This window comes from Dyadobacter sp. CY356, from assembly GCF_021440195.1.
In the GTDB taxonomy this organism is placed as follows: Bacteria; Bacteroidota; Bacteroidia; order Cytophagales; family Spirosomataceae; genus Dyadobacter.
The window spans coordinates 1-230,686 of record NZ_JAJTSZ010000006.1 but is presented as its reverse complement, the minus strand read 5'-3'; the positions used below and the strand labels follow the sequence as shown (position 1 = coordinate 230,686).

Below are 230,686 nucleotides of genomic sequence, written 5' to 3'. Positions count from 1 at the left end.
ACATGACAGATGTGTGATATTGGGTAACGACAAACGAAGCACCGATCACACCAATCGCTAATCTGAAAAGTAAAAATCCTTCATAGGAGTGAACCAGCCCGACGGTCATAACCGGTATGGAACAGATTCCTAAAAGTGCAGTGTACGTTTTTCTTGGTCCCCAGGAATCACAAAGTTTTCCAACAGCGATACGGGCAATAACCGTTGCGGCTACGGATGCAATGATGATATTCCCGATTTGTCCTTTTGTTAAACCCAAATCCGTTTTAACAACGGTCATCAGCGGAGCCAGTCCGAACCAGCCGAAAAAGCATAGGAAAAAAGCCATCCAGGTCAGGTGGAAAGTACGCATTTGTACGCCTTTCGCACTGAATATATTTAATTTTTGTAACGGTTTATTCGACATTTCCATAGTTCAATACGTTTTAAACTTTTGATAATAAGAGTGATGCAGAATTTGAAATCTATATGATAAGAGGTTATTTCAGGAAGTCAGGCTTAATACTGATCATCAGATATGCCCAATTGGCCATTTTCTGTGGATCCGTTACTGCCTTTACCTGAGCAAGAGAATTTGTTGGTAAAAAGGTGCAATATCCTCCCTGAAAACTGATGGTTTTTGTTAAATTATAGGTGGCGATAATATCCAGTTCTTCTCCAAAATTGCTGCTCAGTTTTTCATCTTTGGCGTTGGTAATCTGCGCAGCACTTGAAAACTGGTGCAAATCAGCCTGCATAGAAAGCTTTGGAGATGCTTTGATCGTACTGGTCAGGTATAGGTCTGAAAGTCCGCCCTTCCCGAATCCGTTTGCAGCGTAGAAATAATCCATTTGTCCCCAAAACTTGTGCGGTGTTCCGTAAAGCGGGTCGAAACTTCTGTTTTTATTACTGCGAGAACCACTACCGGAAGTATAATCAAATCCTGGTCCGAAGCTGATAAATTTGTTTACGTCGTAAATAGCTCTCACCGTATACATATAAGACGATAACCGGACGCCATCTTTATCTTTTCCTTGCTGCAAATAACCACTGGCTGTAAAATTCCAGTTTTTCCCTAGTTTCGTCTGAATATAGGGCCCCAACGTTACCCGGCTGTTTACGCCTTTTTCAAGCGTTTTTGTGCCTGTTGCAGTCAAAGTATATTTCTGAAAATCGTCTTTTAAAATCAAAAATGAGACATTCCCCTGACTTAGCTTTTTACCCAAATAAACGAACTGCATCGACTTATACATCGTGCCTATTCCATTCGTTCCGGCGGCATAACCATTGGGTACGCCATTGTATAAAGTGCCTGTTTTTAACTCACTGTTCTGGTTATACGCAAAGCCTAAATGAGCGGTAAATCCTTTGTTGCCAAACTTGATTAGTGCCGCATCATGGCGTCTTGCCTGTTGCAGCCAGTCAAGGTTTCCGAGCAACCGGCTGTCGTCATAAAGCAATTCCTGGCGACCGATCTTGATTGAAAACTCTTTTCCAAGTTTGGTCTGATTGGTGTCCAGGAAACTAATTTCTCCCCAGGCCTCATGTAACATAAAACCATTTAAATTGGCACTAACGATGCGGTTATTGGTTGAAGCATCCTGTCCCCAAACCCGCACATCCTGTGCAGATATATAAAAATTTGTTCGGTAACCTTTGTATCCAACATTCAGCCGCGTGCGTTGCGAAGTAAAAAATGCCGGTTTGCTTCCTTTGGAAAGGGGTGAGCCTTGTCCGTCCAAAAGCTCGGAACGTGTGCGAAGCCGACCGGAAATGCTTAACTGAGCCGTTGATTTTGACGGTAGCAAAAATGACATTAGCAGGGCAGCTCCTGTAATCAGGAGGTAGATTTTTGATTTCATTTGAATCGGTGATAAAATGAAAAAAGTAACTGTTGCCATGACTATGGCAGAATTCGGTCACAGAGGCAACACCGTGCGCTCCGGATACTCAGGAATTTGCTTTATGTTCTTTTTTCCATTTTATTTGGTGCGTTTGTGTGATACATAAACAACATCCCTAGGTTTGAATAGCCCTGTTGGGATAGTACATAAGCCGATTTCGGTGTCCCCACACCGGATCGGCTTTTTTTCTAAGAGGCCAGATTGGCACTCTGCAAATATTCCATCGCATAGGATGGATGCAACCCGACAACCTCCCCAAGCACAATGATTGCCGGCGTGCCCAGTTTATTTTCTTTCACTAATCGTGGCATTTCCCAAACCTGCCCGATCACACTTTTTTCGTCCGCACGCGTTCCGTTCTGGATCACCGCCATCGGTAAATGTCCGCGGCCAAAATATTTATATAAATCACAAATTTCATTCAGTTTATTCATGCCCATCAACACAACAATGGTGGCTTTGGACTGTGCCGCCAACCGCATATCGTCAGACAGTTCACCGTTTCTGGTTGTTCCGGTAATGACCCAGAAACTTTCACTTACACCGCGACGGGTCACCGGAATTTCCAGGGAAGCCGGAACGGCTATACAGCTTGAAACGCCGGGAATTACTTCACAGCTAATATCATGATCGCGGGCATATTCCATTTCTTCATGACCACGCCCGAATACGAAAGAATCACCACCTTTCAAACGAACTACATGTCCGCGTTTCCGGGCAAGCTTTACAATCAGTCCATTGATTTCATCCTGAGAAAAAGAAGCTTCGCCCACTTTTTTTCCAACATATATTTTCATTGCTGCTTCCGGTGCAAAATCAAGAATTTCAGTGCTGACCAGTTCGTCGTATAAAACGACATCGGCTGTTCTTAAAACTTTGATTCCTTTTAAAGTAATCAGCTCTCCGTTTCCAGGACCTGCTCCCACGAGTGTAAGTTTCGCATCCATCTCTTTAATATATGTTCTGGTGAATATTAGAAATGTACTATGTATAGTAAATAGTAACTATTGCTGTATGTTGCTTCAAAATTAGTATCAATATTTTACAAAACAACATTTTTGCCAAAAATTAAGTATGAATTTTAACTTAATTTAGAATTAAAAGTTAGGAATTGATAAAAACACGTTTTAATTTTGACATGTGCTATTAGATAATAACATGGAACAATTATTAAAATAATACAATAAAACAACAGGGTTATTCAAAATTAATAGTTACTTATAACTATGAAAGCAAACACAAATACGCATATTGTTATCATTGGTAATGGTATGGTTGGCTACAAATTCTGCGAGAAATTGCTGGCCAGGAAAAAAAATGATCAGGAATTCATGCTGACGGTTTTTGGGGAAGAACCTCGTGTGGCTTATGATCGCGTGCATTTGAGTGAATATTTTGCTGGTAAATCTGCGGACGATCTTACGATGGCGAGTAAAGAATGGTATGAAGAAAATAACATCAGACTATTTCTTTCGGACCCGGTGGTTGATATCGACAGAGAAGAAAAATTGGTAAGATCTCATCATGGTCACGTAGTACATTACGACTATCTGATCATGGCAACAGGCTCCGGCGCGTTTGTGCCATCTATTCCCGGTGTGGAAAAAGATGGTGTATTTGTCTACAGAACAATTGAAGATTTAGAGCTTATCCAGGCATATGCCCGGAAGGCAAAAAGAGGTGCTGTTTTGGGTGGTGGCTTGCTAGGTCTGGAAGCGGCCAAAGCGTTGCTTGATCTTGGTCTTGAAGAAGCCCATGTGGTAGAATTTGCTTCACGCCTGATGCCCAGACAAATTGATGACGCCGGTTCTAAAATCCTGCAAAGTCAGCTGGAATCTCTTGGTTTGAATATCCATCTTGCAAAAAGTACGCAGGAAATTGTGGGTGACGATTGTATCAAAGGCATGCAGTTTGTTGATAATGCTTTCCTGGATGTGGATATGCTCGTGATTTCTGCCGGTATCCGTCCGCGCGATGAACTCGCAAAAATTGCAGGTTTGGAAACGCATCCTCGCGGCGGGATCATTGTCGATAACGGATTAAGAACTTCTGACCCTTCTATCTTTGCCATAGGAGAATGTGCTCTGGCGCATCATATGATCTATGGATTGATCGCTCCCGGATATGAAATGGCTGATGTGGTAGCCAATACTTTAACAGGTATTGATAAGGAATTTTTGCCTTACGATATGTCTACAAAACTGAAATTGATCGGTACTGATGTGGCAAGTTTCGGTGATCCTTTTATTGAAGAACCAGCCTGTATAACAATCCGCTACGAAAATAAAGCAAAAGGTATATATAAAAGAATCAATGTTTCGCCGGATGGTAAAGAACTGCTGGGTGGGATCCTGGTAGGTGATGCAGAGCAATACAATATGCTTTTACAAACCTGTAAAAATAAAACCATTCTTCCACCAGATTCGGAAGATCTTATTTTAGGTTCGCGAGGCGGAGAAGAGGCCGGTGCCGGGGTGATGAGTTTGCCGGATGACGCCCTGATTTGTTCCTGCGAAGCGATTACAAAAGGAATGCTTTGCCATGAAATTGGTGAAAAAGGCAATAACACGATAGATCTGCTGAAAAAATCCTGCAAAGCCGGTACTGGCTGTGGTGGCTGTGTTCCGCTGGTGAAAGATATTATCCAGGGTGTGATGAAGCAAAATGGGCAGTATATAAAAACAGTTATTTGTGAACATTTTGATCATTCCCGCCAGGAATTATTAGATCTGGTGAAAATGAATGGGTTGAAAACCTATGGTGAAGTATTGAATGAGTTTGGACATGGCGATGGTTGTGAAGTTTGTAAGCCGGTTGTCGCATCGGTACTGGCCAGTCTTTGGAATGAAAATGTTTTGACAAAAGACCGAGCGCCTATTCAGGATTCTAATGACAGGTATCTGGCCAACATACAAAAAGGAGGCACCTATTCAGTGGTGCCAAGAATTCCAGGCGGGGAAATTACCCCGGATAAATTGATTGTGATCGGACAGGTTGCTAAAAAATATAATCTGTATACCAAAATTACAGGCGGGCAAAGAATAGATCTTTTTGGTGCGCATGTCAATGACCTGCCGTTGATCTGGGAAGAATTAATTGATGCTGGTTTTGAAAGCGGTCATGCTTATGGAAAAGCGTTGCGTACTGTAAAAAGCTGTGTTGGATCAACCTGGTGCCGGTTTGGGGTACAGGATTCTATTTCTTTTGCTATTGAGATTGAAGACAGATATAAAGGAATTCGTGCCCCGCATAAGTTTAAGTCGGCTGTTTCTGGATGTATCCGTGAGTGTGCAGAGGCGCAGAGTAAGGATTTTGGTATTATCGCTACCGAAAAAGGATGGAATTTATATGTCTGCGGAAATGGTGGTTCAAAACCTCAGCATGCGCAATTGCTGGCCTCCGATATTGACAAAGAAACTTGTATAAAACTGATCGACAGATTCCTGATGTTTTATATTAAAACGGCCGATCCATTGACTAGAACAGCCACCTGGCTAAATAAAATGGAAGGCGGTATGTCATATCTGAAAGCAGTTGTCGTTGACGATTTGTTAGGATTAGCGTCCGCATTTGAAGAAGAAATGCAGACGTTGATCAACAACTACAAATGTGAATGGAAAGAAGTTGTGGGCAGTCCGGAATTAAGAAAACGCTACAACCATTTCGTAAACGTCCCTGAAAAAGATCCGACCATAACATTCGAAGAAATGCGTACCCAAAAACGAGCCAAAGAATGGGTCTAACCAAAAAGGCCTGAAAGGCCGACATATCTCTGCATCGGGCATCGCCCGATGGCACCGGGGTGTGGATGTTATCAATAAATCATTCCAGTAAAAAATCACCATGGAACCAACACATAACACAAAAGACAGAATAACCTGGCACCTTGCCTGCAACGTCAGCGACATCCCCGAAGACGGCGGAGGCTGCGCATTGATCGAAGGAAAACAAATCGCTATTTTCAACTTTGCCAGAAGAGGCGAGTGGTATGCTACTGACAACCAATGTCCACACCGCCAGCAAATGGCCATAGGCCGCGGAATGATCGGAAGTCAGGGAGATGAGCCCAAGGTTGCCTGCCCGTTTCATAAAAAAACTTTCTCCTTAAAAAGCGGACAATGCCTGACCGATGACGAATATAAAATCAATACCTTTCCCGTGATCGTCAGGGAAAATCAGGTTTATATTGGTTTGTAAATAAAAATGGAAAAACTCGAAAGTCAGGTTGCGGATCGTTTGACAAGATATTATATCGTCGCGCTGACTTTGGTCGCCGTGCTGACAGTCAGCGGACTTTTTTTAGTCCGAAGAACGATCAATAACCTGAATCATGACAGTCGGGTGGTAAATGTGGCCGGTCGCCAGCGCATGTTAAGTCAGCGTTTGACAAAGCTTGCTATTTTACAAACAGAAAAAATTCCAACAAATGATTCTGTCAAAATCGACTCACTGCTTCATGTCTGGAAAGTAAGCCACGAACAATTGCTTCGCGGACGGATCAAGATGGAAAGTGAATTCGTAGTTTTGAAAAGCGATTCGATCAAAAATATGTACAAAAATCTGGAACCTGTTTTCCAAATAATGTATAAAAATTTTCTGATCGTTGATAGTCCGGAGGCTTCGGAAGATGAAAAGAAAATCGCACTTCAAACCATTCTTTCAACTGAGCCTCTATTTCTCAGTCAGATGGAAGCCATCGTTTTTCAGTTTGATAAAGAAAGCTACGGGAGGATCAGGATTTTGGAGCAGATCGAATGGATCCTTGATGTGCTCACCTTATTGGTTCTTCTGGCAGAAGGAGTTCTGATTTTCCGGCCCGTTGTCAATACCACACGACGGATTGTTCGTCTGCTGGCGGCATCGGAAGATGCTGTAAGAGTGGCAAATAAAAAACTGAAAATCTCAAATGCTCAGCTGCTTCGCGCGCAAGACGATCTGGTAAGAAGCGAAGAAGAGAAATATCAGCTGCAACTGGCAGAAGACCGTGTCAGAGCAGCGGCAATAATCGAAGGGCAGGAAGAAGAACGAAAACGTTTTGCACTGGAATTGCACGACGGTATCGGACAGATGTTAACCGGACTGAAACTCCAGGCTGAAAAACTCAAACAAATGCAGTTTGATGATGAGAAACAAAGGCTTCGTTTTGATAAACTTGTAACGTTAATCCAGGATACAATTCACACAACCCGCCAGGTTTCTTTCAATCTTATGCCTTCCGTTTTGAGTGATTTTGGTTTGAGTGCGGCGTTGAATCTGCTTTGCGCGCAAACCTCAGAATTGTCAGGAATAAAAATAAAATATGAGGGTATAAAGGATCGTATCGCACTGGCCCGACCTATGGAAATCGGACTGTATAGAATCGCCCAGGAAGCTTTGAATAACGCGGTTAAACATGCTGAATCGGACAATATAAAGATAAAATTAGAACAAAACGCGAATCGGATTTTTTTGGAGATTGAAGATGATGGGAAAGGATTTTTAATTAGTAATTTGAAAAATAAAAGCGGATCCTTTTTGACACAGAACGGAATTGAAAACATCCGGACGCGTACACAATTACTCAACGGTGAAATGAAACTTATATCGAGTGTGGACGCCGGCACGAGGCTGGTTATTAATATCCCTGTGTAATCGTAAATGTGAACGAGATGCCCATACGTATACTAGTCGTTGATGATCATTCTGTGGTGAGGCAAGGTATCATCACCTTGCTCGAAGATGAGGAGGATATCCTGATCGTGGGTGAAGCTTCGGATGGCGATGAAGTGTTGGATAGCGTTTCAAAATATAAGCCCGATGTAGTTCTTCTTGACCTGACAATGCCCCGTATGTCGGGGTTGGAGGCGATTAAATTATTACTACCGGCTTTTCCAAATGTCAAAGTGCTGGTTTTCAGCATGCATAATAATGCGGATTATATTATTTCGGCTGTCACCAATGGAGCTGCCGGATACCTTCAGAAAGATACGGGCAGGGAAGAAATTCTCAGAGCTGTACGTAGTGTGGCTGCCGGTGAGTTATATTATCCGCCCAATGCATCCTCTGTTATCATCCGAAGCCTGATTCTTCCGAAAAAAGAGGTTGAAGTCCCGGAGGTTAAGAGTACCAACTCTGCATCTGTCTGGAATAAAATGACACCACGCGAGCAACAGATTCTGCAATGTCTTACGGAAGGAATGAGCAGCAAAGATATTGCAGAACATTTTACAATCAGCTCTAATACAGTTGCCAATCAGCGGGCCAGTATCATGCGAAAAGCCAATGTTAAAAACACGGCCGAGCTGATCGGACTGGCACTTAGAGACCGGGAAAAAGTGTGAAATTCGCATCAAGAAATGTAACCGATCATGGTAAAAGAAATTTTTTTTCTTACATTTATTCCCAATCGCCCCTTCCCATACATATCTTGTACAATTATAGTCACTTGCTGTCACAAATTTGGCAATTTGGCTTATCCTGAAAATATTATTATCCATAAAAGTATTTTAGGTTAGCATACATCTAACCCTGAAAATAATCGTTTATTAGATTGATTATCCGTATAATTGAGTTCCATTAAAATTTGAGACCTATTTAATATAGAATTTTACGACCATTCAAGTATGAAGATTTTTTATCGGACCAGTGGTTTTCGACCATTCTTTGTGTTTTTGTTATGCACTATTCTGTGTGCCGTCTTAACAATAAGCCCAAAGCAGGTAGCAGCTGCAAATATTGAAGTCCGTGGCGTGGTAAAAAGTAAGGCCGGTGAACTATTGATCGGAGCCACTGTACGGGTAAAAGGCGTTCAAAAAGGTACAGTCTCAAATGAAAAGGGTGAGTTTGTATTGCCGGATGTTAACGAAGGAGCCACTTTGGTCGTAACCATGATCGGCTTTTTACCTTCCGAATTCCCTGCCGCCAAATTTGTAACAATCGAACTAAACGAAGACGCCGTTGGCCTTCAGGATGTTGTTGTTACTGGTTTTCAACAAATTGATAAAAGCAAATTTACCGGATCTGCCGTTACGTTAAAAACGGACGATGTCCGTATTGACGGGCTTCCTGATGTGAGTCGTATGCTCGAAGGGCGTGCTGCCGGGGTTTCAATCCAGAACGTTTCGGGTACTTTTGGTGCTGCGCCAAAAATCCGAATCCGCGGAGCCACTTCTTTAAATGGAGATAACAAACCGCTTTGGGTGGTGGATGGCGTTGTTTTGGAAGATATCGTAAACATTTCCAACGACCAGCTTTCCAGCGGTGATCCAACCACTTTGTTAGGTTCTGCGGTTGCAGGACTCAACCCGAATGATATTGAAACTTTTGATATACTAAAAGATGCGGCAGCAGCGGCTTTGTACGGTGCGCGTGCGATGAATGGTGTTATTGTTATTACAACAAAAAAAGGAAAAGCCGGAAAGCCGGTCATCAGTTATTCAGGTAATTTCAGTACCCAATTAAAACCATCATACAAGAATTTTAACATCATGAATTCTGCCGAACAAATGTCCGTTCTGGGAGAATTGGAAAGAAAAGGTTACCTGAATACAAATGTCCTGGATAACCCGGATTATGGTGTTTATGGGAAATATTACAGTTTGCTTAACGCGGACGCCAGTGGCAATTTTGGTATAGCCAATACACCGGAAGCGAAAAAGGCATTTCTTCTAAAATATGCAGGGGCAAATACAGATTGGTTTGATGTTTTGTTCAAAAATAATTTTTTACAGGAACATTCATTGAGCGTTTCTTTCGGTACGGACAAATCGCAATCTTATTTCTCCACCAGTTTTTTAAGTGATAACGGCTGGACGGTTGTGGATAAGGTGAAGCGTTATACACTGAATTTCAGGAATACGTACAAGCTTTCTGACAAACTTACGCTTGGATTTTCCACGCTTTCTTCGGTGCGTCAGCAGAGAGCTCCGGGATCTTTAACCCGCCAGAGCAATCCGGTTGATGGTACTTACGGACGTGACTTTGATATCAACCCGTTCAGTTATGCGCTTAATACAAGTCGCACGCTGACTGCTTTTGATGAAAATGGCAACCGCGAATTTTTTAGAAGAAATTATGCACCATTTAATATTCTCACAGAACTTGAAAATAACTACATCGATCTGAACCTGATCGATATCCGTTTACAGGGTGATCTGGCCTATAAAATCACACCACATATTTCCTATGACTTTGTAGGTGCACTTCGGTACATCCATACCGGCCAGGAACATCAGATCACAGAAAATTCCAACATGGCCAACGCATACCGTGCGGCAGGAAATTCAACCATCGCTTTAAAAAATAAATTCTTATACAGAGATCCCGATGATCCGGACGCCTATCCGGTTGTGGTTTTACCCCGCGGTGGTTTTTATAACCGGAACGAAGACGAAATGACTTTTTACAATGTTCGGAATAACCTTCGTTACAATAAAGTTTTTGGTGAAAGACATGCTGTAAATGCATTGGTGGGTCAGGAAATTAAATTTACCAACAGACAAAATTCAAACAATACAGGTTACGGTTATCAATACGATCAGGGCGGAGTTCCTTTTGTAGATTACCGGATTTTAAAACAGACAATCGAAAGTAATTTCCAGTATTTTGGGATGACCAAAAGTTTTGACCGTTTCGCTGCGTTTTATGCAAGTTTGGGTTATACGCTGGATGATAAATATAACTTCACCGCTTATGCCCGTTACGATGGTTCGAACCGTTTCGGGAAATCTGCCATCGGCCGCTGGTTGCCAACCTGGACAGTTGCCGGTTCGTGGAATCTTGATCATGAAGAATTTATCAAAAACCTTTCCTGGATAAGTTATGCCAAATTGCGTGGAAGTTATGGTTTAACAGCAAGTACCGGACCGGCAACAAATTCGGCGGTATTGTTGAAAAGTATCATCACAAACCGCCCTTATACAGACGAAAAGGAATCTGCGATAGATCTTGCTTCCCTTGCCAATCTTGAACTTACCTGGGAAAAACTTTACAGCGGAAACATTGGTCTTGATCTTGGACTTTTGGGCAACCGTTTCAATATCACAGCAGATGTTTATCTTAGAAACAGTTTTGATCTGATTGATAAAATAAAAACTTCCGGTATCGGCGGACAAACTTATAAAATTGCCAACTACGCAGATATGCAGTCAAAGGGAATTGACCTTTCGCTGGAAGCGGTAATTCTTAAAACCAAAGATTTTTCATGGCGCTCACGTTTCACAGCTGGTTATGCGCATACCCGGATCACAAGCGTTGACAACCTGCCAACAATTTTTGATATGGTAAAAGCGGAAGGGGCAAACATTCAGGGACATCCTGTAAGAAGTTTGTTCTCCGTTGATTACCGTGGCCTGGATCCGAAAACGGGTGTGCCTACATTTTTAAATGAAAAGGGAGAAGTTAGTAAAGACGTTTACCTTCAGGATCTTAACACTTCTTACCTGAAATATGAAGGTCCGGTTGATCCGCCGCTCACAGGAGGTTTGAATAATACCTTTACCTATCAAAGCCTGACGCTGAACGTTTTTCTTACCGGACAGGCTGGGAATAAAATCAGATTAAACCCACTTTACAAAGGAACTTCTGGCTCGCGACCGGCTTTCAGTGATCTGGACGCAACACCAAGAGAATTAAATGACCGCTGGGAAAAGCCCGGGGATGAGAAAATTACCAATATCCCTTCTATACCGGATATTTTGGAAAATCAGTATCTGGCCGGGATCTATCCTTACACCACATACAATTATTCCAGTCAGCGCGTAGCCAGTGGCGACTTTGTTCGTTTGAAATCTGTATCACTTGCTTACCGCTTTCCTTTGACTACAATCAAACGACTGGGAATGTCCGCAGCTTCCATTCAGGTTTCGGCCATAAATCCGTGGCTTATTTATTCAGACAAAAAACTGAAAGGACAGGATCCGGAATTCTTTAATACGGGTGGAGTGGCTCAGCCGATTCAAAAACAGTTTACGGTAGCCATCAAGTTTACTTTATAATGGAGAAATTGAAAATGGAAAACAGATATATAAACAGACTTTTTGTTTTGCTGCCGTTATTCATGCTGATGGGCTGCGACGATTTTTTGTCGAAGGAACCAGATAGTACCAGGGCAACATTAGAAACGCCGGAACAGGTGTCGCAATTGCTGACAACCGCTTATCCACAGGGAGGATACGTTTCATTCAGCGAGGCAATGAGCGATAATGCAGCAGATAAAGGTGTAGGACAGGATGACCGTGTCAACCGCGGATCTTATCTTTTTGAAGTGGTGGATGCACCGGTGAATATTGAAGACTCCCCGGATATGTACTGGGCGAAGGCATATAAGGCGATCGCCTCTGCAAATCTTGCTCTTCAGGTTATTGCCGAGGCAAATGATCCATCTATATTTTCTGCACAGAAAGGTGAGGCACTTGTTGCCAGGGCATACGCGCATTTCATGCTGGTCAGTTTCTTTTCAAAATTTTATAATCCAACAACCGCAGCAACGGATCTGGGTATACCTTATGTGACCGAGCCTGAGGATGTTGTGATCAAACAATATGAAAGAAAAACAGTTGCTTATGTATATGAAATGATCGAAAAGGATTTACTGGAAGGACTTCCTTTGATAAAAGATGTATCATACACCGTTCCAAAATATCATTTCAATGTTGCAGCGGCCAATGCTTTCGCCAGCCGTTTTTATCTGGTAAAAAGGGATTATGCAAAAACGCTTTCTTATGCCAATGCGGTTTTTCCGGCGGGTGATCTTGCGGGTAACTTACGCCCATGGAATACAGAATATCTGCCTTTGACATATGATGCTTTATACAAAAGATACACGAGAGCAAGTGAACCAGCCAACTTACTTTTGGTAGAAACCAGCTCTGTTTATGGACGTTATGTGGCGCAATACCGCTATGGATTGACCAACGCAAAATGGTCGGAAATAAACCAGGTGAGTGCCTTGTCAAGCAATTCGGCCAACTGGGCTTACCCGGTTTACACGCAGGGTGATGGTAATTTGCTTATTCCAAAACTATCGGAATACTTTGTTAAACAATCGGTTAATGCAGAAATTGGTGATCCTTATGTGATGGTTCCATTATTTACGGCTGAGGAAGTTCTTTTCAACCGGGCTGAAGCGAATCTATATTTGGGAAATACCACTGCGACGCTTTCTGACATCAATTTGTTTATGAGCAAACGTATAAGGAATTATGATGTAACGACCCAGGCTGTAACTGCTGCAAAAATCAGAACTTATTACGGACTCAGCAACTCAACGGCAAATAATAACCTGGGACTGCTGTACGCAATTGCAGACTTGCGCAGGATTGAATTTGTTCAGGAAGGTATGCGTTGGTTTGATATGCTTCGTTATGGAATTGGTGTGGTGCATACAACCAGAGAAGGATCGACAATTACAATCAATAGTGACGATCCAAAAAGAGTGTTGCAATTGCCACAGTCGGTCGTTCAGTCGGGTATTCAGTTAAATCCGAGATAAGTATTTTGATTTTAGCTATTGGAAAAATATATAAAAGATCTTTGTAAGATGAACATTAAAATTACTTTTAACTACCTCTTTTCTCTTCTTGCCATAGGCTTTTTAATGAGCTCGTGTAAGGAAGATTCAATCGGTGATGTCGCCACTATTTCAGGTCTTGGTGGTGAAGAGATACCGCCAACTGCGATTGACACTTATATAAAAGACAGCCTTACGACTCCTTACAACATTCAAATGAAATACCGCTGGGATCAGTTTGAGTTTGGTGATGTGACTAAAACGCTGGTGCCGCCAAAAGAAGAGAAAATTATCCCCTTATCCCGGGTTGTAAAAAGTGCGTGGATTTTGCCCTATGTTCAGCAAAAAGACCTGACTTTTTTCAATACATATTCTCCAAAAACCTTCATTCTGTCGGGAAGCGTTCAGTATTTGTCAAACGGCGGTGTGGTACTGGGACAAGCGGAGGGAGGAAGAAAAATTGTACTTTTTGATGTAAATAACTTTAAAACGCGCGGAACAGCGGATTACGTAGCTGCAACAGATTCCAATAAAGTGAAAGAATTTGTTCACACCTTACAGCACGAATTTGGGCATATTTTACATCAGAATATTCTTTATCCGGTTGAGTTTAAAACGGTTTGTAAAGGACTTTTTCAGGGAGAAAACTGGATCAATATTACTGACGCAGAAGCTCGTCAGGATGGATTCGTAACAGCTTATTCAAGTTCGGGTTTTGATGATGATTTTGTTGAAACCATTGCCATATTGCTGATTGAAGGTAAAGGTGGCTGGGAAAAGATCATTAATTCTATCCCGGCAGGTTTTAGTGTAAATGGTACCAGCCAGGCTGATGCACAGGCTAAACTGAGAAGAAAAGAAGCACTCGTGGTGAGTTATTACAAAACCGCCTGGGGTATTGACTTTTATGCATTGCAGAAGAAAACCCGCGCTGCGCTGGTTCCGTTGTTATAAGAAATTGTCCGTTCAAAAAAACTTCCAATGAAAAATAAGTATCTGTCCTACCTGTTATTATTTCTTCTTGCCGGACTCTGGTCGTGCAGTGACGATAATGACGTTTTTGAACAAACAGCAGATGAACGTGTCAATGCAGCTCTTGCGGAATACCAGAAAGAATTATCAGACGCGCCTTATGGCTGGAAGGGAATAATTTATCCTGGCGGCGGCGGTGTTTATAGTTTTTATTTCAAATTCAATGACAAGAATCGTGTGGTGATGTATTCTGATTTTGCCGCTGAATCGGCTGCTACGCCAAAGGAAAGCAGTTACCGCGTAAAAGCAATGCAAGCGCCTTCGTTGATTTTTGATACTTATTCTTATCTGCACGTGCTGGCAGATCCGGATGCGGAGGTGAATGGAGGAACTTATGGTGATGGTTTACGATCTGACTATGAATTTGCCTTTAATGGTGATTCTCTGAATACAGGAAATATTACTTTAACCGGTACAAAAAATCAAAGTAAACTTATTTTGATTAAAGCGACGCAGGAAGAAGCAACGGCTTATGGAAATGGCGGAATTGCTAAAAGTTTGCTTTTCAACAACATTTCAAAATATCTGTATTACTTCAAACGCTTCACAGCGGGTGGTGTTACCTATGAAATTCTGGTAAATCAAAATGATAGAAAAATTACCTTAAACTGGCTAACCGGTACAACAGCCAATACTTTTACAACCGATTATTATTACGGAGGAACAGGCATATCGTTTTTGACACCTTTTGTAAACGGTTCAACAACAATTAATGGTTTAAATGATGTAACCTGGGATGCTGCAAATACATTGATTGGTTTTACAGTAGCAGGAACAAAAGTAACCGTGACAGACAATCCTAAACCTCTAAGAGTGGATTTGGCGGCTGCGAGGAGATGGTATCAGTCAGCAGCTGCCGACGGAAGTTATTGGTTTGCCCCAGATGGATTTCATGTAAATGGTGTTGAAGATGCTTTTAAGGTAAATACCTTGAATTATCAGGGTTCGCCGTACTACTATTACTTTTATTGGCCGGCATTTGGTACAAATTACGATGCTTTCGGACCAGCTTTTGTAACAGATAATGCGCTTGCCTTATACTATGCAGATGCGCCAAGAACACCAACCTTTGCAACGGATGGCAGAATTGTATTTGCGTCGAGCGGTACTTTGGGAACCGGTTATCCTACGGATGGTCCTGTTATAGCCACAAAAACTTATTTGTACGATACAAGTGGTTTTTACATTATTCAGCTTTCTGATAACGCCTACGATATGGTTAGTGCGAAAGATGGGAAAGGCTGGATAAGCTGGATAAAGTAGGCATAGAAATTAACATTTTTAAAGCCTGATCTGGTCACATATTTCTTAAAAAAATGTGTGACCAAATCAGGCTTTAATCGTATATCAAGAGTACAAAACTAACTAAGCTCTTCATATGAAAACCAAGAACATTCTCGTCTATTATCTGCTGATATTAAGTCCATTGGCTGCACTCATTTTAACCACTGAAAACGGTTTAATTAATACGACACTATTTCTGATTGGCTTACAGATTTACATTTTCTTATATCATCCCTACGTAAGCGGTCTGCGGTTATTGGCCCTGAAAAAACTGGAAAGGAAAGATTTCTGGCGGATGTTTATACCATTTTGGGATACTATTCATTTCAAGACTTTGTTTCTGGATTTCTAAAATCAAATTGGTATGAAAAGAATACTATCATTTTTTTTATTCGGCATGCTGATCGTATTGATCGGTTGTTTTCTTTTTATAAATTCTAATATGAAAATGACCGGAAGAATGACATTGTGTCTCGGTTTATTTACGGAAGCCTCTGCTGTTTTTTTAGTAGCAAGATATTTTTGGAAAAAGGGTACACAACGTATTTAGTCATCAAATTCCATACAGATATGAAGTCATATAAAAGAACTTTGATTATTCTTTTTTTGATGGTTATGGCTTTCGGGGTTATAACCGATGTCATTTATGAGGTTAATTCAGCGCTTTACCAAACTTTGCATATTTTTCAGAAATGGGCTTTTGTTTTAATAGCTCTGCTTATTGTTATCAATGAAGTCAGAATCTGGAATAAACCGGAAGAGAATTTTAACAATCATGTGGAGACAAATGAAGCAACGCTTGGTCGCCGGAAAACGCTCTCCTTTGTAGGAATGGGTATTTCTCTATTAGGTATTATACTTTTTGCAACACTAAACTCGCCACTTCCAGGCAGTATAGTTACAAGCTGCGGATTGCTGATTATTATACCCTTTATTTATCTGTCAGAAAAGTGCACTGAAACAAATTATTGGATCAACATCCAACAAAAAACCCTTTGACGAAGCTGCCGTCAAAGGGTTTTATATTTTGATTTTATCAGTTGTTACATCGAATCCTTATACAATCCAAATTCACTGATAGCCACACTAACCGGTGATTTTGTGATCCTTAATCTGAATTTTTGACCTGTTACCGGAGCTGGTAATTTTATCAAACGTTTGGCACCCACACTTGTTCCGGTTGCTACTTCTTTCCAGTCAGCACCTGCCCATACGTCCACTGCAAAACCTTCAATTCTTTGTCCCAGCTTAATGTATTCCTGTAAACAGATAACATCAAAAGTTACCGGATTGCTCAGATCAATGGTCACTTCCGGCGTTTTGAAATCTTCATCTGTTGCCCAGTAAGATTCAGGTTTTCCGTCTAAAATATTTTTGGCACTATAAATAGAATTATAGCCACGAACATTCACAGCTTTCGAACTCGCACGTGCAATCAGGTTTGTAGCAAATGTGTTTTTAACCCGGTCTCCAAATGTTTTTAAGGCAGCCACATCATCCTCATGCAATTGGCCTCTGGTATCAGGAGCCAGTCCTAAATCCAGCCCTGCACCGCGCCCTACACTTTTGAAATACAATTCGAAAAGTTTTTCCGGTGTTTTGGGCTTTTGATCCGGGTGAAAGAACCAGCCTTTACGAAGCGGAACATCACATTCAGCAGGTATCCAGAATTTACCATTTCTAGTTCCGCCAGGGTTTTCCTCTGCATTTGCCTGGCCAGGAACGGCTACATTTTGCCCTTTGGAAGGAACTGGCGTTAACGTTGCCCAGGAAGTTTCCGCAGCCTCGCCATCTTCATTTCCAACCCAGCGAACATCCCAGCCCACATCACTGAAAATGTTAGCGGTCGGCTGCAATTTACGAGTCAGGTTAGTCCAGGTAGAATCCCATTGGTAATAAGTCGTATTGTCGATAGAGCGTTTTTCTTTGGCTCCTCCATAATATCCGTCGCCGCCATTGGCACCATCATGCCATGACATAAATAACGGACCATAATTTGTATAAAGTTCTTTAAGCTGTTCACGATAAATGGCGAGGTATTCCTCCGTGCCATATTTCGGATTGTTTCTGTCCCATGGAGAGCAATAAACACCGAATTTTAAGCCATGTTTACGAGCTGCATCTGCAACCTCTTTCACCATATCACCTTTTCCGTCACGGAACGGGCTTTTTGAAATATTATATTCAGTGGTTTTCGTAGGCCAAAGCGCGAAACCATCATGATGTTTTGCAACAAAAACGATACCTCGCAAACCGCCTGATTTTGCTGCCAGTATAATTTGCTCCGCGTTAAAATCTTTTGGATTAAAAGACTTTGGATCAGCATCGCCAAAACCCCATTCCTTGTTTTCAAAAGTAGTAGGCGTGAAGTGCATAATTCCATAAACCTCTGTTTCATGCCAGGCAAGCTGTCTTGGTGCCGGCAACGCCCCATATGGTTTAGGAGGAGTTTGTGCGAATGTATTAATGGCCGTCAACAAAAATAACGCGGCTATTGATTTTATCATTTTGGATTAAAGGTTTCCTGTTTTAAGTATGTTTAATTTTTTGAGGTGGTAGGGATTGTATGGATCCGACTTTTTTGATATTTCCCTTCGAGCGTTTTTTTTGAAGCAAGAATGTTATTTCATCCAAATCTGTTTTATTAAGTTTGGTATTTATAACTTCCGGATCCGCCGTATCTAGTATTTTAATATTAGTTTTCATTTGAAATAATGTTTAACTAATGAATTAGCTTCCTTAAAGTCAATAAACATTCTGTTTCCTATAAGGATTTTTGCTCCAATAGACAATTGATAGTGGGTGATTAACTTAGTTTTAGAATCAAAAACTACTGTTCCATTAAAACCATTTTCGAAAGCTATCTTACATGCAAATGCAATTAAGTTTCCTGCCACTCCCAAATATAGTTTTTCTGATCCCTTATTAAACTTGGCACTTTCTACTAAATGTAAGAATACATGATCTTGATTAATACTGATACTCACTAACCCATGAATAATCTTTGGGTTTTGATTAGTCACCAGTTTGTAAACCGATCTTAATTCATTTTCGGCTTCTTCTTTCCAATTGAAGATCCAGTCTTTCTTTTTTAAGAATCTAGTTTTTGATACATCAAATGGAAGTACTACTGTCTCAAATGTTTCTCCCGAAATCGAACTTTCAATTGAATTGGTAAGTTTGTCTATTTCAAATTCCAGCATGTGTATATCTTATATTAACAAATATAAGATTAGTTCTGTACAGTATGTAATTTACTTTAGACAGTTTCATTTAACCGCAATAGACGCAATAGGTTTCGCAATGGACGCAAACGTTAATCCTTGCGTCCATTGCGAAAACCATTGCGTCTATTGCGCCGGGCCGCCGGGCGGTTAGAAAACTAGTTTATCACAAACAAATAAGCAGGTTGTTTTCCAATTTCTGCAATCGTTTTTGCAGGAACTTCAATCATTCCATTTTTAAGACGTAATCCTTTTTTAGAGCCTGCCATAGTAATTTTCGCAGAGGCAGGAATGGTAAGTCCGTCCGGCTTCAAACTCGCAGGAACAGCTTCTCCTTTTTCAGCAAGATAAAATGCGTAGGTAGTACTTCCTTTTTTAGTATAGGCCCATTTCCCCTGGCGGTATGGTGCCGCAGGTTTTGTTTCATAAATTCCAACACCATTCACATTCATCCATTTTCCGATTTCATCCAGACGCTGATAAGCTTCTTCATGCCATTCTCCATCGGGTCCCGGAGCTATGTTTAATAATAAATTTCCACCTTTGGCAACAATATCAACCAAAGTATGAACCAGCTTTTCAGTTGATTTGAAATTTTCTTTTGGAATATAAGACCAAGAATCACCCATTGTCAGACAAGACTCCCAGGGAATAGACATGTAGTGATCGGGAATAGACTGCTCCGGCGTAACATAATTTTCAAATTCACCCGTAACGGTACGGTCCACAACCAATAAGCCCGGCTGATGCGAACGCGCCATTTTAGCGATTTTGGCCATATCAATATCCTGATCATATGGAATGCTTTTCTGCCAGCTGATATTTGGGTCGATCGTACTTTTAGGACGGATCCAGCCGCCATCCAGCCAAAGAATATCAACAGAGCCATAATCAGACATCAATTCTTCAATCTGATTATAGGTAAATTCTTTAAATTTATTCCACTGGTCAGGGTATTTTTTAGGATCATACGAAACGTTACGATCTTTTGGCGGGAAATATTTCCACCAGTAAGAAGGCGTATTCCAGTCGGGTTTTGAGAAGTAAGTTCCTGTCATAAATCCCTGATTACGGAAAGCAGACAAAACTTCCTTCGTAACGTTAGCTTTCGGATTGGATTTGAAAGGCGTGTTTGTGATTTTATAATCTGTGTATTTCGAATCAAACATCGCAAATCCGTCATGATGTTTTGTCGTAAAAACAACATATTTCATCCCGGCATTTTTCGCTGCCAAGGCCCATCTTTCCGGATTGAATTTTACCGGATTAAAAGTTTTGCCAATTTCTTCATACGCTTTTTTGTATTCAAACCAGTCGTGAGAATGTGGTCCGCGACGTTCGCACCAGCCTTCATCTTCCGGACAAAGCGACCAGGATTCCACGATTCCCCACTGGCTGTAAGTTCCCCAGTGCATCAACAAGCCGAATTTGACATCCTGCCATTTGCTTAATTTTTGTTGCACCAAAGGATCCGTTGGTGCAATATAATTGGAGTGATTTTGCTCAGAATGCTGCTGCGCAAAACTGGCTGTTGTTAGTAAGAGGAGTAGGGAAGGAATAATCCGGTTTAATTTCATTTTTGGTAATACTTATGGTTCAATTTTATAGATAGTTTACGGGTGCGTTAAGCTTTTTAGCAATGATCTCATAGCTAAAAACCAATCGCTAATAATCATGCAAAGTGACTTTTCGCATTGATCACTTTTCCTTTGCCGCCTTTTTCCGTTACCGTATAGTTAAATCCTTTCTGAACGGAATAGGCACCCACTTCACCTTGTTTATTGATAGCAATAAATCCAACCTGAAAAGTTTTGGCGCGTTCAGGATTTGGTTTTATGATTCTTTCGACTGCTTTTTTACACGCCTCATAAGGAGAAAGTCCGTTCCGCATAAATTCAACAACCAGGTGTGTCCCGCAAACCCGGATCACCTCTTCACCCTGTCCGGATGACGTTGCCGCGCCCACTTCATTATCCACAAACAAACCGGCTCCGATAATTGGTGTATCACCCACACGTCCGCGCATTTTGAAACCCATCCCGCTGGTTGTACACATTCCCGAAACATCACCGTTCGCATCCAAAGCTATTGTTCCCATCGTATCATGATTAAAAGAGCCATCCTCAAAACGGTTGGGCGCAAAAGGGCCATGTTCGCCTTTTGGATGAGACTGCTGTTGCTCGATGTTGATAACAGGTTTATATTCTGCTTTTACCAGCCATTGTTTATAAGCTTTTGCAGCATCAGGTGAAAGTTCTCCTGATTCAAGCGGAAATCCGTTTGCCAGGGCAAATTGTTGTGCGCCAACTCCGGCCAGGAACACATGCGGGGTCGTTTCCATCAATTTCCGGGCAACAGAAATCGGGTGTTTAATTCTTTCCATAAAGGCTACCGAACCGCAATTGGCCTTTTCATCCATGATACTCGCATCCAGCGTTACGTATCCGTCGCGATCGGGATTTCCACCCAGACCAACACAGCAATTGATATCATTTTCAATGGCGATGGCGGCTTGTTCCACAGCGTCCAAAGCTTTTCCGCCTTTTTCCAAAACAGGCCAGGCAGCAGAATTTGCAATTTGTCCGCTGTCCCAGGTAGAAACCACAATAGGTTTGTTAACCGCCGAAGAGGCAAAAAGTTTATTAACTTGTGTAAAAGGAATTGCCAGTGCTGACAATCTCAAAAAGGAACGGCGGGTTGGCTTCATGTTCAGGAGTTGTTCTTTTTATGGATAGATTTAGTAAGGAATGACTTTGGGAATTTGCTCAAAGTATGCTGACGCAAACTATGAAATGATAAATGTATTGCAATTTATTAAAAATTTTTAAAAAGTCGGGAAGTTAATTTATTTTGTGCACTTCGTAATTTGTTTGATATCCATCACCAATTCGTATAAATCGCAGAATATTTATTTGTGTATCTTTGATTTCACTACCTTTGATATAAAACAAAATTATATATATATTCATGGTTCTGGAAATTCAAAATTTATCACAGCGGTACGGATCATTTGAGGTGCTGACAATTCCCTCATGGGCAGTTGATTATGGAATTTACTGGGTTCAGGGAGAAAACGGTGCAGGGAAATCAACGCTTTTCCGAACTTTGGCCGGGATGTTACCATGTTCAGGTGATATAATTTTGGATCAAAAATATAATCTTAAAAATCAGCCGGTTGATTAACGCCTGCGGTTAAATCTTGGTGAGGCCGAACCATTATATCCCTCTTTTCTGACACCCGGTGATTTGATATCTTTTGTCGCAGAGGCCAGGCAAAGCCCTGTTGGACAGGCCGATATGTTAGTTGAAGCTCTGGGAATCAACTATTTGAAAAATTCATTTGGAAGCTGTTCCAGTGGGATGGTCAAAAAGGTATCTCTGGTCGTAGCTTTTCTGGGAAATCCGTCTGTGATAATTTTGGATGAGCCGCTGATAACCATTGACAAAGAAGCCAGAATGGCACTTTTCGATCTTATAGAAAACTACCATGCAAAAGGAGTCACTTTTTTGATTTCTTCACATCAGCTTTTTCAGCAGGAAGGGTTGCGTGTTACGGATAGTTTTGCGCTGAAAAATAAGAATTTAGTCAGGATAGAAGCCGTATGAAAGTGTTAATGATTTCTACGGTACAGGCGTTTTTCAGACAGCGCTCGGGGATGTTTTTCGTTTTGATGGGTTTACTTTTTGGTTTTCTGAGTGGGAGAGAACATTACGCTTTTGTCCTTTTCTTCCTTACTGATCGATTTGGAATGCTGTATCTGGGCGGGATCTGGCTTTTGTACACTTTGTTATGCCTGCATTTTGTCAAAAATTTATGGATTCAACCAGAATACAACTTTATCTATAACACCAGATTATGGCCTGCATCCAAACGAGTTTTACGGTTTGGATTAATGGCACTTGGCTTTTTGCAGCCAATCCTGTACTATGGAATTTACATGTTTTCCATCGCCAGACAGGATAAGTTATCGGGCAGGATCTGGCCGATATTTTTGTGGTATATTTTATTCAGTTTATTGCTTGTTGTCTCATCAGAATGGCGGATCCGAAATCCTGTTTTATATCATTCCAAAAATAAAACCACATTCAACTGGCCGTTTCCAAGGCCTGTCTCCTGGATATACTGGTCAGTGGAATGGCTTTTCCGTGAGAGAGGAATTACTTTACTGGCCTGCAAAGCCGGAGCAATTGGGGTTTCGATGTGTACTTTGATTTATTACAATACCGATCATTATGATCTCCGTTTGCCAGCAGTCGGGCTTTCCCTTAGTTATCTTTTGAACGTCGGAATTTCTTTTGAACTTTTTCAATGGGAAAACGAAGTCTGGCTATGGAGCCGGTCTTTACCTTTTTCAGTAGCCACGCGTTTTAAAAGGATTTTCCTTACACACGCAATTGTCATACTTCCTGAAACACTCATTGCTGCAAAATATCAGATACTTTCATTTTTTGAAATTATGCAGTTATATGGATTGGGTCTGGCGGTACTGATGTTATTTCAGGTTTATCTATACAAACGTGGCGGCATACTGGAAGATATGCTAAAACCGGTTTTAATAGGTTTTGTGATGCTGACTTTATTGATTTTATACAAAATTCCGGTATGGGGGCTAGCCGGTGCAGGATTACTTTCTTCTTATTATTTGTATCGTAAATGGTATGGGAAAAATGAAAGCAGTATGTAGCAAACAGTTTTCTGGAAATAAAACTGCCTGCTACAAACTTTATATTATTTACCCGGAACAGAAGGTCTTACTTCGATTTTACTTGGCAAAGTTCTGGCTGGCATTTTAATTAAATCTGATACGATCTGGCCGATATCTTCCGGCTGGATTTTCCATGCATCTTTTTCAGATGGCGTATGATCGGCAAATTCAGTGGCAACCGAGCCCGGCATGATCGTCGAAACTTTAATACCATCTTTTCTTACATCCATCATCATCGCTTGTGAAAAACCTACCAGTCCGAATTTGCTGGCATTATAAGCCGTTCCATTCGGGAAGAAGTTCGTTCCTGCAAGACTTGAAATATTGATAAAATATCCTTTGGTTTCTTTTAATGCAGCAAGTGAAGCTTTTGCACTGAAAAATACACCAGTTAAATTGATATCAATCGTTTCCTGCCATTGTTCAACAGTCAGGTCATAAATTGGAGCAAAATGGCCGACGCCGGCGTTTGCAATGACGTAATCAAGTTGTCCCCATTTTTCAAGAATAACGTTTACTGCATTTTGCTGAGATTCAAGACTGCGTACATCGGACTCAATACCAATCGCAAAACCTTCACGGATCTGATTCAGTTTAGCAGCTGCTTCATCTGCGCTTTTTTGTGAACGACTGGTAATCGCAACCTGAATTCCATCTTTAATCAGTGCTTCGGCTACGCCATATCCAATTCCTTTTGAGCCCCCGGTGATCAGGGCTGTTTTAATTGATTCTGCCATTTTTGTTGGAAATATTTTCTGACCGAAAAGGCCGATTAATAATTGATATTTATAAACAGGGGCAACAAAGACAGTGCCAGGAAGGTTTGGGTGGGAGTGAGATTTATAAGTTTAAAATTAAAAAATCTGTTAAACTTAAAATGTAGGTTTTGCCAAATTGTTTTAAATCAAGCAAGTCAATTTTGTTACCGGTCAATAGATAATCGTCTTCACCGTCCTGACAAAGAGCCAGAAGGAAATCCTCTTTTAGATCAGGACTAAACCTGATTATTGATGTTGTTTCAATTAAGGTGCTGCGTTCATTTACTATTTCCAAAAAGGATTGAATTTGTTCCGAACTTACGTAACGTCTAAATTTTGGGCGATAGCAAACCTCAAATAGTTCCTTGAATAGAGAAATGTCTAGAAGAATTTTGAAGGAATTATTTTCTATTATTAGATTAAGTCTTTTACGTGAGTTTGAGTTTATTAAAGCACTCACATAAAGATTTGTATCTATTACTATTCTCTTCAAGAAGCTTGGCGTTTCTCACGCACTTGTGCTATTTCATCCAATATTTCCTGCTCTGAAATATCAGTGGAAGATGGAAGTGAATTGGATAAATCTTTCCAGCGCTCAACCCATGAAGGTTTACTTGGTTTAACGGATATTAACCCTAAAGCAACCAAATCATCTATTAAGCGCCTTGCTTTTGGATCTTGAATTTCAATGATTAATGTTTCCATGTAATTACTTTTTATCAAGTTATGGATATTTGCTTATTGAACAAAATGTACAAAATAATAATTTACACACTCGTGTTAATTCAAAAAACTTTCACCCGTCCAATTTTTGTTCATGCCATACAATACCCTATTTTTGCGACTCGAAACAATTCTATCCGATTTTTATCCTGTTTATGAGATTAGTTGAAAATAAAGTGGCTTTGGTAACCGGAGCTTCCCGTGGTATTGGACGTTCAATTGCTTTGCGTTTGGCTCAGGAAGGGGCGAACGTGGCATTCACTTATCTTTCCAGCGTGGAAAAAGGTGAGGCATTGGTGAAAGAACTGGAAGCATTCGGTATCAAAGCAAAAGGATATCGTTCTGATGCAGCAGATTTTCAGCAGGCAGACCAACTGGTTACTGACGTTGTTGCAGATTTTGGAAAACTTGATATTCTGATCAATAATGCAGGCGTAACCCGCGACGGTTTGCTGATGCGTATGAGTGAAGAGAACTGGGATACGGTTATCAATATCAATTTGAAATCAGTATTTAACCTTACCAAAGCAGCTACAAAAAGTATGATTCGTGCAAAAAGCGGATCTATTATCAATATCACTTCTGTTGTCGGTATCAGTGGAAATGCCGGACAGTCTAACTATGCCGCCTCAAAAGCTGGTATTATCGGTTTTACTAAATCGATTGCATTGGAGCTTGGATCAAGAAATATCCGTTCAAATGCCGTAGCACCAGGATTTATTGAAACTGAAATGACGGATGCCGTAGATTCTAAAGCGGTGGATGAATGGAAACAGTCTATTCCGATGAAACGTGGCGGACAACCTGAGGAAGTTGCCGATGCCTGTGTATTTTTAGCTTCGGATATGTCGCGTTATATTACGGGCCAGGTTTTGCAGGTTGACGGCGGTATGCTTACTTAACAATTGAGAATTTGGTGAAGTGATTTTTTTAGATCAATCGAATTTATATAATCAGAAAAAGAGCTTCGGCTCTTTTTTTGTTTTAGGTAAATGCCTCATGAAATGTGCTTTTCTTCTCAATCTAGTTGTCGTGATATGGTGGTAAATTGTTACTTCTTGCATATTATCATTTTTTGTTTCCTGTATTTTATTGTAATATTATTTACTACAATAATGCTTTCCGGAAAACTGTTTACTATATTACTGTAATACTGCTTACTGCGAAACTGCTTACTCACAATTATGCGTTCAGAGCTTATATTTCAAACTCCCTATTGGTTCATCATTTTTTGTGTTCTCGCCGGTGGCGCTTATGCCTTTCTTTTGTATCAGCCGGAAGCTTCATGGAGTAAGAAATTAAATTATGTTCTGGCTGCTTTACGGGGAATTGTTGTAGCGATAATTTGCTTTTTGTTACTGAGTCCGCTGGTCCGAAGAACGGAGAGTACTGTTGATAAAGCAAAAATTGTTTTTGCTATTGATAACTCAGAATCGGTGAATGGGGCGGGGCAGCCAGTTTTAAAGCAAATTGCAGAGGCTGAGAAAGAATTGAACTCCGCAGGTTATGAAGTAAGTATTCAAACATTTGATAAGGCAGGTACCGGCTTATCTGCTGATTCGATCCTGTTCAACAAAAACAAAACTGATATATCAGGCTTGCTGCAAACGGTCAAAAGTAATTTTGAAGGCAGAAATCTGACAGACGTAATTTTACTTTCTGACGGAATTTCCAATCAGGGCGTTTCACCTACTTTCAACCAATTTCCTTTCAAGGTCAATACGATTGCCGTTGGTGATACCGTGCCGGATCTTGATATCCGTATCAAGGATGTTGTCAATAACCGCGTTGCTTATCTTGGTAATGATTTTCCAATCCGGGTGGATATTGCAGCGAATGGTTTGGCAGGGAAATCGACAACGGTTTCTCTAAAACAGGGAGGAAGAATTATTTCGACGCAAACAGTCAATATTGACCGTCCAACTTATTTTAAATCTTTTGATTTTACGACTTCTTCCAATCAAAAGGGCGTTCAGCATTACACCATCGAGCTGGGTAACATTCAGGGAGAATCGTCAGCACGAAATAATCAAAGAGATGTTTATATTGATATTATCGACGGTCGCCAGAAAATATTATTGCTTGCTTTAACACCGCACCCGGATGTAAAAGCTTTGCGGAGTTTGATCGAAAGTAACGACAATTATGAGCTGGATGTTAATACACTGACTGCTTCGCAAGGAGCAGCAGAATCGATCGGCAACAAACCTTACGACCTGGTCATTTTGCATCAAATCCCGAATGTGCTGGGTATGGGTAATACGATTGTACGTAAAATTCTGGATGCTAAAAGACCGATTTTTTATATTCTTGGCAATCAATCAGCAGTTCCGTTATTGAATACTTTGAATCGTTCTTTGACGGTCAATGTAAATCAGGGACAGTTTGACAAGGTTACGGCGCGATATAATCCGTCTTTTCAACAAATTAATTTCAATGATGAAAGTATGAAGTTGCTGGAAAGGCTGCCGCCGCTTTCGGTACCTTTTGGAGAATATAATATTTCGCCCGGTACTGAAACGATTTTATATCAAAAAGTTGGTTCGCTGAATACAACAAAGCCGCTTTTGATATTGAATACAGCAACAGAGCAAAAAACGGCAATTCTTGCGGGCGAAGGAATTTGGCAATGGCGTCAGGAAGAATTTGCCTTGACAGGAAAACACGAACTGGTTGATAATCTGTTTCAAAAAGTTATCCAGATACTGTCTGTTCGGGATGACAAACGGAAATTCAGGATTTATCCCGTTAAGCCGGAATTTGACGCGGGTGAAGAAGTTGTTTTTCAAACTGAAATTTACAATGATATCTATGAGCCGATTTATGGGCAGGAAGTCAAACTGGACATAATGGATGAAAAAGGGAAAACAAAACAATATAACTATACGCATTCCGCTGAAAACCCACGGTTCAATATCAGCGGTTTGACCGACGGCGTATACCGTTTTCAGGCAAGTACGATGGTTCGCGGTATTCAGGAAAAAATCAGCGGACAGTTTGTTGTCAGAAATGTTGATATTGAAATGGCGAATACCACGGCAGATTTTGGAATGCTTCGCGAGCTCGCTGCCAAAACTGGTGGAGAATTTGTTCAACCCGCTTCTTTAAATCAATTAATTCAAAAACTCAAAACAAACCGTGCACCTAATCGTCTCGAAAGCAGCGAGGATATGGTGGAGCTCGTTCATTTAAAATGGTTATTTTTCTTAATTCTCGTACTTTTGGGAACAGAGTGGGGATTGAGAAAATATCATGGCGGTTACTAAACGTCGGATTATTTTGTAAATCCTCAAATTAATAAAGTTATAAATTAACAACTTTCTGATCGGGCAAAAGCTGGAAATCTTAAAGCTCCTTTCGGTATTTTTGAATGAAATATTTTAAACATTTACGCGTTCTTTTTTTGATTTATATTCTCCTGTCGGGTCACAATTTTTCGGCCGCACAAGAGGCCGGAGTTATTACAGATTCTACCGCAAAAATTGCCCCTGATTATAAGCTGCTTCATGGTATTTTTGCGGCGCAGTCGGTACTTTATCTTGGTACTATTTATGGACTAAGCAAATCATGGTATAAAAACCCGCTCACCAACTTCCGGGTACAGGATGACACTTATGAGTGGCTGCAAATGGACAAAATGGGGCACGTTTACACATCCTACCAAATTGCCCGCCACACCGCTGAAATTTATAAAAAAACAGGGATTTCAAAAAAACAGATGATGATCTATGGTGCCATTTCGGGTATCATCTTTCAAACACCTATTGAAATTCTGGATGGTTTTTCGCCGGATTATGGTTTTTCTCCCGGCGACATGATTGCAAATCTTACCGGTTCCACAATTTATCTGGGGCAGATCGCGCTTTGGGATGAAATCCGGATACAGCCGAAGTTTTCATTTCATTTTACCTCGCTCGCCGCCCAGCGTCCAAATTTACTGGGAAGTAAACCCACTGAACGCTGGTTAAAAGATTATAACGGACAAACCTATTGGTATTCAGCAAGTCCCCGGTCTTTTTTTAAACATAGCAACTGGCCGCCCTGGTTGTGTTTTTCTGTTGGATATGGTATTCAAAATATGATTTCTGCTGATCCCAAACAAAGTACTGAATTGGGATTTCGACCTTACAGGCAGTATTATTTTTCATTGGATATTGATCTTACAAAAATTAAAACCAGGAGCAAATTTGTCAGGACGATTGCTTTTTTAGCTAACTCGTTAAAAATTCCTGCTCCTGCTCTTCAGATAAGTAAAAAAGGAGTGGATTTTCATCCGTTATATTTTTGATAGGAAAAGGCACCGGGACTTGATGCAAAGAAAGAAGTAACTTTGTGATGGCGGAAGTTTTTAAAACAGATCGTCATTGAATTAAATTGAATAATTATGAATATTGGAGATAAGGTAAGATTGGTACATGGCCGTGAGGAAGGAATTATTTATGCATTTCTGCCGGGTAATGTAATTGAAGTAGAGATTGAAGATGGTTTTCGTATTCCCGTGTTGCGCAGTGAATTAGTGACGATCTCACCCGTGGAATCCCAACGTTTGAACAGAACGCCTGCCGGACAAACCATTGCTCCACAGCGTGATAGAATCGCTCCGCGCCAGGCAGCATTTTCAGAAAAGGGAATTTACATTGCCTTTGTTTCTATTAATGATAAAGCTGTAACACTGCATATTATCAACAATTCGGATTGGACATTGCCATTCAGCGCAACGACTCAGTTTGAAAATACACATATGGGTTTGTCTGCGGGCGTATTGCAGCCAAGGACGTCCCAGAAACTTACAGAACTGCAAATGAAAGATTTCGAAAACTGGCCGGTTTTTGCTTTCAATTTATTGTATTTCAGAGAAGGAACTTTCGATGCGTTACAGCCATTTCAAAAGAAAATCAAATGTCGCGCACAATCATTTTATAAGAGCAAAGGCCCGGCACCAGTGATTGGTAAAGATGCTTTTGTTTTTCAACTGGACGAAGAAAACGTTAAAAAGGAGGAAGTTGTGATAAAATCTGACATCCAGGAACAACTGAGGACAAGTTTAATGGGAGGGTCTGCGACCCCTAAAATTGAACTGGAAAAACCGGAGAGTATTGTGGATCTGCATGTTGAAAAAATCATTGAAGATTTTTCAAGATTGTCAAAAGATGAAATATTGAAACAACAACTGGCTACTTTTGAAACTCGTCTGGAACAGGCAATTGGGAATGGTATGGATGAAATAACATTCATTCATGGTGCAGGAAGCGGTGTATTGCGTGATGAACTGCATCGCCGGCTGAGCAAAAATCAACATGTTCAGTATTTTAAAGATGCTCAAAAGGAAAAATTCGGATACGGTGCAACGCTCGTTAAAATTAAATAATCGCTTTAAGCGCATAACCTGGTTCTTTTTATTGGTTGGAATCGGACTGAGTCAATGGCAATGTCGTCCAAAAGTTACCACGCCTAAAAAACCTATGGAAGAATATTTGTATTCAGACGCAGAAATTCAGAATGAAAAACATCTGTCGGTAATTAATTTACCTATTGAAATGCCTATTTCTGAGCTGCAAACGCAGATTAATACGCAGATCAAGGGTTTGATTTACCAGGACGACAGTTATGAAGACAACGGTGACGATAATATGAAAGCAAAGGTCTGGAAGCTAAGCCCGATCAGGGTTGTTGCCAAGGATTCTACTTTTCTGTTTGAAGTTCCGCTTAAAATTTGGGTCAGCGCAGGGTATAAGGTAAGTCCGCTGGGTTTGACATTATCGGGTTATAAGGATACAGAGTTTTCAATAAGTATCCGACTTATCTCGAAAATCGGCATTTCACCAGACTGGAAGCTGAAATCGGAAACCTATGTGGATAGCTACGACTGGATCACGGAGCCAAACGTGAAAGTTGCCGGCATCAACATACCGATCAAGAGCATGGTGAGCCGAATGTTGAACAAAAATTTTGAAAAGATAACCGATGCTATTGATCAGCAGGTTACCGGCAGTATTGAGATAAAAAAATATGTTGAAGCGGCATGGTTGCTTGCGCGTCAGCCTGTTTTGCTGTCAAAGGAATATGATACCTGGCTCGTTGTCACGCCAACTTCAATCATCATGTCGCCTTTAATGGCCAGTAATAATATTTTACGTGCTTCTATTGGCATCAAAGGTTACACGCAGACGGTAACATCGGCAGTGAAACCAGTTGTTAAACCCGCGCCAAAACTCCCTGATTTACAGATTGCGGATAAAGTATCCTCAGATTTCCGCGTAGGGTTAATCAGTCTGATTTCTTACGAAGATGCTGCCCGGCTGGCAACATCTCAATTTACGGGACAGAAATTTTCTTTCTTGGGAGGGAAATATAACGTTGAAGTTACGTCCATTGAAATGTATGGTCAAAATGAGCGGCTGATCATCAAAGCCGGGTTAAAGGGCAGTATGAACGGAAGCATATATTTAAAAGGAATTCCTTACTATGATCCGGTTTCTCAGAAGCTATCTTTGAAAAATCTGGATTATGATCTGGATACAAAAAGTACAATTATCAAGACAGCAAGTTGGCTGCTTCAGGGGAAATTTACTAAAATGATGGAGCAGGAAATGGTTTTTGGTATAGGAAGCCAGATGGCGGAGGCTAAAAAAAGTATCCAACAGACACTTTCCAATTATAAAGTAACCGACGGTGTTCAACTTAAAGGAACGCTCACTGAAATCACGCCGGATAAGGTTTATTTGACCCCAAAACACATTTATTCCGTTGTTTTCGCCCAGGGGAATGTCAATTTGCGTGTAGAAGGATTGCGAAGTTTTGAGTAACAAATTCAATTGCTAAGTAAACAAATGCCATATTTTTTACTTTTTATGGTAAATTGACTGCTGATCAAAGGAAAGTATTTCTTAGCTTTGTGGTCAAGTGAAAGGAATAAGCCGTCCTACCGCTGCGGTGAATGCCGGAGAGGAAAGTCCGGACAGCACAGAGTGCCGTACTTCCTAACGGGAAGGCAGTCGATTGGTGACGATCAGCTGACAGCTAGTGCAACAGAGAATATACCGCCTGGCACATTTTTTTATGACAGGTAAGGGTGAAAAGGTGGAGTAAGAGACCACCGCTTCAAAGGTGACTTTGAAGGCACGGTAAACCTTACGGGCTGAAAGATCAAATAGGTGTTAATTTGTGGGGCTGCTCGCCTCCGTTTTTCGGAACATTAGCACGGGTAGATCGTTAGAGGTTTTGAGTGATCAAAATCCTGGATAAATGGTAGGAATTCCGGTGCAGACCGGAGTACAGAATCCGGCTTACAGGCTTTTTCCTTTTTCTGTTTTTAAGTAAATAATTAATGAATAATTGAATCACATAACTAGTGTTTCCCATGAAGAAAAAGAATCTTTACATTGCTTTAGTTTGTTTGTCACTAATGAGCCTGGATGCGTTGGCTCAAAAAAACCGAACGTATGATGGACCAAACAAGATGAATACATGGTCTATCTCAGGATATGGTGGCATCACAAAATTCTTTGGTGATTTGAAAGAATACGATTTCAAAAGAGGCGATCATGAAAATTTGACCGGTGCATGGGGACTCTCCATTAACAAACAATTATCTCCGATTTTTGGTGTTCAGCTTACTGGTTACAACGGTTGGCTACAAGGATCAAAGAAAAATGTTACCGTTCCTAATCCTTCTAATCCATTGCTTACGAACACATACGATGCTTATTTCACAAGTCCATCGTTCGTTCAGGTTTCTTTGGATGGAACACTAAACCTTAACCGTTTGCTTTTTGGATATAAGAAATTGCGCAGATGGAAAGTAGATGCTCACCTTGGAGCTGGTATCATGTATTATCATACTGATGTTACTGCTACTAATACTGCAACTGGAAAAGTTACCAAACTTTCTTCTAACACAGACGGAAGTTCTAAAACAGCCGGAACATGGGATCGTAACGGTTCAACTTATACCCGTGAGTGGGTTATGCCTGCTGGTTTAGCTGTTCATTATGAATTGTCTCCACGTTTCGATCTTGGTCTTGACTATACTTACACGTATGTTAACACAGAAAAACTTGATTTGACTGTTGGTAACAGAACGGATTATGAAACACAAACTGGTTTGTGGACATTCCAGAAAGGTGATTCAAAAAATGACAGATGGGGAGTTTTGCAAATTGCATTGACTTACAAATTGGGTAAAAACGCTGTAATGGCGAAAAAAGGTAAGTATGATGCAGGTAGCGGACGTTATCATTTGCGTTGGGCTAACCCACAAGCATTGATTCCGGTTCCTTACAACCCAACCATGAACGATGCTGATTCAATTGCAAAAGCTAACATGCCGAAACCAGTTGATCCACGTCTTTACACTGATACTGATGGTGACGGTGTTGCTGACCTTTTTGACAAAGAACCAAATACTCCAGCGGGAAGCGTCGTCTCAGGTGGTGGTGTTGCAATGGATCTTGATAAAATTATCAGAGATGCTATCAAAAACAACCTGCCGAAAGACGAATGCGAAGCGTTGTTCAGTAATATCGAATTCGATACTGACAAAGCAATCATCCGTGATGCTTCGAAAGAAACTTTGAGCAAAGTGATTGAACTGTTAAATCTTCGCACAAACTGCCGTATCGTTCTTGTCGGACATACAGATGCCCGTGCTTCTGATTCTTATAACATGTCTCTTGCCCGTCGTCGTGTGGATGCTGCAAAACGCTTCCTGGTTCGTCAGGGTCTTAAAGACACAAGCAGAATTTTGATCGAGTACTTCGGTGAATATCGTCCGATTGCTGAAAACACAACAGTTGAAGGACTTCAGTCTAACCGTCGTGTTGAAATCAAGATCTTGCCAAATAACACATTGCGTTCAACATACCCTGCTGGTTTCCAGAAATAACAGGTTTTTGACATAAGAAAAAAGGGAAGTGATTATTCACTTCCCTTTTTTTATGCTTAATGATTATTGAACCAAAAATTATGCTTAAATTTGCACCCTGTTTAATTCAGGGACGAGTTCCCTTTCATAACAAATTCAATAATGGCAGTTAAAATTAGATTAGCGCGTCGTGGACGCAAACAAAAAGCGATTTATGATATCGTAATCGCAGATGCCAGAGCACCACGTGATGGTCGCTTCATCGAAAAGATTGGTAGCTATAACCCAGGTACTAATCCATCATCAGTTGTTTTGGATACAGCTAAGGCTGTTGACTGGTTGCTTAAAGGTGCTCAGCCAACGGATACTGCTCGTTCAATCCTGCATCATGAAGGTGTAATGCTTCGCAAGCATTTACAGGTTGGTGTAATTAAAGGAGCAATTGGTCAGGATGTTGCTGATGCACGTTTTGAAGAATGGAAATCATCTAAAACTGATCGTAATGTTTCTGCTGCAGATACATTAACTCAAAAATTAGATACTGCAAAACAAGCTAAATTGGATGCAGAACGTAAAGTAAATGAGTCACGTGCAGAAGCAATCGCTAAGAAGAATGCTCCTGTGGTAGTTGAAGAAGAAGTTGCTGCGGAAGAAGTTTCTGACGAAGTTGCTACTGACGAAACTGCGGCAGACGCTCCTGTGGCAGAAGATACTAATGAAGCACCAGCTGCTGAATAATTTAGTAGAACATACTTTCTTTATGGGTCTGTCGGTTTACCGTGCAGACTCATATTTGTTTTAAGGATACCAATAATAAATCAATACTATTTTGACACACGATAGCAGTTTTTTGCTGGGTTATATCGTTCGTACCCATGGTACGTCCGGCGATGTCGTTATTTTTCTGGATGTAGATTATCCTGAGGAATATGAAGATCTTGATTCTGTTTACTTCGATATTAAAGGGGATTTAGTTCCGTATTTTATTGAGCGTTTTAATTTACAGAAACAAGCCAAGGCAATTGTAAGATTTGAAGACGTAAATACCATTGAAAAAGCACAGGCTTTGGTTGGTACGTCGCTTTACCTGCCACTGGATTCTCTTGCCGAACTGGAAGAGGAAGAATTTTACTATCATGAGATCAAGGGTTATACTGTCATCGATGAAGTGAAAGGTGAACTGGGAATTGTCCGTGAGGTTTATTCTCTGAATGGGCAGGATCTGATTTCTATGGATTATCAGGGCGTTGAAGTTCTGATCCCAACTGCCGAAGATATCGTTCTAAAGGCAGACAAAGAAAATAAGAAACTGATGGTGAATTTGCCGGAGGGTTTACTGGAAATTTATCTGGAAAACGGTTCTGACAGCGATAATACTCCTGATGATGCGGATTGATATCATTTCGTGTGTTCCAGCACTTCTGGATAGCTTTTTCGCCCATTCAATCCTGAAACGTGCGCAAGAAGGAAAATATGTTGAAGTGGTTGTGCATGATCTGAGGGATTATTCAGGAAACAAACACCGTTCCATTGATGATTATGCTTTTGGAGGTGGCGCAGGTATGGTTCTTCAAATTGAACCTATTGCCCGTTGCATACGTACGTTGCAGGCCGAAAGGGAATATGATGAAGTTATTTATCTGACACCCGACGGTGAATTAATGGAGCAAAAAATGGTAAATCAGCTTTCTTTAAAAGGAAATCTGATCATGTTATGCGGCCATTACAAAGGTGTTGACCAACGTGTCCGGGATATTTTTATTACAAAAGAAATAAGTATCGGAGATTATGTATTGTCGGGCGGGGAAATTGCAGCAGCTGTGCTTGCTGATTCTGTTATTCGTTTATTACCAGGTGTATTAAACGATGAAACTTCGGCTTTGACAGATTCCTTTCAGGATAATTTATTGGCACCGCCGGTTTATTCACGTCCATCGGATTTTGAAGGTCACGGAATTCCGGAGATATTAGTTTCCGGTCACGAAGCAAAAATTGAAGCATGGCGCTATGAGCAGTCTATAAAACGTACAAAAGAAAGAAGACCGGATTTACTGAAATAGTAATCCGGTCTTCGGTTTTAAAACTAATATCTTGAATACATGCTCAAAAATCCAGATTGCAATTGATCCATTCGTCATCAAAGTTGGTTCCATACTTGCGATAAAAACCAACCGCAGAGGTATTCCAATCCAATACCTGCCACATCATTCCTGTGCATCCTGTTTGTTTGGCCGCAACAACGGTGGCATCAAAAAGTACCTTTCCAATTCCATTTCCACGCATTTCTTCGGTCACGATAATATCTTCCATATACAATCTCTTGCCTTTCCAGGTAGAATACCGGTAGTAATAAAGCGATAAGCCTATGATTTTTGAACCATCTTCTGCAACAAAAAAGTTGAAAAGATTTTCCTTATAATCACGGGACATTTTCTCAACGTTATTGCGTACCTGATCCAGTGCTTTTTCATAAATGGCCAGCTCCTTTACAAGTTCGAAAACGGCGGGTATATCTTCCAGGGTACCCTGGCGGGTGGAAATATTCATGTGTCAGGTAATTAATTGAACGATTGGATAAGTGTCTTATTATTAATTTATACTATTGATACTTGACAAAATTCTCCCATTTATCAACAATGGCTTGAAAATTTTCAGGAAGCTCCGTATCAAATTGCATCCATTCTTTTGTGGTTGGATGTATAAATCCAAGAGATTTTGCATGAAGAGCCTGCCCGGGAAGTAATTTAAAATTATTTTCTACAAAAACCTTAAAACTACCGGTTGTTCCGCCTCTCAAAATTTTATCACCACCATAAACGGTATCATTGAAAATCGGATGGCCAATATGCTTCATATGTGCCCTGATCTGGTGGGTTCTTCCGGTTTCAAGATTACATTTGATCAGAGAAACATAACGCATTGGTTTTAAAACCTCATAATGCGTAACCGCATGTTTTCCCTGAGCGCCATCTTCGAAGATATCCATTACACGCCGGTCTTTCGCGCTGCGACCGATATGGCCGGTTATTGTTCCTTTGTTTTCTTTCGGTTCTCCCCAGATCAAGGCGTTATAAGTTCTTTCAATGGTATGGTCAGAGAATTGTTTTGCCAGAAAAGTCATGGCAAATTCCGTTTTAGCTATCACCAATAATCCAGAGGTATCTTTATCAATTCTATGCACCAGGCCAGGTCGTCCTTCTCCGTTTCTTCCCGTTGGCAGGTTTTGAAAATGATAGACCAGCGCATTGATCAGCGTACCGGTCCAGTTTCCAAAAGCAGGATGTACAACCATACCTGTCGGTTTATTGACTAATAGCAATACGTCATCTTCATAAATAATATCCAGGGGAATATTTTCGGGAATGATTTCAGTATCGCGCGGTGCATTGGGAAGCAATAAGGTAATGACGTCGAGCGGTTTTACTTTATAGCTTGATTTGGCAGGTAAACCATTTACTTTTACAGCTTCCGCTTCAATCCCATTTTGTATTTTTGTGCGTGAAGCATTGGCCACATGAACATTCAAAAACTTATCAAGACGCATGGCTGTCTGCCCTTTGTCGGCCACAATCCGGTAATGTTCAAATAAATCGTCTTCGTCGGCACCGTTATCTATTTCGTCTGCGAGCATTTGGTCTGTTGTAATCGGGAATCTCAAATTAAAAAACAAAATTACCAAAATTCGTGGACTTACTGGTTCCTTCCTTGCCGACACCACTTCTGGAAATATCTGATGAAGTCATTTTAAAGGCCGGTGTCCGGTTATTTATCAAACGTGATGATTTAATCCACCCAACGGTTTCAGGAAATAAATGGCGGAAACTAAAATATAACCTTCAACAAGCCAGGTTGGAAGGAGCGGGGACGGTACTAACCTTTGGCGGTGCTTTTTCCAATCACTTGTACGCAACCGCGGCGGCAGGGAAATATGCAAGTTTTGAAACAATTGGTATAGTAAGAGGAGAAGATCCTGGTGAACGAAAATCATCGACTCTGAAATTCTGTGAAGCGCAGGGAATGAAATTGCATTATGTTTCGCGGGAGGAATATAGGCTTAGAAATTCGGATGATTATATCAACGAGTTGAAACGGAAATTTACAAATACGTTTATAATTCCGGAAGGTGGCACATCCGAATTCGCTTTGAAAGGCGTGGAGGAAATGGCGGAAGAGGTAAAACAACAATTAGGTTTTACTCCTGATTATTATGCAGTTGCAGCAGGAACGGGCGGAACTGCTGCTGGAATTCTTTCTTCTGGTTCTAACGCCCTGGCTTTTTCAGCTTTAAAAGGTGGAGATTTTTTGGAAAATGATATTTTAAATCTGATAGGAGAAAATAATCATCAGGGTCAGCTAAAACTATTTTTAGAATATCATTTCAAGGGTTATGCAAAATACACACAAGAACTACTTGATTTTATTTTGATATTCAAAAAGAAACATGGAATCCAGTTAGAGCAGGTTTATACCGGTAAGATGTTTTTTGGATTGTATGATTTAATGGAAAAGGGTTATTTTAAAAATGGAGATCGTATAGTGGCAGTTCATACGGGAGGTTTGCAGGGGCTTTTGGAAGGGTTGAAGAGGATTTAGCTTGATGAAATTTATTTCATCAAGCTAAATTATCCCTACCAAATACTATCCTTCCGCTGAATATAATCCTTAATCAAATCCCTTTCACCGGCAACCCACAATACATCTTCTTTTTCAATAATTACAGAAGAATCAGGGTTAAGAATTCGCTCGCCGTTTCTTTCTAATCCAACCACCATACCATGCGTCCGCTCCCGGATCTGGCTGTTTCTGATTGATTTTCCAATGATGTTAAATTCGCTTTTCACTTCAATTCGTTGCAACGTGATTTTATCCTCATGCGCCAGATAAGCTTCGCCATTTCTACTGATTTCTACATGGCCACGGAAGCTGTCAAGCTGGTCATCAGTACCAATCACTTCAATGCGGTCATATGGATATAATACTTCGGTCGGACGTGGGAGCTGGATTGTTTTGGTCCCTCGCTCGATAAGGACAACATTAATTCCGAAGCTTTCCCGGATTCCCAGTTGCTGCAAACTTTTTCCGATCAAAGATGAATCTGGGCTTACTTCCAGAAAGGCAAAATGGGCGTCCCAGGGTAATAATATTTTTTTGGATTTTCCACTTCCTTCCAGTTGCCGGGCATTAAGATTTTGAAGAAACCTGTCTTCAATTTTGCTGTAAAATAGTTGAAGCCGCTGATAAAATATTCCCATGGCTAAAACCGTAATTCCGCCAGCAATCATCAACGCCGTTGGTGTTTCAAAAAACGAACTCAGCGCAAAACCCATCAGAATAATTCCGATAAAAACTCTGGATAATTCCAGAAGCAATAACGGGCCACGGCTATATTTTCTGCTAAGCCATAGTGCGGAATAAGCCTTTCTGTTTGATCTTTTGAAAATTAGTGCCCAGATAAACGGGGAAATAAATAAAAAGGTAAGACCAAAAAATGCGGATAATGTCACATAGGTTTTAGGGACCCGTTGAAAAACCTGCGGTGCAATTTGCCTTGCCATGATGGACACAATACCAATAATGACAACGGAATTCAGAACAACTGTTTGTGCATAGGATTGAAGAATTAAATTCCAGTGTGTCGTTTTGGCGATGGTTGCCGTACTGTTGCTATAACGGTTCAACCGGGTTCTCCATGATTCAGGCAAATGTTTGTCAAACCATTCATAAAAAGGTTCTGAGGCCTTCATCATGTAGGGTGTCGTAAATGTGGTGATCACAGAAACGCCGACCGCAATAGGATAAAGAAATTCACTGGTCACTTTTAGTGATAAACCCAGATTAGCAATAATGAAGGAAAATTCACCGATTTGGGATAAACTCATACCGGCCTGAATTGATTTTTTCAAGGGCTGACCGGAAATAACAGCACCCATGGTAACATACGTTGTTTTTCCCAGGATCACCACAAATACCAGAATTGCAGTAGGAACGGCATATTCAACCAATAGTTTTGGGTTGATCAGCATACCGACTGAAATAAAGAAAATGGCTCCGAAAAGGTCTTTTACCGGTTTCAACAGATGTTCAATTTTCTCGGCATGTGTTGTTTCTGCTAAAATTGAACCCATAATAAAGGCACCCAAGGCAGCAGAAAATCCGGCTTGGGTCACAAGAAAGACCATTCCAAAGCAAAGGGCAATAGAAGTGATCAAAACACTTTCGTCATTCATCAGATTCCGGAAACGGCGAAGCAGGGTAGGGAAGATGAAAATTCCACCCAAGAACCATAATATCAGAAAGAAGAAAAGTTTGGCAATGGATTGCAGCATTTCCATGCCGGCAAATTGCTGACTGATTGAAAGTGTTGAAAGCAAAACCATCAGCAAAACAGCCGTCAAATCTTCTATGACGAGTATACCAAAAACGACACTGGTGAATTGTTGTGTTTTTAAACCAAGTTCTTCGAAAGCACGGAAAATGATTGTGGTCGATGATATGGCGATAATTCCACCTAAAAATAAACTGTCAATTTTACTCCATCCCAACAATTGTCCCGTAACAAATCCGGTTACGAGCATCAATGAGACTTCTAATAAACCTGTAATAGCCGCGGTGCTTCCTACCTTGACCAACTTTTTGAAACTAAATTCCAGACCCAGATTAAAAAGAAGAAAGATAACACCAATCTCAGCCCAGATTTCAATGGTCTTGATATCCGTAATGGTTGGGAAAATACTAAAATTGGGACCTACCAAAAGGCCTGCAAGAATGTATCCTAAAACAATGGGCTGTTTTAATTTTTTGAAAATGATGGTAATGATACCAGCCATTGTCAGGATTAAGGAAAGGTCTACAATTAGCTGTGGAACATGGGTCATTGGGTACTGGTATTTCGCGGAAAATATAATAATACCAATAAAATACAAAAAGCCTTTGATGATTCAAAGGCTTTTTGGTATAACTTGAAAAAATGAAATGCAATCTGCTTATCCTACACTACCTTCTAAACTGATTTCCAGAAGCTTTTGGGCTTCAACAGCAAATTCCATTGGAAGCTGGTTTAACACTTCTTTTGCGTATCCATTTACGATTAAAGCAACCGCTTGTTCCGTAGGAATTCCGCGTTGGTTGCAATAAAACAATATATCTTCTCCAATTTTCGAAGTAGTCGCTTCATGCTCCACCGTTGCGGAAGGATTGCTAACTTCTATGTAAGGGAAAGTATGCGCACCGCATTTATCTCCTAAAAGCAATGAATCGCATTGAGAGAAGTTACGTGCTTTATCTGCCTTTTTGAATACCTGAACTAGTCCACGGTATGAATTCTGGCTTTTTCCTGCCGAGATACCTTTTGAAACAATACGGCTTTTTGTATTTTTTCCGATGTGGATCATTTTTGTTCCGGTATCAGCCTGTTGCATGTTATTGGTTACAGCAACTGAGTAAAACTCACCGATCGAATTATCACCTTTCAGGATCACCGAAGGATATTTCCAGGTTATGGCCGAACCTGTTTCAACTTGCGTCCAGGAGATTTTAGAAAATGCGCCGTCACATAATCCACGTTTTGTAACGAAATTGTAGATACCACCCTTTCCATCTTTATCACCAGGATACCAGTTTTGAACCGTCGAGTATTTTACATTTGCATTTTCATGCGCGAAAATCTCTACCACAGCCGCATGCAACTGATTTTCATCACGCATCGGTGCTGTACATCCTTCCAGATAACTTACATGACTGTCTGCATCCGCTACGATCAGCGTACGTTCAAACTGACCTGTACCTGCTGCATTGATACGGAAATAGGTAGATAGCTCCATCGGGCATTTAACACCTTTTGGAATATATACAAAAGATCCGTCAGAAAATACGGCTGAATTCAGAGCCGAGTAATAATTGTCTTTTGGCGGAACAACCGATCCAAGATATTTTTTTACCAGATCAGGATGTTCACGAATAGCCTCACTGATCGAGCAGAAAATAATTCCTTTTTCTCTCAGTGATTCTTTAAACGTTGTAAATACAGATTCTGAATCCATAACGGCATCAACCGCAATAGAAACACCTGAAAGTCTTTTTTGCTCATTCAATGAAATTCCCAAACGCTGGAAAGTATCACGCAATTCAGGATCTATATCGTCCAGGCTTTCAACAACTTTTTTCTTCTTTGGTGCAGAATAATATTTAATTGCCTGAAAGTCAATTTTTGGATAATGCACATTAGGCCATTTTGGCTCGGGCATTTTCAGCCACATCGTAAAAGCCTTCAAACGCCACTCCAGCATCCATTCAGGTTCATTCTTTTTTGCGGAAATAAACCGTATAGTGCTCTCATCCAAGCCCACAGGAGCTTCGTCTGCTTCAATATCAGTTACAAATCCGTATTTGTATTCCGAACTGGTGATTTCCTCCAACAATTCTTCTTCTTTGCTCATAGTCTTAATTATATCGCTCTATGGTTGTTATAGTACTAACACATAGAAATGATATTGAGTTTATAGATAGACTCAAAAATACGTAAAATTCCGGACAAAGTTATGACCGGGATCATAACTTGTATCCAGAATTCGATTATTCAGGCGGATGAATATCAGAGATAACTTCCCGAGGAAAGATAATCTTTCACATATTCACTGACTCCTTCTTCTAATGTATGAAACGGCTTTGTGTAACCAATGGAGTGCAATTTACTCATATTCGCCTGCGTAAAATACTGATATTTGTCACGAATATCCACCGGTGTATCAATAAAGGATATGTCCGGCGTTTTGTCCATGGCCAGGAAAGTATTTGTTACAAGATCTTTGAAAGTACGCGCTTTGCCGCTGCCCAGATTGTATATACCCGAATCTTTGCGGTGGTGCATGAAAAACAGACAAACCTCAATCAGATCCTTCACATAGATAAAGTCACGCATCTGTTCGCCGTCTTTAAAATCAGGATTATGCGAACGGAAAAGTTTCATTTTGTCAGTAGCCTTGATCTGGTTGAATGCATGAAAAATAACCGAAGCCATGCGTCCTTTGTGATATTCGTTTGGCCCGTATACGTTGAAAAATTTCAAGCCGGCCCAAAAGAATGGTTTTTTCTCCTGCCGCAATGCCCAGATGTCAAAATCGTTTTTAGAATCACCGTATGGATTTAACGGTTTCAGCTGGGGAATTAAGGATTCGTTATCGTCATATCCAAGTTCTCCCAATCCATAAGTGGCTGCTGATGAAGCATAAACCAATGGAATCTGGTATGCTACACACTTTTCCCAGATATGTTTGGAATAGTTAAGATTGAGTTCGTTAAAGATATTTACATCAAACTCTGTGGTATCCGTTCTTGCCCCGATGTGAAAAATGAATTCAACATCTCTGTTGTTTTGATCAAGCCATTCAAATAAAGAGTTACGTTCAACGCGTTCCTTAATTGTTTTTCCTTCCAGATTTTCCGCCTTTTCTATTTTTGAGAAATCATCAACGGCGATAATGTTACTAAAGCCTTCCTGGTTAAGTCTGCTGATCAGACCGCTCCCGATAAATCCGGCTGCACCTGTTACTATAATCATATTAGATTATTTGTTTAATGAGGTTAAACTGTAAAAAGAATGCCAGATAAGAGCAATTTTCACGTTCAATCTACTCCTGAAATTTTCTTTTTAAATTGTATTTTTTTGAGTTAACTGCTAATATTTTTACAAAACTACCGATACAAGATGTAATTTTGTAACATTATTAGAAAGGGAAGGGAAAATTTATGATTTACGTAACGAGAAAAGAGCATTTTAATGCAGCTCACCGGCTTTTTAACCCGGCATGGTCAGAAGAAAAAAATCAGGAGGTATTTGGGCCTTGTGCCAATAATAACTGGCATGGACATAATTTTGAATTAATAGTAACGGTAAAAGGTAAACCGGATCCGGATACAGGATTTGTGATTGATTTGAAAGTTTTGGGTGATTTGATTAAGGATAAGGTTGTTGATAAAGTTGATCATAAAAATCTGAATCTTGATGTGGATTTTATGAAAGACAAAATGGCTTCGTGTGAAATTTTTGTGACGGAGATATGGAAAATACTGGCTCCTGCAATTCAGGAAGTAGCACCGACGTCACAATTGCATTATATCAAACTGGTTGAAACACCGAAAAATTTTGTAGAATATTACGGCGAATAAGCATGAAATACTACCTCATTGCCGGCGAACGCTCGGGTGATTTACATGGTGCCAATCTGATGAAAGGCATAAAATCCAATGATCCTGATGCGCAGTTTCGTGGCTGGGGCGGTGATATGATGGAGGCGGAAGGAATGGATTTGGTAACGCATTATAAGGATACCGCATTTATGGGTTTTCTGGAGGTGGCGAAGAACATCCTGAAAATTACCGGCTTCCTGAAAAAATGTAAGAAGGACATTCTGGAATATAAGCCGGATGTCATTGTACTGATAGATTATCCCGGATTTAACCTGCGGATGGCTGCATTTGGTAAGAAAAACGGGTTTAAGATCTTCTATTACATTTCTCCGAAAGTCTGGGCGTGGAATCAGAAACGTGCTTTAAAAATCAAAGCAAATGTTGATCGCATGTTTGTCATTTTTCCCTTTGAAATTGATTTTTATAATAAGTTTGATTTCAAAGTAGATTATGTTGGCAATCCATTGATGGACGCCATTGAAGCTTTCGCGCCCGATCCGGATTTTAGAAAAAATAATAAATTAATTGATAGTCAGCCGGTTATTGCTTTGCTTCCTGGTAGCCGCAAGCAGGAAATCATTAATATGCTGGATCTGATGTTGACTGTTCAGCCACATTTTCCTGACTATCAGTTTGTGGTAGCTGGTGTAAGAAATCTTCCTGCAACTCTTTATGAAAAGTATGAAGCGTTGAACAACGTTTCCGTTGTTTATGAATCAACCTATGATTTATTGCATATTTCAGAAGCTGCACTTGTGACGTCAGGTACTGCAACTTTGGAAACTGCCCTGCTAAATATTCCGGAAGTTGTATGCTATAAAACAAGCGGATTTTCTTACGCCGTCGCTAAAAAACTGATTCGTGTGCCATTCATTTCTCTTGTTAATCTGATCACGGAAAAGGAGGTAGTCCGTGAACTTATTCAGGACGATTTGAATGAAAAACAATTGGTGGAAGAATTGAAATCAATTTTGAAAAGCGGAGAAAAGAGATCTGATCAGCTTGAAAATTATGCAAAGCTTCACAAGCTGGTGGGCGGGTCGGGAGCGTCACAAAAAACAGGAAAATTAATAGTAAAATATTTACAAAATTTGTAATATTACCTTGTAGGTATCCTGCTACGTAAATTCAGAAATTTTGCTACTTATTTCCTGGTATAAGCCAGTACCTTTGCAACTTGTGCCATAAATATCTGTCAAAAGTTATTTTTGACTGCCAAATCTCCATTAAAATAATTGATTATGAATCAGGTACTTTTGGTGAATCAGGAGTTGGGTACACATGCTGATTTGTGTTTGCTTTTCCAGGAAGGCGACTATGAAAATGTGGTGCTGGATGAAGTAGAAACCGGAAATGATGCATTAAGAAAAGTTGTCAACGATTCTTACGATTTGCTCATTTTGAATCTGGATCTGCCAAATACCAATATTCTTGGCCTTATCAACAAGATAAGACTGTTAAACCCGGTTTTGCCCATCCTGATTTTCTCCTCAGAAATTGAATATATTGTCATAAAACGTTATCTCACAAGTGGCGTGAATGGCTATTGTTTTTTTAGAAATAACAATATAAATGAGATTGTTAAGGCAGTAGGCGTCATCAGTAAAGGAAAATGGTATATAAGCCAGGAAATGTCTGATCTGATGGTTGAACAAGTTCTGTATAACAAAAAGGCAGATCGTTTTGACAGTCTGGATGAAAAGGAGTTTGAAATCTTTACACACCTGATCAAAGGAGAAACAGTCGCTAATATTGCAAAAATTATGGGCGTGCATATTCCAACAATTTCTGTATACAAAACCAGAATTCTGGATAAGCTCAGAATCACCAATCTGCTTGAACTGAAAAATATGGTAAACACATCTTTACTGATCGAAAATTAGTTTCGCATCCGGGAAAGTTTTTCGTAATCCAGAACCGTTATCAGGCTGCCTTTCATATCAACCAGTTTTTCTTCCTTAAAATCCGATAAAGTCCTGATCACAGTTTCCGTCGCCGTCCCGACCATAGAAGCAATATCTTCACGGGTAATGGCCATTGAAAATGGTTTGGACCGATCTTCCTGATATCGCTGAACAAGCATAACCAAGGCCTGGGCAACACGTTTCCTTACAGAATTGTAAGCCAATTGCAGCAAGCGCTCTTCCCGATCCTTGATTTCGTTAGAAAGCATCTTAATAAATTTCGTCGCCACTTCCCGGTTTCCCTGCAAAAGATTAAAAAAATCATCTTTAGGAATCATCGCCACTTCCGACTTTTCAAGAGAAATGGTTGTTTCCTGATACGATTCGCCCTGAAGTAAATCCAGATAACCAAAAAAATCACCTTCCTTGTACAACTCAGTAATGTACTCTTTCCCGTTATCGTTCGATTTGTAAGCTTTTACTTTACCTTTTTGCAGGAAAAAAACATTGGACGGGAAACTGCCTTCGGTATAAATGGTTTCCTTTTTTCTCAGTGTTTTCGTTTTTTTATCCTCAGCCAGTTTCGTGATCAGGTCAAAAGATTTTGCTTCGTGAATAAATTCGTCCAGGCCTTCTGCTGTGCGTGTAAATTGTCCTTTCAGACGCTCGCTTTTTTTGAGCCTGATTTCCACCGCATTTAACAATTCCACATCATCATACGGTTTTGTCAAATAATCATCCGCACCCATGGTCATTCCTTTGCGGTAATCATTTTTTTCAGCTTTTGCCGTTAAAAATACAAACGGGATATTGGCGGTGTGATCATCCTTACTGAGTAAATGAAGAACTCCATAACCGTCCAGCTCCGGCATCATGATGTCACAAATAATTAAATCCGGTTTTTCATGATGGGCAAGCTGAACCCCTTCCTTGCCATTGTGCGCAGTCAGAACGTGATAATTTGCAAGCTCTAAAATCTCAGCAGTATTTTCACGCATTTCCGGATTATCTTCAATCAGCAATATTCTTTTATTTTCCATTTTAGCTTCGATCTGTTAATTAGCAGGTAAGTGGTCCGGCAGTGTGATATTAAAAGTCGTTCCTTTGTTGACTGCACTTGAAAAAGAAACTTCACCTCCCATCAGGCTGACGTAATTTTGTACGATGTTGAGGCCCAAACCAGTTCCCTGCGCATTTCCGGCATTATTTGCGCGGAAAAAACGATCAAAAATGTGTGCTTGATCACTTTCTGGTATTCCAATACCCTGGTCAACAATTTCAAATAAAATCGTTTTCCCATCGGCCTTCACGTCAAAACGGATCAATTTTCCGCTATCCGAATATTTGATAGCATTGGAAAGTAGATTAAAGATTACGTTCCGAAGCAACTGTTTATCGATCCAAACGCCTTTATTACCTGAATGGGAAAATAAAATCGTTTGTCCTTCCTTACATAAACCTTTGATTTCTTCAATCAGCCCCTCGCAAAAATCGGGCAGCTCAGTATAAACAGGAACGCTGTGGATTCTTCCCTCTTCAAGTTTTCCTATCGACATAAAATCGTTTAAAATTTCTGTCAGATTGGTCACCGCAGATTTGATCCGCTGCACGTGTTTCTGCCTTTTGTCTTCTTCTTCGGTTTTAGCATATCTACCGATCAGGGAAGCTGAGGAAAGAATAGTAGCCAGCGGCGTGCGGAATTCATGGGAAGCAATGGTCACAAACTGACTTTTCATATTGTTCAGTTCTCGTTCTTTTTTCAAAGCACGCATGACTTCTTCCTGTGATTGTTCAATTTTACGTATTGCTTTTGCCAATTCTTCGGTACGTTGATTTACGCGTTCTTCCAGTTCTGCATTCAGCTTCTGAATTTCCTGATTTGCTTCCTGGATAATATTTTCCTGCTTTTTTCTTTCCGTTATATCAATAACAAAACTGACAACAAACTGGCCTTCACTTGTCTTAAACGGGCTCAAACTCACTTCGACAGGAAATTCACTCCCGTCTTTTCTTCTCGCATAGAGTTCAAGCGAATTCCCCATTCCGCGTGCATGAGGCGATTCCAGATAATGGTCGCGGTGGTGAACGTGTGCTTTTGTCAGCCTTCTTGGGATGAGACTTTCAATTTTCTGATTCACAAGTTCTGTGTCTTCATAGCCAAAAAGTTCGAGTGCCTTGGGATTCAACATCACAATTACTCCTTCTTTATTGACTACTACAATTCCTTCGGTGGCATGTTTAAAAAGTGCGTCGAGCATTTCAATGTGCCGTGTCATGGCTTGGGTATGTTTTTCTAAATAATTTGAACTTAACATACCAAGTTACAGGACATAGTTGAAGAGAACAAACGAACACAAAAGAATGATAGAATTGTTGAATGAGTGAATGATAGAATGCTGCCTCGAACTTCAACCTAAACTGTCTTGCTAAATTGGACTGTTGCAGATGATTCTGCCCATAGTTTTGCATCGAATGCCATACATACGTTTCTCACAAAGGCTTTCCCGGTATCTGTTACACGTAATTGATAAGGCTCAATTTCGACAAGTTCGTCAAACTGCAATTCTGATAATCTTTCCAGCGCTTTGTATAAATCGTCACAAACTTCGTCTTCATGCTTCCAGGATGTCTCAAACGAGGTCATAATCCGGAGAATATGTTTTCGCAAAATGAGATCATCTTTTGTCAGTTCGTGGCCTTTGATAATTGGTAAAATGCCGGCACTGATTTTCTCATAATAGGCCTCAACATTTTTTTCATTTTGAACATAACCCGTCCAGCTATCGCTGATCGAAGATGCACCCAAACCTATAAGCAGCTGCGTATGTGTGTCGGTATACCCCATGAAATTTCTATGCAAACGGCCGTTTTGCTGTGCTTTAAAAAGCTCGTCTGTTTCGAGTGAAAAATGATCCATGCCAATATCATGATACCCAGAAAGTTCCAGCGCATTTCTACCCGTTTCGTAAATCGCCATTTTTTTATCAGGATCCGGTAAATCGCTTTCGGTATATTTTCTTTGTCCTGGTTTTATCCATGGAATATGTGCATAACTGTAAAAGGCAATACGATCCGGACGCAGCTGTACAACACGCATTATTGTTTCCATCATCGTGCAGACTTTCTGCATAGGCAACCCGTAAACGATGTCGTAATTCACAGATGTGTAACCAATTTCTCTTGCTTTTTTTGTCAGATGCGATACCTGTTCAAAGGTTTGGTGGCGATTAATTACCGCAAGTACCAAAGGATTAAAGTCTTGAACACCAATACTTACCCTGCGAAAACCAACATTGAAAAGAGCTTGCAGATGTTCATCTGTCGTGTTGCCAGGATGTGCTTCAAAGCTGAATTGCGCTTTTGGATGAACATCGGCATTTTTCAATAAACCTTCAATCAATTTTGCCAGATTTTCAGGGCTGAAAAAAGTGGGTGTCCCTCCGCCAAGGTGAATTTCCCTGATTATTGGTTTGGTAGTATCAAAAATGGAAAAATACAATTCCCATTCTTTCAAAACTGCATTGATATATGTTTCTTCAACTTTATGATTAATCGTAATTCGGGTATTGCAGCCGCAGTAAGTGCATAGGCTCTCACAAAATGGCAGGTGTATATAAAGGCTGATTCCTTCTTTTTCGTTGGAAATTGTAAAAGCTTCTTTGGCTAGTTTTTTCCAGTTTTGTTCTGTTGGCGGCGTTTTTTGCCAGTACGGAACGGTTGGATAACTTGTATATCTTGGCCCGGGAGTATTGTATTTAAAAAGCAAATCCTTATCCATGGGTGTAGTGTTTTAATTAATTTCTATTTGTCAAAACTAGTTAGCTGCAAGGGCTAAAAACATGACAGAAATCAGCTTGAAAACTTACTTTTGGAAGGATTTTAGTGAATTGAGCGTTTGGAAAAGGTGATTATTTGCCGTGGCAGATGGTAATTGAACTACCATCGGAAGAATTATTAACCGGATATTCTATCATTATTCCTCTCATAACCAGTATGATACCCGCTATTGCAAGCATGATGGGTGTTAGTTTCCTGACATAAGAGCGGAGTGATGTCGAAAACCATTGTTTAAAAAAACCAACAGCCATCATGGCTGGTAAAGTGCCAATACCAAACATTAACATATACAAACCACCGCTGAAAGCATTTCCGGTTGCTATTGAACTGATCAGCGCAAGATAAACGAGGCCGCAGGGGAGTAATCCGTTTAAAATTCCCAGCAGAAAAAAGCTTTGCAATTTCCGGCTTCGCAGCATTTCACCCATTTGTTTTTTTAAATGCTGAATAAATTTCTGCCAGAATATTGGTAGATGAAAATAGTGAGCAAGCCGGGTGGGCCACAACACATAAAGCAACATCAGTATACCTGAAAAAATCGATAGATATCGTAAATAGCCAATCCAGGTAAAAGTAGAACCAACAGAGCCTAAAATAATTCCGAGCGAGGCATAAGTGAAAGTGCGTCCGGTATTATATAAAGTCAGACCTGAAAATTGCTGTAACTTGTTTCCTTTTTGAACCGGCAAAGCCAAAGCAATGGGGCCACACATGGCGATACAATGGAAACTGCTCAGCAATCCCATTGACAAGGCGAGGTATGGCAGTGCATTATTCATCACATTTCGGATTTTGTTATCACCACAACGCCTTCATTCCAGTAGGATTGTTTACCGTTTTTCCAGTCAATTTGTAAATAATAGCGACCGGCCTGAAGTTCTGACGCTGCTATCAACTGTTCATTATTTTGCATTTTAACCGGAAAACTACGGTCTTTTGTATTATCAGATGGACAATATAATCTGACAGTTCCGGTCAGGCTGTCTGCTAAAAATTCCTTTGGATAAATGATCACGATTCCCTGCGGTTCCACTTTCCAGGTCAGCGGATGGCGCAATCCTTTTGCCAGATTTACCTTATTTATTTTCTCCTGAAATCGTAATTCTTCTTCATAATACTGATCCGTCACCAGATCAATTTTCTGACTTGCGCTCATACCTACCAGCAAAAGTATCATGACCACAAATCCTGCATAGAGTAATGCAATGCCTGTTCCCCAGTTTAATTTCATGATGTTTTTTGTTTAGTTATTTCAAATATGAATTCGTATCACTTGAATCACTCTTCCGGTGCCATGAATGTAGTCTCAAAAGTTTCCAGTTTATCTTTCCCCTGAAAAACAGAAAGTATCAGTTTTGTTTTCCTGCTTTTTAATTCTGTTTTTGGTATGATTATAAAAAGTGTCCCTTCTGACATACCAGCTCCATCCAATGTCAGGTCTGGTTTACCCGCAAAAAGTAAAGTGCCTTTTGGAGATTCAAGATGAATGATGGGTTTTACGATCTGATTTGTTTTGTTGAAAATTTTGAAAGTATATAAATTACTGATCGTACCATCCTTGTTTTCAATATACTGACTACCTGGTGCCCGAAATAATGTAGTTTGAGTGTCATTTCTGGAAACGACCAGATACCCCAGCGCCGACCATAATAAAATGAGTACCACAATATATCCCCGCGTACGGTTTGTTATCAGTTTATTAACGCCGCTGACAATCGCATTTTCGGAAGTGTATTTTATCAAACCTTTGTCAAAACCGACTTTATCCATGATAGAGTCGCAGGCATCGATACAGGCTGTGCAGTTTACACATTCCATTTGCGTACCATTCCGGATATCAATTCCGGTTGGGCACACCGCCACACACTGAAAACAACTTACACAGTCTCCGGCGGTGCGGTCTAGCCCTTTATGCAGTTTTTCACGAGGTTCTCCACGTTTGTAATCATAGGCCACTACGATAGAATTTCTATCCGTAAGTACACCCTGCAACCGCCCATATGGACAAACGACTGTACAAGCCTGATCGCGCAGCCATGCAAAATTGAAATAGAAAACGATTGTAAAAATGATGATTCCCGAAAAGAGCGGAACATGCTGACTTATCGGTTCACTGATTATTTTTGATACTTCATCGACACCGATAATATAGGCTAAAAGCAGATTGGCAATCAGAAATGAGACCAGTAAAAATGAGAAATATTTAGCCCCTTTTTTAAGTATTTTATCCCGCTTCCAGGGGGATTTATTTAGTAATTTTTGTTTACCACTGTCGCCTTCAATAATGTACTCTATTTTCCGGAAAACCATTTCCATGAAAACAGTTTGCGGACAAGCCCAGCCGCACCACAAACGCCCGAATATGGTTGTGAACAGCACAATAAAAACCATAAAGGATAACATCGTAAGCCCAAAAAGCCAATAATCCTGTGGCCCGATGAATAAACCAAAAATGATAAATTTTCTTTCAAAGACGTTGAAAAGTAAAATCGGCTGGTTGTTATACTTCAAAAAAGGCGTTACAAATAATAATGTAAGAATAATGACTGTAAACCATATACGACGGTTGTGCCATAATCCTTTTGGTTTTTGCGGATAAAACCAATTCCGTTTTCCATCTTCGTTAACACCATTAAAATGATCCCGGAAGGAATCGTCAACAGGAGTTGTGGGAACCGGAATTGAATTTGGTGTAATCATTATATTCAGTCCAAAAGGACGTTAATTTTATTGTAAGAAGTCTTAAAAAGCACAGTAGATATACCCGGAATCGCAATTTTTCAACTATTTTATCGCAACCTTACTATTATCATCAACTTTGCCTTCTTCAAACAATTCTCCCTGCGGTTCCTTTGCGTTTGCCGGTTTGCTTCCTTTTAATGATAGTACGAAGCTTGCCACTTTTTGAATATCTGTTGGAGAAAGCTGTTTTTCCCAGGAGATCATGCCTTTTTCAGGAACGCCGTATTTAATTACCTTGAACAAGTTTTTGATACCTCCACCGTGCAGCCAATAGGGGTCTGTAAGGTTTGGCCCTACACCGCCGCCACCTTCCGTTCCGTGACAGGCAGTACATTTTTCCTGAAAAATAGTTTTACCACCATCTATTCCGGCCGTTTCAGTAAGCTGGGTAACGGTATTTTCATCCATACTGGAACCAACTTTTTCCAGGTAAGCTTTTTTCTCAATATCAGCCATAGCGATTTCTTTATCTAGCTCGGCGATTTGTGAATCGCCCATTCCGCTGAAATAGTAGGCTGAATAGACAATAGCAATTAAAACTGTGGCCAGAAATAAAGATTGCAGCCAGGGTGGCATACGGTTATCAAGTTCCTGGATTCCATCGTAGTCATGTCCGTCGATCAGGATTGTTTTTTCATCATTCAACGCAACGCCAAGTCCCGCGAATTTTTTAAGCCAGCTTGTTTTCGGTGCTGTTTCATGAGTTTTACCTGCAACTTGTTTTAAAACGGAAAGCGCATTTACCAGCAGAATAACCACTAAAACTGTAATGAAAAATAACAATCCTAAAAGTATGATTAGTAAAATGTCAGTACCTGAAAGTGCACGAAGTTCTTCCTTTGGTTCCTGAGCAAAAGCGGAAAATGAGCAAATCAAAAAAAATATAATTGATAAAATTCCTTTTTGAAGACTTCCGTCGTTAAAAGGAATATTTTTCATTTTGTTAATGGATTTGTTATCCAGTTTGAAAACATAAAAAAGAAGTACAACAAAAAAGACAAAAAATATGATGAGGGAAATGAGCGGAAAAATGCCCACACCTGCAATGGTTTCGAGATAGTTTCGGAATTTCATGATTAAATATTAGATGGTGAATATTATTTCGGACAAGCGTAGGGGCGACCCTCGTGGTCGCCCGAATCCCCGGAATTATTTATTCGTTTTTATATCCGTTCCAAGACGTTGCAGATAAGCAATCAGCGCAATAATTTCCTTGTTTTCATTGGCTTTGATCCCGCTCTGTTTCAATCTCGACTGAATTCCCAGTGCCTGTTTATGCAGTTCGGCATTGGCAATTTTATCATAACCCTTTTCATATGGAACACCCAGGGTTTGCATCGCACGGATTTTTCCAGGCGTTGAAGCAGTATCCAGATCATCTTCAAGCAACCAGCCATAACGCGGCATAATGGAACCTGGTGACATAGAAGTTGGATCTTCCATATGGTTGAAATGCCAGGAATCAGGATATTTTCCACCAATTCTGTGCAAATCCGGACCTGTACGTTTGGAACCCCATTGATGCGGGTGATCGTAAACAAATTCGCCTGATTTTGAATATTCCCCATAACGTTCAATTTCAGAACGGAAAGGACGGATCATTTGTGTATGACAAACATAACAGCCCTCACGAACATAAATATCACGACCCTGAAGTTCGAGTGGCGTATAAGGTTTTACACTTGCTATGGTCGGAACGTTCGATTCGATCATGAAGGTTGGAATCATTTCAATCATACCGCCAAGTGAAACGACGAGTAACGCCACGATTGTGATTGTTAAAGGTTTGCGCTCCAATAATCTCTGATGCCAGAATTCTTTTTTCTCGGCATGCCAAATAGCCGCCAGCGGCATTGCTTTCGCTTTTTCGTAAGGAACCAGATTGCCTTTTAATGCAGTCATCCACAAATTGTAGATCATCACCACAAAACCGATGATATACAACGTACCGCCCACACTTCTTAAAAAATAAAGCGGTGCAAGGGCTGTTACGGTTTCAAGGAAGTTAGGGTATTTCAATAAACCTTCCGGTGTAAATTCTTTCCACATAGAGCTTTGCACCCAGCCAGCCCAATACATAGGAATGGTATAGAACAAAATCCCTAATGTCCCGATCCAAAAATGGAAACTTGCCAGTTTGGTCGAAAACAGCGGTCGGTTATATAAACGAGGGAAAAGCCAGTAAAGCATACCAAATGTCAGAAAGCCATTCCAGCCTAACGCTCCTACATGTACGTGTGCTACGATCCAGTCGGTATAATGGGCGATGGCGTTTACATTTTTGAAAGCAAGCATTGGTCCTTCGAAGGTGGCCATACCATATGCGGTGATCGCAACAACGAAGAATTTCAAAACTACATCTTCACGAACTTTATCCCAGGCACCGCGCAAAGTCAAAAGTCCGTTCATCATTCCGCCCCATGACGGAGCAATGAGCATCACGGAAAAGACAGTTCCCAATGTTTGAGCCCAATCGGGCAAAGCTGTATAAAGCAAATGGTGCGGCCCGGCCCAGATATACAGGAAGATCAAAGACCAGAAATGGACAATGGAAAGTCTGTAAGAATAAATCGGACGGTTGGCTGCTTTTGGTAAAAAGTAATACATCAGGCCTAAATAAGGCGTAGTCAGGAAAAATGCTACCGCATTGTGTCCATACCACCACTGCACCAGAGCGTCCTGAACACCGGCATAAAGAGAATAACTTTTGAAAAGAGATACCGGAAGTTCAAGATTATTAACAACGTGCAGCATCGCAACGGTAACAAACGAAGCAATATAAAACCAGATGGCGGCGTAAATATGTTCCACGCGACGGTGAATGGTTGTCATGACCAGATTGGTAAGGCCTGATAACCAGACAATAGCGATGGCTATGTCAAGCGGCCATTCCAATTCGGCGTATTCTTTTGCGCTTGATAATCCCATCGGCAAAGTGATGGCTGCACCAATGATAATAAATTGCCAGGCCCAGAAGTGAAATCTACTAAGAACAGGGCTCCACATGGGTGTGCGTAATACCCTTGGTGCTGAGTAATATAAACCGGTAAAAAATCCATTTCCTACAAATGCAAAAATCACGGCATTGGTATGAAGAGGCCGGATCCGGCTGAAGGTGGTGTAGGGTAGATCCATGTTTAAATTCGGAAATACCAGCTGGAAGGCGGCCAGCAGACCGACAAGCATACCGATAAGTCCGAACAGGATTGTCGCGATAGCAAAGTTTCTTACGATTTTATTATCATATTGAAACTCGTCCAGCTCAATGGATGCGATACCTGGATTGGGAAGGTTTGACATAATTTTGAGAGCAGAATGGTGAATAGAATTGGGAAATATTGGGGGTAGCGTAAGATTAATTGTTTATAAATCAGGAAGGTTTTTTTGCAGGATTTTCAGTTGTAATGGCATCATCCAGAAGTATGCGCATGGCAGGTGTGCAATCATCATCAAAGTGACCTTTCCGGACTGACCATATAAAGGTGCTGAGAAAAGCTAATGCTACGAACAGACTGACAAGAATCAAAACATAAAGGGCGCTCATAGAAATTTACTTTTACTTTTTATTTGATAATCAGAAGGTTGTGATGGATTGGTCCGCTGATTTTCATGAATCAAAACTACCTGAGTTGCTGGCGTCAAACGATGATTTTTGAATGGTATTATAACTGATGTTTATCAGTTTTTCATCCATTTGGCAGCTGAGATATTGGTTGCAATGGTTGTGAAAAGTACGATGGTTATGGAGCTTACAGGCATAAGAATGGCAGCAATCAGAGGTGATAGTTTCCCGGCAACTGCAAACGACAGGCCGAACACATTATATAGAAGTGATATGGCAAAACTGATCTTGATAATTCTTTGACCCAACTTGGCAAGATTAATAAAAGACGGAAGTTTTCCCAGTTGATTTCCTTCCACTATTGCATCGCAGGCAGGTGAAAAATTATTGATATCATCTGAAACGGCTAATCCTACATTACTCTGGCGCAACGCGCCTGCATCATTCAGCCCGTCACCGATCATCAAAACGTTTCGTTGTTCTTTTTTTTGTAGATATTCAATAAAATGAAGCTTGTCTTCCGGCTTTTGCTCGAATAATAAATTGGTATCTTTTTTGAAGATTGGTAAGAGTATAGAGCGATCTGTCTGTTTGTCACCTGATAGGAGATAAGTTTCAAAACCTTCTTCCTGAAGTACGCTAACAGTTTTGGCAAGCTCCGGCCGGTATTTGCTTTTTAGTGTAAAATAACCCTTTATTTTTCTATCAATCGAAATATAAATCTGAGAGCCATCCTGTACTTTTTCAGTTGGTTCAACTTGTTCAACCCATTTGGAAGATCCGAGCTTCACTTCCTGATTTCCCCAGAAAGCTTTTATTCCGGCACCGCCGGTTTCTTCAAATTGTATCAGCATACGTCTGCTTGCCGTGATGTTATCAAGTTTTTTGACCAGCATCCGGCTTAAAGGATGAGAAGATTGCATGGCTAATGTCTTGATCATAATAAGCTCATCCTCTGTCAGATCTTTTCCAACAAATTCAATCTCCGCTTCATTGGTCTGTGTAATGGTTCCGGTTTTGTCAAAGACGATGGTGTCAATGTGTGAAAGTCGTTCAATGGCATCTGCATTTTTTGGATAAAAGCGGTGCTTGCCAAAAAGACTGAGCAGATTCCCATTTGTAAAAGTGGAGGAGAGTAACAATGCACACGGACAGGCCACAAGCAGTGAAGTTGTAAAAGCTCTGAAAGCAGTTTCATGTTGATTTAAAATAAAGAACCAAAACAGAAAAGTCAAACCTGCAATAACAAGTACCACTGAGGAAAAATACCTGTTAATCCGAGCGGCAAGTGTCTGATTTTGATTCTCTTTTTCTTTGGTAAAAGTGTCGTTATTCCAAAGTTGGGTAAGGTAACTTTGGGATACCTTTCTTAAAACTTCCAGCTCCACAGACAGTCCTGTCTGTTTTCCGCCAGCATAAATAGTATCACCTTTTTGGCGTTCAACGGGTTCTGCTTCTCCGGATACAAAGCTGTAATCGATTAATGCTCTGCTGCTTATTAATACAGCATCTGCCGGAATCAATTCCTGGTTTCGGACGAGCATTTTATCGCCCGGAGAAAGTTCAGTGATTGGAACCCGGTTTTCTTTTCCGTCTTTCAGGACTGTAACCGCTATCGGGAAATAAGATTTGTAATCTCTGTCAAAAGAAATTCCTGCATAGGTTTTATCCTGGAAATATCTTCCGATCAACATAAAAAATACCGCGCCGGTTAAGGAATCGAAATATCCGGGGCCTGTCTTGGTTGAAATCTGATATATACTGGTCAGAAATACACAAAGCAAAGCCAATGCGATCGGCGCATCTATATTGAGATATTTTCCTTTTAGCGCAGACCATGCCGATTTGAAAAAGTCGGCTGCGCAATAGAAAAATACCGGCAGGCTCAATACCAGATTTATAATACTAAAAAGTGTCCTGAGATTTTGATCACTTGTACTTTCGCTTAGGTGAAAATATTCTGGGAAACTCAGAAGCATAATGTTACCAAATGCAAAGCCTGCAATCCCAATTTTATACAGCCGTGTTCTGTTCCATTTCTCATCCTGAGTTCCTTCAATATCATTTAAACTGATATAAGGTTCATATCCAATTTTAGTAATCAGTGTGGCCAGTTCACTAAGTTTAACTTCCTGGCAATCAAAGGTTATTCTTACTTTTTTCTCAGGGAAATTAACAACTGAACTTCGGATGGCGGGATTTAATCTGTTCAATTGTTCTAATAACCAGATGCATGAACTGCAATGTATTTTTGGGATTAGCCAATGGACACTTGAAAGCTTTCCGTCCGTGAATTCAAGTAATTTTTCAGAAACTTCCGGTAAGTCCAGATAGTCAAATTTACCCTTAAAATAGGTGGTGTCAGGAGAAATTCCTTGTGATCCGTCAATAGCATAATAACTGCAAAGGTTATTCTCATTCAAAATTTCATAAACAGCAGAACAGCCCTGGCAACAGAACTCATGATCGTCTGAAAGGATGATTTCATCCCTGCATTCTTCTCCGCAATGATAACAGGAGGGCTTCGCAGGTATCTGTTTGTCAAGAACTGATTCGGCGGATTTCATAGTTGAAATGTGGTAATAAGGACAGCAGTTAAAGTATCCAGAAGTGTAATGTGACACTTGTTAAAAATCTTAGTCAAAATTGGCGGATTTGAATGGGAGAGAAGATGACCTATATCTGTATGTTGTGTGACTTTGGTCAGTATTGGCAAGGCTTATTACAAATTGAATGACTTAGATAATGTTTTGGGTATGCGTAAAAAGAATGATATACTGTTGAAAAGCGCTTTTGAAGAAGCTTTCCATGATTTGCTGCGTTTCTTTTTCAATGATGCGGATAATATTTTTAATATGGAGCGCGGTTTTCAGTTCTTGGATAAAGAACTGAGTGAGTTGTTTCCTGAACTTGAAAAGCAAGGTGGCAGTCGCTTTGTGGATATGCTTGTGAAAACATTTTTGAGAAATGGAGCGGAAGAATGGATATTGGTACACATTGAGATTGAAGCAATTGCAGGAAAGCAGTTTGCCAAAAGGATGTTTCAGTATTATTATAGAATTCTGGACAGGTTTGAAGTTGATATAGTTGCGCTTGCTGTTTTTACAGGGGCCAGAAATCAAAATCAGACGGCATCTTATCAAAAGAATTTTTTAGGAACAAAGATTACTTACGAGTATAATGCCTACGGAATTCAGCAACATAGTGAAAAAGAGCTTCTGGCTATGAATAATCCATTTGCATTTATTGTTCTGGCGGCACAGAAAGCATTGTTGATGGGGAAAATTCCTGAGGAAGAGTTGGGGGAACAGCGATTAACCATTGCGAGGGCTCTTATAAAAACTAAACAATATGACAACGAGCAGATAAGGCGTTTTCTGTATTTTTTGAAGACATTCGTTCACATTGAAAATTCTGAAATAAATAGTAAATTTGATAAGGAAATAAATTTGTTAACCGGTAAAGAAACAGCCATGGGAATTATTGAAACGATTAAGATGCTGGCAAAGGAAGAAGGTATTGAGGAAGGAATGGAAAAAGGTATTGAGGAGGGGATGGAAAAAGGCCGTGAAGAAGAGAAAGTCATAATAGTAAAACATCTTCTCAAAAATTCCGACTTCGATGTAGATAAAATATCCTTTCTGACAGGTGTGGCTAAGGAGTTTATTGAAAAGGTGAGAGTTGACTTAACTGATAACAGGTAAAGAAGGTAAAAACTGAATTAAGTAATTATAAATGAAACTTATTTGAGTATTTTTTTATAACTAATCGACCTCACAAATTTCCCATAAAACCATCCCTCATAAATTTTATTATACTGTTCAGTATAATAGAAATCCATATCTACGAGTTCGGAAGCTTCAACTTTACTTAATACTCCAAAAAATAAATACATCATTTTTAAAAGTAATTTTTGCCAGATTTTTGTCTGGTATTTGTCTGGAATGAAATCGGTGTAAAGCCATAATCCATTTATTTTTAACTTTTCACTTATTCCTGAAAATAGGGTCTGGATTTTGTCCTTTTTGAAAAGGTCAAAAAAGAAAGGTGTAATAATCATATCAAATTGGGTTTCTGACTGATATTTTTCAACAGGCAGGTTTATAAAAGTAACGTCATTGTTTTCGCAGATTCGCCTCTTAGACAATTCAATCATTTTTAAAGACGATTCTACATAAATTATTTCTAATCCGGAGGAATGTATTTTGGTAATTTCTTCTAGTATCCAGCCGGTTCCTCCACCAACAATCAAAATTCTGCTATCTGGTAAAATTTGAGATAGTAAACTTACCTGCGCTATTACCAGGGCATCTCCAAAAACTAACCGGCTGATAAAATCATAGGGGCGGGCAACTTTATCAAAATCAGTATCCATTTTTTTCTAGTGATTAAATTGAGATCCGACTATGCCGCAAATTGCTTTTACGAGTAGAAGTCCGTCGATGACAATGAGGTAGTATAGAATATTTTTATGCCTTAACATAGACCTTGCTACAATCAACATAAAAATAAAAGGTGTCAGATTGAATAGTAAAATTATGGTTTTGAAATGGCGGAAATGTGCAAAAAATAAAAGCGAAATCACGCCAATTCCCAGCAAAGGAATCAACACATAAAAAATTGTTTTTTGCAAACCATAACGAACGACGAAGGTTTTAAGCTGATGATTTGAATCGTCTTCATAATCTTTTAAATCAAACATAATGGCATTTGCAGTGCAAAACATCCAGTTTTTCATAAAAAGCCAAAGGGCAAAGACAGGATCAACATAGTATGCGCCCCGTTCAATTTGCAAAACAACCAACGGTAATAAATTCACGCAGCAAGCCCAGACTAACCCAATGATGAACGCTTTAAGCCAACCTGTGTTTCGTAGGTTAATTTTTATGAAAGATTTAGGTATTAAGCCATAATATAAAATTGCTGCCAGGCATATAACACCAACCACGATACAGTACGTTATTGGCAGGTGTAGAATATTTTCGTAATACCTGAAAAGTAAAACCAAAGATAAAATTGTACACAGGCAAAGTAAAACAGGCTGGCTCCACCTGATGAAATTATGATGCCCGGCATACCAGATTGTTCTGGGATTTATAGAATTGTTTGCACTTGTTATACCCGAATAAGCATAAGTATAATACATCACCGTTCCTAAAAACAACAGCACATAGTATAAAGTGGAATTGAAATGGATTTGAAGCTGAAATGCTGTTTCCAAAGAAAGTGCAACAGCCAATAAGCCGACAAAATAATTTCCGAAAAAGATAAATTCAACGAATTTTCGTCCCACTTGAAATGTTATTTCCGATTGCTGATTTTTGTTTGAATCTGCTGAAAATGCAGATTGAAACATTGTCTTGCAGGAAATATATCAATTTAAAGTGGCTGTAACCAATTTTTACGTTTTTCTCTTTTTCTTCCTTGCTGATGGGAAAAGAACATTGTTGAGGATAAGCCGATAACCCGGAGAATTTGGATAAAGATTGAGGTCTGTCGCCATTCTGCGGTTGCCGCCGCGGCGACCTTCCGGATCATGTCCGCCGTAAAAGGTCCATTGGCCACGGCCAAGTTCGCCATAAATATATCTGTCTGAATGACTGCTGGTTCCCATAACCAACACGTTGGGTTTGACGGTATATTTTGTGAATGCATTCGTTTGTCCAAAAAATTCCCGGATCAGGCTTTCATGGTTTTGAACAAGCATCGCCGGAATTACATCCCATTTCGCTGAAAAATCAAACAAAGAGAAATAATCTTCATTTTCACTGTACCACGACCTGCCACTGGATGCGTTAATATCCGAAAAGGCACTTCCATCATCATCGTCCAGGTGGAGTTTGAAATTTTGAAATGCAAAAGTTTTGGAATAATCCAGTTTCGATTGAGCATTAGGATCCGCACCATCGCCATCGATTCCGTCGACAATATCGATTCCCTCAGCGGCCAGGGCAATATCAAATGTTTCTGCGCCGGAGCACATCGCAAACAAAAAACCGCCGCCAGCACAGAATTCCTTAATTGATTTCGCAACAGCCAGTTTCATCTGCGAGACTTTTGTATATCCATATCGATTTGCAATGGCCTCCTGCGCCTTGATGTCATTTGGAGACAGGCGCCGTAAATTTCGTCCAAACTGGCCGGTAAAATCTTCATGATGCAAGTGGATCCAGTCGTATTTGGGAAGATCGCCTCTTAATATTTCTTCATCATAAATTACTTCAAAAGGGATTTCTGCATATTTCAAAACCAGTAATACTGCATCTGTATTTTCAAATTCGGAGGCACTGATTTTTATTGGTGAATAGACGGCAATCTTCGCAGCAGTATGTAATTTTATGACTTCCATATTGACATTCGGATTGCTGATCTGGCTTACGATTTGTGACTGGGAAGCGTCCGATAAAATGTCGAAGGAAATTGCACGCAGTTTACATTCTCTTTCAATGGCCTTGGAATATTGAACCATAAAACTGCCACCGCGATAATTCAAAAGCCAGTCCAGTTCAACATCATCTTTAAGGATTGCATACGCCAGACCATATGCCTTAAGATGATTGGTCTGCGTTTTGTCCATCGGTATCAGCAGAAAATTCGCCAGGCAAACGGGCGAAAGAAGAACCAGCAGCACGGAAAGAAATCTTCTGATCATAGCCAATACCGTTAAATGCTGAATTAGATACTGAAAGCAATCAAATTTAGCGAATAAATATTGATTTATCCAGCTGTAATTCAGGGTGATATATAGTTTATTTAAAATGACCGTACAGATATTTCACCCTAAGTTATTCCGGACTCTTTATAATTGTTAATTTTGCTCCATGAGTAGTCCGGTTCAAATTCCTTTTAAAAGTATGGTCACGATTGACCGTGATCTGGACACGCCAGTCTATTTGCAGATCGTACACCAAATGATCAACGCGATTCAGCGTGGCGTTTTGACACCAGGTATTCAATTACCGGGATCCCGTGCATTATCTCAGGAACTGGAAGTGCATCGTAAAACGATTATTGCTGTTTACGACGAACTGAATGCGCAGGGCTGGACTGAAATTCAACCCAATAAAGGAACTTTTGTAAGCAGCAAATCACCAGCCAGAAGATCGGATTCATTAAAATACAATACCGAATTTTTGACCAGTTATCCTGAAAAGACGGGTTTTGGTTTCAAACAAAATATATTACTTGATAAGCCTGCCATTACCACGGATTCTGCATTATCGTTTACGGATGGCCTTCCGGATATACGTCTGGCCCCGTTGGATCGTTTGGCGAAAGTTTACGGTGGAATTTTAAAAAGAAAAAGCAGTCACAAACATTTTGGATATTCTCATGTCGAAGGAAATGAATTTTATCGCGAAACACTGGCGCAATATCTGAATAATACCCGCGGTTTGCACATCACCAAAAATAATATACTGACTACCAGAGGAATACATATGAGTATTTATCTGGCGTCTCATCTTTTGATTGAAAAGGATGATCTGGTTATCGTCGGCGATCTCAGTTATTATGTTGCCAACATGATATTTCAGGAGGCTGGTGCGCGTATTGTTTCGGTTGCAGTAGACGAGGACGGGATTTCGGTAGAAGCGATCAAAAAACTCTGTGAGTCCAGGAAGATCAGAATGATATATCTGACTCCGCACCATCATTATCCTACAACGGTGACCCTAAGTACAGAGCGCAGACTGGAATTGTTAAGCCTTTCTGCGCAACATGGTTTTATTATTCTGGAAGATGATTATGACTATGATTTTCACTACAATAGCAGTCCCGTATTGCCGCTAACCAGTGCCGATAGGCATGGAATGGTGGTCTATATCGGCTCGTTTTGTAATTCTTTAGCTCCGGGATTTCGGTCAGGATATCTGGTAGCTCCTGAAAATCTTATTCAGGAACTGGGTAAGTTTCGTCGTATTGTTGACAGGCAGGGCGATATGTTAATGGAGCAGGCCTTGGGAGAACTGTTGGAAGAAAGAGAAATTCAGCGGCATCTTAAAAAAGCTTTGAAAATTTATCAGGAACGCAGAGATTCTTTATGTGATTTATTAACTTCTGAATTGGGTGATTATGTTTCATTTTCTGCTCCGCCGGGCGGTTTATCTATATGGACAAATTGGAAGCCGGAATTGAATCTCATGCGGATCAGTAAAAACTGTCTGGTAGAAAATCTGCATTTACCGCATAAACTTTTGTACCAAACAGAAAATGTCACAGCTATGCGGCTAGGTTTTGGAAATTTGTCCGTGGAAGAAATGAAGATAGCCGTCGGAATTTTGAAAAATGCAATCCAAAAAGGGTGATCCTGAATTTCCAAACATTATAGTTGATTTTCACCATCCTCAGTTGGATTTCCATTATTGTCGTTTTGCTTTTTATTTAGTAAACGAGAAATCCAGGCAGCGAGCATAAATGGAGATAGCAATATCGTGGTGACAACTGTTGCAACAAACCAGATAAAACCAACAATTGCTTTTATTAAGATTATGAAAAAATTGCTCATCAAGAGGAGTGAGGGTATAGTCTTTATTGATTAGATATATCAATGGGTTAAATCTTTTTTCAGCCTGATATTGATGATAATTTCAGGTTAAGTATTAAAAGACTTTTTCGTTGAGCGGAGCATTACAGGTTGTTGGTAAATATACTAACTATTTGATAATAAGTAATATATTTTGATTTAGCGGTAGTTTCCAAGCTGATCATGGCGGATTATTACTACATCGCATGTAGATATTCTGGATTGTGTAAATACTGAACCGAAATTCTGTATTTGAATAGTTTCATTTAAAATTATAAAAATTATAAAATCTTATTTTGTTTTATAGTATCTTCGAACTAATAAATTTTTTCGTAGAAAAAATTCTATTGATATATTTGTGCTATGTAGAACCTCTATAATCGATAAATGTGAAAAATTATCTATTACTTTTAATTATCTGTTATATTTCCACACAGTTTGTTTTTGGGCAGGACCTTATAGTCAAACATGATGGCGAGAAATTAAATGTCAAGGTAAATTACGTCACAGAAAGTATTATTGTTTACACCGATCCGGCCGATTCCCATTCATACAAATTAGGCAAAGCGGAAGTTGAAAAAATCGTGTACAAATCTGGTCGTATGGAACCGATTTCGCAAAAAGTTGAAATACATGGAAAAAAGGACTGGGAAAAAATTGTGGTAACCAACAATCCTTTGTCCGTGGTAGGTTTGATAAAAAAGGGTGAAATCCATATCAAATCCGCTCATCAGATCCATAGTTTATCGAATATTGAGTCCAGGGACGTTGAGAAAATGAAAAAGCAGGCCGCTGAAATGGGCGCGCATGTGATCGTGCTCAATGGATATGATGCCCGAGCCGAGTTAAAAAAAAACAGTGACCAGATATTGGTAGCCTACGGATATGAATAATATCTGACAAAGTTCAGATGTGTGAAAAATGAAAACCGGGCGTTTGTTAAAGATGGCAGTATTGTATTACGTATAAGGACCGGGGTTAAAGTTTCGGGGCAATGAATATTTCGCCAACTTATGCTTCATCAAAAATTATATTGCAATCGGACAGTGTTCATATCATTTTATTCCTGGTATTTATTAATAACGGATCTCTTTGGTTTGGTTTAAAAAACATGCTTTTCAATATACCTAGTCGATAAGTAGTAATTTCTATGCTTCCGATCAAGGAATTGTTATAAAAATAAATTACTTTTGCGTCCATTATAGAAAGAACGCTTTACGAGTCAGTTGAATAACACCTTATGTTATCCGATTTATGCAATGTAAAGCTTCCGTGGAAAAATCATAATTGACGTTAGTGAATTATTTCCCGGAAAAGATGTTCTCTATAAATATATTTTATGGAAACAGGGTTCAATATTGTTGAAGTACCCGGTTCGCAGAGCCGGAAAGTTGCAGGAGAAAAGCAACAATGGTACAGAACGGCAATTTTGAAAATGTTTAACCGGTTTGTTAATCTTCTCTTTTTCAGGGCTTTCCGAAAAAATATCATCCTAAATTACGGTATTCTGGATTCAAAACTGATTTCAGACATATTAATCCAACAGGGCATTAGAAACAATTTATTTTTCCCGACAGATTCAAAATCAATGTCGGTATTCAGTCTTAAACTTCAAAAAACAATTCGATTCTTCTTCATCGGTGATACCGGCTTATTGGTAAAATCTTATTTTCCTACATTGTTCAAAATGTGGGAAACGGATCTTTCTTATTTGGCAGTATTTTCGAACAGAAGAGCGATAAATTTAAAAAACAGATAAAAATGGCTCAGTATTTAAACGAAACATCAAGAACTTTTAGCGAATACCTTTTGATTCCGGGTTTGACAACCAAGGAATGTGTTCCTAACAAGGTATCATTGAAAACTCCTCTAACGAAGTTTAATAGAGGAGAAGTGTCTGATATTGAACTAAATGTACCTTTTGTATCCGCCATTATGCAGTCGGTTTCGGACGATAATATGGCCATTGCACTAGCTAAAAACGGAGGCCTTTCCTTTATTTTTGGTTCTCAGTCAATTGAGGAACAATCAGAAATGATTAGAAAAGTGAAAAATCACAAATCTGGTTTTGTGATCAGCACAGCCAATCTTACAGAAGAACATACTTTGAAAGATGTCATTCTTTTAAAAGGAAGAACCGGACATTCAACTATCGCAATTACTGATGACGGAACAGCGGAAGGCAAATTATTAGGCATCGTTACAAGCAGAGATTATCGAGTTACTAACGACAGTCTTGATAAAAAGGTGAAGGAATTTATGACACCTTTTTCAAATCTGGTTACGGCTGAACTTGGAATTTCCCTGAAAGAAGCAAATGATATTATCTGGGAACATAAGCTTAACAGCCTTCCGGTAATTGACGAAAATAATAATTTCAAGTTTTTCGTATTCAGAAAGGATTATGATAATCACAAAGATAACCCTCTGGAATTGTCTGATTCTCAAAAGAAATTGATCGTTGGCGCAGGAATTAATACGAGAGATTACAAGGAACGGGTACCTGCTTTGGTTGAAGCTGGTGCTGATGTGTTATGTATCGATTCGTCGGATGGATTTTCTGAATGGCAAAAGGAAACGCTTGAATACATTAAAAGTGAATTTGGCGGGAAAGTGAAAGTTGGCGCTGGTAACGTAGTTGATAAAGAAGGATTTTTATATCTGGTAGAAGCAGGTGCTGACTTTATCAAAGTGGGTGTTGGCGGTGGATCAATTTGTATTACCAGAGAAACAAAAGGTATCGGACGTGGACAGGCAACGGCACTTATTGAAGTGGCAGACGCCCGTGACGAATATTTCAGGGAGACGGGAGTGTATATTCCGATTTGCTCGGATGGAGGAATTGCCCAGGATTACCATATGGTACTTGCTCTTGCCATGGGCGCGGATTTTCTGATGATGGGTAGATATTTCGCCCGCTTTGACGAAAGCCCGACACGTAAATTGATGGTTGGCGGAAATTATGTAAAGGAATATTGGGGAGAAGGTTCTAACCGTGCACGTAACTGGCAGCGTTATGATATGGGTGACACCGCAGATGGTTTGAAATTTGAAGAAGGAGTTGACAGTTACGTTCCTTATGCCGGTACTTTAAAAGATAATCTGGCTGTTACCGTTGGAAAGATTAAATCGACGATGTGTAGCTGCGGAACTCTTTCTATTCCATTACTCAAAGAAAAAGCAAAAATTACGTTGGTTTCTTCCGTGAGTATTGTTGAAGGCGGAGCACATGATGTGATTGTAAAAGAATAATTTTGAATATTCTGATTAAGCTGGCCAGGCAGGTTTTGATACTTGTCTGGCCGGTTTTTTTTGTTCGATATTTAATTTTCTCCCCCGAATAAATTCCAGGTCTGGTATATCGGCTATCCCCTGGCACTTTTTCTTAATTTTAAAATGCCAGAGGCGTGATCCATATGGTAACCTTGGGTTTTAACCCACGGAGCAAGGGAATATATCTTACCTGAAAATACCGTAAGTATGACCGATTAATGCCAATGATTTGCTCATCCCAATATATTCCACAAAATATTTTGAAAATAATACCGAATGGTATATTTTTGTCATCAAATTAAAATTTGAAAGTAAACATTGTATTCTTAGATCCTACGTTTTAATAAGTCATTAAAAAATTATATTTAGCCCTATCTATTATGAAAAATTTTGTTGATAAAATATACCGATCGTTATTATTATGAAACGAACGATCCTTCTGATTACCGTGATAGCAGCTGCCGTCATGGAATTGATTGACACATCAATCGTCAATGTTGCACTTTCACATATGAGCGGGAACCTGGGATCTACACTTGAAGATACTTCCTGGGTGATCACGTCCTATGCTATTGCCAATGTCATCATCATCCCGATGACCAGCTTTCTGGCTTTAAAGCTCGGGCGTAGAAATTATTACATCGGATCTGTCATCGCTTTTACATTCTTTTCATTCATGTGCGGACAAGCTTCCGGCATCTGGATGCTTGTTTTCTTCCGCTTTCTGCAAGGACTAGGTGGTGGCGCGTTACTTTCTGTTTCCCAGGCGATCGTTTTCGAATTATTTCCAAAAGAAAAACAAAATGTGGCCAGCGCGATATTTGGTGTAGGCGTTTTTCTCGGCCCCACGATCGGACCGACCTTAGGCGGGTTCATCACAGAATATTATTCCTGGCCCTGGATTTTTTATATCAATATCCCCATTGGCGTCACCGTAGCATCTCTTTGTTACGTTTTACTTAGCGAACCGAAGTTTAAGCAAACAGCCGGAAATATAGACTGGACGGGCATTTTACTTTTAGCCATTGGCATCGGCTCTTTACAAACCGTTTTGGAGAGGGGAGAGATAGACGACTGGTTTGATGCGAATTATATTATCTGGCTGAGCGTAGCGGCTTCGCTTGGGTTATCACTATTCATCTGGTGGGAATTAAAAGTCAAAAGTCCTGTGGTAAACCTGCGGGTTTTGAAAAGTAAAAATCTGAGTATAGCGGCTATCGTTACATTCATTTCGGGAATAGGTCTTTTTAGTTCGGTATTTTTGACGCCGGTTTTTGCGCAACGTTTGTTGAATTTTACACCTTCACAAACCGGTTTATTGTTATTGCCCGGTGCATTTCTGGCAATAGGAGGTTTGATTATTTCCGCAAAGCTTTTACAAAAAGGCATTTCCCCATTGTTTATGATCACAACAGGCATGATGCTTTTTGTCTTGTTCAGCTGGCAGATGTCCAGGTTAAATCTAAATGCAAGTGCTCATGATATAACTATTTCTCTGATTTTCCGTGGTGTAGGACTGGCAATCGTCACGGTACCGCTAACTGCACTAGCGGTCTCGGCGCTGGAACCAAAGGATATTCCCCAGGGCGCAGCCCTCAACAATATGATGAGACAACTTGGAGGTTCGGTCGGGCTTGCTATGGTAAATACGTATTTGCATAACCGTAACGCCCTGCATCGTTCGGATCTGGTATCAAATGTAACAGAGTATAATCCGCTTGCGATGCAGCGAATTGCAGGATATACCAACTATTTCATAGGTAAAGGATTCACTTCATTTGATGCAAACAAAAAGGCTATGGGCTTAATTGATGCCGGAATCGGGCGACAAAGTAATTTGCTAAGTTTTAATGATGCCTATTTACTGGTCGGAGCTGTTTTTCTTTTCGCTTTGCCTTTGCTGTTTTTGGTTACAAAGAAAAAGGGGAGTAAGCCACAGGTAATTTTATCGGATCATTAAGTTTTAGAGCCTTCCAATATGCCAGTTTCAAAGTTTGTTAGTATTTCAAATATCTTTAAAATGAGGATCATAGAAGCTCTTCCAAACCTTGATGGTTTCCTCGATTGAATCCGGCGGACTTGATAAATAATCTTTAATTTTTGTAAGGTTGACCGAAGGAGTATGACTGGAAGACGACTTAACTAAACTGACCAGAAGTTTGTCAATAGCTGATGAATCCGTCTGCCAGTTTGGACTGTATTTTTCGAACCAGTTTTCGTTCAAAAAAGCAAAACCCTCATAGCTATATGCGTTGACAATTCCGTCGGGATCAATAATCACAGCTTCGGTCGGGCTTTCTCTTTCAAGTTGTGCATATTTCTCATTGAAGTTGGCAATTCCTTCGCCCAGTATGGCAATGTTTCTAAGTAGCTTAATCATGTTCAGCAATTGATTGAGAAGTGATTTATTCGTTTTGAATTGTTAATTTATCAGACATAATTATCATACCTGTAAAAATATTACTGATATGTAAATTTATAATTCGTTAGTCTGATCATCATTTGTTAATGAATTTTGGGAATCTGGATTTAAGTCCGGATTCCCATTTCGGTGTTAATAGAGCGAGGTTTTACATAAGTTCTTTAAGAATCGGACTTAAAAAAATATGCCAGCCGGTAATATTTTCGATATAAAAATCTGCATTATATCCATATTAATATCATTTCTTCCTATGGTAAAGATACCATCCGAAACAGTTAAATCAAACCGTCAGATTTTTCTGTAAGCCTGCCTGCCGAAGTCAGGACTTTACATTTCTAATCTTGTATTGATAAAAACCGAATTCATATCACATTCTATAATCCGGATTGATTATTTTTGAATGTTATTATTTCCAGAGCTGTTTTTACAAACAGTATCCATTTTTACAATTTTAAAATGATCAGAATTTCGCAGCTTCCGTTAATTACCTCCGCTGACCAGTTTCATGCAGCAAAACAAATTCTACTTGTTGATGTGCTGTATGTTGGTGATGCGCCAAGGACTATGCGGGAATATATCAAGGCAAGTCACGGTGGGTTTGTATATGAAAAGAAAACCTATATGCCAATTACGCTTACCGGGAATCCTGAAAGCCTGATTGCAAATGCTGAAAAAGGGATACATTTCAAATTTGACAAAGGATTTGAAAATGTATATGTTTTGGATGGAAACCTGGATTCTGCCATTTGGCATCGAAAACTATATGATATGACAGCCTATGCCGATCAGCCGGCTATTGGTTTTGAGCGTGAAGAAGATTTTATTATTGAAAGGTATTTGTCGGGTTATGTAGAATATCCAAAACCCGAAGCCACGTTATTAAAATTACCTGCAAAAATGCCATCGATTGGTACCAAAGCAATGCGTGGATTAAAACCTGTTGTTCGTAAATAACTGGTTTTGAGGTATAATTGTTAATATCAGTTATTGCTATTAATCAGTTTTTTTAACCCGTCCGACGGGTTAAAAAAATCACCATATACAAAACGCAAAACATAAACCAGTAAAAATCCTCCCAAAACCTGAGTTTCGAAAGGATTTTTACTTGCAGGATATTTAATATTCAGAATTATTTAACCGTAGCAATCTCTTCAATAATCGCTGAAACTTCGTTCGGTTGAGAAAGATGAGCCGTATGTCCCGCAGTTAAACTGTAAACTTTTTTAATCGCCGTCGTTTTAATCATCTGATTCTGCAAATTGATACCAATCGCATGGTCATTAATCGTACGAATGTAATATTTGCTAACGCTTCCAAAGTTAGCATCTGTAATTGTTATTTTATTAGTCAGGGGCAAAAGCGGTTCCGTTCTGTTTTTTGATAACAAAAGCTGCTTGATTTCTGCACTTCCATCCTGACAGAAAATGTTGATCAGACTGTCTGTTTTCACAGCAATAGTCGACTGGTCGGCACTGACTTCCAGAGCGGCAGGCAAAAGTGTTTGTTTGTCACTACCGGAAATATCAAATAGCGATTGCTGATTTTGCGGCAAAAAAGCAGCTAAAAAGACAAGTTTGTCTATTTTGGCAGGAATCTTTTCAGCAACAGCAGAAATGACCATGCCGCCCAGGCTATGACCAACCAGAATTACTTTGGAGGATTGTGCCTCAATAACCGAAATCACTTTGGCACTATAACTATCCAGCGTTAAACCTGCAACCGGCGTAGTGTCATCTCCGTGAGCTGGCAATTCTACGGCAATAACATTGAAACCTTTCTTCTCTAAATTACTTTTAACAGTTGCCCAGGTAAACGCACCCTGCCATGCACCATGAACCAAAACAACGGTTTCACCTTTCTTTTCCGGTGCCGGACTTGATTCTGAATTACAGGAAGAGATGGCCAGGGTCAGCAAAAGGGCCAGAGATGTGATGATCGTTTTCATAAAATGTAAGGATTATGTTTTGAAAATTATTTGTTTGTTTTTTGATAGGTCAAAGGTAGAAGTGGCCCTTCCCAATAATTTTCACCTATGTTAAAAAGCGAAGGAAGGATGTAAAATAATTTTTGCTGGAAGGGAGTGCGGGAAATAAATGGTATCTTAGTTTTATAAAACGATTGGTAAAAACCGGTCGTTTTTAATTTAAAAATCCGCCATTTTATTTCTTAAAATCGAAAGTTTACAATGCTTTTAAGCCCGAAGGAAATTTTACATAGTAGCCTTAGTCATTTTGCCCAGCTTGAAGACGAAGACATCCGGCTATCGGAGCATATGTGGACGCACCGCAAAATTGCCAAAAACGAATATTTTAATTTCCGGAATTCCGTATGCCGGCAAATCGGATTTATTGTCAAAGGATTGTTCCGGGTATATTATGTTGATTTGAAAACAGAAATCGAGCACAATATTTATTTCGTCCCTGAAAATACATTTCTGGTTTCCCTGAAAAGTTTCCTTACACAGACCGCTTGTCCATATAGCATCGAAGCGCTCGAAGATTCTGAACTGATGGTGATCAGTCATGAAAACCTGTTATCGCTATACCCAAAATCCCATGGTTGGGAGCGTTTCGGAAGACTTCTTGCCGAGCAATATTATGTTTACAGCCAAACCAAGGCCGAAGCATTATTAAGCCAGTCAGCCGAAGATCGTTACGTTTCTCTATTAACCGAATTTCCAGACGTCGCCAATCGTGTTTCACTGGGACACGTCGCTTCATATCTTGGAATAAAAGGGCCATCACTAAGCAGAATCCGTGCTCAAATGGCCGGGAAGTAGTTTTTAATATTGATTGAAAGCAGATAAAATTCTAAAGAGCCACCCGTCCGACGGCTTTTTTCGCCGTCGGACGGGTTAACAAATCTGTCAATAGACAAAAAGTGAAGATCCACCCAACATCCTTGTAAAAAAGTAAAATGTCCAAAATAGTAAACGTCGTCAGGATGAGATGTCCGCGTTGTCATCAGGGAAAGCTGTTCACAAAACAGAATCCATATAGCCTGAAAGACGGTTTGAAAATGCCGGATAACTGTTCTGTTTGTGGACAGGATTTTAAAATTGAACCAGGTTTTTACATCGGTGCCTTGTGGACAAGTTTTCCAATTGTCATTTTCCTGATGACGCTACTATCCGTTTTTTTGCTAGTCTTTATAAAAATGCCGCTTGAATGGTTTTTTGTCACAATCACCATCATTTTATTCTCCTTACAACCGATCATCATTCGCCTGGGAAGAGCAATCTGGATTAATATTTTTGTTGATTATGATCAGGATGCGGAGAATAAGTAGATTAATCTCCGCAAAAATGCGGAGATTAAAATGTTTTGGTATTTAATTAATTCGTCGTTTTTAATTATAATTATTTGTTATAAATATCTGATTATAAATTAATTATAAGCTAATAACATTTTTAAAATCAAATTAACCAGGATTATAAAGGAGAAAATGCGGAGAATAAACTTGTTAATCTCCGCAAATTTGCGGAGATTAGTTATCTGATCGCCGCATAACACCATGAGTACATATATCCACCAAAGAAAATACTGGCCCCAATTTAGTTGGGACGAAGCTGAGCTTTCGACAGTTTTGGGAGAGGTGAGGTATATCCAGGGTAAAATCAACGGGCGGATGGAAGCTTTTGGTTTTACTTCAAAATCAGAAACCATACTCAAAACGCTAACCGAAGATGTGTTAAAATCTTCTGAAATAGAAGGTGAAGTTCTGGGGCGCGAGGAAGTGCGTTCTTCGATTGCAAGACGGTTAGGCATAGAAATCGCCGGGCTCGTTCCGTCCGACCGGAATGTGGATGGTGTGGTTGAAATGACGCTTGATGCTACCCAGAATTATAAAAGTGAACTGACAAAAGAACGGTTACTGGGCTGGCAATCATCTTTGTTCCCATCCGGACGAAGCGGTATGTACAAGATATTGACCGGAAAATGGCGGGACAATGAGAAGGGGCCAATGCAGGTAGTTTCTGGTCCGATGGGAAGAGAAACAGTGCATTTTGAAGCGCCGGATGCCACACGCCTGGAAGAAGAAATGGCGCAATTTCTGGCATGGTTTAACAGTTCTGTTAATATGGATCCGGTCATAAAATCCGGAATCGCACATTTATGGTTTGTGACCATCCATCCGTTTGACGATGGAAATGGCCGGATCGCGCGGGCGATAGCAGATATGCAGCTGGCCAGGACGGAAGGCAGCGGCGAGCGGTATTACAGCATGTCGTCTCAGATCAGAAAACGCAGAAGTGAATATTACGCCATACTGGAAAAGACACAGAAGGGAAATCTGGATATAACATCGTGGCTGCAATGGTTTTTGTTATGCATGCGTGATGCGTTGCAGGCAACCGAAGAAACGCTGAATGTAGTTTTGCAAAGAGTAGCATTTTGGGACAAATATGCTGATGTGCCACTGAACGAGCGACAACGCCTGATGATACAAAAAATGCAGGAAGATTTCTTCGGGAAACTGACATCTTCCAAGTGGGCCAAAATTATGAAATGTTCGCAGGATACGGCCGGACGTGACATTTCAGATTTAATCGCCAAAGGATTATTGACGAAAGATAGGGGCGGAGGCAGGAGCAGCGCGTATTTGCTGGTTTGGTAAGTAATCGAATGAAAATGCGAAAAGGAATCAGAATTTATTTACAAGATATTTTAGTATAAAAACGATATGGAAATTACCTATTATTTAAACGAGACAGAGGAAGAAAATCTGTTTTGCAGTATCAGTAAGGATGGGAAAATGGTTTCTTTTCCATTGGGTTATACTGTGGAAGACGGTGAGTGGGATGAGGAAAACGCGGAAGTATCCCCGGATGATCCTTATTTTTACTCGCTGATGAGTTTTAAAAATTACCTCACAGAAAGATATGAAACATTGTCATTTGCTGGTGAAACGGATGTTTTAGATATGTTAAAAAGCGAAGTCGAGGCGATTACCGCGGAAGCCGGAATCCAGGGCATTGCGCGTAACATGTTTGACAACGAAAATACACCGGAAGGTATCCCGTCCTACGATGCGTTTATTCAGGCATTTGAAAAATTTTCCGGACTTGAAGATGACGAATATGAAGCGTTGGTGATTGATAATACCCTGGAATTTGGGACAGAAGATGGTGATGATTTTCAAATGGATACCGTAGCCGGGCTGAAAACCCGTTTAAGGTCTTTCATCGAAAAGAAATCCTATGCTGAAATGGGTGCAATGACCAGCAAATTTATATGGAGTAAAATTTACAACGACGCCGGCGGAATTGAAAAGCATATTTTTCTTCCTGAAATGCTCTTAGAATGGGAAATATTCTGGGATAATGAATATGAAGAAATAAAAAATGCGGGTGGCGATACAAAAAACCTCGATAAAGCCAAAGAAAAATCCTGGCGGCAATTTCAGGTTTTTATGACTTGTTACAATGATTCTATTGATATCATCCAACTCGCATTTGAAATCGATGACATGGAATTATACCCCATGATCGTGACCGTTATGCTGCGGATTTTCGATGCAGAAGTTTGTTATGACGAATATTGTGAGGCGGAATTTGGTGGAGATGACTGGGAAGTTATTGAAAATAATGGTGAGAAGTTTTTTGTTAAGGAGGGTGATTTTTGAGGTAATAAATTGAAAGTCAAATAAAAAATAATTGATATTTGAAAGCGGAAAGGCAGATTGGAAAGAGAAAAATGCGTTTAATCAAAGCATTCTTTTTTCAAGAGCCTTCGCCCAAAACTTACCTAAAACAACGGTGCCTTCTTCATTCGGGTGCAGGTAAAATGTGCCTTGCTGGCCTTTTTCCGGTTTTAATAATTTGAGGTGATGTTTTTTGAAATATTTAAAAGCCCTGGTATCACCCTTAAAAACCCGGTTCGGATCCGAAATTTTGTATTCGGAAATCATGCCATCAATCTCGGGAATATAAGTTTCCAGCCTGTCAAGGCCTTCCTTTAAATATTTGGAACTGTTGTATGTATTGGCGCTATACCAGATCGGATGATGCACAATCACCTTGCAGCCGGGATATTTTCTTAACAGCTCTGAAATAATGGTCTGCATATTTTTCTTGTAATCTTCTTTGGAAACCGGCGAGCCATTCGGCCCCTGTATCGCACTGTCATTCGTTCCCAATTTCACGGAAAAAATCAGTTGATGTTCCTTTTTAAGAAACAGACTATCAGCCGCCTCAGTTACCTTTACAAAATATTTCCCGCTAGACGGTAACCAATCCAAAGTTAATATCCCAGAAATGTATTCTGATTAAAAAGATTAAGTAGGGTACTTTTAAGCGATTAATAGACTTAATATAATTTATATCTCTTGACGTGTTTACGGAAGCGGCATCTGCTTCATCATCAATGATCAGCGCGGGAACGTCCAACAGTTTAGAGATTCCATCTACCTGCCTGATAGTTTCGTTTTTAGAAAACCAATCAATCAGATTTTCGAGAATACTTTTGCTTTTCTAAATAACAAAAACGACAGGATTATTGCCAATCGGAATATTTAACCTATTAGCAACTGACTTGCTAAAGTCGCCATTATTACTGCCTTATCGAATAAACCGACCAAGCAATATCTGTTTTGAATTAATGCTTAGAGAAAGCGAGGCTCACATTTCTTTATAATTAAATTCATTACATCTTGGTCCTTTTTGCAGGTGGAAATTGGGAAACTATCCTTTCTGTAAAAATATCGATATCCTCATTTGGCAAAACCACTAATTCCTTCACATCATCATGTTCAAAAACGAAGTACTCAAAGTTATTTTTCTTGAAAAGTTTATTTATTTGAAACTCTAAGCCTTTTCCGTGAAGAAAATTATAATAGCAAGACATCAATCTAAAATTTCCTTTGTTGAAATTTGAGTTTTAGTAATAATGTCTTTTCCTTTCGTACTATCAATCCAGAAGCTATTTTGCATGATCAAAATGTTTTAATGCCAATACTTTGTAAATAATTAAAGGTTTCATCGTAAAAAGCCGATTGCCTAGTATGGTCTTCTGTGCTCCCTTCAGGTACTAAAATAACCATCCCTTGCCTTGCCCTGGTAAGCAAAACCCTATATGCATTAACCAGGTATTTTCTTCGGAGCTCCTTATGAATATTTTGCCATTTGTTTCCAACAAAAGAATATGCTTTCCAACCCTCCTGAGTATACCTTAAATCACCATCCCAAGTAACACAAGCCCAATCCAGTTCCAATCCTTGAACTTGAAATTCGGTTGCCACGTCCTCTAAAAAAAAAGATGAACGAATATCGTCTTTACCATCCAAAAACCAATTAACAGGATTAATTTGTGCTTTTACATCAATTGCCAACGGTTTTAATCGATATGCTTGTGAGGAGACTACTATACCATATCTTTCACTACCTCTTGCTTTTTCTTTCAGCCAGGTCTTGGCTTTAATAATATCTCTTGTTAGTACAATTGGATATTTGTCTTCTAATTGTGCAAACGTATTAGTTGCATTTTCATCAATATCTAAAATCTCTTTTATTAGTTTTGATAGATATTCCGCTCTAAACGAACGCATTGAAACTGATAGATGCAGACTAGAATCGAATACAACTTTGTTGTTTTCTTCTAGTTCTTTTATCGATGACTGTGCAGCATATTCACTATCGATCAAATTTGGTGAAATTCTTGTTTCCCAATTCGGAAATCTGTTTTTGACAGCATTCAACCATTCTGAAATCCCCGCTTCTCCGGTATTTATTTCCTGCCCCCCGCCAACTAAACAAATTACAACAGCCCAGTCAATGTGCCTGTCTAGACAAGAAATAAGGAATTCCGGTTCCGAATATTGAAAGTTAGAAATGCCCTTTTTCTGTTGCATAAATTTAATCGTTTGCTCCTTTGTCCAAGCTCTTTGTGCTTCATCAAAAATCGCAACATGGTCGTAAGGCGCTTTTTGATCTCTTAAATATTCGTCTCTGTAGTGATGTATAATCTGGATAAAAGCCTTAACACTTTGTCTTGCCTGCTTTTTCGTCAATTTATTTCCCTTGGTTTTTTCTTGAACAATTTTATCTCTTGACAAAGCTTCTTGTAGAACATCCACTAATGGTTTGTTGCCAGATAAGAAAACACTTGTGTTTCCTCTTTGTTTGTCTAAATGTTCTGTCGCAACTTTCAAACCGACAAGTGTTTTACCCGCGCCTGGAACACCAGTTACAAAACATATAATTTTCGCATTGCTGCTTTTCGCATATTCAATTGTTTGAGAAATATAATTAGTCGTAATTTTTAAATTTGTTGCATCAGCATCACTTCTTGTAATCTCTTCAACATTGTGATTATTATAAAGGCTTATAGCGGCTTCAATAATGGTTGGTGTAGGTGAATAACTCCCATTTATATAATATTCAATATCAATGTCATGGTCATCCTTGAAAAAATTCAGAACACTTGCAATTGTGTTAGCTAAATCATTCGCATTTGTTCTTAATGGATTTATTAAGTTATCGTTGTGGCTCGAAGTAGTTATTTCAATAAAATTTGCTTTTGAATGTGTAGCCACCAGAATTGGAACAAGTAGCAGCCTATGACTTGGCCCGTGAAAATTTTTCAAATCCAAAGCATAATCCCAGACCTGTTCAATATTTTGATTGATAAATTCTTTTTCCCCAACCTTGAATTCAATAATAAAAACAATGTTTTTTATTATTAGTAAACAATCAATTCTTCTTCCCATCCTTGGTATGGAAAATTCAAAGAACAGTCGTCCTTCATAATTTTTCAATACTTCTTTTAAAAGTTTTATTTGATATTCCCATGCATACAATTCCGTATTAATGTGCCCTAATCGCCCATTAACAGAAATTTCACCAATTATTGTCTCTGAAAGTTTTTGAAGAAAGGTTGGTATTTGGTCCGTATAATAATAGTTTAACATAAGTTAGATTTACGCTGCTGTGCAACTTTCTTCAAAATAATGGTTGTCCTGAGATGATTGTAACTGAGCTATTTCGCGTATAGACAGTTAACTCTTTGACAGACCAACGGCACCTGTTAACAAATCTATATATTTCAATTTTACTAAGTTGATAATTATTTACTTAAATTTTGAATAAGGATAGTTTGTGTCTGTTCTTAGGTTTTAGGCAATAACTCTCATTCTCATAAGACAATTACTGTCCACCCTTTACATATTAATTCTTGCTTATTCTTTTCGTGTCTTTCCTTATTACCGTTAAATAAATCACAAAAATGTTAAAATTAAACACTGCTAAAATTATAACATTGAACCTTATGAAAAAATATCAAAAAACAATATATTTTTAAGCGGTTAAGTCATTTAACTGAACGGCTTTTGCCATGATGTTTGTGATAGTATTTTCTTCTTCACAAATTTCACTCAACCAAACTTAAAAATCTCCAACATATCATCATCCCCAACATGTTCATCATCTCCTTAACCTACATCGTCCCACTAGAAGAACTCGACCAGCACATGGCCGCGCACGTCAGGTACCTCAAAAAGTATTATAAGAAAAATATATTCGTAGCGTCCGGCAGGAAAGTGCCGCGGTCGGGAGGGATTATTTTGGCTTTGGCGGATTCGGAGGAACAGGTTCGGGAAATTATCAGTGAAGATCCTTTTTATAAACTGGAACTGGCGGAGTTTGATATTACGCACTTTTTGACATCGCAATTCCACCCGGATCTCGAAGATTTGCTGAAAGGAAAATAGAGTTTTATACCATTAATTTTATTCTTAATGAAAGCCCGGATTCCAGGCAGCCGGAGCTTTCATCAGGTTATTCGGGATGGTGATCAGAATATGCCCAGGGCCCAGTTCAAATGGCCTAAATGATGATAGATATGCCAATGAGAAATTGCTAATGCATCTTTTTGGGTGAACCAAACTTGTCGTGCCGAATGGTAATAACTGATCAACAGCTGCTCTTCTGTTAATGTTCTGGCCAGGAAAACGTAGCGTTTCACGGTACCTTCAAGAGACAACAACGATGCCTCAACAGGCGCAGAAAGGGAATCCGGTGTGGCTGCCCAGGCGTTCATATCAATCAGGACCATTTCTTTATTATCTGGCTCAGTCAGTGCCTTTTTAAGCCGTAAATAATGAATATACTGTATGTCGCTCACATGGTGCACAATCTGCCGCACGTTCCAGCTATCGTCACGATATGTTTTGGCAAGTTCTTCTTCTGAAAGATTTTCGACAAGCTCACGGTACTGAGCTGAAGCCATTTCTATACTTTGAAGCATGCCTTCAAGTACCTTCTTGCTGTAATTTTCCTGTTTTATAAAGGGGCCAATTGGAAATTTGCGGTCTGTCATAGGAATCGTTCAGGGATTTAAAACCAGAATTAAATAGGCATGCCGGAAACATCCGGTTTTCAAAGTTAATAAGAAATGGTTTTAACTATCATTACTATACGTTTTGAAATTGAAAAGGTGTGGTTGACATACTCATCTGCACATCACAAAGCCAGGAAATTCGGGAATCCTAATCAAAGTTTGATTATATCACCAATTTTGTCGTGTTCTGCCACGAAGTTCGTCGTTTATACACCCCATTATTCTAAATTAGTGCTGGTAAATTTGTTGTACTAAAACCAGAAAAATATAGATCATTATGGCACAAATTAACGCGTACCTTACTTTCGCCGGCAAATGCCGTGAAGCAATGACATTTTATCAGGAATGTCTGGGCGGGGAACTGGAATTTATTGTAATCGAGGATTCTCCGATGGCAGAAAATTTCCCCCCTGCATTGCAAAAGAATATTTTACATGCAAGCCTGGCAAAGGGTGACATGGTATTCATGGCGACAGACATGGTCGGCCCGGATGGAATGGTGAAAGGCAATAATGTTTCGCTGACGATCACGTGCGACAGTGAAGAGCAGATGAACAATTATTTCTCGGCATTGTCAGCGAATGGAAACGTAACCCATCCGCTGGAAGATTTTTTTGCCGGCCGCATGGGGTCGCTGGTTGACAAATTTGGTATGTATTGGTCGGTATTTTATGACAAACAGAGCGGACAATAATCTTTGGCGGAATCCACCCCCAAGTTTGCCGTGTTTGCCCCCTTTTTTATCATAACGGTGACATTACATTTGTAGTGTCACTCACTTATACCCTGGCAAAAATGAACGTTATCAAAATTATTCTAATCGGTATTGCAGTAATTATTGCACTAGTGCTGATCGTCGCTTTATTTGTTAGCAAAGAATACACAATCGAAAGGGAAATTACGATTGATAAACCGAAGCAAGAGGTTTATGATTATATTAAACTTGTTAAAAATCAGGATCATTATAATGTTTGGGTCATGATGGACAAAACCATCGAGAAGCGGTTCAGTGGAATGGATGGTACCGTCGGGTTTGTCTATGCCTGGGAGGGAAAGGAAAAAGCCGGAAAAGGTGAACAGGAAATTAAAGCGCTTCATGAAGGCAGGGAGGTGGATCTCGAAATCCATTTTGAAAAACCATTTGAAGGCATAGCCCAAACGCAAATGATAACAGAACCGCTTTCCGGAAACCAGACAAAACTGACATGGAAAATGGCCGGTGCCAGCAAATATCCGATGAATATTACCAATTTATTTACCGGAAAACTTTTGGGCGGTGACATGGAAAAAAGTCTTTTACTCCTGAAAGGGATCATTGAAAAACAATAACACAGGCAGACCTTACAAATATTTCTATTTCAAATCCAACGTTTTAATTCACATGACAAATCACATTTTCGTCAACATGGCCGTAAAGGACCCGGCCAGATCCGAGGCGTTTTTTACAAAACTGGGTTACACTTTTAATGCGAAGTTTTCCAGTGAAAATGCTGCTACGATGATCATCGCCGACAATATTTACGTGATGTTTATAGCAGAATCTTTTTTCAAAGAATTAAGCCAGATGGAAATACCTGATACCAGGAAATATGCCCAGTCTTGCATTGTGTTGTCGGCAGAAAGCAGGGAAGAAGTGGATAAAGTCGTTAATCTGGCTGTGGAAGCAGGTGGAGTAGCGCGGGATGATATTCAGGATCAGGGATTTATGTATGGACATAGTTTTGCGGATCTGGACGGACATTTGTGGGAAGTATCCTGGATGGATCCGGCTGCGTTTCAGGATTAAGACCGGAAATTATTTATATTAGGGTCAAAAAATCGCCTGCCAGGCTTTCCAAACAAATTCCTCTCTCAACCTTACGAACAAAAACATGAAAATTGCAGTCATCATTGTACGTGTATTAATGGGTTTAATGTTCCTCTTTGCATCCATCGCCTACTTTTTCAAACTTATTCCGCCGCAGGAACTAAGCGGTCCTATGAAACTTTTTAATGAAGGTTTGACGGCATCAGGTTATTTTATGCCATTTTTAAAAGCTGTGGAGCTTATTGCAGGAGTCCTTCTGGTGGCTGGATTGTTTATTCCGCTGACGGCTATTGTAATTTTCCCGATAACGATAAACATTTTTCTGGTGCACGTATTTTTGGCACCGGAAGGTATACCGATTGCAATTTTTATGTTGGCAGGTAATTTGTTTATTGCCTGGTATTATCGCAAAAGTTATGCAGCATTGTTTGTCATGAAATGATAAGAAAAGCTTCGTATAACGAGGGTAGTTTAGTGTTTTTTTATTTAACGGGTTACCTTGTGAACCGATCATGGAAGACCCTGAACTATCCTTATCATTTATAGAAACTTATTTTTAAAAAATGGCAAAAGACAACGGACAAACAGGATTATTTGCAACTCCTGATTTTGATAAACCGCTGACATATGAGTACGAAATATTTCTATCTATATCAAAATACATAGAGGAAAACGCTGTTGAACTGAGGCAGAAAACAGAACTTATCGTGGGGCCTGACAAGCAAAAGTATTTCCGGCCGCATGTTTCATTTTTGTCCTTTAAACAAAAGGCTGGAAAAGATGTGGTGTTGAGTACCTTGCAAAAAGCACTGCTCGATGTGCAACCAATTGAGGTTGAAATAAACGGGTTTGACATTTTCAGTAAAGGACCAAGGGGCCAGGCGATTATATTGACCGTTGTGGAATCTGACGAATTGAAAAATTTGTATGGCTTAATTCAATCCATTTATCGTTGTGGTAAAATGAAAGGTCTGCATCTGACAATCATGCGCACGGTTTACCTTGTTGATCAGGAATCTGTTCGTAATCAATTAAATGCGTTGAATTATTCCGGGACTTTCCGCTGTACGCAACTTACATTGCTTAGGAGGCCGAAAGACAGTAATGAAAAATATGAGGAGGTGGGGATACTGAATTTGGGAAGTCAGGCGGATTAAAAGTTAAAACTAAAAGTCACCCCTATGATAGAAGTTTTTAAAACCAACGTTACTGACCATGAAGTTGCCAACATGCTGCTGGATCAGATTCATTTAACTTTTATCGGTTATCAGGCTAATTTTGATCTGGAAGATTGTGACAAAATCTTGCGCGTATGTTTTGATTCCGGTATCATACAACCTTCCCTGATCATTGGTCTTCTGAAATATTTCAAATACGAAGCGGAAATTTTGCAGGAAAATGAGCTTTCACCAATAGAGGAAATTCTATTGGTGAAATAATCTGCTTACAGTTTCACCATATCTCTGTTATATCTGTTTTTATAACCAACCGGAGAAAGGCCGGTTATTTTTTTGAAGGTGGTCCTGAATGCTTTGGTATCCGAATAACCGACATCGTTCATTACTTCGCTGATATTCTTCCGGCTTCCTTCCAAACTCTTTTTGGCCGCTTCGATTTTTACGCGCTGGATATATTCTGAAACAGTATTACATGTTGCTTTTTTAAACCTCCGTTCCAGACTTCTCCTCCCGATCGCAAACATGGAAGATAGCTGGTCGACGGTGATCTTGTCCTGAAAATTCATCTCAATAAATTCCTGTGCTTTTTTTATCGGTTCGTCCTGATGTTCGCTTTGGCCGTTGAACATGATAAACGGCGACTGGCTTTTTCGGTCCATTTCTATCTCAAAATATTTCGAAGCCAGGATGGCCATATTTCTATCGGTATATTTTTCCAGTAAATATAAAAGCAGGTTCCAATAGGAATTGGCACCGCCGCTGGAATAAATCCCGTTTTCGTCTGTAATAATTTTATCCGCGACCAGGTCCACATCCGGGAACATTCTTCTAAAATCATTTTCGGCAACCCAGTGTGTTGCGCATTTTTTACCTTTCAACAAACCAGTGGAAGCCAGCAAAAATGCGCCGACACAAAGACTGGCAAGTTCGGAGCCTTTTTCGTACTGCTGCACAATCCATGGAAAAAAATCCTTATTGGCTTCTATCACCGCTTCTCTGTTCCCGTTAACAGCCGGTATGATGATCAGATCTGTTTTTTGGATTTCGTTAATGGCGGCATCCGGATATACACGGAAAAGCCGGTCATAAATTTCCGGCTCTTTGGAAAGTCCGACAAGCTTTACGTCAAATAAGGCAGGTTTTCCTTTGCTTTCCAGAAACTCATTGATTTTGGTAAACATGTTGAACGGGCCTTCGATACAGCTCAACGCCGTAGCACCTTTGGGAACGAGAATAGCTATGTGTTTCATATTTCAAAAATAGAACGAAAATCTGTCGCAATCAACCCCTGATATAGTCTTGATTACACCACCTGTATTTTTTGATAAGATGTTAAGTTTGTGATATCAATGAATTTAGTAAATCAATTTCACTGAGTAAATTCAAAACCTATGGAAACTACAAAATCATTAATCCAAAAATCAATATTGATTAAAGCGCCCAAAGAAAAAGTCTGGGACGTATTGTTTACAGATCCATATATCCGGATTTGGTATAACGAATTTGCAGTCGGCTGTTACGCGGTAACCGATTGGCAATTAGGTAGCAAAGCGCTTTTTAAGGATAACAATGAAAGTGGTTTGATAGGAGAAATCGTTGCAAATCAACCCAATCAGTTACTTTCCATTGAATATAAAGGAGTACTGGAAGGCGGTGTAGAGGATTATGAAAGCGAAATGGCAAACCAGATGAAAGGCGGTCGTGAAACTTATAAAATATCAGAAGTCGATGGGGGGACCTATCTTGAAGTGGAACTTGATATAGCTCAGGAATATTTCGAGATGATGTCGTCGGCCTGGGATAAGGCTATGGAGAAAATTAAAGAATTAGCTGAGCAGTAAGTTATCAATTTCATCCGGTGCAGTTCAGAAACCGCACCGGATGAAATTTTAAAGCCAGAGTTTCTCCATTTCTTCCAGCGCTTTCTCTTTTGTTTCCGGAATAAATTTCCAGACGAAGACAAAGGCACCGGCAGACATCAGCATAAAAATCCAGAAAGTAAACGCATTTCCTATCGATTGAAGCAGTATGGGAAAACATTGGGAAACGATAAATACAAATATCCAAAGAGCAAAAACGCAGATGGACATGGCGCGCCCACGTGTCCGGTTTGGGAATATTTCTGCTATCACAACAAAAGTCAGCGGCCCAAGTGATAGTGCAAAAAAGGAAATGTATGCCAAAATCGAGATCAACACGAGATAACCCTTAGCTAATTCCAGATAAAATGCGCCGCCGATCAATGCCAGGCAAACCGTCATTCCGGCAGAGCCCGCCAGCAATAAATTCTTTCTTCCCACTTTATCAACGTATTTTATTGCAACGATAGTAAACAGGAAATTAACGATACCAACCAGGATTGTTTGAAGCAGGGCCGAATCAGAGCCGTCGCCGGTGGATTTGAAAATTTCCGGCGCATAATACATGATAGCATTAATCCCCGTGATTTGAGAAAACATAGCCAGGATAATTCCGGCAACCAACGCTTTTCTGATTCCTGGTTTAAAAATTTCGGAGAACGAAACCGATTCTGTATTTAAATTTTGGTTGATTTCCACAAGTTCAAATCCGGCTTTCTCCGGTCCGTTTATTTTTGTCAGGATTAAAAGAGCTTTCACATTCCGGCCTTTTTTAGCCAGCCATCGTGGACTTTCAGGTACAAAAAAGAGTAAAATAAGAAATATCACAGAAGGGAAAATTCCGGAACCGAACATCCATCGCCAGCCGGTTTCAACATTCCAGCTTTCATCATAAAGTCCGGCGATTGACGCATTTACAAAATAGATCAGCAAAATTCCGGTTACGATCCCGAGCTGGTTAATGGATACCAGTCTGCCACGTTTTTCAGCCGGAGCAATTTCTGTGATATACATAGGCGCAAGCATGGAAGCGATTCCGATACCCAAACCGCCAACAATCCGAAAAAAAACAAACCAGTTTAGATCGGATGGAATCGCAATGCCGAGGGAAGATATGCCAAATAGAAGAGCGGAGAGAATCAGGATCTTTTTTCTTCCCAACCAGTCGCTGAGCCCACCGGCAAATAAGGCACCAAAAATGCAGCCGATCAGTGCACAGGAAGCAACCCAGCCGACCATGGATGGTGACAGATCAAACTTAATCTGCAAAAATCCGATTGCGCCTGCAATGACCGCCGTATCGTAACCAAACAACAGACCGCCCACAGCTGCCACCAGGGTGATTTTATATAGAAAAAATACGCTGCCCTGATCTTCCATGATTAGTTGATTTTGTAATCTTCTTTGAGATTATTGGTCCGGATGCTCGCTTTGATCGTTGCACATTCATGTCCGGCACTTTCGCCATGCGGTGTAATGGTATATGCGCCCACGCTGGCAGGGACGATAAATGTTTCAGCGTAATGAATAATAAATGGCTCAAAAGCATCAGACGGACTTTCAACAATAACTTCTCTGCCGGAAATCAGGTTAAGCACGTTTACAATTCCTTCTGTATTATGCTCCACTTTTTTCGTAAACCAATGTCTTCTTGTTTCAATAAAAGATTCAGCATCAAGTCCCGTTCTTTCTTCACGCCAGCCATTGCCGGAAGCTATATTTTCAACCTGGTTGATCAGATGTTTTTTAGCCCATTCCGTAGTTCTGTTCCACTGGATATTATTTTTTCCATGTTCCAGGGAAATAGGGCGGGGTTTTCCATCCAGCCCCATGCGTCCCCAATCCCATAATTTGAAAGTGAAAATAAAAGGCGTTGCACTGATTTCGAGAACAACCGTGTCTGCGCCCGAACAATGAACGGTTCCGGCCGGAATCAGGATATGGTCATGTTTTTTTACCGGCCATTTCTGGACAAATTTATCTGCATCAAAATCTGCTTCACCTTCCTGAGCAGTTTTAAGTTCTCCGAGCGTTTGTTCAGGATTGATATTTTCCTTCAGCCCTAAATACACAAAACCATCGTCCTTAGCGTCAAGGAAATAGTAACTTTCGTTCTGCGTATATCCCATACCGAACTTTTCTTTGATATACTGATGCATCGGATGAACCTGCAAACTCAGATTACCACCTTCCATGGTATCCAGAAAATCAAAACGGATTGGGAATTCTGCGCCAAAGGCATCGTAAACTTCTTTACCAAGCAGACGTGCCGGATGTGTAAATATGAGATTGATAGAGGGGATCTCAAAATGCACACCCTCAAAATCAAAAACAAGACTGTTTTCTTCGGGGACACAATCAAATCCCCAGGCATAATTTTGCGCCGTCCGGTCCAGATCTACAACTTCCTTCAGCCACTGTCCGCCCCAAGGGCCCGGATCAAAAAAAGGGACAACACGAAAGGGCTGTTCAATGGTTTTTGCAAGTGCATTAGTCATGGCCGCTCCGGTTACCATTTTGGGATGATTTTCAATGGTTGTATCGATTACAAAATCCCAATGATTCATCAACGTTTTTTTATGATGATCACAAATTTTCCAGTCGACGAAAAAGGCTCTTTTATATTGATACGAAAAGGCTTCATCGGCATTATCTGCTCCGAGATTATTAATTTTATTTTTTCTGAAACGAAGCTGAATTTCCCATCTCGGCATATCTGCATAAATCAAAATATCAGCATCAGGAACTACAAGCGCAGCGCCAGTTCCGGCGACCAGAATGGTTCCTTCCTGCATCTCCTGAATATCTTTTTGCATCGCTGCCACTTTTTCAGTATCAAAAAAGGCGGACAGATCGAGTGTGGTTACAAATCCAAAGACGGGATCATCGGTAACAAATGGATATAGCAATTCTTCCAGTTTTTCAGTATCCAGATATGCTTTTGAAACTTCAAAAACGGTTGCTTTTGTTTTTCTGATTGCCAGTCCGGCTAAAATTTCATCAAGATAAACACCGTGATAAGTATCCAGGACCACAACTGTTTTTTTAACATTTAAGGATTTTATTTTTTCCTGAATAGTTTTCGATAATTCTTCCCAGCCGGTAATGGCCTGGTGTCCGGTAATTTTCACCTGCGGGAATTTGTTGAAATTTGACTTTTTCAAAATGATGGTTTTGGGGTTAAATAACCAGGCTGCCAACTCCTAAAAGTGCAGCCGTATTGATTAATGATGCTTCTGTTACTTTTACCTTTCCCCAAACAGCCCAGGCATTCTGATTTACTTTTTCCTGGATATAAGGCAGAATAATTTCTTTGCTTCCCATAATTCCACCACCCAGAATTAGTATCTCAGGATCGTAGGCGTGGATAAGGTTTAGCGCACAGGCACTCCATATTTCCAGACATTCATTACAGACAAGTGTTGCAAGCGGATCTTCGGCTGCGGCAAACTGGAAAATGGTTTTGAAATCCAGGTGCGGTTGTTTAAAAAGTAAACTGTCTGAAAATCCGGGATGATTTCTGACAATTTTTTGAAGATTCCAGGTAGACGCTTCCGTTTCTGCACAGCCATAATTTCCGCAGTTACAGCGGTCGCCTTTGATATTGACCATAAAATGACCGCCCAGTATTCCGGCCTGAAAATGTTTTCCCCGCAGAATTTTTCCTTCAATTACAGCGGAAGTCCCAATGCCGGTTCCAAGGTTCATCAGCACGATGTTGTCATAACCCTTTCCATTGCCAAATTTCCATTCTCCTAACAATGCAGCTCTGGTATCATTTTCGAGAAACAGCGGAATGTTCCAGGTATTTCTTGCCCATTCAGTCAAATCAATGGATGGTGCGTCGTTGTATTTATCATTGATCGTTAAAATTTTTTTATCAACAGAATCAATAATTCCAGGTATGGCCATACCGAGACCGGCGATATCCCTGATAGAAACCGAAGTTTTATCCAAAAGCTGGTTTAAGCAATTTTCAATTTCCGGTAAACGTTCCTGCAAACCATTCCCCGCCTGCGAATTGATCTGGGTTGAAGAAAGTATCTCAGCACCTCTGACAAGTCCCATTTTTATCTTCGTTCCTCCCAGGTCGATGGCCAGTACAGTTTTTGCTTCCATTTCGTTCATGATTTGGTATTCAGGTTTCACGCAAAGTATAAAGTTAGGGCGAAGTGCACTAAGTGTTTTTATTCGGTTGGAGGGAGGGTGGCGGTACCCCAGTTTGTGTTTGGCTTTGGTCCCATTTCCAGAATTAGCGAGCCGCCTTTTAACAGGTCGGACGCATTGAACCAGAAATTGTTCAGGGTTTTTCCGTTCAGGGTGGCTTTTTGTATGTAAATGTTTTTGCGGGAAGTGTTTCGGGCTTCAATGGTAAAGGTTTTTCCTCTGCCAAATTTTTCACCTAAATCAATCACTGCTTTTTCAAACAACGGGCTCCCGATCTCGTAGATAGGATTTACCCTTGTGCCGCCGTCCGTTTGGAAAAGTCCAAGGGCATTCATGACAAACCAGGCGCTCATTTGCCCCTGATCTTCATCACCCAGATAGGCGTTGGAGACTTCATGGCCATAATATCTGTCGACTATAGAGCGGCTCCATTTCTGGGTCAGCCAAGGTTTCTTTACCCAGTTGAACAAAAATGCAAAATGCATGGATTGCTGGTTTCCCTGCACAACCGGATAGTCCCAGTATTGATCATTCGGGCCGTTGTATCTCCATTTCACACTTTCATTGAAACCCCAATCGAGCCTTTTTACAAATTCGGCTTCTCCAATTGTTTTCGCTAATCCTGTAACATCCTGTGGTACGAAAAAGGTTAACTGCCATGCGTTTCCTTCCACATAATGATGGTTTGCGCCGGATTTAAACGGATCAAAATCGGCGAGCCAATTTCCCTTTGCATCTTTCATCCTGGCAAAACCGGTTTTTGGATCAATCACATTCTTCCACCAGTTTCCACGGTCTTTAAATAATTGATAATCTTCATTTTTGCCTAATGCTTTTGCAAATTGGGAAACGGTATAATCATCGAAACTGTATTCCAGAGAATTTGAAAAGCGGCCTTCGTCGTATGGTACATATCGGTGTTTCAGATAAGTAACCAGATCTTCATTTCCAGCTCGCCCGCCGCCAACGTTTGCCGCTGGGGTAGTCTGCATTTTATGTACTGCCTCGTAGGCTTTATTCACATCATAACTGCGGATTCCCATTTGGTAAGCACCGACGATCAATGGAATTTCATGTTCCGCCACCATCACCGGAATATATTCCATCCCGGCGGGGCCTTTTGCCAGCCATCCACCGCTGTCGTACATGGCCAGTTGTGATTTAACCCAGCGGTTGGACCACTCCGGCGTTACCAGATTCCAGAACTGGTTCAGGTTCCAGAATGTGTTCCAGAACGCATCACAACCCAATGCGATATCGTCTTTGTTTTTAAATTTATTTACTTTTTCATCCGCATCCCGCCAGCTTCCGTCCACATCGCTGAACGTATTTCTGCTTGCCAGTGAACGGTACATATTGGTGTAAAACCTTTCTTTTTCACGCTGATCATTGCTTGTAATGTCGACGCGTCCCAGTAGATCATTCCATACTTTTTCCTGATTATTCCTGACCTGATCAAAATTCCAGTTGAACGGATCCGAAATTTCAGTTTTCAGATTGAGTGCTGCATTTTCTACGCTGACATAAGAAATTCCGGATCTGAGCTGAACGACTTTATTATTTTTCGTATCAAATTCAAGATAAATACCGGCAGTTTTGGCGCTGTCGGCCAGCAGATTTGAGTTTTCCTTAACCTCATCATTCAACCAGACACCATAATTTTTTATAGGTTGATCAAATTCAATCACAAAGTGAACTTTGTATTGCTGGTCAACACCACCAGACCAGACGTTCCGGGAGAGCTGGTCGCTGTATCCTTCAATGCTATGGTCATTTATCTTATCAATTTTTATATTTTTAATCTTGTAGCCGTATTCGGTAGGAATTTGAAAATCTACCATGACGCGGCCCATATCACTCTGATGGTAAGTATAACGTTGAAATGAAGCGCGGGTAGTGGAAGTCAATTCGGCTGTGATGTTGTTATCTGTCAGGTTGACTTTGTAATAACCCAGTGGTGCCTGTTCTGAACTTTTGTCGATTCTGGATCTGTAACCATCGTCCGGATGACTTTGGTCACCCATATTTATTTGTAAAGGTCCGCTGGCAGGGAATGTTCCCAGGCCTGTCATGGTCCATTCGTGAATGTGGCTGAATGTTCCGATGGATTCAAAAGTGGGATCATAGCCAGCCTGCCAGCCACTATTCTGGTTGTCAGGACTGAGTTTTACCATACCAAAAGGCATCCACGGCCCCGGTGCAATCATCCACCGCGAATGTCCGGCACCCATCATGGTATTAACATAACCAGCCGGCGTTTTCAGTTTCATTTTCGCCCTTTCGACAGTACCTTGTCTTACCAGAATGTTGTTTACCAGAATCTGGTACCGGCTCGATTTCTTTTCGGTTACAGACGGCATGGGTGCTTCAATATAACGGTCCTGCTCTATAATCTGATTGAGGATCGTTTGTCCGTCCAGCTTTACCAGCATCCGGGGTGTTCCTTTGATATGAGACAAGTCGATCAATAGCGGCTGGAATAATTTTCCATTTTTGTTTATTTCATAATCTGCTGTTTTGATGTTGCGGATAAGGATATCGCCTGGAAGAGTCAGTTTTGTTAAATTCGGTCCATCCAGTTTTATCTGGTCAAAAGCCAGCCAGCCGCCTTCCAGAGAAGTCATCACGATCTCGTTTGCACCCGTTTTTATCAAATCCGAAGGAATATTAATTTTAACTAACTGTTCCTTTGGATTTGCAGTGAAGTGATCTGGATCCTTGAAACCAGATCCTTTATTCAATTGAAACTCCCAGGATTTTCCGTTGACCAGTACTTTGAAATAAGGAGCATGCAGAGAATCAGTATCGAGTATATCTATGACCAACTGCCATTTTCCAGGCGCAGGTTTATCTTTTATTTCAAAGAAAACAGTCAAAAAGTGCGAACGAATTCCAGCCGTATTTCGAGTCCCTCCCCAGCTATTGACGGGACCGGGAAGAATATATGGCCAATCTTTTCTAGTATCCGAATGTCCAATCAGAAAAAAACGATCCTCATAGCCGAAATCATTTTCCACAAAACGTTTAAATTGATTGGGAGCGAGTGCCATACCTGTGGAGGCATTGTCATTTTCTCCTATTTTCCAGATTGTCTTTTGTTGGGCAAAAGATTGAAAACAGAATAAGGAGAATAGCAGCAATAAACAATTACAGTTTTTCAATGGAAGCGATCATTATCTGGTTCAACAAGAATTTGTTTTTATAATGGGAATTAATACTTTTTAGCAGGCCCAACAAAAATATTCAATAGCTAACTATATTTTTTACATCTGAACAAATGGTCATTTCATGTTGGTATGTATGAACATATGGGTTTACAAATGTAATAATTTTCATTTTTAATTATATTAAAATTTAACGAACTTTTTTTAATGTCGTTTTAATCCCTATTTTGAATTTCTGGATCCTTTTGAGGGCTATTCAGTCCCTGAAAGCCAGGTAAATCTAAAATGTGTCCTTTTGTAGATTTTTAATAAAAATTCATCTTATTGCTGGTTCAGGCCTATTTTCTGGTACATTTCCGGGATTAATTCAGAGCCAACCTATTTTTACAATGCAGATGTTTTAAGATCAAACAAAAAAAGACAAATTTATGTAGATTAAATTTTACAAAAAATCTCAAAATAGTAGTAGCAATATTTTTCTGTTAAAATAATAAGTACAAAATTTGATTGTTCGTATGTATAAACATAGCAAGAGGGAAATGGAAATATTCAGTATAGACCATGACAGCGCTCTTCCTTTACATGTACAGGTAGAGGAAATTTTGAGAGGGCTGATTGGTGATCCTGAATACCAAAACGGAAAACTTTTCCCGAACGAAGTTGACATTGCCAAGCGATTGGGAATTTCAAGAAATACTGTCAGGCAGGCGCTTAATAAATTGGTTTATGAGCAACTTCTGACAAGAAAAAAGGGGGTTGGAACGAAGGTTTCTAAAAGTAACATAACAACCAAATTAAATAAATGGTCGAGTTTTACACTTGAAATGCATGAAAAAGGAGTCGCCTTTAAAACGTATGACCTCAAAGTGGACTGGGTTAATGTGGATCAATCAGTTGCAGAATTATTCGGGATCAGTACGGATACCAAAATCCTGAAACTTGAAAGATTAAGAGGTCTGGATATAGGGCCCATAGTTAATTTTATATCCTATTTCCATCCAAGAGTTGGTCTTACAGGGGATGAAGACTTTTCAAAACCGCTTTATGAAATGCTTGAAAAGGATCATCATACCGTGGTTGCCGTATCAAAAGAGGAGATTAGTGCTACACTGGCTGATGAAGATCTGGCCGATATTTTGCACATGAAAACGGGTGATCCGGTTTTATTACGCAAAAGAGTCGTTTGTGATCCGGGCGACAGACTTATCGAATATAATCTGGGTTATTATCGCGCAGACAGGTTTACGTACGCTATCGACATTGCCCGTTTTATAACCCTGGCGATAGGCTGGACTTATGCCTTCGGGGAGCGCTTCAATTACGCAATAGATATCGTTTAAAAATCATTACAAGCATATATTCGAGGCAACATTTACACTGCTAAAACGTTTTAACATAATAAGCTAACATACAATCTTTTGCAAATTCTATGTTTAAACATTTATACATAGAAAACCTTAATTTACTCAATAATTAATTACACAGCCGCATGAATATACATATCCGCTCCCCATCTGTGCCCAAATAATTCCTAAATATTTTTTGAAATAAATTCAACCGTCAACCTATCGAATAAGTATGAAAAGTTGTGTACCGAGACCCGTCGTTCAGTCGGGCAAGATTCTTAAAATAATCTTACTGAACTTATTATTGGCTGTCACTTTTACTTCGTATGCCGGTAATCTTGGTCTGCATTTGGCAGATAAAATTGTTAAAGGAAAAGTTATAGATGCAGCAAATAATTCTACCCTCCCGGGTGTGAATGTAGTTGTAAAGGGAACGAGCACCGGAACATCAACAGATGCGGATGGTAATTTTACGATATCTGTACCGGGTGAATCGTCTGTTCTTGTTTTCAGTTTTGTGGGTTTTGTAAGCCAGGAGGTGCCGGTTGGAAATAAGACAAGTATGTCTGTTTCATTGACATCCGATTCAAAAGCACTTAGTGAAGTCGTTGTTATTGGTTACGGAACTGTAAAAAAATCTGATTTAACAGGATCGGTTGCAACTATTAAAGGAGAGCAATTGATGGATAAACCGGTTCCAAACGTTTCTCAGGCCTTGCAGGGAAAAATTGCCGGGGTTGAAGTGAGCGTGAACAGTAATGCACCCGGTGCTGCGGCAAAAGTGCGTGTGCGTGGTTTGGGTTCAATCAATTCCAATATTGACCCGCTATACGTAGTCGATGGTGTGATTGGTGTGGACGGAAACTCTATTAACCCAAATGACATTGCCTCACTTGAAGTTTTGAAAGATGCTTCATCCACAGCGATTTATGGTGCAAGAGGAGCAAATGGTGTGATCATGATCACAACAAAACGCGGTAGAGTAGGTGGTACGAAAGTTTCTTACGACGGAAACGCAAACGTGAGTGATTTATATCGTCATGTAAAAACCCTTAACTCTGAACAATTTGTTCAAACCTATAATACAGCCTTTGCAAATGGACAGAAATTTGATCCGGCGGGCGGGACCTGGGCACCGGCAGCGGCTTTGAACCACATCAACTACCCAAAATTGTTTGATGCAAACGACAAACCTTTGTACAATACCAACTGGGAAAAAGAGACATACAAACCTGCTTTTTCACATAATCATCAGCTGAATTTTCAGGGTGGAAACGAAAAGACCTTGTTCAGTGTATCGTTGGGTTATCTGAACCAGAAAGGTTTGATGGCAACATCAGGATTTGATCGTTATTCTGCGAGAATTACCATGGACAGCGATGTTAACAAATGGCTAAAAGTTGGTGGTAGTCTTTCGGGTATCAAAAGCAAACAACGGATGGTTTCTGATGGAAATGGTAGCTTGAACGTTCCACGGATGGTTACGGAAGAAGTTCCTATTGTTCCTGTTAAATACCCGGACGGAACATGGGGAGGAAATAATGATATTGCAGGACTGGAAGGTGGACCGAACCCGGTTAACATTGCCAACAACCGCTACACGATCAACAATACTTTCCAGCTCCTTGGAAATAATTATCTCCTTTTCCATATTACAAAAGACCTGGATTTCAAAACGGATTTCGGATATAATATCAGTTCTCAGAAGAATAATTTCTTCTCTTCTCAAAACCTCGCTCACTTATCTGCGGATCAGGGTGGGGTAGCGAGCATTACAAATTATGAAAAAACCTACTGGCAGTCGGAAAATTATTTGACTTACAACAAGACAATCAACGCGCGTCAAAGATTTACAGCCTTATTAGGAGCTTCATGGCAGCAATTTAATCAGGAAAACAACTATGTAGAAACACAGAATTTTATTGATGATGTTTTTTCATGGCATACCTTGGGATCCGGTTCTGTAAGATCTTCCTCAACCTCAGGTGATTACAAATGGGCAATGAATTCATATTTTGCCCGTGTAACTTATAACCTTGACGAAAAATATCTGTTCACAGCAACAGGCCGTTATGATGGTTCGTCTAAATTTGGGGCAAATAATAAATTTGCATTTTTCCCGTCTGTGGGTGGAGCATGGCGTGTGTCTGAGGAAGGTTTTCTTAAAGGCAACAAGAATATTACCAACTTGAAAGTTCGTGCAAGTTATGGTATGTCCGGTAACCAGGAGATTGGACAGTATCAGTCCATTGCACAAATCCAGCCGGGAACAACAGTTTTGGGCGGCGCTCAGCAATCTACTTTGCTGCCAAGTTACCTTGGAAATCCAAACTTGAAATGGGAGAGATCATTGCAGTTTGACGCAGGTGTCGAATTGGGAATCCGTGAAAACATTAATCTTGTTGTTGATTATTATAACCGTACAACAAAGGATCTTTTGCTTCAGGCTCCAATTCCGTGGTCAGCTGGTGAAACCAATTCAAACGTTTATCAAAACGTAGGTTCGGTAAGAAACTCTGGTTTTGAAGTTGCTTTAAATACGACAAATATCCAGACGGACAATTTTACGTGGACAACCAATTTCATTTTTGCAGCAAACAAAAATAAAATATTACAGCTGAACCACGGCAATGCCGACATCTTCCCTGGTCCAAACTTTTTGGGACAAACCAATATCCTTCGTGTAGGTGAATCGATCGGTTCCTTATATGGCATGACGCGGTTGGGAACTTATGGCACGGATGAAGCGGATCTTGCTGCTACTCACAACCTGAAACCTGGTGACAGAAAATATATTTACAATGCTGATGGAAGTAATTATTACAGCATTATCGGTCGCACTACTCCAAAATGGACAGGTACTTTCAGCAGTACGGTAAAATACAAAGCGTGGGATTTCTCATTTGATATTCGTTTTGTGGAAGGACTGAACACAGCTGCAACTTTCAAACATTCTACGGAAGACAGACAAACGTTATCAAACAGCCTTGCAACGGTTTTGGATGCATGGACGCCAACGCATCAGAACACAATGATATCGCAGGTTCGTAATTACAAATTTGCTCAGGATTCACATTTTGATACCTGGTGGGTTGAAAACGGATCTTTCATTCGTGGACAAAACTTTATGCTTGGATACTCGTTGCAGGATCCAATGTTGCAGAAGCTGAAACTGAGCCGGTTGCGCGTTTATGCCAGTGTGCAAAACCTTTTTGTAATTACTAAATATACAGGTTATGATCCTGAGGTAGATACGTTTAACTCTGGTTATGGAGCAAATAGTTCGTTTTCTCAAAACCTGGACTTTTTTGCAACTCCTCGTCCACGTGTCTGGAACCTTGGTGCGACACTTACTTTTTAACCTGAAAATCAATAGACATGAAAGTGTTCAAACATATCCTATTAGCAGCCTCAATGTTATCATTGGGCTCGTGTAAAGATTTTTTAGAAGAAAAACCAACGGGATTTTTAACGCCTGACTCGGATGTGTCCAGCGTAAAAGTAGCCAGGGCCTATGCCAATGCAGGTTATGCCAACTTGCAGGGATTTCTTGCAGGACAGCCATCCTCATATGGTGGAAATACCTGGAATTTAATGGAATTTGTAACGGGTAAGGCCAACAGTGATCTTGGTCAGACAGGCTTTGTTAATTTCCAAAACCTGAGTTACAACAATACTGCCTTCTATATTGATACATGGTGGCAGCAAATGTACCAGGGAATAGGAGCCTGTAACCTTGCCATTCAAAGTATTCCGACGATCAATGCATCGGGACTTACGGAAGAACAAAAGACGAATATGCTGGCTGAGGCGCATACGTTACGTGCACTATATTATTTCTACCTGGTAAGAATGTACGGAGCTGTACCAAGCGTTACGGAAGTTCCGAAGAATCTTGATCTGAATTTGCCGCGCACGCCGGCTAAGGATATTTATGACAAGATCATTATTCCTGACTTATTATTGGCAGAAAAATCAACTTTGCCGTGGTCTGACAATACCGGAAAAGTTTCCATGGGTGCGGTTGAATCCATGTTGGCGGATGTATATCTGACTTACGCAGGAGCAGCTATTAATGGTGGAGCGCAGTATTATGCGGAATCGGCGAAACGCTCATTGGCTGTTATCACGAACGGAGGATATACTTTGTTCCCGAATTATACGGATATGATTCAGCCTGTCAACAAAAACACAGGTGAGTTTATTTTCCAGGTACAGTATGCCGCCAGTGTGCCATCAACCAATCCGTTGACACCGCTGACTATTCCAAATTATTCGGGTATTTCTTTATATGCTGATGAGTATGGGTCGGTTTATCCTACGCCTCAATTTATTAAATCGTTTCCGGCTGGTGATAAACGTGTGGAGGAAAAACAGTTTTTCTTCACAACTTATCCAAATGCTAAAACAGGGCAGCCGGTGGTTTTCAGAAATACCTACATTTATAAATGGTTTGATGTTACTGCTGCAACAAGTACAATAAAATCTGATCTGAACTACACATTGTATCGTTTGGCTGATGTTTATCTGATGTATGCAGAGGCTTCAAACCGTGCAGAAGGTAAACCAAACAGTAAGGCAATCGATTTGGTCAATGCAATTCGGAAACGTGCTAATCTTTCCAGTATCAGTGCTTTATCTCAAACGGATTTTGAGCACGAAGTATGGGCCCAGCGTTATTACGAATTGTGTTTTGAAAACAAAATGTGGTTTGATATGATCCGTACCCGTAAAGTTCATAATGACGTGACAGGAAACTGGGATGATTTCATTGGTCACAAAACGGTATTTAATGCTACGTTCCAGGAAAAGAATTTATTATTTCCGATTCCAAAACAGGAATCCGATGTAAATCCTAACCTGCTTCCGAACAATACCGGATATTGATAAAAGTATAGTACAGTAACTTAATGAAAAAGCAGTCGAGCACATGTTCGACTGCTTTTTCATTATTATGATTTACTTATTTCCGGAATGCGGGATCTTTTTCTCTTATTTTTTTCAGGGTATCAGTTCAATCGTTTAAAAAAATTCAACGGGATATTATTTATAAATCTAGATCTTTCCGCATTTTTTTAACTACGAAAACGTCAACCTTGCAAAGAGTGGCAATTCTTGCATTGTCAAAGGCTGGATCCAATAAAAGAGACTTAATCATTTCTGTTATTATTTCTTCTCTTCCTTCAGCTTTTCCTTCCTCTCTTCCTTGCGCTTTTCCTTTCTCTCTTCCTATCTCAATTCCCTCTTCCCGAGTGATCATTTTAATAGTTTCAATTATTCCCATAGCATGTTTGTTTAAAGACCTAGATCCTGGCGCATTTGTTTAACCAGCCAAACTTCTACTTTACAAAGAGTGGCAATTTTCTCATCGTCAAAGGCTGGATCCAATAAGAGAGACTTAATCATTTCTGTTTTTATTTCTTCTCTTCCTTCGGCCTTTCCTTCCTCTCTTCCTTGCGCTTTTCCTATCTCAATTCCCTCTTCCCGAGTGATCATTTTAATAGTTTCAATAATTCCCATAGCATGTTTGTTTTCTGTCAGGATATCAATTTCCTTATCAAATTTAATATTTATTTCCTGATTGTCAATGTGTAGGAAGGTTTTGAGAAAGTATAGAAAACGCCTGATTTGTTCGTTGTCATATTTTTTAATTTCTATTAATGCCTTGGCAATCGTAAGTCTTTGCTCACCAAGTTCTTGTTCGGGAATTTTGTTTGCCAGCAATGCCTTTTGCGCTGCCAGTATAATCAGCGCAAAAGGATTTTCCATGTTCAACAACTGCTTTTCCGAATGATCAAGAATATGATACGCATTATATTTATACTGAATTTCTGTTCCTAAAAAATTCTTGTGAAAATGGCTGGGGCGCTTTTGATTTTTGCCGCCAGTGAAGACTGCGAGTGCTACAATGTCCGTTTCATATCGATCATAGATTCGATACCAATATTGAAACATCCGAAAAGCAAAATTGTCGGTACCTTCTCCCTGAATTTCAAGGTGAATAAGAATCCACTCTTCTGATCCATTTTTGAGATAAGTCTTTACCAGCATATCAACAAAACGGCTGCCACCTTTTCTTTCAAGTTCAGGGAAAAGTTCGGCGAGTTCTTTATCCATAAATTCAAAACCCCGGTCCAGATCGAAAAGAGAGTCAGTCTCTGCAAAAAAGAAACGCAGTAAATCCGGGAATGCCTCTTCAAAAGCGCTTTTTAAAAGAATGTCGTTTTTTCTTCTCATCATATGCATACAAGGTGAATGCTCCTGATACATAATACGGTTTTAAAATTTTTGGTCACTTAAACTATTATTTCGCTGGCTGAGCTTATATCTGATAGTGAGATTACAGCGTTACATATTTTTACGCGATGGTTGTTTTTCCTTTGAATTGTTTAACTTCGTTGATGGATAATCCGGATCTAACTACAAAAGCCAAACTGCATTTTCATGCAGAGCCTGCACAATTTCGTGTAGCTGCAATAGGAGAAAATAAGTGTAAGCTTACTTCTTATAACCGACGTGATTTTTATAAAATCACACTTGTCCTGAAAGGCGAAAGTCAGCTTTTGTATGCCAACCGGGGTATTAAAATAAACAAACCTGCTCTTGTTTTTACCAATCCGCTTGTACCTTATTCGTGGGAAGTTCTTGGTGATGAAGACTATGAGGAGGCCGGATATTTTTGTGTCTTCTCAAATGAGTTTTTGCATAACGGAGGCCGAATGGAGAGCCTTCAGGAATCATCACTATTTAAAGCCGGTGGTAATCCTGTTTATCTGCTGGATGACGAACAGTTAAAATATATCAGTAGTTTATTCATTCGGATGCGGGCAGAAATTGATAGTGAATATCATTTTAAATATGAACTGATTCGCAGCCAGTTAAATTTACTGATTCACGAAGCTATTAAAATGCAGCCTGCCATAGCTTATCCCGCGCCACAAAATGCAGCATCTCGAATTGCAAAGTTATTTCTTGGTTTACTTGAAAAACAATTTCCCGTCGATTCCCCCCAACAACCTTTGCAATTGAAAAAAGCAAGTGATTATGCAGATAAATTAACAGTGCATGTGAATCATTTAAATGCTGCGGTGCGTGAAATAACCGGCAAGTCAACAACAACGCATATTAACGAAAAGATCATTTCAGAGGCAAAGTCTTTATTGAAACATACAGACTGGAATATTGCCGAAATTGCTTTTAGTCTTGGTTTTGAATATGCGTCCTACTTTAATAATTTTTTCAAAAAACATTCTGGTATCACACCTTCTGAAATACGGAACAGTTAATCGGTCTGTTTTTAATACACTTCCCGCCAGCATTCTGTTTTGATTTTATTACGTTGATTACTATAAGAAACACTTTGATTTGTTTAATCGTAATGAAATTTGCAATCCTACCTTTGTTACCGTTCTGATAGTTGGATTTATGCCATAAGCAATGATCAGTTATCAGCTGATAAATCAGTCAATTTATAAAAAACGGAAAGCAAATGAGCACAATTAAAAGGATAAAACTGGGTAATCAGGGATTGGAAGTTTCTGCCCAGGGTTTGGGTTGTATGGGTATGACCACCATTGCCGGTGGGGATATATATGGAAAAGCGGATGAAAAAGAATCTATCGCGACCATTCACCGGGCACTGGAACTGGGTATAAATCTGCTAGATACTGCGGATCTGTATGGCCCGTTATTAAATGAACGCCTGGTTGCAAAAGCAATAAAAGGTCGTCGTGATGAATTTACGATTGCTACAAAATTTGGTTATGAAATTGATGACAGCGAGCAGCTGACGTGGGGATTTAACGGATCGCCTGACTACGTCCGCAAGGCAGTGGACCGCTCACTGAAAAATTTGGGAACGGATTATATCGATCTGTATTATTTACACCGTCTTGATCCGAATACGCCGATTGAAGAAACAGTGGGTGCTATGTCTGAACTTGTAAAATCAGGTAAGGTTAAGTACATCGGACTGTCGGAAGTTTCTGCTGAAACGATAAAAAAAGCGCATAAAATTCATCCGGTAACAGCGGTACAAACTGAATATTCTTTGTTTGAAAGGGAGCCTGAGGCCAATGGAGTTTTGGATATACTTAAAGAACTTGAAATTGGATTTGTGGCTTATTCGCCATTGGGAAGAGGTTTTATCACAGGTGAGATCAAAAGCCCGGATGACTTCCCGGAAAATGATTTCCGGAGAACTATACCAAGATATCAAGGTGAAAATTTTTATAAAAACCTCGATCTTTTGAAACAGATACAACTTATAGCAGAAAAGAGGGGCGTTACACCTTCTCAACTTGCAATTGCCTGGGTTGTTTCGCAGGGCTTTGTAGCGATACCTGGAACAAAACGCATCAAATACATTGAGGAAAATGCAGCGGCAGCCAATATAATTTTAACGGTGGAGGAAAAAATGCAGTTGGAATCTATTATTCCGGTTGGCATAGCAGCAGGTACGCGTTATGATGCGCAGCAAATGCAATTTGTCGGGGTTTAAGAGTTGCTGATAATAGTCAATTTAAAAAAAATCATCAGGTGTTAAATCAGCCTGGTGGTTACTTTTTTTAAGTATAACTAATCTTTTAATATCAATTCAATATTTTTGTGATCCTCGAAGATCTCGATGATAATATCGCACAGCGTCTGGCCGTTGCCATTTTTAAGTTCTTCCAGCTTTTCCTTAAAAAGGTTCACATTGTATGGATAACCTTTGTCTATTTTCATTTGATAATTCCTAATAGTTTCTTCGGTACCCAGATCGCTTTTGCTTTTCTGGAAATTGCTCCATAAGACAATAACTTCTTCACCCGGATTGTAAACGCCAAAGCCACCGTAAAGGATATCGTTAAGAGCATCCAGGCTATGTCCCATTTTCCAGTCGATACCATTCATGAAAAGTTTATTCATTTCTTCATAGAAACCGCTCAGGTCTGAGAAGTTATCGGCATTTATGATAATGGTTTTCGTATTCATTTAATTTAGTCTTAAATATCTTGCCTTTTGTTTTGATTGGTGTTCTTCTAACATTTCGTCTTGCGATAAATAACTATTATAAAAGTTTAGAAGGAATTGTATGACAAATGGCAACTGTTCAAACGATCAATTATCAGAATTAGTTGTTTGAACCAGAAAGGTATGGTTGATAACATGAATGTTACATCGTTTTGAATAATAATTTAAATTTCATTCAAAAAGCTACAACTTCTCTAATCGTAGAAAAACACAACAATTTATTATTACTTAAAGCAATAATCTGCCGTTAAAGGTACTGGAACGATTATTTTATTTGGTGTTTATCAGCACAATCCAATTACCAAACTAACTAATGATCGAAAAGCACTCGACCGATACGCACATTTCAAATACCGAATATCTATTATCCCGCAGAAGGTTTTTTCGTAATTCCGGAGCAGCTTTTCTAGCCACAACGCTATTATCGTCTTGCAATGTAATAGACGACATTTTTCCAAAAAAGGAAGATCGGGATAAAACACTTGCCTTTTTTGGAGATAGTTTGACAATTGGGGCTGGCGGAACTGCACCTTATGGTAGTTTCGTGGCAGCGGCTTTGGACAATAGACCTGTTTTAAGTGACGGGATTGTTGGGCAGATCGCATCGCGGATTGCCGTCAGACAGGGTGGCATTCCCTTGAAAATATCGGTTGAAGGTAATAAGCTGAATGGAATACAGCCGGTGAAGATTACAAAACTGAGCAGTTTATTTTTATCTACACCATCAAATTATGATGAATACAGTAGAACAGGCACTGTTGCCGGAGTTAGATGTACAATAAGACGAACTGCGAATGCCAGTGGTGAAACGTACACTGTTACACCAGCTACGGTAAGTGTAATTGAAGTCCCGGAGAATTCAGAATTTTTGCTTGAAGACGCGGCAAGGCTAAGAACGGCAACACAGATCTTATGGTATGGCCGGAACAATATTGGAACTGCCGGTGCCGAAGATGAAATTATCTCTTCTCTTGAAAGTTCAATTGCTTACATCACAGCACCTGCAAGATATCTTGTGCTGGGAGTTTTGACAGCTGCAAGCGAGATCAAAGGAACGAAAAATTACGATCAGGCCATATCTGTTAATAGCGATCTTGCTGCTAAATATGGTGAGTTTTTTGTAGAAATGACACCACCAACCGACGCTGAAATGGCTTCGATTTCTTACACGCCCACTACCGAGGATTTAACAGATCTGGCAAACATGAATTTTCCGAGAGGTATGCGAATGGATATTGTTAATGATGACATTCACCTGAATGATAAGGGATATCAGATTGTTGCCAACCGGGTTATTGAAAAATTGAAGTTACTCAAATACTAATTTTTTGATAAACTTATTTGCCTGATTTATTGCGAATCAACGTAATGATCTCATTTCTGTTCCGGGATTGCGCGAAATCCAGGGCAGATTTGCCATCATTTGATAGAAGATTTAAATCTGCACCGGCATCCAGCAGTACTTTGACAACTTCAATATTGTTTTGCCAAATAGCATCATGCAAAGCTGTGTAGCCATTATATGGTCCTTGTTTATTAACATCAATATGAAAATCTACTAAAAGTTTTGCAGCTTCCGTCCGCCCTGCATAGGCAGCTGCATGTAATGCGGTTGCCTTCATGCCCGGATCTACGGCGCTAACATCAGCCCCCTTTTCCAGTAGAATTTTTACGATTTGGTTATATCCTTTGTAGGCTGCAATAACCAATGGAGAATCCTTCTTTTCATCCAGCTCATCAATATCAGCTCCGTTTTGAATTAGCCGTTCAACCAGTGAAATATCATTTTTATTGATTGCATTCATTAAGGCAGTCATTGCGTAATAAGGTTTATATTGTGGGATGTAAACATTCGAATAATCAAAAGCTGGTAATTTAATGACCTTTGCCAATTTTATTCTTGTATATCCTATTGGCTATTTTTGTCGCGTCTTCTATTATATCGGCGGGATAACCATTTATTTCCAAAATCCTTATCGCGTTCGTATTACTTAAATTTCCCGGCTTTAATTTATAGTCAAATAGGATAGTACCATCCCTGACGACTTCGGTGAAATGGAATAATGCGAAAGAATTCTTCAATAACTCCGCCAGTTCAAGATCGTGCGTGGCTACAAAAACAATGTTGTTTCCCTTGTTCAGATAAGTCAAAACTGCTTTGCCTGAGGCAATTCTTTCAACAGTATTTGTTCCTTTAAACATCTCATCCAGTAAAAACAAATTATCAAAACCGGTGCTGCTTTCTTCCAGCAAAGATTTTATAGCAAGTACTTCTTCAAAATAATAACTTTTCTCATTTAAGAGATCGTCAGAAATCCGGATTGCCGAATGTATTTTGAGTATAGGGGTTGAAAAACTTCTGGCAAAACAGGTATTCATTGTGAGTGCAGTCAGGGTATTGATACCAATCGTTCGGATAAATGTTGTTTTTCCTGACATATTGGACCCTGTCAGCAATGCCGATTTTTCATTTAAATCAATCGTGTTTGATATAAATTCGTAGATAAGCGGGTGATAGATTTCTTCCGCCGAAATCCGTTTTTTATTTGTGACAATGGTTGGGAAGCAAAAATACGGTAAATCGTTTCGCAGAAAGTTTATAGACATAGCTGCATCAATTTCTCCCACATACTCAAAAACCTGTTGTATCTGTGTCCTTTTTGAATCGAGTTCTTTCAATACATTGTAAAGTATGAGAGGCTCAATCAGAAACAATGCCTTGATAAGTTCAATCAAATATTCTACCGCCTGGCCAATTTCACTTTGCAGTTTTACTTCAAGTTTGAAAAGTGACATTTGAATTCCTATACTATTAATAGCTCCGACCGATTCACTGATTCCGGGATGTTCGTCTTTCAAACCTTTGAAAGTTGCTATTTTTTTAGCTGCCTGATTTAACCGTAATAATTGCGGAATCGAACTGCTGTATTGGTATATGTTAATCTTGTTCCAATAATGAAATCCAAAATTAATGGCCAGCAATAGAATCAGGAAAACAAGAACCTTCGGATAAAAAATTGATATTAAAACCGAACTCACGCTTAGTAATGAGAGCACCGGAATAATCCAAAACCACCTGGGTTTTTGGATGTGTTTTTCGAGGAAAAGTGCGGAGATATTATAGGCGTCCTTTTTGTTTAATGATGATAATTCAAGCAAAATATCATCATGGATCTCCGGATTTTGTTTCAGGTTCTGAATAATCTTTTCGAACCTTTCAACACGCTTATTATTATGTGGAATAGTTCTGAGTCCGTGATATAGCAATTGTTGTCCAACTTTTGAAACTGTACGATCCAGAAACATGAATACTTCACTCATGTCAAGATCATTAAAAGTACGATCAGAGATTATCTGGTGACAATCTTTCTTGTCACTTGAAAGAAAAAAACGCTCAATTCTGTTGAAGTCAAAAGTTTCCTGTTTTATCTTGCCGGAAGTGGCTTTCAATTGAACAAGCAGTTTCTTTTTTGAAGTGAACATTTAAATGATTTATGCGCTTTGGCTATGAAGAATCTCCACAAAATAATGGCGTTTCGTAAGTTACCTTCCAGAAATTAATTATTCGTACCCTTTAATTTTTGCTAAACCTTGTACCGAAATCCAGTACAAAATAAGAGAAAATGGTACCAATAAAAACAAACTGGTGGTAATGAATTTAGCTATCAGACAACCAACTATGGCAACAATCCAGATGCTGAAAAAATATTTCGTCCAGGGAAGTTTTGACATGGCTGATGTTTTTGAAGTGTTATGAGGAATTATATAAAAATAGTAAAAACGGATGAAAGGGAGTTAAAAATAGCTCAATTTATTTTAGTGTTTCCTTTGCTAATTTAGTTATGAAAAAAGCGATTTAAATCAGCTAATTTTTCTGATTTAAACCGCTGGTGACCCCGCTGAGGTTCGAACTCAGGACCCACAGATTAAGAGTCTGTTGCTCTACCAGCTGAGCTACGGAGTCGGACTTTTTCACATTAAGCAACTGAACTCAAAATCCCACAGATTAAGAGCGGTCCGTCGCACGGCTGTTGCTCTACCAGCTGAGCTACGGAGTCGCACTTTTTTGCTTCAAGTTACATATAAATCAATTCAAAGTTTTATGTTTTCCGGAAGCAATGAAGATTCCTGCCACAACAACTAATCCGCCAAAGAACCAGAGACTTAAAACAATATTGTAATAGACGATAGCAACGAGGCAGACTGTGGATAAAATCAGGGCAACGGCAGGGAAATAAGGATAAGCGGGCACCAAAAACGGGCGTTCCAGATTTGGTTCTTTTTTGCGTAAGGCAAACAATGCAGCCATGCTGATGATATACATAACAACCGCTCCAAGGGCAGCAATGATAATTACCTGGTCCGTTGTGCCCAGGCTCAAAGCTACGCACCCGATTATTCCACCAACAAGCAATGCCCAGTGCGGCGTTTGGAAACGTGAATTGACCTGGCCAAGAAAAGATGGCAGATAACCGCTTCTGGCAAGGGCGAAAATTTGTCTTGAATAACCGATGATGGTTCCGTGAAAGGACGCGATCAATCCGAATAAACCTAAACTTGCGAAAAGTTGTGTCCAGCTGCTATCTCTTCCTAGCACAATTCCCAATGCGGCAGGGAGCGGATAGTCTATGGTGCTTAACAATTTCCAGTTTGCCACGCCACCGGTAAAAATCATCACGGCCAGCGCGAGAATAACCAGAGTTAAAATACCATAGATATAACCTCTTGAAATGGTTTTCTTCGGATCTTCAACTTCTTCCGCAACCATGGCCACGCCTTCAATCGCAAGATAAAACCAGATTGCGAAAGGTAGTGCGGCAAAAACGCCCTGCCAGCCAAAAGGCATGGGATCGGTCACGAACGTTTTGTAGGAGAAATGGGGTGCCACAATTCCGACATATAAAAGCAATTCACCAACGGCCAGTAAGGTTACCACGAGCGAGAAAAGTGCTGATTCTTTGATCCCAAACATGTTGATAGCGATAAAAATCACATAACAGGCAAAGGCAGTTTCCAGAACTGTAATGTTTGGATAGAGAAAATGCGTGTAGCTGCCCAAAGCGAATGCGATGGCCGGTGGCGTGATCAGAAATTCTATCAGCGTTGCATAACCGGCAATCAATCCTCCCCACCATCCAAAAGCACGGTGGGCATACGAAAATGGGCCGCCTGCCTGGGGTATGGATGTGGTGAGTTCTGTAAAACTGAATATGAACGTCACGTACATGACCGTGACCAGGAGTGTTGCTATTAAAAAACCGATTGTTCCTGATACTCCCCAGCCGTAGTTCCACCCAAAATATTCACCGGAGATAACAAGTCCAACTGCAATTGCCCAAAGATGGATGGGTTTTAATACTTTTTTAAGTGCAACAACCTTTTCTGTGGACATGTAAGGAGTGGGTTAAGGTTAGTATCTGATAACTACTGACTGTTTCTCTAATCGGTCTGCTTTTCAGGATTTATTTTTTCTCAGCGTGGCGCCGTGCGCAGATAATCGCCCATTTGTATCACTTTTCCGGTATCCAGAAAATCCACCTGAAGGGCCATCATGGTTTTCCAGGTATTGATGTTGTCGGGTGTATCCCAGAAACGGATTTTTTTATTAAGTCCATGTGTTTTCTGAACCACCCTGGAAATCAGTTTTTTGTCATTTTTTGGTAGAGGCCCTTCGCCATTCCAGCTTGTATATTTTGAAAAAGACTGGCTTATTAAGGCAACCCGTTCCAGTTGTTGGGGAGTATATATAATATCCGGATTGCCGTCAAAAGAAATGTATTGCGGATATTGAAAAAATAGTTCGGGTACAGGAATATTGCCACTCACCACGATTTTGATATTGCTGCCGGGAGCAATAATTTCCGGATGCTTTTCCAATTCCTTCACCAGTATATCCAATGTCTCAACTGCCTTGGTTTTTATGTCGATAAGAAACTGAAATGTGATATCATTTTGAGAATAAATCTGTCCGTTATTTTTTTCCAGCTGCGCTATCATCGGCAGCAGATACATCTTTTCAAAAGTTCTTTCCGGCGTGGTATCTTCAAGATGATTTACAGAATAAAGCTTACCGTTTTTAAGCATTAAATCCGTCTCAACCGATCCAAACTGCTGGTCGCTGGCTTCACGAAATGGTTTGAGCTGACGGTTATCATTGTGCGAATGAGCCTGTGCTGTGGTATACGACAGCATGTTTTGTGCCCAGGCACTTTGTAAAAAAAATGAGAGTATAAGTGTTGAACTCAGCGCACATTTCATAGCTAAAACTTAAACAGAGCATAGGAAGAAGTAACCGTAAATATAAAGTTAAATTATCATTTACCGAATAGTCAGAAGGTTTTATGGATTTGTATGAAATTCAATTTGTCGGGAAATTAAAAACAAAGAATTATCCGTGGAAATAGGATGATTAATTCAACAAATTTTGACGGTATAACATGATGATATAGGAATATCCTTATTTTCGCTTTTGTGTATCAAATAAATGGTTAATCTCACGAACCCGAATGGAAAAAAATACTTCACTATTTCGTAAAAAATCAGTTGAACAGATTTTAAAAGATGCTCATGCGAATGAAAATGGTGGGTTAACAAAAATACTTGGCGTCAGAGATTTGGTATCACTCGGTATTGCCGCCATCGTCGGTGCCGGTATTTTCAGTACCATCGGTCTGGCAAGTTTCAATGGCGGTCCGGCGGTTTCACTTTTATTTGTATTTACAGCCATTGCCTGCGTTTTTACAGCTTTGTCCTATGCACAATTTGCAAGTACTGTTCCTGTTTCAGGTAGTGCTTATACTTACGCCTATGTTGCTTTTGGTGAACTTTTTGCCTGGATTATTGGCTGGGCGTTAATTCTGGAATATGCCGTTTCTAATATGGTAGTGGCCATTTCCTGGTCAAAATATTTTGTAAGCATGCTCGAAGGTTTCGGGATTGTCATTCCCGGTTACCTGACCATAGATCCCGGTTCGGCCGCTGATGCATTTCAAAAACTGCAAAGTACCGGAATGGGATCTTTGTCGGCTGCTGAAAAATTGGGTGCAATTGCGTATCAGACAGCCCCAACAATTGGAGGTTTTCATATGATTCTGGATCTGCCCGCCGGACTTATCACGGCATTGGTAACCAGTCTGGTTTATATTGGTATAAAGGAATCACGGACAGCCAGTAATATTATGGTTGTTCTGAAAATCGGTGTGGTATTGCTGGTCATTTTTGCGGGCGCGTTTTATGTGAAACCGGAAAACTGGACACCATTTGCACCCAATGGAATGAAGGGCGTTTTGAGTGGGGTAGCTGCGGTGTTTTTTGCATTTATCGGTTTTGATTCCATTTCCACAACCGCAGAAGAATGTAAAGATCCTCAGCGTGATATGCCCAAAGCGATGATCTATTGTTTAATGATATGTACCGTTCTTTATGTTTTGATCACGCTGGTACTGACCGGAATGGTAAATTATAAAGAGTTGAATGTCAGCGATCCGCTTGCATTTGTATTCCAGAATATTGGTCTGGATTTTATGGCCGGTTTGATTTCTGTCAGTTCAGTTATTGCGATTACGAGTGCACTTTTGGTATATCAGCTTGGACAACCCAGAATCTGGATGACGATGAGCCGTGACGGTTTATTATGGAAAAGGTTTTCTAAAATCCATCCGAAATTCCACACACCTTCTTTTGCAACCATCGTTACAGGATTGGTGGTGGGTATTCCCGCGTTATTTTTCAAAATGGATTTCTTTGTTGATTTAACCAGCGTCGGTACCTTTTTCGCTTTCATCCTGGTTTGCAGCGGCGTACTTTATCTGGATCATTCCGGGATTTCAAAACAATCGAAATTCAGAGTTCCGTATCTTAACGGCAAGTTTCTGGTAGGATTTGGTCTTCTCGCTGCCGTGGTGGGATTAACTTTTTATGGAGAAAATATAATTGCAGAATGGAAAGGATTAACCGTATCCGAAATTTTTGAACATAAATTCCTGACCGTGGTTTTCTGGATTACCTGGATTATTCTTTCGGTAATGAGCTTCAAATATAATTTCTCGGTACTTCCGGTAGCTGGTATCCTAACCAACCTCTACTTAATGACTGAGCTTGGTGCTTCAAACTGGCTGATTTTTGTGATCTGGCTGGCGATCGGACTTGTGATTTATTTCAGCTATGGGTATAAAAAAAGCAGGCTGGCGGGAAATGTTGAATGAGAGAATTATTGAATGAGTGAATGATAGAATTATTGGATGATAGAATGGAATATCGGAGTTGGTTGCTCAATCCGGTATTCCATTCTTATTTATATTTTGTTGATTTTAATTGAAATGACGTAGTCTTCCTTTTTCTTTGGGATTTCTGTATTTGGGGAAGGCGTCACTGATTGCAGTTCAATTTTATATTTTTCGCCACCTAAATCTACATCTGAACTGGGTGGTATTTTGGTTCCGTCTTTATCAGCCAGGCAGTAAAGACAAAGTTTTAATTCTTTTTGCGTTTTCTGGTTTTGGATGTCCAGTAAAAGGTCAACCGTTACCGAGCCGCTCCATATGCAATTCTCATTTTCCGGACAGCGGGAATCCTGGACTTCTTTACACGTGGCCATGGTTCCTGATGTCTCGTCAATGGATAACGGTTTCTGATAATTTAATAAGATTGTTCCTTCCTGCAATGTCACTTTTTCCGTTTTGCAGGATGAAAGGCCAATGATGAGGGCAAAGAAGTAAATTGAAAATCGCTGAATAATAAACATGTTTATCGTTTTTTAATATCGAGAGAAATAGAATAATCGGTCTTTTTTGTCGGCACCTCAGTTTTTGGATAGGGTTTCACTGATTTCAGAATAAATCGATAACCCTGACCAGCAAAATTGTAGTCCAGCGTATCCGGCATCTCTTTACCACATCCGATACACATTTTCACGTGATTTGTAATTCTGCCGTCGGTTGTCACACCATTCAGTGCAAGGTCTACCTGGACGAAACCGGCAATAATACAGTTGACTCCTTCCGGGCAGCGACTATCCATTACGTCAAAAAAAGTGAGTGATGCGGGCGGTACATCGTTGATCGATATAGTTTCCTTGTAATGAATAAGGTCTTCTTCTTTTTTATCAATTGACGATTTCTGACAGGAAATAAGCAAAAGTGCTGCCCAGGCTATATAGTATAATTTTCTCATCACTTTTCGTTTTTAACAAGACTTAAAAACAACAAAAATAGTTGTAATCCTATCCTGATTTTTATTAGAAATATTTTTTGATAAATTATAATAAAAATTTTTTAACGAAAAAAAGTTAGTACTTATTAGCTTGATTATTAATTATTTAAAATGAAAGTTTGATAGGGTTAAACCTTTGGCTCATTGGGTAGTCAAATGGGAAACTACGTTCTTATGAAAGATTTGAATATAAGTAATGACGTACTGCATTTATACCGCCGGGCAGGTTTTGGAGGTTTGCCTGATAGAGATATTTCTATCAATAAAGCACTGAAACACCTTTTTCATGACAGTGAAAATTTTACACCTGTTTCAACGGTAGGTAAAAAACAGGAATCACCGCTCATGAGTGAAGGAGCCATGACGCCGGACGCCGATGCTATGAAGAAAGAAAAGATGAAGAAAAACCGGGAAGGGATCCGGGAATTAAATCTTGCATGGATGTCAGGAATGGCGAAGGGTGATAACGCGCTGCGCGAAAGAATGTCTTTGTTCTGGCATGGGCATTTTGCCTGTCGGGTACAGGACGCTGCGTTTGTACAAAGTTACCTCAATACGATAAGAAAAAATGCACTAGGAAATTTTGGAGATATGCTGATGGCTGTATCTAAAGAGCCTGCTATGCTACAATTTTTGAATAATCAGCAAAACAGAAAGAACAGACCGAACGAGAATTTTGCCCGGGAAGTCATGGAATTGTTCACGCTCGGACGTGGAAATTACACGGAACAGGATATAAAAGAGGGAGCGAGGGCCTTTACCGGCTGGGGATTTAATGACAAAGGAGAATTTGAATTCAGAGAAAAGACACATGATGTCGGGACGAAAAACTTTCTTGGCAAAAGCGGCAATTTCAACGGTGAGGATATCATCAAAATACTGTTAGAACAAAAACAAACGGCAAGGTTTATAACAGCCAAAATTTACCGGAATTTTGTGAGTGAAATCTTAAACGAAAAGAGGGTCTCTCAACTTGCCGAAGATTTTTATGATTCTGATTATGACATTGGTCAATTAATGCATAGTATTTTTTCTGCCAAATGGTTTTATGAAGATGCACCGAAAAGTAGTTTGATCAAATCTCCGGTTGAATTGATTGTTGGCATTCAGCGCACTCTAAATGCTGATTTTATCAATAATGATACCCCCCTGTATATACAAAAAGTTCTAGGCCAGATTCTGTTCTATCCACCCAATGTGGCAGGCTGGCCGGGTGGCAGGAACTGGATCGATAGTTCGAGTTTACTTTTCCGGATGCAGCTTCCAAATATGATGGCTGGTATGATAACTCCCAAAATCCAGGCCAAGGAAAGTGGCGATGTGAATGATCAGACTGTGAAAAAGAAAGGTGAAAATCCTAAAATCAATGTTGACTGGGAGCAATGGGCAAAACGATTTGAAAAAGTTGATAACCAGAAATTACCTGGCTTTTTGTGTGAGGAATTATTAGCTGTAAAACCTGATGCGTCGGTTATGGCGTTAATAGTTGAAAAAGAAAGGGTTATAGCAGATCGCACGCTTTATATAAGAAAACTTACACTAGCCATCATGGGGCTGCCGGAATATCAGATCAGCTAGTTTTCATTAAATAAATCCAAAATGAAAAGACGTGATTTTATAAGAACATCGGTTTTGGCTACGGCCGGAACAATGATGATCCCGCATTTTTTGAAAGCACATGAAACCGGGATTTCAAATAATCCTAACGGTAAAATATTGGTTGTGATCCAGTTGTCTGGTGGTAATGATGGTTTGAACACGGTGATCCCATATCGCAACGATATTTACTATCGTGAACGTCCTGCTTTGGCTATTGAAAAAGAAAAGGTACTGGCATTGACTGATGAAATTGCTTTAAACCCGGCTTTGGCATCGCTGCGAAGACTTTATGACGATGGACGCGTCAGAATTTTGAACAATGTTGGATATCCAAATCCCGATCGTTCACATTTCCGGTCGATGGACATTTGGCAAACGGCAAGTAATGCAGATCAATATCTGAATACGGGCTGGCTTGGCAGGTATCTGGATTCCACCTGTGATGGCTGCGAAATAAAGCCGCATCATATGCTCGAAATTGACGATACGCTTAGTCTGGCCATGAAAGGCAGCAAGGCAAATGGGTTGGCGATGCTTGACCCGCAAAAATTATATCGTCAGACTAAAAATGGCATAGCCGGAAATCTTGCCAAAACAATTCATCATTCCGGCGATGATCATGATCAGGTAAGTTATTTGTACAAAACACTGGCTGATACAGAATCCAGCGCAGACTATTTATATCAAAAGGGTAAGGCCAAAGGAAGTTTCAGTGATTATCCTGATACGCAACTTGGAAAAAGTTTGAAAACGATAACTGAGCTAATTGTTTCCGGTGTTGACACCCAGGTTTATTATGTTTCGCTTTCTGGTTTTGATACGCACGTGGGACAAAGAAACCAACAGGATAAATTATTGAAACAATACGCCGACGCAGTAAGCGTTTTTGTTGATGATCTGAAAAAACAGGGCCAGCTGGACCGGACAATGATCATGACTTTCAGTGAATTTGGCAGAAGGGTAAAACAAAACGGAAGCAACGGAACAGATCATGGAACGGCCAATAATGTATTTCTGATCGGCGGTCCGCCGCGCAGTTCTATCATTTATAATGAAGCGCCAAATCTGGTGGATCTGGACGGTGGTGATCTGCGTTATAAGCTTGATTTCAGGGATTTGTATTCTTCTTTATTGAAAGATTGGTTGAACGCAGACGATGCGGGTATTTTAGGAAAAGGCTTTTCAGGCTTGCGGGGGTTGGTATAGGTTGCACGGAGGGCCAAGGAGTTTAAAACGGTAGGGAGACGGAGTTTTATCAGACTATTTTTTTCGTAATAAGTTTTAAAACCCGTCTGACGGCGGAAAAAGCCGTCCGACGGGTCGCCTATTCCAAAGTCTATTTCATGAGCCACCCGTCCGACGGTTTTTTTTACCGTCGGACGGGTAATAAAACTTAGATGTAGCAATAAATTTTGCAGATAAAAAAGAAAAATCTCTGTGTCCCTCTTTTTAACGCTATGGCTCTCTATATAACCTGCAAAACACTAAATTACAAGCGAAAAAACAGTCCCTTTTCCAACAGAAGACCGTACATTTAATTGTCCGCCGTGTTGCTGCAAAATCTGCCGGGAAAGGCTTAACCCGATACCCGACCCTGTTTTCTTCGTTGTATAAAAGGGAATGAAAATATTATCAAGTGCCTCAGGCTCAATGCCGTCTCCGTTATCTTCAACCTCAATAATCGTAACGCCATCTGTAACATAAGCATTTATAGCAATCATTCTGCCGGACTGCGATGTGAAAGATTCAGAGGCATTTTTGATCAGGTTGATCAATACCTGCTGGATTTGTGCACTGTCAGCTTTGAGCGAAAGTGTTTCAGGTTTAATATTGATTTGCCATAATACACCTGCGGCTGTAAGGTCAGTCTGTAACAATTGCATCACATCATGCAGCAATTCCTTCACTGCTAATGTGGCAAAATTCGGTTTTGGTAAAGTAGTAAAATCCCGGTAAGCATTCACAAACTGCATCATGCCTTTACTTCGCTTTTCCAAAGTTTGAAGCGCTTCTTTCAAATCACTCACTGCTTCGTGATTGGAAGTACTCGGCTCAATATCTTCATTGACAATCAAACGCATTGTTCCAACCAACGAAACAATTGGTGTCATGGAATTCATAATTTCATGACGCAAAACACGCGTAAGATTCTGCCACGATTCAACTTCCTGCTGTTGAAGTTCGGTCTGGATATTTTGCAAAACCACAATCCGAACCCATTTTCCATGCATCTGGATCGCGGCTCCCTGCAAGGCAAGCGGCTGATCCGCAGGTGTGCGATACAACTCCCGGACACCGGAATTCAGATTGGCCAGCAGTTCATATAATCTCGGATGTTTGTCTTCAAGTTCACTGAGTTGATGAAGCCGGTAGATACCCAGCATCCGTAAAGCGGCACTATTGATGATATTAACTTGTCCGGTACCGTCAAAAGTAATCAGCCCCGTTCCGATATGCTGGACAATTGTATTCAGATATTGCAAACTCGCTTCTTTCTCAGCCCTTGCCTGACGAAAGGCCTGTAAAACTTCATTGAATTGCTGATTCAATTCCCGGAAAGTCGTACCCATGGTATTATCTGCCCGGAAATTAATCGTAAAATCAGAGTAACGAACCGATTCCAGAAAATAGATCAGTTTTCTGTTCACCTTCGTAACATAATTATAGAGCAGAGAGGCCTGGATAAAAACGATGATCGAGCCCAGAATATAGATCAGACCTTCATTGGTGTGAAATTCAACTAACCGGAACAAAAGGATAACGGTAAGAATGATTACCGTTATCCGGACGGCAATCATAATACTGAAATGGCGAAGACCGGTCATGCAGATCTGATTTTTCTATGGCTGAGGAATAAGAAGAAAAATTTCTTGCGGGCTAATATCGCATTTATTCTTAAACTCCAACAGCCAGAATATCAAATTCTTCCAGTGAGCGCAATTTGTAATGGGCAAGATCAAATTTCGGATCGTCGTAAACTTCCGGATTCGGGACACAAATTGTGATCATTTTTGCAGCATGAGCTGAGCGCAGGCCAGTGAAGGAATCTTCAAAAGCGATACACTCATAAACCGGAATTCCCAGTTTTGCCGCCGTAGAAATATATACGGCCGGATGTGGTTTAGTATGTTCTTCCAGCTCTCCGGAATGCCAGGTATCAAAATAATCAATGATTTCCAGTCTTCTAAGCACAGCTTCAATGAGTTCCATATGTGAAGCAGAAGCCACAGCCAACTTTATCTTTTCAGCATGTAAGTTTTTGATCAGGTCAATAGCACCGGGCATTGCCTTTGCGTTGGCAATGATATTTTTGTGCGCTATGGTCAGAATTTCCTGTTCGAGCGTAGCTCGGTCAGGTGTGTTCCATGGCTGTAAACGATAGCAGAATTCCAGAAATAATTTTATAGACAAACCTGTTGTCTGAAGTTTGAGGTCGTGGGTTAATTTGAAGTTTACTTTTTGCATCACTTCCGTGGCTGCTTCCGTCCAGATTGGTTCTGAATCAATAAGCAATCCGTCCATGTCAAATATTGCCGCTTTAATCATTTGTTAAAAAAAGAATTAGATGTGAGGTAGCAAGCCTGGTAAAAATAGTGCCAAAACATTTTATATTTTTAATAAGGATCAAAACTACTACATTCGTACATAAAATTGGCTTTAGGGGTGTCCAAAATTGGACTGAGAAATACCCTTTGAACCTGAAACAGTTTGTACTGTCGTAGGAAAAAGCGTTTAAACAGAAGTTCTCACTTTTGTTATCACAATTCCGGGTACAGCTTTTCAGCCGCCAGTTCGTTTTGTTTTTCTTTCAAAACCCGGTAATATGAAATTTAATCTTGCTGAAAATCTTACACAGCTAAGAGCGAAATCGCCTCTTGTGCACAACATTACAAATTTTGTTGTGATGAATTATACCGCCAACGCGCTTCTGGCGATTGGTGCTTCCCCGGTTATGGCTCATGCGGTTGAAGAAGTTGAGGATATGGTTGCCATTGCAGGAGCTTTGGTAATCAATATCGGAACATTGTCGCCGGTGTGGGTGGAAGGAATGAAAAAGGCAATGTTAACGGCTGTAAAATTGGGGAAGCCTGTTATACTGGATCCTGTCGGTGCGGGGGCCACAGCATACCGGAATACCACACTTACCGAATTGTTAAATACTGCATCTCCAACATTAATTCGCGGAAATGCCTCTGAAATCCTTGCGCTGGCCGGAAGTAATATTCAGACAAAAGGTGTGGACAGTACTGCAATTTCAACGGATAGTTTGCAGGCTGCCAAATTACTAAGTCAAAAATACGGCTGTGTGGTAAGTGTAAGCGGTGCCACGGATGTCATCGTTAGTGGCGAAAAAGTGGCTTTTGTAGATAATGGAGTTTCTCTTATGACAAAAATAACGGGAATGGGTTGTTCCGCGTCCGCCATTGCAGGTGCATTTTTTGCCATTCAGCCGGATGGTTTTGAAGCGGCTGTTTCAGCTGCTGCGATGATGGGTGTTTGTGGCGAAAAAGCATTCTTAAAAGCAAAATCGCCCGGGTCATTTCAGATTGCATTTTTAGATTTATTATCGGAATTGTCGCCGGACGAATTGGCAGAATCGGCGGTTGTGAGGATATTATAGTCGTTGGAAATCTGTTTAAAAATTTCGTGTTCAACTTAATAATAGAAAATTGGTTGAGTAAAATTATGTCACCCCGTAGGGGTTATAAAACGTAGTTTGTAATATCCTTCTATAATAATGTCATCCCTTCGGGATTTTGACTTGGCTGAATGTTGGGAAGGATGAAATGTCAAAAATTTGTTTTCTATAATAATGTCATCCCTTCGGGATTCTGAATTGGCTGAATGTTGGAAGGATAAAATGTCGAAAATATGTTTTTATAATAATGTCATCCCTTCGGGATTTTGAATTGGCTGAATGTTGGGAAGGATGAAATGTCGAAAATATGTTTTCTATAATAATGTCATCCCTTCGGGATTTTGAATTGGCTGAATGTTGGGAAGGATAAAATGTCGAAAATATGTTTTCTATAGTAATGTCATCCCTTAGGGATTTTGAATTGGCTGAATGTTGGGAAGGATGAAATGTCGAAAATATGTTTTCTATAATAATGTCATTCCTTCGGGATTTTGAATTGGCTGAACGTTGGGAAGGATAAAATGTCGAAAATATGTTTTCTACGATATTATCATCCCTTCGGGATTTTGAATTGGCTGAATGTTGGGAAAGATAAAATGTCTAAAATATGTTTTCTATAATAATGTCATTCCTTCGGAATTTTGAATTGGCTGAATGTTGGGAAAGATAAAATGTCGAAAATATGTTTTCTATAGTAATGTCATCCCATCGGGATTTTGAATTGGCTGAATGTTGGGAAGGATGAAATGTCGAAAATATGTTTTCTATAATAATGTCATTCCTCCGGGATTTTGAATTGGCTGAATGTTGGGAAAGATAAAATGTCGAAAATATGTTTTCTATAATAATGTCATCCCTTCGGGATTTTGAATGGGCTGAGTTTCTAAGGTATGGGTAACGAGGTGAATTTTATTTTTCATAACAATACCATCTTATCAAGGTTGAAAAATGTCAAATTCGATTTTTGCTTTATCATTTTGACTTTCGACTTACACAATCCCGAAGGGATGAAATTATTATAGTAAAGGAATTTAACGATTATTCAAAACCCCGAAGGGGTGACATAATACATTCAACCAACTTCCTTAAATCCCTGATAAAAAAAATAAATTTATGCAACTATACCTCGTAACCGATGAAAACGCCTGTCTCGGCAGAGATATATTCCGGGTTGTGGAAGAAGCAGTAAAAGGCGGCGTGACAATGGTTCAGCTTCGTGAAAAATCACTGGGAACCCGTGCTTTTATTGATCGGGCTAAAAAAATGAAGGAATTACTTCTTCCCTATAATGTGCCACTTATTATAAATGATCGTGTTGATGTTGCACTTGCCTGTGACGCTGATGGTGTTCATGTAGGGCAGAGCGATATGCCATATAAAATCCTTCGCGATTTACTGCCACCAGACAAAATAATCGGTCTTTCAGCTGAGACAAAAAATAATGTGACAGAAGCAGAAAATTTTACTTTGACATACCTCGCCGTCAGTCCATTATTTTCAACGCCTTCAAAAACCGATACACTAACGCCTTGGGGGATGGATGGTTTAAGATGGGTAAATGCGCATAGTAAACATCCGCTCGTGGTCATTGGGGGGTTAAATGATACAAATGTAGCAGAAGCCATTACTAATGGAGCAGAAGGAATTGCAGTTATCTCAGCAATTTGCAGTTCGGCTTCCCCTTTTGAAGCAGCAAAATATTTAAAATCCCTGATCCATAAAACTGAAAAAATATGAAGCGCTATCCCACAGTACTCACCATCGCCGGATCCGATAGCGGGGGAGGAGCCGGAATCCAGGCCGATCTTAAAACCATTGCCGCGCTCGGTGCTTATGGAGCTTCTGCGATTACTGCGCTTACTGCCCAAAACACAACTGGCGTTCGGGCTATTCACCCTGTGCCAGGTGCATTTTTGAAAAATCAACTGGAAGCTGTTTTTGAAGATATTACCGTTGATTGTGTCAAAATTGGCATGATCAATACCGTTGAAACGGCTGAAATCATTGCAGAAATTCTTGATCGTTTTCAGCCTGCATTTGTAATTTTTGATCCGGTTATGGTTTCCACAAGTGGAGCTAAACTGATTCAGGATCAAACCATTGATGTTTTGTGGAAAGAACTATTTCCGCGCGTTGCGCTAATCACACCTAATCTGGATGAGGCCAAAATCCTGTCAGGCGGAGAAATTAGAAATACCGGCGAAATGATCACTGCGGCTGAAGGAATGGTTGATAAAGGTTGCAAGGCCGTTTTGCTCAAAGGCGGACATTTAATAGCTCCCCAATTATTTGATGTTTTTGTTCAAAAAGGAGAAAAGCCGCAGATTTTTGAAAGTGATTATATCGAAAGTAAAAACGTTCATGGTACCGGCTGCACACTTTCTTCCGCTATCGCCACCTACGTTGCGCTAGGGAGCTCATTACCGGAAGCGATCCGGCTGGCCAAAAAATATGTGGCCAATGCTATTGAAGCCGGGAAAGATGTCACAACAGGAAAAGGCTCCGGACCATTAAATCACTCCTTTTTCCCACAATCAATGCATATTATAAGTTAAGAAATTAAACGTACTATGAAATTTACAGATCATCTCTGGAACGAAGCTTTGCCAATTTATAATAAAATTCAGGATCATCCCTTCAATCAGGAAATGATGGCTGGCACTTTGCCGGTGGAGAAGTTCAAATTCTACATCTATCAGGATTCTTTGTATCTGGCAGAATTTGCGAAGGCATTGGCAACGGCCGGGACCAAAGCAGCAACCTCTAAGGAGTTACTCGATTTTCTCCAATTTGCCCAAAATGCGATTATCGTCGAGCGGATTTTACACGAAAGTTATTTTAAAGAATATGTCATTGACTTTGACGGCGGAAAAGCTCCCGGCTGTTTTGCTTATACAAATTATTTATTGTCGACCGCCGCTTTTGAATCGTACGAAGTTTCGGTTGCAGCCTTACTTCCCTGTTTCTGGATTTATAAGAAAATCGGTGATTACATTTATGCAAATCAGGCATCTCCCAATCCATATCAAAACTGGATTGACGCTTATGCAGGGGAAGAATTTGCCGCATCCGTTGAAAAAGCGTTGTCTATTTGTAACAATCTGGCTGACCAGGCTTCTAAAACTGTAAAGGATAAAATGATGGAAGCTTATCTCATGGCATCCAAACTTGAATACGTTTTTTGGGATAGTGCTTATAAGCTTGAAAAATGGTCTGTGTAATGTTTAACTATTTCTAAAAAATTGTGTTTAATGTTATTTAAGAACGGTTTTATCCACATTTGGAACAATTATTTTAATTGGGTCTGTAATTAAAATCATCACAGACTTAAAAATATATAGTTATGGAAAAGAACCTTCAAAGTTCGGAAGCAGTAAAAAAATTGAAGTCACTGGTTGAAGATATTCGTTTTTGTATGTATACAACCTATGAAAATGGAAAAATTGAATCCCGCCCAATGACAACACTTGAAGTGGATGAAGAAGGCAATGCGTGGTTTTTTACCAGTAAACAAACAGAAATTGGTAAAGAAACCGGAAGTGGGGAAGAGGTAACGTTGATTTATTCACATCCCGGCGACAATACTTATTTAAGTGTGACAGGTTATGCCACAATTGTTGAAGATGAACAAAAGAAAGAAGAATTGTGGAGCCCATTATCAAAAGCCTGGTTCCCGGAAGGTAAAGAGGATCCGAATATTGTGGTATTGAAAGTCACCACTGATCAGGCAGCTTATTGGGATAGTCCGTCTTCTAAAATGGTCGTTTTCTTTTCAATGGTTAAAGCGGCGGTTACCGGTACCCAAAGTGATGCGGGAGATCATGGCAAATTAAATCTGGCTTAACATCGCCTGTTTTTAAATAATATAGTTTTTAATCGCCCGTCGGAAATCTGTAAAAAGCAACAAATCCCCGACGGGCGATTTGTTTTTATTCTGACTAAACAACTTGGCGGGATATTTATCTTTATAACAAAAAAATGCTGGAAGTAAGGTGTTTAACCTTATTCCAGCAATTATTATGAAGGAAAGGAAATACTAATTATTCCTGAGCAGCTTCCTCGTTTATATACGTCTCAGCCAGTTCAGTCAACTTATGATCTGTCGTTCCCTCCTCATCTAACGTAGTCTGAAGAATATTCGCTACGTCTTCATGACCCAAAGTTCTTGCAATATTTCTTAATGTTCCATAAGAAGCAATTTCATAATGCTCCACTTTCTGTGCAGCCATAATCAAACCGCAGTCGCGAACCATGGTACCTTTGTCAGTACTTTCAGTTATTTCGTCTGCTTCCTTCAATAATCCTTCCATAGCTTCGCATTTCTTAGCCTGCGCTTTCTGTCCGATTATACCGAAGATTTCTTCCAAACGGCTTGCGTGATCTTCCGTTTCAGTTGTATGTTTTTCAAAAGCAGCTTTTAATTCTTCAGAAGTGGCCGCTTTTTCCATTTTCACAAGTGCTTTGGCTAAATGTTTTTCAGCCCAATAAATATCCTTCAAACCGTCAATAAAAAGTTCAGTCAATTTTTCATGATCCTTTTCACTGATTGTATTTTTTACTTTACTTTTTGCAGTTTTCATAATAGTAATGGTTTAATTTTAAAGTGGTTGATGATAAATGTAAATTTTCGATTTGGCTGTTTCCTTTAAATTTTCATACCAATCCCGACAACGGCGTGTACCTGTGTTTTAAATATTTTCATGAAGACATATATCCACAATTATTTAAATTACAAACTTTAATAGCCGCTAAAACTCCTCAAAGCGTTATATGAAAACTCCAAAAAGTACTGTTGAGATTGAAGAATGATTTTTGGGCACGCCCCTCTTTTTCACATATTTAACTCAGCACTCATGTCTGACCGCACAAAAACATCGACTCTTTTATTGGTAGTAGTATTCTTACTTATCGCAGTTGGAGTCGCTTTTTTTCTATTTAAATCGAAAAATGCCAATCCGGTTTCAGACCTGAAACCCCGGGTTGAAATGAGTATCAGTAAAATAACCAACGTTACAGATAGCACTATGGAAATGGAACTGAAATTGCTGGTTGACAATCCCTTGCCAGTAGGGATGGATATTCAGGATTTTAGATACAAGGTAAAAATGAATGGAGTGGAAATTATAAAAAGCAACTATGCCGATCCGTTAAAAGTAAAATCCCGTGATACCACGATGGTTACACTGCCCACGAAAATCAATGTAAAAAAACTTGTCTCGGTAAGTAAAAAAGGTGCAGCAGCAGGCGAAGATAGTGCGGACTATCACCTGGAAGCAGCCTTTCACCTGGCAAAACCATTTCTTGGGAAGGATACCCTGAATATTGAACAGGACAAAAGGCTTCCCCTGATCCGATTGCCAAAAGTAGAAATGGAGGATTTTGATGTTGAAAAATTCAGGCTAAGCAATTCCGAAATATCTATCAAACTGAAACTTATCAATCCCAACGCATTTTCAATAGAATTCCGGGATCCTTCTTACGTCTTTGATTTGGGAAACCAAAAGGGGCTGGCAAAAGGCTCAGTTAAAGGCGTCACCAAAGTGAAGGCAAAAAGCAGCCAGATATTCGAAATTCCAGTTGAAGTGGGTATGGGAAAAGCACTAAAAACAACCGGTGCCTTAGTTTTCAAAGGCAAAAGTCTTCCCTTTAAAATGTATTTTAAATGCAAACTTGTTTCAGAAAGTGAAATGCTAAAAAACAGCGATATGAGTATGGTAATGGAAGGAGAATTAAAAGATCTTCAAAAAATGAAAAAGAATATTGAATAACAGTCAAGAGTTATAAAAACATAAAATGCCACGGCCCGTTAAAGCCGTGGCATTCTTATAATCAACCCATTCTATCATTCACTCATTCAAAATTCTATCATTATTTCTCATCAAACCAAATCGTCATCTCATTAGCGCCACGGTTAGCCCAGGCATAATAAGGAATGAGAAAAGCCGATTTTGTATCGTTTGATTTTAAAACCGTGAGCCCGCCCAGGAAATCTTTCTGGTATTCTGATTTAAATACCTGATCAGGAGCGATGGTCATAGAAAGTGCTTTTCCGTTGTTGTCTTTTCCTTCTGCACAATATAAGACGGGCCCGCGCTCAATGGCGACTTTTCCTTTATTGGTTTTAATGTTTGCATTGGCAATAACCTTTCTCACAGGCATATCCAGCGTAAGCGTTACCACGTCACCGGATTTCCACTGACGATTTAATTTGATATATCCGTTTTCAATCGTTGCCGGAGTATTTTTTCCATTGATGGATAGTATAACAGGTTTAGCAGATTTATCCTGATAGGTATATAAATCTCCCGGAATTGCCAGTCCATTAGCCCATCCCGGAATTCTGATTGAAAGTGGGAAACTTGCTGATTTTGTAGGTGAAACAGTGATTTTAATATTCCCGTCCCACGGATAGTTTGTTTTCTGATTAATTTTCACTGCATTATCATTTACTTTCAGCTCAGATTCACTGTCCATAAATAGATTGACAAACAACTCATTCGCTTTCGTTGCATAAACATAGGAAGGAAGAGAAGGCAAAAATCGTGTAACATTTGTCGGGCAACATGCGCAGGCAAACCATTCATGTCGGGTTGCACCGGAGCCATGTCCAAAATCATTAATACCGTTGGAAGCCATCGGATTGACATAGAAAAACTCATTTCCTGAAACTGACATACCTCCTAAAAATCCGTTATATAATGTTCTCTCAAAAACATCCATATACTTGGATTCGCCGGTATACAGAAACATTTTGTGATTCCATATCAGGTTTGCCACAGCCGAGCAGGTTTCTGCATAAGCGTTGTCATTGGGTAAAACATAAGCTGCATCAAATGCTTCACCATCCGCTCTTGCACCAACGCCACCGGTGATATATTGCTTTTTAGTAGTCGCATCATCCCAAAGTTTATGAATGGCCTGACTATATTGCGGATCGTCGTTGATAGTTAACATATCAGCTATTCCGGCGTATAGATATTGTGCACGGACGGCATGACCAACCGCTTCCGTTTGTCTTACAACCGGTTTTTGATCCTGGAAATAAGACGGACCGAGTTTATGCTCATCAAGGAAAAGCGTCCGTTTGTCAGATCGTCCCCGCATATCCACAAAGAAATGGGCAAGATCCAGATATTCTTTTTTATTTGTCGTCCTGTATAGTCTCACTAGTGCAATCTCAATTTCCTCATGCCCCGGAACCACGATCATTTGCCTAGGTTTCGGGCCAATCGTTTTTACAAGATGATCTGCGTTTTTGGTAGCGATATCAAGTAAGGTTTTTTTGCCCGTTGCGTTATAATGGGCAACGGCGGCTTCGTAAAGATGCCCCACAATGTAGAGTTCATGGCTGCCATTTTCGAAGGAATAACGGGATGGGCCGGCAATCCAGTCGTAAGATCCGGTAGTATCTTTATTAATAGTTCTAATGGTATAAAGATATCCGTCAGGTTCCTGTGCAGCCGCGAATAGCACGATCAAACTGTCCAGATAATGATCCAGTTTTGCGTCATAATGATTTTGAAGCGAATAAGCCGCACCTTCAACCACCTTAAAAACATCCGAATCGTCAAACCGTGTACCCTGGAAAACGCCCTTTTTAAGACCTCCGGCAACGGCAAAGTTGTCAATCCGGCCGGTTTGTTCACATTCCTGAAAGACATGCGGAATCATCACGGTCCGACCGGTTTCCAGCTTTTCATGCCAAAATCCCTGATGCAGTTTTACATCTTTAAGCGGAACAGGAGTTATTGAATTATTCTGGGCAAATGTTATTTGAGCTAGAAACAGAAGGGAAATCAGCTGGCAATACTTTATCATCAGTTAAAAATTGAAATGAGAAGTTGTTTAACATAACGATAACCGGGCTTAAAAAATATGCCACGGGGCTGTCGGCAGTTGGTAATCGGCTTTCAGATGGTTAGTATTTGCAAGATTTAAGTCCCAAATGAGAAACCAGGTAACTGAAAATATCCTAACCACTTAATTTTCCTGATACGACATTCAATCGCGACACCGTCACTTTCAACCGCGATGCTGCCGCTTTCAACTTTCCACTAAATCAAAGTCCATACTTCTCCATTCTCCGGTATAAAGCCGCCCGGCTTAATCCAAGTTCTCTGGCTGCGTCCGTAATATTTCCGTTGAAACGTTTCATGGCCTGCACGATCATGTTTTTCTCCATGTCTTCCAAATCAAAACCGGTGGCAGTCGTTGGTTGTCCGCCTGATGTTTTCAGGAAAAGGTCGTCAGGCTGCAACGTTTTTTCCTGGGAGAGAATTACTGCTCTTTCAATCGCGTGCTGCAATTCCCGGATATTTCCAGGCCAGTTATATTGCTGCATTTTTTTAATTAATGCACTGCTGATATCTGTAACGGGGCGGTTATATTTTTTTCGGAATTGTTTCAGATAAAATTCAGCCAGCGGAGCAATATCCTCCGGTCGCTCACGAAGCGGAGGAAGGTCCAGTTCAATCGTATTGATACGATAAAAAAGATCCTGGCGGAAAGTTTTGTCAGCCACCATACTCTCGATATTCATATTGGTAGCGCATATCAGACGAACGTCCAGCGGAATTGATTTATTCGAGCCAACTCTGGTAACCTTACGTTCCTGTAAAACAGTCAACAACTTTGCTTGCAGGGAAAGCGTAAGATTTCCAATTTCATCAAGAAATATGGTTCCGCCTTTTGCTTCTTCAAATCGTCCTGCGCGGTCTTCTTTGGCGTCTGTGAAAGCACCTTTTACATGGCCGAAAAGCTCACTTTCAAAAAGTGAATCACTTAATGCACCCAGATCCACAACGACAAATGGCTTATCTGACCGTTGGGAATGCTGGTGTAAATGTTTGGCCAATTGTGTTTTTCCGGTACCGTTTTCACCCAAAATCAAAACATTGGCATCAGTAGCTGCCACTCGTTCAGATGTTTTCAAAACATGCTGCATACCAGCACTTTGCCCTATAATCGAATCAGAAGTTGATTTTTCCTTTTTACTATCACTTTTTTCTTCCGTTCCGGCGACTATTTTGTCACCTTTTTTCTCATTTAACACATCCGCAATGGTCGCAATGAGTTTATCATTTTCCCATGGTTTCAAAACAAAATCAGTAGCACCGGATTTTATGGCGCGAATAGCCATTTCAATATCGCCATATGCCGTGATCATGATCACTTTTATATTGGGATTGATATCAAGAATTCTGTCGAGCCAGTGAAATCCTTCTCTGCCACTGTTCACATCACGCGTGAAATTCATGTCAAGCAGGATCAGGTCATAACTGCTGTTCGTTACAAGGAAAGGTAATTTCTGAGGATTTTTTTCAATATCGACCAGTTTTGCATGACGTTTCAGCAACAATTTGGCTGCACTTAAAACATCGACATCATCATCAATGATTAGAATTTTGGCTTCGGAAAGGAGCATATTTTTCGGCTTTGGCTAATATTGGATTTTCGTTTCGCAGTCAATTATTACATTGATCACGAATCATAAGGCAATATTGGTTAATTTTTATGTAAATTTTAAGTTAATACGATTCTTAGCAAAATCTTATGAGATGTTTTGTTAAAAGAATTATCCGGATACCGATTTTTTTGATAGATAAAGGCTCAGGAATATATGTAAAGGGCTCATTTTACCTTGTCCGAAGCCGAACAAAAGTGTCCGATATTGAACAAGTATGATAATGTTAAAATGTTTAATTTTATTGATTTTCAATTAGTTATGATTATCAGCTTTTGCTGGCACAAGGATTGGATATAAACAGGAAGAAGATTTTTAAATGATATTTATAAGCCTGACTATATAATGGAAGTTAAAACACCAGTTTCGGGAAGCAACGGATCTAATTTTACAGGAGGATCAACAATGGATAAAGCGAAACCAAAGAAATTCTGGAATAGCCGAAGGATCGGGATTATTGCAGGAAGTGTCCTCTTGGTTAGCTTTTTGGTTTACCAGTTTTTCTTCGCAGACAAAAGAAGCAAGTTGAATGTTCAACAGGATAAACTTACTATTTCAACCGTAAAAACGGGTGTTTTTGATGAATTTATAGTGGTAACGGGGGTTGTTCAACCTTTGAAAACAATTCAGCTGGATGCGATCGAAGGCGGTTATGTAACGCAGAAATTGATTGAAGGCGGTAACATGGTGAAACAAGGTGATGTGCTTTTGAAACTTGAAAACCAAAGCTTGAAACTAAGCTTCCTTCAATCTGAAACAGAAGCCAGCCGACTGGTAAATGATCTTCAAAATACCCGTCAGCGTCTGCGTGTGGAGCGTTTTGCTTTGCAGAAAAGTCTGAGTGAGCTTGATTTTCAGATTGATCAGGCGAAGGATGCGCATGACCGTAACATAAAACTATACAAAGACAAAGTAATTCCTGATGCTGATTTCCTTAAAACCAAACGTGAATTTGAACGTTTGACAAAACAGCGTGATATTGAGATTGAATCTCAGAAATACCAGGAGGAAAACTCTAAAATGCAGATTTCTCAATTGGAGGGAACACTCGCGAATACCAAGAAAAATGTTGATCTGTGGAGACAAACGCTTGATAATCTTGTAGTAAAAGCACCGGTTTCGGGTATGCTTTCTTCCATGAATGTTGAAGTGGGATCAAATATTAATCAGGGGCAGAACATCGGACAAATTGATGATTTGAATGGTTTCAAGATGCGGGTTAGTGTGGATGAACATTATATTTCCCGGATTTTTGCCGGCCTTACCGGAAGCATGGACTTTAACGGCAAGGCATATACTTTGAAAATTATCAAAATTTATCCCGAGGTTTTAAGCGGTCGTTTTGAAGTGGATATGGAATTCCCGAAAGGCGGCGCGCCAGAGCTGATCAAACGCGGACAGTCGGCGCCGATCAGGTTACAGCTTGGACAGCCATCAAAAGCAACATTGTTACCTGTTGGCGGTTTCTTCTCTGAAACTGGTGGAAACTGGGTTTACGTTTTAGGTGGAGACGGCAAACGGGCAGCGAAACGTAAAATCACATTAGGCCGTAAAAACCCTGAATATTTCGAGGTACTTGAAGGATTGCAGCCAGGTGAAAAAGTGATCACAAGTTCTTATGAGAACTTTGGGGACAATGAAGTCCTGGAATTCTGATTTAGCTATTGACTTTTAGCGATTGGCTGTTAGGTAGAAAATTGAAGTTTTTAAGACAAGCACTAACAGCCACGGAAAGTTAACAGGCAGCAAATTCTAAAAGAATTATAACAAGCCAACACGTAAGTAATACCCATAACCAGCTAATAGCCAATCGCTAACAGCCAACAGCTAAGAAATATGATCAAAATTGACAATTTACAGAAAATCTTTTCTACCGAGGAAGTAGAAACTACCGCCCTTAACGGGATTGATCTGGAAATCAAAGACGGAGAGTTTGTTGCTATCATGGGACCGTCCGGTTGCGGAAAATCTACGCTTTTGAACATCCTTGGCTTGCTGGATAATCCCAGCGCTGGCTCGTATGAGTTTTATGGTACGGAAGTGGGAAAAATGTCTGAACGTCAGCGCGCTCAGATCCGTAAAGGAAACATCGGTTTTGTATTCCAAAGCTTTAACCTGATCGACGAACTTACAGTTTATGAAAACGTCGAACTTCCTTTGTTATATTTAAAAACTCCTCCCGCAGAACGTAAAGAAAAAGTTGAAGCAGCACTTACCCGCATGAACATGATGCACCGCCGCAATCACTTTCCGCAGCAGCTTTCCGGCGGACAGCAGCAGCGTACTGCCATTGCACGTGCCGTTGTTGCCACACCAAAAACGATTCTGGCGGATGAGCCGACTGGTAACCTTGACTCCAAAAACGGGGAAGAAGTAATGGCCTTGTTAAGTCAGCTGAACGGAGCCGGAACCACGATTATCATGGTAACCCACTCCCCGTATGACGCAGGTTTTGCGCACAGAATTATCAATTTGTTTGATGGTAAGGTAGTAACTGAAAAGATTCACGTTTAGCATTACATATAGTACCCAGAGTTCGGATTTAATCCGGGCAAAATGCTTTCTTCGAAGATGGTTTAGTATTTCAAAATTGAATTTTGGGATACTAAACTTTATTAATCTATTAGCCGGACATGATAATACCTTGATTTTTAGGATTGAGGTATGAGTCAAAGTCACTTCTTGAAAATTATGAACCATGTTCAGACACAATCTCCTTGTTATCTATCGCAACTTCAAGCGGTTTAAAAGTACTTTTCTTATCAACTTGACAGGACTTTCCGCAGGATTGGCCTGTTCGCTGCTGATATACCTCTGGGTTAATGATGAGCTGAATGTTGACAAATTTCACGAAAAGGACAGCCAGCTTTTTCAGGTGATGGAAAACCGGGTGCAGGCTCAAGGCATCTGGACTGCACAATCCACTTCTATACCTCTGGCCGAGACATTACAAAGTGATATGCCGGAAGTGGAACATGCCATTTCATCAAAGCTTTTTGAGGCAACTTTATCAGTTGCCAACAATGATTTTAAAAGCAAAGGCAGATATGCGGGAAAGGATATATTCAATATGTATTCTTACGGACTTGAACAAGGCGATGCAAATCAGGTTTTGAAAGACAAGAATTCGATTGTGATTTCTGAAAAACTGGCTCAGAATCTTTTTCATACAACACAAAATGTTGTAGGTAAATCCGTTGAATTCCAGCATGAAAAACAATATGTAGTTTCAGGAGTTTTTAAAGGGACGCCGTCAAATTCTTCGGAGCAATTCGATTTTGTTATTTCTTTTGAAGTACTTAAGGAACAATATTCCAGCAGTGCCAATTGGGGAAATACGGGTCCTGATACATTTGTGTTATTAAAAAGCGGGACTGATGTCAATCAGTTCAATAATAAAATTGCCAATCTTGTAAAAGTCAAAACTAATGGTGAAGTCACACACCGAACGCTATTTGTGCGTCCTTATTCAAGCGGATATTTATATGGAAAATACGAAAACGGATTAACGGCCGGTGGCAGAATAGAATACGTCCGGTTATTTTCAATTATTGCAGTATTCATATTGTTGATCGCTTGTATCAATTTTATGAATTTGTCCACCGCCAAAGCATCGGGCCGAATGAAGGAAGTTGGCATTAAAAAAGCGATTGGTGCGTACAGAGAAACGCTGGTTTATCAATATCTGGGTGAATCCATGCTGATGACTTTCCTTTCGCTTTTTCTGTCTGTTTTACTGGTAATATTGTTCTTACCTCAATTTAATGAAATTACTGGCAAGGCGCTGACACTTCATTATGATCCAAAACTGATATTCACCCTTCTTGGTGTAGTGGTTTTTACAGGTTTAATATCAGGAAGTTACCCCGCATTATACCTATCCGGTTTTAACCCCATATCGGTATTGAAAGGAAAATTAAATGTCTCAGTGGGCGAAGTCTGGGCAAGAAAAGGCCTCGTCGTTTTTCAATTTACGATCTCAGTTATTCTTATTGTTTCAGTGATTGTTGTTTATAAACAGGTTGAATTTGTCCAGTCGGAAAACCTTGGATATAATAAGGATAACATTATCTATTTTTTCAGAGAAGGGAAAATGCAGGATGATGGAAAAATGGAAACTTTCCTTTCTGAACTAAGAAATACGCCCGGAATTGTCAATGCATCCAGTATCGGGCATGATATGACGGGACATAATTCCGGCACTTTCGGCATCTGGTGGGAAGGTAAAGCGGAAGATAATAAAACTGAATTTGAAAACGTCGGTGTGAATTATGAAATGATGCAGACCCTGGGTATTCAAATGAAAGAGGGGCGTTTGTTTTCAAAGGATTTCAGTGCGGACAGTTCCAAAATTATCTTTAACGAAGCTGCTGTCAAATTCATGGGATTAAAAGATCCTGTTGGAAAAACGGTCAAACTTTGGGGGAACGATATGCAGATTGTAGGTATAGCGAAGGACTTCCATTTTGAATCGCTGCATGAAAAAGTAAAACCTTTGTTTTTCCGTTTGTCTCAGGGCAGCACATATATAATCATGGCTAAAATTGCAGCCGGAAAAGAGAAACCTGTACTTTCTTCCATGGGAGCACTTTACAAAAAATACAATCCAGGATTTTCTCTCGATTACAAATTTCTGGATCAGGAATATCAGGCGCAGTATGTTGCAGAACAACGCGTAGCATCACTTTCGAAATATTTTGCCGGTCTTGCCATTTTGATTTCCTGCCTGGGATTGTTTGGTCTGGCTGCATTCACGGCAGAAAGAAGATTAAAAGAAATTGGTATTCGAAAAGTGCTCGGATCAAGTGTTTTGAGTATTGTTTATTTGCTTTCCAGTGATTTTACAAAACTGGTGATGGCGGCTATTGTTATCGCATTGCCGGTCAGTTACGTCATAACCGGCTACTGGCTGCAAAGCTTTGCCTTACACCTTAGTCTCGAAGTATGGTATTTCCTCGGTGCCGGTGTCGCCGCATTGGTTATCGCCTGGATGACAGTTGGAATGCAGGCGGTAAGAGCTGCGAATGTGAATCCGCTGGAATGTTTGAAAAGCGAATAGGAGGCGATTGGCTATTAGCGGTTAGCTTTTAGCATCAGGATCACAGAGAATTCGAAGCCTCAAATTAAACAGGATATTTTACATTGATACGCTCGAAATATCGTAAGAGCTGATATCTGACCGCTAAAACCCAAAACCTAAAAATGATCAAGAACTATCTCAAAATCGCATGGAGAAACCTTTGGAAGCATAAGGGATATTCTCTGCTTAACATCCTCGGTCTGGCTACCGGGATGACGGCCTGTATTGTGATCATGCTTTTTGTTTTTTATGAAAAAAGCTTTGACAACATTCATACAAAGAATGTATACCGGCTGGACGAAGTTCAGAAATTCCCTGGGATGGTTGCTTCACAAAATGTGGCGTTATCAATGTTTCCCATGGGGCCAACATTAACGGCAGAGTTTCCTGAAATTCTGAACTTTACAAGGGTCAGAAATATGGATAAAGTAAAACTTCGCTTTGATGACAAGAAGTTTACACTGGCCGAAGCAATATTTGTTGATTCGACCTTTTTGAAGATATTCGATTATGAATTATTGGAAGGCGACAGAAACCAGGTATTACAAAAGCCCAACAGCGTTGTCTTAACAGAAGAAAGTGCATCCAAGATCTTTGGAAAAGCGGACCCGATCGGGAAAATTGTTACAGTTTATGGAAGCGATACAACGCGTTTCAACGTCACCGGAATTCTGAGAAACACGCCGAAAAATTCACATCTTCAATTTGAAGGTTTGTTTTCATTTAACACCATGATAAAACCGGATTTTATCAACAACTGGGGAGGAAACTGGTTAGTAACGTATCTGGAATTATCTAAAGATGCCGACATCGCTTCTCTGGAAAAACAATTTCCTGCGTATTTGAAACGTCATATGAAAGGAGATGGCGCTGGCTACTACCAATTGTTTTTGCAGTCCTTGAAAGATGTTCATGCCAACTCGACCAATATCACCCACGACTATCAGAATTACCAGAAATTTGACCAAACCTATACCCGCGTTTTCACGATTGTAGCACTGATCGTACTTCTGATTGCCTGCATCAATTTCATGAACCTTTCCACTGCGCGATCAGCCGGAAGGGCCAAAGAAATTGGTATCCGGAAAGCGAGCGGATCGGGACGGATTCAGTTGGGCGCTCAATTTCTTGGGGAATCGGTGATGCTGTGTTTCTTTTCACTTATTCTCGCAGTTCTTTTCGTATTACTGCTCCTTCCGTATGTCAACGATCTAAGTCAGCGTCAACTTGAATTTTCGATCTTTAAAAATCCTTTACTTTTCTTCGGTTTAATCGTCGGAACTGTTTTGGTTGGGGTTGTTTCAGGCCTTTATCCTGCCGCTTACCTTTCTTCTTTTAGTGCAGCAGCGGTTTTAAAAGGCGTCATGAGAGGCGGTAATAAGAAATTATCCTTCCGAAATGCTTTGGTGGTAGGCCAGTTCTCAGGTGCTATTTTCCTGATGATCGCAACGGTTCTGACGGTTCGCCAATTGAATTACATGCAAAAAGCGAATATTGGATTTGATCGCGAACAGGTCATTACCATTCCTTTGGGAGTCCAATCCGGTAAAAATTACGAGGCGATCAAAGAGGAATTATTATCCAAAGCGCAAGTTGTATCGGTTACAGGTTCCGGGCAGAAACTGGGCAACAATATGCACCAGACAGGAGTAAGATATCATGGACCCGGTCCGGTGCGCGAAATGGCATCTTCTCAGATTGTGGTGGATCCGGATTATTTGACTTTATATAAAATCAAACTTGTGGCTGGCCGGAATTTTAAAGAAGGCAATGCTGATAACGGGAAAGCCTATATCGTGAATGAAACTTTGGCAAAGGAATTACTAAAAGACACCCCCGGCAAGCCGCTGGATTATTTGATAGGTAAGAATTTTGGATTTGGAGGAATGGATTCGGCGGGCGTGATTGTCGGCGTTTCCAAAGATTTTAACTTTAATTCCCTGCATCACAAAATTGAAACATTATGCATTTTTGATCAGAAGGATTGGGGGTACAACGAAATGTCCGTTCGGATTAAGTCGGCCAAAGCAGAAGATGTTATCGGAGGAATCCGTTCAACCTGGAAAAATATTGCACCGGAAGAAGATTTTGAATATCAGTTTCTGGATGATCATTTTGCTGAATTGTATCGTGCTGATAATACTGTGAGTGAAATCGTCGGCATTCTGGCAGGTTTAGCCATTTTTATTTCATGTCTGGGATTGTTCGGACTTGCTTCGTTTTCGGTTGAACAACGGGTGAAAGAAATTGGCGTAAGAAAAGTATTGGGAGCAAGCGTTTCTGAAATTGTGAATTTGCTGTCAAAAGATTTTGTAAAACTCGTACTTGTGGCCTTCGTAATCGCCGCGCCGCTTGCCTGGTTTGCAATGAATAAATGGCTGGAAGATTATGCTTACCGTATCGATATTCCGGTCTGGGTTTTTGGCCTGGCTGGAATTCTGGCCGTGGGAATCGCATTGCTAACCGTCAGTTTCCAATCGATCAAAGCAGCGTTGAAAAATCCGGTGAAATCGTTGAGGAGTGAATAGGTTGTATCGGTTAGTGATTTCTATTGGTTTTTGACGAAGCAGTAAAATAACTTTTGATTTGAAACAATATTCAAATTACTGATGAAGCTCCGTTTGTTTAACCTGAGGCGAGCATGTCGGAGTTTAAAGATTACTGGCAATTTCCCTAGTTAACTTACGGTAGGTTCTCAAAACGTAAAAACAGTAATGACGGTTTCTGTGAAGAGTTTGAAGTCTGTGTAGAAAATGTTAAATTCACTATTATTTTGTAAAATTTAGTGTTGGAGCTTTAAAATAATCGCGATGCAAACCAAGACAATTGATAACGAAATAGCACTGTATCTTACATTGCTTAACAAAGAGGAAAAAGAATCGATTCTTGGATTAATCAAATCGTTTCTAAAATCAAAAAATGGGGAAAACGATAGGATCTCGATTGAGCAATACAACAATGAGCTGGATGAGGCGGTTAAGAGAATCAAAAATGGGGTTTATTTAAGCCAGGAGGAAGTTGAAAATCAATCCGGTAAATGGTAGATCAGTATAGTGTTGTTTGGGATAATAATGCCCTGGAACATTTATCAGAAATATATCATCACATTTTAAAAGACTCTTATCAAAATGCTCAAAAAGTAAAATTGAAAATTTTGGAACAAACTGCACAGCTAAAAGAGGAGCCATGGCGTCATAATACAGATAAACTCAGATTGGATAAGAATCCAGCTTTTCGCGCATTTGAAATATACAGATTTAGGATTACTTATTACATTAATCAAGACGATAAAACGGTGAGCATATTAAGAGTGCGTAGTACCTGGCAAGAGCCGTTGTTATATTAGTTTTAAGGTTAGATAAAAAAGTACGCAAATGAACAAGGTGTCCGATTTCGGACACCTTGTTTTAGTTTTAACTGAGTTAATAATTTGATTATTAATGTGTTATACTGAGTGGTTGGATGTGGTATAATAATTTAATATTTGCATTGGACAATTCCCGGTCATGTGAAATCACAACAGCGCGCGTTGTCATCAACCCTTTGAAAGGCTGTAATCATGTTCAAAAACTACATTAAAATTGCTTTTCGCTCACTTTGGAAAAACCGGCTGTTTACCGGGATAAATCTTCTTGGACTTTCTCTTGGGCTGGCAAGCGCTGTAGTCCTTATTTTATTCATCCAGAGAGGATTGACTTTCGACACGTTCCATCGAGAAAGCGACCAGATTTATTTTATCCAGACAGAAGATAAAGACAGCCGATATAACCAGACTGTTTATCCGATTTTAGACCAGTTGCTGAAGACTTATCCTGAAATTAAAAAAGGAACTCATGTTCAGGGTTGGGGAAATGCATGGATTAACTACAAAGGCAAGGATATCCAGGGAAGTACAAAATATGTCGACAGCACTTTTTTTGATATTTTTTCTTTTAAACTCAAATATGGTAACGCCGCAACTGCTTTAAAAAACAAGCAATCGATTCTTATCAACAATGATATTGCCATATCGCTTTTTGGTGATACGAACCCGGTCGGACAAATTGTTTCTGTAAATGATACCCTGAATTTCACTGTAACGGGCGTACTGCAAAATTTGCCGGCTAATTCTTCCATCCAGTTTGACGTACTAATGCCTATTGCGAATCTGGAATCAGACAAGAATTTTCAGGAAAACGCAGACTGGTACAATACCTTCGCAACCGTTTACATCAAACTTGATAAGGGAGCATCTGTCAGTAAGCTCGAAGGAAAATTTCCCGGATTTGTTAAAACGCATTTCGCTGAAGGCGGTAAGGATCGAAAAATTCGTATTGCACCGATAAAAGATTTTATCCATTATCAGAATCCCTTTTTCAAAAATATGATCTACGGCGCAATGACCATCGCCGTTTTCATTTTGCTTATTATTAGTATCAATCTTATCAATTTAAATACAGCAATTGCTTTTACAAGGGCGAAGGAAGTGGCAGTTAGAAAAGTAACAGGTTCTAATCTACGGCAAATCTTAACCCAGTTCTGGTTTGAATCAGGGATTGTTTTGGTTTCGGCTTTAATACTTTCGATATTTTTTGCAGTTTCTTATCTAATCCCTCAGTTCAACGAGTATCGCCAGGGGCGTATGCAGCTGATGTTGAATTGGGAGCAGGATAAAGTTACGATTCTGACCCTACTGCTGATTATCGGAATTATTGCTTTTGTAGCGGGTACTTATCCTGCCCTTTATCTGAATAAACTTGACATCCGGGATACGATTAAAGGAAAAATTACAAAAAAAACACAGTCGAGAAGCTGGACCAGGGAGAGTTTGATTGTAATCCAGTTTGCGCTTACGATTATCCTTATTTTAGGTGCAATCAGCGTTAGAATGCAGATTGGTTTCATGAGGGAAGCAAACGTCGGTTTTGATAAAGAAAATATTGTCGTCGTCCAGTCGGATATGCAGTATAAAGATGAGAATACGGCGGTGGGGCAGTTTACTGGAATTCTGGATGATTTAAAACAAAATCCTCATATTAAAAGTATATCGACTTCCGGTGTGGTTCCGACAAAATACTGGAATAATTACAACGTCTATTTTTCCGAATCTGAGCCCGACAAAGAAATCAGGCTCAGGCAGGGAGGTACAAGTTCAGCCTATACCAAAACCTACAATATCAGGATGTTGGAAGGCCGGGATTTTTCAGAGGAGCTGGATAAAAACGGAGAAAATAATCCGGTTATTATCAATGAATCCGCCATGAAAGCACTTGGTTGGAAATCGGCGGTTGGAAAGCGTCTCCGGCCAAAAAGCAATCAAAAAGTATATACCATTGTGGGCGTGATGAAGGATTTTAATTATCAGGAATTAAAAGAACGGATTGAACCCCTGATTCACTGGTATGAAGGGACAACCGCCTTGAATAGTTACCTGACAATTAAATTTGATGATAGCAAAAATGCGGTGACGGTACTTGCTGCTCTGGAATCAAAAATGAAAAAGATCCCGGCTAAAAAGCCGTTCAAATTTTTCTATTTATCTGATGAGGTCAGCAGGCAGTATAACGATCTGGATGGTATCTGGAAAATGGTGAATTTTGTGACCATTCTTTCGATTGTCATTGCGCTTGCCGGTATTTTTGGACTGATCACACTGGCTGCAAATCAACGCATCAAGGAAGTTGGAATTCGTAAGGTTCTCGGTGCAAACGTGCGGGAAATTGCCATCCTGTTGTCGCGCGATTTTATCGCCCTTGTTACAATTTCTATTGCGATCGGACTTCCGCTTGCTTATAGTTTTGTTAAAAGTTTTCTACAAAGTTATCAGTACCATGTTGAGCTGAAATGGTATGTATTCGCTCTCGTTGGTGTTTTTGCACTGTTTCTTACCATACTCACGGTTGGTTTCCAAAGTATCAAAGCAGCGATGATGAATCCGGTAAAATCTTTAAAATCTGAATAACCAGTTTAGTCATGAAAAAATATATATTTCTCTTTTTTGCCGTAAGTAACTCTGTTGCATTCGGACAGTCAAAAACAGTTTGCCGGAGTGTTGCCACTGATGGAAATGCGCTTTCTATCCACATGAGCGGCAATATCGATGGTGAGGAATTCGATTTTGATCACACTTTTGACATTTCTTCCCTGGATAAAATTGCCAGGCTGGTTTTTAAGGATAAAATTTTGGATTCACTTGACGTGCTTGTTGCTGAAATTCCGGAACATACAATTCCCACAGTCCCCATAGCAGCAAAACCTCCGAAAGCACCTAAATCTGAGGTAACTGTCGATATGGAAGAAACTTCGACTTCTGATAATCATGATAACAATAATCGTCCAGCGGCAAAAAAACCTTTTTCAAAACAGATAAAATATAATGCAGCAGGTGAGATGTATATGCATTATCAGTTTATCAAAAATGGTGAAGATTTTGAATATGAAAGAACGTTGAATGCAAACGGGAAATCGGAAGCTGAACGCCAACGGATTATTACAGAAACAGAAAAGGAAATAGGTTTTTCAACTGGTAAATAACCAATGATATGATACGTAATTACTTCAAAATTGCATTCAGAAATCTCTGGAAAAGTAAGGGTTATGCTTCGATTAACATTGTCGGGCTTTCTGTCGCTTTTTGTATCAGCATTTTTCTCTTTCTGACCGCTTATTTTCAGTTGTCTTTCGACGGTTTCCACAAGGACGGCGACCGGATTTTTCAGGCTTATCTGTTTTCAAACAATCCTGAAAAAGAAGAGAAAGCCAGTTCCATGCCTATGCCGCTTACGCCAGCTTTAAAAGCAGAATATCCGGAAGTAGAAGCCGCTACAAGATTAATGAACGGCAGTAGTCTGGTTGAATACAAAGGCAAGTATTTTGACAAACAGGTCATGCTAACCGACCCTGATTTTCTGAAAATATTTTCTTTTCCGATGCTAAAGGGAAGTGCTGAAACTGCGCTTAATGACCTAAGCAATATTGTAATCAGCCAGAATATGGCAAAAGCTGTTTTTGGTAGCGAAGATCCGGTAGGTAAACAAATACAACTTGGATCGGAAGGAGGAAGTCAGAAGCAATACATTGTCACAGGTGTGCTCGGCGATTTCCCGGATAATTCAACCATTCAATATGATGCCTTCATCCGTATCGAAAACCATCAGCAATATCAGCAGCAAAAGGACCATTGGGGTGCCATGTCACACAAGGTTTACTTAAAATTGACACCGAATGCCGATCAGGCAGCTTTTGAAAAACGATTGAAATCTTTTTCAAAGAAATATTTTGCAGATAATATAACTACCCTGAAAAAACAAGGAGCTAAACCAGACAAACGCGGTGATATTTTTGCTGTCAGATTACAAAAACTCGCTGACATACATTTTGATAAGGACATCACGGGTGGCGCATCTTCTTCCATTTTGATTTATGCCTTAATGGGTATCGCAACTTTTATTCTGCTGATCGCCTGTATCAATTTTATTAATCTTAGTGTTGCGCGGTCATTCACCCGCGCCAGGGAAGTTGGTGTTCGTAAATCACTGGGGGCACTCAAAAATCAGCTTTTTGTCCAGATATGGGGAGAGACTTCAATGATCTGTTTTGTCGGTTTTCTTGCCGGACTATTACTTGCCTACGTTTTTCTGCCACAATTTAATGCCACTTTCAAAGCGAAATTAACGCTGGAGTATATTTTCCAGCCGGAGTCTCTGGCTATTATTTTCGGTCTTTTTGTGCTTGTCACACTCATTGCGGGCGGTTATCCGGCTTGGCAAATGTCGAAATTTAATGCTGTTGAAGTTTTAAAAGGAAAAATTACCCTGAAGCGTCCGGGAATCCTGCGTAATTCTCTGATCGTGACTCAATTCACCTTGTCCAGTTTATTGATCTGCTGCACCATTATAGCCATTCAGCAGGTAGGTTTTCTCCGCACGCAACCGCTTGGGTTTAATAAGGATCAGGTGATCAGCATTCCGGTTGGTAACAAAGCAAATGGCCAGCAGGTGCTAAGAAGAATGCACAATGCACTGGACAACGATCCGACAATTCTTGGTATTTCGGGAAGTGCTGTAAATCTTGGCGTTGGGAAAGATCACAGCACATCCAGAAGTGTGATTGGGTTTACCTATAAGGAAAAAGAAATTTCATCAGACTGGGTATCTGTGGATTATGAATACGCAAAAACACTTGGAATCAAACTCCTTGATGGCCGTGAATTTGATCCTGCATATCCAACTGACTCACTGGACAGGGTGATTATTACGGAGCAGATGGCCAAAATGATCGGGGAAAAGGATCCGGTTGGGAAATATTTTCAAACGGATACGGCAGGAGTTAAATACCAGATTATTGGTCTGGTTCCTGATTTTCATTTGTACTCGCTGAAAGCAGATCAGAAGCCGATTACTTTGCATCTTTCTCATTCTGAACCAATCAGTTATATTTTTGTTCGGGTTACTCCTCAAAGTCTGGCCGGAGCGATGGACAAGTTGAAACTTGTTTGGAAAGAAGTTGCTCCACAGGCTGAATTTATCGGTTCATATATGGATGAAAATACGGATTCCTGGTATAGGGAAGAAGAACGGTTGTCTCAGATTTTCAGTCTGGCATCCGGAGTTGCTATTTTACTTTCATGTCTGGGATTATTTGCGGTTGCCCTGATGGTAATCGAACAGCGTACGAAAGAAATTGGCGTTCGCAAAGTGTTGGGTGCCAGCATTTCAAGTATTGTCTATACACTTTCCGAAGATTTTGTGAAAATGGTCGTTTTGTCCATTATCATTGCCACGCCGCTTGCCTGGTTTTTTATGCAAAAATGGCTGGATAATTACTCTTATCGCATTGAAATCAGTTTCTGGGTTTTTGTGGCTGTCGGGATTTCGGCGATACTGATTGCTTTGGCAACGGTAAGTTTCCAATCGATAAAAGCCGCATTGATGAACCCGGTCAAGTCTTTAAAATCGGAGTAGATGGTTGTTTTGAAATGATACTTCTTGCGATTTTTTTTGCCTAACTTCTTAAAGATAAAACGATGATAAGCAATCACATTAAGGTAGCACTCCGGAATTTTCGCCGGCAGACTTTTTTCTCGCTTGTGAATGTGACCGGCCTTGGTGTCGGATTGGCTGCGTGCTGGCTTATCGGGATCTATGTTTATTATGAAAGAAGTTTTGATGAATTTCTGCCTGATGCAGACCGGATATTCTCGGTAGCGCTTGATTTTAAAATGGGCGGTGAGGAAGGAAAAACAACCAACACACCGCCACCACTTGGGCCAAGACTGGCAACCGACTATCCGGAAATCGAGATGACGGCCAGGACATTTAATCTCGGAAGTGCAATCGTTCGACGCAGCATTTCAGGCACTGAACCGCTGCAATATAATGAAACGACGGCCATCGCGGCGGATACTTTATTTTTGAAATTATTTGCTTTCCCGATGAAGGAAGGCAATTTGTCAGCCCTGGATAAGTCCGGCAGTTTGGTATTGACAGAAAAAACTGCTGAAAAATATTTTGGCTCTGTATCACCAATTGGACAGGCTCTTGAAATCAATGGAAACATTTATACGGTTACGGGCATACTAAAAGATCTTCCCGAAACGTCCTCCGTTCAATTTGACTTTTTATTGCCAATGCAAAATTTTCATGTTGTCGAAAATTTTGCCTGGAGCTGGATCTGGCTGCAAGTTGATACCTGGGCTAAATTCCGTGAAAAACCAACGCCGGAAACCTTGGCGGTGCTTGAAGCGAAATTCCCGGATATGGTAAAACGGTATGCCCCGGCGGCATACGAACGGGTAGGACAAGATTTTCTGAAACAGTTGCAAAATGGCGACAGGCTGGATGTCAAGTTAATTCCTCTGAAATCTTTGCACCTGAATGCAGCAGGTTTTTATTCCCGGCTGTCAACGCTTGGAGATAAGCAGCAGGTGAATATTTTCGCTATTGTCGGCGGGTTGATACTTCTGCTTGCCTGCGTCAACTTCATGAATCTGTCGACAGCCAGGTCGATCAAACGCACCAGAGAGGTTGGGATCCGGCGTGCACTGGGTTCAAACAAGAATGTTCTGGTCGGGCAGTTTTTGACTGAATCGATTTTGTTTAGTCTGATCGCGATGATGCTGGCTGCCGTATTAACGTCAATAACTCTACCTTTCTTTAATAAACTTACAGGATTAAGATTGGAAATTGAAGATCTTTATTCTTTCAGAATATTGCCTTTTGTTGTGCTGTTGCCACTTTTAACTGGTTTGGCTTGCGGTTTATATCCTGCTTTTTATTTTTCAAAATCCAAAACTGTTGATATTTCGAAGATGTCTGGTACAGCCGCTACCGGAGGTCACATGTTCTTGCGTAATGGTTTGGTTGTTTTTCAATTTTCGGTATCCATCGTGCTGATGTTGGGCGCTTTTGTGGTATACCAGCAATTACATTTTGCAACAAAAATTTCTCCCGGTTTGCAGCGTGAAAATGTTTTGATCATAAAAAACGCACGGCATCTGGGAAACACTTCTGCCAAAGAAACTTTTCGTCAGCAATTGTCGCAGATCCCTGCTGTTGTCAGTTCTACTTATGCCACTTACCTGCCATCTCTGGGAAGTTTTGCAGATTATTATGAGCCGGAACAAGGAGATCAAAAACATGCCGTTGTAAAAAGTCTGCTCCTGAGTTCATTTATGACGGACATGAATTTTATTCCGACATTAGGAATAGAAATTATTGCCGGACGCAATTTCTTATCCAATACCAAAAGCGATTCGTCCAGCGTGATCTTAAACGAAGCGGCTGTAAAAGCCATGGGCTGGGAAAATGCTGTTGGAAAATGGATGCGGTATCCAGGGAATAGAAACCAGCGTTTTCAAGTAATTGGTGTGATGAAAAATTTTTATAATGGATCCGTTAAACTGGCCATTGAACCGATTGCGATCTTTAACGAATCTTCCAAAAGTTATCAGACCTGGGATTCAAACGTAGCCATAAGATTATCTCCGGGTTCAGAGAAGGCCGTGATTCAGAAAGTGGAAAAGCTCTGGAAAGCTTCCGTTCCCGAGGCACCTTTTGAACATGATTTCCTTGATTCTTCCTTTTCGCGTCTTTACGTTTCGGAAGCAAAAACAAGTACTGTGCTGGGTGTTTTTACAATTCTTGCCTTGTTTATTGGCTGTCTGGGATTATTCGCATTGGCCGCGTTTACAGCTGAACAACGCACCAAGGAAATCGGGATCCGGAAAGTATTGGGTGCTTCCGTTTTTGGCCTGGTGGGTTTGTTGTCGAGAGATTTTCTAAAACTTGTATTTATTGCTATTGTTTTATCTACGCCTCTGGCGTGGTATGCAATGAATAAATGGCTGCAAAATTACGCTTATCGTGTCGATGTTTCCTGGAAGATTTTCGCCATTGCAGCGGTAACAGCCATTGTGATTTCTTTGATCACCATAAGTTTTCAAAGTATAAAAGTGGCCCTGGCCAATCCTGTAAAATCTCTTCGTTCAGAATAATAAACCTTACTTCTCATGTTCAAAAACTACCTGAAAATCGCTGCAAGGAATATTTGGAAGCATAAGGATTATTCCTTCATCAATATCGTTGGACTGGCAATGGGTATGGCCGTTTCCATGCTGATACTCATGTTTGTGATGCATGAGTATAGTTATGATAAGTTTCATAAAAACGGTGACAGGATTTATGGGGTGCTGGCGAAGGTAAAGATGGACGGGCATGAGATGCAATTCAAGAATTTCAATGCAAAACTGGGTCCATTTCTTAAACAGTCAACTCCTGAAATCCAGGACTTTGTGCGGGTAAGAGAATCCTATCAGGCTGTGGTGATTAAAAATTCAGAAAATTCGTCAGCCTTATTCAGTGAAAAATACTTCATGTTTGCAGACCCTTCTTTTTTCAAAGTATTCTCTTTTAAATTAAGGGAAGGCAATAAAAGTGAAATATTGAACAGGCCTTATACCATGGTGATTTCAGAACGCGCCGCAAAGAAATATTTTGGTGATACTGATCCTGTTGGGAAAACACTTTTGTATGAAGGAAAACATGTATTCGAAATTACCGGAGTCGCGGAAAATCCTCCTTCCAATTCTACTTTCAATTTTGATTTTGTTGCATCCATTACAACAATACCTCAGCTAAATCAAAACGGTAAAGAAATTTGGGAACATGCCGGTGCCTTCAATACCTATCTTTTACTGGATTCTGAAAATTCTGTTAAAAAAGTAGAGAAAAAAATTCTTACAGCAGGTATTGAAATGGATGATTTTGATAAAAAAGCTGATTACTCGTTGGAAGGGTTTACAACTGTTCATCTTGGAAATAATTCAACGGATTCAGGGGGGAATATCAAACTGATCAAAATTTTTGCCGGTATTGCTTCATTAATACCATTTCTGGCACTTTTTAATTACATGAGTCTCACCACAGCCAGGGCGACACAGCGGGCAAAGGAAGTAGGCGTTCGTAAAGTTGCGGGGGCAGGGAGAAGCGGTTTGATCAAACAATTTTACACTGAATCAATTTTGGTTTGCTGTATTGCGTTTGGTTTGTCTTTTGTCCTGGTCGAGCTTATGCGCCAGCCATTTTATAATTTACTAAATCTAAATATTGACGCTTCGTTTCTTTTAACTCCATCATTCATAGCCATACTAAGCGGTATTTTGCTTTTTAGCGCTTTCATTGCGGGAAGTTATCCCGCATTGATTTTGTCCGGATTTTCTCCGATTGAAGTATTAAAAGGACGATTGGGAAGCCAGCAAAAAGGTGCTGGTTTAAGAAAGGTCTTTATGGTTTTCCAGTTTACAGTTTCCATCGCACTGATTGTTTGCAGCTTAATCATTCAGCAGCAGTTGTCATTTATGCAAAATGTCAAATTGGGGCTTAATAAAGACCAGATGCTGAACATCCCGATAAGTGGATCCATCGGCAAAAATTATTTTTCATTTAAAAATGAAATAGCTGAACTGACTGGTGTCGAACAGGTTGCTTTTTCCAGTACTGGATTATACAAGGGGTATAACATGTTTTTTTCTCAGAATAAATCAACACAGAAAGATGTGAGTATATCCTATGCCGAAGTTGATGCCAATTATATAAATACGCTCGGATTGGCCTGGAAAGTTAAGCCGGAGGGCAGTTCGTGGAAAAACGGAAATGGAATGCTGCTGAATGAGTCGGCGATAAAAGAATTAGGTTTAAAAGGAGATCCTCTCGGACAAAAAGTATTTAACAGAACGGTTGTAGGCATTTTAAGAAACTTCCGTTTTGCATCAACCAAAGATGAAAAACTTCCTATGGGACTTTTTATTATCAGTGACACGACTAATATGTTGGCTAATGAACAAAGCTCCGGGATTTTATTCGCCAAAATGGATCCTAAATCCAATATTGTTGAAAAGATCAAATCGATAGAAAGTATTTATAAAAAATATTCGGCCGACAAACCTTTTGAATACTACTTTCTCGACGATGCTTTCAATGATACCTTTAAGACCGAAATCCGAATGGCAAAAATGTTTACCATCTTCACCGCTTTTGCCATTTTCATTGCCTGCATGGGTCTTTTTGGTTTGGTCACATTTACAGCAGAAACACGTACGAAGGAAATCGGGGTTCGCAAGGTTCTGGGTGCCAGTGTCACGAGCGTAGTAGCGTTGCTGTCAAAAGATTTTTTTAAGCTGGTTTTCATTTCAATTCTGCTGGCGACACCTGTTGCCTGGTATTTAATGCATCAATGGTTACAGGATTTTTCAGAGCGGATTGAAATAGCCTGGTGGGTTTTTGCATTAGCAGGCCTTATGGCCATGGTTATCACGATATTCACCGTAAGTTTCCAAAGCATCAAAGCAGCACTCATGAACCCGGTAAAATCTCTTAAAACAGACTAAAAAGACACATCTAAACATCAATTATATGAGCCATATAGCTATCCCGATTCCAAATATTCCAGGAAGACATGAAATCGAAATTGAAGTGACTGTCAATGGGCTGAAAGAGCAGCTTCATTACCGTGTTGAGCTTTTTTATTGGGACAATTGCTCGAATCCAAACGGACATCGTGCGGATTGCATCAGTGAAATGCTTTCGCATCAGGATCCCGAATGGGCGGTTTACTACATCGGCGCGCCAAATGATGAGTATGTTCCGATTACTTTTGTCAAAAAAGAAAGTCGCTGGCTGTTGCAGAAAAGCCGTGCTACGGCGTAAACTTTTACATGGATTTTGAAGAATTCTTACCTTTTGGGTAAGAATTCTTCAATTTAAAACCACCATTTTTCATATCCCGAAACCGGTTTCCATTTACTCTTCGGCTCGAAATGATTCCAGATTATTTCGGACATTTTGCGTATCAGATTATATCCTTCGTTGTCTCTTTGCCAGCGTTCATCCTGCTGGTTTTTGGTTGTAATACAAAAAACATAATCACCATGAGGCGCGTTTACCATCACAACTTCTGATTTTGCCTGATTTACCGCACCACTTTTTGCTCCTGTTTTTATAAAAGGTGGAATTTGCGACAACGCTTCACCGTCCCAGAACTGCATACCTAAATATCGGTACATTCTTTCACTAGCTGCCGGGCTGACCACTTTTCCTTGTCTTATCATCACCATCAATTCGGCCATTTCGCGCGGCGTTGTCTGTCCCCAGCCATAGGTTGCCTGATTTTGTTTGCGCCCGGGTGTTCGGGAGTTCACGCGGGTACTGATAAATCCATTCGTTTCCAGCCATTGATTGATTGTCACCCCGCCTCCTGCCAGTGCCTGTAACCATAAACTGCCCGTATTATCGCTAAGCGATATCATTAAATGAATAACCTTTGGTAACGCGATTTTAGCGCTGTCACGAAACGAGCCTGTAATACCATCATCATATTTAAGTGAATCACGGTAGGTGAGGAGCTGATCAAATTGAAGTTCACCTTTGTTAATCTTGTCAAAAACGCCGATCATAATGGGTATTTTAACCATACTGGCGGTCGGGAAGATGGTGTCAGAATTGACGGATGCGGACTTGTTTGTTTTTAAATTCCTTACATAAACTCCTGCACTTCCTTTAAATCCGGCCATTGCTTTTTCCAGTTTTTCTGTAAGTTTTTTGTCGGGATCGGAATGAATTGAACTTGTACTTTGCGCAGCAGCGGTAAAACTAAGGAGTAATAATAGAGCTATAAAAAATTGTTGTTTCATATGCCAAAAGGAGATGTGGAAAAATTCGCCAGCTTAAATTGATTTTATAAATATACAACGGGTGACTAATTTACTAATAATGAATTATTTGATTCGCACGATTTAAAATTTGGAAAAGAATAACATAAATATATTATTCAAAAGTGTGGAATGGATTCCATGGCGGCAAATAATAATTTCCTCAGTTTTTGTGTAATCTGTGGAAATTCAATTTTAAATGTAATCAGTTCAAATACTAAATCCACAGTATAGAGGGAAAGGATACACACATTTAAAATCATGGGGTATGGGAACATAATTTGTACAGGTGGCAAATGAAAGGCTGATATAGCTGTCAAACTTACCCGGATTAACCACATAATTTCAAAAAGATGATAAGCAAATCTGCATACACCGAACTCGAACTGATATCTTCTTTGAAGGGTAACAGTAAAGAAGCTTTCGAATATCTTTATGATCATTATGCTTCTGCCTTGTATGGGATCATAATGAAAATTGTAAAAGATGAAGAAAAAGCAGCAGATGTAATGCAGGATTCTTTTTTAAAGATCTGGAAAAATATTGACAGTTATAACACAGAAAAAGGGACACTTTTTACCTGGATTCTGAATGTTGCAAGAAATACTGCCATAGACCGTTTGAGGATTGATGTTAAAAAGGAAAACGTGGTAAGCTGGGATACTGTGGCTGAATCAGAAATGGGAAATAATGTTATTTTTAATCCGATTCCGGCCACAATAGATATTCGTGCGATTGTTTCCAGACTACTTCCGGAGAAAAGTATCTTAATAGATCTGGTTTACTTTCAGGGATATACGCATGAAGAAGTTTCAGAAAAATTAAGTTTACCACTGGGAACTGTTAAATCAAGAATTCGTAAAGCACTGAATGAACTTAGGGAAATTTTTGATGTAGGTAATTTTGCATTAAGGGTAGCATAAGATTTCTGACCAAATATTTAGAACCAGTTTCTCCAACGGAGATGCTGGTTTTTTTTATTTAAGCTGATTCATCCTCTCAAACTTTATGAAAAATGAATATTAAATTTTGTTAACACGCAATTTTTTTCTGAAATAACTAATACTACATTAAGCGCATAATCCAGTACAGAAATTCCATAGTGTTCTACAATTCGTTCGAAAAATTTTATTGATTAAAAAGTGCAGATAATTCTGTTTAAAACTATACTTTTTTTGGGATGAATGGATCAGGTTATTGGGCTGATTGATCGCGCTGCTATTCAAACTTAAACTAATATACATTCTTTCCCGGTTAAATTTTTCGTTTCATACAGTATTTAGAATAAAATTGTAACGAGTTGTAGATGAACTTTGATAACGTATAATAAATAGCGTTCATAACTCCTTTCGTTATTGCATCTAATGATCTGATTATGATGGTTTTTTCAGTCCTTAAATTAATTGCAGTTTTAGATTGGATTTTCGATAGTCTTCAAGAGTCTTGAATAATAGGCATTTAGGTTCTGTGAAATAAGCAGAAAAATAGTTTTAAAATCTACAATGTTCCATGTAATCGTCTACGGATTAATAGAAAAATCTATCAGAATTTGCGTAGTATATATTTTCATATAACTTGGAAAAATTATATTTACAAATTTGAATCAAATTTACTGTTTTATGTAACAATCAGTAACATTAAAAATTGTAAAGTATTGATTTTTACCATATTTATATGTTTTTATAAGTAGATTTAGTTAAATTTTAGGTGTAGAATTAGTTTAATAAATGTCGTAGATATAGTTTTTATTCAGGTATAATATAAAATTAATCATAAAAATGATTTGATTTTTAAATAGAATTTTTTTTACATTTGCACCTGTCGACGCCTCCATGATTAAGTGAAATAGTATAACCAGAATGTTAAGATTAATTGTAAAAACTGGTGAATACTCCCTCTAACTCGTTAAGAAGTCTATTTATAATTTCCATTTTCTCAGAAATCGGTACATACTGGTTAATAGAAAAAATTTTATCGTAACGTCTTATTTATCAATAATTTATTTAACCCTAAAATTTCTCATCATTATCGTTAACAACTATACATTCTCATGAAAACAATTTACTCCTTTTTGGTGTGCATAATGGTCTTATGCTCATCTTTCAATGATTCACACGCAAAATCTACTCCTTCAGAAACTTCCTCTGCTACAACAACAACTCCTGATTGCGGATGTGATAACAATACCCTGACCAACGCAAGTTTTGAAAACGGTTTTACTGGTTGGACAAAACAAGGAACCTGGACTACAAACACTACTTATGACGTTTGCGGATCAAATGCAGGAGTTCTGGAAGGTGCAGGCTGGATTTATCAGGAAGAAAGTGTTGCCCCTGGTTCTACGGTTACTTTTTCTGCGTATGGTGGTTACCACGTAAAAAAAGGACAAACATTTAAATTGTCCTTCTACACATCTGCCAAAGTTTTCATCAGTGAGAAAACAGTAGCAGTTGACTGGGATGTCGATACGGCACCTAGCAATGGCCCAATTCTGAAACAGTATAATTTGAGTGGTACTGCTCCCGCCAATGCAGCTTTCGTACGTGCCCAAGCTACTTCGGATGGTGGTGACTGGTTTAAAACGGATGCTTTTTGCATGGAAATATCTCGTCCTGCTGCTGACTGCGGATGTACGGATAATGTTCTGGCCAATGCAAGTTTTGAAGACGGCAACACAAGCTGGACAGCAACCGGAAATTTTTCGACAAAAAATACTGAGTACGCTGTTTGCGGTACTTATGCAACCGTTCTGAATGGTGCCGGTAGTATTTATCAGCAGAAAGCTGTTACGCCTGGTTCTGTTGTTCGGTTTTCTGCTTATGGCGGGTACCATGTGAAAAACGGACAGACTTTTAAACTTTCCTTCTATACTGCAAACAATACATTAATTCAGGCCAATGCAACATCAGTTGCCATTGACTGGGATGTTGATACTGCTCCTTCGACTTCGCCTATATTAAAACAATACGTTTTGACGGCAACTGCACCTGCAAATGCTGCCTTCGCTCGTGCCGAGGCAACTGCAACAGGGGATTATTTTAAAATGGACGGTGCATGTATGCAAATAACAACACCTCCTGCTGATTGCAACTGTGATGGTAATGCTTTGGTTAACCCTAGTTTTGAAACCTTTACTACTGTAAATGGTAAACAAATCCCAACAGGATGGAGCTCATCAAATGATGCAGGTCAAATCTTTACAGATGACGATGCATATGCTGTTTGCGGTTCGAAAAATGGTTTGTTAGGTACTTCCGGTGGTAGTTTCTGGCAGGATGTGAATACAATTCCGGGAAGCACAGCGGTATTGAACATCTACGGTGGATACCATGTAAAACAAAGCCATAAATTCCAGCTCATTTATCTGGATGCATCAAGAAATCAAATCGGTGCAGTGGCGGCAGAAGTTGCGCTTAACAAATCTGTTGAGGATGTTCCTGCAACGGGACCAAATGGTATGACGAAGTATACTTTAACAGCAGGTGCAGCTCCGGCAGGAACTTCCTACATCCGTGTGTTGGGTTCTGCAACGGGTAACTATTTCAAAGTGGATGCGGCTTGTCTTAAAATTACTCCGCCGGTTTGCGAAACTTGTACAGGAAATGCTCTGTTGAATCCAAGTTTTGAAGATGGAACAAGCAACTGGACAAAAACAGGAGCTGGTACATTGACTACTTCGACTGACTACGTAGTTTGTGGAACAAAATCTGGTAAACTTACCGACAAAGCGACAGTTACTCAGACAAAAACTATTGCTCCCGGAAATACAGTAACCTGGATTATGTATGCAGGATATGCGGGTAGTGCCAGTACGCAAACATTGAAACTGAGATTCTATAATGGAACTACGGAATTAACCGCTGCTACGGTGACACAAGTTGTTGACAAGTCGGTTACTGCTTCTCCATTAGGATTGAAAAAATACACATTGACAAAACAGGCTCCTGCCACAACGACATCGGTAGTGATGGAAATTTCATCAAGTGCTGGTGAGCTTTATGCTGATCTTGGTTGTTTGACTGTCAAAACAGATACACCGCTTCCTGTAACACTTACAGATTTCAGCGTGAAAAAAGAAGGTACAGCTGCTTCACTTGCATGGAAAACCACAGCTGAAACCAACTCAAAATCTTTTGAAGTACAACATAGCCTTAACGGTAAAGAGTGGGCAATATTAGGCTCGGTTGATGCACAAGGCGAAAGTTCAGTTACAAAATCATATAGCTATACACATGCTAACCCTGCTAACGGAAACAACCTGTATCGTTTGAGAATGATCGATAAAGACGAAACGTTTGCTTACAGCAGAATTATCAGTGAAAGTTTTGTTACAGATGAGTCCGCGGTACTTTACCCTAACCCAAGTTCGAATTTCATGAAGCTGAGAAATGGTAAAGAACAAATTGCCAGCATCCAGATTTATGACACAAGGGGCGTAAAGGTGAAAGATTTTGTTCCGAAAGATGGCGTAGATGTTGATATCAGCAGCCTTTCAGCCGGAATCTACATCGTAACCTTTAAACAAAGCAATGGCTTGATTACCAAACAGAAAATTACGGTAATCAGATAGTAAAAAGCGTTATTAGTTTCAATTCCTTCACCTGTCTTTTCGGGTGAAGGAATTTTTTGTTTAACAGCCTTTATTAATGAAGGGAGGATCTGATAAAACGTTATATACCAGTTCCAATATTAAGTTTTTCGTATGATTACGATATTGTTACCTTTTTCGCAATTATTAGATTTAATTTTGTGTTACTGACTTCACGTTCAGGATATAATCAGAAAAAAAATTGAAGGATTTTAATCATACAAATACACTGACAGAGCAAGATGCCAATCTGGAAACTCCTGAATCTGGTGTTTTATCTAAAAAAGATTTCGGTGTAGATTTTAAGTGGGGAACTGCCACGGCAGCATTTCAGGTAGAAGGAGCGGTTGCAGATCATGGACGCGGGGCATCGATCTGGGATACATTTACCCGTCAAAAAGGGAAAATTAAAAACGGTCATCATGCAGAAATTGCCTGTGATTTTTACAATAGATATGAAGAAGATCTTGAACTTGTCAGAGATCTTGGTTTTAAAGAATTCCGCTTCTCAATTTCCTGGTCGAGGATCTTGCCGGATGGTACCGGGCAGATAAATGAAAAGGGTATCGATTTTTATCACCGGATCATCGACAAATGCATTTCTCTTAATATTGACCCCTGGATTACGCTGTACCACTGGGATCTGCCCCAGGCACTGGAAGATCGGGGAGGATGGAAAAACAGGGAAATAATAAAATGGTTTTCTGAATATGTTTCGGTTTGTGCTGATGCTTTTGGCAGCAAAGTCAGAAACTGGATCATTTTGAATGAGCCTATGGCGGTGGCAGGTCTGGGTTATACAACAGGTATGCACGCGCCAGGGAAAAAGGGTTTGTTTAATTTCCTTCCTGTGACACACCATCTTGCCATGTGCCAGGCAGAAGGCGGGCGTATTGTACGTGATATGGTTCCGAACGCCTACATCGGTACCGCGCTTTCCTGCTCTCACGTGCAGCCATTTACACAAAGTGCAAAAGACATACGTGCGGCAAAAAGAGCGGATGCGATCATGAACCGTTTATTTCTGGAACCTGCTTTGGGTATGGGATATCCGGTTGATTCTTTTCCATTTCTGAAAGGAATATCAAAATTTATGCTGGAAGGTGATGCAGAGAAATTGGCGTTCGACTTTGACTTTATTGGTCTACAAAACTATTTCCGGGTAATTGTCAAACATTCTTATTTCGCCCCCGTTCTTTGGCTGGAAGAAGTTTCGGCCAGAAAACGAAATGTTCCGCTGACGGCCATGGGCTGGGAAGTTGCACCGGATGGTATGTATGAAATCTTGAAGCAGTTTAGTGCATATCCCAATATTAAAGAAATTATCATCTCCGAAAACGGGGCCGCTTTTGATGATGTTTTGGAAAATGGAGAAGTTAAGGATGCTAAACGGATTCAATTTTTTGAAGAATATCTTGCCAATATTTTAAAAGCAAAAAATGAAGGTATCAAAATTGGAGGTTACCTTGCCTGGTCACTTCTGGATAATTTTGAGTGGGCAGAAGGATATGATCCCCGTTTTGGATTGGTATATGTTAATTATGAAAATCAGGAACGGATCATAAAGGATTCGGGAAAATGGTTTGCGGGATTTTTAAGGGAGTGAGGTTTCACGCGAAGTATATAAGAAGGGCAAAGGACGCGAAGTTTTAATCTTAGCGAGCTTTGCCCTTAACTTTTTTGTTTTCCGTGAAACCTTAAAAATTTAAGTATCCATGCAACCTCTGTTTAAGAATATACATCTTCCCTCAAAACAACAAGAAAACTTATTAGATCATGAAAAAAATTAATTTACTTTTAGCTGCTTTCGTTCTGTTAATTACAGTTTCCGCCCATGCGCAGAACTCGGACGAAAAGCCTTACGTCTCAAAAAATTTCACAAGTACTTCGTTGACGAATCTTAAAGTGGAAACTTCCGGCGGTTCAATAACAGTTGCCGGCGATCAGGCCAGTGGTGCAAAAGTTGAAATGTTTGTCCGCCCGAATAACTGGAACGGAAAAGTCAATCTCAGCAAAGAAGAAATTGAAGACAAACTCGAAGATTTTGATATTTTTATCGGAACGGAAGGCAGTGTTCTAAAAGCAACAGCTATTCGGAAAAACAAAAATGGATGGGATAAAAACAGCGTTTCCATTTCATTCAAAATATCCACACCAAGAAATATGGCAACGAATCTGCGCACAAGTGGCGGAAGCATCCGTATTTCTTCCCTTACCGGCGAGCAGGATTTCAGAACAAGCGGCGGAAGCCTGAAAGTATCTGATCTGGACGGATCAATCAATGGACAAACTTCCGGCGGTAGTATTGAAGTGGAAAATTGCAAAAAGGAAATTACACTGGGCACAAGCGGCGGTAGTATTAAAGCCAGTGAACTAAGCGGAAAGATTAATCTGCACACATCCGGCGGCAGTATCACGCTGAACGGTCTTGCTGGTGAAATTGTTGCGCAAACGAGTGGTGGAAGTATTAAAGGTGATGGTATCAAAGGTGATCTTGACGCCGGAACTTCGGGCGGATCGGTCCGTCTGGCCGGACTTTCAGGAAGTGTGAAAGCGCATACCAGCGGTGGCAGCATGGAAGTTGAAATTACACAGATTGGCAAGTTTGTAGATTTGTCAACCTCAGCCGGAAGTCTGCGCGTGAATATGCCGATGGATAAAGGAATGGATTTAAATCTGAGAGGAAATAAAGTGACTGTAAGTTTGAAAAACTTTGACGGACAGGTTGAAAAAGACCATGTGTTAGGAAAAATGAACGGTGGTGGAATTCCAGTTAATCTGTCTGCAAACGGCGGTTCTGTTTCTATTAATCAATAAAAATATTACCCTTAATCTCTTTCATTTACAGGCGTTCGTCCCTGAACAAAAGTGTCCGTTATCGGACACTTTTGTTGTTTAGTATGGAGTTAAAAAACTGAATATCAATGATTTGATATTTTGGCATAACATTTACTCCAATCTTGCATATATGCAACCTATGAAATTGGGTTCTGCCTGATTTCCTATCCCTTAATTCTGTCGGTCATGTTAAAAAATTACATCACAATCGCCTGGCGAAATCTTACACGTAACAGTCTGTATGCTTTGCTTAATGTTGCCGGTCTTTCAATCGGTCTGGCCTGCGCGCTGATTGTTTTCTGGTTTATACGTTTTCAAACTTCATTTGACCATTCACACACCAATATTGATCACATTTATCAGATCACAACAGAGTTTCATTCTGATGGTGTTGGTTATTCGCGTGGTGTACCTGCACCGATGTGGAAAGCAATGGATGCAGAATTTCCGCAGTACAAATCCAGCATGTGTTTTGAAAAATATAATTCCTTCATGGCCGCTCTTGATAACAGTGGCAAGGCAGTTAAAAAGTTCAAAGAGGAGGGGCCAAATCTGGCATTTGTCCAGCCTGAATACTTCTCCATTTTTGATACACATTGGCAGGTAGGAACGCCAGCTTCGTTGAGCAAGCCCAATACGATTGTGATCAGTGAGAAGATGGCGAAAAAATATTTCGGTACTGAAAATCCGATTGGCAAAAGTATCCGACTGGAAAACGAACTTAATCTGGAGGTAACCGGAATAATTGACAACGTTGCGGAGAATACTGATCTGCCTTTCGAATTCTTTGTATCATTTCAAACATTAATTGCCAATCCTAAATATAATTATGGCGGAAGCGGGCTTGACAACTGGGGTGGCGTAAATTCAAATACTTACTGTTTTCTTCTGATACCGGAAAATGTAAATATTAAAGGTGTCGAAAAACAATTAACAGCACTGAACAAGAAATATCATGGCAAAGATTACGCTTTTTACAAACATCCGCTGATACCTTTCGCAAGTATGCACCATGCTGAAAATTACGATGGTGCCATGCCGATGAAATGGGTCTGGATCATGAGTGTGATCGGGATATTTTTAATTGTGACTGCCTGTTTCAATTTTATCAATATGGCCACTGCGCAGGCATTGCGACGCTCCAAAGAAGTTGGTGTTCGCAAAGCAGTGGGAGCAACGAGAAGTCAGGTTTTTATTCAGTTTATGACAGAAACCGCTTTGATCACCTTGGCCGCGCTGGTTATTGGTTTTGCAATGGCAGTTTTGGTAGTACCACACATCAATAGCTGGCTGGATCAGCCGGGAACCTGGCCGGTAGATATCCGCTGGGCAGATGGATTGTTGTGGATTTTCATGGTGTCACTTTTTGTCGGAGTAGTGCTTTTGGCTGGTTCTTACCCGGGAGGGATTCTGGCAGGTTTCAGGCCTGTACTGGCGCTGAAAGGAAATATTTCAACCCGGCAGATCGGGGGAATTTCGCTTCGTCGCGGGCTGATCGTTTTTCAGTTTGTATTGATCCAATTGCTCGTGATTTGCACTTTGGTTGTCAATAATCAGGTTGATTATATGTTATCTCAATCGGTTGGTTATGAAACAAAGGGGATTGCCGAGTTGCCTATTCCTACACCAGATAAAGTAAATCAGACCACTTTCAGACAAAGATTATTAGAAATTCCTGGTATTTCGGACGCTTCTTTTTGCCTTTTTCTCCCAACAACAAATTCAAATAACAACAGTAATGTCAGGTTTGATACCCGACAGAAGGACGAGTTGTGGAGCATGAACACGAAAAATGCTGATGATAACTATGTAAAAACTTTCGGGCTTCAATTTGTTGCCGGTGAAAACATTCCCAAAAGTGATACCATTCGTGGTTACCTGATCAATGAAAAAGCCGTGGAACGTTTAGGTCTGAAAAGTCCGGCTGAGGCTATTGGTAAAAATCTGAAAATCTGGGATGTAACTGCACCTATTTATGGCGTATTGAAAGACTGGAATAATACATCCTTCAAAAGCGGGATCAATCCCATTGCAATATTCACTTACAAGGATTACAACTACCGCTGCGCTGTGAAGCTGAATACCAATAATCTGCATCAGACCATGAAAAGTGTAGAGAAATTATGGAATGAATACTTCCCTGACTATCTGTATGAGCAGTCGTTCATGGACGACAATATTGCGAAAAGTTATGCGCTCGAAAACATGATGCTGAAACTGATCCGGGTTTTTTCTTTCATTGCCATTTTCATCGGCTGCCTTGGATTGTATGGTTTGGTCAAGTTTATGGCCTCGCAAAAAACAAAGGAAATTGGTGTCCGGAAAGTTTTGGGTGCAAGTATTGTCAACATCATCGGTTTGTTCGGTAAAGAAATTTCATTGCTCATAGGTGTTGCCTTCCTGATTGCCGCACCACTTGGGTGGTACGTGATGCATGGCTGGTTGCAGGATTATGAGTACCGGATTCCAATCGGAGCAGAAATTATGATTTTAGCCATTACCATAACTTTTTTAGTAGCTGCCGTCACAGCCGGATACGAATCGATAAAAGCGGCACTGGTAAATCCTGTTAAATCGCTTAAATCTGAATAACAGGTGGGCGGATTTTTCACCGTCGGACGGGTAAACAAAATTTGGAAAACTGTATAAATCTATCAGCCTGAAAATTTAAAGACTATGTTTCAAAATTATCTCAAACTCGCCTGGCGCCATCTTGTCAATCAGAAGATGTATTCCTTTGTCAAAATTGGTGGTTTTGCCATCGGTATTGCGGCTTGCCTGCTGATAGCCCTATTCATAAAAGACGAGCTTCGTTATGATGAGGATATTCCGTTTCAAAACCGCACATACAGAATTGTTGCTGTCGAAAAATATCAGGGAGAAATAATTCCTTATACATGGCAACAGGCGGGTGTGGCCAAAGTCATTAAGGAGGATTATCCGGAGGTCGAAAAAGCCGGAAGATTTTTAAGCAGTGAATTGTTTGGAGCCGGACCAAACCAGATCAGAAGGTCCGATAAATTGCAAAATGTTTATGAAGAACGTTTTGTGTATATGGATCAGGATCTGATCGATATCTGGGGTTTGAAAATGCTGGAAGGGGATCAGGAACATGCCCTGGATGAACCAAACAGCCTCGTCATCACAAAGTCAAAAGCAGATAAGTTTTTCCCGGGCGAAACTGCGATCGGGAAAATTATGATCATTAATGACGATGCTTCGAAACCAAGAAAAGTTACAGGTGTTATAGAAGATTTCCCGAAAAATTTCCATGTAGGTTTTGATTTTTTGATGACAATGGCTGGCGTGGTATTTTATGACGGTGAGCAAACAAACTGGCTGGCAACCAATTATCAGACTTATTTAAGGTTGAAAGAAGGAACGGATCAGCATAAGTTCGAATCGAAACTCTTGGCGATCACCAAAAAATATTACATGCCCCAGCTGATTGCCAGCGGACAAAAGATCAATCCGGGTGAAATTGAGGCAAATAAAAAGTATCAATTACAGCCGGTTTCTCAAATCTATCTAAGAAACGGCGATATCCGGGATGGATTAAATCATGGTGATATGCGGTTTATCTGGCTTTTTGGCGCTATTGCCGGATTTATTCTTTTGCTGGCCTGTATCAATTTTGTTAATCTATCCACAGCAAAATCGGCCAATCGGGCCATAGAAGTTGGTTTAAGAAAAACAGTAGGATCGGAAAGGAGCGGTTTAATTTACCAGTTTCTGACAGAATCACTGCTTATCAGTTTTGTTTCAATCTCACTCGGTTTTGTGCTGGCCTATATTCTTCTTCCTTTTTTCAATTCGCTTTCTTCCAAATCACTGGTTTTCCCGTTCTCCGAATGGTGGCCGCTGCCGGTTCTGATTCTCAGCTCAGTTTTGATCGGGATTTTGGCTGGTCTGTATCCTGCGTTCTATTTATCCGGTTTCAAACCAATCAATGTTTTGAAAGGGCAACTGGTAAAAGGGAAAAAAGGTGCGGACCTGAGAAGTACGCTTGTCGTTTTTCAATTTACAACCTCCATTATCCTGATCATCGGAACGTTTGTGATTTACCGTCAGGTTAATTTTATACTAAATGCAAAAGTGGGTTATAACAGGAATCAGGTTTTGCTCGTACATGGAACAAATACTTTGGGAGACAAGGTCGCTGTTTTTAAAGAAGAAATTAAGAAACTGCCGCAAGTCAAAAATGCAACGGTAAGTGATTATTTGCCGATCAAAGAAACAAAACGGAATGGAAATCCCTTTTGGCTGGACGGAAAAACAAAGGAAATGGCTTCAACCAGCGGACAGTTCTGGGTAACGGATTATGACTATATTGAAACCCTGGGAATGAAAATCGTTCAGGGAAGGAATTTTTCAAAAGATCGTAAGACGGATGAAAAAGCGGTTATCATCAACCAGAAACTTGCCAAAGAGCTTGGTTTGAAAAATCCTGTCGGGCAGTATATAACCAATGAAACGAACAATGGAAATAAACTCGAAATTATAGGCGTTGTTGAAGATTTTAACTTCGAATCTATGAAAGATGGTATCGACCCGCTTTGTATGAGTTTAGGTACAAGTCCTTCGATTGTTTCAGTTAAAATTGGTACGTCAGATACGAAAGGTGCGATTGAATCGATATCAAAAGTTTGGAATTCAATGGCTCCAAACCAGCCGATCCGTTATACGTTCATGGATCAGAACTTTTCCAAAATGTATGATGACGTAAACCGGATGGGGCAGATTTTTAGCAGCTTTGCAATTTTAGCAATTATTGTAGCCTCACTGGGTTTGTTTGCGCTTTCAGCTTTTATGGTAGAACAGCGCAGAAAAGAAATCGGAATCAGGAAAGTCTTAGGCGCATCCGTACAGAGTATACTGGGACTGCTCACAAAAAATTTCCTGATCCTGGTATTGATTTCCGCCATCATCGCCTCGCCGATTGCCTGGTATCTGATGCAGAAATGGTTGCAGGACTATGAATATAAAATTGATATTACCTGGGATATCTATGCCTTCGCAGGAATTCTCGCCGCAGCCATAGCAGTATTAACCATAAGTTACCAGGCAATAAATGCAGCTTTGATAGATCCGGCAAAAACTTTAAAAAGCCAGTAACAGCAATACATGCACCCCGTCCGACGGTTTTTTTTACCGTCGGACGGATTAACAAAAATCAGCAAGAGAAAAATAACCTCAAAATCAACCAGCCAGAAAACTTTCAATAAAATGCTTAAAAATTATCTCAAAATCGCCTGGCGGAACCTGCTTTCCAGTAAGCTTTTTTCTTCCATAAATGTATTTGGTTTGTCTGTCGGGATGACCTGCTGTATGCTACTCTTATTATACATCACGAGCGAGATGTCGTTTGATAAACATCAGGAACATGTCAATGATTTATATTTATTACGAAGTGAAAACGTACAGTCCAATGGTGATAAAATGGATAATCCCAGAGCTCCGGCACCTTATGCGCAGGCTGTAAAGGCGGAATTTCCGGAAGTGGAACAGGTTACAAGATTATGGTGGAATTTTCTGGAAGCGAAAACTTTGCTGAAAGTTAACCAGCCCGGAAAACCTGAAAAATCATTTTATGAAACCAAAGGAATCAGCGTTGATTCAACTTTTTTCGATGTCTTTACCTATCAGTTTGTCGAAGGTAATGCCAGAACGTCCATGAACGATCCGCATTCGGTGGTACTTTCAGAAGATGTTGCGCATAAATTATTTGGCAAAGAATCAGCATTGAATCAAACAATTCGTATCGGTGGAAGATCAGGAAATAATGAAGATTATAAGGTGACCGGCGTATTTCGTGATGAAAGTGCCAGATCGCATATTGATGCGCGTTATTTTGTTTCAATACATTCGGGTTGGGTAGGAGATTATCTGAGACAACCGGATCTGGATTTTACGAACAACAATATGTTCTATACATATTTAAGGTTGAAACCCGGAACAAGCGCAGAAAAATTCAGCAGCAAACTTCCTTCTTTCATCGAAAAATATGCGCGTAAGGATTTAAGAGCCGCAGGTTTTGATAAAAAACTTTTCCTTTTACCTGTAAAAGATATCCACCTTTTCAGCAAAATTGACAGAATTGTAACAGCGACTACCAGCACAACATACCTGTATATACTCGCATCCATTGCGCTGTTCACCTTATTAATTGCCTGCATCAACTTCATGAACCTGGCCACGGCGCGTTCAGCCAGACGTGCGGCGGAAGTTGGTATCCGCAAAGTGATGGGAGCAGGGAAAAATGGTCTGATAGGCCAGTTTCTTGGCGAGTCAATGGTACTAACTTTCCTGGCTCTGATCGTCGCGATTATCTCAGTGATCGTTTTTCTTCCCGTTTTCAATCAATTGGCGGATAAAAATTTAAGTATTTCGGAATTATTCAAACCAGAAGTTGCACTTGCATTCATCGGTCTGGCAATAATTACAGGATTATTAGCGGGCAGTTATCCTGCATTTTACTTATCGGTTTTCAATCCTCTGGATGTGATCAAAGGGAAATTTGTTAACTCGGTTTCAGCAACAACGCTTAGAAGAGGTTTGGTTGTTTTTCAGTTTGTAATTTCAATCGGGCTGGTTGTGGCTACAATGGTGATCCAGGGGCAAATCAAATTTATGCAGGAACAGCCGCTTGGGTTTACAAAGGATCAGCAAATCGTAATTCCTCTGCGCAGCCCTGAAGCCAAAAAAGCTTACACTGCACTGAAAAACGAAATTCTGCAAAACAATCAGGTTTCGGCAGCTTCGGGTACATCCTATTATCCCGGAATCATCAATCCAAGTGATATGTCTGTTTTCCTTCCGGGACAAAGTGTGAATGAAGATGGTTTGATCAAAACCAATGGTGTGGCCAGCGATTTTATGAAAACGATGGATTTTAAACTTGCTGCCGGACGCATGTTTTCCGCAGATTATCCGGCTGATACCAATAATAAAATTGTTGTCAACGAAGCCACTTTACGAAAATTCAGAATACCGCTTGACAAAGCCGTGGGGCAAAAACTTAATTTCAATATGAATGAAAACGAAATTGGTTCACTGGAAATCGTGGGTGTCGTGAAGGATTTTCATTTTGAAGATTTACATAAAGTCATTGAACCGTACGCGTTTTTCCTGAATAATGATACTAATTTCAACTACGTGATTGCGCACGTTAACACAAAGGATTTGAGCGCAGTTTTGCCATTTTTGGAAACAAAATGGAAATCGCTGGTACCGGAGGAGCCGTTTTCCTACACTTTCCTGAATGAAGATTTTCAAAGCAATTATTCAGCAGATGCCCGTACTTCACGTATTATCAACACGTTTACGGTTATATCAATTTTAATTTCCTGTCTGGGTTTATTTGGACTCGCAGCTTTTGCAGCCCAGCAAAGAACAAAGGAAATTGGCGTGAGAAAAGTCCTGGGCGCATCCATTCCAAGTATCGTGGCTTTGTTGTCCGGCGATTTTATCAAACTCGTTCTCATTTCTATTCTGATCGCTACACCGCTTACCTGGTATGTCATGGGACAATGGCTTCAGGATTTTGCTTACAGTATCAAAATGGAGTGGTGGATGTTTATTGCTGCGGGTATGTTGGCGATTGTAATTGCTTTAATTACAGTAAGTTCGCAAGCCATTAAAGCTGCAATGACTGATCCGGTAAAATCACTCAAATCTGAATAATGCGTAACTGATTTCACTTTTCTAACCTATACTAATCATGATCAGGAATTATTTAAAAATTGCTTTCCGGAATCTGATCCGGAATAAGGTTTACAGCACGATTAATATTGCAGGGCTGGCCATGGGTATCGCCGCTTTTCTTTTGATCCTTGAATATGTGAGTTTTGAAAAAAGTGTAAATCAATTCCATAAGAATCTGCCGGAAATGTACCGCCTGATCAATCTGGATAATAAGGGAAACACCTGGGCGGAAGTGGAACCTGCCTGGGCCACAAAGGCGAAACAGAATTTTAGTGAGATTAAGGATTATTGTCGTTTTGCAGATGACATCGCCAAAGGGATCGTTAAAACAGAAGGCAACAAAGCAGAATCTTTCCGGGAAAATAACATTGGATATGCTGATGGGAATTTCTTCGACTTTTTCAGTTTTCCGGTTTTAAAAGGAAACAAAAAATCGCTGAATCAACCTAAAATCGTATTTATTACAAATAAAATTGCTGATAAATATTTTGGCAAAACCGATCCGATTGGAAAAGTATTGACACTTTCCAATCAGTTTGGTACTTTATCCTATTCGGTTGAAGGTGTTTACGAATCGCCTGAAAATTCGGATATTAATCTGGATATGGTATTTTCATTAAAAACGCTTGAAAATCCGGCAAATCTGAATGGAAATGACTGGGCAAATTTGAATAACGATGACAATCAGTATATCAACACTTTTCTCTTATTAGATAAAGGAGCAGATTATAAGTCGCTGGAACAAAAACTTTCCAGATTCAGGGAAGAGAATCAGACAGATAAAGACGGCATCCAGTTCCGTTTGCAGCCAGCCGCCAATATTCATTTGGCTGAAAATTTAAGTGATACCTATCAAACCTCAGGAAATGTCAAGTATGTCTACACCTTGGGCGCAATTGCGTTTTTGATTTTATTGATTGCCTGGTTTAATTATATCAATTTATCCACAGCAAATTCGCTTAAACGCGCCAGTGAAGTGGGTGTGAGAAAGGTAATAGGAGCCACGCCGTGGAATCTGATTGGTCAATTTTTAGGTGAGTCCGCTTTGGTGAATTTTTTGAGTTTCTCCGTTGCTATTCTGCTTGTCTATATACTTCAACCCTTTTTCAATCAATTGATTGGAAAAAATCTTTCACTTGAAGTTCTGGGATATTCCCCCGTTTGGATTATTGGTTTGGGCGTTTTTCTGATCGGAATGCTGGCGTCAGGAGTTTACACGGCTTATGCATTATCGAATTTCAACCCAGTGAAAATCCTTAAAGGGAAGCTGACTAAAACGTCTCAAGGTGCTTTTTTAAGGAAATCGCTTGTCGTTTCTCAATTCAGTATTTCTATTGCTTTGATGCTGGTCACCATCGTGATTTACAGTCAGCTGAAATTTATGCAGAATCAAAATCTGGGGGTAAAAACCAGCCAGTTGCTGGTGATCCGCGGACCGGAAATTGGGAAAGACAGTACGTATAAAGTTCGTAAAGCTGCGTTCTGGAATGAGATCAGTTCGCAAAGTTTTGTAAAAGATTATGCGCTCTCGGGAAGTGTGCCGGGCAGTTTTTATAATTTCAACACCTCCGGATTTACCCAGCCGGGCTCCAAAGCCGGTGATGAACTGGCCTCATATGCCTTCACGATCATCGGTGACCGTTATCTGAATGTTTATGATCTGAAACTGAAAGCAGGAAGAAATTTTACGCCGGAGGAAACCAACATAGAATGGAATAAAAATTCAAAGGTGATTATGAATGAAAGAGCCATTCAGCAGCTTGGATTTGAGTCGGCGGAAGATGCCTTGAAAACCAAAATTAAATGGGATGAGCGTTATCTTGAAATCATTGGTGTCGTGAAAGATTACCATCATACTGGCCTGCAAAAAGCGATTGATCCAATCATTTTTTACCCGCAAAATAGCAGCCAGTATATTACGATCAGTCTTACCGCGGATAATATGCAGGAAAAAATAGCCAGGCTTGAAAAGATTTATAAAAATTATTTTACAGATAATCCGTTCGATTATTTCTTTGTTGATGAAAATTTCAACAAACAATATGTATCTGAAAAACAGTACAGCCAGATATTCACCACGGCTTCTGTCTGGGCCATTTTTATTGCCTGTCTTGGACTTTTCGGACTGGCAACATTTACAGTTGAAAACCGGAATAAAGAAATTGGCATCAGGAAAGTACTGGGAGCTTCGGTGGTCAGTATCGTCGGACTTTTATCAAAAGATTTCATATTACTCATTGTAATCGCCATATTGATTGCAAGTCCGCTTACCTATTATTTTATGCAAAAATGGCTGAGTGATTTTGCATACCGGATCGATATTTCCTGGTGGATTTTTGCGGTTGCGGCTGGCTTGTCGCTCTTCATTGCGGTGCTTACAATTATGTTTCAGGGAATAAAGGCGGCGCTTATTAATCCTGTCAAATCGCTCAAATCGGAATAAAATGAGTTTCACGCTAAGAAGGTAAGAAAAAGGAGCAAAGCTCGCAAAGTTTAAATCTTTGCGTACTTTGCCCCTTTCTTTTTTGGCTTTGCGTAAAAAACAAAATGCATGTAAATCAGACTAAAAATCCCAAATATGTTTAAATCAATTTTTGTAATAGTTTTCGTTTTCGCAGGTTTGGTTTGTCAGGCGCAAAAAATCATTAAACCGGATTTATCTGCTTTGTTAAAAGCCAATAAAATTAATGTTGTAAATCGTTCGGCAACTGAAATTGTTTCCGGTTCTAAGAAAAATGTTTTGCATCTCGATGGAAAACCTGAGGCCGGGATTGCATGGATCGATGATATCCGTTTTTCTGATGGAATTATCGAATTTGATGTAAAAGGAAAAAATGTTTTGCAGCAAAGTTTTGTCGGGATTGCTTTTCACGGTTCCAATGACAGTACTTATGATGCCATTTATTTCCGTCCCTTCAATTTCAGATCTACTGAAACAGAAAGGCAAAATCATTCAGTCCAATATATTTCCCTGCCAAAATTTGACTGGCCGGTTTTACGAAAGGAACATCCGAATCAATATGAAAAACCTATAAATCCGGCGCCTGAGCCGGAAGAATGGTTACATGCGAAAATAGTTGTTGATGGCCTGGACGTTAAAGTTTTTGTGAACAACAGTGCTCAGCCAAGTCTGGTTGTTAAAAAGCTTGGGAATAATAATAACGGGAAAATTGGATTTTGGGTTGGATATGGTTCAGATGGAGATTTTTCCGATTTGAAAATAACACAAAAATAAAAATCGTCCGTCACTGAACAAATTGTTCGATATTGAACACCTTAATTTGGTTAAGTATCTGATAATCAGATAATAGTTAAAATGGAATAGTTTTTTCGATATTGGCTTTGTAATCACTCTAAAGTTATGCTGAAAAACTATTTTAAAATCGCGCTCAGAAATTTACAAAGAAGTAAAGCCTACGCTTTTATCAATGTGTTGGGTTTGGCTTTGGGTATCACCTGTGCCATCCTGATTTTCACGCTGGTCAGGTATCATTTGAGTTTTGATAATTTCCATCCAAATTCTGACCGTGTATACCGGATGTTGACGGAGTTTCATAATGAAACGGTCAGTCTGGAAAGTGGTGTACCAAGTCCGCTGGGAAAAGCATTTCGTAACGATTTCGCTTTTGCTGAAAAAACGGCCAGGGTTATAGCATATGGCGACCAGCTGATTTCTCTTCCGGGCTCCAAAGACAACAAAAAATTTGAAGAAGAAAACGGGGTGGCTTATGCAGAGCCGGAGTTTTTTGATATCATGAATTTTCCATTGTTGGAAGGGGATAGAAAAACAGCATTGTTAGAGCCCAATACCGCCATTGTTACCGAAAAAATTGCTGAGAAATATTTTGGAAAGACAAATGCCATTGGTCAGCTCATCCGGATCAATAATGAGACGAACTATAAAATTACCGGCATTTTAAAAGATATTCCTGTCAATACAGACCGGAATCAGGAAATTTATCTTCCCTATGAAAATCTGAAAGACGAAAATCCATGGATAGCAAAGGACGATAGCTGGATGGGCGTTTATTCAGGATCAAACTGTTTCGTTTTACTGAAAGAGGGCGTTGCTCAGGCCACTGTTGAGAAGTCACTTCCACTCATTTCTAAAAAATATTACTCAGCAAAGGATGCGCCCGGCTGGCAATTCAAGCTTCAACCGCTTTCTGATATCCATTTCAATGCAGAATTGGGTGGGTATATGGAAAAGAAAAACCTTTGGGCGTTGACTTTTATTGGCATTTTCCTGATCGTAACGGCTTGTGTAAATTTTGTTAATCTGGCTACGGCTCAGGCATTAAGTCGTTCGAAAGAAATCGGTGTCAGGAAAGTTTTAGGCAGTTTGAAATCACAGCTTTTCTGGCAATTTATTTCAGAAACGGCTTTGATCACATTTTTCGCGTTGCTGATCGGGCTGATTTTGTCGTACATCGCCTTACCTTATGTAAATGAACTATTCAAAGCGCATTTAACTATTTCCCTGATTTCAGATATCACCTTGATTTTGTTTTTATTAGGTTTAGTTGTGACGGTAACCTTCTTTTCAGGCTCTTATCCCGGATTAATTCTGGCAGGTTTCCAGCCAATTTTAGCATTGAAGGGAAAAATATCCCAAAAAAGTGCTGGTGGCTTTACGTTGAGAAGAGGGCTGGTTGTGACACAATTTGCGATTTCACAGATCCTGATCATCGGCACCATCGTCATTGCAAACCAGATGCGTTTTTCAAAACAATCGGATCTTGGGTTTAATAAGGATGCCATGGTGATGATGCCGCTTCCTGTCAATGATCTTGCGAAAATGAGCACGCTAAAATCCAGGATCACTGAACTTCCCGGTGTGAAATCCGGAACATTCTGTTTTAATGCGCCCGCCGCTAGTTCCAACAATACAACCGGTCTGCGATACGATGCGCGTGCTGAGGACGAACAATTTGGCATTAATATGAAAAGTGCTGACGATCAGTATTTGAAAACCTTTGGCTTGAAACTGGTTGCTGGCCGTAATATTATGCCGTCTGATACTTTGCGAGAGTTTGTTGTAAATGAGACTTTGGTAAAAAAACTTAAACTGAAATCGGCAGATGAAATTCTGGGCAAACTGATAAGTATCAATGGAAATACCCAAAAAGCAAGGGTTGTTGGCGTTGTAAAAGATTTTTATAACTATTCTTTCAGGAGCAACATCGATCCAATTTGTATCATGGCAAATTATACGGGTTACCGGAATTATGCGGTCAATGTTAATATGGCCAACATGAAACCGACGATGGCTGCTATTGAAAAAATATGGAGTGAAACATACCCGGAATACGTATTTAAGTCAGCTTTTCTGGATGATAAAATTGCTGAATTTTACGCCCTGGATGATATTATGTTGAAATTGATCCAGTTCTTTGCCGGTGTCGCCATTTTCATTGGCTGTCTGGGATTATACGGTCTGGTTTCTTTCATGGCCGCTCAGAAAACCAAGGAAATTGGAGTCCGGAAAGTTTTGGGAGCAAGTATAGGAAATATCGTCTGGATGTTTGGAAAAGAATTTATTCGGTTGTTATTCATCGCATTTGTCATTGCCGCACCATTGGCCTGGTGGGTAATGAATGGCTGGTTACAGGATTTTAAATACAGGGAAGAAATAGGAGCGGGGATTTTCCTGCTGGCCATCGGGGCCACATTATTGATTGCTGCACTGACCGTCGGATACCGGTCTGTCAGCGCTGCATTGATGGATCCTGTTAAATCACTGAAATCGGAATAAGTTTAAACCTGATCTGTTAGTTACGCGGTTTTGCCAGATTGAAAATCTGGTAAAACCGTTTTTGTATAGATGACCACCTGGCATTATTCAACATCTGATTTTGCTATGATGAAATTTAGCTGATATCGAATTCTTTTAAATAGAAAAGCCATCGGTATGACCGACATTATCGCCGGGAATTTATTCCCTGAATCGGAATTTGGTGTTGTCAAGCTTTAAATATTGCAGCATTGTATTTTTAAAACCGAACAAAACTGTTCGCAATCGAACATTACATGGATAATAAATTATTTTAAATAGTTGATTATGAATTACTTATATCTTGGCATTCATTTTTAACTGTTTAACGTACATTGAGATTTCATTCAGAATCATACTGGATAGGTTGCTGGTAATACAATAGTGGTTCTGATCATTGTCGGGACCACTATTCTTCAAACCGCAACCCGTTTATCAAAAAGCCATGAAAATAAAATCACGTTAGAATTGTCCCATATAGGGGAAAAGAAAAATGCCAGAACCGGGAGAAATCCTGATTCTGGCATTTGCTTTTTATCGTCCAAAACTAATTTGCCGGATCTGCCGGAGTACTTGTATTATTCTGTCGTTCGTTGGTTGGGTAAGGATACCAGTCGCGGTTGCGCTCCGAAGCAGGGCGACCAAAACGGCGGCTGTCTTCAAGCTTCAAACCTGACATAAACAATTCAATACAACGGTTTCTGTAAATCTCAGTCAGAACCGAAGCTGCATCTGTTTCACCTGAATAAGCAGGCAAACCAGCACCGATTCCCCATACATCCGTTGTTTTTGTACGTACTTTATCCAATTCAGCAATAGCCGAAGCGATGGTGCCTTTTCTCGCCAATGCTTCTGCCTTGATCAAAGTTACTTCTCCCGGCAAATAAACGGGAATTTGGGCAGTGTTGGCTGTGAAAAAGCCGGTACCTAAATTCTTTGTAGGCGCAGCAGTTTGCGTGTAAAAGTTTACACGTTTGTCGGCAGCATCCGGTTTTAATGCATCCGGCAAACCAAGGGCGGTACTGATCGGCTCGGTTACATTTCTGTTTCCAAATGAGCTGAAGAAAATAGGGTTCTGACTTACATCATCATAATTGAAAGCTGATTTTTTCGTCAGGTCAACTTTGTTTGCTGCTGTCAGGGCTTTGTCATAATCTCCCAGCATCGTGCTGTAACGTGCGATTAAAGCCTGGATTGTATTGGACATATCGATGCTGTTAACAACACGTGTTGTAAAATCAGTGGAAGGTGGCGTTGTAGCAATAGAAGCTGCTGCTGTTTCCAATGTAGTAACCGCTTCTTTTAAAACCTCTTCACGCGTGTTAAAAGCGATATTTGTTCCGGTTCCAATCGGAGCCTGCTGCCAAAACTCGGCCAGATCACCCAAAGCCAAAGCTCTGAAAATGGATGCATAAGCCAGGATTCCACTTTTTAAAGCAGGATCGCCCGCTTTATCAATATTTTTCAGAATAATATCAGCATTGGATTTTGTTAAATGACTTTGTGCCCAAAGTGATGTTATCACAGCATTGCTGCCCTGCACGTTTCCCGAACCTTTGCTGAGCAAATCAAGATCTGTGTTACCGGCATTTAATACAAGCAATTCCTTTGTAGTAAGTCCGTTGGCAGAAATCATGGTATAAACAACACCGCCGCCGCCAACGCTATAACGGTATTGCAAGCCGTTTGCAAGGGCTACAAGTCCGTAGACATCGTTTACCACCTGCGTTTCGCTGGCCGCGCTTGGGTTGAGAAATTCTTTTTGCTCGCAGGAACTGAAAGTCAGAATCCCTGATGCCAGAATTGTATATATAAGTGTTTTTTTCATGTCAATAAGATTGTATTAATGAGCAAATTAAAAACTGGCAGAAATTTTCACCTGATAAGTGCGCGGAATAGGTACGTTTCCAAAATCCACACCACGCAATAAATCACTATTACCGCCAGCATTTGTTTCGGGATCATAACCATCGTATTTATCCCATGAAATAAGGTTGCGCCCGGAAAGTGCTACGTTTATGTTTTTCACATTTTTCAAAATGTTTGGCAAAGAATAAGAAATGCTGATCTCACGAAGTTTCACGAAAGAAGCATTATCAACCCGCCATTCTTCTGTGTTATAGATCGAATAAACATAACCGCGTGGCAGCTCGCCTTTCAGTTCTTTTTCAGAATAATCGCCAATACCAACACCCTGACGCGTGCGACGGTCAGCGTTGAATACCTGCATACCCTGAACCGCATCCAGAAGGAAACGGAAGCCGATGCGTTTGTAAGTAATATTGTTTACAAAAGAACCAGTCCATTTCGGGTTAGGATTTCCTATTATTTTTCGAACGGTAGTATTGGTAGTAGGTTGTCCCTGCCCATTTTCTGGTGAAGGCGTGTAAGCCAAAGGATCCGTTGCCGATTGAACACCTTTTTGAGATTGAGGTAAACCCTGAGTTGTCAATTTTTGACTTCCGTCTTCGTTCCGGGCAAAAAATGTTCCATAAAATACACTTGCAGCCTGTCCTTCAATCAGATAAGAAGGAGCACCGGAAACCGTGTTTTGAAGAATTAGCGGACTTCCCAATTTGATAATTTTATTGCGGTTCTGGCTGTAAATCACACTTACATCCCAAGTGAAATCCTTCGTTTGGATGGGTGTATAACCCAAACTTACCTCATAACCTTTATTCTGCATTTCACCCACATTGTCGATGGCACTCGTACCACCGCTTGTGGCGGCTAAAACACGATTCACGACCAGATCGGTGATTTTTTGCTTGTATGCTGTTAATCCCAATGTCAGTTTGTTATTCAGGAAAGTAAGGTCAAGACCGCCTTCATTTTCAGTCATGAATTCAGGGCGCACATTTTGATTAGCCAAAGTGCCGCTTGGTAAAATCGTATTCTGACCTAAAAAAGGAACAGAATTATACTGCCAGAAACGGTCATAACTTCCAATACCAGTCATGTTACCGGATTTACCCCATGAATAACGAAGTTTAGCAGTATTGACAACTTTGCCCAAACCACCTTTTGACCAGAAGTCAAGATCGGAAGGAATAAAACTGGCACTGAATTTAGGGTAAGTCTGGTGTGATTGTGACGAGGAGAATTTAGAAGAACGGTCACTGCGGACAGCTCCGGTGATAAATGCCAGGTTTTTATAACCAAAAGTCGCTTGTCCGAAAATCCCGAAAAGATCAAACTGGTCCAAAGTATAATTGGCTTTCACGGTTGTACTTGCGGCGCCACTTACAGTCTGGATAAAGGGTGCAAGATTTTGTCCGCTGGCAGCAGAAATATCTGTTTTGCTGTTCTGATAACTTGTTCCGGCAACCACATTCAATTTGAAATCCGGTGTCAGATCGCGTTCGTAGGAAATGTTGATATCGTTGTTATACTGGAAAGTTGAGCTGTTCACATTGGCTGCAAAACCTTTTGGATAACGCTCTGCCGGAAGCCCTGAAATCGTTGCATAGGGATATGCCGGGATCAGGTTTTTTCCCAGTTGAGAAAATGCATCAATACCAAAAATCCAGTCAATATTTAATCCTTTCAAAGGCGTTAAATTAAGCTGAACATCATTTACAGTACGGTTTACAGCCTGCGTAAATTTCATGTCTTCAACAACAGTCAGCGGATTTACACGTGTTGGTTCCACCGCCTGCAAATTACCATTCGCATCACGTTTGGTTATGTCGTAAATGTTGTTGGTAATATTAATCGAGTTGATCGGGCTGTAAAAAACGTTTCCGTTTGGCTTTTCATTGGAAAAACTGTTGTTGTAAGTAATCCCGGTTGAAAGTTTCGCCCAGCTTGCCAGTCTTTGTTCCAAACGCACACGAAGTCCATAACGCTGGAAATCTGTTCCCTGAACAATTCCCTGATTTTTCATGTAGGAAAGAGAAGCATAATATTGCGTTTTCTCGTTTCCACCACTGATCGAAAGTGCATTATCAGTTCCAACACCTGTCCTGAAAATCTCATCCTGATAATCATAACGTTGTACATCAACTACATTTGTAGCAAGATTTGCTTTTACACCGTCACGGGTAATTTCTGTTGTTGTCGTTCCCGGATTTGCTGCAATTTGTGCTGGTGTTAGACCTGTAATGGTTCCCAGACGTAAACTTGAATAGCCAAATTGTTTTCCATAAGTGCTGATCTTTAATTTCTTACGAAGCTCGTTCACATTTACACTCGTAGTGAAGTTTATCTGAGGAGCTCCGTTTTTTCCTCTTTTTGTTGTGATCAAAACCACACCGTTTGAAGCGCGTGAACCATATTGAGCGGCGGCCGCTGCACCGTTGATAATGTTCATCGATTCAATATCGGCAGGATTTAAATCGGCCATACGGTTTGTTCCGACAATAGCTGAACCAACCTGGTCTGACAACGCATATTGAGAAACGTTGACAGAAGTATTGCTCAAAATTACACCATCAATTACATACAAAGGATCCGAATTTCCCTGCAAGGATTTGATACCCCGCAGACGGATCGTCATCCCACCGGACGGATCTCCGGAGTTTTGGGTGATCTGCGCTCCCGGAACTTTACCTTGCAATGCAGAAAATAAATTGGAAGAACCGGAATTGACCAATTCTTTTGAACTGATAGAATTAATCGAGTTTCCCAGTTGTCTGCGGGTTGATTTGATTGTTGAACCAGTTACAACTACTTCGTCCAGAACGGCTACTGATTCTTTAATCGTAACATCAACCACGAGTGATGTTTGTGAGCCTAATGTGAGATTTTGACTTAGCGATGCATATCCGATCGAAGAGAAATCCAGAGAATAATTTCCAGGTTTCAAATCCGCATTCAGTGAATATGCGCCTTCGGCATCCGTTACGCTACCAACGTTACTTCCTTTAATAAGCACCGAAACACCCGGGACGCCCTGTCCGCCGCCGTCCTTCACTTTGCCTTTGATGGCATAGGACTGTGCCATGGCTTGCATCGATACAAGCATCACTACTGCCAATACAGTCACCGACCGCAGGTAGTGTATAGATAAATAGACCTTTTTTCTCATAAATGATTTTTTAAGGAGATGTGATAAAAGCTCAGAAAAACGCAATGATATCGACAAATATCCGCATATGAATCTCAAATATCAATAGGTTGTAATAAGTTTTTAAAAATAAAATTTCTTATAAATACCGTAGATTATTTTTTATAAATACTTTTATCAAAAATATTAAATCGATTTTTAGAATTATTGTAGAATTACCTAACTAAACATATGATCCAGCCTGCGACCTCCATGATGAAGAAAGAAAGACAGATGCTCATCATGAAGCAGATAAATCTGCATAATCGTGCATTATCCTCAGATTTAAGTGTCACCCTGAATGTTTCGGAGGATACGATCCGTCGTGACCTGAATGAATTATCAGAGGCTGGCAAGCTGGTTAAAGTGCATGGTGGTGCGTTATCTAAATCTTATCAATTCAACTATTCAACAACGCAGGCTTATGCTGCTTCGGCAAAACAGGCGATTGCGCAAAAAGCTGTTTCACTTATTAAAAATGACATGTTTGTGGTTATCGGTGGAGGCACAACTGTCAGTGAACTGATCCATCAGATTCCTATGGATATTTCAGCTACCTTTTTTACAGTCAGTTTGTTAACGGCTTTGCAGCTTTGTGATCATGCCAATGCGACAGTGATTTTTGTAGGAGGAACGATTGCAAAAACTTCCCAGATCAGTTCAGGGGGAGAAGTGATCAGTCGTCTTGCCGATATTCATGCCGATTTGTGCATTTTAGGAGCAAATGGAATCAGTTTTAATGAGGGAATTACGGAAACAGATATGGAAACTGTTCAGGTTAAGCGGGCAATGATGAAGGCATCAAAGCAAACAGCAATCCTTACGATTTCAGAGAAACTGGATACTGTGCAGCGTTTGAGAGTTTGTGATCTGGAAGAAGTCAATTATCTGGTGACGGAATTGGAAGCTGGGAGTGCGGATCTGAAAGCGTATCGAAGGGAAAATTTGGTGATATTGTAATTGATTTTTTATGAAGGTGTTTCAAATGTAATTTATGATTGATAAAAGGTGGAGTTATTGAAATTCATATGTCACCCTTTCAGGGTTTGGTTTGTGGATTGTTACGGTTTTTCTATAATAATGTCATCCCTTCGGAATTGTGGGTAAAATGGATTTTCAAAGTACTTTCCAGAATTTGGCTGTTCAGATGATATGATTTCCTTTAATAATGTCATCCTTCAGGATTGTAGACAAAAATGGATTTTTAACTACCATTCAGGGTTTTGGTTTGTGGATTGTTACGGCTTTTCTATAATAATGTCATCCCTTCGGAATTGTGGGTAAAATGGATTTTCAAAGTACTTTCCAGGATTTGGCTATTCAGATGATATGATTTCCTTTAATAATGTCATCCTTCAGGATTGTAGACAAAAATGGATTTTTAACTACCATTCAGGGTTTTGGTTTGTGGATTGTTACGGTTTTTCTATAAATATCATCCTTTCGAGATTGTAGGTGAAATGGATTTTCAAAGTACTTTTCAGGATTTGGCTATTCAGATGATATGATTTCCTTTAATAATGTCATCCTTCAGAAGCGTAGACAAAAATGGATTTTTAACTACCATTCAGGGTTTTGGTTTGTGGATTGTTACGGTTTTTCTATAATAATATCATCCATTCGGGATTGTGGGTAAAAATGGATTTTCAAAGTAATGTTCGGGATTTGGTTATTCGGATGATGTGATTTCCTTAATAATGTCATCCTTCAGAATTGTAGACAAAATTGGATTTTTAACTACCATTCAGGGTTTTGGTTTGTGGATTGTTACGGTTTTTCTATAATAATGTCATCCCTTCGGGATTGTGGGTAAAATGGATATTTAAAGTACTTTTCGGGATTTGGTTATTCGGATGATGTGATTTTCTTAATAATGTCATCCTTAAGAATTGTAGACAAAAATGGATTTTTAACTACCATTCAGGGTTTTGGTTTGTGGATTGTTACGGTTTTTCTATAATAATATCATCCCTTCGGGATTGTAACCGAAAAACCGTGATTACGAAGTTTAATTCGAAAAATCAAGAGTTATGAAATATAGAAGCGTATTTGATTTTAAATCAAGCCTTGAAATGGTGACACATTTCTGCTTCGTCTACGTTTTCCTACGCAATCACATTCTTTCAATCCGGAAGTCTCCCGGCTATAATCCCGAAGGGATGATATTATTATAGAAAAAACGAATCGTGCGAAATCCGAACCCTGAAAGGGTGACATAATGTGCACGATCCGTTTTTAATTTGAAATAAAATTATGGCAGTGCAAAAGCCACATAACTATCACCCTTTTTCGTGCCTAATTTTGTCCCGCCACATGCCACAACAACATATTGTTTTCCATTCACTTCATAAGTACTCGGCGTGGCAAAACCAGCCGCAGTCAATTCAGTTTGCCACAGAAGTTTCCCTGTTTTTTTATCAAAAGCTCTGAACATCCCGTCTTTTGTAGCCGCGATAAATAACAATCCGCCGGCTGTTATCACTGGTCCGCCATAATTTTCCGTACCCGTTGGGGCAATACCTTTTGCTGTAAGTTCTTTAAATTCTCCCAGGGTTTTTTGCCAGACATGTTTTCCGGTATTCAAATCAATAGCTGTTAAAGTACCCCAGGGCGGACTAATCGCCGGATACCCTTTGCTATCAAGAAATTTGTTATAACCGTTAAATTTATACGGTACAAAAGGCCCCTTTTTGTTTTTGTTTTCAGATACAACCTCTACTTTTTCATCTCCAAACAAAAATGCAATAAGTGCCTGTTTTTCAGCTCCGGTAATGCTTGTAAAACCTGGCATCATCCCTTTTCCACTCGTAATGAGTTTGGCTACATAATCACGCTCTCTTCTTTGACCAATATCAACCAGTGATGGATAACCGCTTTTGGGATTTCCCTTGCGTTCAGGGCCGTGGCATACCACACAATTCAAAGTATAAACCCGTTGACCCGGACTTAAATTAGACAATTCATCATCCTTTGGTGTTGGTGCAAGGCTTGCAATCCAGGGCATTTCGTTTGCATTGACATACATAATGCCATCAGGATCCACCGCCGCACCGCCCCATTCCGCGCCTCCATCGAAGCCGGGCAAAATGATTGTTGGCGTTTTTCCAAAAGGATGAAACATGCCTTTATTGGCTTTCCGATAAACATTTAACAAAGAATCACGGTCAGCAGAATGCGGGTTAATGTCTGATTCAGCGAAAGTGGTACGCGCATATGGTTTTGGTAAAGTAGGAACAGGCTGCGTTGGCCAAACTTTCTCTTCCGGAATATCACTTTTGGGAACAGGAATCTCGTTAATTGGATAAACAGGTTTTCCAGTCACCCGGTCAAAAACGTAAACAAATCCTGCTTTTGTTACTTGTGCGACAGCGTCAATGGTTTTTCCATCTTTTTTTATCGTAACCAAATTTGGCGGTGCGGGTATATCACGATCCCAGATGTCGTGATGAACAAGCTGGAAATGCCACATTCTCTTACCAGTTCTGGCATTCAGCGCCAATAAACTGTTGGCAAACAGATTTTGTCCGGCGCGGTTGCCACCATAAAAATCAAAACCTGCCGAACCGGTTGGCACAAACAAAATACCTCGTTTTTTGTCAACCGCCATACCTGCCCAGTTGTTAGCGGCACCAACTTCTGTATTTTTATAAACATCTTTCGGCCAGGTATTATAGCCAAATTCCCCTGGGTGAGGGATTGTATGGAAGACCCAGGCCAATTCTCCGGTGCGGACATTAAATGCCTGGATATTTCCGGGAGCCGCATCTGGCCCTTCTGAAAGTCGAAGCGGCATCATGATCAGGTCTTCGAAAAGCGTTCCGGGCGTATTTGAAATTACAAATTTATCTTTCGCAGTTTCTCCTAATCCTTTTTTCAAACTTACTTTTCCATCCTCTCCGAAGGATTTAATTGGTTGACCTGTATTCGCATCCAGCGCATAAAGCCAGGAATCGTAGGCATACAGAATTCTGGACTCGCTGCCGCTTGTCCAATACGTTACGCCGCGATTAGTATTTAGTCCGCCAGCTTTTCCTGCTGCAAATTTCCATTTTTCTTTCCCGGTTGCTGCGTCCAGCGCGAAAACCTGATTTGTCGCCGTCACGCCATATAAAGTTCCGTTAATAATGATTGGATTACATTGCACCTGTCCGGAATCCAGCGAGTGGTATTCCCAGGCTTTCGTAATCTGCCCTACATTGGAAGTATTTATTTGTGTTAAAGTCGAGTAATGATTACGATCGGAACCGCCGAGATATTCCGGCCAGTCGGCGTCTGATGATTTCTTTTTGTCGTCAATCGTAAGTCGTGCCGACACAAGTAAAACAGCCATAAGAACGATGGCAGGTAAAAAGATCTTTTTCATTAATGGGTTCAGGTGATTTAGATACTGTTTTCAGTAAAAAGTGAAGTTAATCGTTTTGATTGAATAATGTTGAGATTCAAATAAATTATTGGGTTGTGTGGATTTTGGGGTAACAATTAAATATATATGTAATGCGTTTTAACAGAAATAGGTCGTATAAAACAGGAGGCTCCTGACGGAGCCAACAATGGAATTTTCGAGTTTTTTCTTTAAGCAGGATGCTCTAACGAGCGGTCATTAATAGCAAGAAGTCGTTAGGCGATTTATATAGTCAGGATATTATCTTAGTGAAGTGAAAGATAATCTGTCTGAAATCGGCCAATCAATCAATATAGCGTAGGATCTTATCTAATTGATAATCATGATCTTTCAAAACTGAAAAATTATTAAACAGGTAGAAAATTACTTTATGTGGTGTCCTGTTTTAGCAAATGATTGTCATGTTCCGTTACCTGACTCCGAAGGAGTCTCCTGGAAATTCGAAAATGTTTCTTCTTACAACAAATAAGGCTTCAACTTAACTCAAATACAACACTTTCCTCATCATCTGATAACATACAAAACATAAGTTTGTCAGTTATTCAAAATCGTCAATCCGGCGGAAAATGATCAAAATATTGAAATGAAAAGAAGAGATTTTTTTAGAAATTCCTCCCTGACGGTTGCGGCGGGTTCGTTGTTTTCTCCATTGGATTTATTGGGAAATAATGACAGGATAATAAAAGGAAGTGGTACTGTTGCCAAAAATATAATTTTCATGGTGAGTGATGGTATGAGTACCGGTACACTCAATATGTCCAGTCTTTTATTACAAAGAAAAGAAGGAAGACAAAGCCATTGGATGCAATTGTATCTTGATAATAAGGCAAAACGTGCATTTATGGACACCGCTTCTGCAAATTCTTTTGTTACTGATTCTGCCGCTGCCAGTTCAGCCTGGGGCGGGGGAGTGCGGGTGAATAACGGATCTTTAAATGCGAATCCGGATGGAAGTTATAACAAACCAATTCTGCAAAAATTTAAAGAAGCCGGAAAGTCTGTTGGCTGTGTCACTTCTGTGCCGATCACGCATGCAACGCCGGCAGGTTTTTGTATCAATAATAAATCAAGAGGAGATCAGAATGATATTGCGCTTCAATATCTGCCATTGAAATTTGATGTCATGATGGGTGGCGGTCAGGATTATTTTGATCCGGCCAAAAGAAAAGACAAGGATGATGTATACAAAAAATTCGATGAAGCCGGGTATATAACCGTTAAAACGAAAAAGGAATTACTTAACATTTCTTCTTCGGAAACAAAACCTTTACTTGGTGTATTTGCGGATAATGCCTTGCCATTTTCAGTAGATCATCAGCATGATACAACGTTAATTGAGCAAGTTCCCACTTTGGCTGAAATGACAAAAGCGGCGCTTGATAAATTAAAAAAGAACAAAAAAGGCTTTGTAATGCAGGTAGAAGGTGGGAAAGTGGATTGGGCTGCTCATTCCAATGATTCTGCCGGATTGCTTTATGACCAGATCGCTTTCGACGATGCTATCAAAGTTGCCATCGATTTTGCAGAACAGGACAAAGAGACGCTTGTCATCATCACAACCGATCACGGCAATGCCAATCCGGGATTGTTTTCGGGCTCAATGACAGAGAACAATTTCGATTATATGCATCATTTCAAGCATAGCAATGATTGGGTTTTAAACGGAATTAACAAAAACTCAACCGCTTCCCAGATTGTTGAAAGATTGGAAGAAGCACAAGGTTATGCCATTAAAAAAGCAGAAGCTGAAAGTTTGCTGGCGCATTATACCACTTTGAATGAAGAAGGATTATACAATCCTAAAAAACTGCCATTTAAAGAACTTGGCCAGATACAATCTGCATATACTTCTATCGGTTGGGCAGGTATGGATCATTCTGCGGATTACGTCGAATTGGCGATGTTTGGTCCTGGAAGCGAAATGCTGAAACCATTTGTGAAAAACACGGATCTGCATAATTTTATGCTGGATGCCGCAGATGTCAGAAAGAGAAGCTGATAACATAATCATACGGATTTTAACCGTCCGAAACCGTACAAAAGTGTACGATTTCGGACGGTTTTATTTTATTTGAAAATATAACTATTTGATATACAATGATAAAAAACTGTGGCAAGGCTTTTTGAAAACGAAATAAACAAAAGAGAAAGAGAATCACCGGTAAATGTCTTTATTCTTGTGAATCAAAATCTCAAATCATAATTTATAATGATCAAATTAGAAAAAATTTCCAAGCACTATCCGGCAGGTTTTGGCAAAACATATGTGTTGCGCCATATTGATTTGAATATTAAAGAAGGCGAATTTGTCTCCATCATGGGTCCGTCAGGCTCAGGGAAGTCAACTTTGCTGCATATTTTAGGATTGCTTGAAGAGCCGTCGGAAGGTGAATATCTTTTTCTGGACGAGCCGGTTCAAAAACTTACCGAGAAAAAACGTACGGAATTACACCGTCATCATATTGGTTTCGTATTTCAGGCTTATCATTTGATTGACGAACTGACCGTTTATGAAAACATCGAAACGCCGTTGCTTTACAAAGGTGTTTCAGGATCTGAAAGAAAAAGCCGCGTGGCTGAATTGCTGGACAGATTTAATATGGTTGCCAAGAAAGATCTTTTTCCGCATCAGCTTTCTGGTGGACAACAGCAATTGGTAGGTGTGGCCCGTGCTATTGTGCATAATCCAAAAGTGATTTTTGCTGATGAGCCAACCGGAAATCTGCATTCTGAACAGGCGGTGGAAATTATGGAATTATTTCAAAAACTCAATCAGGAAGATAAAGTAACGATTGTGCAGGTAACTCACTCGGAAGCTAATGCTACGTATGGGAACCGTGTAATCAGGCTGAAAGATGGCTGGCTGGCCTGATTCGCACTTTTCCTCTATAACCTATCTATTAGTCATGAAACGTTTATTACTACTTTTTTGTCTTTTTCCCTGGTTTGCACAGGCGCAAAAAACGCTTAGCCTTGCGGATTGTGTTGAACTTCTATCCAGAAATAACCTCACTTACCGTGCTGGAAATCTTCAGGCAGAAGCAGCGCAGGCAAATCTGCGTCAGACGAAATCGTTGATTTTCCCACAGATTTATGTTGGAGCTAATCACAGTTTGAATCTTGGACGTAGTATTGACCAGTATACCAATGCGTATATTGATGAGCTTTACAATTACAGTTCCATCGGCGCCAATTTTCAGATGAATATATTTCAGGGTTTTAAAATCCAGAATCAGATTCGTCAAAGTCAGGTTTTGAAGGAATCGGCGGATGAAAACAGAAAAGCAGTATTAAACGCCCAAACGATTTTACTTTTGCAGGGATATGTAAATGTTTTGGCAACGAAATCTTTATATGAATCTTATGTTCAGCAGGTTGAGTCTTCCAAGCAACAGGTTGACCGGGTTGAAAAACAATTGAATGCCGGAGTTGCTGCGCAAAGTACACTTTACGAGATCAAAGCTACGCTTGCGAACGATAAGTTTGATATGGTAACAGCTTTGAATAATTATAAAACAGCCAGATTGGCTTTGTTTCAAAGAATGAATCTTGAACCGGACGATTCTGTAATTTTCGAACCGCTTAGTCCTATTGAATGGCCGGCAGATTCGAAAGATATTCAGGCCGTTTATGAAGATGCGCTGAAACAGTTTCCTGAAATTAAGAGTGCTGAATTGAGCCGCAAGAGTTATTACTATTTAGTGAAATCAATCAAGGCGAATAATTATCCGTCGCTTGTTTTAGGTGCCAATATTGGTGCATTTTACGCTTCCACAAACACAAATTTAGATTATTTTAAACAGCTGAATGCAACCCGAAACGGTTCGTTAAGCCTGGGATTAAATATTCCGATCATGGGCCGGTGGGTGACACGTCCACGTGTGGAACTGGCAAAAGTGCAGGAACGTCAGGCGCAAAACCAGACGGATATAGCAAAACAAATGTTGCGTCAATCGGTTGAATTGGCTGTTTTGGATGTGAATAGTACTGCTGATCGCTATGGCGCCGCGCAAGGCCAGGTGGAGTCATTGACTGCAAGTTTCACAGTTGTAGAAAGTAAACTGAATGCAGGTACCGCAAACATTTTTGAGTACGCATTGTCAAAGGCCAACCTTGGGAAATCTCAGGCCAATGCGATTCAGGCAAAATATGAATATATGATGAAACAAAGATTACTTCAATTTTACCGCCAGGGTAACTGGGCAGGGATATATTGACAAAGATATTGACATAGAAAACAGTTTGAGGCGAAGGCTGAAAGCGGAAAGTTTCTTAGTTAGTTAGGTTGGTAATACTTAGAGGCCGCACCACGTGCAGGCCTCTTTTTTTAATGTTTTTTGTTAAAATAATTTAAATTTTCACAAATCGTTTATTGGTTACATATTCTTCATTATATTGGCTTTGAAATCAACTACTCATAGTCATGAAAAAAACTCTTCTTATTGGTTTAACCGCCTTTATCGGTGTCGCTATGCCCGTTAAAGCACAGCTGCAAAAGGGAACGAAGTACGTTGCCGCAACAATTAATTTCAATGGTAGCCATCAGGCAAGCGACGGCTTGTCAAATTCTGCCAACTATGATACTAAGTATAGTACATTCAATTTAAACCCTTCTTTTCAGTTTGGAAAATTTGTGAGCGAAAATAGAATGATAGGAATAGGTATTGGTACGAGTATGGCCTTTTCAAAAAGCAAAAGTAGCTACTCAGGGCAGGATCATCTATCCAAGAGTGGCAACATTGCCTATAATCTTTCGCCCTACGTAAGACACTATAAATTACTTAGTCCAAAATGGGCTATCTTTTTGAATTCTTCGGTGAATCTGGCTTATCTGCATTTCAAGAATACGAGTAATGGTGAGGCGAAAAAAAACGACGGTTATTCTGCTGGATTATATGTAACGCCAGGTATTTCCTATTGGATCACACCAAGATTTGCTTTGCAAACGGACCTGAATTTTTTGTCACTATCAGCAGGATATAATCATTTGCCGACCACTAAAAATTTCTACTTCAACTCTGCGGTGACAACTGGATTAACTAATTATTTCTCGGTAAGAGCGTCCTGGTATCTTCAAAAAAACTAAATCTGATCATGAAAAATATATTTTACTTCATAGCAATACTTATTTTGGGTTCTTCCCAAACGGCATTGGCACAATGGGAAGGGCAGAAATTCATGTCAGGATCTGCATCGATTATGTTCAACAACAATAATCCTGATTTGCAAAAATCTTCGAATAATTACGGTTATAGTTTCAACGTTGGGTTAGGAAAATTTAAAACCAGTACCAGAGCTTCCGGATGGAATCTCAACACATCCCTTTCCGGTAGCAAACAAAATTTTACTACTAACAATAATGGTATACCTACGAATAATGAGAAAAATGGAATTAATGGTTTTGGAGTTGGAGTAGGACGCTTTTGGCAGTTTTACAAACACTTTAATGAGAAAGTTGGGATTTTCGTGGGACCGGATGTTAGTGTTCGCTACAATAATTCCAGCCAATATTCAAATGCGGGTGATGGGGTTTCTTTGATAAAAACCAAGACAAATGTCGTTTCGCTTTCTGCTGGTTTGAGTGCCGGATTGTATTACAAATTGTCGGAGAAATGGTGGATTACGGGTAATATAGCTGTATCCAATTTTGTAAATACCAATTATTCCATCGTGAAGTCGGGTCCGGATAATCGCGATTATGATATAAGTCAAAAAGCATTTAATTATGAATTTTCACCGTCCTTTCAATTTCCAAGCGTAGGTTTTGGTGTTCGCTATTTTTTATAGAAGAAGTTGAAGTACAAATAGTAAATAATTAACCAAACACTATTAGAAAAACGGTAGATACGCCTTCTTAAAAGGTATCTACCGTTTTTTTGTTTCAATGAAAAAGTATTTTGTTATTCTTGGTGTTCTTTTTATCTCCTCCTGTCACAAGCCAAATTATTCTGCGCTGGACAAATCCTGGGAGCCTGATTATCCGGTAGACCGGTCAGAGAGTTCGATTCAGGCTTTTGAAAAGAAAGATATGGAAAAGATGCCTGCACCGGGTGGAATTGTTTTCACCGGGAGCTCAACATTTACCAAATGGCAAAATGCGGCTCAGGATCTTGCTCCATTACCGATTATCAACCGCGGTTTTGGCGGATCTACATTTCCTGAAGTGATCCATTACGCGGATAGAACTATTTTTAAATATCACCCCAAAACCGTCGTCATCTACTGTGAAAATGACATGTTTGGGGAAAAGTCAAAAACGCCGGAACAGGTTAGGGACGAGTATGTAAAACTTACCAAGATGATTCATGATCATGAGCCAAAGGCAAAGATTTATGGTATTTCATTAAAACCTTCTCCGTCACGCTGGAGTAAAAAAGCAGAGGTTGAAAGGGCGAATAAACTTATCATGGATTTTATAAAAAGTGATCGTAATCACGAGTATGTCAACATCTGGCCGGTGATGATCAAAGATGGTCGTCCGGATGGCAGTATTTTTATGAGTGACAGTCTGCATATGAATGAGGAAGGTTACAAACGGTGGACATCCGTATTGAAACCAATTCTGCTTAAAGACGAGTAAGAGAAATTTGATATCTGGCTGGCAGATTTTGGTGATTTTAAAGATTTAAAAGTACTATTAAGGGTATAGGTTTTAAAGTAAAGTCACTATATTAACCGAAAAAATAGATTTCCGGAGATTAAAAGTGATAGCGCATAAAAAATAATGAAAGTAACGGCGGTTTTTGATATTGGCAGGACCAATAAAAAGTATGTACTTTTTGACGAAAAGTATCAGATTGTAGAGGAGGTGACCGAATCCCTTCCTGAGACAGTTGACGAGGACGGATTTCCGACAGAGGATATTGAACTCCTTACTGAATGGGTTCAGGAGCGTTGGACAGATCTTAAAAATAATCCTAAATATCAGATTCAGGCTGTGAATGCGGCGGCATATGGTGCAAGTCTAGTGCATCTTGATGCCAGTAACAAGCCGGTTACACCATTGTATTCCTATCTTAAACCGCTGCCGGATGCGTTATTAAGCCAGTTTTACAGTACGCATGGTGATCCAACCAGGATCGCACTACAGACAGGTTCTCCTGCTATGGGTATGCTGAACTCCGGAATGCAATTATATTGGCTGAAATACGCACAACCGGAAGTTTACAAGAAAATAATTTCTTCCCTGCATTTGCCTCAGTATATTTTATACTTGCTAACAGGCAGAAAAGCAAGTGATTATACCTCGCTTGGCTGCCACACGGCCTTATGGAGTTTCGAAATGTGGGACTATCATGAGTGGGTAAAAGCAGAAGCAATTCAGAAAAAATTGCCTCCTGTACTAGCTTCTTCTTCTTTTATTTACAGAGATGGAGAGAAAAGTATGCAGTCAGGGTTTGGATTGCACGACAGTTCAGCTGCTTTGGTGCCGTATCGTCTGGCAATAAAAACACCTTTTGTTTTGCTGTCGACCGGAACCTGGTGTATCAATTTCAATCCTTTTTATTCAAAACCATTAACAGGAAATCAGCTGCATCAGGATTGTATGAATTACCTAACGCCTGAAGGTAGCGGTGTTACTACTTCCCGTTTGTTTATGGGGAAAGAACATGATTATCAGGTTGCCCGCATCGCTGAATATTTTGGAAAAGACGCTGATTTTTATAAAGGTGTTGTATTTGATGAAGAAATATTAAAAGCTGATACACCGCCATTTTATTCTGCTTGTATGACAGGAAACGGTCCTTTCCCCGAAGCTAACACCAGGGAATGGCAGGTGAGTGCCTTTGCATCAGCAGAAGCTGCATATCATCATTTGTTGAAAGCGCTGACTGATATGTTGACGGTTTCCCTGAATCTTATTGGAATTAGTGAAGTTCAGGCAATATATATCGATGGTGGATTTTCGAAAAATGAAATTTTCACAAAACTCGTAGCTCACAATTTCCCGGAACATAAAGTTTACGCTACGGATCTGCCATATGCAACTTCGCTTGGTGCAGCTCTGCACGTTACGCGTCCGCAATCTTTTGAATTTTTGGGAGAGATTAAGGAAGTTGTTGGTTTTTAAGTAATTGTATGTTTATTGAAAGCTCCATTTGCTTTGGCAATTGGAGCTTTTTTTATTCAAATATTTCATAATCTGTACGTTATACTGGTATAGATTTGTGCGGTGATATGATCATCATTAAATTTGTGTTATGATAGAAAGTATTCAACACAAAGGACTTAGATTTTTGTTTGAGAATGATGATTCATCTAAGCTAAACGCACACTTAGTTGAACGTTTAAGAGAAATATTATCTTTATTAGATACTGCTGAAACTGTTGAGCAGTTGAATATTCCTGGATATAGATTGCATAAACTGAGTGGTGATCTTAAAGAATTTTATTCTATAAAAGTAAATGCAAATTATCGTATTATCTTTCGTTTTAATAATGGAGACGCTTACGATGTTGATTTCCTGGATTATCATTAAATATTATTAATTATGCTGAAAAGAGAAATGAAACCTGCACATCCGGGAGCTATTTTAAATGGTATGATTGAAGGGCTTCGTGAAGAAACGAATCAGGCATATACTATTTCTGAGCTCGCAAACGGCCTTGGAGTGAACCGTAGTACACTCTCGCTTATTTTAAATAAAAAGTCTGGTATTAGTCCTGAGATGGCTATCAAATTATCAGAAGCCTTTGGTACAAGTGCCGAGCTTTGGATGAACCTGCAAAAAAAATATGATCTATGGAATGCTGAAAAGAAAGTTAGTCGGGAATCAATAAGGCATTTTGTAAGTTCGGAATCCAATACACTTCAATCAGCTTAGTTGCGATCAACTAATCCTGCTCCAATTCGTTTCTTCTTTCCGCATATTACTTAAATGTTTTTTAATCGGAGCATTTTCCGGTAATTCCAGATCAGGATCTGTATTCAAAATTGCTTCGGCTGAAATTCTCGCGGCTTTTAATATTTCTCCGTCCTGGGCGAGGTTCGCAATCAGTAGATCCATTAATCCGCTTTGCTGAGTTCCGGAAATGTCACCTGGTCCGCGAAGCTGTAAATCTACTTCTGCTATTTCAAACCCGTCATTGGTGCGGCACATGGTTTCAAGCCGTAGTTTGGTTTCCTTACTGATTTTATAATCGGTTATCAGAATACAATAAGACTGCTCCGCTCCCCGGCCCACTCGTCCGCGAAGCTGGTGCAGTTGGGATAAACCAAACCTTTCGGCATTTTCAACTATCATCACTGAAGCGTTTGGCACGTTTACACCAACTTCAATAACAGTCGTAGCGACCATGATTTTTGTCTCCGCTTTCACGAAACGGGCCATTTCGAAATCCTTATCCTTCGGCTTCATTTTGCCATGAAGAATACTGAGCGGAACATCAGGAAACGCTCGGGACACACTTTCATAACCATCCATCAAGTCCTTTAAATCAAGTTTTTCAGACTCTTCGATTAAAGGATAAACCATATAAACCTGTCGTCCTTTTGCGATTTCGTCACGAATAAAACCAAAAACAGAAAGCCGGTGTGCATCGTATCGATGGACGGTTTTGATCGGTTTTCTGCCTGCCGGTAATTCATCAATGGCAGAGATATCAAGGTCGCCATAAAGTGTCATTGCCAATGTTCTCGGTATAGGCGTGGCCGTCATCACGAGCATATGCGGACTTGTGTATTTATTTTTAGCCCAAAGTTTGCTTCGCTGCGCTACGCCAAACCGATGCTGTTCGTCAATGACACAAAGACCCAGATTTTTAAACTGTACTATATCTTCTATTAGCGCATGAGTGCCCACAATAATCTGCATCGAGCCGTCCAGAAGCTGTGCATGAATGATTTCACGCTCTTTTTTCTTTGTTGAGCCGGTCAGTTTTCCAATGTTGATACCTAATAAATCCGCAAATTTTTTCAATCCCTGATAATGCTGATCTGTCAGGATTTCTGTTGGTGCCATCAAACAGGCTTGTGCATCATTATCCAGTGCCAAAAGCATCGTTATAAAAGCTACAATTGTTTTTCCGGAACCCACATCACCTTGCAGCAAACGGTTCATTTGTTTTCCTGTTTTCAGATCTTCACGAATCTCATGCAGAACACGAACCTGTGCACCGGTCAATTCAAAAGGCAGATGATTTTCATAAAAATCCCGAAGTAAACCAGTTTTGGTAAAAATCTGTCCGGGATATTCTGTTTTATGCAAAAGCTTGTTTTTGATCAGCCTGAACTGATTGTAAAAAAGCTCTTCAAACTTTAAACGTCTTTCTGATTGATGCAGCCAGGCCTGACTTTGTGGGTTATGTAAATTCCAGAGTGCGTCCGCCTTGGTAACCATCCGGTATTTCTGAACCAGATTTTCCGGTAAAGTTTCATGAATATGCGGTCTTGAAATTTCAAGCAAAGTGCGAATCAGCTTGCCTATCACCTTGCTGTCAACAAATCTTCTGCGAAGTTTTTCAGTAAGAGGATATACAGGCTGCCAATAACCGCCTTTTTCATTTTCAGCTGTCAGTAATTCAATTTCCGGATGTGTGATACTCCATTTGGATCCAAATGCAATTGGTTTTCCATAAACAATATATTCCGCATTTGGTCGCAGGCTTTTTTCAAAATACGTAATTCCCTGAAACCATACCAGCTCCAAAATTCCACTTCCATCAGAAAACTGGGCTACGAGCCTTTTCTTACTTCCTTCACCAACAATCGTCCATTCCCGGAGCCTCCCCTTGATCTGAGCAGCAGGCATAATTTCTGATAACTGGCTGATTCTGTGAAATATAGTTCGGTCCTCATGACGAAAGGGGTAGTGCTGCAACAAGTCGCCATAAGTGAATATTCCCAATTCCACATTAAGTAGTGCGGCCCGCTGTGGCCCCATGCCTTTAAGGAATTCGATTTTTGTATCGAAAAAATTTGTTCGGACGGATGTTTGCTCTCGGGAAGTCATTTTTCAAAAGTACAAAATTTGATCTAAATGGCTTGGTTAACAACTTTTGAATTACGTATTTCGTTTTTGAAACAACAACCATCACTTAACCAAGTTTATGAAATCACTATTTTTTAGTTTATTCCTTACATTAGTAGGTCTGTCATTTGCATCAGCACAAACTGCTCCTGAAAGCCCGAGAATTACTGCCGAAGGCAAAAACGTTACAGTAGCATACGGACAACCTTCAAAACGCGGTCGTGTTATTTTTGGAAAAGAAGGCAGCGGAAGCCTTGAACCATTTGGAAAAGTGTGGAGAATAGGAGCCAACAACGCTACGGAGATCACATTCAAAAAAGACGGAATGTTTGCAGGCAAAGCAGTTAAAGCCGGCACTTATACTTTGTTTGCTACGCCAAACGAAAAAGAGTGGACTTTGATTCTTAACAGCACTTTGAAACAATGGGGCGCTTATAAATATGAAGAAATTAAAGACAAAGATGTTTTGAAAGTAACAGTTCCTGCGAAAACTTATTCAACATCAATGGAAAAACTGACTTTCACTGTGAAAGATACTGAGTTACAATTCCAGTGGGATAAATCGGGTTTTACTGTTCCTTTGAAATTCTAATTTTCAATATCAATAAAAAATCGCCGGTACTGAGCAATCAGGGCCGGCGATTTTTTGTTGCTTTACAACAAGTTGTTTTACATATTTTGCCGGATCATATTTTCTAAAACCTGGAGATGATCTGTGAAAGCTTTTTGTCCTGTTTCTGTCGCTTTATAGGTTGTCAGCGGTTTTCTTCCGTTGAATTGTTTTTCAAACCGTACATATTCCGTTTCTTCCAATGCTTTAAGATGTGACGCAAGATTCCCATCCGTGAGTTGTAACAGCTCTTTGAGCTCATTAAAACTTACAGCATCATTCACCACCAGTACCGACATGATACCAAGCCGTACCTTACTTTCAAAAACTTTATTAAATTTTTCTAACCATTCCATTCTGCCCGCAAGTTATGAAGTCATTCCCGAACTACTTGTTGACTTCCATAAAAAGTAGTGCATCGCGGTTTCTCAGCCAAACGGCCTGATCGCGTAAATTATTTGCCTGAGCCGTTATCAGCGTCGAGGCCAGGCCGGTTCCCAATGATACCCAAAAGAATTTTTTCAACGCATCCCGGTTTCCGGTTATTAACGAAGTAATAGATCCCGCGGATCCAACAAGGGAAATTACCAGAGCAATATTTTTTCTGCGTCTTGACTGCACATAAAGCTGCATACCGCCCGGAGAAATTGTAAATTCACTGCGGATAGCTTTTTGTCCGGTATAAACTATGTTGTCCTTGATATAACTGTTATTTCCCTGAAGATAAATCGTCTCTTTATCATACCATTTTCTGGCCGTGCTGTCAACTGTTATGGGTATCGCTACTTGTGCATGAGCATAACCGGTTGATAAAATTAGAAAAAACAGTAATGTAAAACCTCCTTTATTCGAGATCTTCGAGGCCTTATTTTCGTCCAGATCATATTTTTTGTACATCGCCAGTCCATACACGATGTGCAGTAAGCCAAAACCAATCGCCCAAAACAATAAAGAAAACCCTGTGAAAAATAAAGCAGTACATCCAATAGCGATTTCAAAAATTCCCATATAGGAAACTTCTGGCCAGGTATAGCGACTTGCGTTAACAAGTGCCAATCCGTAAAAAATTAGTGTTGCCGGTAAAACCAGCCAGATATATCCATAAGAAAGCATGGCGAGACAAAAAATCCCGCCCGTTACAAGCGGTATCATCATACTTAATAGCAGCCGTCTCGAACTGCTGTTCCATAAATGAAATCCCCGTTTTCTTCCTTTTCTAACGGTGAAAATAATGCCGACAGCCAGCGAAAAGAACAAGACCAGAAATCCGTCAAGAAGTAAAAAGCGGATTGCTTCGTTTTGTGTTGTGGCAGCAGCTGGTGTGTAAGAAAAACTTTCTGAAAACCAGTCTGTTTTTAAACGAACATAAGCGACGGCCGCACCGATAATCGCAAATAAACCTGCAAAAACACCACTTAATCCGCTTAGTGACAGGAACTTTGAAGACCGTTCCATCAGGCTTCGGATTTCGTTCAGTGTGTGTAACGAGTCTTGATTTGAGGACATATAGATTAAGTCAGATGCTAAAATGAAGGTTTAGTTTATCGTTTGAAATACATCCCAGATTTTGGGCAGGAAAATGAAACCGGCAACAAAGATGGCTGAAATGGCCAGAATTAAAACACCTGCTGCGGCTACATCTTTTATAATTTTAATGGTAGGATGATAGGTTGAAGATATCATATCCGCAATTTTTTCAATGGCTGTATTAAATGCTTCCGCTGCCCATACAAGGGCAATCTGGATTATAATAATACACCACTCTATGTTTGAAATTTTGAAAAAGATTCCGGCAATGAAAACGACCACAGCAGCCAGTAAATGTATTTTAGCGTTGTTTTCGTAACGAAATAAAGTAAAAATGCCAACACCTGCGTACCGGAAACTTTTAATTGCTTTACGAATATTTATGGGTTGATTCATTTCTATTGAGTTCTGCGAAAATATGGAACGCAAAGTACAACAACATCAGCACGAACGAAAACGTGAAGGTATGTTTTATGGCAAACGGATCAATCATGCTCTTCAGAATACCGCGCGAAAGTGCAACGGGATTTGAAACAATGTCCCAACTATTCCAACGGCCATAGCGACCCAGAAATACGCCAAATCCGCTCAGAAACATGGAGAAAGCTACGATCAGCCACGCTACGTATTGATTCCAGCGTTGGGTAAGCAAGCGGTGTACAATTCTTATGGAATAAAGTCCTGTCAAAAAGCCGGCGACTGCAAATGTGAAAATCATAACGGCATCATACCAAACCATGTTTTCCGGTGTAGCCCTGATATGTAAAAGATCTGTGATAATGTATGGTGCATTTGGAAAAAACAGAAGCCAGATGGTAAGATGAACTAACAGCAATAAAGTAGGAGTGCGTTTAACTGTTTCTCTTTCCCAAACCCATTTGATATAAAACAACGGGACCCAGGCCAGAAACAGATTCCAGATCATAAAAATAAATCCCAGGTTCTGAGTCACAACAATCCTGAAAAACAGAAGAGCAACCGAAGACGCTGATACCAAGGCAAGCAATGCGAACTTCGAGTTGCTTTGTAAATAGCGGAGAATTTTGTCCATCATCTTTTGGAATTAATTAAAAGTACTTTGAGTTACAAAGTAAATACAACTAAACTTAATACGCTAACATTTTGAATGATTTTTTAGCGTCTTTCAGAAATGGTTATGGATTGATTATTTTTTAGCAGAATAGGTTTCCATCATCTGCCATTCCCTGCCTGCGGTTTTGGCTTTGAAGGTTTCAAGGCAGCCGCGATCCTGCAAGGTTATGTAGCAGGTTTTTCCATTACTGCCTCCAAAGCAGATGTTGGATACTTTTTTTCCGATTGTTGTAATGGTTTGAATGACTTTTCCGTCAGGTGAAAGCACTGCCACTTCTCCTTTTCCGTGACGGGCTATGTATAAATTGCCTTCAACATCACAACGCATGCCATCCATTCCACCATCTGCAAAAGTATGGATTAGGCGTTTGTTGGTTAAGGTTCCGTCACTGGCAAGATCAAAAGCCCAGACATTTCGTTGAACACTTTCATTAACGTAAAGCGTTTTTTCGTCCGGACTAATGTCGATTCCGTTGGTTGTTCCCATTTTTTCGGCCACAAGTCTTGTTTTTCCTTCCGGAGAAACATGCCAGATCTGTCCTGTGCCGTCTTTCCAGTTTGGATCTGAACAAAATATATGTCCGGTTTTTGTAATGGCCAGGTCGTTTGGCTGGTTCATTTTTGGTTCATTGGCAAAAACGGTAACAGTCTTTGTAATGATATCGACTTTCAAAACATTGTGTCCTGTAAAATCGGCAACGTAAAAAGTATTTTTATCACCAAAACGGATTCCGTTTCCGGTACTTCCTTTGGGCAGCGTAATAAAAAATCCTGATTTGCCTCTTTTGTTCATCTGGGCAATAGTCCCGTCCCTGGCAAAATTAACCGCATAAACATTCCCTTCAGAATCCACAGCAGGGCCTTCACAATTAGCAGTGAACTCACCTTCAGCGGAAAATTTTTTGCTTGAAGTCTGGGCAAAACAAAAACTTTCTAAAAGACAAAATGTGCATAAAAGGTAGATAAAGGTTTTCATGGCAGAGTAAGGTAGGAATTGAGGGAATTAAAAGATAAGTTTTTAAGATCAGTTTTTCCACTTAACAGCACATCCAATCGGCTTGGTTGATAAGGTTACGACTGGTTTTCCTTCTAAAAGGTTTGTTACGGCTTCATCAACATAAAACTTGTTCGCCCCTGCCGGATCCTGTGGATTGTCGTCGATCATACCGATATATGCAACCGTAAATTTGCCATTAACTCTTGTCAGCACAAAAGCCTGTGGTGTACGGGCCACGCCAAAAGCGCGGGCGGTTACTTGCGTTTCGTCAGAAAGATAAGGGTAGGTATATCCTTTGGAAGACGCCCGTTCCTTCATTTTTTCAAAGGAATCGTCCATATGGGTGCCCGGATCACTTGGATTTATCGCAATCACCGGAAAGTTCCGGGATGCGTATTTATTGTTTAAAGCAATAATTCTGTCTTCATAGGCCTTTGCAAACGGGCAATGGTTGCTAGTAAATATTACGATCATTCCCTTTGCAGCGTTGTAATCAGCAAGCGAGACCGTTTTCCCATCTATATTTTTCAATTTAAAAGCGGCAACGGCGTCACCAACCTGATAACCACCGTTTTGTGCAAAGACGGAAGTTATGCTGATCAATGTGATAAGTGAAATCCACAAAAAGTGTTTCATCTTTCTAAGTTTAATAATCATTCAATGCTCATGACGTTAGATAACATAAAAGTAACCCAAACAAATGTTAAGTATTGTTAATGTTAGCAAAAGCGGTCAGCCGCGCTTCCTACCCTTATTATGACGTGAAATAACCCGATGGCAAGTTCACCGCTAAACATACGAAATTTACTTATTATTTCACGTTTCTATTGCAATACGCACCAAAATGGTGACATGTTGAAACATTTTTTACATAATTCAAATGATAATTAAGTTAAAGCGTTGTGATTCTGTGGATATCTGCTTATCTTTGCACCTCGTTTTTGAATATCAGTTTACTATAAATTATTATCATGTACGCAATCGTAGAAATCGCAGGTCAGCAATTTAAAGTTGAAAAGGGTCGCGAAATCTTCACGCATAGGCTTGAAGGTGACGTGAACGCTGCTCTTGTGTTTGACAAAGTCCTACTCGTTGATAACGAAGGCACAGTACAAGTGGGTGTTCCTACAGTAGCAGGTGCTTCTGTAAAAGTTACGGTGCTTGAACACCTGAAAGGTGAAAAAGTGATCGTCTTCAAAAAGAAGAGACGTAAGGGTTACAAAGTTAAAAATGGTCATCGTCAGTATTTGACTAAGATCAGCATCGACGAAATCGTAGCTTAATTAAAAGCGGTATTCCGCTGCGGTCTGGTATTTATCAGGCTTATTCACAATCATCGAAAAAATTAAAAGTTAAGATATCATGGCACATAAGAAAGGTGTAGGTAGCTCTAGAAACGGACGTGAATCAGAAAGCAAGCGTCTGGGTGTTAAATTATTTGGCGGAGAGCACGCGAAAGCGGGCAATATTCTTGTTCGTCAGCGTGGAACAAAACACAATCCGGGCAACAACGTAGGTATCGGTCGTGACCATACTTTGTTTGCTTTGGTTGAAGGACACGTTGTTTTCCGTAAAACTCGTTTGAACAAATCTTTTGTTCATATCGAACCTATCGCGGTTGCAGCTGCTCCTGTTGAAGTTGTTGCAGAAGCATAGTCAAAAGATTTTCGGTTAAGGCCGTAAAAGATTTTCAAAAACCCGACGGATATTTCCGCCGGGTTTTTGTTTTTAATAGTATGAATTTAAACCAAAAATATATTTCCTGTGTTCTTTGCAAGGATTGAAAGAGTCAAATCATCCTGTATCACTGAATATTATTATTTATCATGTTATCACGTCCTGTTTTTGTATATACTGAATTAAGTCCGAATCCGAACTCTATGAAATTCGTATTGAATTTCGAATTGGTACCGGAAGGTCTTTCGTTTGATTATCCATCGCTGGAAGCAGCAATGGAAGAAGGTAAAGCTTCACCTCTGGCGGCGGATCTTTTCCAATTTCCGCATGTACAAAGGGTTTTTATTGCGAGCAATTTTATAACAATTTCCAAAGGTGATGATATCGCCTGGGAAGAAGTTTTGCGTGATACAAAACAGTTTATCAAAATATATTTTGAAGAAAATCATCCTGTGTTTTTTCAGGAAACGATTGAAAAAAATACACTGATCGTAGATGCAAGAGATTCTGATACTGTTCAGAAAATTAAAGCAGCTCTTGATCAATATGTGAGGCCAGCTGTGGAGTCTGATGGTGGCGCAATAAATTTCCATTCTTTTAATGAAGATACCGGAACGGTGAAAGTTTTGTTGCAAGGATCATGCAGCGGATGCCCATCATCTACTTTGACCTTGAAAGCAGGAATTGAAAATTTATTGACGCGTATGGTGCCTGATGTGAAGGAGGTTGTTGCAGAGGGGGTTTAATATATTTGCAATCGGCGGTTGGTTATCAGCAGTCGGCTTAGATCGTTAATAATCCAAATTTGAAGGCCGAAAACTGATAGCCGACGGCCAAAAGAAAACCTTGCCTTCGGGCAGGGTTTTCTTTTTTTGATTGCAATTTGCTAGCTTTCGGGCAATGGGAAATGGTTTAAAGTTTTTTATTGATAAAATAGTTAATCTTCAATCGGATGGCGACAAATATTTTCCGGTGGGAATGTTTCCGGCTTATCGTGATAATGCACTGATTGGCTATAACCGCCCGGATACTACCATATTTTTTTCTGCCATAATTGCTTTCACTTTGCAGTCAGTTCGCGAGAATTGCGATTTGGAAACACAGCAAAAAATTAATTTTGTTATATCAAAAGTCGTTCAGAATTATCCTGATTTTGAGAACAAGGATGGTTTGAAAACCTATAATTTCTGGAAAACCAAACCTTCAAAACATTTCCCAAACGGTTATCTCTTTCGTCATTTTGAACATTTCAGGATTCCGGATGATGTTGATGATACTGCCTTTGTTTATTTGACTTCAAATCCTGAAAAGGATGAAATTTTGTGGTTGAAAGAAAAGTTGAAACTACATGCAAATGGTTCGAAACAATGGATACAAAACACGTATCCGGAATATCAGAAACTGAAAGCGTATTCAACCTGGTTTGGGAAGGATATGTATATTGAATTTGATGTCTGTGTGCTGAGCAATCTTCTTTATTTTGTTTTCAAAAATGATTTGCCACTTAATGAACATGACGAGGCCAGTCTTGAATATATCCGGTCGGTCATCGCCACAGCTCGTTATCTGACCGTTCCGTTTCGTTGCGCCCATCAATATCCACGAACGCCTCTGATCATCTATCACGTGAGCCGGCTCATGGCTGCTTTTGATCCTGTTCAACTACAACCGGTAAAAGAAAAATTGATTGAGGATACCATTCAGCTTTTGAAGGAAACAAAAAATCCGATGGATAGGGTTATTCTTTCAACTTCCCTATTACGGTTTGGAATAAAAACAGAACGGATTGCGGTGGAGAATTTCACAGCCCGGGATTTTAAAAATTTCTATTTTTTCATAGCCGGATTAATGACGGCCTATGAAAATAAAATACTTTACAGGATTTCCAGCAACAAAATATTCCATATGCACTGGCTTTGTGAAGCGCATAACTGGACGCTGCTGGCTGAATATGAAACCTTATGGAACAAATAATTGACTCGACAATGCTTCTGCGTGTAAGGCAGATTATTGTAGAAAGTTATGATACCAAAACATTTGTTTTTGAACAACTGGATGGGGGAAAATTACAGTATCAGGCGGGGCAGTTTCTTACCTTCCTGATTAACAGGCACGGACACGAAATCAGACGATCTTATTCGATGAGTTCTGCGCCGGCCACGGACGAGTTTCCGTCTATTACTGTTAAAAGAATACCAAATGGGGAGATTTCCCGGTTTTGGATTGATTTTGTACATGAAGGTGATATTTTAACAGTTCTTCCGCCGTCGGGTCGGTTTACTTTGGAAAGGCCAAGTGGTTCGTCACGGGATATCATTCTGATCGGTGCCGGAAGCGGTATTACACCGTTATTTTCCATTTTGAAACAGACACTTACGACTGATCCGGCAAGTCAGGTTACGCTGCTTTATGCCAACAGAAATGAAAAAACAACTTTGTTCCTGGAAAAAATTGAAGCCTGGAAAACGCGTTATCCTGACAGACTTCATGTAATTCACATTCATAGCAATCCATCCGATCATTGGAATGGTGTAAGGGGAAGAATTAATAACACACGGCTTGAACAAATGGTCAGAGCTGCGATGGTTTATGAACCTAAAGAAGCGCGCTTTTTTATTTGCGGGCCTTATGGATTAATGCGTTCGGTTGAAATTACCTTACATTATCTTGGTTTTAGAAAAGAGCAGATTAGAAAAGAAAATTTTGTTGTCGGAAGTCCTCCGGCGGCTCCCAGTGAAAGTAAGGCATATGAAATTAAATTGAATTTTAAAGAACAGGAATACAGATTATTCGTTCCGGCGGATAAAACAATTCTCCAGGCGGCGTTAGATTCGGGCATACATTTGCCTTATAGCTGCAAAGGTGGTGTGTGCGCAAGCTGTGCCGGTGTTTGCAAAAGAGGTGCTGTGCATATGACCATTAATGATGTTTTGACAGACAATGATCTGAAACAAGGCTGGATTTTGACATGCACAGGATACCCGCAAAGCGATGATGTTGTTGTTGAAATAAAATAAAAAGAAAACAAAAAAGCGTGCAGAAGAAAATCCGCACGCCTGGTAAAAGAGTTTAGAATAAGTGGGTAATTTTATAAGGGTTTAGGAATAATATTATGTGTTTGAAAATTACTTAAACAAAACAATGGTTATAGCTTTAATCTGACAAATTTTCTCGCAACATTTTATTATAATGCAAAATTAATTGTAATCTGTTATGATGCAAGCATTTTTTACTAAAAGTGCACGAGCACACGGTAAGTTTCCTACAATGTGCACGAACACATATTATTTTAATGCAATTGCTGTTAGATTTGTAAATCTAGTACACAAAGTTTAAAAATCAAGGAAATTTTAAATAATGTATTGAAATTTTATTGTTTTTATAGATTTACCTCTCGTATCTAGTTTTTTGAATAGTCAGTCCATCATTGTACTATTTTTATATACACTTTATTGGGTTAAATTCCCGTTCGTTATTTTCAAGAACCAGTGAAAAAGAGAATTGTCAGAATAAAAGATATTGCGGAAAGAGCTGAAACATCGAAAGGGACGGTGGATCGGGTGTTGCATAACCGCGGGCGGGTATCGGAAGAGGTGCGTGAAAAAGTTTTGAAGATCATTGAAGAAATGAACTACGAGCCCAATTTCCTGGCTCAATCACTAAAAACACAGCGAACTTATCAATTTATAGCGTTGGTTCCGGATCCAAAAACGGATCCTTATTGGGAAGCTCCTGAAATCGGACTTGCCAAAGCAGAGAAAGAATTGAGGCAGTATGGGATTTCAATAAGCCGTTTTATTTTTGATCCCCATGACGAGGAGTCGTTCATTTCAAGAGCTAGGGAGGCTACTGCCGAGAATCCCGATGGTTTGCTGGTTGCTCCTTTGTTTTACAAAGAGGTTCTTCCGTTTTTCAAAGAATGGGAAAATTCCAATATTCCTTACGTGCTATTCAATACCCAGATCGCAGATGTTAACCCGCTGTGTTACATTGGGCAGGATTCCTATCAGAGTGGATTTTTGGCAGCCAAAATCCTGACTTTTGGACTTCCGTCGGCATGTACCATGATGGTTCTTCACATCAATGAAGATTTACCAAACTCCGCACATTTAATTACCAAGGAAAAAGGCTTCAAAGATTATTTCGTTAAGAACAACCTGACAGACAAATACAGGGTGATTGAGACTGAAATCAATTTTGTCCAGGGGGAATCATTTGATGAAAAATTCGGTCAGATAATATCTTCTGCGGGCGATCTGAAAGCAATCTATGTAACCAATTCGAGAGCTTTTGAGATTGCCGGTTATCTGGAAAGAAATCAAATCAAAGATATTAAGTTGATCGGATACGATCTGGTACCGCGGAATATACATTATATCAATAACGGCTATATTGACTTTGTAATCAACCAGAATCCGCTTGGGCAAGGTTATTGGGGGATTTTTCAGCTTGCCAATTATCTTGTTTTTAAGAAAGAGATTGCTCCGATAAAATTTCTTCCACTGGATATTATCACCCTTGAAAACCTGGAATATTATCTGGATCCGGAACAATAGGAAAAGGAGTTTAACAAAAAAGAGGATTTCAGCCATGCCGAAATCCTCTTTTTTGTTAGCACTGAATTCTTATAATTCACCAAACTGGGTATACATTTCTTTCAGTTTAGGCTCAGTTTCTTTTGCCCGGATATCTTTCCTGATCGCCGGTACGCCCTGAATATCTGTTAACAATCCCAAAGCCTGGTATGCACCAAAACGGACAAAATAGGAGGGGCTATTGCGCGCCATTCCTTCAAGCACAGGAATACTTTTACGCTGCACATCCTGTTTTGATTTGATGAGATATTTTCCGAATACCTGAAGGAAATTATATTTTTCAGTTGGTTTCATGCGCTTCATTTTTTCAAGAAACCATTCGTAGCGGTCGGGTTCTGCCAGACCGGCATAATAATTTCCAACTGCGGCCACCACGGCATCATCCGGAGAATCTTCAAACTGTGCGGCAACATCTTTGGCATCTGCCGGCTGGTTTACAAGATATTTATCAAGAGCCACTGAAACAACCTGATAAGAGCTGTCACTCAACGCTTCCCTGAAAACAGGATCATTGTTGTTATCCCCAAAAGAAGCAAGCGTAATGATCGCCTCTGCACGTACCTGCGGATGCCTGTCTGTCCGCGCACGGCTCTGGATTATTTTTTCAACATCAGCAAATCCATCACCGTCATACTCCGCAAAGTTAGAAATGGCCATTTGGCGTAGTTTCCAGAAAGGGTCTGTCATTCCTTTGATCAATACATTTCTGGCGGTAGAATCTTTTAATTTACCTTCCAGTTGCGCCAGTGCCTCATATTTTTGTAAAAACTGGTCTGAATGATTGTATTGATAAACCAGTTCTGCACGGTCTTTTTCCTGTTCAATACTACCAAGTAACTGAGATTCGGCATCAAAAATTACCAGATCAGGCTTTTTAGCTGATGGGAATTCCAAGGTTTGATTCACCTTATCCACCAGCACGTTATAACGGTTTTTCTTTCCGCCCGTCCAGACATCAACTTTCAAAGGTAGTCGGTAAACCGTTGAGGCCAGCGTGTCCTGGGTCTGTGTAATTTTCAACAAAACCTTATTCGTAGTTGTCGAATATTCCTGTTTTATTTTTAACAAAGGATGTCCCGGACGTAAAAACCATTGGTCAAAAAACCAGTTCAGATCTTCGCCTGTTACTTTTTCAAAAGCTTCACGGAGATCAGAAATTTCGGCTGTTCCCAAAGCGTGTGCTTTCAAATATGTTTGTAATGATTTAAAAAAAGCATCGTCACCAACATATTTCCTTAGCATATGCAAAATTCGTCCGCCCTTTGCGTAGGAATGGCTGTCAAACATATTTTCCCGGTCTTTGTAAAAATACCGGATCATAGGCACCTGTTTCGTTTCCGCTTCTGCCAGATATGTTTTCAACTCCTGCAAATTCTGCCAGTCAGCTTCATTTCTTCCAATGTAATATTCACTCCACAAATATTCAGAGTAATTGGCAAAAGATTCATTCAGTGGTAGTTGACCCCATTCTTCGGCCGTAACGTAATCACCAAACCAGTGGTGCGCCAGTTCATGCGCAATAACCGCATCTGAATTTCCATCTAATATGGAACGGGCATCTGTTTGTACGCCTTCTTCATGTACCGTCGCTGTGGTATTTTCCATCGCACCGGCCACGAAGTCTCTCACTGCAATCTGTGCGTATTTTTCCCAGGGATATTCAATTCCGAAAATATTTGAAAAGAACGCCATCATTTCCGGTGTGCGCCCAAAAATCGCATGTGCATCTCCGCCGTATTTCGGCTCAACATAATAGCTAAGCTCCAGTCCGTTTGGCATCATATCTTTGGCAACAGCAAAATCCCCAACGGCAATCATCGTCAGGTAAGGAGCGGCGGGAAGCGATTGTTTCCAGTGATCCGTCCGCAGACCGCTGTTATCAGGTTCCTGGGAAATCAGCAATCCGTTGGAAAGCGTTTTATAAGTACTGTCAACCGTTACGTAAATATCCTGCGTGAACTTCACATTAGGCGCATCAACGGTAGGAAACCAGCAGGAACTGCCTTCTGTTTCGCCCTGTGTCCAGATCTGTTTCGGCTTTCCTTCATCCATTCCATCCGGATTGATAAAATATAAACCTTTCTCATTCGGGTTTTCGTTCTGGCTTTCGCGAGGAAGTTCATTGGGTTTGGCAACATAATCGATTTTGACTACAATCGTATCTTTTGACGTATATTCCTTTGCAAGTTTGATAACCAGCTTACGCTTGTCATAAGTAAAATCCAGCTTTTTGGCAGATTTCCCAGAGATTTCCTTTAATGAAGCAGAGCCGAAATCTCCCGGATCGGAAAGTTGGGTAATACCTTTAATGTCAAATCCTTTTGCATCCAGCTCGATCGTGTTCTGAGAATAAAAATGCGGCTTCATGGAAATGATCGCCGTGCCGTGAAGATGCTGCCGAAGCCAGTCAAATTCAACATCCAGCCGTGTGTGGATAAGATCGTGTTTGAGCGTTCGGGTAGGTCGGTATGGTCCCTGACGGGTGATGACGCCTGGGTTTCTTCTTAAAACAGTATCTCTTTTTGCAATGTGACTTCCGGCATTTGCGCTAAAAGCTATAAATAATAAGGCTATTCCAAAGAAGTTGCAGAGGCCGTTACGTAGTAAAACGCTATTTTTTTTATCGGTCATATCTGCTTTTGGTTTGGACATATTTTTAAATGTGGTCAAAGTGTTGAAGTGTTAAACGAATTACTTTGAAATCGGTCTGAACTCTAAACGGTCAGTGTCTGGCCGGATAAAGCAGCTCGTCGTGCCGGAATATATGAAACGGCCAAGGTTATGATAACGATAATACCTGCCGTTAAAAGTATATCCTGCCATATTAATTTCACAGGATAGGCATCAACAAGTGCTGTGGACATGCCCATGGAAACGAGTCCGTAGCTCATCTGCAACCAGCAAATAAGTATGCCACTCAATATGCCGACGATCGCTCCCGACAATGCGACGATCGCTCCTTCGGCCAGAAATATGTTTCTGATTAAGGAAGGCGTAGCGCCAAGTGCGTACAACATGGAAACATCTTTTTTCTTTTCAATCGCTAACATGCTGAGGGAGAAGAAAATATTGATTGCTGCCACTAAAATAATAAAGGATAAGGTAACGGCAACAAACAATTTTTCAACACGAATAGCACGAAGCAGATCTGCGTTCATGGCATCCCGGTCGCGGACTATAAATTTGCTGCCTAATTTAGAAGCTATCTCCTCCGCAACATCTTTTTCAAGATATCCGTTTGATACGATTTTTATTTCCAGAGAAGAACGCTGACCCTGATATTGAAGCAAAGATTCAACGACAGGCAACGGTGCTATGACATAATCATCATACCTGTTTTCAATAAAAAATACACCGCCGGGACGGATTACTGTTTGGTTGAATGCTTCGGTGGAAGTAACATTCAGCGTTTTTGTTCCTGTTTTGGGATACCATAATTCCAGAGGCGTAATGATATCTTCCAGTGAAATAGATAATGCATTTCTCACCCCTTCCGATATGATCGCGTAAGGCGTGCCATTGGGTCCGTACAGTTTTAATGAGCCTTCAATCAAAGCGGTATCTAATTGTCCGCGCTTCGCGAAGGTGCTGTCTACGCCTTTTAATCTAACAATGGTTTGTTGATTACCATATCGCGCCAGCGCATTGTCTTCGATAACCTGTGTGACAATGTTTACACCTTCAACTGATTTTACAGATTTCAAAATTGAATCAGAAACCAGAAAACGTTTTCCTTCGGCGGGCGTAATAGTTACGTCAGCATCAAAGGTTTTGAACATTTTCCGGTTCAGATCTTCCATTCCATTAAAAACAGAAAGCACGACAACCATTGCCATCGTACCCACGGCAACGCCGGCCATGGCGATGCGAGCGATCACACTGATGAAGCTGCGTTTATTTCTGGAAAAAAAATAGCGAATGGCAATTCGGTACGAAAGATTCATTGTCAGTATCGCGAAAGATCAATTCGTTTCTTCTTCTTCGTCCGGTTGAGCAGGAGGAATTACAATATCTGCAAACAAAAGATCCATTTTTGCTGCGTATTCGGCAGTATCATCAATATAAAATTGCAGATGAGGCACAATCCTTAACTGATGACGAACACGTTCAGCCAGTTTTTGTCTTATAAATTTGGTATTTTCCTTTATCGTTTCAAGTAAAAATAACTTATTCTTCTCTGGTAAAAAACTTAGATATGCCCGTGCAATTCCCAGATCAGGAGAAACGCGTACAGCGGTAATCGTCACGAAGGTGCCGTTTACCAAATGTTTTGCATCCTGCTGAAAAATCTCACCTAAATCCTTCTGGATTTGTCTCCCTACTTTTTGTTGTCTCTTCGATTCCATCTTTTTCTGAATTGGCGACTTTGGAATATGGTATAATCATCCTGATTATCATTCCGCTATCACCCTTTACTTCTCTTACCTTCTATATTTAATACAAATATCCATACTTATTTTGTTTTTGTAGACCCCTCCGTTGTAATTTCGTGAAAGTATTCATGTCGTCCTATCTAACCAACCAGTTTCTTGCTTAGTTTTTTTCGGGTTAATGCGGCTTATCAGATGATTAGTTTAGTAGTATTTTTTCTACTGCTAAGACTGCCGTTCTTTTTTGGGGGAATACCTTTGCTGATACCTGAGTTGAGCTGGATGCTCGTTGGAGAGCAAATGAACCACGGTTTTATGCTTTACCGGGATGTCTGGGATAATGTTAGCCCATTTTCAGGATTGACCTACTGGCTCATCGATTCGCTGTTCGGAAGGGCGCAATGGGCGTATCAGCTGGCGGCTGCCGGACTGGGGATTATCCAGATACTTTATTTTAATTATGTAATCTATTCCCGCGAAGTTTTTCCGGAACGCACCTACATTCCCGGTGCTTTGTATGCAATTTTCCTGAATATATCCTTTGACCTGGGCACGCTTTCGCCGATGTTGATGGCCAATACATTTTTACTTTTTGCCTTTGGTTTAATCGTAAAAATTCTGGTTAAGAGAGAAGCTACGAATCAGGTTTTTGAAATGGGACTTTATATTGGTATCGCCACCCTGTTTTATCTGCCCGCTTCATTATTTATGATCTGGGCATTTTTGGCGCTGCTTTTTTATACCGGTGCAACAATCCGTCACCATTTATTAGGACTTTTCGGCTCCATTTTCCCCTTGCTTATGGTTCTGTTATTCTTCTATATGAATGATGGGATTGAAAGTCTTAACCGCAATTTGCTGACTTCCGTATTTCAGGTAAAACAATATAATCTTAACGATTTTTCGTCTTTGCTCGCTTCGTTGATTCTCCCGCTGGGTTTTGGGATTATGGGTTTTACACGGATTTTTACGACTTTAAGATTTGTCAACTATCAAACCAGAATCCAGCAGGTAATGGCTTTGTGGTTTATCGTGGCGGTTTTTACAATCCCGTTGATGCAGTATCTGGCTCCGATGCAGTTTGTGATTTTCATTCCGCCAGCTGCGTTTTTCGCGACCCATTATTTTCAGAGTTTCAAAAGGAAAAGTATTGGTGATGAATTTCAATTTGTTTTGATGACTGCCATTATTGTCTTCATACAATATCAGGGAACGAGAGGAATTCTACCGGGAGTTTCCATGGGGAAACTGGAAAATTTAAGATCTAAATCGGCATCATTACCACCCGAAATCAGAAACAAAAGAATTTTAGTACTTGGCCAACATGCAGGTGAGTATACCGAAAATTTCAGTGCAACACCATACCTGAACTGGGATCTGTCAAGTTACGATTTAAGAAATCTGGATCATTTTGACAGCGTTATCCATGTTTATGACAATTTTAGAAAAGATCCCCCCGACTATGTTATCGACAAGGCGAACCTGATGCCAAAACTTTTGTCAAGAGTTCCGGCGCTGCAAAGTCAGTATAAGCTAAGTCAGTGGAAAGGGATTTATCAGAAGATTTAAGTTCCTCAAAAAAGTAAAGACCGGTCATCAACAATGGCTGGTCTTTACTTTTTAATAACGATTTATATTTTCAACAAGCGATTTTGTTAACGCGTGTCTGGTGTCTTCCACCTTCAAATTCTGTGTTTAAAAATGCTTCGATACTAGCGATTGCCGTTTCCAGCGTTATAAATCGAACCGGAATGCAAATGACATTGGCGTCGTTATGCTGACGTGCCAAAGCTGCAAGTTCCAGATCCCAAACCAATGCAGCGCGAATTCCCTGATGTTTGTTTGCTGTGATGCATACGCCTTGTCCGCTTCCGCATAACAAAATTCCTCTATCAAATTCATGATTTTCAACACCGCCTGCTACGGGATGTGCGAAATCTGCATAATCTGCCGAGTCCGGGGTATATGTGCCAAAATCTTTTACTTCATAACCGTTATTGGTAAGCCAGGTCGTGATTGGTTCTTTGTATGGAAAACCGGCATGGTCGGAACCGATAGCAATTTTTTTCATTACTTTTTTGTTAATTGTGTCAGGGTTATTACAATTCTTAACAGGAATTTGTTAAAATTTCTCATCTCGATTTGAAAAGGAAAACAAAGGTAACAGCAAATCAATGAACTAAAATATTTTTGAAAATATGAGTGATGAATTAAAAGATGGAAATGCAAAATTAATTGATGTATCCCTTCTTAATCCTTCTGTTCCGGAAGATGAAAAACGAATCAAGGAAGCATTTGAAGACCGTAACTGGAGTGAAATAAAAAGTGCGGATTCCTGGGTTATATTTAAAGTAATGGCTGAGTTTGTTGAAGGTTTTGACAAAATGGCTAAAATTGGTCCCTGTGTCACGATTTTCGGATCGGCCCGCACTTTGCCTGATAATCCTTATTACAAAATCACAGAGGATATTGCCGCCAAACTTGTACGCCATGGTTATGGTGTGATCACCGGCGGTGGACCGGGTATCATGGAAGCGGGTAATAAAGGTGCATTTGAGCAAGGCGGGAAATCGGTAGGTCTGAATATCAAATTGCCGTTTGAACAGCATAGCAATCCCTACATCGACCACGATAAAAACATAAATTTCGATTTCTTTTTTGTGCGTAAGGTAATGTTTGTCAAGTACTCACAAGGATTTATCGTAATGCCCGGTGGTTTTGGAACTTTGGATGAATTATTTGAAGCGATGACTTTGATCCAGACAAAAAAAATCGCCCGTTTCCCGATTGTTTTGGTTGGGAGCGATTACTGGTCCGGTCTTATAGACTGGATTAAAAATACAATGTTAACAGCCGGCAATATCAATGAGGCAGATTTAAAATTGATCAGCATCGTTGATACGCCTGATGAAGTGGTCCACGTCATCGACGAATTCTATTCTAAATACTTGCTGAAACCGAATTTCTGATGAATTATTTCATCAATTATTTGAATCAGCTTTCTGCTTTGTCTCCGGAATCTGCGGAGGCGATAGACCATATCACGATTCATAGAAATATTCCCAAACATACATTGCTGCTTCAAAACGGCAGTGTATGCAGGGAATTTCATTTTCTGGAACGCGGGCTTGCCCGTGTTTTTTACTACAAAGATGGAAAAGAAGTAACGGCCTGGTTTGCCTCTGCTAACCAGATTGTGAGTGCCATTGACAGTTTGTTTACAGGAAATCCTTCTCAATACAATATTGAAATCCTGGAAGATTCAGTGGTCTGGAGCCTCCAATATCATAAAATCGAACCTGTTTTTGAAAAATATCCTGGTGTTGAAAGGCTTGGACGTTTACTGATCACCAATAATTATCTCCTTCTTGACGAACGTATGAAACTCTTCGCCTTTTGCACAGCTGAGGAAAGATATGAACGTTTGCTACTTCAAATTCCTGATATTTTGCAAAAGGTTAAGTTAGGCCAAATTGCTTCTTATCTCGGGATTTCTCAGGAGCATTTGAGTCGGATTCGAGCTGGGTATAAAAGATGAGGTTTGATCATGATTCTCCGGTTATGAGTTTAGACGAATGCACGATTTTGATAATTATCAATGGAAAGATTTTCTGATGAGCAGAGATTTGGCCTATACTAAGGCTTCAAATTTTATAATCATGGAAATTTTGCTTGTTTGTGCATATTCTATTTTAATTACCTATGATCTGGTCAATTCATGGGTAGTGTTAATAGAAAGAAAGAAAAGAGTTTTTCTTCAAGTTGGCCTAGCCGCGACAGTTCTGCTATTTCTCTACATCGGTTTGGGAATTTTCCCAACAATTTCTGCTAATAACCTGCGAGGGTCTTTTCTGGGTTGGTATGCGCTCGGGTATACTTTGCTCACGACTTATTCTGTCTACGTTTTTGTCATTTGGACAATCATGTCCTTTTCAATAGTGAAAGAGATAAATACAGCTAAAAGACCAGTACAATATGGCCTCAGACATGCTGCATTTTTATTGATTGGTTCATGTTCAGCCTGTTATCTGACCATTCTTGGGAATTACTATTTATTTCCGCCAAGTGGAGTTTCACTAATAGATATATTTTGGGTACTGATTTATTTCATCTTTTTAATTATCGTAATGATCCGTATGATCTGGGGTGAAAAAGTTGATTTCGGAAGTCTGGTTCGTGTTCTATTCTCCTGCGTAATGGGTTTTCAATTGTTGTTATTTATTATGTTGCTAGCCGACCAATTAGTTCAACGCTTAAATAGCTGAATTTGGTTCTAACGTTTGATTTAATTATATCCAGATTTTTATACCTGTCATCTATTAAATTCTGTAAGTTTTGAATTTAAAAACAACATTCAAAACGCCAAATAAGGCCCAATTTTCTCAATCATCTTTTCATCCAAAACCCTGACTTTTTTCAAATCCTCAATGGATTGGTAAGATCCATGCTGCGTTCGGTAATTAACAATGACTGTATTGATTTTTTTGTTTCGTAAATATGAATGCTGGCTTAATTCTTCGGAAGTTGCTGTATTAATATTGATTTTCTTGACAGGACTCTGGATTTTGGCATATTTATTCAGCTCTGTTAGCGCGAGAGAATCCAAACCGAAAATCTCGGAAAACTGGCTTGTGGAGTGAAATCCACCCAGGGCATCCCGGAACTTTAAAATCCTTAAAGATAATTTACTGCCAATTCCTTTGAGTTTAATAAGCTGTGTGGTGTCGGTTGTGTTTATATCAAAAGGAACAATGACTGGTTTGTTGTATGCTTTGACTTCTTTGGGTAAGGAATTGTTAGCATACGTTTTTTCAGGATAGTTCGATTTGGGGTATGAAGACCCAGATTCAGGAAGTTTAATATAGGATTCCAGTTTTTGATACACATCGGAAGGGAAATCGTAAATATTCAGTAAATCTTCCTTTTTCCTGAATTTTCCACCTTTTGACCGGTATTTGTCTATGCGTTTGGCAATGAAGGCAGGAACGCCAAGTTCCTCTAACTGATCAATAGAAGCAGTATTGGGATCAAAAGAAAATAATCGTATTGGTTTGGTAGGCGCTTTTGTATATTCTTTTTTTGAATATTTACTCTCGTTTTCTTCTTCCTGCAATACGGCATCTTTTTCCAGTTGAGCCGCTATGCTGTCCAGTTTTATTGTATTGACAGGCTCCGAAGACGTTGGAAAAAGTGGTAATATCCAGCGTCTTAGTACAAAAGGAGTCCAGATCAGAAAAAAAGAAAGAAACATCAAAACAAAAGCAGCGCGGGCCTGCTTTCTGGAAATACCGAAAAAATCTTCAAGCTGATCAAGTATTCGCCGGAGCATAGGTCAAAAGTTTAGGACAGAAATGTTTGTCCCGCTTTGACGTTTAAAAGTTGGAATGGTTTCCAGATTATTGAAATTAATTCTGTTGATAATTATAATATTTCAGTAACATCCTGATTTCACATATCGTCAAGATTTCCTTCCTATTCCACTTTTCCTCTTAATTCACGTATACCATCACGATGTAATGATTTCAAATATTCGGTTAAAGCCAGATCGATGATGTTTTCTATCGAGCCAAGTTTTTTCCTGAAAGAGCGAATTTTCTTGATTTTAGCTTCATCAATTTCAATGTCTGTTTTCATAGTGTATGTTTTTAAGTCTATCAAATTTACAATTTTTCCAAACATCAATACGCTTTGCCACCAAATTCCCTAATTTTGCCAACCGATTGTTAAAACCTCTAATTTGCAGTCGTAAAACCTTTGTTTATTAATCAATTGTCTGAATCAATAATGAGCGAATCACCTGCTACCTCTTTACAAGATATTGTAGGGCATGCCAAAGAATACGGATTTGTGTTCCCTTCTTCGGAAATATATGATGGATTGCAAGCCGTTTATGACTATGGTCAGAATGGTGTGGAATTGAAAAATAACCTGAAAGCAGTGTGGTGGAAAGCCATGACACAGCTGAACGACAATATCGTTGGTATTGATGCTTCCATTTTCATGCATCCGCTTACCTGGAAAGCTTCCGGCCACGTGGACGGGTTCAGCGATCCGATGATTGATAATAAAGATTCAAAAAAACGCTACCGTGCTGATCAGCTTCTGGAAGGAAAAGCGGAACAATACGAAGCAGACGGCCAGCCGGAAAAGGCGCAGGCATTACTTGCTGAAATGGGCCGCTTATTAAGTGCTGAGGATCTGGAAGGTGTTCGTGAACTGATTATTGCTGAAAATATAAAATGTGCTGTTTCTAATACTGCCAATTGGACGGAAGTGCGTCAGTTTAACCTGATGTTCAGTACGCAGGTTGGATCCGTTGCAGAGGATTCCAGTTTGATCTATCTGCGTCCGGAAACGGCTCAGGGGATTTTTGTTAATTTTTTGAATGTGCAGAAAAGCGGCCGCATGAAAGTGCCGTTCGGTATTGCACAGATTGGAAAAGCGTTCCGTAATGAAATCGTTGCGCGCCAGTTTACATTCCGTATGCGTGAATTTGAACAGATGGAAATGCAGTTTTTCATTCGCCCTGGCACTGAAATGACCTGGTATAATAACTGGAAGGAAGCGCGTATGAAATTCCATATTGCACTTGGTTTGCCGGCAGATAGTTTGAAATTTCATGACCATGAAAAACTTGCGCATTATGCCAATGCAGCTGTGGATATTGAATACAAATTCCCCTTTGGTTTCCGTGAAATGGAAGGAATTCACTCACGTACTGATTTCGACCTTCGTAACCACCAGGAATTATCTCGTAAAAAACTTCAGTATTTTGACGCAGATCTGGATGAAAACGGCAAACCTTTTGGAAACTACATTCCTTATGTTGTTGAAACTTCCGTTGGTGCCGATCGTCTTTTCCTTGCCACTTTCTGTAATGCATATACAAAAGAAACAGTAGGAGAGGGCGATGCTGAAAAAGAACGGACCTATCTTAAATTACACCCGGCACTGGCTCCGTTTAAAGTTGCGGTTTTGCCTTTGGTTAAAAAAGATGGTTTGGCTGAAAAAGCGCAGGCCATTACGAATTCTCTAAAATCAGCTTTCCGTACTACTTATGATGACGGAGCAGCAATCGGTAAACGTTATACCCGTCAGGATTTGATCGGCACGCCATTCTGTGTTGTGGTTGACTACCAAACGATGGAGGACGACACAGTTACAATCCGTCACCGCGATACCATGGAGCAGGAACGTGTGGCAATCAGCGAATTGAGAGAGAAAATCGGGTATCAGGTTTCGATGGAAAGAATTCTGGAACTGATCTGATAAAATTTCAAAAAATATATCTAACAAAAAAGGGTTTCCAATGTGGAAACCCTTTTTTGGTTTTAATTAAGTCCTGATTATGCAAGCTTAACATTCACGGCGTTCAGTCCTTTGCGACCTTCCTGAAGATCATAAGTAACTTCGTCGTTTTCGCGAACTTCATCAACAAGACCAGAGATATGTACGAAATAATCTTGTCCTGTTTCTGCGTCTTTAACGAAACCGTATCCTTTTTCGTCGTTAAAGAATTTAATTGTTCCTTGATTCATAAAAATTGTAATAGTGAATTGTTGAACAAATATAATAAAAACAGAAAGTTATTTACAAGACTTAATAGTAAAATAATATAGTATTTTCTTCGCTAAGCCATAGTGGTAAAAGTAATTTCATATGTTTCTTTGATATTTTTCTTTCTGTCATAGTTAAACTGTACCTTTGCGGTTTATATCGCATTTTCTATGACTGAACAGATTCTTATTCTAGATTTTGGCTCACAATACACGCAATTAATTGCGCGTCGGGTTCGGGAACTCAATGTTTATTGTGAAATCCATCCATACAACAACTTCCCGGAGTTAACTCCCAATATCAAAGGTGTTATTCTTTCAGGCAGCCCCTGCTCTGTCAGGGATGAAGATGCGCCATATCTTGATTTCAATAAATTCAGGAAAATAGTGCCGATTCTGGGTGTTTGTTATGGCGCTCAGCTCATGGCTCATTCTTTTGGCGGAGATGTGAAACCTTCCCAGCACAGAGAATATGGCCGGGCCCGTTTGGAAATTGATGACGAAGATTCTTCGCTTTTAACCGGAATTTCTCAGACTTCGCAGGTGTGGATGTCGCATGGTGATACGATTGTCAGTATTCCTGATGATTTTCATATTATTGCTTCAACGGAATCTGTAAAAGTAGCTGCCTTCAAAATCGAAAATGAACTTACTTACGGTATTCAGTTTCACCCGGAAGTGACGCACTCGACCGACGGAAAGCAGTTAATGCACAACTTTGTCGTTGGAATTTGCGGATGTAAACAGGATTGGACAGCAGACGCTTTCGTTGAACAAAGCATTAGCAGTCTTAAAGCGAAACTTGGAAATGACCGTGTTGTGATGGCGCTTTCAGGTGGTGTTGATTCTACGGTAGCGGCAACGCTTGTGCATCAGGCCATTGGTAAAAATCTGTTTTGTATTTTTGTAGATAACGGGTTGTTGAGAAAAGACGAATACGAGCAGGTTTTGGAATCTTACCGCGATATGGGTTTAAATATCAAAGGTGTTGACGCAAAAGATTTGTTTTATAAGGCACTGGACGGCTTGTCTGATCCGGAAGCGAAAAGAAAAGCAATTGGAAAAGCATTTATTGATGTTTTTGATCAGGAATCACATTTGATTGAGGATGTGAAATGGCTGGGTCAGGGAACAATATATCCTGATGTGATCGAATCGGTTTCCGTAAAGGGTCCTTCTGCTACAATCAAATCGCACCATAATGTGGGTGGTTTGCCTGATTTTATGAAGCTGAAAATTGTTGAGCCGCTAAATACTTTGTTTAAAGATGAAGTAAGACTGGTTGGTAAAACTTTGGAAATTGATCCGACTATTTTAGGGCGCCACCCGTTCCCGGGACCAGGTCTGGCGATTCGTATCTTGGGGGAAATCACTCCTGAAAAAGTAGCGATTTTACAGGAAGTTGATGCCATTTTTATCGGTGGATTGAGAAAATGGAATTTATATAATGAAGTTTGGCAGGCTGGGGTAATGCTTCTTCCTGTTAAAAGTGTGGGTGTAATGGGTGATGAGCGTACTTACGAAAGTGTGGTTGCGTTAAGAGCTGTGACATCTGTTGACGGTATGACAGCAGACTGGGCTCATTTGCCTTATGATTTCCTGGCAGAAGTTTCTAATGATATTATCAATAAGGTAAAAGGCGTTAACCGCGTTGTTTACGATATTTCTTCAAAACCACCTGCAACAATCGAGTGGGAATAAGATTTTGAATTTGTCTAAAAATAAGAAAAGCGGGCTGTTTCAGCTCGCTTTTTTCAATATATAACCTGTCTCTTTAATTTCCTCAGGATCGACCAACTCCGCGGCTGATCAAGCTTAGTACAAATAAAACTAAAAAAACAAAGAAAAGTATTTTAGCAATTCCGGCAGCTCCTGCTGCAATTCCACCAAATCCAAGTACTCCGGCAATGATGGCAACGATCAGAAAAATAACTGTCCATTTAAGCATAATTGACAAATAGTTTAAGTTGATAAATGCGTATGAAACTTTTAATACTAATTATGTGCCAGATATTCGTTTTCCATAACTAATTTGATTACTACCGATCTAAGTGCATTTGCAGCCAGATTATTGGGCTTTTGTGTAGAAATTGATTCCCAGAACAGACGCATAACTGGTATAATAAGTTACAAATTAAACATTAGAATGAAATAATATTGACTTATTCATAGTTGTCATAGCAATATTATAGTGAAATGTGATTCTCACCTTGTCAAGTGCGTCATTAGCTGTAATTTGCGTGATATTTAAAATTTGAAAAATAGTATATTAGAATGAATAGATTGCTTCTTGTTTTACTGACTGTGTTAACCTGCACAGCTGCTTTTGCCCAATCGGATCGCTGGCAGCAGCGCGTAAAGTATCAAATGAACGTAGATTTTGATGTTACAAAACATCAGTACAAAGGCGTTCAGAAACTGGTTTACAGTAACAATTCTCCTGATACGCTTACAAAAGTTTTTTACCATTTATACATGAACGCATTCCAGCCGGGAAGCCAGATGGATGTACGTTCGAGGATGATCAGCGATCCCGATCCGCGTGTGAAAGACAGGATTTCAAAATTGTCTCCAAATGAAATTGGATACGAAAAAATTCTATCGCTAAAACAAAATGGTAAGCCGCTAAAATATCAGGTGGTTGGTACGATACTGGAAGTGACCTTGAATGAAAAAATACTTCCAAAATCCCAGCATACGTTTGATATGGAATTTGAAGCGCAGGTTCCAGTTCAAATTCGTAGAAACGGAAGAAATAATAGCGAGGGAATTGATTATTCAGTCGCTCAATGGTATCCTAAACTTTGCGAATATGATTATGAAGGCTGGCATGCAAATCCTTACATTGCCCGAGAGTTTTATGGTGTCTGGGGAGATTTTGATGTGAAAATTACTTTGGATGCTTCTTATCTGGTGGCAGCAACGGGTTACCTCCAAAACCCGGAAAAGATCGGTTATGGTTACAGCAAAAATGACGTTCCTCATAAAGCTGGAGAAAAATTGACCTGGCATTTCATTGCACCGGAAGTTCATGATTTTATGTGGGCTGCGGATCGCGACTACAAGCATGATGTGGTAAAAGTGGATGACAAGCTTGACCTGCATTTCTTCTATCAAACCGATACCCTGGCAAACGTCTGGAAAGAAATGGAACCACTGGCCGTTCAGTCTTTCAAGATCATGAACCAGAAATTCGGTCGGTATCCTTACAAACAATATTCGATCATTCAGGGTGGTGATGGTGGAATGGAATATCCAATGGCAACTTTAATTACCGGACATTCAAATTTGGCAGGTCTGGTGAGTGTGGCCGTTCACGAATCCATACATAGCTGGTTTCAGGGATTGTTGGGCACAAATGAATCAAAATATTCCTGGATGGACGAAGGCTTTACAACCTATGCCCAGAATCTTGTTCTGTCAGAAATATTCCAGTCAAAGACCGATCCTATGCGCGGAACAACGGCCAGTTACAGAAATCTTGTAAAGTCTGGCCTGGAAGAGCCGCTAACTACACAAGCAGATCATTATAACACCAACAGAGCTTACAGTATCGCCAGTTATTCCAAAGGTGCCGTTTTTCTGAATCAGCTTGGTTATATCATCGGGAATGATAAACTGGAAAGTGGAATGAAACGGTATTTCAAAGAATGGGAATACAAACATCCAAACCCGACAGATCTGAAAAGGATTATGGAAAAAGAATCCGGACTGGAACTGGACTGGTATTGGGAGGACTTTGTCGGTACTACCAAAACGATCGATTATGGTATCAAAGAAGTGGTTTCCAATGCCGGAAAAACCGATGTTGTGATTGAAAGAGTCGGACAAATGCCGATGCCGCTTGATATTGTGGTAAGCTACAAAGATGGTTCGCAGGAGAATTTCTATATTCCGCTTGAAATGATGCGCGGAGAAAAGTCTGAAAAGCTTTATTATAAAACCACATTACTGGCCGATTGGGGCTGGACTTATCCGGAATATACTTTCTCGATAGACCGCCCGATGACTGATGTAGACAGAATCGTTATTGATCCAAGCAATCGCATGGCGGATGTGAATCCTGAAAATAATACTTATCCTTCGTTGCCAAAAGTTGCTCCGAGGTTTAAGGGAGAAAAGGTGAATGAAGTAAGATAGTGGCTTTCGGCTTTCGGCAATCGGCTATCGACATTCCGGAAATTAAGTTTTCGTGTAACTCGATGGCCGACTGCCGAAAGCCGAGGTTTTTTTATCTCAAATCCGAAATTCTAAATATCGTCCCAACCCGAAATTCTATTTTTTGCAATTTTGCTTCGTCAAACTGAGCGACGGTTTCGATACGGAAGAATTTAAAAATGTGATCCAGGCCATATACCAGCTCAGAATAATGTCGGGAAGTAGGAGAGAAGAGATAATGAACCTGAACTGTTTCCTTTATTCCTGTCAATCTTAAAGCGGGAATCTGCGTTACCAAAAACCGTTGCATCGACCAGAGTGCATGACCTTCAATAAACCACTGTCTGGTACTGTGTTCATAATATGGCAAACTACGGAACTGAGTCAACGGATCGCCCATTCGGAAAAACGATTCGTTTCCAAGGAAATGTCTGAAATCGGGAAAATACATTTCCTTTTTGCTTAAAAATCCTCCGCCTTTTACAGAATAACTTAACGAATTCCGTGGACCAAGTTCAATGGCCTGCCGAATTCCGCCTTGCAAAAATTTGTAATCTACATCCCCCGCAAATGGCAATCCACTTTTGTACAATATACTGAATGCTGGTTTTCTGGTCCGTAAATACCGTTTCTCGCCATTTCTGACAACGTAACGTCGCCAGGGACGAATATCAGCGCTGATCTGGAAAATCATTGCATCATGATCCGGGAATCCGGTATTGTTTTCTTCATCATTTATCGGTCGGTTAGGCAAAAATGCTCTTTTTGGCCAGTCAATATAGGATTTGATATTTTCCATATTGAACAGTTCCTTCCGCTGTTCATATTCCAGGCTGGTACTGATATTTACGATATCAAAAACATTACGGATATCATACTGCGCCTTTGCGAATTTGGATTGATACAGTTTTGCCCTGTTTCTTTCAAAGATCAACGTTGAAATCGTATTGCCAAAGGGTGTTATCGGATTGTCCCGGTTAATCTGGTTTACCATTTCCCCCGCAGTGACCATCAGATTTGAGTTGGCATTTCCAACATTCATCTGAAGGTTTCCGTTAAATTTATCTCGTCCAAATGTATATCGTGCATATGGCCGAACGGAAAAATAGCTTGATTTGCCCCATTGCTTTTGCCACTCCGCAGCCAGATTCAGCGCGTAACCTTCAACGGTATTGTAATAAAATCCTAAAAACGGACTTTCTATATGAACCGAGTTTTTGTTACTTAATTTATATGTATTGCCAAGCAGAATGTGATGCGGTTTGAAATTCGTAGAATCCGGCCGGTCATTTGCTTTTCGCTCATCTTTGGCAATTTTAATACTATCCTGCAAGGCGTAACTCTGAACTTCGGTATTTGTCAACGGCACCGGGCGAAGCTTTTCCCAATAAGTTGTATCCCGTTTGTTTGCAGAAGAATCCACAATGATCGAATCCTCTCGAACCACACGCGGATCTTCACCATTCTTCTTCCTTTCTTTTTTTAACTCCTTATCATATTCTTTGGTATACTTTCGCAGGTTTTTGGTCGAAAAAGCTTTCTGTTCCTGTATCATTTTTTCCAGGTTTTTCTTGCGCACTTTTTCCGCAGTTTCAGGATCAGCCTTTGGATCATTGACAACAATTTCTTCTTTCAAACCCGGATCAATATCCAGTTTTTGGTAGGTTAAAGAAACGAGATATTTAAACTCTCCGGCAAAACCAAGATAACTTCCTTTGATCCGGAATTGCTGATTAACGGGAAGCCAGATATTTTGAACGGGATTGAAAATCTGTTTGGCAAAAATATCCAGTCCACTCGTGGTCGTTTCCAGATCATAGCTATGTATTGCCCAGCGGTCGTCGATGATGTACAAACTTCCACGGAAAACGCCTTCGCCGTAAGCTCTTGGAATTACTTTTATCTTGTTGATAATTTGTCCCCGATCTTCAAAATAACCTTCGTATTCAAACTTGTAATAGGCAAATGCTTTTGGCGAAAGTGGTGAAATAGTCCCGGCAATTTCAGGACTATACAAGCTGGCTAAAATATACTCGTTCGGAGAAGGAATACTATTATCCAGACTATTTCTGGTAGAAATAATATGCTGTTTGAAACTGTTCGGGCGGCGGTACTGAATTTCTGCAACGCTTTCGTTAATGATCGCTTTCCCTTCCTGAATACCTTCTTTTTTGAATCTTTTTTCAATCAGGTAAGGAATTTTTGTTGGCAGGGCTGTACTGCGTGAATAAACCTTTGCCTGATAAGACCTGATTTGTAGTTGATGAAAACGTGCCTTGGCAATCGCTTTCCGCATGATCGTATAAGCGGGATCTTCTCTTTTATTTCCAACCGTAAATTCTCCAAGATTCAGCGCCTGTTCTTCCAGCGTGATGTTTAACTCTTTGAAATCATTGCCTACAACAACGGTCTGGGTTAGCGTTTTAAATCCCAGATACTGAAAAACCAGTTGATATGTACCTGCTGCCAGGGTGAATTCGTACAGACCCTCATCATTGGCAATAGTCCCCTCACTTGTTCCATGCACCACAATTCCTGCATAAGGCAGCGCGTCTCCGTTTTTATTTGAAATACGTCCTTTTATTCCTCCGGCCTGGGAAAGGGAAACTGTGAAGCATAAGAGAAGTATATAAAGGGTTACGCGCATAAAGTTGAGTGTCTGCTTAATTCCGGAATTATTGAAAATATATTATTCTTTAAGCGGATGACCGCAATTACTGCAAAAATTGGCATTAAACGGCATTGATCTTGCGCAGGACAAGCATTCTATCTCATTAACCTTTTTAGCTACCGGCTGCGATCTGGACATTTCGACTGTTACTATACCAGTGGGAACTGCGATAATTGCATAACCCATGATCATTACTATGGATGAAATTACCTGTCCTAACGGTGTTTGCGGGGTAAGATCTCCGTAACCAACCGTTGTTATTGTGACGATGGCCCAATATATACTCTGGGGAATACTGGTAAATCCGTTTGCCTCGCCTTCAACAACATACATAATCGTGCCTATGATTAAAACCAGGGCAACGATGAACAGCATAAACACGGTTATTTTTTGTAAACTTGAAGCCAGGGCAGATTTAAGTACCTGCGCATGATGGACAAAACTGCTCAGTTTCAGAATTCTGAAAACGCGCAGAAGTCTTAGAATTCTGATGGTGATCAGATAGTGGCTGGCGGGTAAAAAGTAGGTGAGGTAATATGGAATGACGGACAACAAATCTATAATACCATAAAAACTGAGCAGGTATTTGAGTGGCTTCGGGTGACTATAAATTCGTAGAAAATATTCTATTGTAAAAATGATTGTGAAGAACGTTTCGAGATAGAAAAATACAGAATCATAACGATCACGGATTTTTGGGACACTTTCCAGACAAACGACCAGAATACTGATCAGAATAAACCAAAGTAGAAAAACGTCGAACAGACGTCCTCTTTTAGTATTTGCTCCAAAAATGATAATGAAAAGCTTTCCACGCAGCGAGTTACGATTGATTGCCATGGCTTATTGATGAGAAGTAAGCCGGCAATGTAAGAAAAGCCCGGTTACTGCGCAAAAAACGCAGTCTCCGGGCTTTTATATCAAAATAAGAAAACCTGCTTAGCAGTTTCCGTCAATGTCGCAGCTCTCGCCATCTGCAAGGCTCACTAACGGAGCAGGATTTTCTTTCTCCCATTCCTGAAAAGATTGTTGCAATGCGCTCAAAAATGTATCGGATTGCTGTGCACCTGATACCGCATATTTTCTGTCTAAAACAAAAAACGGAACGCCACGCACGCCGACTTGCTGTGCTTCATAAATATCTTTCCGGACATCCTCCGCATATTGATTGCTTTCAAGAACATCTTTAACTGCACTGGCTTCCAGGCCGATTTTAGTGCCAAGATCCATCAACGTGGCATGATCGGCCGTGTTTTTTCCTTCGGTAAAATAGGCGTGGAACAATTGTTCTTCCGCTGCATCTCCCAGATTATTTTTTTTGGCAAACTGAATAAAACGGTGACTGTCAAAAGAATTGGCCAGAACTGTTTTATCCATATGATATTCCAGACCAACTTCTTCTGCCACATTGGTGACATGATCCAGCATTTGCGTTGCGTGGTCTACAGTGAAACCTTTCACTTCTGCAAGGTATTCGACAATGCTTCTATCCGGATCTGTTTTCATGTCAGGATTCAACTGAAAACTTTTCCATTCCACTTCAATTCTGTCTTTTTGTGGGAATTGTTCCAGTGCTTTTTCAAACTTGCGTTTTCCAATATAACACCAGGGACACATCACATCACTCCATATTTCAACTTTCATAACTGCTTTCTGTTTTAGTTTGAGCAATGTTTACGACCTGTATCAGATGGTAACAAAAAGCTCTTCATGTGGTCTTCTTACCTTTTTCGCGCTGGCTAAAACGTCATTTTCAGCGTCACGGTACCCCAGCGTCATAAGCACAACACCATGCAAACCTTTTTCGTTTAGTCCCAAAATTTCATCCAGCGCATTGGCATCAAACCCTTCCATTGGTGTCGCATCAACTTGTACGGAAGCTGCGGCTATAAGCCCATTTCCTAATGCAATATAGGCCTGGCGGGCCGCCCATTGTGCGTTAATCTCTTCACTACGGCTAAGGATTCCATTTGTAATTGCCGTCTTGAATCCTTCCAGGGACTCAGCTCTAGTTCCACGGGTTTCAGCAATCAGATTTATGTATTCATCGATATGTTCAGCCGTAATTTTTGTCCAGGAAGCAAAAACGATCAGGTGTGAAGCTTCCGTAATCTGAGGTTGCATGAAAGCAATTTTCTGTATCTTTTCTTTAACTTCCTCGTCCTCAATAACAAATATGGTATAAGGCTGCAAACCCGTGGATGATGGTGAAAGTTTAATGGCTTCCAGGATTACATTCAGTTTTTCAGCTGGTACTTTCTCACCATTCATTCTTTTGGCAGCATAACGCCAGTTCAAAGTTTCTATCAGATTATTCATTTCAAATTCATTTTTATAATTTCGATATGCAAACTTAAATAAATAAGCTATACATTTGTAAGTACTATACAAAAGGATAGTGATATAGTTACGGATATGGAAAAGAAAGAAGAAATTTGTGAAGTAAAATTATCACACAGTGATTGTTCAAAAAGTTTGCTGCCCGTGCGTGACGCACTGGATGCGCTCAATGGCAAATGGAAACTTCAGATCATTATTTCACTGATGTTTGGAAACAAACGTTTCACCCAAATAGCCAAAGAGATTCCGAATATTACTGATAAGATGCTGTCAAAGGAATTAAGAGATCTGGAAGCGCATGAATTGGTAAAACGTACGGTTTACGATTCAATTCCGGTAATAGTAGAATACACGCTAACCGAACACGGAAGATCTCTAAGAGAATTAATTGAAGTGCTGAGAGTTTGGGGAATCAAGCACAGAAATCAGGTGATGGGGAAGGTGGAAATAGGTGATACTTTAGAAGTTGTGAATTAAGATAAAAAATAAGAAAGGAGTTTCGATTGTGTTTGTTACACGCTCGAAACTCCTTTTTAATATGTCGGCAAGCGGTAACTAACTAAGCCAAACGGTTGATGCAGTTCAAATCTTCGAAAGCAACTTTCAAACGAGCGATCATTGTTTCTTCACCTTTACGCAACCAAACACGTGGATCGTAATATTTTTTGTTAGGAGAATCAGCTCCGTCAGGGTTACCCAACTGTGTCTGAAGATATCCTTCTTTTTCTTTGTAATATTTAAGAATTCCTTCCCAAGTTGACCACTGAACGTCAGTATCGATGTTCATTTTGATCGCACCGTATTCAATAGCTTCACGGATTTCTTCACGGGAAGAACCTGATCCGCCGTGGAATACGAAGTTTACAGGAAGTTCACCTGTTCCAAATTTCTCCTGAATATATTTCTGAGAATTGTTAAGAATTTTCGGTTCCAGTTTCACGTTACCTGGTTTGTATACACCGTGAACGTTTCCAAAAGCAGCAGCGATGGTGAAGTTTGGAGAGATTTTACGTAGCTCTTCGTAAGCATAAGCAACTTCTTCCGGCTGAGTATAAAGTTTAGAGCTGTCAACATCACTATTGTCAACACCATCTTCTTCACCACCCGTTACACCTAATTCAATTTCAAGCGTCATGCCGATTTTAGCCATACGCTCGAAGTATTTGCTGCAAATTTCGATATTTTCTTCCAAAGGCTCTTCGGACAAATCCAGCATATGAGAGCTGTACAATGGTTTGCCGAATTTGTCAAAATGACGTTCGCCAGCTTCCAAAAGACCGTCGATCCATGGAAGAAGTTTTTTTGCGCAATGGTCTGTATGTAAAATTACAGGAACACCGTAAGCCTCAGCCATTAAATGAACATGCTGAGCACCAGAGATACTTCCTGCAATAGCAGCTTTCTGATCAGTATTTGAAAGAGATTTTCCTGCAAAAAAGATACCGCCACCATTTGAAAACTGAACAATAACAGGGCTGTTAACGGCCTTCGCAGTTTCGATTACCGCGTTTACTGAGTTAGTTCCAACTACGTTAACCGCTGGTAGGGCGTAGTTATTTTCGTTGGCATGACGGAAGATTTCGCTAACTCCGTCGCCGGTAATAACCCCGGCAGGAAAGCGTTGTGTAGTTTCGCTCATAGTAAAGTAAGATATTTTATCAAGAAAAAATTTTACAATTAGGGGATTGCGTCCTAATTGTACAGGAATTGCCGCAAGTTAACGATTTTAAAGAAAACGGGAGAATTAAGTAAGTGATATTATAACGGGCAAAGATGATTTATCCATTTTAATCCATTCTGTGTATATTTGAAAAAGAATAGATTAAAAATTTTTTCCATGTCTCCAAAATTGACCCGAACCATTTTAATTGCCGGCTGTATCGGTTTTTTAATTTTGTGGGTGCTTGAATTCCGGCGTACTACCTTATTTGAAAGTTACTGGCTTTTGCTGCTAAGTATTACTTTTCTGCTTTTTTTTCAATTCAATCGTTTAAAATCCTCATTAACTGAAAAGAAAAGACTTGAAGAGGAAAGTTTGAAAAAAGCGGCCTTAACTAAAAATAGAAAAAGATGAACATTCTTCTGGTCGGTTTAGCTGTTTTATTTTTCGTTTTGGCAGGTTATTACGGGGCTGTTCGTGCGGTTTTGCTGGATATTTCTATTGATAGGTATACACTCAGACATGAAAATGCCAGTGTAATATTTCAAACGCTGTATTGGCGCAGGCTTCTGCGGATGATCCGGCTAGCTGTCGTGGCTCTGGGATGTTTTTATGCAGTGGCTTTTGTTTTTCCAATCCTTAAAGATTCACTTGGTATACCGGAAGAACTGACGATTCTGGTTCTTTTTATTGCGCTCGCCATTTTATGGGTTTTGTGTTATACTGTTTGGGTAAGGATTGGTTATGTTTTCCCCAAAGTGCTTGATTTAAAAGCATTTCCTGTTCGTTTCGCAGAATGGGTTATTACGCCTTTGTATTGGCTGGTTGAGCCTTTTGTCAACGAAAGTGCACTAACACATCATTTGCGTGATGAAGCCGCATCTGCCGACGATCCGGATTTTGAAGATCATAGTATAGATGAAAGAATGTTTATCAATGCTTTGGATTTTAAGGATTTAAGGATCCGGGATTGTATGATTCCGCGTACAGAAATTTCGGCGGTTAACGTAAACGATACAATTGAAGATTTAAGAAGAACTTTTCTGGCCAGCGGGCATTCTAAAATAATTGTTTACCGGGAATCTGTTGATGATGTTCTGGGCTATTGTCATGCTTTATCGCTGTTCAGAAAACCAAAAGAAATAAGCAGTATCGTGACACCGATCTTGATTGTTCCGGAGGCTATGCCTGCGAGTGATCTGATGTTGCGTTTTTTGGAAGAACGCAGAAGTCTGGCCTTGGTGGTTGATGAATTTGGCGGAACTTCCGGTTTGGTCAGTGTGGAAGATGTTGTTGAGCAGATTTTTGGTGAAATTCAGGATGAATATGATTTCACGGAAGACTGGACTGAGCGCAAAGTTGATGACCATACCTACATATTAAGTGCAAGACATGAAGTCGATTATCTTAACGAGAAGTATGGCTGGGATTTGCCGGAGGGTGATTACGATACGCTGGCCGGAATGCTCATCCACGTACATGGTGACCTGCCGGAAGTGAATGACGAAATCAGTATGCCCCCATATTCTTTTCAAATTATTTCGATGCAGGATACGAGAATTGAACTTGTCAAACTAACGCGTTTAAGAAACAGCAGCGGCCAGGCGCAGACAGAAGCTGCTGAAAACTAGTCTCAGAAAAACTTTTACACCAATTAAAAATGACCATCAACAAAAACTTCAGATCCTTAACGTCTTTCCTGATTGTTCTTTCTCTGGTTTGCAGCCTGAATGTGTCAGCGCAAAAAAAGCATGAAATTCTTCGTCAGGAAATTGATAAGATCATTTTAGCTTCAAAAAGTGATATTGGTGTTGCCATCATGGGTCTGGAAGATAAGGAGACGTTTTTATTCAACGAAGGACACAAATATCCGATGCAAAGTGTCTATAAATTCCCGCTTGCCATGGCCGTTCTTGATCAGGTTGATAAAGGGAAATTATCGCTGAACCAGAAAGTTCACGTTACCAAAAAGGATTTACTTCCAAAAACATGGAGTCCGTTAAGAGAGAAATATCCTAAGGGAGACGTTGATGTAAAGGTTTCAGAACTGATTGGTTATGCTGTATCAAACAGTGATAACAATGCCTGTGATATCTTATTCCGATTAATTGGCGGACCCAAAAAAGTGGATCAGTACATTCATAGCCTCGGGATAAAAAGCATAGCCATATCTACAACCGAAGAAGAAATGTCGAAAGCCTGGAATGTACAATTTACAAACTGGTGCAAACCACGTGCTATGCTAAGGTTGCTCGATCTTTTTTACAAAGGAAAGAATCTGTCGAAAACCAGTACTGATTTTCTTATGAAAACCATGACAGAAACTACAACAGGGCCAAACAAGATAAAAGGTTTATTACCAAAAAATACAAAAGTTGCGCACAAAACCGGCCTGTCCGGAACGAATGAACAGGGAATAACCGCTGCTTCCAATGATGTCGGAATTATTACTTTACCGAATAATGAACATGTGGCTGTTGTCATTTTCGTGGCGCATACAAAACTGGATGAAAAAGAAAGAGACGCAGTAATAGCGCAAATTTCAAAAAAAGCCTACGATTATTTCCTGGCAAAAAAGTAGTTTTTGGCGATTCTGTCATTCACACATTCTATCAATCTTTCATTAAATTGTGCAGATTAAAGTTGAAAATATAGGTAAAAAATTTGTGCGGGAATGGATCATTCGCAGGGCAAGTTTTGTGTTGGAGGAAGGGCAGATGTATACTTTTGTCGGGCCAAACGGAAGTGGTAAATCTACGTTGTTACAATTGATTACAGGCATGACTCCCGCTACGGAAGGGACGATAACCTATAATGACGGAGGGAAAGAGATCGATGTGGAACAATGGTACAAACATTTGGTCATAGCCGCACCTTATCTTGAACTGATTGAGGAATTTACTTTACGCGAGTTGATTGATTTTCACAAAAAATTCAAACCATTAAAACACAACATCTCAACCCCGGATTTCGAAGATTTTATTCAGTTATCACATGCAAGCGGAAAAGTGATCCGCCATTTTTCATCCGGCATGAAACAACGGGTGAAACTGGGTTTGGCTTTTATGTCGGACGTGCCTGTTATTTTTCTGGATGAGCCAACAACAAATCTCGATGTACACGGAATAAATTGGTATCTTGATAACGTTAAAAAATCCACTGAAAAACAACTGGTACTGCTGGGTTCCAATGTGAAGCAGGAATATGAGTTTTGTGAAAATATCATTAACGTTTCTGCGTTCAAATAAAATAAAAAGAGGTGCCGGTTATGTTGAAAACTATACAATTTCTGCTGATTTTGATTCTGGTTTTCTTCGGAACGATAAACATATCGTTCGGTGGCGGTATGTATTTTGTTCAAAACAAAGGGCAATGGGATGCCGATATTTTATTTCGGACAGAAATTCCCGGCGGGTTTCTTTTTCTGAAAAATAAATCAATTGTGTATGTACTTTACGATGCTTCCAGGGTATCAGCACAGCACGGAAAAGCAACCACGCAGCCAATCTCGCCCAATGCGAAATTTCTACCACCAGCCGCTTCTGATATCAACGCGCATGGAGTTGAGGTGAAATTTGAAAATGCTGGTTCTGAGATTAGATATAGCACTAAAAATCCGGTCAAAACGACTTTTAACTATTTTTTGGGGAACGATAAATCGAAGTGGGTTGGCAATGCCGGTGCCTTTGAGGAAGTGATTTATGAGAATGTCTACAAAGGGATTGACCTGCGCATTTACATTTACGATGCCAGACTGAAATATGAATTTATCGTTCACCCACAGTCCGACCCTTCCCAGATCAGGTTAAAGTATGAAGGTGCCACGGATATCTCTGTAAACGAATCAGGGCAGACGCTGGTAAAAACTTCGGTTGGATCTTTTAAAGAAGCGCAACCTTATTCCTTTCAAACAATCAATAACAGAACATCAGACGTTGCTTCCAAAATTGTTTTGTCAGAAGGAAACCGGATTCAGTATGCTTTCCCAAAAGATTATAACCATTCCGCCATTTTAACAATAGATCCGGAATTGATCTTTTCAACTTTTTCAGGATCCATCGCGGACAACTGGGGGCATACAGCTACGTATGATGGGCAGGGTAATTTATATTCCGGCGGAACCGTATTCGGTGCCGGATTTCCCGCCACTGTTGGCGCTTTTCAGGTTAAATTTGCCGCTATTGTCGATGTTGGGATTTTGAAATACACACCCGATGGAAGTCAGTTGGTTTACGCAACATACCTCGGCGGAAATGATACGGAAGTTCCAAATAGCCTGATTGTCAATAGTAAGAATGAATTGTTGATTTTTGGAACTACGGCATCAACCAATTTTCCGGTCAGTGCAAATGCATATCAGAAAGTCTTTGGAGGTGGGCAGTTTACAGAGCCTGTCAGCGGTCTTGCATTTTTAAATGGCAGCGATATTTTCGTTTCCGGCCTATCAACTGACGGAACAAAACTTACCGCTTCAACCTTCGTGGGAGGAAAAAATAATGACGGAATCAGCGTTACGGACAACGTTAAAGTGAAAAACTATGGAGACAGTTTTCGTGGAGAAATTGAACTGGATGGCAATGATAATGTGATCATTGTTTCTTCTACAAACTCGGAGAACTTTCCGGTTGCGAATGCAGATCAAACAAAACTTGCAGGCATTCAGGACGGTGTTTTGTTTAAGCTATCGGCAAATTTGAATAGTTTGATGTGGAGTACTTATATCGGAGGAACCGGTTTCGACGCCGCTTTTTCTGCCAAACCCGCTAAAAACGGAGATGTATTCGTAACAGGTTTAACACAAAGTACCGATCTTAAAACCCAGTCAACTGCATATCAACCAAAACTTAGCGGGACTGAGGATGCTTTTGTAGGCGTTTACACCGACGGACGTTTGAAAGGTATGACCTACATGGGAACAGTTGCGGAGGATGGTGGATATCTTCTTGACTTTGACCCAAACGAAAATGTGTATATCTACGGATTAACATATGGAAAATATCCGGTTACTGCCGGAAAATACAGCAATGCCAACAGCGGGCAGTTTGTTCATGCGCTGGATAACTCTTTGTCAAAATCTGTTTTTTCAACAGTTATAGGATCAGGAAGAGGCTTTCCGGATATCTCGCCAACCGCGTTTCTGGTTAGCGAATGCGGTAATATTTATCTGGCAGGATGGGGTGGAGATGTAAACAGAGCTACGGGATATAATGCAGTCAGTAGTACTTTGGGGATGGCTGTTACTGAAAACGCCATTCAGTCAACCACCAACGGAAGTAATTTTTACATCGCAATATTGGAAGAAAATGCCAGATCGTTATTATATGGCACCTTCTTCGGAAGTCAGGATAGAACAGGACAGGCGCACGGCGATCATGTAGATGGTGGTACAAGCCGGTTCGATAAAAATGGAATGATCTACCATTCAACTTGTGCCTGCGGCGGCAGTTTTTTTCCAACAACACCGCAAGCCTGGTCAAAAACCAACAAAAGCCCGAATTGTAACAATGCCGCGTTTAAGATTGATATAGATTTATTGAAAGCGGATTTTGATGTTTACCAGGGAGAAAATAAAAATGTGCTGAAAGGATGCGCGCCATTGAAACTGGATCTTGTCAATACCAGTGAAGGGGGCGTGGAATATTTCTGGGACGTTAACGGGAACGGGATTTCCCGGGAAGAAGATGGTGGCTCTTATACTTTTACGGAAGCAGGTCAATATAAAGTTACGCTGACCGTCTATAACAAACTGAGCTGTAAACGAATGGACGTTGCCCAGAAAATCATTACAGTTGAAAGTGTAAATGCAAAAATTACGGGCGATACTTTGACCTGCGAAAACAAAACAACTAGGTTAACTGCCAGCGGAGGTACTAAATATGAATGGTCGCCGGCAACGGGACTTGATAATCCTTTGAGCGCAACACCAAAGGTTACGATTGATAAAACAACAACATACTCAGTAAAAATCAGTTCAGAAAGTGGCTGTTCGGTAACGAAAAAAGTGACTGTGGCTGTGGAGGAAAACAATGACTTTTCTGTAACTCAGGATATAACAACTTGTGCAGGTATGCCAGTTACATTATCCGCATCGGGTGAAGCAGATCAATATCTTTGGTCAGGTGATTCTACTCTGAGTGCAACAACAGGGAAAACAGTTTCTGTAAGTCCAAATCAGACAACAACTTATACCGTTCAGGGAATTTATGCAAACGGATGCCAGCCAAAAAGGCAAGTTACCGTTAACGTAGACCGTTCTTATGTCCCTGCATTTGAAATTGTAAGATCAGGAGGTGAATGTAATAAGCCGGTCAAATATTCGATGATTAATAAAACGCCAAACGCCCAGCGTTTCGAATGGAATCTTGGTACAACCAATAGTTTCAATACCGCAAATGTTGAAGATTTTAGTTACGAAACACCAGGGAAATATACCGTAACACTTACATCTTACAACGCTTCTGGTTGCTCACTCACTACTTCCAAAGAAATAAGCGCCGAAGAACCTCTTATTTTATCCAACGTCATAACACCCAATGGTGATGGGAAAAATGATATTTTTTATGTACCGGTACCAGACTCTGCGCTGGAAATCTATAATCGCTGGGGAAAAAGTATTTTCAAATCCAATGTCTATAAAAATGATTGGGGAAAGGGAATTGCAAACGGGACGTATTTTTACGTTGTCGACACACCAGGAGGAAATCATTGTAAAGGCTGGCTTGAAGTTTTGGAATAGGCCTTAGGGAACGTGTACTTATGAACAAAAAATATTAGATTTAATAAATAATTAAAAGGTTTAATCAACTGTTCAAGTATGAAAAAGCTATTTATATTTTTATTTGTAGTAACAGGGTTTTCTTTTGCCCATGCGCAAACAGCTGCTCATTTTGGTAAAGAAATAAATGATAAAAAAGCAATGCAGGCCAGTGCGCTGCCCGCCAAAATGGGAAACCAGGAAGAGATGGCAGCAAAGGTTACCGGTACTGTCGAATCTGTTTGTCAGGTGAAAGGCTGCTGGATGAAGGTAAAAATGGATAATGGAGAAACGATGCGGGTTATGTTTAAGGATTATGCGTTTTTTGTACCAAAAGATATTGCCGGAAAAACGGTAGTTTTTGAAGGTGAAGCACAAATGAAATCAGTACCTGTTGAACATTTGCAGCATTATGCCAAAGATGCAGGAAAAAGTAATGAAGAAATAGCCGAAATAACGGAGCCTAAAAAAGAGTTGACGTTTATAGCGGATGGGGTTTTGATAAAATAGACGTTTTCCTGTCAGAATGTTTACCAAAATAGAAAGGTGGCTATGACTGAAGTCGGATGTATTGTGGCGACTTGCCCAAGGCTAAAGCCTTGGGTTAATTTTTTAGCACCAAGGGTTCTCAAAAAAGACCTAACCCAAGATTTCAACCTTGGGTCTTAAATTCGTAAGAAGTTTCCGGCCTTAGCTATTAGGAATCCTGCTAAAACAATCATAACCTGACGGGAAACAGAAACCGTAGACGGCTTGTCGTTTAGTCTCAAAAAATTAACCCAAGGTGCTGTGTTAAAAGTCAAGTAAAAGATTAAATATTTTTATAAATTACGCTTTCAGAAGCAGGAATTTATTCCATGCACGTTAGGCAGGGCAATTTAATATTGTCTCTGCCTTATTTT

Annotated in this window: 189 protein-coding genes, 1 tRNA gene, 1 other RNA gene and 1 riboswitch (1 of these 192 cut by a window edge); of the genes, 113 read left to right on the top strand and 78 right to left on the bottom strand. The window is 40.0% G+C overall.

Annotation, left to right across the window (positions count from 1 at the left end):
* From LXL81_RS19950 to cobA, 3 genes are all read right to left on the bottom strand, one after another.
* A protein-coding gene (locus tag LXL81_RS19950) for an MFS transporter (protein ID WP_234648527.1) crosses the window boundary here: on the bottom strand, window positions 1–412 show its 5' end (the start). The gene continues 902 nt to the left of window position 1, outside the view; only the first 412 of its 1,314 coding nucleotides appear in the window; the start codon lies at window positions 410–412; its stop codon lies off the left edge, out of view.
* A 67-nt stretch (window positions 413–479) separates the two neighbouring features.
* Window positions 480–1,841, bottom strand: a complete 1,362-nt coding sequence (locus LXL81_RS19945; RefSeq protein ID WP_234648526.1) for an alginate export family protein — start codon at window positions 1,839–1,841, stop codon at window positions 480–482.
* A 230-nt stretch (window positions 1,842–2,071) separates the two neighbouring features.
* Window positions 2,072–2,830, bottom strand: a complete 759-nt coding sequence (cobA, locus tag LXL81_RS19940; protein ID WP_234648525.1) for a uroporphyrinogen-III C-methyltransferase — start codon at window positions 2,828–2,830, stop codon at window positions 2,072–2,074.
* A 279-nt stretch (window positions 2,831–3,109) separates the two neighbouring features.
* Between cobA and nirB the strand changes: the two genes are divergently transcribed.
* From nirB to LXL81_RS19890, 10 genes are all read left to right on the top strand, one after another.
* Window positions 3,110–5,626, top strand: coding sequence for a nitrite reductase large subunit NirB (nirB, locus tag LXL81_RS19935; RefSeq protein WP_234648524.1), 2,517 nt, complete (start codon window positions 3,110–3,112; stop codon window positions 5,624–5,626).
* A gap of 100 nt (window positions 5,627–5,726) precedes the next feature.
* The gene (gene nirD, locus LXL81_RS19930) at window positions 5,727–6,080 is read left to right on the top strand and encodes a nitrite reductase small subunit NirD (RefSeq protein ID WP_234648523.1); all 354 of its coding nucleotides are present in this window, start codon (window positions 5,727–5,729) and stop codon (window positions 6,078–6,080) included.
* A 6-nt stretch (window positions 6,081–6,086) separates the two neighbouring features.
* Window positions 6,087–7,514, top strand: a complete 1,428-nt coding sequence (locus LXL81_RS19925; protein WP_234648522.1) for an ATP-binding protein — start codon at window positions 6,087–6,089, stop codon at window positions 7,512–7,514.
* A 17-nt stretch (window positions 7,515–7,531) separates the two neighbouring features.
* Window positions 7,532–8,203: a response regulator transcription factor gene (locus LXL81_RS19920; protein ID WP_234648521.1), complete on the top strand. Its 672-nt coding sequence runs from the start codon at window positions 7,532–7,534 to the stop codon at window positions 8,201–8,203.
* A 282-nt stretch (window positions 8,204–8,485) separates the two neighbouring features.
* The gene (locus LXL81_RS19915; protein WP_234648520.1) at window positions 8,486–11,857 is read left to right on the top strand and encodes a SusC/RagA family TonB-linked outer membrane protein; all 3,372 of its coding nucleotides are present in this window, start codon (window positions 8,486–8,488) and stop codon (window positions 11,855–11,857) included.
* Complete coding sequence (locus LXL81_RS19910; RefSeq protein WP_234648519.1) at window positions 11,857–13,353, top strand: RagB/SusD family nutrient uptake outer membrane protein; 1,497 nt, start codon at window positions 11,857–11,859, stop codon at window positions 13,351–13,353. The genes LXL81_RS19915 and LXL81_RS19910 overlap by 1 nt, the downstream gene beginning before the upstream one ends.
* A 48-nt stretch (window positions 13,354–13,401) precedes the next feature.
* Window positions 13,402–14,325: a putative zinc-binding metallopeptidase gene (locus LXL81_RS19905; RefSeq protein WP_234648518.1), complete on the top strand. Its 924-nt coding sequence runs from the start codon at window positions 13,402–13,404 to the stop codon at window positions 14,323–14,325.
* Between the two features lie 27 nt (window positions 14,326–14,352).
* Window positions 14,353–15,666 carry a DUF4302 domain-containing protein gene (locus tag LXL81_RS19900; RefSeq protein WP_234648517.1) on the top strand — a complete coding sequence of 438 codons (1,314 nt, stop codon included), beginning with the start codon at window positions 14,353–14,355 and terminating at the stop codon, window positions 15,664–15,666.
* Between the two features lie 115 nt (window positions 15,667–15,781).
* Window positions 15,782–16,039 carry a hypothetical protein gene (locus LXL81_RS19895; RefSeq protein WP_234648516.1) on the top strand — a complete coding sequence of 86 codons (258 nt, stop codon included), beginning with the start codon at window positions 15,782–15,784 and terminating at the stop codon, window positions 16,037–16,039.
* Between the two features lie 218 nt (window positions 16,040–16,257).
* A complete protein-coding gene (locus LXL81_RS19890) occupies window positions 16,258–16,686 on the top strand; it encodes a hypothetical protein (RefSeq protein WP_234648515.1) in 429 nt (142 codons plus the stop codon).
* 44 nt (window positions 16,687–16,730) lie between these two features.
* Here the strand turns inward: LXL81_RS19890 and LXL81_RS19885 are convergent, their stop codons facing one another.
* From LXL81_RS19885 to LXL81_RS19870, 4 genes are all read right to left on the bottom strand, one after another.
* Window positions 16,731–18,194, bottom strand: a complete 1,464-nt coding sequence (locus tag LXL81_RS19885) for an alpha-L-fucosidase (protein WP_234648514.1) — start codon at window positions 18,192–18,194, stop codon at window positions 16,731–16,733.
* A gap of 195 nt (window positions 18,195–18,389) precedes the next feature.
* Window positions 18,390–18,890, bottom strand: coding sequence for a hypothetical protein (locus tag LXL81_RS19880; protein ID WP_234648513.1), 501 nt, complete (start codon window positions 18,888–18,890; stop codon window positions 18,390–18,392).
* A gap of 179 nt (window positions 18,891–19,069) precedes the next feature.
* Window positions 19,070–20,488, bottom strand: a complete 1,419-nt coding sequence (locus LXL81_RS19875) for an alpha-L-fucosidase (protein WP_234648512.1) — start codon at window positions 20,486–20,488, stop codon at window positions 19,070–19,072.
* 95 nt (window positions 20,489–20,583) lie between these two features.
* The gene (locus LXL81_RS19870) at window positions 20,584–21,618 is read right to left on the bottom strand and encodes an isoaspartyl peptidase/L-asparaginase family protein (protein ID WP_234648511.1); all 1,035 of its coding nucleotides are present in this window, start codon (window positions 21,616–21,618) and stop codon (window positions 20,584–20,586) included.
* 260 nt (window positions 21,619–21,878) lie between these two features.
* On the opposite strand from LXL81_RS19870, the gene LXL81_RS19865 reads away from it, so the two are divergent.
* The 3 genes from LXL81_RS19865 (at window position 21,879) to LXL81_RS19855 (ending at window position 23,596) form a co-directional block, all read left to right on the top strand.
* On the top strand, window positions 21,879–22,094 hold the full coding sequence (locus LXL81_RS19865; RefSeq protein WP_234648510.1) for an ATP-binding cassette domain-containing protein: 216 nt from the start codon (window positions 21,879–21,881) through the stop codon (window positions 22,092–22,094).
* A 63-nt stretch (window positions 22,095–22,157) separates the two neighbouring features.
* Window positions 22,158–22,517, top strand: a complete 360-nt coding sequence (locus LXL81_RS19860; protein ID WP_234648509.1) for an ATP-binding cassette domain-containing protein — start codon at window positions 22,158–22,160, stop codon at window positions 22,515–22,517.
* On the top strand, window positions 22,514–23,596 hold the full coding sequence (locus tag LXL81_RS19855; protein ID WP_234648508.1) for a hypothetical protein: 1,083 nt from the start codon (window positions 22,514–22,516) through the stop codon (window positions 23,594–23,596). The genes LXL81_RS19860 and LXL81_RS19855 overlap by 4 nt, the downstream gene beginning before the upstream one ends.
* A 44-nt stretch (window positions 23,597–23,640) precedes the next feature.
* Here the strand turns inward: LXL81_RS19855 and LXL81_RS19850 are convergent, their stop codons facing one another.
* The 3 genes from LXL81_RS19850 to LXL81_RS19840 all read right to left on the bottom strand — a co-directional run bounded on the left by LXL81_RS19850 (window position 23,641) and on the right by LXL81_RS19840 (window position 25,080).
* Complete coding sequence (locus LXL81_RS19850; RefSeq protein WP_234648507.1) at window positions 23,641–24,354, bottom strand: SDR family oxidoreductase; 714 nt, start codon at window positions 24,352–24,354, stop codon at window positions 23,641–23,643.
* Window positions 24,355–24,457: 103 nt separating this feature from the next.
* Window positions 24,458–24,868, bottom strand: a complete 411-nt coding sequence (locus LXL81_RS19845; RefSeq protein WP_234648506.1) for a putative toxin-antitoxin system toxin component, PIN family — start codon at window positions 24,866–24,868, stop codon at window positions 24,458–24,460.
* Complete coding sequence (locus LXL81_RS19840) at window positions 24,865–25,080, bottom strand: hypothetical protein (RefSeq protein ID WP_234648505.1); 216 nt, start codon at window positions 25,078–25,080, stop codon at window positions 24,865–24,867. The genes LXL81_RS19845 and LXL81_RS19840 overlap by 4 nt, the downstream gene beginning before the upstream one ends.
* Window positions 25,081–25,253: 173 nt before the next feature.
* Between LXL81_RS19840 and fabG the strand changes: the two genes are divergently transcribed.
* The 10 genes from fabG to trmD all read left to right on the top strand — a co-directional run bounded on the left by fabG (window position 25,254) and on the right by trmD (window position 36,021).
* Window positions 25,254–26,000, top strand: coding sequence for a 3-oxoacyl-[acyl-carrier-protein] reductase (gene fabG, locus LXL81_RS19835; protein ID WP_234648504.1), 747 nt, complete (start codon window positions 25,254–25,256; stop codon window positions 25,998–26,000).
* A 282-nt stretch (window positions 26,001–26,282) separates the two neighbouring features.
* Window positions 26,283–28,364 (top strand): VWA domain-containing protein, encoded by a 2,082-nt coding sequence (locus LXL81_RS19830; RefSeq protein WP_234648503.1) that lies wholly within the window; start codon window positions 26,283–26,285, stop codon window positions 28,362–28,364.
* Window positions 28,365–28,501: 137 nt separating this feature from the next.
* Window positions 28,502–29,386, top strand: coding sequence for a DUF2279 domain-containing protein (locus LXL81_RS19825; protein ID WP_234648502.1), 885 nt, complete (start codon window positions 28,502–28,504; stop codon window positions 29,384–29,386).
* Between the two features lie 96 nt (window positions 29,387–29,482).
* Entirely contained in the window at window positions 29,483–30,466 is a 984-nt protein-coding gene (locus tag LXL81_RS19820; RefSeq protein ID WP_234648501.1) for a DUF2027 domain-containing protein, read from the top strand.
* Window positions 30,414–31,904 (top strand): DUF4403 family protein, encoded by a 1,491-nt coding sequence (locus tag LXL81_RS19815; protein ID WP_234648500.1) that lies wholly within the window; start codon window positions 30,414–30,416, stop codon window positions 31,902–31,904. The genes LXL81_RS19820 and LXL81_RS19815 overlap by 53 nt, the downstream gene beginning before the upstream one ends.
* Before the next feature lie 103 nt (window positions 31,905–32,007).
* Window positions 32,008–32,403, top strand: an RNA gene (gene rnpB / locus LXL81_RS19810) — RNase P RNA component class A.
* 55 nt (window positions 32,404–32,458) lie between these two features.
* Complete coding sequence (locus tag LXL81_RS19805) at window positions 32,459–33,982, top strand: OmpA family protein (protein ID WP_234648499.1); 1,524 nt, start codon at window positions 32,459–32,461, stop codon at window positions 33,980–33,982.
* A 141-nt stretch (window positions 33,983–34,123) separates the two neighbouring features.
* On the top strand, window positions 34,124–34,699 hold the full coding sequence (locus tag LXL81_RS19800) for a 30S ribosomal protein S16 (protein WP_234648498.1): 576 nt from the start codon (window positions 34,124–34,126) through the stop codon (window positions 34,697–34,699).
* Window positions 34,700–34,790: 91 nt separating this feature from the next.
* Window positions 34,791–35,357 carry a ribosome maturation factor RimM gene (gene rimM / locus LXL81_RS19795; protein WP_234648497.1) on the top strand — a complete coding sequence of 189 codons (567 nt, stop codon included), beginning with the start codon at window positions 34,791–34,793 and terminating at the stop codon, window positions 35,355–35,357.
* Window positions 35,347–36,021 carry a tRNA (guanosine(37)-N1)-methyltransferase TrmD gene (trmD, locus tag LXL81_RS19790; RefSeq protein ID WP_234648737.1) on the top strand — a complete coding sequence of 225 codons (675 nt, stop codon included), beginning with the start codon at window positions 35,347–35,349 and terminating at the stop codon, window positions 36,019–36,021. The genes rimM and trmD overlap by 11 nt, the downstream gene beginning before the upstream one ends.
* Window positions 36,022–36,064: 43 nt before the next feature.
* On the opposite strand, the gene LXL81_RS19785 is transcribed toward trmD, so the two are convergent.
* Window positions 36,065–36,508, bottom strand: coding sequence for a GNAT family N-acetyltransferase (locus LXL81_RS19785; protein WP_234648496.1), 444 nt, complete (start codon window positions 36,506–36,508; stop codon window positions 36,065–36,067).
* Between the two features lie 52 nt (window positions 36,509–36,560).
* Window positions 36,561–37,592, bottom strand: a complete 1,032-nt coding sequence (locus tag LXL81_RS19780; protein WP_234648495.1) for an RluA family pseudouridine synthase — start codon at window positions 37,590–37,592, stop codon at window positions 36,561–36,563.
* Window positions 37,593–37,645: 53 nt separating this feature from the next.
* Here LXL81_RS19780 and LXL81_RS19775 point away from each other — a divergent pair, with 53 nt between their 5' ends.
* Complete coding sequence (locus LXL81_RS19775) at window positions 37,646–38,554, top strand: 1-aminocyclopropane-1-carboxylate deaminase/D-cysteine desulfhydrase (protein ID WP_234648494.1); 909 nt, start codon at window positions 37,646–37,648, stop codon at window positions 38,552–38,554.
* Window positions 38,555–38,589: 35 nt separating this feature from the next.
* On the opposite strand, the gene LXL81_RS19770 is transcribed toward LXL81_RS19775, so the two are convergent.
* The 3 genes from LXL81_RS19770 to rfaD form a co-directional block, all read right to left on the bottom strand.
* A complete protein-coding gene (locus tag LXL81_RS19770; protein WP_234648493.1) occupies window positions 38,590–40,836 on the bottom strand; it encodes a cation:proton antiporter in 2,247 nt (748 codons plus the stop codon).
* Window positions 40,837–40,944: 108 nt separating this feature from the next.
* Window positions 40,945–42,396, bottom strand: a complete 1,452-nt coding sequence (gene sufB, locus LXL81_RS19765; protein ID WP_234648492.1) for a Fe-S cluster assembly protein SufB — start codon at window positions 42,394–42,396, stop codon at window positions 40,945–40,947.
* Window positions 42,397–42,551: 155 nt separating this feature from the next.
* A complete protein-coding gene (gene rfaD, locus LXL81_RS19760) occupies window positions 42,552–43,517 on the bottom strand; it encodes an ADP-glyceromanno-heptose 6-epimerase (protein WP_234648491.1) in 966 nt (321 codons plus the stop codon).
* A gap of 188 nt (window positions 43,518–43,705) precedes the next feature.
* Here rfaD and LXL81_RS19755 point away from each other — a divergent pair, with 188 nt between their 5' ends.
* The 3 genes from LXL81_RS19755 (at window position 43,706) to LXL81_RS19745 (ending at window position 46,029) form a co-directional block, all read left to right on the top strand.
* Window positions 43,706–44,125: a 6-carboxytetrahydropterin synthase gene (locus LXL81_RS19755; protein WP_234648490.1), complete on the top strand. Its 420-nt coding sequence runs from the start codon at window positions 43,706–43,708 to the stop codon at window positions 44,123–44,125.
* A gap of 2 nt (window positions 44,126–44,127) precedes the next feature.
* The gene (gene lpxB, locus LXL81_RS19750; RefSeq protein WP_234648489.1) at window positions 44,128–45,243 is read left to right on the top strand and encodes a lipid-A-disaccharide synthase; all 1,116 of its coding nucleotides are present in this window, start codon (window positions 44,128–44,130) and stop codon (window positions 45,241–45,243) included.
* A gap of 144 nt (window positions 45,244–45,387) precedes the next feature.
* The gene (locus tag LXL81_RS19745) at window positions 45,388–46,029 is read left to right on the top strand and encodes a response regulator transcription factor (RefSeq protein ID WP_234648488.1); all 642 of its coding nucleotides are present in this window, start codon (window positions 45,388–45,390) and stop codon (window positions 46,027–46,029) included.
* On the opposite strand, the gene LXL81_RS19740 is transcribed toward LXL81_RS19745, so the two are convergent.
* The 10 genes from LXL81_RS19740 to LXL81_RS19695 form a co-directional block, all read right to left on the bottom strand.
* On the bottom strand, window positions 46,026–47,090 hold the full coding sequence (locus tag LXL81_RS19740; protein WP_234648487.1) for a response regulator: 1,065 nt from the start codon (window positions 47,088–47,090) through the stop codon (window positions 46,026–46,028). The two genes, LXL81_RS19745 and LXL81_RS19740, sit on opposite strands and share 4 nt — an antisense overlap.
* Before the next feature lie 15 nt (window positions 47,091–47,105).
* Window positions 47,106–48,326: a PAS domain-containing sensor histidine kinase gene (locus LXL81_RS19735; protein WP_234648486.1), complete on the bottom strand. Its 1,221-nt coding sequence runs from the start codon at window positions 48,324–48,326 to the stop codon at window positions 47,106–47,108.
* A 137-nt stretch (window positions 48,327–48,463) separates the two neighbouring features.
* On the bottom strand, window positions 48,464–49,828 hold the full coding sequence (gene hemN, locus LXL81_RS19730) for an oxygen-independent coproporphyrinogen III oxidase (protein ID WP_234648485.1): 1,365 nt from the start codon (window positions 49,826–49,828) through the stop codon (window positions 48,464–48,466).
* A 130-nt stretch (window positions 49,829–49,958) separates the two neighbouring features.
* Window positions 49,959–50,666, bottom strand: a complete 708-nt coding sequence (locus LXL81_RS19725; RefSeq protein ID WP_234648484.1) for a sulfite exporter TauE/SafE family protein — start codon at window positions 50,664–50,666, stop codon at window positions 49,959–49,961.
* Window positions 50,666–51,118, bottom strand: a complete 453-nt coding sequence (locus LXL81_RS19720) for a FixH family protein (protein WP_234648483.1) — start codon at window positions 51,116–51,118, stop codon at window positions 50,666–50,668. The genes LXL81_RS19725 and LXL81_RS19720 overlap by 1 nt, the downstream gene beginning before the upstream one ends.
* A gap of 47 nt (window positions 51,119–51,165) precedes the next feature.
* Window positions 51,166–52,587: a cytochrome c oxidase accessory protein CcoG gene (gene ccoG / locus LXL81_RS19715; RefSeq protein ID WP_234648482.1), complete on the bottom strand. Its 1,422-nt coding sequence runs from the start codon at window positions 52,585–52,587 to the stop codon at window positions 51,166–51,168.
* 84 nt (window positions 52,588–52,671) lie between these two features.
* Window positions 52,672–53,703: a cbb3-type cytochrome c oxidase N-terminal domain-containing protein gene (locus LXL81_RS19710; protein ID WP_234648481.1), complete on the bottom strand. Its 1,032-nt coding sequence runs from the start codon at window positions 53,701–53,703 to the stop codon at window positions 52,672–52,674.
* Between the two features lie 75 nt (window positions 53,704–53,778).
* Window positions 53,779–55,929 (bottom strand): cytochrome-c oxidase, cbb3-type subunit I, encoded by a 2,151-nt coding sequence (gene ccoN / locus LXL81_RS19705; RefSeq protein ID WP_234648480.1) that lies wholly within the window; start codon window positions 55,927–55,929, stop codon window positions 53,779–53,781.
* Between the two features lie 70 nt (window positions 55,930–55,999).
* Window positions 56,000–56,173 carry a cbb3-type cytochrome oxidase assembly protein CcoS gene (gene ccoS / locus LXL81_RS19700; protein WP_234648479.1) on the bottom strand — a complete coding sequence of 58 codons (174 nt, stop codon included), beginning with the start codon at window positions 56,171–56,173 and terminating at the stop codon, window positions 56,000–56,002.
* 134 nt (window positions 56,174–56,307) lie between these two features.
* Window positions 56,308–58,758 carry a heavy metal translocating P-type ATPase metal-binding domain-containing protein gene (locus LXL81_RS19695; RefSeq protein ID WP_234648478.1) on the bottom strand — a complete coding sequence of 817 codons (2,451 nt, stop codon included), beginning with the start codon at window positions 58,756–58,758 and terminating at the stop codon, window positions 56,308–56,310.
* Between the two features lie 162 nt (window positions 58,759–58,920).
* Here LXL81_RS19695 and LXL81_RS19690 point away from each other — a divergent pair, with 162 nt between their 5' ends.
* Window positions 58,921–59,895 carry a hypothetical protein gene (locus LXL81_RS19690; protein WP_234648477.1) on the top strand — a complete coding sequence of 325 codons (975 nt, stop codon included), beginning with the start codon at window positions 58,921–58,923 and terminating at the stop codon, window positions 59,893–59,895.
* Window positions 59,896–59,933: 38 nt separating this feature from the next.
* On the opposite strand, the gene LXL81_RS19685 is transcribed toward LXL81_RS19690, so the two are convergent.
* From LXL81_RS19685 to LXL81_RS19675, 3 genes are all read right to left on the bottom strand, one after another.
* On the bottom strand, window positions 59,934–60,566 hold the full coding sequence (locus tag LXL81_RS19685; RefSeq protein WP_234648476.1) for a class I SAM-dependent methyltransferase: 633 nt from the start codon (window positions 60,564–60,566) through the stop codon (window positions 59,934–59,936).
* 6 nt (window positions 60,567–60,572) lie between these two features.
* Window positions 60,573–61,484, bottom strand: coding sequence for a UbiA family prenyltransferase (locus LXL81_RS19680; protein ID WP_234648475.1), 912 nt, complete (start codon window positions 61,482–61,484; stop codon window positions 60,573–60,575).
* Window positions 61,485–61,592: 108 nt separating this feature from the next.
* Window positions 61,593–62,843, bottom strand: coding sequence for an asparagine synthetase B (locus LXL81_RS19675; RefSeq protein WP_234648474.1), 1,251 nt, complete (start codon window positions 62,841–62,843; stop codon window positions 61,593–61,595).
* A gap of 169 nt (window positions 62,844–63,012) precedes the next feature.
* Here LXL81_RS19675 and LXL81_RS19670 point away from each other — a divergent pair, with 169 nt between their 5' ends.
* Entirely contained in the window at window positions 63,013–64,497 is a 1,485-nt protein-coding gene (locus LXL81_RS19670; RefSeq protein ID WP_234648473.1) for a PLP-dependent aminotransferase family protein, read from the top strand.
* Between the two features lie 17 nt (window positions 64,498–64,514).
* On the opposite strand, the gene LXL81_RS19665 is transcribed toward LXL81_RS19670, so the two are convergent.
* The gene (locus LXL81_RS19665; protein ID WP_234648472.1) at window positions 64,515–64,697 is read right to left on the bottom strand and encodes a hypothetical protein; all 183 of its coding nucleotides are present in this window, start codon (window positions 64,695–64,697) and stop codon (window positions 64,515–64,517) included.
* Window positions 64,698–65,104: 407 nt separating this feature from the next.
* Here LXL81_RS19665 and LXL81_RS19660 point away from each other — a divergent pair, with 407 nt between their 5' ends.
* The 4 genes from LXL81_RS19660 (at window position 65,105) to LXL81_RS19645 (ending at window position 69,948) form a co-directional block, all read left to right on the top strand.
* The gene (locus LXL81_RS19660) at window positions 65,105–65,608 is read left to right on the top strand and encodes a hypothetical protein (RefSeq protein ID WP_234648471.1); all 504 of its coding nucleotides are present in this window, start codon (window positions 65,105–65,107) and stop codon (window positions 65,606–65,608) included.
* Between the two features lie 446 nt (window positions 65,609–66,054).
* Complete coding sequence (locus tag LXL81_RS19655) at window positions 66,055–66,474, top strand: hypothetical protein (protein WP_234648470.1); 420 nt, start codon at window positions 66,055–66,057, stop codon at window positions 66,472–66,474.
* Window positions 66,475–66,476: 2 nt separating this feature from the next.
* Entirely contained in the window at window positions 66,477–67,967 is a 1,491-nt protein-coding gene (locus LXL81_RS19650; RefSeq protein ID WP_234648469.1) for an IMP dehydrogenase, read from the top strand.
* 442 nt (window positions 67,968–68,409) lie between these two features.
* Complete coding sequence (locus LXL81_RS19645) at window positions 68,410–69,948, top strand: DHA2 family efflux MFS transporter permease subunit (protein ID WP_234648468.1); 1,539 nt, start codon at window positions 68,410–68,412, stop codon at window positions 69,946–69,948.
* Between the two features lie 45 nt (window positions 69,949–69,993).
* On the opposite strand, the gene LXL81_RS19640 is transcribed toward LXL81_RS19645, so the two are convergent.
* On the bottom strand, window positions 69,994–70,368 hold the full coding sequence (locus LXL81_RS19640; protein ID WP_234648467.1) for a hypothetical protein: 375 nt from the start codon (window positions 70,366–70,368) through the stop codon (window positions 69,994–69,996).
* A gap of 498 nt (window positions 70,369–70,866) precedes the next feature.
* On the opposite strand from LXL81_RS19640, the gene LXL81_RS19635 reads away from it, so the two are divergent.
* On the top strand, window positions 70,867–71,364 hold the full coding sequence (locus tag LXL81_RS19635) for a hypothetical protein (protein ID WP_234648466.1): 498 nt from the start codon (window positions 70,867–70,869) through the stop codon (window positions 71,362–71,364).
* Between the two features lie 175 nt (window positions 71,365–71,539).
* Here LXL81_RS19635 and LXL81_RS19630 read toward each other — a convergent pair whose 3' ends face one another.
* Window positions 71,540–72,355, bottom strand: a complete 816-nt coding sequence (locus LXL81_RS19630; RefSeq protein ID WP_234648465.1) for an alpha/beta fold hydrolase — start codon at window positions 72,353–72,355, stop codon at window positions 71,540–71,542.
* A gap of 240 nt (window positions 72,356–72,595) precedes the next feature.
* Here LXL81_RS19630 and LXL81_RS19625 point away from each other — a divergent pair, with 240 nt between their 5' ends.
* From LXL81_RS19625 to LXL81_RS19610, 4 genes are all read left to right on the top strand, one after another.
* Window positions 72,596–73,189 carry a Crp/Fnr family transcriptional regulator gene (locus LXL81_RS19625; protein WP_234648464.1) on the top strand — a complete coding sequence of 198 codons (594 nt, stop codon included), beginning with the start codon at window positions 72,596–72,598 and terminating at the stop codon, window positions 73,187–73,189.
* 137 nt (window positions 73,190–73,326) lie between these two features.
* Complete coding sequence (locus LXL81_RS19620; protein ID WP_234648463.1) at window positions 73,327–73,698, top strand: DUF983 domain-containing protein; 372 nt, start codon at window positions 73,327–73,329, stop codon at window positions 73,696–73,698.
* A gap of 225 nt (window positions 73,699–73,923) precedes the next feature.
* Window positions 73,924–75,027, top strand: coding sequence for a Fic family protein (locus LXL81_RS19615; RefSeq protein WP_234648462.1), 1,104 nt, complete (start codon window positions 73,924–73,926; stop codon window positions 75,025–75,027).
* A 66-nt stretch (window positions 75,028–75,093) separates the two neighbouring features.
* Entirely contained in the window at window positions 75,094–76,035 is a 942-nt protein-coding gene (locus LXL81_RS19610) for a hypothetical protein (protein WP_234648461.1), read from the top strand.
* 81 nt (window positions 76,036–76,116) lie between these two features.
* Here LXL81_RS19610 and LXL81_RS19605 read toward each other — a convergent pair whose 3' ends face one another.
* Together LXL81_RS19605 and LXL81_RS19600 are read right to left on the bottom strand one after the other, a co-directional pair.
* The gene (locus tag LXL81_RS19605; RefSeq protein ID WP_234648460.1) at window positions 76,117–76,554 is read right to left on the bottom strand and encodes a hypothetical protein; all 438 of its coding nucleotides are present in this window, start codon (window positions 76,552–76,554) and stop codon (window positions 76,117–76,119) included.
* Between the two features lie 789 nt (window positions 76,555–77,343).
* Window positions 77,344–79,317, bottom strand: a complete 1,974-nt coding sequence (locus LXL81_RS19600) for a DUF2075 domain-containing protein (protein WP_234648459.1) — start codon at window positions 79,315–79,317, stop codon at window positions 77,344–77,346.
* 504 nt (window positions 79,318–79,821) lie between these two features.
* On the opposite strand from LXL81_RS19600, the gene LXL81_RS19595 reads away from it, so the two are divergent.
* Window positions 79,822–80,115: a YciI family protein gene (locus LXL81_RS19595; protein WP_234648458.1), complete on the top strand. Its 294-nt coding sequence runs from the start codon at window positions 79,822–79,824 to the stop codon at window positions 80,113–80,115.
* An 83-nt stretch (window positions 80,116–80,198) separates the two neighbouring features.
* On the opposite strand, the gene LXL81_RS19590 is transcribed toward LXL81_RS19595, so the two are convergent.
* Complete coding sequence (locus LXL81_RS19590; RefSeq protein WP_234648457.1) at window positions 80,199–80,723, bottom strand: DinB family protein; 525 nt, start codon at window positions 80,721–80,723, stop codon at window positions 80,199–80,201.
* 298 nt (window positions 80,724–81,021) lie between these two features.
* On the opposite strand from LXL81_RS19590, the gene LXL81_RS19585 reads away from it, so the two are divergent.
* From LXL81_RS19585 to LXL81_RS19560, 6 genes are all read left to right on the top strand, one after another.
* Complete coding sequence (locus tag LXL81_RS19585; protein ID WP_234648456.1) at window positions 81,022–81,438, top strand: VOC family protein; 417 nt, start codon at window positions 81,022–81,024, stop codon at window positions 81,436–81,438.
* A gap of 101 nt (window positions 81,439–81,539) precedes the next feature.
* Window positions 81,540–82,073, top strand: a complete 534-nt coding sequence (locus tag LXL81_RS19580; protein WP_234648455.1) for an SRPBCC family protein — start codon at window positions 81,540–81,542, stop codon at window positions 82,071–82,073.
* A 52-nt stretch (window positions 82,074–82,125) separates the two neighbouring features.
* The gene (locus LXL81_RS19575; RefSeq protein ID WP_234648454.1) at window positions 82,126–82,530 is read left to right on the top strand and encodes a VOC family protein; all 405 of its coding nucleotides are present in this window, start codon (window positions 82,126–82,128) and stop codon (window positions 82,528–82,530) included.
* 85 nt (window positions 82,531–82,615) lie between these two features.
* Window positions 82,616–82,993, top strand: coding sequence for a DoxX family membrane protein (locus LXL81_RS19570; protein WP_234648453.1), 378 nt, complete (start codon window positions 82,616–82,618; stop codon window positions 82,991–82,993).
* Window positions 82,994–83,114: 121 nt separating this feature from the next.
* Complete coding sequence (locus LXL81_RS19565; RefSeq protein ID WP_234648452.1) at window positions 83,115–83,708, top strand: 2'-5' RNA ligase family protein; 594 nt, start codon at window positions 83,115–83,117, stop codon at window positions 83,706–83,708.
* A gap of 24 nt (window positions 83,709–83,732) precedes the next feature.
* On the top strand, window positions 83,733–83,990 hold the full coding sequence (locus LXL81_RS19560; RefSeq protein WP_234648451.1) for a hypothetical protein: 258 nt from the start codon (window positions 83,733–83,735) through the stop codon (window positions 83,988–83,990).
* Window positions 83,991–83,995: 5 nt separating this feature from the next.
* Here LXL81_RS19560 and LXL81_RS19555 read toward each other — a convergent pair whose 3' ends face one another.
* Complete coding sequence (locus LXL81_RS19555; protein WP_234648450.1) at window positions 83,996–84,979, bottom strand: GlxA family transcriptional regulator; 984 nt, start codon at window positions 84,977–84,979, stop codon at window positions 83,996–83,998.
* A 141-nt stretch (window positions 84,980–85,120) separates the two neighbouring features.
* On the opposite strand from LXL81_RS19555, the gene LXL81_RS19550 reads away from it, so the two are divergent.
* Window positions 85,121–85,570, top strand: a complete 450-nt coding sequence (locus tag LXL81_RS19550) for an SRPBCC domain-containing protein (protein WP_234648449.1) — start codon at window positions 85,121–85,123, stop codon at window positions 85,568–85,570.
* A gap of 48 nt (window positions 85,571–85,618) precedes the next feature.
* Here the strand turns inward: LXL81_RS19550 and LXL81_RS19545 are convergent, their stop codons facing one another.
* From LXL81_RS19545 to LXL81_RS19530, 4 genes are all read right to left on the bottom strand, one after another.
* A complete protein-coding gene (locus LXL81_RS19545) occupies window positions 85,619–86,968 on the bottom strand; it encodes a sugar porter family MFS transporter (RefSeq protein ID WP_234648448.1) in 1,350 nt (449 codons plus the stop codon).
* 2 nt (window positions 86,969–86,970) lie between these two features.
* Entirely contained in the window at window positions 86,971–88,752 is a 1,782-nt protein-coding gene (locus tag LXL81_RS19540) for a class I mannose-6-phosphate isomerase (RefSeq protein ID WP_234648447.1), read from the bottom strand.
* Window positions 88,753–88,768: 16 nt separating this feature from the next.
* Window positions 88,769–89,707, bottom strand: a complete 939-nt coding sequence (locus tag LXL81_RS19535; RefSeq protein WP_234648446.1) for an ROK family protein — start codon at window positions 89,705–89,707, stop codon at window positions 88,769–88,771.
* A 68-nt stretch (window positions 89,708–89,775) separates the two neighbouring features.
* The gene (locus tag LXL81_RS19530) at window positions 89,776–92,895 is read right to left on the bottom strand and encodes a GH92 family glycosyl hydrolase (RefSeq protein WP_234648445.1); all 3,120 of its coding nucleotides are present in this window, start codon (window positions 92,893–92,895) and stop codon (window positions 89,776–89,778) included.
* A 563-nt stretch (window positions 92,896–93,458) separates the two neighbouring features.
* Between LXL81_RS19530 and LXL81_RS19525 the strand changes: the two genes are divergently transcribed.
* The 3 genes from LXL81_RS19525 to LXL81_RS19515 all read left to right on the top strand — a co-directional run bounded on the left by LXL81_RS19525 (window position 93,459) and on the right by LXL81_RS19515 (window position 99,152).
* Window positions 93,459–94,259, top strand: a complete 801-nt coding sequence (locus tag LXL81_RS19525) for a GntR family transcriptional regulator (RefSeq protein ID WP_234648444.1) — start codon at window positions 93,459–93,461, stop codon at window positions 94,257–94,259.
* Window positions 94,260–94,497: 238 nt separating this feature from the next.
* A complete protein-coding gene (locus LXL81_RS19520; protein WP_234648443.1) occupies window positions 94,498–97,626 on the top strand; it encodes a TonB-dependent receptor in 3,129 nt (1,042 codons plus the stop codon).
* A 17-nt stretch (window positions 97,627–97,643) separates the two neighbouring features.
* A complete protein-coding gene (locus LXL81_RS19515) occupies window positions 97,644–99,152 on the top strand; it encodes a RagB/SusD family nutrient uptake outer membrane protein (protein ID WP_234648442.1) in 1,509 nt (502 codons plus the stop codon).
* Window positions 99,153–99,312: 160 nt separating this feature from the next.
* Here LXL81_RS19515 and LXL81_RS19510 read toward each other — a convergent pair whose 3' ends face one another.
* Both LXL81_RS19510 and LXL81_RS19505 read right to left on the bottom strand, forming a co-directional pair.
* A complete protein-coding gene (locus LXL81_RS19510; protein ID WP_234648441.1) occupies window positions 99,313–99,549 on the bottom strand; it encodes a hypothetical protein in 237 nt (78 codons plus the stop codon).
* An 11-nt stretch (window positions 99,550–99,560) separates the two neighbouring features.
* A complete protein-coding gene (locus LXL81_RS19505) occupies window positions 99,561–100,505 on the bottom strand; it encodes a hypothetical protein (RefSeq protein WP_234648440.1) in 945 nt (314 codons plus the stop codon).
* Window positions 100,506–100,666: 161 nt separating this feature from the next.
* On the opposite strand from LXL81_RS19505, the gene LXL81_RS19500 reads away from it, so the two are divergent.
* Both LXL81_RS19500 and LXL81_RS19495 read left to right on the top strand, forming a co-directional pair.
* Window positions 100,667–101,551 (top strand): AraC family transcriptional regulator, encoded by an 885-nt coding sequence (locus LXL81_RS19500; protein ID WP_234648439.1) that lies wholly within the window; start codon window positions 100,667–100,669, stop codon window positions 101,549–101,551.
* A 203-nt stretch (window positions 101,552–101,754) separates the two neighbouring features.
* Window positions 101,755–102,765: an aldo/keto reductase gene (locus tag LXL81_RS19495; protein ID WP_234648438.1), complete on the top strand. Its 1,011-nt coding sequence runs from the start codon at window positions 101,755–101,757 to the stop codon at window positions 102,763–102,765.
* A 77-nt stretch (window positions 102,766–102,842) separates the two neighbouring features.
* On the opposite strand, the gene LXL81_RS19490 is transcribed toward LXL81_RS19495, so the two are convergent.
* On the bottom strand, window positions 102,843–103,241 hold the full coding sequence (locus LXL81_RS19490; protein WP_234648437.1) for a hypothetical protein: 399 nt from the start codon (window positions 103,239–103,241) through the stop codon (window positions 102,843–102,845).
* Window positions 103,242–103,593: 352 nt separating this feature from the next.
* Between LXL81_RS19490 and LXL81_RS19485 the strand changes: the two genes are divergently transcribed.
* Window positions 103,594–104,604, top strand: coding sequence for an SGNH/GDSL hydrolase family protein (locus tag LXL81_RS19485; protein ID WP_234648436.1), 1,011 nt, complete (start codon window positions 103,594–103,596; stop codon window positions 104,602–104,604).
* A 13-nt stretch (window positions 104,605–104,617) separates the two neighbouring features.
* Here LXL81_RS19485 and LXL81_RS19480 read toward each other — a convergent pair whose 3' ends face one another.
* The 5 genes from LXL81_RS19480 to LXL81_RS19460 form a co-directional block, all read right to left on the bottom strand.
* Window positions 104,618–105,097, bottom strand: a complete 480-nt coding sequence (locus LXL81_RS19480) for an ankyrin repeat domain-containing protein (protein WP_234648435.1) — start codon at window positions 105,095–105,097, stop codon at window positions 104,618–104,620.
* Between the two features lie 58 nt (window positions 105,098–105,155).
* Window positions 105,156–106,763, bottom strand: a complete 1,608-nt coding sequence (locus LXL81_RS19475) for a MutS-related protein (RefSeq protein ID WP_234648434.1) — start codon at window positions 106,761–106,763, stop codon at window positions 105,156–105,158.
* A gap of 405 nt (window positions 106,764–107,168) precedes the next feature.
* A tRNA-Lys gene (locus LXL81_RS19470) sits at window positions 107,169–107,244 on the bottom strand.
* Between the two features lie 123 nt (window positions 107,245–107,367).
* Window positions 107,368–108,672, bottom strand: a complete 1,305-nt coding sequence (eat, locus tag LXL81_RS19465; protein ID WP_234648433.1) for an ethanolamine permease — start codon at window positions 108,670–108,672, stop codon at window positions 107,368–107,370.
* Between the two features lie 80 nt (window positions 108,673–108,752).
* On the bottom strand, window positions 108,753–109,472 hold the full coding sequence (locus LXL81_RS19460) for an alkaline phosphatase (protein WP_234648432.1): 720 nt from the start codon (window positions 109,470–109,472) through the stop codon (window positions 108,753–108,755).
* Between the two features lie 314 nt (window positions 109,473–109,786).
* Between LXL81_RS19460 and LXL81_RS19455 the strand changes: the two genes are divergently transcribed.
* Window positions 109,787–111,484, top strand: coding sequence for an amino acid permease (locus tag LXL81_RS19455; protein WP_234648431.1), 1,698 nt, complete (start codon window positions 109,787–109,789; stop codon window positions 111,482–111,484).
* An 89-nt stretch (window positions 111,485–111,573) separates the two neighbouring features.
* Here the strand turns inward: LXL81_RS19455 and LXL81_RS19450 are convergent, their stop codons facing one another.
* On the bottom strand, window positions 111,574–112,023 hold the full coding sequence (locus LXL81_RS19450; RefSeq protein WP_234648430.1) for a hypothetical protein: 450 nt from the start codon (window positions 112,021–112,023) through the stop codon (window positions 111,574–111,576).
* A 2-nt stretch (window positions 112,024–112,025) separates the two neighbouring features.
* Window positions 112,026–112,451 (bottom strand): hypothetical protein, encoded by a 426-nt coding sequence (locus LXL81_RS19445; RefSeq protein ID WP_234648429.1) that lies wholly within the window; start codon window positions 112,449–112,451, stop codon window positions 112,026–112,028.
* A gap of 213 nt (window positions 112,452–112,664) precedes the next feature.
* On the opposite strand from LXL81_RS19445, the gene LXL81_RS19440 reads away from it, so the two are divergent.
* Together LXL81_RS19440 and LXL81_RS19435 are read left to right on the top strand one after the other, a co-directional pair.
* Window positions 112,665–114,068, top strand: coding sequence for a DUF1800 family protein (locus LXL81_RS19440; RefSeq protein ID WP_234648428.1), 1,404 nt, complete (start codon window positions 112,665–112,667; stop codon window positions 114,066–114,068).
* A 21-nt stretch (window positions 114,069–114,089) separates the two neighbouring features.
* Entirely contained in the window at window positions 114,090–115,295 is a 1,206-nt protein-coding gene (locus LXL81_RS19435; protein WP_234648427.1) for a DUF1501 domain-containing protein, read from the top strand.
* A gap of 278 nt (window positions 115,296–115,573) precedes the next feature.
* Here the strand turns inward: LXL81_RS19435 and LXL81_RS19430 are convergent, their stop codons facing one another.
* Together LXL81_RS19430 and hxpB are read right to left on the bottom strand one after the other, a co-directional pair.
* Window positions 115,574–116,914 (bottom strand): PAS domain-containing sensor histidine kinase, encoded by a 1,341-nt coding sequence (locus LXL81_RS19430; RefSeq protein ID WP_234648426.1) that lies wholly within the window; start codon window positions 116,912–116,914, stop codon window positions 115,574–115,576.
* Window positions 116,915–116,984: 70 nt separating this feature from the next.
* Window positions 116,985–117,635 (bottom strand): hexitol phosphatase HxpB, encoded by a 651-nt coding sequence (gene hxpB / locus LXL81_RS19425; RefSeq protein ID WP_234648425.1) that lies wholly within the window; start codon window positions 117,633–117,635, stop codon window positions 116,985–116,987.
* 103 nt (window positions 117,636–117,738) lie between these two features.
* Window positions 117,739–117,831: riboswitch (TPP riboswitch) on the top strand.
* An 81-nt stretch (window positions 117,832–117,912) separates the two neighbouring features.
* On the opposite strand from hxpB, the gene thiM reads away from it, so the two are divergent.
* The 5 genes from thiM to LXL81_RS19400 all read left to right on the top strand — a co-directional run bounded on the left by thiM (window position 117,913) and on the right by LXL81_RS19400 (window position 122,572).
* Complete coding sequence (thiM, locus tag LXL81_RS19420) at window positions 117,913–118,710, top strand: hydroxyethylthiazole kinase (RefSeq protein WP_234648424.1); 798 nt, start codon at window positions 117,913–117,915, stop codon at window positions 118,708–118,710.
* A gap of 1,131 nt (window positions 118,711–119,841) precedes the next feature.
* Window positions 119,842–120,465 carry a thiamine phosphate synthase gene (gene thiE / locus LXL81_RS19415; protein ID WP_234648423.1) on the top strand — a complete coding sequence of 208 codons (624 nt, stop codon included), beginning with the start codon at window positions 119,842–119,844 and terminating at the stop codon, window positions 120,463–120,465.
* Window positions 120,462–121,283: a bifunctional hydroxymethylpyrimidine kinase/phosphomethylpyrimidine kinase gene (thiD, locus tag LXL81_RS19410; protein WP_234648422.1), complete on the top strand. Its 822-nt coding sequence runs from the start codon at window positions 120,462–120,464 to the stop codon at window positions 121,281–121,283. The genes thiE and thiD overlap by 4 nt, the downstream gene beginning before the upstream one ends.
* Before the next feature lie 15 nt (window positions 121,284–121,298).
* Window positions 121,299–121,949 (top strand): thiaminase II, encoded by a 651-nt coding sequence (gene tenA, locus LXL81_RS19405; RefSeq protein WP_234648421.1) that lies wholly within the window; start codon window positions 121,299–121,301, stop codon window positions 121,947–121,949.
* A 122-nt stretch (window positions 121,950–122,071) separates the two neighbouring features.
* Window positions 122,072–122,572 (top strand): pyridoxamine 5'-phosphate oxidase family protein, encoded by a 501-nt coding sequence (locus tag LXL81_RS19400; protein WP_234648420.1) that lies wholly within the window; start codon window positions 122,072–122,074, stop codon window positions 122,570–122,572.
* 196 nt (window positions 122,573–122,768) lie between these two features.
* Here the strand turns inward: LXL81_RS19400 and LXL81_RS19395 are convergent, their stop codons facing one another.
* Window positions 122,769–123,308, bottom strand: coding sequence for a ferritin-like domain-containing protein (locus LXL81_RS19395; RefSeq protein ID WP_234648419.1), 540 nt, complete (start codon window positions 123,306–123,308; stop codon window positions 122,769–122,771).
* A gap of 273 nt (window positions 123,309–123,581) precedes the next feature.
* Between LXL81_RS19395 and LXL81_RS19390 the strand changes: the two genes are divergently transcribed.
* Window positions 123,582–124,496, top strand: coding sequence for an LEA type 2 family protein (locus LXL81_RS19390; RefSeq protein WP_234648418.1), 915 nt, complete (start codon window positions 123,582–123,584; stop codon window positions 124,494–124,496).
* Window positions 124,497–124,596: 100 nt separating this feature from the next.
* Here the strand turns inward: LXL81_RS19390 and LXL81_RS19385 are convergent, their stop codons facing one another.
* A complete protein-coding gene (locus tag LXL81_RS19385) occupies window positions 124,597–126,546 on the bottom strand; it encodes a glycoside hydrolase family 127 protein (protein WP_234648417.1) in 1,950 nt (649 codons plus the stop codon).
* 241 nt (window positions 126,547–126,787) lie between these two features.
* Entirely contained in the window at window positions 126,788–128,152 is a 1,365-nt protein-coding gene (locus LXL81_RS19380) for a sigma-54 dependent transcriptional regulator (RefSeq protein ID WP_234648416.1), read from the bottom strand.
* Window positions 128,153–128,596: 444 nt separating this feature from the next.
* Here LXL81_RS19380 and LXL81_RS19375 point away from each other — a divergent pair, with 444 nt between their 5' ends.
* The 12 genes from LXL81_RS19375 (at window position 128,597) to LXL81_RS19320 (ending at window position 147,454) form a co-directional block, all read left to right on the top strand.
* The gene (locus LXL81_RS19375) at window positions 128,597–129,847 is read left to right on the top strand and encodes an efflux RND transporter periplasmic adaptor subunit (protein WP_234648736.1); all 1,251 of its coding nucleotides are present in this window, start codon (window positions 128,597–128,599) and stop codon (window positions 129,845–129,847) included.
* 180 nt (window positions 129,848–130,027) lie between these two features.
* Window positions 130,028–130,705: an ABC transporter ATP-binding protein gene (locus tag LXL81_RS19370; protein ID WP_137340857.1), complete on the top strand. Its 678-nt coding sequence runs from the start codon at window positions 130,028–130,030 to the stop codon at window positions 130,703–130,705.
* A 184-nt stretch (window positions 130,706–130,889) separates the two neighbouring features.
* On the top strand, window positions 130,890–133,250 hold the full coding sequence (locus LXL81_RS19365; RefSeq protein WP_234648415.1) for an ABC transporter permease: 2,361 nt from the start codon (window positions 130,890–130,892) through the stop codon (window positions 133,248–133,250).
* A gap of 143 nt (window positions 133,251–133,393) precedes the next feature.
* Entirely contained in the window at window positions 133,394–135,799 is a 2,406-nt protein-coding gene (locus LXL81_RS19360; protein ID WP_234648414.1) for an ABC transporter permease, read from the top strand.
* A 282-nt stretch (window positions 135,800–136,081) separates the two neighbouring features.
* Window positions 136,082–136,315 (top strand): hypothetical protein, encoded by a 234-nt coding sequence (locus LXL81_RS19355; RefSeq protein ID WP_234648413.1) that lies wholly within the window; start codon window positions 136,082–136,084, stop codon window positions 136,313–136,315.
* Complete coding sequence (locus LXL81_RS19350; protein WP_234648412.1) at window positions 136,309–136,617, top strand: type II toxin-antitoxin system RelE/ParE family toxin; 309 nt, start codon at window positions 136,309–136,311, stop codon at window positions 136,615–136,617. The genes LXL81_RS19355 and LXL81_RS19350 overlap by 7 nt, the downstream gene beginning before the upstream one ends.
* A 213-nt stretch (window positions 136,618–136,830) precedes the next feature.
* A complete protein-coding gene (locus tag LXL81_RS19345) occupies window positions 136,831–139,212 on the top strand; it encodes an ABC transporter permease (RefSeq protein WP_234648411.1) in 2,382 nt (793 codons plus the stop codon).
* Window positions 139,213–139,223: 11 nt separating this feature from the next.
* A complete protein-coding gene (locus LXL81_RS19340; RefSeq protein WP_234648410.1) occupies window positions 139,224–139,784 on the top strand; it encodes a hypothetical protein in 561 nt (186 codons plus the stop codon).
* An 8-nt stretch (window positions 139,785–139,792) separates the two neighbouring features.
* Window positions 139,793–142,213: an ABC transporter permease gene (locus tag LXL81_RS19335; RefSeq protein WP_234648409.1), complete on the top strand. Its 2,421-nt coding sequence runs from the start codon at window positions 139,793–139,795 to the stop codon at window positions 142,211–142,213.
* Window positions 142,214–142,275: 62 nt separating this feature from the next.
* Window positions 142,276–144,744 (top strand): ABC transporter permease, encoded by a 2,469-nt coding sequence (locus tag LXL81_RS19330; RefSeq protein ID WP_234648408.1) that lies wholly within the window; start codon window positions 142,276–142,278, stop codon window positions 144,742–144,744.
* Between the two features lie 15 nt (window positions 144,745–144,759).
* On the top strand, window positions 144,760–147,135 hold the full coding sequence (locus LXL81_RS19325) for an ABC transporter permease (RefSeq protein ID WP_234648407.1): 2,376 nt from the start codon (window positions 144,760–144,762) through the stop codon (window positions 147,133–147,135).
* Between the two features lie 25 nt (window positions 147,136–147,160).
* Window positions 147,161–147,454: a hypothetical protein gene (locus tag LXL81_RS19320; RefSeq protein ID WP_234648406.1), complete on the top strand. Its 294-nt coding sequence runs from the start codon at window positions 147,161–147,163 to the stop codon at window positions 147,452–147,454.
* Window positions 147,455–147,507: 53 nt separating this feature from the next.
* Here the strand turns inward: LXL81_RS19320 and LXL81_RS19315 are convergent, their stop codons facing one another.
* Window positions 147,508–148,437 carry a serine hydrolase gene (locus LXL81_RS19315; RefSeq protein ID WP_234648405.1) on the bottom strand — a complete coding sequence of 310 codons (930 nt, stop codon included), beginning with the start codon at window positions 148,435–148,437 and terminating at the stop codon, window positions 147,508–147,510.
* Window positions 148,438–148,808: 371 nt separating this feature from the next.
* Between LXL81_RS19315 and LXL81_RS19310 the strand changes: the two genes are divergently transcribed.
* From LXL81_RS19310 to LXL81_RS19265, 10 genes are all read left to right on the top strand, one after another.
* A complete protein-coding gene (locus LXL81_RS19310) occupies window positions 148,809–149,378 on the top strand; it encodes an RNA polymerase sigma factor (protein ID WP_234648404.1) in 570 nt (189 codons plus the stop codon).
* Window positions 149,379–150,505: 1,127 nt separating this feature from the next.
* Window positions 150,506–153,025: a T9SS type A sorting domain-containing protein gene (locus LXL81_RS19305; RefSeq protein ID WP_234648403.1), complete on the top strand. Its 2,520-nt coding sequence runs from the start codon at window positions 150,506–150,508 to the stop codon at window positions 153,023–153,025.
* 268 nt (window positions 153,026–153,293) lie between these two features.
* The gene (locus LXL81_RS19300) at window positions 153,294–154,649 is read left to right on the top strand and encodes a GH1 family beta-glucosidase (protein ID WP_234648735.1); all 1,356 of its coding nucleotides are present in this window, start codon (window positions 153,294–153,296) and stop codon (window positions 154,647–154,649) included.
* A gap of 170 nt (window positions 154,650–154,819) precedes the next feature.
* Window positions 154,820–155,860, top strand: a complete 1,041-nt coding sequence (locus LXL81_RS19295) for a hypothetical protein (RefSeq protein WP_234648402.1) — start codon at window positions 154,820–154,822, stop codon at window positions 155,858–155,860.
* Window positions 155,861–156,067: 207 nt separating this feature from the next.
* Window positions 156,068–158,473, top strand: a complete 2,406-nt coding sequence (locus LXL81_RS19290) for an ABC transporter permease (RefSeq protein ID WP_234648401.1) — start codon at window positions 156,068–156,070, stop codon at window positions 158,471–158,473.
* 84 nt (window positions 158,474–158,557) lie between these two features.
* Window positions 158,558–160,996, top strand: a complete 2,439-nt coding sequence (locus tag LXL81_RS19285; RefSeq protein WP_234648400.1) for an ABC transporter permease — start codon at window positions 158,558–158,560, stop codon at window positions 160,994–160,996.
* Between the two features lie 111 nt (window positions 160,997–161,107).
* A complete protein-coding gene (locus tag LXL81_RS19280; protein ID WP_234648399.1) occupies window positions 161,108–163,564 on the top strand; it encodes an ABC transporter permease in 2,457 nt (818 codons plus the stop codon).
* 37 nt (window positions 163,565–163,601) lie between these two features.
* Window positions 163,602–166,028, top strand: a complete 2,427-nt coding sequence (locus tag LXL81_RS19275) for an ABC transporter permease (protein ID WP_234648398.1) — start codon at window positions 163,602–163,604, stop codon at window positions 166,026–166,028.
* A gap of 135 nt (window positions 166,029–166,163) precedes the next feature.
* Window positions 166,164–166,820, top strand: coding sequence for a hypothetical protein (locus tag LXL81_RS19270; protein ID WP_234648397.1), 657 nt, complete (start codon window positions 166,164–166,166; stop codon window positions 166,818–166,820).
* Between the two features lie 126 nt (window positions 166,821–166,946).
* Window positions 166,947–169,340 carry an ABC transporter permease gene (locus LXL81_RS19265; RefSeq protein ID WP_234648396.1) on the top strand — a complete coding sequence of 798 codons (2,394 nt, stop codon included), beginning with the start codon at window positions 166,947–166,949 and terminating at the stop codon, window positions 169,338–169,340.
* Window positions 169,341–169,905: 565 nt separating this feature from the next.
* On the opposite strand, the gene LXL81_RS19260 is transcribed toward LXL81_RS19265, so the two are convergent.
* Complete coding sequence (locus LXL81_RS19260; RefSeq protein WP_234648395.1) at window positions 169,906–171,186, bottom strand: RagB/SusD family nutrient uptake outer membrane protein; 1,281 nt, start codon at window positions 171,184–171,186, stop codon at window positions 169,906–169,908.
* 27 nt (window positions 171,187–171,213) lie between these two features.
* The gene (locus tag LXL81_RS19255; protein WP_234648394.1) at window positions 171,214–174,387 is read right to left on the bottom strand and encodes a SusC/RagA family TonB-linked outer membrane protein; all 3,174 of its coding nucleotides are present in this window, start codon (window positions 174,385–174,387) and stop codon (window positions 171,214–171,216) included.
* Between the two features lie 231 nt (window positions 174,388–174,618).
* Here LXL81_RS19255 and LXL81_RS19250 point away from each other — a divergent pair, with 231 nt between their 5' ends.
* Window positions 174,619–175,365, top strand: coding sequence for a DeoR/GlpR family DNA-binding transcription regulator (locus LXL81_RS19250; protein WP_234648393.1), 747 nt, complete (start codon window positions 174,619–174,621; stop codon window positions 175,363–175,365).
* 1,291 nt (window positions 175,366–176,656) lie between these two features.
* Here the strand turns inward: LXL81_RS19250 and LXL81_RS19245 are convergent.
* Window positions 176,657–178,768, bottom strand: coding sequence for a PQQ-binding-like beta-propeller repeat protein (locus tag LXL81_RS19245; protein ID WP_234648392.1), 2,112 nt, complete (start codon window positions 178,766–178,768; stop codon window positions 176,657–176,659).
* 622 nt (window positions 178,769–179,390) lie between these two features.
* On the opposite strand from LXL81_RS19245, the gene LXL81_RS19240 reads away from it, so the two are divergent.
* From LXL81_RS19240 to LXL81_RS19200, 9 genes are all read left to right on the top strand, one after another.
* The gene (locus LXL81_RS19240) at window positions 179,391–180,806 is read left to right on the top strand and encodes an alkaline phosphatase (RefSeq protein ID WP_234648391.1); all 1,416 of its coding nucleotides are present in this window, start codon (window positions 179,391–179,393) and stop codon (window positions 180,804–180,806) included.
* A gap of 210 nt (window positions 180,807–181,016) precedes the next feature.
* Entirely contained in the window at window positions 181,017–181,679 is a 663-nt protein-coding gene (locus tag LXL81_RS19235; protein WP_137340828.1) for an ABC transporter ATP-binding protein, read from the top strand.
* A gap of 34 nt (window positions 181,680–181,713) precedes the next feature.
* Window positions 181,714–183,024 carry a TolC family protein gene (locus tag LXL81_RS19230; RefSeq protein WP_234648390.1) on the top strand — a complete coding sequence of 437 codons (1,311 nt, stop codon included), beginning with the start codon at window positions 181,714–181,716 and terminating at the stop codon, window positions 183,022–183,024.
* A gap of 206 nt (window positions 183,025–183,230) precedes the next feature.
* Window positions 183,231–183,893, top strand: coding sequence for a hypothetical protein (locus tag LXL81_RS19225; RefSeq protein WP_234648389.1), 663 nt, complete (start codon window positions 183,231–183,233; stop codon window positions 183,891–183,893).
* A gap of 8 nt (window positions 183,894–183,901) precedes the next feature.
* A complete protein-coding gene (locus tag LXL81_RS19220) occupies window positions 183,902–184,594 on the top strand; it encodes a porin family protein (protein ID WP_234648388.1) in 693 nt (230 codons plus the stop codon).
* A gap of 97 nt (window positions 184,595–184,691) precedes the next feature.
* Window positions 184,692–185,387, top strand: a complete 696-nt coding sequence (locus LXL81_RS19215) for a GDSL-type esterase/lipase family protein (RefSeq protein ID WP_234648387.1) — start codon at window positions 184,692–184,694, stop codon at window positions 185,385–185,387.
* Window positions 185,388–185,531: 144 nt separating this feature from the next.
* Window positions 185,532–186,878 carry an FGGY-family carbohydrate kinase gene (locus LXL81_RS19210; RefSeq protein ID WP_234648386.1) on the top strand — a complete coding sequence of 449 codons (1,347 nt, stop codon included), beginning with the start codon at window positions 185,532–185,534 and terminating at the stop codon, window positions 186,876–186,878.
* 130 nt (window positions 186,879–187,008) lie between these two features.
* A complete protein-coding gene (locus LXL81_RS19205) occupies window positions 187,009–187,287 on the top strand; it encodes a type II toxin-antitoxin system RelE/ParE family toxin (RefSeq protein ID WP_234648385.1) in 279 nt (92 codons plus the stop codon).
* A gap of 12 nt (window positions 187,288–187,299) precedes the next feature.
* On the top strand, window positions 187,300–187,632 hold the full coding sequence (locus LXL81_RS19200) for a HigA family addiction module antitoxin (RefSeq protein WP_234648384.1): 333 nt from the start codon (window positions 187,300–187,302) through the stop codon (window positions 187,630–187,632).
* 6 nt (window positions 187,633–187,638) lie between these two features.
* Here the strand turns inward: LXL81_RS19200 and recG are convergent, their stop codons facing one another.
* Window positions 187,639–189,759, bottom strand: a complete 2,121-nt coding sequence (recG, locus tag LXL81_RS19195) for an ATP-dependent DNA helicase RecG (RefSeq protein ID WP_234648383.1) — start codon at window positions 189,757–189,759, stop codon at window positions 187,639–187,641.
* Window positions 189,760–189,856: 97 nt separating this feature from the next.
* On the opposite strand from recG, the gene LXL81_RS19190 reads away from it, so the two are divergent.
* Window positions 189,857–190,369, top strand: a complete 513-nt coding sequence (locus LXL81_RS19190; RefSeq protein ID WP_234648382.1) for a DUF2911 domain-containing protein — start codon at window positions 189,857–189,859, stop codon at window positions 190,367–190,369.
* Window positions 190,370–190,446: 77 nt separating this feature from the next.
* On the opposite strand, the gene LXL81_RS19185 is transcribed toward LXL81_RS19190, so the two are convergent.
* The 6 genes from LXL81_RS19185 to LXL81_RS19160 all read right to left on the bottom strand — a co-directional run bounded on the left by LXL81_RS19185 (window position 190,447) and on the right by LXL81_RS19160 (window position 194,639).
* Window positions 190,447–190,743, bottom strand: a complete 297-nt coding sequence (locus tag LXL81_RS19185) for a transcriptional regulator (RefSeq protein ID WP_234648381.1) — start codon at window positions 190,741–190,743, stop codon at window positions 190,447–190,449.
* Between the two features lie 31 nt (window positions 190,744–190,774).
* Window positions 190,775–191,893, bottom strand: a complete 1,119-nt coding sequence (locus tag LXL81_RS29175; RefSeq protein ID WP_310589599.1) for a hypothetical protein — start codon at window positions 191,891–191,893, stop codon at window positions 190,775–190,777.
* A gap of 30 nt (window positions 191,894–191,923) precedes the next feature.
* Window positions 191,924–192,310, bottom strand: coding sequence for a diacylglycerol kinase family protein (locus tag LXL81_RS19175; RefSeq protein ID WP_234648380.1), 387 nt, complete (start codon window positions 192,308–192,310; stop codon window positions 191,924–191,926).
* Window positions 192,285–192,968 (bottom strand): DUF1361 domain-containing protein, encoded by a 684-nt coding sequence (locus LXL81_RS19170; protein ID WP_234648379.1) that lies wholly within the window; start codon window positions 192,966–192,968, stop codon window positions 192,285–192,287. Before LXL81_RS19170 ends, LXL81_RS19175 begins: the two co-directional genes overlap by 26 nt.
* A gap of 111 nt (window positions 192,969–193,079) precedes the next feature.
* Window positions 193,080–193,982, bottom strand: coding sequence for an SMP-30/gluconolactonase/LRE family protein (locus tag LXL81_RS19165; RefSeq protein ID WP_234648378.1), 903 nt, complete (start codon window positions 193,980–193,982; stop codon window positions 193,080–193,082).
* Between the two features lie 48 nt (window positions 193,983–194,030).
* On the bottom strand, window positions 194,031–194,639 hold the full coding sequence (locus LXL81_RS19160) for a thioredoxin family protein (protein WP_234648377.1): 609 nt from the start codon (window positions 194,637–194,639) through the stop codon (window positions 194,031–194,033).
* A gap of 335 nt (window positions 194,640–194,974) precedes the next feature.
* On the opposite strand from LXL81_RS19160, the gene rplU reads away from it, so the two are divergent.
* From rplU to LXL81_RS19130, 6 genes are all read left to right on the top strand, one after another.
* Window positions 194,975–195,286 (top strand): 50S ribosomal protein L21, encoded by a 312-nt coding sequence (gene rplU / locus LXL81_RS19155; protein ID WP_090335300.1) that lies wholly within the window; start codon window positions 194,975–194,977, stop codon window positions 195,284–195,286.
* Between the two features lie 79 nt (window positions 195,287–195,365).
* Window positions 195,366–195,659: a 50S ribosomal protein L27 gene (rpmA, locus tag LXL81_RS19150; RefSeq protein ID WP_137340813.1), complete on the top strand. Its 294-nt coding sequence runs from the start codon at window positions 195,366–195,368 to the stop codon at window positions 195,657–195,659.
* Between the two features lie 170 nt (window positions 195,660–195,829).
* On the top strand, window positions 195,830–196,426 hold the full coding sequence (locus LXL81_RS19145; protein ID WP_234648376.1) for a NifU family protein: 597 nt from the start codon (window positions 195,830–195,832) through the stop codon (window positions 196,424–196,426).
* A gap of 154 nt (window positions 196,427–196,580) precedes the next feature.
* Entirely contained in the window at window positions 196,581–197,654 is a 1,074-nt protein-coding gene (locus tag LXL81_RS19140; RefSeq protein WP_234648375.1) for a hypothetical protein, read from the top strand.
* A complete protein-coding gene (locus tag LXL81_RS19135; protein WP_234648374.1) occupies window positions 197,642–198,697 on the top strand; it encodes a ferredoxin--NADP reductase in 1,056 nt (351 codons plus the stop codon). Before LXL81_RS19140 ends, LXL81_RS19135 begins: the two co-directional genes overlap by 13 nt.
* A gap of 471 nt (window positions 198,698–199,168) precedes the next feature.
* On the top strand, window positions 199,169–200,236 hold the full coding sequence (locus LXL81_RS19130) for a LacI family DNA-binding transcriptional regulator (RefSeq protein ID WP_234648373.1): 1,068 nt from the start codon (window positions 199,169–199,171) through the stop codon (window positions 200,234–200,236).
* 69 nt (window positions 200,237–200,305) lie between these two features.
* Here the strand turns inward: LXL81_RS19130 and LXL81_RS19125 are convergent, their stop codons facing one another.
* The 3 genes from LXL81_RS19125 to rbfA form a co-directional block, all read right to left on the bottom strand.
* Window positions 200,306–202,906: a M1 family aminopeptidase gene (locus tag LXL81_RS19125; protein WP_234648372.1), complete on the bottom strand. Its 2,601-nt coding sequence runs from the start codon at window positions 202,904–202,906 to the stop codon at window positions 200,306–200,308.
* An 83-nt stretch (window positions 202,907–202,989) separates the two neighbouring features.
* Window positions 202,990–204,219 (bottom strand): FtsX-like permease family protein, encoded by a 1,230-nt coding sequence (locus LXL81_RS19120; protein WP_234648371.1) that lies wholly within the window; start codon window positions 204,217–204,219, stop codon window positions 202,990–202,992.
* Between the two features lie 18 nt (window positions 204,220–204,237).
* Window positions 204,238–204,621 (bottom strand): 30S ribosome-binding factor RbfA, encoded by a 384-nt coding sequence (gene rbfA / locus LXL81_RS19115; RefSeq protein ID WP_137340808.1) that lies wholly within the window; start codon window positions 204,619–204,621, stop codon window positions 204,238–204,240.
* Between the two features lie 183 nt (window positions 204,622–204,804).
* Here rbfA and LXL81_RS19110 point away from each other — a divergent pair, with 183 nt between their 5' ends.
* Window positions 204,805–206,214, top strand: a complete 1,410-nt coding sequence (locus tag LXL81_RS19110; RefSeq protein WP_234648370.1) for a hypothetical protein — start codon at window positions 204,805–204,807, stop codon at window positions 206,212–206,214.
* Between the two features lie 70 nt (window positions 206,215–206,284).
* On the opposite strand, the gene rpiB is transcribed toward LXL81_RS19110, so the two are convergent.
* Window positions 206,285–206,716 carry a ribose 5-phosphate isomerase B gene (gene rpiB, locus LXL81_RS19105; RefSeq protein WP_234648369.1) on the bottom strand — a complete coding sequence of 144 codons (432 nt, stop codon included), beginning with the start codon at window positions 206,714–206,716 and terminating at the stop codon, window positions 206,285–206,287.
* 127 nt (window positions 206,717–206,843) lie between these two features.
* Between rpiB and LXL81_RS19100 the strand changes: the two genes are divergently transcribed.
* From LXL81_RS19100 to LXL81_RS19090, 3 genes are all read left to right on the top strand, one after another.
* Window positions 206,844–207,614 (top strand): TIGR00730 family Rossman fold protein, encoded by a 771-nt coding sequence (locus LXL81_RS19100; protein ID WP_234648368.1) that lies wholly within the window; start codon window positions 206,844–206,846, stop codon window positions 207,612–207,614.
* Window positions 207,614–208,183 carry a Crp/Fnr family transcriptional regulator gene (locus LXL81_RS19095; RefSeq protein WP_234648367.1) on the top strand — a complete coding sequence of 190 codons (570 nt, stop codon included), beginning with the start codon at window positions 207,614–207,616 and terminating at the stop codon, window positions 208,181–208,183. Before LXL81_RS19100 ends, LXL81_RS19095 begins: the two co-directional genes overlap by 1 nt.
* Window positions 208,184–208,304: 121 nt before the next feature.
* Complete coding sequence (locus LXL81_RS19090) at window positions 208,305–208,910, top strand: hypothetical protein (RefSeq protein ID WP_234648366.1); 606 nt, start codon at window positions 208,305–208,307, stop codon at window positions 208,908–208,910.
* An 89-nt stretch (window positions 208,911–208,999) separates the two neighbouring features.
* Here LXL81_RS19090 and LXL81_RS19085 read toward each other — a convergent pair whose 3' ends face one another.
* Complete coding sequence (locus LXL81_RS19085) at window positions 209,000–209,974, bottom strand: helix-hairpin-helix domain-containing protein (protein ID WP_234648365.1); 975 nt, start codon at window positions 209,972–209,974, stop codon at window positions 209,000–209,002.
* 143 nt (window positions 209,975–210,117) lie between these two features.
* A complete protein-coding gene (locus LXL81_RS19080) occupies window positions 210,118–210,279 on the bottom strand; it encodes a hypothetical protein (RefSeq protein ID WP_234648364.1) in 162 nt (53 codons plus the stop codon).
* A 150-nt stretch (window positions 210,280–210,429) separates the two neighbouring features.
* Between LXL81_RS19080 and LXL81_RS19075 the strand changes: the two genes are divergently transcribed.
* Window positions 210,430–211,914 (top strand): glycine--tRNA ligase, encoded by a 1,485-nt coding sequence (locus LXL81_RS19075; RefSeq protein WP_234648363.1) that lies wholly within the window; start codon window positions 210,430–210,432, stop codon window positions 211,912–211,914.
* A gap of 77 nt (window positions 211,915–211,991) precedes the next feature.
* On the opposite strand, the gene LXL81_RS19070 is transcribed toward LXL81_RS19075, so the two are convergent.
* Window positions 211,992–212,183, bottom strand: a complete 192-nt coding sequence (locus LXL81_RS19070) for a cold-shock protein (RefSeq protein ID WP_090335282.1) — start codon at window positions 212,181–212,183, stop codon at window positions 211,992–211,994.
* Between the two features lie 189 nt (window positions 212,184–212,372).
* Between LXL81_RS19070 and guaA the strand changes: the two genes are divergently transcribed.
* Window positions 212,373–213,902: a glutamine-hydrolyzing GMP synthase gene (guaA, locus tag LXL81_RS19065; protein WP_234648362.1), complete on the top strand. Its 1,530-nt coding sequence runs from the start codon at window positions 212,373–212,375 to the stop codon at window positions 213,900–213,902.
* An 82-nt stretch (window positions 213,903–213,984) separates the two neighbouring features.
* Here the strand turns inward: guaA and LXL81_RS19060 are convergent, their stop codons facing one another.
* Window positions 213,985–214,149 (bottom strand): DUF1328 family protein, encoded by a 165-nt coding sequence (locus tag LXL81_RS19060; protein WP_138477434.1) that lies wholly within the window; start codon window positions 214,147–214,149, stop codon window positions 213,985–213,987.
* A gap of 326 nt (window positions 214,150–214,475) precedes the next feature.
* Between LXL81_RS19060 and LXL81_RS19055 the strand changes: the two genes are divergently transcribed.
* Complete coding sequence (locus LXL81_RS19055; protein ID WP_234648361.1) at window positions 214,476–216,341, top strand: M1 family metallopeptidase; 1,866 nt, start codon at window positions 214,476–214,478, stop codon at window positions 216,339–216,341.
* A 91-nt stretch (window positions 216,342–216,432) separates the two neighbouring features.
* Here LXL81_RS19055 and LXL81_RS19050 read toward each other — a convergent pair whose 3' ends face one another.
* The 4 genes from LXL81_RS19050 to LXL81_RS19035 all read right to left on the bottom strand — a co-directional run bounded on the left by LXL81_RS19050 (window position 216,433) and on the right by LXL81_RS19035 (window position 221,349).
* The gene (locus LXL81_RS19050) at window positions 216,433–219,006 is read right to left on the bottom strand and encodes a DUF5686 and carboxypeptidase regulatory-like domain-containing protein (RefSeq protein ID WP_234648360.1); all 2,574 of its coding nucleotides are present in this window, start codon (window positions 219,004–219,006) and stop codon (window positions 216,433–216,435) included.
* Window positions 219,007–219,048: 42 nt separating this feature from the next.
* A complete protein-coding gene (locus LXL81_RS19045) occupies window positions 219,049–219,870 on the bottom strand; it encodes an ion transporter (protein WP_234648359.1) in 822 nt (273 codons plus the stop codon).
* Between the two features lie 99 nt (window positions 219,871–219,969).
* On the bottom strand, window positions 219,970–220,674 hold the full coding sequence (locus LXL81_RS19040) for a DsbA family protein (RefSeq protein WP_234648358.1): 705 nt from the start codon (window positions 220,672–220,674) through the stop codon (window positions 219,970–219,972).
* A 42-nt stretch (window positions 220,675–220,716) separates the two neighbouring features.
* Window positions 220,717–221,349 carry an NAD(P)H-dependent oxidoreductase gene (locus LXL81_RS19035; protein WP_234648357.1) on the bottom strand — a complete coding sequence of 211 codons (633 nt, stop codon included), beginning with the start codon at window positions 221,347–221,349 and terminating at the stop codon, window positions 220,717–220,719.
* Window positions 221,350–221,445: 96 nt separating this feature from the next.
* On the opposite strand from LXL81_RS19035, the gene LXL81_RS19030 reads away from it, so the two are divergent.
* Window positions 221,446–221,847, top strand: a complete 402-nt coding sequence (locus tag LXL81_RS19030; RefSeq protein WP_234648356.1) for a helix-turn-helix domain-containing protein — start codon at window positions 221,446–221,448, stop codon at window positions 221,845–221,847.
* 82 nt (window positions 221,848–221,929) lie between these two features.
* On the opposite strand, the gene fbaA is transcribed toward LXL81_RS19030, so the two are convergent.
* Complete coding sequence (gene fbaA, locus LXL81_RS19025) at window positions 221,930–223,009, bottom strand: class II fructose-bisphosphate aldolase (RefSeq protein ID WP_234648355.1); 1,080 nt, start codon at window positions 223,007–223,009, stop codon at window positions 221,930–221,932.
* A gap of 431 nt (window positions 223,010–223,440) precedes the next feature.
* Here fbaA and LXL81_RS19020 point away from each other — a divergent pair, with 431 nt between their 5' ends.
* From LXL81_RS19020 to LXL81_RS19000, 5 genes are all read left to right on the top strand, one after another.
* Entirely contained in the window at window positions 223,441–224,661 is a 1,221-nt protein-coding gene (locus LXL81_RS19020; protein ID WP_234648354.1) for a hemolysin family protein, read from the top strand.
* 29 nt (window positions 224,662–224,690) lie between these two features.
* On the top strand, window positions 224,691–225,611 hold the full coding sequence (gene bla, locus LXL81_RS19015; protein ID WP_234648353.1) for a class A beta-lactamase, subclass A2: 921 nt from the start codon (window positions 224,691–224,693) through the stop codon (window positions 225,609–225,611).
* Between the two features lie 49 nt (window positions 225,612–225,660).
* Complete coding sequence (locus LXL81_RS19010; protein ID WP_234648352.1) at window positions 225,661–226,278, top strand: ABC transporter ATP-binding protein; 618 nt, start codon at window positions 225,661–225,663, stop codon at window positions 226,276–226,278.
* 20 nt (window positions 226,279–226,298) lie between these two features.
* Window positions 226,299–229,766, top strand: a complete 3,468-nt coding sequence (locus LXL81_RS19005) for a gliding motility-associated C-terminal domain-containing protein (RefSeq protein ID WP_234648351.1) — start codon at window positions 226,299–226,301, stop codon at window positions 229,764–229,766.
* A 78-nt stretch (window positions 229,767–229,844) separates the two neighbouring features.
* Window positions 229,845–230,294 (top strand): DUF4920 domain-containing protein, encoded by a 450-nt coding sequence (locus LXL81_RS19000; RefSeq protein WP_234648350.1) that lies wholly within the window; start codon window positions 229,845–229,847, stop codon window positions 230,292–230,294.
* Window positions 230,295–230,686 lie beyond the last annotated feature (392 nt).

Bases quoted from the DNA above. Each gene is read 5' to 3' on its own strand.
- nirD (WP_234648523.1), top strand. From the start codon at position 5,727: ATGGAACCAACACATAACACAAAAGACAGAATAACCTGGCACCTTGCC.
- LXL81_RS19785 (WP_234648496.1), bottom strand. From the start codon at position 36,508: ATGAATATTTCCACCCGCCAGGGTACCCTGGAAGATATACCCGCCGTT.
- tenA (WP_234648421.1), top strand. From the start codon at position 121,299: ATGAAATTTACAGATCATCTCTGGAACGAAGCTTTGCCAATTTATAAT.
- LXL81_RS19475 (WP_234648434.1), bottom strand. From the start codon at position 106,763: ATGTTCACTTCAAAAAAGAAACTGCTTGTTCAATTGAAAGCCACTTCC.
- LXL81_RS19085 (WP_234648365.1), bottom strand. From the start codon at position 209,974: ATGCTCCGGCGAATACTTGATCAGCTTGAAGATTTTTTCGGTATTTCC.
- LXL81_RS19865 (WP_234648510.1), top strand. From the start codon at position 21,879: ATGGTTCTGGAAATTCAAAATTTATCACAGCGGTACGGATCATTTGAG.
- LXL81_RS19290 (WP_234648401.1), top strand. From the start codon at position 156,068: ATGTTAAAAAATTACATCACAATCGCCTGGCGAAATCTTACACGTAAC.
- bla (WP_234648353.1), top strand. From the start codon at position 224,691: ATGACCATCAACAAAAACTTCAGATCCTTAACGTCTTTCCTGATTGTT.
- LXL81_RS19430 (WP_234648426.1), bottom strand. From the start codon at position 116,914: ATGACCGGTCTTCGCCATTTCAGTATTATGATTGCCGTCCGGATAACG.
- LXL81_RS19230 (WP_234648390.1), top strand. From the start codon at position 181,714: ATGAAACGTTTATTACTACTTTTTTGTCTTTTTCCCTGGTTTGCACAG.
- LXL81_RS19350 (WP_234648412.1), top strand. From the start codon at position 136,309: ATGGTAGATCAGTATAGTGTTGTTTGGGATAATAATGCCCTGGAACAT.
- LXL81_RS19655 (WP_234648470.1), top strand. From the start codon at position 66,055: ATGGAAACAGGGTTCAATATTGTTGAAGTACCCGGTTCGCAGAGCCGG.
- LXL81_RS19945 (WP_234648526.1), bottom strand. From the start codon at position 1,841: ATGAAATCAAAAATCTACCTCCTGATTACAGGAGCTGCCCTGCTAATG.
- LXL81_RS19070 (WP_090335282.1), bottom strand. From the start codon at position 212,183: ATGAATCAAGGAACAATTAAATTCTTTAACGACGAAAAAGGATACGGT.
- LXL81_RS19885 (WP_234648514.1), bottom strand. From the start codon at position 18,194: ATGATAAAATCAATAGCCGCGTTATTTTTGTTGACGGCCATTAATACA.
- LXL81_RS19170 (WP_234648379.1), bottom strand. From the start codon at position 192,968: ATGATGGACAAAATTCTCCGCTATTTACAAAGCAACTCGAAGTTCGCA.
- LXL81_RS19545 (WP_234648448.1), bottom strand. From the start codon at position 86,968: ATGGAAGATCAGGGCAGCGTATTTTTTCTATATAAAATCACCCTGGTG.
- recG (WP_234648383.1), bottom strand. From the start codon at position 189,759: ATGACTTCCCGAGAGCAAACATCCGTCCGAACAAATTTTTTCGATACA.
- LXL81_RS19140 (WP_234648375.1), top strand. From the start codon at position 196,581: ATGGGAAATGGTTTAAAGTTTTTTATTGATAAAATAGTTAATCTTCAA.
- LXL81_RS19245 (WP_234648392.1), bottom strand. From the start codon at position 178,768: ATGAAAAAGATCTTTTTACCTGCCATCGTTCTTATGGCTGTTTTACTT.
- LXL81_RS19460 (WP_234648432.1), bottom strand. From the start codon at position 109,472: ATGCTGTCGTATACCACAGCACAGGCTCATTCGCACAATGATAACCGT.
- LXL81_RS19275 (WP_234648398.1), top strand. From the start codon at position 163,602: ATGATCAGGAATTATTTAAAAATTGCTTTCCGGAATCTGATCCGGAAT.
- LXL81_RS19770 (WP_234648493.1), bottom strand. From the start codon at position 40,836: ATGACCCATGTTCCACAGCTAATTGTAGACCTTTCCTTAATCCTGACA.
- LXL81_RS19250 (WP_234648393.1), top strand. From the start codon at position 174,619: ATGATGAAGAAAGAAAGACAGATGCTCATCATGAAGCAGATAAATCTG.
- LXL81_RS19330 (WP_234648408.1), top strand. From the start codon at position 142,276: ATGATAAGCAATCACATTAAGGTAGCACTCCGGAATTTTCGCCGGCAG.
- LXL81_RS19565 (WP_234648452.1), top strand. From the start codon at position 83,115: ATGGCAAAAGACAACGGACAAACAGGATTATTTGCAACTCCTGATTTT.
- LXL81_RS19505 (WP_234648440.1), bottom strand. From the start codon at position 100,505: ATGATGAGAAGAAAAAACGACATTCTTTTAAAAAGCGCTTTTGAAGAG.
- LXL81_RS19260 (WP_234648395.1), bottom strand. From the start codon at position 171,186: ATGAAAAAAACACTTATATATACAATTCTGGCATCAGGGATTCTGACT.
- LXL81_RS19175 (WP_234648380.1), bottom strand. From the start codon at position 192,310: ATGAATCAACCCATAAATATTCGTAAAGCAATTAAAAGTTTCCGGTAC.
- LXL81_RS19340 (WP_234648410.1), top strand. From the start codon at position 139,224: ATGAAAAAATATATATTTCTCTTTTTTGCCGTAAGTAACTCTGTTGCA.
- LXL81_RS19740 (WP_234648487.1), bottom strand. From the start codon at position 47,090: ATGGAAAATAAAAGAATATTGCTGATTGAAGATAATCCGGAAATGCGT.
- LXL81_RS19395 (WP_234648419.1), bottom strand. From the start codon at position 123,308: ATGAAAACTGCAAAAAGTAAAGTAAAAAATACAATCAGTGAAAAGGAT.
- LXL81_RS19560 (WP_234648451.1), top strand. From the start codon at position 83,733: ATGATAGAAGTTTTTAAAACCAACGTTACTGACCATGAAGTTGCCAAC.
- LXL81_RS19400 (WP_234648420.1), top strand. From the start codon at position 122,072: ATGGAAAAGAACCTTCAAAGTTCGGAAGCAGTAAAAAAATTGAAGTCA.
- LXL81_RS19870 (WP_234648511.1), bottom strand. From the start codon at position 21,618: ATGAAGCCAACCCGCCGTTCCTTTTTGAGATTGTCAGCACTGGCAATT.
- LXL81_RS19495 (WP_234648438.1), top strand. From the start codon at position 101,755: ATGAGCACAATTAAAAGGATAAAACTGGGTAATCAGGGATTGGAAGTT.
- LXL81_RS19310 (WP_234648404.1), top strand. From the start codon at position 148,809: ATGATAAGCAAATCTGCATACACCGAACTCGAACTGATATCTTCTTTG.
- thiD (WP_234648422.1), top strand. From the start codon at position 120,462: ATGAAGCGCTATCCCACAGTACTCACCATCGCCGGATCCGATAGCGGG.
- LXL81_RS19500 (WP_234648439.1), top strand. From the start codon at position 100,667: ATGGATAATCCGGATCTAACTACAAAAGCCAAACTGCATTTTCATGCA.
- LXL81_RS19735 (WP_234648486.1), bottom strand. From the start codon at position 48,326: ATGACACGGCACATTGAAATGCTCGACGCACTTTTTAAACATGCCACC.
- LXL81_RS19445 (WP_234648429.1), bottom strand. From the start codon at position 112,451: ATGAGAAAATTATACTATATAGCCTGGGCAGCACTTTTGCTTATTTCC.
- LXL81_RS19550 (WP_234648449.1), top strand. From the start codon at position 85,121: ATGGAAACTACAAAATCATTAATCCAAAAATCAATATTGATTAAAGCG.
- LXL81_RS19525 (WP_234648444.1), top strand. From the start codon at position 93,459: ATGGAAATATTCAGTATAGACCATGACAGCGCTCTTCCTTTACATGTA.
- LXL81_RS19235 (WP_137340828.1), top strand. From the start codon at position 181,017: ATGATCAAATTAGAAAAAATTTCCAAGCACTATCCGGCAGGTTTTGGC.
- LXL81_RS19315 (WP_234648405.1), bottom strand. From the start codon at position 148,437: ATGAAACAACAATTTTTTATAGCTCTATTATTACTCCTTAGTTTTACC.
- LXL81_RS19240 (WP_234648391.1), top strand. From the start codon at position 179,391: ATGAAAAGAAGAGATTTTTTTAGAAATTCCTCCCTGACGGTTGCGGCG.
- LXL81_RS19490 (WP_234648437.1), bottom strand. From the start codon at position 103,241: ATGAATACGAAAACCATTATCATAAATGCCGATAACTTCTCAGACCTG.
- LXL81_RS19685 (WP_234648476.1), bottom strand. From the start codon at position 60,566: ATGGATACTGATTTTGATAAAGTTGCCCGCCCCTATGATTTTATCAGC.
- LXL81_RS19535 (WP_234648446.1), bottom strand. From the start codon at position 89,707: ATGGAAGCAAAAACTGTACTGGCCATCGACCTGGGAGGAACGAAGATA.
- LXL81_RS19455 (WP_234648431.1), top strand. From the start codon at position 109,787: ATGGAAAAAAATACTTCACTATTTCGTAAAAAATCAGTTGAACAGATT.
- LXL81_RS19365 (WP_234648415.1), top strand. From the start codon at position 130,890: ATGTTCAGACACAATCTCCTTGTTATCTATCGCAACTTCAAGCGGTTT.
- rpmA (WP_137340813.1), top strand. From the start codon at position 195,366: ATGGCACATAAGAAAGGTGTAGGTAGCTCTAGAAACGGACGTGAATCA.
- LXL81_RS19055 (WP_234648361.1), top strand. From the start codon at position 214,476: ATGAATAGATTGCTTCTTGTTTTACTGACTGTGTTAACCTGCACAGCT.
- LXL81_RS19145 (WP_234648376.1), top strand. From the start codon at position 195,830: ATGTTATCACGTCCTGTTTTTGTATATACTGAATTAAGTCCGAATCCG.
- LXL81_RS19580 (WP_234648455.1), top strand. From the start codon at position 81,540: ATGAACGTTATCAAAATTATTCTAATCGGTATTGCAGTAATTATTGCA.
- LXL81_RS19555 (WP_234648450.1), bottom strand. From the start codon at position 84,979: ATGAAACACATAGCTATTCTCGTTCCCAAAGGTGCTACGGCGTTGAGC.
- LXL81_RS19285 (WP_234648400.1), top strand. From the start codon at position 158,558: ATGTTTCAAAATTATCTCAAACTCGCCTGGCGCCATCTTGTCAATCAG.
- LXL81_RS19905 (WP_234648518.1), top strand. From the start codon at position 13,402: ATGAACATTAAAATTACTTTTAACTACCTCTTTTCTCTTCTTGCCATA.
- LXL81_RS19125 (WP_234648372.1), bottom strand. From the start codon at position 202,906: ATGACCGATAAAAAAAATAGCGTTTTACTACGTAACGGCCTCTGCAAC.
- LXL81_RS19840 (WP_234648505.1), bottom strand. From the start codon at position 25,080: ATGGAAACATTAATCATTGAAATTCAAGATCCAAAAGCAAGGCGCTTA.
- LXL81_RS19120 (WP_234648371.1), bottom strand. From the start codon at position 204,219: ATGAATCTTTCGTACCGAATTGCCATTCGCTATTTTTTTTCCAGAAAT.
- LXL81_RS19670 (WP_234648473.1), top strand. From the start codon at position 63,013: ATGAGTAGTCCGGTTCAAATTCCTTTTAAAAGTATGGTCACGATTGAC.
- LXL81_RS19725 (WP_234648484.1), bottom strand. From the start codon at position 50,666: ATGAATAATGCACTGCCATACCTCGCCTTGTCAATGGGATTGCTGAGC.
- LXL81_RS19215 (WP_234648387.1), top strand. From the start codon at position 184,692: ATGAAAAAGTATTTTGTTATTCTTGGTGTTCTTTTTATCTCCTCCTGT.
- LXL81_RS19805 (WP_234648499.1), top strand. From the start codon at position 32,459: ATGAAGAAAAAGAATCTTTACATTGCTTTAGTTTGTTTGTCACTAATG.
- LXL81_RS19720 (WP_234648483.1), bottom strand. From the start codon at position 51,118: ATGAAATTAAACTGGGGAACAGGCATTGCATTACTCTATGCAGGATTT.
- LXL81_RS19375 (WP_234648736.1), top strand. From the start codon at position 128,597: ATGGATAAAGCGAAACCAAAGAAATTCTGGAATAGCCGAAGGATCGGG.
- LXL81_RS19185 (WP_234648381.1), bottom strand. From the start codon at position 190,743: ATGGAATGGTTAGAAAAATTTAATAAAGTTTTTGAAAGTAAGGTACGG.
- LXL81_RS29175 (WP_310589599.1), bottom strand. From the start codon at position 191,893: ATGTCCTCAAATCAAGACTCGTTACACACACTGAACGAAATCCGAAGC.
- LXL81_RS19200 (WP_234648384.1), top strand. From the start codon at position 187,300: ATGCTGAAAAGAGAAATGAAACCTGCACATCCGGGAGCTATTTTAAAT.
- LXL81_RS19325 (WP_234648407.1), top strand. From the start codon at position 144,760: ATGTTCAAAAACTACCTGAAAATCGCTGCAAGGAATATTTGGAAGCAT.
- LXL81_RS19050 (WP_234648360.1), bottom strand. From the start codon at position 219,006: ATGCGCGTAACCCTTTATATACTTCTCTTATGCTTCACAGTTTCCCTT.
- LXL81_RS19875 (WP_234648512.1), bottom strand. From the start codon at position 20,488: ATGAAATTAAACCGGATTATTCCTTCCCTACTCCTCTTACTAACAACA.
- eat (WP_234648433.1), bottom strand. From the start codon at position 108,672: ATGTCCACAGAAAAGGTTGTTGCACTTAAAAAAGTATTAAAACCCATC.
- LXL81_RS19800 (WP_234648498.1), top strand. From the start codon at position 34,124: ATGGCAGTTAAAATTAGATTAGCGCGTCGTGGACGCAAACAAAAAGCG.
- LXL81_RS19270 (WP_234648397.1), top strand. From the start codon at position 166,164: ATGTTTAAATCAATTTTTGTAATAGTTTTCGTTTTCGCAGGTTTGGTT.
- LXL81_RS19355 (WP_234648413.1), top strand. From the start codon at position 136,082: ATGCAAACCAAGACAATTGATAACGAAATAGCACTGTATCTTACATTG.
- LXL81_RS19335 (WP_234648409.1), top strand. From the start codon at position 139,793: ATGATACGTAATTACTTCAAAATTGCATTCAGAAATCTCTGGAAAAGT.
- LXL81_RS19890 (WP_234648515.1), top strand. From the start codon at position 16,258: ATGAAGTCATATAAAAGAACTTTGATTATTCTTTTTTTGATGGTTATG.
- LXL81_RS19590 (WP_234648457.1), bottom strand. From the start codon at position 80,723: ATGACAGACCGCAAATTTCCAATTGGCCCCTTTATAAAACAGGAAAAT.
- fabG (WP_234648504.1), top strand. From the start codon at position 25,254: ATGAGATTAGTTGAAAATAAAGTGGCTTTGGTAACCGGAGCTTCCCGT.
- LXL81_RS19880 (WP_234648513.1), bottom strand. From the start codon at position 18,890: ATGCTGGAATTTGAAATAGACAAACTTACCAATTCAATTGAAAGTTCG.
- ccoG (WP_234648482.1), bottom strand. From the start codon at position 52,587: ATGATTACACCAAATTCAATTCCGGTTCCCACAACTCCTGTTGACGAT.
- LXL81_RS19920 (WP_234648521.1), top strand. From the start codon at position 7,532: ATGCCCATACGTATACTAGTCGTTGATGATCATTCTGTGGTGAGGCAA.
- LXL81_RS19745 (WP_234648488.1), top strand. From the start codon at position 45,388: ATGAATCAGGTACTTTTGGTGAATCAGGAGTTGGGTACACATGCTGAT.
- LXL81_RS19225 (WP_234648389.1), top strand. From the start codon at position 183,231: ATGAAAAAAACTCTTCTTATTGGTTTAACCGCCTTTATCGGTGTCGCT.
- LXL81_RS19910 (WP_234648519.1), top strand. From the start codon at position 11,857: ATGGAGAAATTGAAAATGGAAAACAGATATATAAACAGACTTTTTGTT.
- LXL81_RS19385 (WP_234648417.1), bottom strand. From the start codon at position 126,546: ATGATAAAGTATTGCCAGCTGATTTCCCTTCTGTTTCTAGCTCAAATA.
- LXL81_RS19780 (WP_234648495.1), bottom strand. From the start codon at position 37,592: ATGCTCGCAGACGAAATAGATAACGGTGCCGACGAAGACGATTTATTT.
- LXL81_RS19925 (WP_234648522.1), top strand. From the start codon at position 6,087: ATGGAAAAACTCGAAAGTCAGGTTGCGGATCGTTTGACAAGATATTAT.
- LXL81_RS19815 (WP_234648500.1), top strand. From the start codon at position 30,414: ATGCTCAAAAGGAAAAATTCGGATACGGTGCAACGCTCGTTAAAATTA.
- LXL81_RS19005 (WP_234648351.1), top strand. From the start codon at position 226,299: ATGTTGAAAACTATACAATTTCTGCTGATTTTGATTCTGGTTTTCTTC.
- LXL81_RS19295 (WP_234648402.1), top strand. From the start codon at position 154,820: ATGAAAAAAATTAATTTACTTTTAGCTGCTTTCGTTCTGTTAATTACA.
- LXL81_RS19900 (WP_234648517.1), top strand. From the start codon at position 14,353: ATGAAAAATAAGTATCTGTCCTACCTGTTATTATTTCTTCTTGCCGGA.
- LXL81_RS19440 (WP_234648428.1), top strand. From the start codon at position 112,665: ATGAAAGATTTGAATATAAGTAATGACGTACTGCATTTATACCGCCGG.
- LXL81_RS19820 (WP_234648501.1), top strand. From the start codon at position 29,483: ATGAATATTGGAGATAAGGTAAGATTGGTACATGGCCGTGAGGAAGGA.
- LXL81_RS19665 (WP_234648472.1), bottom strand. From the start codon at position 64,697: ATGAGCAATTTTTTCATAATCTTAATAAAAGCAATTGTTGGTTTTATC.
- LXL81_RS19615 (WP_234648462.1), top strand. From the start codon at position 73,924: ATGAGTACATATATCCACCAAAGAAAATACTGGCCCCAATTTAGTTGG.
- LXL81_RS19450 (WP_234648430.1), bottom strand. From the start codon at position 112,023: ATGTTTATTATTCAGCGATTTTCAATTTACTTCTTTGCCCTCATCATT.
- LXL81_RS19040 (WP_234648358.1), bottom strand. From the start codon at position 220,674: ATGAAAGTTGAAATATGGAGTGATGTGATGTGTCCCTGGTGTTATATT.
- hxpB (WP_234648425.1), bottom strand. From the start codon at position 117,635: ATGATTAAAGCGGCAATATTTGACATGGACGGATTGCTTATTGATTCA.
- LXL81_RS19205 (WP_234648385.1), top strand. From the start codon at position 187,009: ATGATAGAAAGTATTCAACACAAAGGACTTAGATTTTTGTTTGAGAAT.
- LXL81_RS19020 (WP_234648354.1), top strand. From the start codon at position 223,441: ATGAACATTCTTCTGGTCGGTTTAGCTGTTTTATTTTTCGTTTTGGCA.
- LXL81_RS19190 (WP_234648382.1), top strand. From the start codon at position 189,857: ATGAAATCACTATTTTTTAGTTTATTCCTTACATTAGTAGGTCTGTCA.
- LXL81_RS19265 (WP_234648396.1), top strand. From the start codon at position 166,947: ATGCTGAAAAACTATTTTAAAATCGCGCTCAGAAATTTACAAAGAAGT.
- LXL81_RS19850 (WP_234648507.1), bottom strand. From the start codon at position 24,354: ATGGCAGAATCAATTAAAACAGCCCTGATCACCGGGGGCTCAAAAGGA.
- LXL81_RS19135 (WP_234648374.1), top strand. From the start codon at position 197,642: ATGGAACAAATAATTGACTCGACAATGCTTCTGCGTGTAAGGCAGATT.
- hemN (WP_234648485.1), bottom strand. From the start codon at position 49,828: ATGGATAAGGATTTGCTTTTTAAATACAATACTCCCGGGCCAAGATAT.
- LXL81_RS19595 (WP_234648458.1), top strand. From the start codon at position 79,822: ATGTTCATCATCTCCTTAACCTACATCGTCCCACTAGAAGAACTCGAC.
- guaA (WP_234648362.1), top strand. From the start codon at position 212,373: ATGACTGAACAGATTCTTATTCTAGATTTTGGCTCACAATACACGCAA.
- sufB (WP_234648492.1), bottom strand. From the start codon at position 42,396: ATGAGCAAAGAAGAAGAATTGTTGGAGGAAATCACCAGTTCGGAATAC.
- fbaA (WP_234648355.1), bottom strand. From the start codon at position 223,009: ATGAGCGAAACTACACAACGCTTTCCTGCCGGGGTTATTACCGGCGAC.
- LXL81_RS19640 (WP_234648467.1), bottom strand. From the start codon at position 70,368: ATGATTAAGCTACTTAGAAACATTGCCATACTGGGCGAAGGAATTGCC.
- ccoN (WP_234648480.1), bottom strand. From the start codon at position 55,929: ATGTCAAACCTTCCCAATCCAGGTATCGCATCCATTGAGCTGGACGAG.
- LXL81_RS19710 (WP_234648481.1), bottom strand. From the start codon at position 53,703: ATGAAATTCCGAAACTATCTCGAAACCATTGCAGGTGTGGGCATTTTT.
- thiE (WP_234648423.1), top strand. From the start codon at position 119,842: ATGCAACTATACCTCGTAACCGATGAAAACGCCTGTCTCGGCAGAGAT.
- LXL81_RS19520 (WP_234648443.1), top strand. From the start codon at position 94,498: ATGAAAAGTTGTGTACCGAGACCCGTCGTTCAGTCGGGCAAGATTCTT.
- ccoS (WP_234648479.1), bottom strand. From the start codon at position 56,173: ATGAGCGCCCTTTATGTTTTGATTCTTGTCAGTCTGTTCGTAGCATTA.
- LXL81_RS19280 (WP_234648399.1), top strand. From the start codon at position 161,108: ATGCTTAAAAATTATCTCAAAATCGCCTGGCGGAACCTGCTTTCCAGT.
- LXL81_RS19630 (WP_234648465.1), bottom strand. From the start codon at position 72,355: ATGAAAACGATCATCACATCTCTGGCCCTTTTGCTGACCCTGGCCATC.
- LXL81_RS19345 (WP_234648411.1), top strand. From the start codon at position 136,831: ATGTTCAAAAACTACATTAAAATTGCTTTTCGCTCACTTTGGAAAAAC.
- lpxB (WP_234648489.1), top strand. From the start codon at position 44,128: ATGAAATACTACCTCATTGCCGGCGAACGCTCGGGTGATTTACATGGT.
- LXL81_RS19305 (WP_234648403.1), top strand. From the start codon at position 150,506: ATGAAAACAATTTACTCCTTTTTGGTGTGCATAATGGTCTTATGCTCA.
- cobA (WP_234648525.1), bottom strand. From the start codon at position 2,830: ATGGATGCGAAACTTACACTCGTGGGAGCAGGTCCTGGAAACGGAGAG.
- nirB (WP_234648524.1), top strand. From the start codon at position 3,110: ATGAAAGCAAACACAAATACGCATATTGTTATCATTGGTAATGGTATG.
- LXL81_RS19830 (WP_234648503.1), top strand. From the start codon at position 26,283: ATGCGTTCAGAGCTTATATTTCAAACTCCCTATTGGTTCATCATTTTT.
- LXL81_RS19695 (WP_234648478.1), bottom strand. From the start codon at position 58,758: ATGAAATCCGCCGAATCAGTTCTTGACAAACAGATACCTGCGAAGCCC.
- LXL81_RS19165 (WP_234648378.1), bottom strand. From the start codon at position 193,982: ATGAAAACCTTTATCTACCTTTTATGCACATTTTGTCTTTTAGAAAGT.
- LXL81_RS19090 (WP_234648366.1), top strand. From the start codon at position 208,305: ATGGAAATTTTGCTTGTTTGTGCATATTCTATTTTAATTACCTATGAT.
- LXL81_RS19585 (WP_234648456.1), top strand. From the start codon at position 81,022: ATGGCACAAATTAACGCGTACCTTACTTTCGCCGGCAAATGCCGTGAA.
- trmD (WP_234648737.1), top strand. From the start codon at position 35,347: ATGCGGATTGATATCATTTCGTGTGTTCCAGCACTTCTGGATAGCTTT.
- LXL81_RS19060 (WP_138477434.1), bottom strand. From the start codon at position 214,149: ATGCTTAAATGGACAGTTATTTTTCTGATCGTTGCCATCATTGCCGGA.
- LXL81_RS19575 (WP_234648454.1), top strand. From the start codon at position 82,126: ATGACAAATCACATTTTCGTCAACATGGCCGTAAAGGACCCGGCCAGA.
- LXL81_RS19855 (WP_234648508.1), top strand. From the start codon at position 22,514: ATGAAAGTGTTAATGATTTCTACGGTACAGGCGTTTTTCAGACAGCGC.
- rfaD (WP_234648491.1), bottom strand. From the start codon at position 43,517: ATGATTATAGTAACAGGTGCAGCCGGATTTATCGGGAGCGGTCTGATC.
- LXL81_RS19620 (WP_234648463.1), top strand. From the start codon at position 73,327: ATGTCCAAAATAGTAAACGTCGTCAGGATGAGATGTCCGCGTTGTCAT.
- LXL81_RS19675 (WP_234648474.1), bottom strand. From the start codon at position 62,843: ATGATCAGAAGATTTCTTTCCGTGCTGCTGGTTCTTCTTTCGCCCGTT.
- LXL81_RS19480 (WP_234648435.1), bottom strand. From the start codon at position 105,097: ATGACTGCCTTAATGAATGCAATCAATAAAAATGATATTTCACTGGTT.
- LXL81_RS19030 (WP_234648356.1), top strand. From the start codon at position 221,446: ATGGAAAAGAAAGAAGAAATTTGTGAAGTAAAATTATCACACAGTGAT.
- LXL81_RS19915 (WP_234648520.1), top strand. From the start codon at position 8,486: ATGAAGATTTTTTATCGGACCAGTGGTTTTCGACCATTCTTTGTGTTT.
- LXL81_RS19435 (WP_234648427.1), top strand. From the start codon at position 114,090: ATGAAAAGACGTGATTTTATAAGAACATCGGTTTTGGCTACGGCCGGA.
- LXL81_RS19610 (WP_234648461.1), top strand. From the start codon at position 75,094: ATGGAAATTACCTATTATTTAAACGAGACAGAGGAAGAAAATCTGTTT.
- LXL81_RS19625 (WP_234648464.1), top strand. From the start codon at position 72,596: ATGCTTTTAAGCCCGAAGGAAATTTTACATAGTAGCCTTAGTCATTTT.
- LXL81_RS19160 (WP_234648377.1), bottom strand. From the start codon at position 194,639: ATGAAACACTTTTTGTGGATTTCACTTATCACATTGATCAGCATAACT.
- LXL81_RS19650 (WP_234648469.1), top strand. From the start codon at position 66,477: ATGGCTCAGTATTTAAACGAAACATCAAGAACTTTTAGCGAATACCTT.
- LXL81_RS19600 (WP_234648459.1), bottom strand. From the start codon at position 79,317: ATGTTAAACTATTATTATACGGACCAAATACCAACCTTTCTTCAAAAA.
- rplU (WP_090335300.1), top strand. From the start codon at position 194,975: ATGTACGCAATCGTAGAAATCGCAGGTCAGCAATTTAAAGTTGAAAAG.
- LXL81_RS19080 (WP_234648364.1), bottom strand. From the start codon at position 210,279: ATGAAAACAGACATTGAAATTGATGAAGCTAAAATCAAGAAAATTCGC.
- LXL81_RS19515 (WP_234648442.1), top strand. From the start codon at position 97,644: ATGAAAGTGTTCAAACATATCCTATTAGCAGCCTCAATGTTATCATTG.
- rpiB (WP_234648369.1), bottom strand. From the start codon at position 206,716: ATGAAAAAAATTGCTATCGGTTCCGACCATGCCGGTTTTCCATACAAA.
- thiM (WP_234648424.1), top strand. From the start codon at position 117,913: ATGAAATTTAATCTTGCTGAAAATCTTACACAGCTAAGAGCGAAATCG.
- LXL81_RS19075 (WP_234648363.1), top strand. From the start codon at position 210,430: ATGAGCGAATCACCTGCTACCTCTTTACAAGATATTGTAGGGCATGCC.
- LXL81_RS19255 (WP_234648394.1), bottom strand. From the start codon at position 174,387: ATGAGAAAAAAGGTCTATTTATCTATACACTACCTGCGGTCGGTGACT.
- LXL81_RS19220 (WP_234648388.1), top strand. From the start codon at position 183,902: ATGAAAAATATATTTTACTTCATAGCAATACTTATTTTGGGTTCTTCC.
- LXL81_RS19320 (WP_234648406.1), top strand. From the start codon at position 147,161: ATGAGCCATATAGCTATCCCGATTCCAAATATTCCAGGAAGACATGAA.
- LXL81_RS19210 (WP_234648386.1), top strand. From the start codon at position 185,532: ATGAAAGTAACGGCGGTTTTTGATATTGGCAGGACCAATAAAAAGTAT.
- LXL81_RS19380 (WP_234648416.1), bottom strand. From the start codon at position 128,152: ATGCTCCTTTCCGAAGCCAAAATTCTAATCATTGATGATGATGTCGAT.
- LXL81_RS19570 (WP_234648453.1), top strand. From the start codon at position 82,616: ATGAAAATTGCAGTCATCATTGTACGTGTATTAATGGGTTTAATGTTC.
- LXL81_RS19645 (WP_234648468.1), top strand. From the start codon at position 68,410: ATGAAACGAACGATCCTTCTGATTACCGTGATAGCAGCTGCCGTCATG.
- LXL81_RS19000 (WP_234648350.1), top strand. From the start codon at position 229,845: ATGAAAAAGCTATTTATATTTTTATTTGTAGTAACAGGGTTTTCTTTT.
- rbfA (WP_137340808.1), bottom strand. From the start codon at position 204,621: ATGGAATCGAAGAGACAACAAAAAGTAGGGAGACAAATCCAGAAGGAT.
- LXL81_RS19045 (WP_234648359.1), bottom strand. From the start codon at position 219,870: ATGGCAATCAATCGTAACTCGCTGCGTGGAAAGCTTTTCATTATCATT.
- LXL81_RS19895 (WP_234648516.1), top strand. From the start codon at position 15,782: ATGAAAACCAAGAACATTCTCGTCTATTATCTGCTGATATTAAGTCCA.
- LXL81_RS19100 (WP_234648368.1), top strand. From the start codon at position 206,844: ATGAGTGATGAATTAAAAGATGGAAATGCAAAATTAATTGATGTATCC.
- LXL81_RS19390 (WP_234648418.1), top strand. From the start codon at position 123,582: ATGTCTGACCGCACAAAAACATCGACTCTTTTATTGGTAGTAGTATTC.
- LXL81_RS19635 (WP_234648466.1), top strand. From the start codon at position 70,867: ATGATCAGAATTTCGCAGCTTCCGTTAATTACCTCCGCTGACCAGTTT.
- LXL81_RS19370 (WP_137340857.1), top strand. From the start codon at position 130,028: ATGATCAAAATTGACAATTTACAGAAAATCTTTTCTACCGAGGAAGTA.
- LXL81_RS19755 (WP_234648490.1), top strand. From the start codon at position 43,706: ATGATTTACGTAACGAGAAAAGAGCATTTTAATGCAGCTCACCGGCTT.
- LXL81_RS19095 (WP_234648367.1), top strand. From the start codon at position 207,614: ATGAATTATTTCATCAATTATTTGAATCAGCTTTCTGCTTTGTCTCCG.
- LXL81_RS19035 (WP_234648357.1), bottom strand. From the start codon at position 221,349: ATGAATAATCTGATAGAAACTTTGAACTGGCGTTATGCTGCCAAAAGA.
- LXL81_RS19360 (WP_234648414.1), top strand. From the start codon at position 133,394: ATGATCAAGAACTATCTCAAAATCGCATGGAGAAACCTTTGGAAGCAT.
- LXL81_RS19485 (WP_234648436.1), top strand. From the start codon at position 103,594: ATGATCGAAAAGCACTCGACCGATACGCACATTTCAAATACCGAATAT.
- LXL81_RS19510 (WP_234648441.1), bottom strand. From the start codon at position 99,549: ATGGGAATAATTGAAACTATTAAAATGATCACTCGGGAAGAGGGAATT.